The following is a 230,686-nucleotide window of genomic DNA, read 5'->3' as shown; positions in this document are numbered from 1 at the left end:
ATTAATGAAGCAGAAGAAGCCGACAAGGACTATCTTCAATATCTCGCCCGTAATGCCGGACGGTTTACCCCGCTTGTTGCCTATAGCCTTCCCTTTGGTCTGATACTTGATGTAACAGGCTGCGATCATCTTTTCGGGGGGCCACAAAAAATGCTCGAAAAAGTGACCGCTTATTATAAGGGGCTTGGGCTTGAGACACTCTCGGCACTGACAATAACACCCGCAGCCGCACGGGCTTTTGCCCGTTTTGGCGTCAACCGTTTTGTCACAAAAGAAGATTTTGTTTTAACACTGGATCGGCTGAAATTACCGGCACTTGAAGCAAAGCCGGATGTCCAACTGGCACTTCGCCGTGCCGGCTTTCATTGTCTGAAAGATATTCAGGCGGTTTCACCAAAAGCACTGGCTGCGCGCTTTGGCGAGGTTTTGCCTGCCCGCCTTGATGCGCTTTATGGAAAAAGACAGGAACCGCTTTCATTCATAAATCCACCCCCGTCCCTTTATTTGTCATTACGATTGGAAGAGCCATTGATTGATGTAACAATGGTTGAAAAACAGTTTTTTGTTCTGGCAAAAGAATTTTTCAAGCGTCTGACGAAACTCGGTCTTGGATGTCTGATGGTAAACATCATTCTTTATCGGGTTGATGGGCATATTGACCGGATAGGCATCGAGACCGGTCGCCCTTTGAGCGACCCTAAACAATTTCTGTCGCTTCTTGAGGAACGGTTGAAAAGCTTGAAAACGCCGCTTGATGCGGGATACGGTTATGACACATTGGCTCTTTCGGTAAGTCGTTCCGCTCCCCTTCGCACCGTTCAGACCGGACTTGTCAATGACGATCTGGAACCGGCAGAAATCGGGCAACTGGTTGATCGGCTTTCAACCCGTTTGGGGGCAGATCATGTTCTGGTGGCTGGTACAAGAGAAAGTCATATTCCCGAATATGCAGCGTTTTGGGGGATAGCACAGCGTCATAAACCGCATACCGAAGCTTTGAAAGTTTTGGATGCGCAACTGAAGGCACAAGGATTTTCTCCTCTTCGCCCCAATCCTCCAGAACGCCCTATCAGGCTTTTTTGCCCGCCACAGCCTATTGATGTCATTGCCGCTTTGCCGGATGATCCGCCAGCTTCTTTTCGCTGGCGACGGGTTATCCATAAAATTCGCCTTGCCGAAGGGCCTGAACGCATCAGCGCCGAATGGTGGAAACATTCGAGCCCCGATCGTGATTATTATCGCGTGGAAGATGAAAATGGCGAACGTTTCTGGCTATTCCGTTATGGAGAATATCCGCAAACAAAATGGTTTTTACATGGTTTATTCGCCTGAAATCTTTCAGCTTCCAGAAATTTTTAAGGCAAGTTTACGCATTATGCGTTGGTTTTTGTTCTCTACCAGAAAGTTCGGTTTTGTGAAGAAGATGTCTTTTCGTCGGGCAAAAAAATCTTTTGGCCAAGAAACGACCAGACAAAATAAGGCGTCAGCATGTTTGCATTGTCTGTAAGAAGCAATTTTTCGTTTTTAAAAGGAGCTTCCCATCCCGAAGAGTTGGTTGGCGAGGCGGCGCGCCTTCACTATGCCGGCATCGGTATTGCCGATGAAAACACATTGGCCGGTGTGGTTCGCGGTTTTGCCATGGCACGGGAAGTTTTGAAACTAGACCATTCTTTCCGCTATCTTGTCGGGTGCCGGCTGGTGTTTTCGGATAAAACGCCGGATCTTGTTGTTTATCCACGTGACAGAAAAGCTTATGGCATGTTGTGCCGGATGTTAAGCGAAGGAAAAGCAAGATCCGGCGAAAAAGGAGCCTGCCAATTAAAGTTTGAAGATTTTTTGTTTCGTGCGCGCGGTTTCCAGATCATTGTCACAGATGGCGAAAAACTGGAAGACACGTTGAAAAACTTGCAACAAGTGGCAAAGGGGCAAGTCTTTCTTGGTTTGCCGATGAATTTTACCGGCAAAGATGCCCGTTATGGCGAATATCTGGCAAGAATGGCCAAAAACTTTAACGTCGGTCTCATTGCTGCTGCCGATATTCTCTATCACAGTGAAGAAAGGCGCATTTTACAAGATATTTTAACAGCAATCCGCCTTCATAAAACAATTGACGAAGCCGGATTTGCGCTTGAAGCCAATAGCGAGAAATATCTGAAGCCGGTGAAAGAAATAGAACGGCTTTATCGAAATTTTTCCGGTGTCATCAAAGCGCAACAGGATTTTGTAGTCCCCATTTCCTTTTCACTTGATGACCTTTCCTATTCCTATCCGGACGAACCGGTGCCTGCCGGTAAAACGCCCCAATCCTATCTGGAAGAATTGACCTGGAAAGGCATGGCTGAAAGGTTTCCAAAAACAGCTTATGAGAGTGTAAAACCGCTTCTGGAAAAAGAATTGAAGCTTATCAAGAAGCTTCGCTATGCTCCCTATTTTCTGACTGTTTATGACATTGTCAGTTTTGCAAAATCACAAGGCATTCTTTGTCAGGGGCGCGGTTCGGCTGCCAATTCGGCGGTATGTTTCTGTTTGGGCATCACCAATGTCAATCCGCAACAGATTGATCTGTTGTTCGAGCGTTTTATTTCCGAAGAGCGTAACGAGCCACCCGATATCGATGTCGATTTCGAGCATGAGCGGCGCGAAGAAGTGATGCAATATATCTATCGTCGTTATGGTCGTCATAGAGCTGCAATTGTTGCAACGGTTATCTGTTATCGCAGTCGCAGTGCCATTCGCGATGTCGGCAAAGCTTTGGGCTTGAGCGAAGATATTATAGGTGCAATTGCCTCGACTGTCTGGGGCACATCCGGCAAGAAAGTGAGCGATGAGGAGATTGCTCAAAGAGGACTCGACCCGACAAACCGGATGATTGGTTTGACATTACGTCTTGCTCATGAATTGGTTGGCTTTCCAAGGCATTTGTCACAGCATGTCGGCGGTTTTGTTTTGACTGAGCAAAGGCTTGATGAAACCGTGCCGATCGGCCCTGCTGCCATGAAAGACCGCAGCTTTATCGAGTGGGATAAAGATGATATCGACACTGTCAAATTGATGAAAGTCGATATTTTGTCTTTGGGCATGTTGACCTTGATCCGCAAAGCTTTTGATCTTTTGAAACGTCATAAAAATATCAACCATGGCTTGCATGATGTGCCGCGGGAAGACGAGCGCGTCTATAAAATGTTGTCAAAAGGCGATTCGATCGGAGTTTTTCAGGTTGAAAGCCGGGCACAAATGAACATGTTGCCGCGATTGAAACCGAAACAATTCTATGATCTGGTCATTGAAGTGGCTATTGTCCGCCCAGGCCCGATACAAGGCGATATGGTGCACCCGTATTTGCGCCGTCGCAACCATATGGAAAAAGTGGTTTATCCTTCACCTTCACCACAATTCGGTCCACCTGACGAATTGCAACGTGTTCTGGGAAAAACATTGGGTGTTCCGCTTTTTCAGGAACAAGCAATGCGCATTGCCATAGAAGCCGCCAAATTTACTCCCGATGAAGCCAATCTTTTACGCCGTGCCATGGCAACGTTCCGGCGGGTTGGAACCATTCATACCATGCGGGCAAAAATGGTCGAGGGAATGGTGAGACGAGGCTACAAGCGCGATTTTGCTGAAAATTGTTTCAAGCAGATTGAAGGTTTCGGTGAATATGGTTTTCCTGAAAGCCATGCTGCAAGCTTTGCCCATCTTGTTTATGTTTCGGCTTGGCTCAAATGTCATCATCCGGAAATTTTCGCGACTGCTCTTCTTAATTCCCAACCTATGGGGTTTTATGCTCCCGCCCAGATTATTCGGGATGCCCGCAATCATGGTGTGGAGGTTTTGCCAGTCGATGTCAATTATAGTCATTATGACCATCGTCTGGAAAAAAACGGCAACGGTTTTTCCTTGCGATTGGGGTTTCGTCAAATCAACGGTTTTTCCATTGAATGGGGAAAAAGAATCGAACTTCAACAGGCTGAAGGGCCGTTTTTTTCGATTGAAGAATTGCATCGTCGGGTGGTGTTACCAAAACGCGCCTTCGAGCTTCTTGCCGATGCCGATTGTTTCTTAAGTATCAATAAAGAGCGGCGTTCGGCTTTGTGGGCGGTGCGCCGTTTGCCCGATCATGGAAACTTGCCATTGTTCGCGGCAGCACAACAATCCGATCTTGGTGAGGAAGACCCGCTTATTTTTACGCCAATGAAATTGAGCGAACATGTTATTACCGATTATGAAACAACGCGCTTGTCGCTAAAAGCCCATCCGTTGAGTTTTTTGCGAAACGATCTTATGAAAAAGGGTGTGCTTACCTGTCATGAAGCAATGGAAATTGCAGGAGGCTCTACGGCAACAATTGCCGGTATTGTTACAGTCCGGCAAAAGCCCGGCAGTGCCAAGGGCGTGGTCTTTTTGACAATGGAAGATGAAAGCGGCATTGCCAATATTGTTGTCTGGCCAAAAATAATGTTACGCTTTCGCCGCGAGGTCATGGGAGGAAAGCTCCTATTGATAACAGGTAAAATACAACGGGATTCTTCCGGTGTTACCCATCTTGTTGCCTCCCATATAGAAGATAGAAGTATGGACATTATCAATTTGAGCGAAATTCCCGAACATTTTGCAGCGATTGAAAGTGAACCTGTTGCCCGCCACCCCCGTCAGTTCCGTGCTCTGCCGAAATCTCGCGATTTTCATTGAAACTTTTGTCCAACCAGTCTTCGATAATGCTACTGTCTTTATATCTGCGAAATATCTGCGAAATTTTGATATTTGCGAAATTTCGCTCCTGCTTTTTGCAGGATCGAAAGAAAACCATCGTCATGACTTGAATAGGTGAAAGTCCGTCCATCGGTTAATCTTCAATTCTCTGGTTTGTTTCATGATGTGATAATGAATAAAAATGTAATTTTTTCATATTATAAATAAATATTTTATATAATATTTTTAATTTTTTATTAATTATTATAATTATAAATAAATTTGTTTTATGTATTTAAAATTTTATTAATATATAATTATTTTTATTTGTAGTGAAATTTAATTTGTTTAATAATTTTATTATAGGTTAATTATCTTTTCAGGTAAAATCGGAATACCGCGAATTTATATAAATGTGGTTACATAAATCCGGTTTTCTTCCAAGGATTATAGTGGCATTGGTGTGAATTATGATGCAGGCAATTTTCTGTTTCTGATCGAAACATTCAAAAACTCGCGCAGGCACTAAAAACACTTCTTTCTTTAAATTTTATTTGTTCCCTGAAAAATTCAGGAAGATTGTTATGATGTTTTAAAACGGATGAATGTATAATGGCACAGACCATCATAGGCACAAATGATAGTCTTTTACTTCATCAATATTTCAGGCAACATATTCAGTAATATTGGCAACATTTCAGAAAATAATTCAGGCCACGGCTGCAAGTCGCTCGTTTCCCAAACGATAGGAAACCGCTTCGGCAAGATGGCGTTTGGTAAGATGCGTCTCCCCCTCAAGATCGGCAATAGTACGAGCAACTTTCAGGATACGATGGTAAGCGCGTGCTGAAAGGCGCATTTTTTCGCTTATCGTTTGTAATAATATTGTTGCGGCACCATCAAGAACAGCAACTTTTTCGATCAGATTTGCAGGACAATCGCCATTGGTCCGGATTTGGGGCATTCCCAGTTCTGCATATCTTTTAGCCTGTATATCTCGTGCTTTTCTAACGCGCTCGGCGACAACACGGCTTGGTTCGGCTTCCGCCGGTTTGATAAGATCAAGTGCCGATAAAGCCGGCACATCAATACGCAAATCTATGCGGTCGAGTAATGGTCCGGAAATGCGTGCCTGATAGTCGGTCTGGCATTTTGGACCTTTTGCACAAACATGACCAGGTTCACCTGCCATGCCACAACGACAAGGGTTCATAGCGGCTACAAGTTGGATACGCGCAGGATAACTGACATGCCGGTTGGCACGCGCAACAACGCATTCCCCGCTTTCAAGCGGTTGACGCAAGGAATCGAGAACTTGCGGCGAAAATTCCGGAAATTCATCAAGAAACAAAACGCCATTATGAGCAAGCGAAACTTCTCCCGGATGTGCCTTGATACCGCCACCGACCATTGCAGCCATAGATGCCGAATGGTGGGGCGCGCGGAAAGGTCGATGAATGGAAACAGAACCATTCGTTGTTTCACCGGCAATCGAAGCAATAAGCGAAACGTCGAGAAGTTCGCGTGCATCAAGAGGTGGCAATATGGATGGCAAACGCTCGGCCAGCATGGATTTTCCGGCTCCGGGCGGACCTACAAACAGAAGATTATGGCGTCCGGCTGCGGCAACCTCTAGCGCACGTTTGGCTGCACTTTGTCCCTTGATGTCGGCAAGATCGGGCAGATTATCCTGAATAATATATTGGCGGGGTTGCGGAGACGATAAAAATTGGGAACCTTTGAAATGATTGACCAGTGCAAGCAAACTTGAAGGAGCCAAAATCTTTATGTCTGAACCTGCCCAAGCAGCTTCCGGTCCGCATTTTTCCGGACAAATTAGTCCTTTGCCGGAAGCAACAGCAGTCATAGCTGCGGGTAAGACGCCACTTACAGGTGCGATTGAACCATCAAGTGCCAATTCGCCGAGAACAACATATTCCTGTTCGACTTCTGTCGGAAGAAGCCCCATTGCAACCATGAGCCCGACAGCAATCGGCAAATCATAATGGGAACCTTCCTTGGGTAAATCAGCGGGAGCAAGATTGACGGTAATCCGTTTGACCGGCATGGATAATCCACAGGCATGAAGTGCTGCCTGCACACGCTCACGACTTTCGGCAACTGCCTTGTCGGCGAGGCCGACAATGGACATTCCCATTTTACCATTGGCAATCATAACCTGTACATCGACGGGTAAAGCCTCGATGCCGGAAAAGGCAACAGTCGTAATACGTGCAACCATTTGTCTTGTTCTCACCTGCGTTGTGTCAAAATGAAACAATCATTTTTTCGGGTGAAAATCAAGAACATTTCAAGAACATCCGCTAAAAATATGTATGTTGTCATGATATAACAAAAATGATCGCTTAACACTTCCTTGACGAAAATGAAGCAAAATCATGGTTGTCGGTGTATGAATAAGAAGTAGCCTATGTTAACGCATGGGCGAGAGAAGTTTTTAGAACAGTGCCTTTTGTTTAATCTGATGAGATAAACTGTGGGTTCGGCTTTCAAGGGCGCTATATTCGAATTGATTAAACGGGTAAATTCAAGAGTCTGACGGTCAAGAGTTAAGTGTTTTGGTGATATCGGGTAAAAAATCGACGTTGAAAGCAGGAAGCGCTCTTGTCGCTATCATAGCCTGTTTTGCGTTCGCTTTTTCTTATCCACAGGAAGCAAGTGCTTTTGATCTCTTTGGTATCCATTTATGGGGTAAAAAAGATCAGAATGATAAAAACGCCGATGTTATTGGTGTTCCAAAACATTATAAGGTCAAAGTTGTCGCCGCCGAGGGTGCTCCGCAAGCAGGCGTAAAAATTGTCAAAGCAGCTTCTTCGCTTGTTGAAGACGATGATAAGCCCGCCTCCGGCTCTGCCGGTCTTCTTGCCAAAGCGCGTGGTGATTACAGGAAAATTTTGGCCGCTCTTTATGCCGAAGGCTATTATGGCGGTACGATCAGTATTCAAGTCAATGGTGCGGAGGCAGCCAATATTCGACCCGATGCGGAATTGCCTGATCAATCCGATATTGTCATTACAATCGATACCGGTCCGCAATACCATTTCGGCGTTGCCAGTGTTCATGACCTGGCGCCAAAAACCGATGACAAGAAGGATAAGGTTCCTCTTCCTGCCGATTCGGGCTATGCAACTGGTGATGTTGCCAAATCCGGCTCTGTCTTCAAGGCAGAACAGCTTGCCATCGAGGGGTGGCGTCAACAAGGCTATGCCAAGGCAAGCGTAAAAAACCGTGAAGTTGTAGCCGATCACGCCACTCGCACTGTCGATTCCAATATAGAAGTTCAGCCCGGTCAAAAGGCACATTACGGTCCGTTAACAGTTAAAAATGTCAGCGACAAGCCGCGGATGGATTCAGCCTATGTCGCATGGATGACCGGATTGAAAGAAGGGCAGGAATATGACCCCGACGATATTGCCAAAGCCAATAAAAGGTTGGCACGACTTGATGTATTTCGTGCTGCCAATGTAAGGGAAGCCGACAAGATCAAGGCGGACGGCAGTTTACCGCTTAATCTTACAGTTCAGGAACGTCCGCTTCATCGTTTTGGTGTTGGCGGTAGCTATTCGACACTTGATGGCGCGGGGCTTGAAGCTTACTGGATGCACCGCGACCTTTTCGGTCATGCGGAACGCTTGCGATTTGACGCAAAGATTACCGGTATTGGCGGCAGTCAGGATGACTCGTATAACCCGAAAAACTTCGGCTATCTTTTGGGAACCACTTTCACTCGCCCGGGTGTCATTACGCCCGACACCGATTTTGTTGCAAGTCTCAAAGGGCAACGTGAGGTTCTGGATAATTATACCACCACAGGCATTACCGGACAGTTGGGTTTAACACATATATTTACCGATGAGCTCTCAGGGCGGATTTATTTCAATGCTGCCCAGACAAAGTCGGAAGATGATTATTTTGGCAACCGCGATTTTACGCCGGTCGGGTTTTTGGGTGGATTATTATATGATAGCCGCGACAATAAATCCGATCCGAAACACGGACTTTATGGTGAAGCTGTTCTGGAGCCGATTTACGAAATTCATTATGGAAACTTTATCGGCAAGATGACATTGGAAGGCCGTTCCTATTTTTCGCTTGATGCAAAAGATCGCTATGTCATTGCAACGCGGGCAAAGATCGGTTCGATTACTGGTCCGGAAGCGCGCGAAATCCCCTCCGATATGCTATTCTTTGCCGGTGGCGGTGGTTCGGTGCGTGGCTATGGCTATCGCAATATCGGTATCAGAACCGATACCGGTGATACAATTGGTGGTCGTTCGCTCGTCGAGGGGTCGGCAGAATTGCGCACAATGGTGACCAATACAATCGGTCTCGTCGGTTTTGTCGATGCCGGTGTTGTCGGCGCTGATTCCACACCCGATTTTTCGGAAAACACCAAAGTGGGTGCCGGTATCGGTCTTCGTTATATGACAGGGCTTGGGCCATTGCGGTTTGATGTGGCAGCACCTCTTGATGGTGCAGTGGGCGACCCTGATTTAGGTTTTTATATCGGCATAGGGCAGGCGTTCTGATGATGAAAAATTTTTCACTTTCAGCTTTGATGACCGCGTTGTTCCTGATCTTTGCAGGCTTGACGGCGGGTTTCGCCGAGACTTCTTTGCCCTCCGGTCATGATACGGCTGCGGCTGAAAAATCATGGGTTTTGTCATTCATCGAAAGCAAGATTTCCTCACCCAACCGGCAAATCCGTTTTACCGGTATTGAAGGAGCTTTATCGTCGAACGCCACGATCGGCTCGATTACGGTTGCCGATCGACAAGGCATCTGGCTCAAAATCACCAATGCCAAGCTTGACTGGAATCGTTTGGCACTATTACGCGGACAAGTGTCCATTAACGAATTGTCAGCCGAGAAGATTGATATTTTCAGGAAACCTTTGCCTGATTCTTCTGCGCCAAGCCCACAGTCGAAAGGCTTTTCTATACCGGACTTGCCAGTTGCAATACGCATCAAATCACTTGATGCAAAGAAAGTTGCTTTTGGAGAGGCGCTTTTCGGCCTTCCTTCCGAAGTGTCGTTGAATGGCGGCATAACTCTTGCCGATGGCGATCTTGCAGCGCGACTTGTCATGAAACGGTTGGATAAAGCCGGTGATTTTGATGTATTGGCCGATATCTCGAACAGCACCAATAAGGCAAAAATTGATATCGAAGTCTCGGAGCCGGAAAACGGCATTGTTGCCAATCTGTTAACAATAAAAAATCGTCCTTCGCTCGCTTTGATTGCAAAAGGCGAAGGACCACTTGATAATTTCGAGCTCGGTCTTGCGATGAAAGCTGGTGCCGATCCCGTATTGAATGGCAAATTCAAGCTTCAGGGCACAGAAAACGGAAAATCGATAAATGTTAACCTGTCGGGGCCGATTGTTCTTTTGATGCCGGACGAATATCGGGCGTTTTTCGGGGCAAGAACGGAGCTTGAGCTTGATGCGTTACTCAAACACGGCGGCGGCTTTCGTCTTGACAAATTTTCGATCAATGGTGATGGCGTTCATATAGCTGCAAATGCAGAAACATTGTCGGACGGTTTTTTACGCCGTTTGGCGGTAAAAGCATCGGTCAAAGCGCAAACAGGTGGTTCGCTTATTTTGCCGGTTGCAGGCGGTAATACGCGTGCTGACGATATCGCGCTTAATATCGATTATGGACGCAATGATAGCCCGATGTGGAGTGGCCAATTTATCGTCAACAATTTCGCAAACGAAAATTTCATTGCCCACGATATAACCGTCGATATGGGCGGGGACGAGGAAAACCTTGATGACGTCAATAATCGTCATGTCGGGTTGCAGATTACCGGTACTATTAACGGCATGGCAACGCCGAAGAGCAAGATTTCGGATGCCTTGGGAAAATCGGTCAATTTGAAAGTCGATGCCGATATTCTTGCCCATCAGCCGGTTACTATACGCACTGTCAATCTTTCCGCTAACGGCCTTGCTTTGTGGCTGAAGGGGCAAGTTGAAAAGCTTGAATTCAAAGGAAATCTCGGCATTCAAGCCGATACATTGGAACCTTTGGCAATGTTGAGCGGAAAACCGCTTTCGGGGGCAGCCGATATTGAGGCAAATGGTATCATTGGCCTTGTCGGTGGTTCTTTCGATCTTGATCTTTCCGGGAAAACTGTCGCTTTGAAAACCGGCAATGAGACTTTGGATCGTTTACTGGCGGGCGATGTAAAATTATCAGGCGGAATAAAACGCGACGAAAACGGGATCACAACGCGTGACCTGTTGATCGGTAACGATCATATCAAGCTTGAAGCCAATGGCAGTTTCTCGAGTGATGAAGCCGATATGGACTATCAGCTTGCGCTTTCCGACCTTAATCTCGTCAACTCCCGTATGCATGGGGCCGTTCAGTTGCAGGGCGCCGCTCGCGGCCACAACCGTCTTGTTGCCTTAAGTCTTGGCGCAAAGATAAAAGAAGCGACTTTGTCGGGTCAGAAAATGCAGGATACGGCAATTTTTGCCAATGCCGTTCTTGATAACACCTCTCCTGTCGCCACCTATTTGAGCGGTTCGGTAAACGGTACCGGCCTTTTTGGCGGTGAAAAACTGAAACTAAGCGGAAGTTTTTCCGATAATGACCGGTTCAAAAGTCTGAACAATCTCGACATTCTCGTCGGCGAAACGCATGTGAACGGCGATCTGAAGCAAAATCGGAAAGGGCTGATTGACGGCAATATCCATATTGATGCACGCGATATTTCAACATTGAGTGCGCTTTTGCTCACCGACGGACATGGCGCTATGACGGGTGACTTTAATTTAAGCGAAAGTGAAGGAAAACAGAGCGGTCGTCTGAAAGCCCACGTCGACAAACTGGTTTTTGGCGAAAATCATGTTGAAAGCCTTGATATGAATTTGACGCTCGATGACCCGAAAGGCGCTTTCCGTGTCAATGGCTTTGTCAATGCTTCGGATATTCGTGTTGCCAATTTTGTCGTTAATACAATTAAAGCGACAGCAAAAGATATGGATGGGAAAACCGCCTTCCAGGTTTCGGCAGATGTCCAGAATAATATCAAGGCCGATCTTGCCGGTCGCTTGATCTACCCTGCAGCAAACGGGGATAACGGGCAAAACGGGCAAGGGGATAATCGGCGGCTAACTGTCGCGCTCGATTCCTTGAATGTCGCTCAGGATACATTGCATGCAAAGCTTTTAAATCCGGCTTCTGTGATCTTGTTTGATAATAGCTATCACATTTCACCTTTGATATTGGATGTGAATGGCGGGAAATTTTCGATTAAAGGCGATGGCGGGGCGAAACTCGATTTAGAGTTGCAAATGGATCATTTGCCCGTTTCACTTGCCAATCTGATAAAACCGGATCTTCGTGCAACCGGTACTTTAACCGGTCAAGCCGATATAAAAGGAACGCCGGATAAACCTGATGTTGCCTTTGATGTTAAAGGCGAAGGTCTGTCGATCGGCCTTCTCAAAGATAAAAAGATCGCACCTTTTGCACTTGATGCAAAGGGCAGAACCAATGGCAAATCGGTCAATATTGATACCAGAATTTCCGGTTCCGGCCTTGATGTTGAAGCCAGTGGCAAAGTACCGCTGGATGCAGGAAATCTTGATCTTGACATCGATTTGAAAAATTTGCCCGTTGCTCTCGCAAATGGTTTTGTATCCAATCAGAATCTTGGAGGAACGGTTTCCGGTCACGCTCATATTGGCGGACAATTGAAAGCACCGACGGCAACACTCAATCTTTCAGGCCAGAGCTTGAGAGCCGATTTGTTGGCAAAAAATGGCCTTACGCCAATCAGTTTGAATGCTGAGGCGCATTATGAAAATAATGTTCTTAATCTTGAACAATTCAACGCCAACGGGCCGCAAGGACTTAATATGTCGGCGAATGGTCGCATCCCGGTCAAAGGCGACGGTATCGATCTTCACGTCAAAGGCTCGGCACCTATGGGGATTGCCAACCAGTTCCTCGCTGAACGTGGAGCGCAAGTTTCCGGCTCGGCAAATGTTGATGCAACCGTTAGAGGTTCCTTCATAAAGCCGGAGCTTAATGGTCATTTAGCTCTTTCAAATGGCACATTCATTGACCCGCAAAGCAATTTGCGGCTGAACAATATTGTGGTTGATGCCGGTTTGAGTGGCGAGCGCATTGTGCTCAACCGTGCTAACGCTTCATCATCTGCTGGAGGAACAATTTCTGCAAATGGTTCTATCTCGACAGATTTTGCTGCCGGCATGCCCGCCGATATGACTGTTCGCCTCAATCATACACGTTATAGCGATGGAGAGATGGTTGTTGCGACGGTTGATGGCACTTTAACAGTCACAGGTGGGCTGTTGAATAATCCGGTGATTGGCGGTGATTTAACAATCGAGAAGGCAGAAATTACCGTTCCGGATCGTTTCGGAGGGGCTGCTCTTATTGATGTCAAACATAAACATCTTACAAAAGATATCGAAACAACGCTTGAACGCGCAAAAATCGATACCGGCAAAAACAGAGTTGCAACGGCTCCGGCAAAACCTTCCGTTGTTCAGCTAAAACTGCATATTCGTGCACCGAACCAGATTTTTGTTCGCGGCATGGGGCTTGATGTCGAATTGGGTGGCGAAATCGGTTTGTTCGGGCCGGTGAATGAAATTCATCCTGTCGGCGGTTTCCAGATGTTGCGTGGCCGGTTTGAAATTCTTTCTCAACGCCTTACCTTCACCGAAGGAACGGTAACACTTGTCGGTAATCTCAATCCTGAAGTCAATTTTGTTGCGACCACGCAAGGAAGCGATATTACGGTTACGGTAACTGTTAGCGGTACGATCAATGCATTGAGTGTTTCATTTACTTCGGTACCTGTTCTGCCTCAGGACGAAGTTCTCGCCCGTTTGATTTTCAATCGTTCAATCAGCGAACTCTCACCATTCCAGATTGCGCAGCTTGCTTCTGCAGCTGCGGAACTTGCCGGTGTTACCAATACGTCGCTTCTCGGTTCATTACGCTCGACCACCGGTCTTGATGATCTTGATGTTGTGACAGATAAACAGGGAAATACCGGTGTTAAAGCGGGTCGCTATATTCGCGATAATATCTACCTCGGTGTCGAAGCTGGCTCTGGTGGCAATACAAAGGGAACAGTCAATCTCGATATTTCCAAAAACTTGAAAGCCAAAGGCGCACTTGGCGCACAAGGTGACTCAAGTGTTGGTGTTTTCTATGAAAAAGATTATTAAAACGAGGAATATTGTTTTTGCCGGAAATCACCTTCCGGCGTTCATTTCATCGTCACCCACAACGCGTAAGGAATAATGATGCCCCGACTTTTTGCCGCATTGGAAGTCCCGCATGATGCCGCATTGTCCTTGTCACTGTTGCGAGGCGGTTTACCTGGTGCACGTTTCATCGAAGTGGAGGATTATCATATCACCCTGCGTTTTTTCGGTGACATGAGCAATGAAATTGCTGATGAACTCGTTCACGCACTTGATCACATTGAAAGAAAGCCTTTCAATCTGCGACTGAAAGGAATTGATGTCTTCGGTTCGAAAACGCCGCATTCGATTTATGCAAGCGTAGAACCATGTGAGGAATTATTGCTTTTACAAAGCGACATTGATCGTCTTGCCAAGAGACTTGGCCTCAAATCGGATAAAGGAAAATATATTCCTCATGTGACAGTTGCTCGCCTGAAACAGGTGAAGCTTGACGATTTATTGCACTATCTTTCTTCTCATGGACATTTTGAAACGGGGTATTTTCCGGTCAATCGCTTTGTGTTGATGTCATCGCACGAGTCAATTGGCGGCGGGCCATATGTTATTGAAGACCATTGGGATTTTTCAAGACAATAAACGGAAAATCGGGTCCTTTTATTTGAACAGCCTTCTGATGCTACGTGTGTTTTTTTCAAAAAAACGTCGTAGAGAGCGGGTATTCTTTTCAATAAAAATGCCAATAGTTTTTCGTTTTTTATGTTTTAATATACTCGCAACTGAATTATTTTTGATTACAACATGGCCGTTCTCTTTGCCGAATCCACTTTCATTCCGGATAGCGTCTTTTTGAGAAAATGGATGAGGAAAAACTTTCTCTAAATCCGGGATACTACGGTATCGTACACGCTCCGCTTTTTCAATTGGTGTTCCATCCCGATACATACCGTAGTACCACCATTTGCTAGGAAGATTTAATGGCGTATTTTCTTCTACCATATGTTCATACTTGTCCCAGAGCTCGAAGACTTCGTGATTGTCTTTTGCGTAACGTTTTGTCATTGTGCGACCAACCGGTCCAAGTTTTGTATAGTGATAAAAACGTAATGGGAAAATATCGTTCACGTAAATGCATTTATTGGTAATTGAAATTTTTCTATGACTCAAATTCCAGCTGGCAACATTATATCCCGGATCACGTAAAATATAAACGCCGTCGAACATTGCTGGAACTAAATCAAACCATTTCTGATCTACAAATAGTCCTCTGGGAAGATCGTCATGACAATATTCGAGCAATCTGTCATTCCACCAATTAGCAAGTCGCTTACCGTTTACATCATTGCGAATCGCAAGAAACCCTAAATTGAATACGCCGTAATTGAGTGCAGCGATTTCGTTATCAATAATAGCAATTTCCTCATCTTCAGGCGTTACCTGGTGAGGCGTGACAATAATAGAATGCGAATCCAACAAATCTATAATAGGCGACAAGCTGTTATAAACGGCAATATCGGGGTCCAGATAGACAATTTTATCGTACCCCATGTCTGTGAACTTTTTTAGAAAAGGTCCTTTTACAGCAGTACAAAGTTCAACAACATCATGACCGAACATCCATGATTCGTAATTCTCAAGTCCCATGTCTTCAATATAATAGACAGTATCAAATGGCTCTTCCGCAAGATTAAAAATAAAACCGTCAGGCTCTTTATCTATCATAACTAGAGCAAATTCATAATCTGAATTATACTTTTTAAAGGATTGCGCTAATACACGTGCTTTTGCCAGGTAACCGAATGTGCAGCTTGTAAATATCAAATTCATAATGACTAATCCAATTTTAAGTGTTTGTGTATGTCATCTTACTTAAAATAAGCGAACGGTATTTTTTGTTTAAACGACGGTCTATAATTGTTCGGTAGTTTTCAGAATCTTTTAAATATTCTACGAGATCGGGTATACCGCGATAGACATAACCGTGGGACTGTTCTCTGACGACTTTAGCAGCGTTTCCCGACAAATAATTTGTTACGACAAATGTGTCAGCAGCGATTGCTTCATAAGTGGTTAAACAAAAAGTTTCCGGCCAAAGCGAACCAATGAATGCGATGTCAATATCATGTTTTATGAGTTGATCACGCATCTGGGCAGTTTCTTCAGCGTTTGTAACAACTTTTACGAAGTTATATTGCTTCGAACGTGGAGCATAGCTAGCGAAAACATAAAATGAAAAGGGGGAAGGTTTTTCGTTGAAGGCGGAAATAAGGTCGATAAAATCGTTCCAACCTTTGTGATATACAGGTGTGCCCACAAAAGCGATTTTTAAATTTTGATTGGTTTTGTCAATCCGGCATTTATGTTCTTCACCCAACGTATAGTGCGGAATAACACGGATAGAATGATATGGTAATTTTGATTTATCCAACCAAAATTGTTTAGTAAAATCTGAAGGCGAAATAACAACAGGTTTGATTTCATCAAAAAAATCTTTGAATTCTTTAGCTTGGTTAATGCGATCATATCCTGCATTACAATTTTCGCATTGTTTAGAATTAGAAACAGGTGCACCGCAAAAAATCACGTTGTTCCGTAACAGATTAAAATTCGGGCATAAGGTTGTGTAATCATGTATCCAAAAATACCACTTCACTTGGCATTGTAATGAAGTTCCAATGTCAATGATTGAGCGTAGATTTAGTCCTAATGGTGAATGTATAATGCTATCTGCTTCGTTTACAGGCAAAGTCTTTAAAGCGCGTATCAGATTATCTGCGATTGTAGTGCCTATGTTTTTACCGTTAAGATTTATTCCTAAAGGTAATTCGGCTGCCAGGTTGTCATTGACTAACCAGGTTCGTGCTATCTTGGGGAAAATGTGAAGATAACTTATTCCTTCAAGATGAACAGCTTCTTCTTCGGTTTTTATACATTTTTGAATGCCACCATTATTTTCAAGATAATTGTCGTGGCTGAATGAAATAATTAATTTATCATAATTGATGATTGATTCTTCAAATATATTCTTAAGTATTTCACAATCAAGCAGTTTATTTTTTGAATGAAGATGGAAATCTAACCTATTTTCTTTTTCGGATATAGTTTTCGAATTAAAGATAATATCTTCAATAGCTTTTTTTCCCTGATCATATGGAGGGGTCTTCGACATAATTAAGCTTTTACCTCAGTTAATTGACCGCTATCGGCATTAGAATTGTTTAATTGAATAACGGCTTTACTCAACAAGGCTAATAACTCGATTTTATCCAAATCCTCCCATTCTGTCCTTCCCCATCTGGGGATATAAGAGCGTATATGATTGAATTCTTTTGTTGATTTGAACTCCCACATGAAACATCCAAGTGCTTTTAATTCGTCACACATTGTTACGGGAAAGCGCGAAGCAAGAACATTGGATTCGCAGGCTATATTAAATAAACGTTTCTTGGAAGAATTATAATTATTTTTATTGAATGCAGGAAACGCACATAGATATAAATAAAACCCACTTTCTAACAAAAACTCAATTGTATTTTGATGAGAGCTATCGCTGTTTTCCTCAAAAAACACGATTTTAGCTTTCTTTTTTATATAATTTTTATCACTCTCGATGATATCGGTTTCATGACCTTCAGCATCTATCTTCAAGAAGTCATAGTTACCATATTGTTTTCGGATTTCGGAAAGTGGTATAATTTCTACTGTTTTGTCACTCGCACCGTGCGATTCGACAAGATGTGTTCCGCCGAGATTTTCATGTTCCACAGATAATGTCCAATGGCGATCATCCCGCTTCCCAGCGGCCGCTTCAACCACGGCAAAAGGAACATGACTATTTTTATCCAAATTTTGTTTTAGTGATGGAAGTACCAAGGAATTCGGTTCTACGGAAATGATTTTTCTGGCTCCGAACCTAGATAAACCAAGTGAGAAAGTGCCTATAAAGGCACCGATATCCACCGCTACATATCCTGGCTCGAGAATAGTAGAGGCAAAATAACATTCTAACAGCCCCCACTCACCATATTCAGACAGACTTTGATAAATAAAATCGTGTTCAGGAAGGTCGGCAACCATTTCTCCGTAATAAGTGTCTATTTTTTTCATTATAATTTATATTCTTCTGTAAAAAATAAAAATGTTATTTTAAAAATAGTCTAACGTATTTGTTCTTTGAAATAAATATCCCAAGTTTGGAATTTTAGAGAAAAACATGTTTTGGTCTTGATGTTGTTAAGCAGAGAATTGGCCGGTCTGACGCATGCCGTTTTATATGCTATGGACGGGATAGAATGAACAACGACATTTCTTTCGTTGGCGGTTGTTGTCGAGTTGAATATTTTGCGTGCAAAATCGGCCCAATTCGTTTTTCCGTCAGGAACAAGATGAAAAATACCACGCCAATTTTGTGGTGGAATTTTACCTGTTACTTGCTTGCCAATCGTAATAATATTGTTAGCGATAAAATCGGCACTTGTTGGAGTTCCCCACTGGTCACTCACAACGTTTATTTCGTCATGCGTTTGCGCCAGCCGGATCATCGTTTTAACAAAATTATTTCCAAATTGGCTATAAACCCAGGCGGTGCGCAAAATGATGTGGTTTGGATTGGCTTCCATTACGCCCCACTCGCCTTCCAGCTTGGAAAGGCCATAAACATTCAGTGGTCCTGGAGCATCATCTTCCTTATAACCATTTTCATTTTGTCCGTTAAAGACATAGTCTGTAGAAATATGAATGATCGGCAAACCATTGTCTCGCGCGATTTCAGCAACGTTTCTGGCACCGTCTCTGTTGACAGAAAATGCTTCCTGAATCTCGGTTTCGGCCTTATCGACAGCAGTGTAGGCAGCGGCGTTGACAACGATGTCAGGCTTATAAACTTGGACAGCTTTTTCAATTGAAATCTTATCAGTGATATCAAGTTCGGGTCGACCAAGTGCAACAATTTCAACGCCATCTTGTGTTGAATGCAGCATAGATTGCGCAACTTGACCATTTTTGCCGGTGACCAGAATTTTCACAGTTGTTCCCCCTTTTCAAGCGATTTTTGCACGTTCTTTTAACGGCTGCCACCACCATTTATTATCAAGATACCACTGGACTGTTTTCTTCAAACCCGTATCAAAAGTTTCCTGCGGTTTCCAATGAAGTTCTGTCATGATTTTTGTTGGATCAATCGCATAACGCCTGTCGTGTCCGGCCCGGTCTTTAACAAATGTAATGAGTTCCCGATAGGATTTTCCATTTGCACGGGGCTTGAGTACATCAAGAATGTCACAGATAGATTCGACGACCTGAAGATTGGTTCGTTCATTATGTCCACCAACATTATAGCTCTCGCCTATCTTGCCATGGCAGACAATTGTTTCCAAAGCCCGTGCGTGGTCCTCGACATAAAGCCAATCGCGAATATTCTTTCCCTCACCATAAATAGGCAGTGGCTTTTCATCAAGCGCGGAGAGAATAACAAGCGGAATAAGTTTCTCGGGAAAATGGTATGGACCATAATTATTTGAACAATTGGAAATAACAGTTGGCAACCCATAGGTATGATGCCAAGCACGCACCAGATGATCCGATGAGGCTTTCGAGGCAGAATAAGGAGAAGACGGGTTATACGGTGTTTGTTCGGTAAAAATACCAGTATCAAATGGCAGATCTCCGAAAACTTCATCGGTAGAAATATGGTGAAAGCGAAATTTTGCTTGTCGGGCAGGATCCAATTTTTCAAAATAATGGCGCGCTGCTTCCAATAAACGGAAAGTGCCTACAATATTTGTCTCGATAAAAGCTGATGGACCGAGAATTGATCGATCTACATGACTTTCGGCGGCAAGATGCATAATGGCGTCGATTTGTTCGTTTTTCAAAATTTCAAAAACAGCATCACTGTCACAGATATCCAATTGATAGAAATGGTAGTTTTGTTTACCAACCAATGTTTTTAAAGATTGAAGATTTCCTGCATAGGTCAGCTTATCAATATTAAAAACATCATATCCCTTATTAACAAGATGTCGGCACAATGCCGACCCGATAAAGCCTGCACCGCCAGTCACAAGAACTTTCACTTTGTCATCTCCGCAAAATCGAAGAGCTCGGCATCTTTTAAAAATGGTGCATTTTTGTCTTTTTCTGAAAGCTCGACATGGGCAAGGTTGATCGGCCAACTGATCGCTATGTCAGGATCGTCAAAACGAATAGAGCGATCACATTCGGGAGCATAATAGTCTGTGACTTTATAGACAAATTCACAATTGTCCTCAAGCGTTAGAAAACCGTGTGCAAATCCCGCAGGAATATAGAATTCGTTCCATTTTTCAGGTGAAAGTTCAACACTCGTCCATTTGAGAAAAGTTGGCGAACCGCGTCTTATATCAACGGCAACGTCAAATACACGTCCCCGTGTTACACGAACGAGTTTTGTTTGTGCATGCGGAGTAAGTTGGTAATGCAATCCCCTTAAAGTACCGGCTTTGGCGGAATAAGACTGATTATCTTGAACAAAAATATCCTTGATACCGTGAGCCGAAAAATCTTTGGCATTATAAGTTTCTGAAAAAAAGCCGCGATTATCTCCGAATTTTTTAGGCTGAATTATAAAAACATCGGGAATAGGCGTTTTATTGACTTCAATCATTACCGATCTCCGTAACAAGACGTTTTAAATACTCTGCATAGCCGGTTTTGCCTAGCTGATCGGCCCGTTGTAAAACCTGATCAGTTGTCAGATAGCCAGCATTATAAGCGATTTCTTCGGGGCACATTACCTTGATGCCTTGTCGTTTTTCAATCGCTCTAACATAAGACGACGCATCATGAAGGCTATCATGAGTACCCGTATCAAGCCATGCGTATCCGCGTCCAAGTCGGACAACCTGTAAACGCTTTTCAGCAAGATACAAGCTATTAATATCGGTTATCTCGAGTTCTCCACGAGCAGAAGGTTTTAAATCTCGTGCAAATGAAATGACATCATTGTCATAAAAATAAAGTCCGGTAACAGCCCAATCGGATTGTGGTTTTTCCGGCTTTTCAACAAGTGATTCTGCCATACCTGTTTGCTTATCAAAACTTACAACGCCATATCGCTCGGGATCATCGACACGATAGGCAAATACCGTTGCGCCGTTTTTGAATGATTTCGCTTTTTCAAGCTGGTTCGCAAGGCCGTGACCGAAAAAAATATTATCGCCAAGTACAAGTGACACATGGTCATCACCTATGAATTCTTTGCCAATTATAAAGGCTTCGGCAAGGCCATTCGGATGGGCTTGTTCGGCATAAGAAAAATTAATTCCATAAGCGCTGCCATCGCCCAGCAATTGATGGAATAACGGGAGGTCACGCGGCGTCGAAATAATAAGGATATCACGGATTCCTGCCAGCATAAGAACGCCAAGCGGATAATAGATCATCGGCTTATCATAAATTGGCAAAAGTTGCTTTGAAATTCCCAAAGTTGCCGGATATAGTCTCGTTCCGCTCCCTCCAGCAAGAATAACCCCCTTCATGCCAATAGCCTCATTTGAATAGTTTTTTTGAAAACAAGCAAAATGCTATTTAGGTGTGTCACGAAATATATCCACAAAGAGTTCGAGAAAAAATCAAGTCTTAAATTCCTATATCTATTGTAACAAAGTTTATCATAAAATGCATGAATGCGCATCTGTATAACAAAGATATAAGAGCAATTTTTACGTCTTATGTCTGTTTTTTAGTCACCTGTCAAAATCATAATTGGCATAAAGATCTCTTTATATCCCTGTTGCGCCATTGTGCGACATCTGTTAAATCACCGGAAGCTAAAATCTTCAAGGAGTGCATAATGGCTGCCAAAGAATATATTATCAAGGATATCGGCCTTGCCGACTATGGTCGCAGAGAACTCGATATTGCCGAAACTGAAATGCCGGGTCTGATGGCCTGCCGCGAGGAATTCGGCTCCTCTCAACCATTGCGTGGCGCCCGCATTTCCGGTTCGCTGCACATGACAATCCAGACAGCCGTTCTTATCGAAACGTTAAAAATGATCGGTGCAGATTTGCGCTGGGCTTCATGCAACATTTTTTCAACGCAGGATCATGCTGCCGCAGCAATTGCCGCAGGTGGTACACCGGTTTTTGCCGTCAAGGGCGAAACACTTGAACAATATTGGAGCTATACTGATGCCATTTTCCAATGGCCGGATGGCAAGCCTTCAAATATGATTCTTGATGATGGCGGTGATGCAACAGCTTACATCCTGACCGGTGCCCGCGCCGAAGATGGAGAAGATGTTCTTTCAAATCCGGAATCCGAAGAAGAGGCAATCTTTTTTGCCCAAATCAAGAAACGCATGAAAGAAACACCCGGTTTCTTTACCCGTCAACGTGATGCCATCAAAGGTGTGACAGAAGAGACAACAACAGGTGTTCATCGTCTCTATCATTTACAGGAACAAGGGTTGCTTCCGTTCCCTGCAATCAACGTCAATGACAGCGTGACAAAATCCAAATTCGACAACCGTTATGGCTGTAAAGAATCGCTGGTTGACGGTATTCGCCGTGGTACCGACGTGATGATGGCTGGTAAAGTTGCTATTGTTTGCGGCTATGGCGATGTTGGTAAAGGTTGTGCTGCGTCGCTTTCTGGTGCCGGTGCACGCGTCAAGGTTACCGAAGTTGACCCGATTTGCGCCTTGCAGGCAGCTATGGATGGTTATGAGGTTGTAACACTTGAGGATGCAGCACCGACCGCCGACATTATCATTACCGCAACGGGAAATCGTGACATTGTTCGTCTTGAACATATGCGCGCAGTCAAGGATATGTGCATTATCGGCAATATCGGGCATTTTGATAACGAGATTCAGGTTGCTTCGCTGAAAAACCTGAAATGGACAAATATCAAGCCGCAAGTCGACATGATTACATTTCCGGACGGAAAACGCATTATCCTTCTTTCAGAAGGGCGTCTGCTTAATCTCGGCAATGCAACAGGGCATCCTTCTTTTGTTATGTCGGCGTCTTTCACCAACCAGACATTGGCCCAGATCGAATTGTTCACACGTGGCGAGAATTATAAAAATCAGGTCTATGTTCTGCCGAAACATCTTGATGAAAAAGTTGCTCGTCTGCATCTTGATCGTCTTGGTGTCAAGCTCACGAAACTGTCGGAAGAGCAGGCTGCTTATATCGGCGTACCGGTTGAAGGTCCGTTCAAGCCTGATCGCTATCGCTACTAAAACCGGTATCGCTGAAAGAAACCAAACTGTATTAATTATTAAAGGTCGGGTAAAAATGCCCGGCCTTTGTTTTTTTGAAGATACTTCACCTGAAAAGCATAGACATGTATGGTTAAGCTTGATTCGGCTAGATATGATCGAGAAATCAACTTTGCAGGCAAAAGGTGGATATAAAAGCAAATTGTTGTCGGGGATTTTCTCGGACCTGGTTGTTTTATTTTGTTTTGCGGCAATGTCTGTTTCAAGTCATGCTGCCGGTCTTCACGCGCTTTCTGACTTTGACAGCTCAAGCCTTCAAATAGTTGTTTTTGGTGGCGTTATTGTTGCGGCATTTATTGTTTGTCTTGGCATTTTCAATCGTTTTTCGTCAAAGAAGCTGATTGAAGAGAACAACAATCAAATCGACCATTTGCAAAAAATTGATAATTACGAACTTTTGCTGACACATAGCGGGCAATGTGCGGTTATATGGAAAACGCCGGTTGCTCTCCCCGAAATAATCGGTCACATGGTTGCACTTGATAAAGCGGGCATAAATTCTCCGGACATATTAAGGTTTGGCCAATGGCTTGATGAGAATGAATTGCGCGTTCTTGACGATGCGTTGACTCATTTGCGACAGGATGCACAAACGTTTACCCTTTATCTTAAGACAAAACAAAAAACATTGGTTGAAGCAACCGGTCTTATTGCCGGAACTGCTGCAGTTTTGCGTTTTCAGGATCTTTCCGACCGACAGGAACAGCTTGCACAGATCGAGAAGGATGCAGCTTTCACGAAGACGATGCTTAAAATGCGCAATGTTCTTCTCGAGGCACTTGATGAGCCCGTATGGCTTATCAATAAAGATAATAGAATTATTTATGCAAATCGTGCGTTTCGGAAAGCCAGCGGTTATGACCCCGAGAAAGCACAGGATGTTTCATTGTTCAATGAAACAACGCGACAGAAACTTCTGGAAAGTAAACCGCTTTTCAAAGGACCGGCCTATGCCATTGTTGAAGGGGATCGGAGGCTCCTTGAAGTCACACAAGTGACTTCCGAAGACGGTGTTGCAACATTTGCTCATGATATCAGCACCATGGAAGAAATGTCGGAAGAGATGAAGCGCATGGCGCGCGGACATTCCGAAACACTTGACCAGATTTCAACAGCAGTAGCCATTTTTGGTCCCGATCAAAAACTGAAATTTGCCAATCAGGCTTTCGCTACGCTCTGGCCGTTGGATACGGTTTTTCTTGAGAGTGAACCCAGTCATACTCTGCTTCTTGATCGTTTGCGGGAAGAAGGCATCATTGCTGAAAAGCCGGACTGGAGGGGGTGGAAGGAAGAACTTTTTTCTGCCTATCGTTCGGGGGAACCGAGCCAGCAAATCTGGAATTTGCCGGATGGTCGCACGCTTAGGGTACTTGCAAGCCCGCACCCGCAGGGTGGCGTGACATGGCTTTTTGAAAATCTCACTGAAAAAATCGATCTCGAACGGCGTTATAACAGCCTCATTGAAATGCAAGGTGAAACGCTGGATCATCTCTCAGAAGGTGTTGCCTTGTTTGGTCCGGACGGGCGTGTACGTCTTACCAATCCGGCGCTAGCCAAATTATGGTCTTTACCCACCGAGCTCACAGTTGAAGGAACGCATATTTCAAAACTTCAGGCGGAATGCGCAAAAAAAACAACGAGCAACGCGTGGGATACATTCGGTGCATTTATAACCGGGTTTAGCGAAAATCGGGATGCCATTTCGGGGCGTATGGATTTAACAAATGGTGTTATTCTTGATTATGCCTTGGTGCCTCTGCCAAATGCACAGACCATGATGACCTTTGTCAATGTAACGGATACAGTCAATATCACCCGTGCATTGCAAGAAAAGAACGATGCATTGCGCAGTGCCGACGCATTGCGCAGCGAATTTGTTCGCCATGTGTCTTACGAATTGCGCACACCTCTTACCAATATTATCGGCTTTTCGGATATTTTGCAGAGCGGACTTTTCGGCACTCTCAATTCCCGCCAGCAGGAATATCTCAAGCACATCGCCTCTGAATCGGGTGCACTTCTTGATATCGTCAATGATATTCTTGACCTTGCCAAACTTGATGCGGGCATTATGGAACTTGATATTAAAGATGTCGATATTGCCGCTTCAATGGCTTTTGCAACAGAACGCACGACAGAACGCCTCGGTACCCGTCCGGTAAAAATTGAAGAAAAAATTGAAGACGGCCTCACGACGATTCCGGCAGATCAGGCAAGGCTACGACAGATTTTTGTCAATGTATTGAGCAATGCCGCCAATTTTGCTCCCGACAATAGTGTCATTACCTTTTCTGCAAAAAAGGACGGAAATGACATTGTCTTTTCTGTCCATGATGACGGAGCGGGAATTCCGGAAGAAATTCTGGATACTGTTTTCAAGCGGTTTTCATCCCACGCCCATCATGGTTCACGTGCCGGAGCAGGGCTTGGTCTTTCGATCGTCAAAAGCTTTGTCGAGCTTCATGGCGGCAGCGTCACAATAGAAACGGGGAATGCAAAAGGAACAACCGTTTTTTGCCGCTTTCCAGCTGAACGCCCTTCGCCCGCAACGTTGCTTCAATCAGAGGAAACAGAATGATTTTCAGTTTATTTCTTGAAGATGAAAAAGCAACCGAACGCTTTGGCGAGGATTTTGCGCTAGCTCTTGAAAAGGGTAATCTCGTTACGCTTGAAGGGGACCTTGGAACCGGAAAAACATCGCTTTCCCGTTCTATTGTTCGCACATTAGCGGATGATGACGGGATGGATGTTCCGAGTCCAACCTTCACACTTGTTCAAGTTTATGACTTGCCAAAATTTAGCCTCACCCATGCCGATCTTTATCGCATTAACGAACCGGAAGAAATTGACGAACTTGGCTTTGAAGAAGCGCGAGAGGCCGGAGTTGTTCTTGTCGAATGGCCGGAAAAAGCGGAAGGAGAATTGGGAAAGGCAGATTTTGCCATTTTTCTTGAGCATCAGGGAAATGGTCGAAAAATAACGCTTGAAGCGGAAGGCCGTGCTGCCGACCGGCTTAAACGTTCACTTGAAATAAGAGAGTTTTTAAAATCCAATCACCGTGGCAATTTCAAACGCCGCTATTTTACCGGTGATGCTTCGGCGCGTTCCTACGAGATTATTTATGGCAAGGATGGTCATGAGATTTTGATGAATGCGCCGGCAATGGAAATGCCCGAACAAAGTGGCCAGTCTTACGGGAAAATTGCCCATCTTGCGACATCGGTTAGCCAATTTGTCGGCATTGATCGGCTGATATTAAAAAATGGTTTTGTAGCGCCAGAAATTTTAGCGCAAGATTTAAAAAACGGTTTGCTCATTACCGACGATCTTGGGCGGGACGGCGTGCTTGATGAAGAGAGGAAGCCGATTGAAAACCGCTATATCGAATCGGGAAAATTGCTTTCTTCATTTCACCAGAAAGAGTGGCCCGAACATCAAAAATTCGATGATCTGACACTTGATATACCGGCTTATGATCGGGGGGTCTTGCAGGCTGAAGTTTCTCTTCTTCTTGACTGGTATTTCCCTTACTCTAACGGAACAGAGGTGAGTAAGTCCCTAAAGGAAGAATTCTATCGGCAATGGGAGCCGTTTTTTAAAATTTTTGAACAGGCAGAACGAAGTTTTGTTATGCGCGATTATCATTCGCCCAATATTATCTGGCGGGAGAATGAACAGGGTTTGAAAAAAATAGGCCTCATTGATTTTCAGGACGGGCAAATTGGCCCGACAGCCTATGATGTTGTATCACTCGCCCAGGATGCACGTGTTGCTATTAACCGCCCGCTTGAGGAGCATATCATCAAGGCTTATTGCGATGAACGCAAAAAGGGGGCGCGTATCTTTGATGAAGAAGAGTTCAAACTGGTCTATGCTATTGCAGGTGCGCAACGCGTTTCCAAAATTCTCGGTATTTTTGTTCGTCTTGACAAGCGTGATGGCAAGCCCGCTTATTTGAAACACTTGCCGCACTGCCGCGATTATTTGAAGCGCAACCTTGAACATCCGGCTCTTTCATCATTGCGTCAATTCTATATTGCCTCGAAACTGGTTGAAGAGTGAAAAAATGAAAATAACACATGCTATGGTGCTTGCTGCGGGGCTTGGCACCCGCATGCGGCCATTGACTTTCAAAACACCGAAACCACTGGTAAAAATTGCCGGTCGAAGTCTTTTGGATCGTGCTCTTGACGCCCTTGAAAAAGCCGGTGTCGAGGAAGCGGTGGTCAATGTTCATCATCTTGCAGATTTGATTGAAAGCCATGTCGTAAGCCGTAAAAAACCTCATGTAACCATTTCGGATGAGCGTGCAAAACTTCTCGATTCTGCCGGAGGCGTCGTGAAAGCTTTGCCGCTTTTGGGGGAAAATCCGTTTTTTGTTCTTAATGCCGATACTTTCTGGGTCGATCATGGCACGCCAACGCTTGGAGCAATGGCAAATTGTTTTGACCCCGATAGAATGGATATGCTGCTTATGACGGTCAAACGCACGCAGGCAGCCGGACCGGAAAAAGGCGATTTCCTGATTGGTGAAGGTCAAAAACTTGTTCGCGCACCTGCAAATGCACCGGAAGCGGTTATTTATGGTGGTGCACTTATTGTTAATCCGAAAATATTTGCATTTGCAAAAATCGAACCGCAATCGCTCAACCTCTATTTTGACGAAGCAATTGCCCGTGGTCGCCTTTATGGTTTTCCTTTGGATGGCAATTGGTATACTGTCGGGACAATTGCAATGATCGGCAGGGTTGAGGAGCTGATGCGCCAGAGGGGGGAAATAGCGTGAAAGACAAGCCGAAGCTTTTTTCGATTTCGAGCGGTGCGCCGTTTTTGCCAACTTTTGTTGATGCACTTCTTTCGGGACGCCTGATTAAAGATTTCGGCAAAGGCGGCAATATCCAGAAAGCTTTGGCAGATACTCTTATCTATGTTCCCACTCGTCGTGCCGCGCGTACACTGCGCTCCTGTTTTGTGGAGATGAGTACGACACATTCAAGCTTCCTTCCGACAATTCGACCCTTAGGCGACGTTGATGAAGATACGGCTTTCTTCCTTGATAATGGAGCGGCAGCTTTGTCGCTCAATCCGAAAATTGGCGATGTCGAGCGGCTCTTGTTGTTGGCGCGTCTCATCCGTCCGTGGCGCGAGAATTTGCCTGCCCATGTGCGCTCGTTATTCGGTAGTGAAGATATTATCATACCGGCAAATACAGCCGATGCGATCTGGCTTGCCGAAGATCTCGCCCGTTTAATGGACGAGGTCGAGACAGAATCCGCCGACTGGGCAAAACTTGAAGATATTGCCCCTGATATGGTTTCCGAATGGTGGCAGGTGACACTTGATTTTCTCGAAATTGTAACAAAAACCTGGCCTGATATTCTTGCCGAACGGCAAAAAATAAATCCGGCAGAATGGCGCAATCAGGCCATTCGGGCGGAAACTGAAAGGCTTTTGCGTAACAAGCCGCGTGATCCCGTTATTGTGGCCGGTTCCAATGGTTCGATTCCGGCCATTGCCGATTTGCTGAAAGTGGTAAGCGGATTGGAAAATGGTGCGGTTGTCTTGCCCGGCCTCGACCTTGCAATGGATGATGCCCAGTGGGTGGCGCTTGATGAAACCCATGATGACCCCTCCATTTTCGGCCATCCGCAATATAGCTTCAAAAAATTGTTCGATCGCATGAAACTTGCAAGAAATGTCGTTGACGAGATTGGGGCGCCTTCGGAAAATAAGAAAAAACGCGCAGCAATATTATCTGAAGCATTGCGACCGGCTGTCACTACCGACACATGGTCACAATTGAAACGTGATGGTTTTGATGAAATTTTTGCCGATGTCTCTTTGATCGAGGCCGCCAATGAGCGTGAAGAGGCTTTGGCTATCGCAGTTGCGTTAAGACAAGCGATTGAAGACAAAAAGAAAACGGCCGCACTTGTGACAGGGGATAGAAATCTTGCCCGCCGTGTTGTTGCCGAACTCAAACGTTTCGGCATTGAGGCCAATGATTCCGGCGGTGTTCCTTTAAGCGAAGTGTTACCGGCAACTTTGTTGCGGCTCATTTTGCAAAGCCTGTTTCAACCCGGCGATCCGGTGGCTTTTCTGTCTCTCTTGAAACACCCATTGACATCGCTTGGATATGAACGCGGAGCTTTACGAAAAATTGCCGAACGTTTCGAGCTCTTTGCATTAAGGGGAGGAACCGGACGAATCAATATTGCAACGTGTGAACAGTTTGTTGAAGAGCGGCTTCTTGCTCTCACAACAGATGAAAACGAAACGAGCGATATTGATACCGATATGATCGAGGAAGCAAGAAAACTTGCTTCTTCACTTGTAAGCGCTGTTCAGCCATTGGTGACCTTGATGGCAAAAAGCGAACCACGGTCAGTGAACGAGGTAGCCCGTGCCACGACTGAAGTTCTGGAAAATTTTGGGGCAAACGAGCAGGGCTCGTTTCACGCGCTTTATGCAGGAGAAGCGGGAAAAGCCATTATATCTTTGTTGCGTGATCTTGTTGCCGATCAATCCGGCCTTACGTTCGATATTTCCGAATGGCCGGCTATTCTTGAAGCTTTGATGGCCGCACGCTCGGTGAGCCCCTCTGCCGGTGGTCATCCCCGTCTTTTTATCTGGGGTGCTCTGGAATCACGTTTGCAAACAGTTGATACAATGGTCATCGGTGGCTTGAATGAAGGGTCGTGGCCTGCAACAGCACGCAATGACCCGTTCATGTCGCGGCCGATGAAGATGACATTGACACTTGACCCTCCGGAACGACGGATCGGTTTGGCTGCCCATGATTTCCAGATGGCTATGGGCATGGATAAAGTGATTATGAGCAGGGCGTTGAGAGTTGATAATGCTCCTTCTGTGCCGTCGCGCTGGTTGCAAAGGCTGGAAACAGTTGTGGGCGCCAAAGCGAGTGCCGACATGCGCGCTCATGGTAGAGTTTTTGTCCGCTGGGCGCGTGAACTTGATCGTCGTGAAAATGTCGACTTTATTGCGCGCCCATGCCCCACACCGCCATTGAAACAACGTCCAAAGCATTTTTCTGTTACCGAAATCGAAACATTACGCCGCGACCCTTATGCAATTTATGCCAAAAAGGTTTTGCGCCTGAAGCCGCTTGATGACCTTATCCACGATCCATCAGTTGCCGAGCGTGGCACGCTTTATCATGCAATTGTTGCGGGCTTTTCACTGCTGAAAATTGATCCGGAAAAACCGGATGCATTGCAAAAATTTCTTGAAATTGCGCGTGCCGAATTTGACCGGATGCAGCTTCCACTTGATGTTGAAGCTATATGGTGGCCGCGTTTTGAAATTCTTGCGCCATCAATTATCGAGTGGGAAAAAGGACTTTCCCCACGTGAAAGATGTGTCGAAATTTCAGCCCGTCCGGTTCATATTGTGCCGGAAGGAGCAACCCTTTCAGGGCGTGCCGACCGAATTGATGTGATGAATGGACATTTCGCCGAGATTCTTGATTTCAAAACCGGCTCGACTCCTTCGGTGAAGCAGGCTGCAACACTCATGGCACCGCAATTGGCGTTGGAAGCAGCTCTTTTGTCGCGCAATGCTTTTGTTCCGCTTAAAAATATCAAACCGACAGAACTTGCCTATATCCGTTTGAATGCCCACGGAGAAGTAAAAGAAGAGGGCATTTCTCTCACTGCCAAAAAAACTGCAATTGAACTTTCCGAAGAAGCATGGACGAGATTGGGCGAACTTGTTGAATATTATAAAAATCCTGCCCATGGCTATTTGTCGCGAGCAATGCCGCCTTTGACCACTTATGAAGGCGATTATGACCATTTGGCGCGGGTTCTTGAATGGTCAGCCGGTTCTGATACGACAGGTGACGAATGACCAAACGCGAAATTCCTGAGGATGCCATTAAAAATCAGACGGCCGCTTCAAATCCGCAAAGCAGTGCGTGGGTGTCTGCCAATGCCGGCTCCGGTAAAACCCATGTTTTGACGTTTCGGGTTATCAGACTTTTATTGAATGGCACCGAACCGGCGCGGATTTTGTGCCTCACTTATACCAAAGCAGCCGCTGCTGTCATGCAAACGCGCATTTTCCAGACTCTTTCGGGTTGGACAGAGCTTGACGATGACAAATTGACGGAGGTGTTAATTGGCCTTGAGGGCAAAAAGCCCGATACAAAAAGGCTTGACGAAGCGCGTAGACTTTTTGCCCGTGCTCTTGAAACACCGGGCGGGTTAAAAATCCAGACGATCCATGCTTTTTGTGAAGGTCTTCTTCATCAATTTCCTTTGGAAGCCAATATTGCCGGCCATTTCGAGATGATGGACGATCTCAAGCGTGACGAGTTTTTAAAAAATGCGCGTCGTGACCTGCTCGAGAAAGCTTATTTGCAAAAAAATAGTTCTCTTCATAACGCTTTGATGCTGGTTTTAAAAACCGTGGGCGAAAGCGGACTTGACACTCTGTTATCCGAGGTCATTGCAAAACGTCAGGCTTTAACGCCGTTTCTTGCTCGTGTGAGTGGCCCGGATGGCAAGCATATTCTGGAAAATGCATTACAAATATCTCCGGATGATACGGAAGAAAATCTCACTGATGAAATCCGTAAAACAGCACTTCATTCTGAAGAGACTATTGAGGCATTCAAAAGTCTCGGCCACTCTTACAGCCAAAATTTCGTTGAAAAATTGGAGCTTGTAGAAAAGGCGGATAATGTCGAGAGCATAAAATTTATCGAACTTGCCTATTTTTCCAGTGGAAATCCGCGCAAAATAAGCAATCTGGCATCAAAAAAACTTCTTGCAACTTTGCCTTGGCTTGCAGACGATTTGTTAAAGCGTCAGGAAAAGCTCGTTCTCTATCTCGACAAGTTGCGACGTGTACGGCTGGTACCGCTCAATTTGGCTGCCTTCAAGCTCTGTTACCGGCTTTTGGCGCGTTATGAAAGTTTGAAGAAGGCAGAAGGTTTGCTTGATTTTGATGATTTGATCGAGCGGGCGCTTAATCTGTTAAAACGCGATGGTGCGGGCCAATGGGTGCAATATAAACTGGATAGGGGCATTGACCATATTCTGGTTGACGAAGCACAGGATACTAGCCCTTCCCAGTGGCAGATAATCCAGCTTCTCGCACAGGAATTTTTTGTCGGGGAAGGACAAAGAGAGGTCAACCGCACTGTTTTTGCCGTTGGTGATGAAAAACAGTCGATCTATTCCTTCCAAGGGGCAGTACCGGAAGATTTTGCAACGAATGGCCGCATTATCGAAAAAAAAGCCGAAGCCGTCGGTAAGTCGTTCGGCCACATACGTTTGAATTATTCCTTCCGTTCGACAGCTGATGTTTTAAAAAGTGTTGATCGGGTATTTGAAAAGCCGGAAAATTATAAAGGTCTTTCAGCCGAAAATATCAAAACCGTGCATGAGCCGGTTCGCCGCAACGACCCCGGTGAAGTGGTGATCTGGGACAATATTGCGCCAACAGATGTAGAAGAGCCGGAAGACTGGCGCAAACCTGTCGACCAGCTTCATGCACCGGCTGTTCGCCTTGCCGAAGAGATAGCAACCACAATCAGCCACTGGCTTCATCATCATGAAATGCTTTCTGGTCAGGGAAGAGAAGTTAAAGCCAGTGATATTATGGTGCTGGTGAGAAAACGTGACCAGTTTGTTCCGGCTTTGGCGCGCGCGTTGAAAAACCGCAATGTTCCGGTTGCCGGTGCCGATCGCTTGCGTCTTGCAAGCCATATCGCCGTGCGTGATTTAACGGCGCTTGCACGATTTGTCCTGCAACCGCAGGATGACCTTTCTCTTGCATCTGTTTTGAAAAGCCCGCTTTTCGGACTTGATGAAGATGATCTTTATAAGATTGCTATAAACCGTGAAGGAAGCCTGTTTAATAGCCTTGAAGCCCATAGTGAAGAGAAACCGGAATTTGCAACTGTTCTGGCTTTACTCAAAAAATATAGAAACCTTGCCGATAAAACCCCTGTCTATGAATTTTATAGTCATATATTGAGCGAGGATCAGGGACGAGCAAAAATCCTCGCCCGATTGGGGTCGGAAGCAAGCGATGTCCTTGATGCGTTCATGGATTATACCTTATCCATCCAGAAAACCGGTTTGCCCGGTTTGCAGGCGTTTCTGGAAACAATCAAGCTTTCCGATCCGGAAATCAAACGTGAACTCGACCAGAATCGTGAAGAAGTCCGTATTATGACTGTTCATGCGGCAAAGGGGCTGGAAAGTGCGATTGTCTTTCTGGTCGATTCCGGTTCGCGTATCTGGAATGCGCAACATGAGCCGAAATTCATCGAAATTGATAATCATGGCAAGAAGAGCTTTTTGTGGCAGCCTGCCAAGGAGTTCAAAACATCATTCGGTGACAATTATATCAATACGTTAAAATTAAAAGCAGAGGAAGAATATAGGCGGCTACTTTACGTTGGAATGACACGGGCAGAAGATCGCCTCATTGTTTGTGGTTATCGAGGAAAGAATGTTGTTGGTGGCACGTGGAGTGAACTTGTCGGCGAGGCATTGAAGCCGGTTTCTGAAGAAATTTCCGGCCCTTCACCCGACATCAAGGCATGGCGTTATTGCGTGGATGACAACCGCGCAAGTGTTGAAACAAAAACTGCGGAAGATGAAGCAATCGTTCCGGCTTTTCCGCTTCCTTCCTATTTCCATAAACGTATGGAGCCGGAAACAGATTTACCTAAGCCCCTTACCCCTTCAGGTGCTTCACTCGATATTGACGAGAACGCACCGGCAACAAAAAATATCGTCACCATTTCTCCGGTTCTGGGAGAAAAACCGGCAAATTCGTCATTTGCTATCGAACGGGGGACACTCATTCACCGGCTTTTGCAATATTTGCCGCAAGTTCGGGAGGAAGACCGGCAAAGGCTTGCCCGTGCCTATCTTGAAAAAGCCGCACCGGAATGGAGCGAGGAACAAAGAGCGGATGCTTTCACCCAGACCTTCAAGGTTATGGATGATGAAACACTGCGCCCCTTGTTTACCAAAGAAGCGCGTGCCGAAGTGACTTTGATGGGTACTGTCACAATAAAGGGGAAAAAATATGTGGTTTCGGGACAAATAGACCGTCTCAATGATGGTGATGACACGATTGTTCTGGGAGATTTCAAAACCGGTCGCGCTCCCAAACGCGAGCAGCAAATTCCTGACAGCTACATGCTGCAAATGGCACTTTACCGGACGCTATTGATGAGCATTCATCCGGATAAGACCGTTAGAACATTGTTGATCTATAGTGACGGACCAAAAGTTTTTGAACTCGACGGCAAAAAACTCGATTTCATTATCAATAACGAAAAAACTAATTCACCGGAACAATAAAGGGTGAAAAAGCTTGCTCTTGACGGAAACGGTCTGGCACGCCAAATTTAGGCAAATTGGAATCACAAAGGAAAGATCAATGAGCACTGTAAAAGTCGATACAAGCAATTTTGAAAATGACGTGCTAAAGTCGGCAGAACCTGTTGTTGTAGACTTCTGGGCAGAATGGTGCGGTCCGTGTAAAATGATAGCGCCCTCGCTCGAAGAAATTGCTACCGAATTACAGGGTAAGGTCAAGGTCGCCAAAATCAATATTGATGAAAATCCCGAACTTGCAACGCAATTCGGCGTCCGTTCAATTCCGACATTGTTGTTGTTCAATAATGGGGAAATTGTCTCCAATATGGTCGGCGCTGCTCCGAAAAGCCGCTTGTCAGACTGGATCAAGGACGGCGTAAAATAACTCTGTAAAATTTATTTTATTGAAAACGGCATCCAATTCAGTTGGTGCCGTTTTTTATATCTTCAAAAAGACGCGTTATTCGACGCGCAATTGCCTGTAGTTTATCCATTTTTATCAAGCAAAGTCGAGCTTGCTTTCCATCAAAAATTATCGGGATTGACAATAAAACAAGTCAAAAAAGATTAGTACCGGAACCGGAAACGCTTGATATCGGAACTGGTGGAAAAGTTTTTCCCCGAATGCGTTTTAACGTTGTTCATTTTCACAGCACCGGATGGGATGAAAGATGTTTTAACATTTCCTTCTTTCTTAACTCATCAATATCGGGATAATTTGTCCGGTTTTTCTTTATTCTGAATAGTGCAGATTAAATGATCGGATCAAACATATTTGATTTATATAATTTTAAAATGAATATATTATTTCTCAATTTTAGAATATGTGGTATTGGCTAAGTCCGATTCAGTCTGCCACGACCAACAGCGTTGCGCGGGTAAAAAGCGGGCTTGGCCCAATGGGACATAGAAAATGGTGATCAATATCAGGAGTTGATCGTTCGGGGGAGCTTTTCCAAAAAGATATCGTTTCGGCAATGCTTTTTATAGAACTTGCGCGTGATTGCACGAAACAGGAAATTGAAAGAAAATTTTTATTGGGATGAGTTGATGGTGAATCATATGGAAAATGGCGGTAACATTTCCTCAGAAAATATTCGAACATTGAAATTTAATGAAACCCAAAGTGACCAGAAAATAGGCGGGTTGTTACGCCAATTTCGTAAAAAAAACGGCGTAACTCAAACAGAATTGGCAGCCGTCGCGGGTATCACACCGCAGCAGATTCAAAAATATGAAAAAGGAGCAGATCGCATTGCCGTTTCGAGGCTAATGACACTTCTGGACTTTCTGGATATCAATTTTGAAGAATTTATAAGAGCAGTGAAAAACTGCAATCGGCGCTGATTTGTCAATATAAGGCTGGCAATGCCAATCATTCCGTTCGATTGACATTATTCGATTTTTGCGGAAGGGGGCGTTCACTAACGGGTAAGCGAAACTCCCGATGGCATGAGAACAGAAATCTCGCTGCCCCATTTATATTTCAATAACACAATTTACCGGATATCAAATAAAATCGCCTGAGATCATTTCCGCTATAAAGAACTTCGCATTTATGCATTTATAAAGATTTATTTGCTGCGTATCTGGTAGTCTTTAATTGTTGCGAATTTGATTTTCGGTGACCGCTCCGCTTCGTAATTGAGCGAAAAATTGTTTTCTGCGAGAAATACCGGATCGCCGTCGAGATCGGATGCGATAGCATCACGGTGTGTAGCAATAAATTTCTCGAGATCTTCTTTGTTATCAGCCGAAATCCAGCGGCATACAGTAAAGCGCGCCGGTTCAAAACCGACAGGAAGAGAATATTCCACTTTCAGCCGTTCCGTCAGCACATCAATTTGCAAAGCACCGATCACACCGACAATCGACGGCGAACCATCGTCAGGCATAAAGAGTTGCACAACACCTTCTTCGGCCATTTGTTGCAAAGCTTCTTTAAGCTTCTTTGCCTTCATTGGGTCGCCAAGACGAACACGACGCAAAATTTCCGGAGCAAAATTCGGAACACCTTTGAAAAGAATGTCTTCGCCTTCTGTCAGCGTATCGCCAATACGTAATGTTCCGTGGTTTGGAATTCCCACAACGTCACCGGCATAGGCTTCGTCGGCAATCTGGCGGGAGCGGGCAAAGAAAAATTGCGGCGTTGATAACGTCATAGTTTTTCCGGTGCGCACGAGCTTTGCTTTCATGCCGCGGGATAGAATTCCCGAACAAACGCGCAAAAATGCAATGCGATCGCGGTGGTTGGGATCCATATTGGCTTGTATTTTGAAAACAAAACCGGTCATTTTCGGTTCTGTCGCCTCGACAATACGCGTATCTGCAACCTGCGCACGTGGACTTGGCCCATAGGCGACAAGAGCGTCGATAAGATCGCGCACGCCATAGTTTTTCAGTGCCGAACCGAAATAGACTGGTGTCATTTGGCCTTCGCGGAACGATTTCAGGTCAAATTTTTTACATGCGTCACGCGCAAGAACAACGCCTTCGACAAAAGCGGCACGGTCATGTTCCGGCAATAATAGGGCTGCTTCTTCAGGCCCTTTGACAGGGCGCGGGGTTTTTTCTTCGTCTTTCTGGCGAACAAGATTGTGATGAAGGTCAAAACTGCCGGCAAAATTTTTGCCCGAGCCGATAGGCCATGTAACAGGGGCAGTATCAAGCGCAAGCTTGTCTTCTATCTCGTCCAGTATCTCTAATGGGTCGAGTGCCTCCCTATCCATTTTGTTGACGAATGTCACAATCGGAATGTCGCGCATGCGGCAGACTTCGAATAGTTTTAAGGTTCTGGGCTCGATGCCGCGCGCTCCGTCAAGAACCATGACAGCGCTATCGACAGCCGTCAGTGTGCGGTAGGTATCATCGGCAAAGTCTTCGTGGCCGGGTGTATCAAGCAAATTGAATATATGATCTTCATATTCGAACGTCATAACCGAGGTGACAACCGAAATACCGCGTTCGCGTTCGATTTTCATCCAGTCGGAACGGGTCTGGATGCGGTCTTTCTTGGCCTTGACTTCACCTGCAAGCTGGATGGCACCGCCGAACAGTAACAATTTTTCGGTCAAGGTTGTCTTACCGGCATCAGGGTGCGCGATAATAGCAAATGTGCGGCGCCGCGCGACCTCTTGTGCCTCGTTCATAACTTACTCCTGTTACTTCGTTATCCGTGCGACCCGTTTATTTTTATAACCGGCCGGTCGATAATAAAATTCCGCTTCTTTTACCTCTTTTTTTAAAAAAGAGTGAGGAATTTGTGTCCTCTATCTGAAAATTTTCAATAAATTGGCGGCAAGTTTAAAGCTCGTCTTCAAGAATTGTACCGGATTGTTTCAAAATCATCTTGAAAGGGGTGAAAAGCCCCTTTTTTAAGATGAGTTTCGACCTCGTTTATTCGTTGACAAGTTTTCCGGCGAGCGCATCGGCAATCAAGGCCCGCGTTTCATTAATGCCATAAAGGGCAATGAAAGAGCCGAAACGCGGTCCCCGTTCCTGACCAATCAGAACTTCATAAAGCATTTGGAAAAATGAAACAGAAACACCGGGGCCCCCATCAGGGCTTTTTTTGTTGTGGTCCTGATAACGTTCTGTCACACGGCCAATGTCGAGAAGTGCATTTTGAATTGTGTGGGCATCAGCATCTTCTGGCAAGTGTGCAAGAGTTTGGTCAATTTTTTCCAAAGTTTCGCGCTCGACAGCATCTGGTGCACGGAATTTTTTCGTCGGTTTGACGAAATCATTGAAATAGCGGATGGCAAAACCGACAAGACTGTCAAGTTCCGGCTGGTTTTCCGGTGTTGCACCCTTGGCATAACGCGAAATAAAGCCCCATAAGACATCGGCATTCTCGGCATTCGAGGCACTGACCAGATTGAGCAACATGGCAAAAGGCACCGGTAAATCCACTTTGGGCGGATTGCCATTATGCATATGCCAGACAGGATTGTTGAGCCGGTCTTTCCAGCTTTGTTTTGGATAGGCTGAAAGAAAACTGTAATATTCGTCAACAGCTTTCGGTATCACATCGAAATAAAGCCGCTTGGCAGTTTTCGGTTTCTGATACATGTAAAGGCCAAGGCTTGACGTGGGCGCATAGGTGAGCCATTCGTCAATTGTCAGGCCATTACCTTTCGATTTTGAAATCTTTTGTCCTTTGTCATCCAGAAACAGCTCGTAATTGAAGCCTTCCGGCGGTGTCCCGCCAAGGATACGACAAATTTTTGAAGACAAAGCCACAGAATCAATCAGATCTTTGCCAGCCATTTCATAGTCGATGCCCAAAGCCGTCCAGCGCATGGCCCAATCGGCTTTCCATTGGCATTTGACCTTGCCACCGGTAACTTCGGTTTCAATTTTTTCACCGGTTTCCGGCTCTATATAGGTAACAGTGCCCTTTTTGGCATCATGGGCAATCATCGCAACTTGCAAAACTTTACCCGAGACAGGAGAAATCGGCAAGAATGGCGAATAGGTCGCGCGCCGTTCTTCACCCAATGTGGGAACAATGACAGCCATGATCTTATCGTAATTGGCAAGCATTTTAAGGAGCGTTTCATCGAAACGTCCCGAAGTATAATAATCGGTCGCGCTGGCAAATTCGTAATTGAAGCCGAAACGGTCAAGAAAAGCGCGAAGCCGCGCATTATTGGCAGCGCCAAAAGAGGGATAATCTTTCGTAAACGGGTCGGGCACCCGCGTTAAAGGTTTTCCGAGATAAGTCTCCATCAATGCACGATTGGGGACATTTTCCGGCACTTTGCGCAATCCGTCCATATCGTCGGAAAAACATAACAATTTGGTTTTGACTTTGTTTTCCGTCAACACATGAAAAGCGTGGCGCACCATTGTTGTGCGCGCAACTTCACCGAAAGTTCCGATATGCGGCAAACCGGACGGCCCATAGCCCGTCTCGAACATCACCGTATCAGGGTAACCTTTTTTTTCGTAACGTTTGACAATCTTGCGCGCTTCTTCGAAAGGCCATGCTCTGGATTCGGCTGCTGCATCAATGACATCCTGATTAAGATTTTCTGCCACGAAATTGTCTGTTGCCATGGGGTTTTATCCTGAATTTGAATCGTTTAAGAAAGCTCTATGGCTCAAACAGCTTTTCGTCAATCATTGTAAGAAAAAAACCGGAAAAAACCGTAAACGAAGAGAGTAAAAAAGAGAGGAACTTATGGAAAAACTGACAGCACAAGAAGCGTTGATATATATCATGGTAACAACCTCTGCGGCGGACGCAGCGGCGAGCGACGATGAATTGAAATTGATTAGCGAAATTGTTGCGCGTTTGCCGGTTTTTAAAGGGTTCGACCGGAAGCGGCTTGATCAATTGGCTGCAAAATGTTGTTCTTATCTCGCTCATGAAGATGGAATTGAACAAATAATTGAAGTGACCGGCAAGGCACTTTCGCCAAAGCTTCGGGATACTGCTTATGCTCTCGCCGTTGAAGTTGCAGCAAGCGATCTTGATGTCAGGCAGGAAGAATTGATGTTCTTACAAATTTTACGCGAGCAGTTCGAGCTTGAGGATTTGACTGTCGCGGCAATTGAACGTTCGGCACGTATCCGGTTCAGAAAAGCTTGAAAAAACATAGTCGAGACAAAAAAGAACTGCACACCCCGAGAGTTCGCTAAAATTCATTCCTGCTAATATTGGCCTAATTTAAATCCGAACTCTCGAAATCGGCTTTTCGATTTATTTATTTCAGTCGATTACCAAATATCATTTCCTGAATGGTGAATATATTCCCGGATCCTGATCATCTTCCGGATTGGCGGTGAGGTCATCACTCAAATGCGTTTGCTTGAACTCTTTTTCTTGCGAGTCGAGAAAGGCTTTAAAAGCAGTGCTTACACGTGCGGCCGCATCGCTGTCGCTATCAATCATAGCATCAAGAAAATCTTTCAATGAAATACCGATAAGGTCAAATCCGAGGTCTTTTTCAACGGCCCGAAGATCATAACTATTTCGGGGAGAATAGAGAATTTCTTTCAAATAGGCTGCAGCTTCCTGAATTGGCAAACCATGCGGTTTTTCAAGGCCGAATTTTTCGGAAAGAACATAGAGAAGCTTTTCTTCTTCATCCTCGATCTCTTCAGTACTTTTCTGGTTATCCAAAGGTTTGAATCGATTGGCAACTTGACGTGCACCATTTTCTGCCTGTGAAGAGGTGCTCGGTGTTACAGCATTGAATGTTTCTGCAAGAGTATCGGAACTTGAATCACCATCAAGATTTTTTGCACGACGGTTGGTCAGCTCTGTAGCTGCTGCTACCGTGACATAAAGTTGCACAGGAATGGGTGGTATCATGGCAATTCCCTATCCGGCATTGGAAAGCCCAAGAATAAACGATTATGGAAATAGGTGCAATTGCTTTTAAATATTAATATTCAATATAAATTACGAATAGCGAATTCAAAATCCGTTAACATAATAATATTTATATAAAATATGTTTAGTCGTGAATTATTAATTCGTTGGGCTTGATCTCACTATTAAAATAAAATTTTAAACTTTAAATTGAATATCGGAATTTGTGTTTACTTTTAAAAGTAAAAATATTTATTTTTTTAATCTAACCCAATAAAATCCGGACGAAATCGTTTAATAAATTATCCTATCGTAAATTGACGTGCCTACAGACGTATTTTCCAGCGCGAGACGCTCGATGAACATGTTTTCATCTCTCGAACGAAGAAACTATGTTGATTTCTTCTCGATTTCATGTGTTTGTTTGGCTAAAGGAGAATGAACATGAAGCCAATATTTATCCAGTTGCAGTGTGCACCGGGTACAGCTTACGATGTTGCCGACATACTTTATGAGCGCGAGATTGTTTCGGAACTCTATTCCACAAGCGGTGAATTCGAGCTTCTGGCAAAAATCTACATCGAAGAAGGCAAGGATATCGGTAAATTCATCAATGACAATATTCTTGATATACCCGGTATCACCCGGTCTTTGACAACGCTCACTTTTACTGCGTTCTAGACCTCTTAAACACAAAAATGGCGAGGGAACACCGGGTCAGCTGATGCAGTCGATAAAGCATCAATTTTTTATATTTGTGCTCGTTGCCGTGATGACAATTCAATCAGTTGTCATGGCAAAAGCCGGTGCGCTTGGTGAATATGCTGTACGCGATGCTTACGGCGGCTTTATTTGCGCCTCCCCAGCCGGAAAAGATCGTTCAGCCCAAGGTCATTTCCCTGTCCCCGCTTGTTGCATTGGCGGGTGTATCCTTTCTGCGGCCCTTCAAATATCGACGCCGGTAGATATTGTTCTTAAAATATCCGAGTGTTCAAGCGAGGCGATGGCTGTCATTCGGGTTTTATTGCTACCCTGCGAGCGGCCATCATTTGTTTATGATGCACGTTCTCCGCCCCATATAATTTCCTGAGCCAATTTACCATCACTTGCCAATTTCCAATTCCGTTCATCCGGTTAAGCAAAGATATTCGGCAAATGATCATAAGCATCTTCAACACGAATTTATGTTTTAAATATCAGGAGTTATATATGTCTTACGCTTTTCAAAAATTCTCGAATTTGATCAGGACAAGCTTTGCTGTTCTGGCAGCTTTTGCCTGTTTGTTTCTAACCTTTTCGCTCGGTAGTGCTTTTGCCAACGAGTATAAAATTGGTGATATCGAAATTACCAATGTTTGGGCACGCGCAACCCCGAATGGGGCAAAAGTTGCCGGTGGTTTCTTTACCATTGTCAATCATGGGAAAGAAGCCGATAGGCTGGTGTCTCTCTCATCAGAATTGTCCGACAAAGCGCAAATCCATTCAATGGAAATGGCTGACGGTGTCATGAAGATGCGTCATCAGGCAGATGGCGTGGTCATTCCAGCCGGTGGAACAATCGAATTCAAACCTGGCAGCTTCCACGTCATGTTTATGGATCTCGACAAAACCTTGAACAAGGGTGACGAGTTCAAGGCAAAAATGGTTTTTGAAAAAGCCGGCACTGTCGATGTGGTCTTTACTGTTTCGGGTATTGGTGCACAGGCACCGGATTCAATGCCTGCCAATCATGAAGAACATCAACATCATTAAAAGACCGCTTTTAGAATTAAAGTTTTTATGAAAAAATAAAATGCGTGGTGGAAATCCGTCACGCATTTTTGTTGAACAAGTTTTTTATTCAGGTTTTTAAAAGTAATCGCCAATTTAAAGCCATTACCAAGAGAAGTTTTCACGTGAAACGCTATTCCATGATAAGCAAATGACCGCTTTCAGGAAGCAAGCTTTGCCGGCAATATTTCCAATTCATCCGACAGGCGTAATCCGTCGCAAAGTCAGATTGATACGGCCGGGAACTTTCAAAAGTGTAGAAGTTTCAGGATAAATCCGGTCAACACCATGAAATGCAAGCCGCATATCGCCGCCGAACATGATGACATCGCCGCTATTCAGCCGTAATGAATGGGTTTTCCCACCTTTAACAGGAGTTCCGACACGAAACAGACACGCATCTCCCAAAGAAATCGAGATGACAGGTGCGGCAAGTTCACCTTCATCCTTGTCCTGATGCATTCCCATGCGTGCATCCGGCGCATAAAAGTTGATGAGGCAGGCTTCCGGCGGAGCGCCAAATCCGGATAATTTTTTCCATAATTCTAGGAGTTGTCGGGGAATTTCCGGCCAAGGTTTTTGCGTTTGAGGATGCGTTTCCTGATAACGATAGCCGCGCTCTTTGTCGGTGACCCAGCCGAGTTTTCCGCAATTGGTTTGCCGAACACTCATCGGCTTTCCGGTTTTTGGCATTCTGGGAACAAATAATGGCGCTTGCCGGACGATTTCTCTCACCTCGCCAACCAGATTTTCCTGATTGGTGCGATTGAAATAGTTCGGAAAATAATCAAAGCCGTAAAAATCCATCCTTTGAAAATAAACGGACTCTGACGGCTCTTCAAGATGCTGGGCATCATTCACCTTGCCCGATCTTCAAGCCGAACTGGTCCCTTTTAAAAATACCGCATGAAGCTGTGAGTAGCGAACGAACGCATTGCCTGTAACGTTTTTTTATAAGCAAACAGAGGATAGTAAAATTGATATAATGGCTGAATAAATACGCATGATGAAAGCCTGCTATTTTTTCGCCATGTCAGGCAAATTTCATATGGTAAATGACAGAACAAATCCGGCTATTGCGTAGGAAAAAACAAATTATCATCACGGCTCATTAAGGTGATATTGGCCTTAAGAAATTTTCGGGAGAGAACTGTTTTTTAAAGCCTGTATAGGGCAATTTTTCAGACGTGTGCGATTTCCCAATAGCTTTTTGAAAACCGCTTCACACTTTTCCTTGGAGCATCCCGCTATCCTGTGCGCCAAGATTCACATACTAGTCGGGTAGGGGAAGATTACCCTCTCTTCGTTTTCTGAAAATGGTTCCACGCTTTTCAGGATGGGTTTTTGAGTGCCCACGCATCTTATCCGAAAACCGTTTCACACTTTTCGGGATAAGTTTTGAGTATCCACGCATCTTATCCAAAAACCGTTTCACACTTTTCGGGATGAGTTTTTGAGTGCCCACGCATCTTATCCGAAAACCGTTTCACACTTTTCGGGATGCGTGGGGTGTGGTGTGCGGTGTAATAAAATAATCAAGCCTGATTAAGGTCGGGAATGCGAAGCTTTTGACCGGGGAAGATTTTTTCAGGCGATTTCAACATCGGCTTATTTGCCTCGAAAATAATCTTGTTTTTGTCGCCATGACCTTTGCCATAAACTTCTTCGGCAATTTTCCACAAAGTGTCACCCTTTTTCACTTCGTAAAAATGCGGTTCTGCTGATTGAGAACTTGAAGGTTGAGCGGCGGCGGGAGTTTGCGAAGTGCCCGCTTGTGCCGTTTGGTTGCTTGCCGATTTTTGGCCATTCTCTACTTTGAGATTATCGGTATTGACCGATTCAATGCTGTGAAGGTTGCCAACGGCAAGAATGGCTTTTTCAAGTGTTGCCTGATCTTTGACAGCGCCGGTCAGAATTGCTTTGCCGTTCTCGACTGCGACTTTAACGTTTTCTGTTCCAAGATTAAGGCCATCCAAAGCTGTTTTAATGCTTTGTGCATCAGGGGCTTGTTCCCCGAGCCCAAGTTTTTCACCAACCGATTTTACGAAATTAAAAAGTCCCATTGCATTCTCCTTTCAAGAAAATGCGCGTCTTGCCCTTTTGAAGAGGGAGCGGCACATTGTTAGAGGGGAAACCCGTGTTCCGGCTTTCAATGAAAGACATAGAGCAGGAATTTAAATTTCAATCCGGAGTTACTTTTGAACGAGCCTTTTTCACCTCTGAACGAATGTTTTTGGCTTTCAATCTTCGTTCGATCGACCCTTTGGTCGGTTTTGTTTTCCGTCGTTTTGGCGGCGGTGGTTCAGCCGCTTTTTTGACAAGTGAAACAAGTCTTTCACGCGCATCTTGCCGGTTTTTTTCCTGTAAACGAAAACGCGATGCTTCGATGAGAATTTCGCCGTCTTTCGTCGCTTTTTGTCCGGCAAGTTTTATGAGGCGGGTGAATATATCGTGGGGAAGGCCTGCCCGATAAGCGAAAAAGCGTAATTGGACAGCCGTGGCAACCTTGTTGACATTTTGCCCTCCAGGTCCCGAAGCACGAATAAAATTTTCCGCTATATCGCTTTCGCGTATGCAGATTTTTGCACTGATAAAAAGTTCGCCTTTTTCGCTATCCATTTTTGCAATTATAACGTGGATGCGCCAATAAAAAAGCCCGGTTACAAGAACCGGGCTTTCATTTAATTATTTTTGAACTCAGGCCCTAGGGGCTGCGTTTTTCACTTCATCATCAACATGCGGAATGAATTTCTCGAAGTTTTTGATGAACATGCCAGCAAGTTTCTTGACCTGTTCGTCATAGGCGGCTTTGTCTTTCCACGTCGAACGCGGATCAAGAATTTTCGAATCCACTCCGGCAACGGCCTTCGGTACCATAAAGCCGAAATTCTCATCCTTGCGGAATTCGACATTTTTGAGCGAACCGTCCAATGCAGCGTTCAGCAATGCGCGGGTTGCCTTGATCGGCATACGGTTGCCAACTCCGTAAGGACCACCAGTCCAACCGGTATTGATGAGCCAGCAATCAACATGGTGTTCGGCAATTTTCTTGCGCAACAAATTACCATAGACAGAAGGATGACGCGGCATGAACGGTGCGCCAAAGCAGGTCGAGAACGTTGCTTCCGGTTCGGTTACGCCTTTTTCGGTCCCTGCGACCTTGGCTGTATAGCCGGACAGGAAGTGGTACATGGCCTGTGCCGGCGTGAGTTTGGCAATCGGCGGAATAACGCCAAAAGCATCGGCAGTCAGCATGATGATGTTTTTCGGCTGTCCACCCTTACCGGTTTTACTTGCATTATCGACAAAATAGATCGGATAGGCGGCACGGGTATTTTCAGTCAAAGAACCGTCATTGAAATCGGGCTCGCGGTCTTTGTCGAGGACGACGTTTTCAAGAATAGTACCGAAACGTTGGGTTGTGGAATAGATAACCGGTTCCGCTTCGGCAGAGAGCCGGATGACCTTGGCATAGCAACCGCCTTCAAAATTGAAGACGCCGTCATTGCCCCAACCGTGTTCGTCATCGCCGATCAATGTGCGGCTTGCATCGGCCGAAAGTGTTGTCTTGCCGGTTCCTGAAAGGCCGAAGAAAACAGCGGTATCGCCTTTTGGCCCTTCATTGGCTGAAGAGTGCATCGGCATAACGCCTTTTTCAGGCAAAATATAGTTCAGTGCGGTGAAGACCGACTTTTTCATTTCACCGGCATAGGATGTACCGCCAATCAGAACAATAAGACGGGTAAGATCGCAAGCAATCACTGTCTCGGAGCGTGTTCCATGGCGCTTCGGATCGGCACGGAAAGACGGCAGATTGATAATGGTCATCTGCGGAACATAGGATTCCAGAGCTTTGTCATCCGGACGGATGAGGAGGTTGCGGATGAAAACGGCATGCCATGCATATTCTGAGGCAACGCGCGCTCTGATGGAATTTTCATGATCTGCGCCACCGATAAGATCTTCAACAAACAGGTCGCGCCCTTTTGCATGTTCGACAAAATCGGCAAACAACTGGTCGAAATGTTCCTGACTCATCGGTTTGTTGTTGTCCCACCAGATATTGGGTTCGGTCTCTTTTGTGCGAACGATAAACTTGTCTTTTGCTGAACGGCCCGTAAATTGGCCTGTATAGGCAACAAGCGCTCCCTCGGCTGTCAATTTCGCTTCATTGCGACGAATTGCTTCTTCATAAAGAAAAGGCGGTTTAAAATTATAATAAACATTGCCCAGATCTTTAAAACCGAAGCTTTTGAGTGAAGCCTTTGGATTGAATATACCAGTCTCTTTCATAGTACCTCCGCTATTGCCTTTCGAAGCAAAAATGCCCCACACGATTGTGAGTGTCTCCTCCTAAAATCAGAAAACATATTAAATATCAAATATTTAATCGATTTAAAGAAATTTAATTTTTTTAAAAATTGAGTTAATGAAACTTCAAGCATTGTTTGGCGTTTACAAAACCAAAAGCGGAAAAGGTGTTTTTCCTCAGTAAATCAAAGACTTTCGAGGCTTTGCCACAATTTGTACCATATTTGTTTTGCAAAAGTGTTTGCAACACCCATATAAAGAAAATGTATGTTTAATAACGAATGTGGATGTTTCGAAGGTTTTAAAGAAACGTTCCAAAAATAAAAACCGCGAGAAAGAGTCGGAAAACTATGAAAGATATTGCAACCACGACACAGACAATTGCACTTGTCGATGACGATCGCAACATTCTGACATCAGTGTCGATAGCCCTGGAATCGGAAGGCTACCGTGTCGAGACCTATACGGATGGTGCTTCGGCGCTTGAAGGCCTGATGGCGCGTCCACCCAATCTTGCTATCTTCGATATCAAGATGCCGCGTATGGATGGCATGGAATTGTTGCGGCGCTTACGCCAGAAATCGGATTTGCCGGTGATCTTTCTTACCTCGAAGGACGACGAGATCGACGAGCTTTTCGGTTTGAAAATGGGTGCTGACGATTTTATTACCAAGCCGTTTTCACAACGCCTTCTTGTTGAACGTGTCAAGGCCGTTCTAAGGCGTGCAGCAGCGCGCGGTGAACCTGTAAAAGCCAATGCGCAGGCCGCAACCTCTATCGAACGGGGCGATCTTGTTATGGATCAGGAGCGCCACACCTGCACATGGAAAGGTGAACCGGTCATTCTGACAGTGACCGAGTTTCTTATTTTGCAAGCGCTTGCCCAGCGCCCCGGCGTTGTCAAAAGTCGTGATTCGCTGATGGACGCTGCTTATGATGATCAGGTCTATGTTGATGACCGTACCATTGACAGCCATATCAAAAGGCTGCGTAAAAAGTTCAAGCAGGTTGATAACGAGTTTGAAATGATTGAAACTCTTTACGGAGTTGGCTATCGGTTTCGCGAAGTATAAAGCCGGTATAAAGTGTAGTAACGATTATCCCGCTCTTCAAAGCCGGTTATTTGGTGGGGTGCGGGATAGTTCAGTTTTTAACAGTCGGCAAAACCATATGTTCTGGCATATGGTTTTGTTCTGAAAGGTGCGGGCGACCGGATGGTTTCCGAGGAAGCAACAGCGGGCACAGAGGAAAAGACGAAAAAGGGGCAACATTCTCGCAAGACAACCCGTTTCGGGCGTTTGCGCAGGCGCGGACATTATCTGTTCGAGCAGCTTCTTTTCTCAAGCCTGACACGCCGTATCGTTATTCTCAACCTTGCAGCTCTTTGTGTGCTCGTTGCCGGTATTATGTATCTCAACCAGTTTCGGGATGGTTTGATTGACGCCAAGATTGAATCGTTACGCACACAAGGCAAGATTATTGCCGGTGCAATTGCCGCCTCGGCAACGGTTGACACCAATTCGATCCTGATTGATCCCGAAAAACTTATGGAGTTGCAGGCAGGTGAAAGCATCACGCCGAAAGCGGAATCGACAGATAATTGGGATTTTCCGATTAATCCGGAACGTGTTGCGCCGCTATTGCGCAATGTCATTTCACCGGAGACAACGCGTGCCCGCATTTATGACCGGGATGCCAACCTGCTTCTTGATTCAATGGTGCTCTATTCGAGTGGTCAGGTTTTAAGTTACAATCTTCCTCCTATTGCCGAAGATAAGCCCGGTTTTATCGAACGGTTCAGAAACTGGCTCTCCAACACGATTTACGGCAATGATATTGCTGTTGATAAAGATCAGTTGGGTGGAAACGGGGCGGTCTATCCGGAAGTTGTCAAAGCCATGAACGGAATTCTGGCAACAGCACAAAGGCGGAATTCGCAAGGCGAACTGGTTGTTTCTGTTGCTGTTCCGGTGCAGCGTTACCATTCTGTGGTCGGTGTTTTGTTATTGTCGACAGCCGGATCCGATATCGACAATATTGTAACAGCAGAACGGCTTGCAATTTTCAAAGTTTTCGCAGTTGTTGCGGCTGTTCTTTTGGTTCTCTCGCTGTTTCTTGCTTATACGATTGCTAATCCCTTGCGAAAATTGTCGGCAGCGGCTGACCGTGTCCGTCATGGCACCAACAAGCGTGTCGAAATTCCTGATTTTTCGGATAGGCAAGATGAAGTGGGGCATTTGTCAACATCAATCCGCGATATGACCGATGCGCTCTACACTCGTATCGAGGCGATTGAACAATTTGCAGCCGACGTCAGCCATGAATTGAAAAATCCGCTAACTTCGCTCAGAAGTGCCGTTGAAACATTGCCTCTTGCCAAAACGCATGAAGCGCGCGAACGGCTCTTTGATATTATACAGCAGGATGTGCGCCGTCTTGATCGTCTCATTACCGATATTTCCGATGCATCACGCCTTGACGCAGAACTTGCGCGCGAGACATCCGACAAGGTTGACATGGTTGCCATGCTTGAAAGTATTGTAAGAGCCTCGCGAGAGGTTCGTCGCAACAAGATTTCGGCAACAATCGAACTCGAAATAAAACCGCGCAGCGGTGGTAAAAAATATATTGTTGCCGGTCATGATTTGAGGCTCGGACAAGTCGTCTCCAATCTGATTGAAAATGCCCGTTCTTTCATTCCGCATGAAAACGGGAAGATAAAATTAGCCATGCATGCGGAAGGTTCCAAGCTTATCCTGACAGTGGAAGATAACGGCCCGGGAATTCGTGCCGAAAAGATAGACCGGATTTTCGAACGTTTTTATACCGATCGGCCAGGTGCTGAATCGTTCGGGAAAAATTCCGGTCTCGGGCTTTCGATCAGCCGGCAGATTATTGAAGCCCATAATGGTACTTTGACGGCAGAAAATATCTATTCCGACAAAGAACCGGATAAAAAACTGGGTGCCCGTTTCATCATTGTTCTGCCACTCGAGAAATAGCAATTTGCTTTTAAAACAAGGAAGAAGCTGTGTCTGAAAGCGCTGAATACCCTCTCACACTTCACGCAAATTGTTTTATCCTCGGGAATAAGGGTGTTTTGCTCACCGGTGCATCGGCTTCCGGTAAATCGGCGCTTACTCTGGCACTTGTTGAACGTGCATCGTGGTGCGGCAAGCGTGGTTGTCTTGTCAGCGATGACTATACAGAATTATTCGTAAAGCAGGGAACGCTCTATGGGCGGGTGCCGAAGACACTCTCCGGCGGCATCGAGATCAGGGGGGCGGGGCTATACCGGATGGCGTTCGAGCCCGAAGTTGCAATCAACTTTGTTGTTAGCCTATCGAAAGAGGCAAAACGTTATCCCGAGGATGATAAAATAACTTATTGTGGCATTGAACTGCCGCTTTATATTCTTCCCGATTTGAATACTGCTGACAGCCTAACAATTTGTCAGGCAATTGAAGCATTGGCACTAAAAACACCTTGGAAAGAAAGCAATTTCCAATTCAAATCATGTTGAAAAACAATATTTTTATATATCCGGCAAAGATTTTTCTTGGCACAGATGAATTCACCTGCCAGAATACAAAACTCACTGTTGATTTTCATGAAACAAGACGGCCGGGGCGCTGGTGACAGGAGCATTGTTGAATGATCGGACTCGTGCTTGTAACGCACGGCAGATTGGCTGAAGAGTTTTTACATGCGGTGGAGCATGTTGTGGGTCCTCAGGAAAAATTTGCCACAGTGTGTATTGGCCCTGAAGATGATATGGATCAACGTCGTAAGGATATTGTTGCAGCTGTCAATTCGGTCGAAGATGGACAGGGTGTCATCATTCTTACCGACATGTTTGGCGGCACACCTTCCAATCTTGCTATTTCAATTATGCAGGAAGGCAAAACAGAAGTGATCGCCGGCGTCAATTTGCCAATGCTTATCAAGCTTACATCCGTGCGACAATCAAATGATATCAAACTGGTCGATGCCTTGAAAGCCGCGCAGGATGCGGGGCGTAAATACATCAATGTTCCAAGCATGCTGTTATCGGATGAATAGAAAACTTCTATTTAAGAAAAAATGGATAGTCTTTTAAAGCGGCAACTGATTATTTCAAATAAAAGAGGCCTTCATGCACGGGCATCGGCAAAATTTGTGCAAACTGTCGAAAGTTTCGATGCTGTCGTCGAAGTGGAAAAAGATGGACAGACAGTTGGCGGCAACTCGATCATGGGATTGATGATGTTGGCAGCTTCCCAAGGAAGCCATATTGATGTTACTGCGCAAGGTAAAGAAGCAAGCGAAGTACTTGATGCCCTCGAAAAACTCGTGAACAATAAATTCGACGAAGAAAGCTAGGATGTTAAAAATCCGGTTTTCTATGAGGGATTGAAGGCACTGAGAATTCGGCTATTTGTTCGGTATCCAGCCAATCGACACACAATAATCAACCGCTATATTGAAACGAAAGATATAAAATATTTTTCATATCACGGGCAGTTCAAAAAAAGTTTTTCCCGTATAACAATCGGCATAGGGTTTTACGGGCGTGCCGGTTTTCTATCTGACTTTATCCCTATTATATCTTATAGAAAATTCCGTTTTTCTTCATTATCTTTCAATCTTCGAACAAACAAAATCAAACAAAAATTAGAAGATGCAAGTGAGCGAATTTGCTGAACAAAAATAATCATCATGACAGCGAAGCTATCTGGCCGAGACAATAGCCAATCGACCAATTGAAAGATGGCGAAGGTGAGATTTAGAGTATTCTTTTTGCGATACTATCCGGTTTCGAAGATTCTCTTCTCTGACATCAAGCGGCCGTGCATTAAATAAAAATAGTTAGAAAATTATCGCAGACGTAGTTGGAAATTTTAAAGGAACGCGAATGCTTCTTCATTCGATTGATGTGATTGGAACTTTTGTTTTTGCTTTAAGCGGTGCCAGTGCAGGTATCCGGCGCGGTTTCGATTTCTTCGGTGTTTTTGTTGTTGCGATGGCAACTGCCTGTGGTGGCGGTATCATGCGCGATTTGTGTTTGGGAGCAACGCCGCCTGTTGGACTTACCGATATCGAATATATGATAGCCATTATCGGAGCGGTGTTGCTCGGCATTTTTTGTCAGGAATTGATTATGCGGATGGAAAAACCGACTCTCTGGCTTGATGCTTTGGGGCTCGGCTTTTTTGCGGCTTTCGGTTCGGATAAAGCTTATCAAATGACAGGCAATATCCAGATTTCAATCATCCTGGGATGTGCGAGTGCTGTTGGCGGTGGATGCGTAAGAGATATTCTGACCGGTCGCACGCCGATAATCTTCAGCAAAGAAATTTATGCGAGTGCATCTATCGTCGGCTCCGCTATCGTTCTTTTGGGGTCTGCCCGGCTCATATCTCCGACAATCGCAATATGGAGCGCAATTGCGGTTTGCACTTTTATCCGCATTATCTCTATCCATTATCAGATCAATCTTCCTCCCATCACATTGAAAACGCCAAACCGCCCGAAATAAGTCTTGTGAAGGCTTAGGGAAATTCCAACTTTACGTTTGTTGACAGCTGCCTTTCTTCAGTCCATCTTTTGATTGGAAAATATGAAAGGAAAAACAGTAATGGAAGAAATCCGTTCAACACAAGTTGTGCTCGCGTCCCGCCCGCATGGAGTGCCTGTTAAAGAAAATTTTGCATTCGAAACAGTCAAATTGCCGGAACCGAAGAATGGCGAAGTGTTGATAAAGATCATTTATCTTTCATTGGATCCCTATATGCGTCAACGTATGTCGGACGCGCCATCCTATGACAAGCCGGTAGCAATCGGTGATGTCATGGTCGGTGGAACTGTAGGGGAAGTTGTCAGCTCCAACCACAAAGATTTCAAGAAAGGCGACAAGGTTCTCTCGGCAAGTGGCTGGCAAAGTTACAGCATTGAAAAAGGTGAAAACCTAAAAAAATTAGATAATTTTGACGCACCATTATCAACTGCTTTAGGTATTCTTGGTATGCCGGGTTTTACTGCCTATGCCGGAATGCGCAACATCGGTAAACCGAAAAAGGGCGAGACAGTGGTTGTTGCAGCAGCAACGGGAACTGTCGGTGCGATGGTTGGGCAACTTGCAAAAATCGCAGGTGCCAAGGCGGTCGGCATTGCCGGTGGTCCGGAAAAATGTGCTTTTGGTCGCGATGTTCTGGGATTTGATGTCATGCTCGACCACAGAAGCACCGATTTTGCCGAACGTCTTGCCAAGGCCTGTCCTGAAGGTATTGACGTTTATTATGAAAATGTCGGCGGCAAGGTGTGGGATGCAGTATTTCCCCTTTTAAATCCTTTTGCCCGTATACCTGTTTGCGGTTTGATAGCCCAATATAACGGCTCTAACAATGTAAAACACGATGTTGACCGTTTGCCGGAATTGATGAATGCGATTTTGATAAAAAGTATGCTTGTTCGCGGTTTTATCGAACGGGAATTCGAACAGCAAAGACCCGAGTTCATTGTCCAGGCACAAGAGTGGTTGCGTCAGGGACATCTCAAATATCGCGAGGATATTATCGAAGGTCTGGAAAACGCGCCAGAAGCTTTTATCGGCCTTCTTCAGGGTAAAAATTTCGGTAAAGTCATTATCCGTTTATAGTGATCGTAACTATAGGGAGCTCGTCGGAAAATTGTTCTGGCGAGCTCTCAGTAAAAGCTGATGGGAAAATAACGCAGATAAAGCTCGGTGAGCTTTCCTTTGCGTTCCAGTGATTTCAATGCATAGTTCAAGGCTTCGACCAGTTGCGGATTATCTTTTGAGACGGCAATTCTAAGGCCGCTTTGTAAAAATTGCGGGGCGATATATGCTCCACCCACAAATTGGCAACAATTTTCCGATTGAGGATCATTCAACCATTGGGAAAATGCCATTCCGTCGCCGAATGCGAGATCAATATTTTTGGCTTTCAGCGCCGCCTGCAAACTTTCATCATTTTTAAATGGTTGCCATTTTACTTCCGGAAAATAGGCGGAAAAAAGTGCTTCATGAGCACTTTTGCTTACAATGCCTATTTTGTATTTCTTCAAGTCTTTTTCGATAGGTTCAGTAAGCGCAATATTTCCCGAACTTACAAAGCGTGCCGGAAACCTCAGGTAGCTTTGCGTGAAAATCAGGCTTTTGGCAGTCTCCGGTGTTTCATTCATACCGGCAATGATGGCCTCTCCGCCATGTTCATTCATGTGGGAGATCAGTTCATTCCAGGGAACAGCCTCCACTTCACAAACTTGTTCCAGTTTCAATTCCATGCAAATGGCACGTAACAGGTCAATATTATATCCGGAAAGTCGTCCTGTTTTATCAATAAAATTGAAAGGCGGGAAATCGACAGTGGTTAAAAATCTCAATCTCTGAAGGGTTCCGAGATTGGGGTGGTTCAATCGTTCCTGGGAATCAAAAAAATGCGGCAATCCCGATGTTGATGGATCAACAGCCTCACTTGTTGTCGGATAAAGAGAGATAAAGGAAAAAGCAACCAACGCGGATAAAGACAATTTGTGATGCAGCATGACGGTTATCCGCATAGCATAAATATTTGTGTATCGATATCAGTAAAAAGGATAGATATCGTTTTGTAAATACCTATCCCGCTATATTCAGATCAGGTTCTCGCTGGCGTTACGTAAGAAGTCCGGTCCTGCGCCGATAATTTTTTCGTCTTCGGGACCGATTGCCGAAATATTGCGGTCGGCATAGGGAATAGAAAGAAGCACACGACGGATTACCGCAAGCCGTGCACGCCTTTTGTCATTGGATTTGACAATTGTCCAAGGAGCCATAGCCGAGTGGGTGCGCTCGATCATGCGATCGGCAGCTTTGCCGTAATCATCCCAAAGGGTAATTCCCGCTTCATCCATTTTGGAAAATTTCCAGTGTTTCAACGGACTATGACGGCGTTCATGAAAACGCTTCAATTGCATTTCCTGCCCGATATCAAGCCAGATTTTGAAAAATCTGATGCCATCGGAAACAATCAATTTTTCAAATGTTGGCGCTTCGGCAAGAAATGTCTCGACTTGTGCAGGGGTTGCAAATTTCATAACCGCTTCAACGCCTGCGCGGTTGTACCATGAGCGGTCGAATGTGACGAATTCTCCATGGGTAGGAAAATGGCGCACATAGCGCTGGAAGTACCATTGGCCACTTTCTGTTTCGTCGGGCTTCGGCAAAGCAACGTTGCGCGCAGTACGCGGATTCATATATTGGCGAAGTGTAAAAATCGTCCCGCCTTTACCGGCAGCATCTCGCCCTTCGAACAAAGCAACAACCCGTTCGCCCGTTTCAAGAAGCCAGGATTGCAATTTGACCAGCTCGATTTGCAGATCCTGCAATGTCTCTTCATATTCCTTACGGGGCATTTTTTTGTCGTAAGGATAGTTTCCCGATGTCAAAGCATTTTTCTGGATCCATTCGGGAAGTTTCGGTTCGTTAATATCAAAAACGCGCTTTTTCCCCGCGACTGTCAATTTGATGCCGACATCTTCTTTTTCATGTTTTGACTGATTTGTTTTTTTTGATTTTTGAGCCACAATAAATCCCTTATCAATAAACAACCATTTTCAAACACCGGATTTTAAAAAACCGGATATTGAAAGCGGCTGGAAGCTTTGTCCAAAATAAAAACCCTCTGAGCGCGTTGTGCAGGGCACAAAAATACCACCCGATAAAATGACTATAAAACTTCATCTTCAAAAAAGAAAATGGCTTTTCGGTTCTTTTGCCTAAAAATATCAGCACTTTGTTTAAAATAACCGAACTCTTTCGGAAATCGGGAATAATAATATTTTATCGGAATTTCGAATTCCGCTTCGCCACCCGTTAAAATTAATAATCCACTTGTGTGAGATAAAGTCCCGACGGGGGAGCAACCATACCGCAACGGCGACGGTCTTTGGCATCAAGCGCAGCTTCAAGATCATCCGCACTCCAGCGACCGACGCCCACTTCCATCAAGCTGCCGGCAAAAGACCGGATCTGGTTATGAAGAAATGAACGGGCACTTGCATAAATATGTATCTCTTCGCCGATACGTTTGACATCAAGCTGGTCAAGGGTTTTTACCGGGCTCTTTGCCTGACATTCACTCGAGCGAAAAGTGGTAAAGTCATGAAGCCCCAGAAGCCGCTTCGCCGCTTCATCCATTTTTTTCGCATCAAGTTTTTTAGGTACCCACCAAACACGGTTTGCTTCAAGAACCGCCGGTGCGCGTCTGTTCAAGATGACAAAATGATAATGGCGTTTTCGGGCGGAGAAACGTGCGTCGAAATCAGCGGTGGCCTCTTCCGATTTCAAAATTGCAACATTTTCTTTGTTAAGGGTCAGATGTGCATTGATAGCATCTCGTACTTTGTCGGCACGCATATCTCTTTGAAGATCGACATGTGCAACTTGTCCTGTCGCATGCACACCGGCGTCGGTACGACCGGCACCAAAAATTGTCACTTTTTCGCCTGTAAAAGCAAAGATGGCTTCTTCAATCGCCGCCTGAACGGTTCTTAAGCCATCCTGTCGTTGCCAACCGCAATAATTCGTCCCGTCATATTCAATTGTTAATTTGAAGCGTGCCATATCAATAGACTTTGGTTACATGAAAACCATGCAAAAAAGTTTCCGCATCCATAGCCTTGCCACCGGCTTTTTGCAGCCGCGTAATTTGTAAACACCCTTCGCCACAATGGATTGTCAAGGTTTCAGGGTCGATATGGCCTGCGCCAAGGGAAGAACTTGCAACAAGCGTTGCTTTTAGTAACTTGACCCGTTCCCGTTTACCGGAAATTTCCATCTCGCACCAGCTCCCGGGAAAAGGCGAAAGCCCACATATACGTTTTTGCAACTCTTTTGCCGGTTTCGACCAGTCAATACGGGTTTCATCCTTGGTGATTTTTTTGGCATAAGTTTCCCCCTCCGATTTCTGAGGGGTCAGTGTCAGATCACCTTGTTCCAGCTTTTCCATGGCTTTTACCATGAGAGGGGCGGCAATTTTTTCCAACTCGTCGTAAAGTTCGCCTGCGGTCATATCAGGGGCAATGTCGATTGATTTTGAAAGTGCGATAGGGCCGGTATCAAGTCCTTCATCCATTTTCATAATCATCATACCGGTTTTTTTATCGCCAGCCATAATTGCCCGCTGGATGGGGGCAGCGCCACGCCAACGCGGCAAAAGCGAAGCATGACCATTAAAACAGCCAAAACGCGGTGCATCAAGAATGGCTTTTGGCAATAAAAGCCCGTAAGCCACAACAATCGCCGCATCAAGCTTGAATGACGAAAAACGTTCCTGTTCTTGCCGGTCTTTCAAGCTTTTGGGAGTAAGAACTTCAATGCCGAGTTTTTCGGCAGCAGAGGCAACAGGTGTGGGGGTAAGTTCCAATCCGCGCCGGCCAGCCGGACGCGGCGGCTGGCTATAGACGGCCACAATCTCGTGGCCTGCCTGATGAAGTGCTTCAAGAACGGGAACCGAAAATTCCGGCGTTCCCATAAAGGCAAGCCGCAAAGACATTATAACCGTGCTCCGCTTTGCGCTTTTTCTTTGGCCAATTTTTTAAATTTGCGGATGACCATATCACGTTTCAATCTGGATATATGGTCGATAAACAGAACGCCGTTGAGATGGTCGATTTCATGCTGCAAACAGGTTGCCAACAAACCATCGGCCTCGATTTCATTCTCTTTACCCTCGCGATCAAGATAGCTCACACGTACACGTTTCGGGCGCTCCACTTCCGCATAATAGTCGGGAATGGATAGGCAGCCTTCTTCGTAGACGTTGGGTTCATCCGATTGCCATAAAATTTCCGGATTGATGAAAACTTGCGGGGCTTTGGGTTCGTCTTTACCGGCAACATCAATCACCAAAAGACGTAAAGGCTCGCCGATCTGTATTGCTGCCAGTCCGATTCCGGGAGCTTCATACATTGTTTCCAACATATCGTCAGCCAATTTTTGCAATGGCTTATCAACGCGCTCGATCGGTTTCGAAACTTTGCGCAAAATAGGATCAGGGAGAATAACTAAAGGTTTTATCGACATAAAGAAGAGGTAATCAATCACATTTCGTACGTCAATGCGATATTGTTGATTTTCTCAGCCTTTTGATCGCTTTGTGACGGGAAAACCGCTAATCTTGAAAAATGTTTGATTCGTCGTCTCATCCTCTCATTCCCGTTGCCGGCTTTTCTTTCACTATGATGGACTGGCTGCTCATGATCCTTGCGGCCATGCTTGTTGTCATGATTATTGTTATCATCATTGGCAACCGGCGCCGCTCTGTCCTTGATACACAGGTTGCAGAACGGGCGAGAGATGCCGAAATCCATATGAACGAACTTCTGAAAACGCAAGCCGAAATGCAAGGCCGCATGCAAACAATGGCTGAAATATTCGGCCGCAGGCAAGCCGAACTCAATCAATCGATCCGCGAACAATTGACCGGCATGAGCAACAATCTTGGTCAGACAATTAATGCGCAGACAAAATCGACGCATGAAAATCTTGCCAAATTACAGGAAAGGTTGGCCATTATTGACACAGCGCAAAACAACATCCAGTCGCTTGCCGGCCAAGTTGTGCAGTTGCAGGCGATTTTGAGCAACAAACAAACCCGCGGGGCATTCGGGCAGGGCAGAATGGAAGCCATTATTTCCGATGGCTTGCCGCCCAATGCCTATGCTTTTCAAGCAACACTTTCCAATGGAACGCGGCCTGATTGTTTGGTCTTTATGCCAAATCATGCCCCGTCATTGGTTATCGACGCAAAATTCCCGCTGGAAGCGTGGAATAATATGCGTGAAGCGCCGACACCTCAGGAAAAACAGGCTGCCGAACGCCAGTTCCAGACCGATATGGATACACATATCAAGGCCATTTCGGGAAAATATATGATCCCCGGAGAAACGCAGGATACGGCCTTCATGTTTGTGCCTTCGGAGTCAATCTTCGCTACAATTCATGAAGATTTTGAAGGAATCGTTCAAAAAGCCAATCGCGCGCGTGTCATCATTGTTTCACCATCTCTTCTGATGTTATCGATTCAGGTGGTGCAAGCCATTATGAAAGATGCCCGTATGCGCGAACAAGCGCATTTGATACAAACCGAAGTCGGGCGCCTGATGGAAGAAGTTGTGCGCCTTGATGATCGGGTGAAGAAACTGCATAGTCATTTTCAAAGCACGTCCAAAGATGTCGAGGATATCCTTACGACGACCGGAAAAATCAAAAATCGTGGAGACAGAATCGAACAACTCGATTTGAAGGAGCCTGCAAAAACCGATACGCCACCAACCAAGTCTGCTCAGCAACTGGGGTTGGATATTCAAAAATAGTTTGACGTTAAAACGTATAGCTACAAATGCAGTTTGGCGAAGCAAACTGTAAGTAAATTTGTTGAAGCAATCTGTAAGTAAAAAGGATTCGACTCTTAGTCTGGTTTTCACACCGAAAATCGACGGCGAATTCATCTATCAAAGAAAATAAAAAAGTTGCGACGCATCATAAAACAATTTTGCGCCGCAACCTTCATTATCAATTCAGGAATAAGTGGTGTCACGATTACCAGCGGTAGCCGACGCCGACTTTACCGGCAATTTCATCACGTTTGCCGGCAACGCCTTTGATACCTGCATTGGCAACCCAGCCTTGCATTCCCTGATTTTGCTCGTATTTACCGCCCACTTCAAAGACGGCACTTGCACCGCTAAAATCGGGCTTGTCGACGCGGTAACTGTCGAGTTTTCCCTCGATTTCGCCATCAAGTTCCTGTTCCCAGGCGGCACCTGCATAAAGTTTTGCCTCTTGCGTAACCTTATGGTCAAGGCGGGCACCCAAATGCGTGCGAACAGAGCGGGCACTATCAAAGCCCAAATGTTCTTGAGCCTTTGACAATGTCGAGAAATTCTCGATTTCTGTCCACAACAAACGACCATTCAAAGTAAGTTTGTTGTCGGGCGAAATTTCGAGTTCTTTACCCCCGCCAATATGGAAGCCGTAATAATTCGAGCTTTTATCATCAAAGCCGCCATTCACGATGTCGCCGCTTTTAAAGTCACGTTTAACCCGTCCGGCGCGTCCCGAACTGTCGATAAACCAACCATTATCCCACGTCTGTTTGGTATAAAGGCCACCGCCGGTGTAACTGAAATCACCTTTTCCATGAATACTCTGATGGTAGGTATCAAAATCACCATCGCCGTGCTCGATGAAGACGGTGGCAAGAAGATTGCCCTGGTCTTCATGATAACGGATGCCGCCACCACCCATCAAATGGTAGCCATCATTCTTGATATGGCTTCCCGTTTCGACTTTTTGCCGGAAACCACTGCCTTGTAGGAAAACAACGCCTTCAACAGTTTGACCGAATTTTTTGACTTCCATTGGTAGAACATAATCGTCAATCGAAGCAATCTGGTCAGCACCATAGTTAAGAGCGTTAAGTGCTGCCGCGTTGCTCTGGAAATAGGCATTGGCTTTGGCGCGGTTGATTGTTACCGCACCATAGTTATCGGTATAAATATTGCCTTTGCCATCATCTTTTCCGATAAGATTCGGTTGGGTTCCATTATTTCCTTTGGCATTATTCTGATTGTTATTATCGGAATTGGTATTTTGGTTATTCGAACTGTTGTCGCTGGAACCGCTATCGGTATCATTTCCTTTTCCGGAATTATTCCCGTTAGTGTTATTGTCGCCGGAATTATTGTTTTTACCCGAATCACTATTGCTTCCGGATTGATCATTTATTCCCGAATTACTACCCTTACCCGTTTCATCACCGGTATTTGAAGGAGGTGTCGGCCCTTTAAGCGAGGCAACCAGATTATCTCTCTGCGTGGCGATATCAAAGTTCCAATTTTTCGCACCATTTGAAAGTGTCTGGTTTGTCGTTGACGAATTTCCAACAACGTCACCATCAATCAATCTGATCTGATCACCCGGGCTCAAACGGCGTAAATCGGTGCCGGCAAGTCTGAGCGCGACCGCGGCATTATTGATTGAAACTTTGCCATCACCTGTCATCTTTAATAAGGAATCGCCATTTTGAATGTTTTCAGGGAGATAGAAAATTAATTTAGGAGCTGAATCGTCTGGATTTGGATCCTTTGAATTTGGATCTTTTGGTTTTGAATCTAAAATCAGATCTTTGTTAATCGAAAATTTTGCAGGTTGAATAACAGCGCTGTCGTCTTGACCTTCTGCGCTTGGGCTCTCTACTTTATTTCCGATTGTCAATGACGAAATAGAATATTCGCCATTTCCCTCGATCGTGACTTTGCGGCCCATACCGATTGTCATATCACCGAATGTCACACCCGTGTTAGTGTGTGGGGACCAGGATTGGGTGTTGTCAAGATTAAGTGTGAGATTACCGTTGCTGGCGTCTAGTTGATTGGTTTTAAACTTTAACTCCCCGTCTTGACGTGTGAGGTTGATAGAGACATCCTCACCGCCGACAATTACAGATCCCGCCAAGAATTCAATATTGCCGGCATTATTTTTGCTCGGATCGTTGCCGCCTGCTTTTCCACTTGTAATACTTATATTTTTCGTAACTGTGATTTTTTTGTCGGAACCCTTTAAACGCACGTTCCCTCCTGGTCCACCAGCTCCTACAGTTCCTGACTGGCCTTCAGGTAATAACGCAGGATTTCCTCCATCGCCGGCCTCGAGGATAATATTTTCTATGCTGATATCCTTCTCAATAGTCGCACCAACATCTGCTCCTGAGCCGCCTTGATTGTGTATGAATTCGTTACCTGACGATATATCGCCAAAGTTGATGCCGTCCAGCGCATTTTTCTGATCGTCAGTCAACGTGTTTTTGCCGGTATACGAATCCGAAGCACCAGTGCCACCAGCGCCACCAGTACCTCCATTTTCACCCGAACCTTGACCACCATGACCGCGAATATCAGGCTTTTCCGCGCTGATGAGAGCACCTGCACCATAACCACCATTTCCGGTTAGCGACCCGCCACCACCACCACCGCCGGAAAGAAAAATCGATTGTGCGACAACCGGTTGAATAGCTGTCAGGGACAAAATGCCAATTCCCAAGGTTCCTGCGAGTGCCGTGGCTCCCAACGAGTTCGAGTGAAGTTTTAGACGTAAGCACTTCATGAGAAATGTCCTTAGAATGAATATCATTGCGGACAATTCTCTTTTTCAACTCTAAACAAATAGTTGAAATTTGAACCAGCTAACACGCTAACAGGGTAAAAGCTGGAAACATGGTTAACAAACATCTTAACAATCTGTTAAGACGACCACTATATCCTCGTTAGTCAAAACAGAGGTATTGATCATGAAGCGCATAGTGTTTCTCGTGGCGCTTGTAGCGGTGCTGGGTGGTTGTGCATCGAGAGCCCCTACACATACAAACAATGTTTGCGCCGTCTTTGACCAAAAGGATGGTTTTTTCAATAATTGGGAGAAATCAGCCAAAAAGGCAGAAAGCCGTTATGGTATACCGATGCCGATTATCATGGCAACAATGAATACCGAATCTGGCTATAAGCATAATGCCCGTCCGCCGCGCAAAAAACTGTTCGGCTTTATTCCATGGAAGCGTCGGTCTTCAGCCTATGGTTATTCGCAGGCTCTTGACGGAACATGGGAACATTATATCCGTGCTACCGGTAATCGCGGGGCAAAGCGCACCAATTTTGCAGATGCGGCCGATTTTATCGGCTGGTATCACAGCCAAAGTGTAAAACTTAACGGTATCAATCCTAATAACGCCTATGCTCTTTATCTTAATTATTATATGGGACATAGTGCTTATGCCCGTACCGGCGGGCGGGCGAGTAGCGCCATTTTATCGGCTGCCGAAAGAACCGATCAGATGGCACGCCGTTATGACCAGCAATTGCGCCGTTGCGGGCGCCGTTAAATAAAATTCTATTTTCGAAAAGGCAGGTCTTAGCCCGTTTTGAAGATAAAGATCAGGCGCATGAGCAGATAGAATCATGCGCCTTTTTGGTGAAGCTTGATAAAAGGGAAAAGGCCTGCCGGAATTATTTATATTTTTTCATTTCAAGTTTATGACGGGCAAGAGCTGCATTGCGATATGTATCAAGCTCGTTGATCAATTTATCCCGATTGGTTTCAAGCCGGAAATTGAAACCGGAAATCATCAATTTCTTTTTTGCCTTGTCATAATAGGAGCCGCCGCGGCATTTTGCATTTTCTTCAGGTAAAAATTTGTCGTCGATAACAAATTCCATACCTACGGCGACGTTCATCGAATTGCTTTTTGAAGAATTGATCTGGAAATCTGTTATTCCGCGCCATGGCACAGGCGTTTTGAATACAGTGGTTTCCAATCCTTCCGGGGAAAGTACCATATAGGGGATACGGCGACGTATCATCGTACGGATCAGAATAACAAATAATAACAACGCCAAGGCAACAAGAATGACCATTGTCATCATCTTTCCTATTTGAAAATTCTGATAGGCAGTGCCAATGAGCGCAATTCCCAGCACCAGAAAGGCAAGAGGAATAAATACCCCACCTTCCCAAACTGTAATTCGGCCATTCGCCTCATTGATTATAGCTTTGAGGCTTTTTTCATCATTCGGAAGTTTGACATCGCTGATAAGGTGGGTTTCTTCGAGTTTTTTATCGGCCAATTTTTTCTCCCAATTTTTAAAGCCGGAATCTGCGCCATAAATTTCAATTTTGAACCGACGCATTAGCCATATTTTCGGAAAGTCATAATGTCGTTATAAAGTGGTCTGTCTTTATTTACTATGATTTTGTTATGTGCACGGGTGGAATTGTAAAATGTCATTGTCATTTTATTGAATCCGGAGACAAATAGTAACAATTGAAGACGGTATCACTATATAAAGCTCGAAAGTGTTTTTACGTTTTTCCCGTTCCAAAACGTATTAACGAAACATAACGTAATCAGTGCAAGCCAGGGTGCCTATCCCGCTTTGCAACGTTTTTTAAAGACGTGGTTGTTTTATCCGATTAACGGTTTGACTGCTTTTTTAAGTGAAAGAAAATACAATGGACAAAATTTGACTTATCTGTCAATTCTCGTTTCTGAACTGCGATTCTTTAAATAATTTGGTTTCGTGAGACTGGTTTTATGAATTGGTTTAAAGCGGTAAAAACGTCCGATCACATCGTGCTTATGGGCATGTTGTTGATGCTTCTCGGCGACTTCATGTTTGCAGCCAATGATGCCATGGGCAAGTGGCTGGTAGCAACATTTTCTGTCGGACAGGTTTTAATGCTGCGTTCGATTGGTGCGTTTCTGATTTTGGGGCCGATGCTTACTACCGTCACGCCACAAAATTTGTTTAAGCCCAAAAAACCGTTTCTTATTTTGCTGCGGGTGGTTTTCGCCACAATGGATACGGGGCTGTTTTATGCAGCTGTCGCTTATTTGCCTCTGGCAGATGTCGTTACATTTTATATGGCAGGGCCGATCTATGTGGCAGCAGTATCGCACTTTTTCCTGAATGAGCGTATCGGTTGGCGGCGTTGGCTTGCAATCTTTGTGGGCTTTATCGGCGTTATTATTGCACTTCGTCCATCATCGGCCATGCTTTCATGGCCATCGATTTTTGCGCTTCTCGGCAGTTTCGGCTTTTCGATGGTTATCGTTTTGAGCCGTGTTTTAAAAGATGTCACGGATACTGTCCTCGTTACCTGGCAAACAATCGGCGCACTTCTTGTTGGATTGGTTTTGACAATTAATCATTGGATAGAGCCAACAATGTTACAATGGGGTGCAATGGCACTTCTTGGTGTCGTATCGTGCTGTGGCCATCTTTTGATTGCCCGTTCATTAAAGCTTGCACCGGCTTCGGTGCTTGCTCCTTTGCAATATACGCTGCTGCTATGGGGCATTATTTTCGGAATAATATTTTTCAACAATTATCCGGATCGTTACATCATTATCGGAGCGGCAATTATCATCTTTGCAGGACTTTTCATTTTCCACCGCAAACGGGTGGTTGATCATAAAATTCCGGAAGAGGATATTGCCCGTATCAAACAGTGAGCGATTTTCGTCGGTAGGTGATGAAACGGGATTAGCCAAACATTGCCAAGAATTAATTTAAGGCCTCATAATTGCTCGATTTTTACCGCAATTTCGCCTTTTTGGGCGTCCAGATTATTAGTTAAGAAATAAAATTAATAACAGTAATTTTATTATCTGTTCTATAAAAGGAAGTATAAAAATGAAAAAATTACTGCTTGCGTCAGTGTTTGCTTCATCATTGCTTGCTCCGGCTTTCGTTTCTTCTGCTTTGGCAGAGCCAACACCGCCGCCTGCACATGGTGAACATCATCCAAAGCCGCCTCATCATCATATCTGGCCTGAGGATAAAGGTCCGAAGGGGCCGGAAAAAGGACATGAACATTTCAGAGGGCCTCATGCCGGAATGCATATGGCTGAAAAGCTTTCAGCGATGGAAACGGCTGTCGGTATTCGTTCAAACCAGCTTGATGCATGGCGTAAATATACTTCAAGCCTTGTTGATCTGGTTGACCTTACCCCGCCGCCACCACCAGCTCCGGATGCTAAGCCAGCCCCCGATGCGGTAAAGCCTATTTTTGGTGAACCAATTGCCGATCGGGCTCTTGATCGTGCTGAAAAAGCTAAAAAATTCAAAGACGCTGCAAGTGAACTGCGTAAGGTTCTGGACGCTGACCAGTTAGCAAAACTGGAACGCTATGCTTTGCCGCATCCGGGTCCGAAAGATGGCCCTGAAGGTCCTAAAGGGCCTGATGCGCCGGAACCTCCTGCAGACCCCCATCCATAATGGACAGCTTTTATAAGCTTAATACTTTCAATCATATTAAATGAAGAGTTCTGAACCCCGGTCGCAAGGCCGGGGTTTTCGGTTTTCTTGTCTTGTCTTTTTTAAAAAAGGCCTATTTAAAATCACACATTTGTAATAATTTATTAATTCATTAGTGTTTCGGCGTTCGAGAGCTTATATTCCAGTCGAAACTACGTTTTGGAACTTTCGTTGTTGAACGAGTTTAGCATTTAGGAAGGAACGTAAATGATGAAACATCAGAAAACATTTTTTGCATCGTTGGCATTTGCTGCTACTGCGCTTTTATCCCTGCAAACACAAGCTGGTGCAACGGGCTTGGTATCAGGTACACTTACCTGCGACAGCAAGGGCGGTATTGGACAATTTGTAAGCTCTTCAAAAGCGCTTGATTGCGAATTTATCCCGATTAACGGTCATTCGATCAACGACCATTATGTCGGTCGCATAGAAAATTACGGTCTTGACCTCGGTGTAACAGGCCGCACCAAAATGACATGGTGGGTTCTTGCAACTTCGCCTAATGCCCATTCCAATGGATCGCTTGCAGGTAATTATGGTGGTGTTGGATCAAGCATCAGCCTTGCAGCCGGTGCCGGTAGTCAACTCCTTGGCTTCGGTCCAGCCAATGGTCTCACATTGCAGCCTTTGAGTGTTGATGCCCATGAAGGCTTGAACCTTGCTCTTGGTGTATCGAAAATGTCGTTGGCTCCTGCTTATGCTGAACAACATGCGGTTTATCACCATAAAAAAGCCGTTGTTCACCACAAGAAAGCCAATGTGCATCATAAACGCGTTGCCTCTCATCACAAGAAGCACTGATATAGTTTGATTTATAACGGGGTTGCGATAGTTTAGGCTCAGAACCATAAAAGCTTGATCGTAATTCTTTGAAATAAGTTTATCAGTTAATATTCGAAAATTAATTTCAAGTTTTAAAAGCGGTCGGTCGATTTAACCGGCCGCTTTTTATTTGCGCCATCCTCGCGCAAGTTTGGACGTTTAAAAGAGGCGTCATCAACGTTGCGAGGTAATTATTGAAAATGGTCAAACTGGATCTCTACGAGAATGATAATTTCGGCAACCCCGTTATCTATGATGACGGGGATGTTTCCGATCAAAAGCGAGAAAAAAAGGAAAACGTCGTGTGTTTGACGGCGCTCGTCTTTTGCGTTCCGCTTTTTATTATTTCAGGGCTCTATGGTTTGTCGGATCTGATTGTCTATCTGAAAGCCGGTGTTTTTCACCTGACGACAATGGCCGAAATGTTTATGCTAACGCAGGCACCTGTGAACGAGACAAGTTGGGTAAGCGAAATATTGGATCAATTGCCCGTCTCGATTGTGTTTTTTCTATTGGGCGTTTTTATGCCTTTCGCCATTCTGGAAATCTTTTTCAAGTTGGAAAAATGAAGGTGAACGATGCCTATTAGCGTGATGTCGAAGGACAGTTGTTCATAACGAAGCGTGCTGCTTGCTTCAGACCCGGCATATCGGAAAATTCAATATTGAAAATTCCCTTTAACGGTTCAGCTACGTTATCTCCTTTGAGAAAGGGCGCGTCGACATGCCAATCCTGTAACGGACTTTTCGGAAGCTCGATTGTGTAGACGACCCGCCCTTCAGACAAGTTGGTCTGCACCTGGCTTATCCCCACACTCATTCCCCAGATTTGTAACGTTTGAACGGTTTGCTGATAATTCTGATAGTTCTCTGCGCTATAGCGTGTTGGTCCACTTATCTCGAGAAACATTGTTTTATGACTATCACAATAAAGACGTGCCGAAGTCTTTTTGTCATTGCTTGAAGCTATTGCGACAAGTGTTTCGTTAATTGGCGCCAATTGCCATTTTCCAATCACATCAGGTGAAAAATCGATCGAATAGTTTCGTATTTCATCACTTGAAAATATATGTGAATCCGCATTATCCCAATTTATGAAAGCTATGACGGGATTAAACCCCATTTCTTCCGAGTAATCTGTTATATAAGCAATGTCGGCAAGTTGTTGTTGGCGTACGCTGACTTCCTGACCAGAGGTGGTACCAGCTCCGTCAAGTGGCGGACGGTAGGTGCGTAATTCCAGTTTACCGTTATTGACATTGCGAGCTCTACCGCCCAGAAATGCCCATATGCAAGCTTCCCGGCATATTCCGTCGATCCGTTCCGAAACGGTTTTGACTTCTTGTGTTTCTGAAGCAGGGTTATTTTCGGTTTTGTCTTTGTCGTCGGCTTTGCTATCTGCTTTATCGGCAGATTTGTCATCATTCTGATTTGCCAGTTTTTCATTTTCCAGAGGTTTAACGATTGTGTTGCCGACAGTTGTATCGAAATTATGTTTCCTGATCTCTCTGCCCAATGCAATTGCCGCAAGGATATCCCCTCCGTTGGAGTGAAAAGATATCAACAAGCCATCGGGGACAGAAAGCGGATCGGCAAGCTTGTTTTCTTCAAGAAAGCGATTGAACGATGCGGGCGTATCTGGAACGATGTTGCCTTCCGCACTGATCCAGCGACATGTGGGACATTGACCTTCATTGCTTGTGTGGAGAGCAAAAGTCATAGGCTTTCCCGATGGTTCTGTCGGTGTATTCTGTGCCGGAGAAGGATTTTCGGGCTGTTGGTTGCCTTCGACCTTGGTTGCATCAACAGGCGCTGTCGTTTTTGTTGCTACTGCGGGTGCTGTCGTTGTTGTTGATTTCGTTGGTGCTGTCGCTGTTGCTTGCTCAGGGGTTGTTGATGTCTTGTCATTATTCCGGCCTTCCTGAGCGAAGGCGAAAGAGCACAGGGTAAGACACATAATGAACGCAGCCACAACAGGTTTCATAAACACCACTCCGCCTGAGAATATTAATAATCTGTTAATTTGTATCACTGGTCCCAATCTTCTGCAATGTTCGCCAAAGATGAGCGAAGTGCTTTCAATCGGATTATTGAATTTATCGAAAAATATGATTTCAAATATGGATTTGTCTTCAGTTTTTGTGTCTTAACCGGCCAACTATGTGACGAGTTTGAAGACCTATACAAAATATTGTGAGCTTTTAACTTACAAAAATTCGACTGCCAGTAGAAGGAAAATGGAACTGTAGAAAGAGGGAATAAAATATCAGGCCTCTTCAAGTCTCCGGTGCCGTCGAGACAATTACGTAAATTTTTCAAGGTTTCCCTGAATTCACAACAACCTGTTTGCAAAGGTGAGAAATGTAAAATCCGAATGCTGCGCAAGGGGCAAGAAGCAGCATTGAACAACCGATTGAATTGAAAACGAGGCCGAAGTTGACGCCCAGATAGCTTATTGGCAGAAATAGGCTGCAAAGGGCACAAATAAATGCCGCAAGAAAGATAGAAACGAAGTCTATCTGGCGTTTCAGGAACGCAATAATTGCAATAAATCCGCTGAAAATAAGGCCTGCATTAAGATAGGCAAGAGAAAGACTGGCGGTAAAAAACGAAGCTGGCGGAAAGGAAAAGAGCAATGCCCGCCATAGGATCGTTCCCGATTGCCATAGGGGCGGTGCAGAAATAAAAAAGATAATGAACAGAAAAAGTGCAAAAAACAACCGGCTTCCATGGTGGAAACGGGGCGATGGCCGAATGATTTTTTGAAAACGTTTCCCGTTAAATGGCACACCCAGCAAATATAGTAGCACGCCGCCAATTAAAGAAAGGCTGATAGCGGTCAAAAGATAAACAGCCAAAACATAAAGTCCAGTGAGCTGCCAATCCGATTTCGATACAAAAATACTATCAACAATCCAGAAAACCAGAGAGATGGCGATTGTTATGCTAAAAAGCCAGCGCCAGGAGAGGGAACCTTGAAGGCGCAGCCTGCGCACGCCACAGAAAACGGTAAGGCTCACAAGCATGAGGCCGGCGGTGTTTATTTCTCCGGAGATTGTACCGCGCGCTCCAAGATAGCTCAAACTATCACCTACCATGATCCATAATGTGATGATGATATAAAGTACCGGACCGTAAATTGCATAGACGATTGCAAATTTCATAGCATCAACAAGCCGAGGCCGTTCTATTTCCTTGTAACGCAATGTAAGGCCGCTCAAGTTCAGAATGATAAAGAATAAGAAACCGGCAAAAATCCATGCAATTGTCCAATAAAGGAATGCTTCATTCTGGATACCCACACTGGCAAAAAGTGTGGGAAACAGAAATTTGAAAGCACGAATGGCACCGTCGAACAAAAGTGCCATCAAGACCGAGGTTATCAACGTAAATCGCAGGGAAATACTTCCCCAGCTCGCGCTTCTCGCCGCCAATATAAAAGCGATGAGACAGGCGGTTATAAAACTTGGCAGATAGATCTGATAAGGCCGGAAGAAAGCAATGGTCAATGAAAAGCCGAATGTTTTAAACCATCCGCCGAACAGGAGGAAAAAGAAAGACCATGCTGTAGGCAGAATGATAATCCCAGCAACAAAGACAAGCACAGCTTGGAGAAAGCGCGCTAGCAAAAAACCGACGGGGCGTACTGTTATGTCGGCATTTTTACTCATGAGAAAAAATATCCTTTATTCTCGAATACTGATAACTGTCACAGCATAGTATTACCATGGAGCCAATCCCGTTTTTTGCGTAATAAACGAAAGCGCGGTTTTTTCCGAACTTCAGACCTTTGGAATACTATTTTAAAATGTTTCGCTCGCGCTTGCTTTACAGTTTTTTAAAACATACAGGTTTTTCAGGTTTTAACAGATAGGTATCGATCTGTTTCGAGAAGTATTTTGCTCCAACCGCCGGACATCAATCATTGACCGGTTTATCAAGTCTGAAACCGGTTGCAAGAATCCAGCAAACCCAGCCGACAAATATCCATTGGATGAAGCCATAAGAGAGCCTACGAAGAATATCTTCACTTGTTATATGCACCATATTGGGCTCGGGCGTAACAATCTGGGACATAACAATATAGAATATTTCCACGCATAAACTAACCAGAATGGTACGCCAAATGGATGCTGAAAGTGAAAGCCCTAGTCCTCGTGAGGGAGGAAGAGAACAAAATACTCCGCTTAAAAACACCGAAGGCATGTAATAGGAATAACCGGATAAAAATCTTGAACGCACATCGTTACTAAAAACATCGAAAATCTCTACGAGCAGATTTGTGCCGCCAACCCAATGATGAAGAAGATAAACTCCGGCAATTGTCTGGACGGCAGGCCCAAGCAACAGAAAAATTGTAATAACGCCAAAGCCACGCATGGGGTAGCTATAAAGAGTTGATTTATTATGGTCTGTCATAATGCTCACAAGTCATCGAGTTGTTAGATGACTTTTAAGTTTTCATTTCCGCGTGTGCAAGCCAATAAATATAATAGACCATATAGGCAAACCAGATTGGTACAATGATATAAAGAAATGGTGTCAGTAGCACGTAAACGAGAATTGAATTGAGCGGTAATGTAACACGCGCAAGATTAAGATAGAAAGCAACTCCGATTGCCCCCATCAGATAAATAGCCCCCGAATAGGACATCACAAATACTATAGGCAATCTTTTTAACTGATAAAGGTAGACTGTAGGAAAAATCGAAAAAACGGCAGCTTCCAGCAGATTTTCCGCAAGATAGAATAATATAGCCGCGATACTACTGAAATTTTCCATCATATCGAGAATGAAACGGTCATTGAAAAAACGTGAATATAAAAAATAGTTTGTCATGCAACGACAAACGCATAATCCGAAACCACCGACCACAGTAAAAATAAGAAAAGCTATAACTGCCTGTTTTCGCAAAACGACCCCCTCGTCACGATCCTGCTGATAGGAAGAATTTTGCACCTTGCTATAAGCAGATAAATCGTATTTTTAACGTTTTTCATGATAGCTGTTCTTCTAAAAGGTAAAAAATATAAGGTAGAAAAATTTTTACTACATTAAGTGAAAAGCGCTAGAAACTTCCTCAATATTAACCGCTTGACGCAAATATTGAAAGAGAAAAATTCTCCTTGCCAAGTAGAAAAACATTTTAATGAGCGGGTTTAAAAAAACGGTAGAAAAAAGAATATTTTTTATAATATATAAAGATATAGCCAGATGAATTTTTATAAAACAATATAACTAATATAATATTGTTTATATTATCTCATAAATTTGAAAATATATATAGAACAATTATAATAATATTGACAAATAAATAAAATTATATTAATTATCTTCATTTTTACATTTAAAATGTAACTCTGAAATTAAAAACGTTTATGGATAAATATATATCCCTATTGGAGATACGATTTCCCCGTTTAAAGGCTTTATCAAGATGTCTTTTGCTTCATCTTAAACGTGTAATTGAGGGGAGGGTAGTGTTAAACAATCAGATTAAGACCTGCAACGATTGCAATAGAAGTCATAAAACCTCATAAATTCAATCGGTAAATCTCATTGAACCGGGAGACTATTTTTTATCTGCTCCTGAACAAACAACGAAGAAATCGGGCACAATTCTTTCAAAATTTATGGCAACATTCAAATGTTGACAAAACTTAAGAATAGTCCCGATTCCAGTCATTTAGCTTGAAAAAATAAAACGTTTCCCAACGAACGTTTTATTGCAAGGTAACCGTTTTCAATTCCTGATCGTTTGCGCCTTCCAGAGCCTTGGCGCGAACATCGGAAAGGATAATCGGCTCACCGCCAGCCCCGAACAAAGCCCATAAAGAAATGCCGGGTGTCATTGGTGGCATATTCGGAAATTTTTTACTTAATTCATCGGTACGAATTTTGCGCAGATAGGCAAGTTCGCCCTCACCGAGCAAAGCAAATTCCTGCATGGACAAAGATTTTTCGTTTTTCATTTTCTTCTCCTGTCGCATTACTCGTCGTCTATGGCACTGATCGTAATGCGTTTGACGCGCTTTTCCGGAGCCGGTCTTTCAAGATCTATTGAAAGCAAGCCGTTCTTGAGCTCCGCAGCCCCTACCTTTATTCCATCTGCCAGCACAAAAGCCCGCTGGAATTGGCGAGAGGCAATACCTCTGTGGAGATATTCGAATTCCTCATCGTCAGCTTGCCGACCGCGAATAATAAGCTGATTATCCTCAACCGTGACATCAAGGTCTTCCGGCGTGAAACCGGCGACTGCCAATGTAATTCGCAGTCGTTCATTTGGTTCCTCACCGGACAAACGCACAATGTTATAAGGAGGATAGCCATCGCCCGATTTATTCAAACGGTCGAGCGTTTTTTCCATTGTTTCGAAGCCTAACAGCAACGGGTTGGAAAAAGGTGTCATGCGTGTCATAAGGTAGTCCTCTTCGAAGCGACTATTGAACAGAAAACCCGTTTTGGCATTTTCTGCTTTTAGCTGTTATATGGAAATTTCAAGATTGAAGTTCAAGACAGGTTTTTAAAAGGTAATGACGGATGTGAAGGCCAAAAGGTCGAAAGTCGGGAAAATAGCGGGAACTGCCTATACAGGTGACGAAATCGAAGAAATTTTTCGCCGTTTTTCGGTTCAGCGACCAAATCCGAGAAGCGATCTTGTTTATGAAAGCCCGTTCACTTTGCTTGTGGCGGTGGTTTTGTCGGCACAAGCGACCGACGCAAGCGTGAACAAAGCAACAAAACCGCTTTTTGCTGTTGCCGATACGCCCGCGAAGATGGCCGATCTCGGAGAAGAAGGCATTGCCGGTTATATCCGTACGATTGGCCTGTGGCGGGCAAAAGCCAAAAATGTCTATGCGCTTTCCAAAATATTGAACGAAAAATATGCCGGAAAAGTGCCTGATACCAGAGAAGCTCTGATGGCACTTCCAGGTGTCGGGCGTAAAACTGCGAATGTTGTGCTTAATGTTGCTTTTAATCAGCCGACTATGGCGGTTGACACCCATATTTTCCGGTTTTGTAACCGGATAGAACTGGCACCCGGAAAAACGCCTGAAGAGGTTGAAAAGAAACTTGTCAAAATAATACCCGAAAAATATATGGCCTACGCCCATCACTGGTTGATTTTACATGGTCGTTACATCTGTAAAGCCCGTAAACCGGATTGTGTGCATTGTATTATTGCCGATATTTGCAAGGCAGCTATTAAAACAAGTTCTATTCCCGCACCTCTTGTCGAAGTGAAAGGCAATGGTGCGCCGGTTCCGGTTTAACAGTCAAAAGATTAATCCTGTTTGCGGCAATCCGGATAGCCAATGACATTTCCGGATAGCCAATGACATTAAAGACAAAAATTATACATTATCCGATTAGTCGGAGCGGAATCGTTGGAACTGCCCGGTGAAATAACAGACAGGCTTGGCCGGTTTTGGGGGCTAAATTTTATAAAAATGTGCGCCCGATTTCCGGCGCACAATTGCTTTTTTTTGGCTTATATAAACTTTCATGACACTTCTAACCAATAATACAGACCAGCTTTATGAAGCTCTGATCAATCGGGATCGCTCCTATGACGGGCATGTCTTTGTTTGCGTGACAACGACAGGCATTTTTTGTCGGCTATCGTGTCCGGCGCGAAAGCCCAAGCGGGAAAACGTATTTTTCTGTGACAGTGCGGCGGCATGTCTCGAACAGGGCTATCGGCCTTGCCAGAAATGCCATCCGCTGGAAGCAGGTGGCCACGTTGATCCGCTTTTTCGTAATTTAATGGCGAGACTGGATGAAAATCCCGATCACATATGGTCGGAAGACGATATTGTACGGATGGGGTTTGACCCTTCCACAGTGCGGCGCGTTTTTAAACGCCAGATAGGCATGACGTTTCTCGAATTAGTGCGCTTGAAAAGAGCAAGCCGGGGGGCTGTACTGCTTTCTCACGGACAACCGGTAATCGAAGCACAACTTTCCGCCGGCTACGATTCGGGCAGCGGCTTTCGTGAAGCAATCCTCAAGCTCATCGGTCACCCACCGAAAGCAATACAAAATCGCACTCTTCTAAAAGCGGCGTGGATTGAAACACCGATAGGTGAAATGCTTGCCGTCAGTGACCAACATGTCTTGCATCTTTTGGAGTTTTTCGACCGCAAGGGGCTGTTGACAGAACTCAAGAAATTGCAGTCCGCGACCCGCTCTTCCATCAGTTTTGAAAGAACAGCGGTAATTGACAAGGTAGAAGCCGAGTTGGCCGATTATTATCAAGGAAAAAGCTGCCATTTTGAAACACCGCTTGCCAAAGTTTCTGGTGGCTTTGCACCCCTTGTCTGGGAGGCTTTGCGCCAAATACCGGCGGGGGAGACACGCTCTTACAGTGAATTGGCGCGTAGATTGGATAGACCTACAGCTATGCGGGCGGTGGCACGTGCAAACGGGCAAAATCAGATTGCAATCATCATCCCCTGTCATAGGGTGATCGGTGCGGATGGTTCGCTTACCGGTTATGCTGGCGGTTTGTGGCGTAAAGATTGGCTTTTGCGCCATGAAAAAAAGTATTTTGCATAAAAGTCTGCTTGCTATTTGTGAGGCTCTGTTTTATGAGAACCCAGTTCAAGCCGTCCGGCAGGGCATGCCGTGACGACTTTTATGCTTGTTCGTGCTTTGGTCAGTACGAACATCAATCACAACAATGGAGAAGCAAAATGCCCAAAATGAAGACCAAATCGGCTGCCAAAAAGCGGTTCAAAATTACCGCTACAGGCAAAATCAAGGCAGCTGCCGCAGGCAAGCAGCATGGCATGATCAAACGTTCCAACCAGTTTTTGCGTGATGCACGTGGCACCATGGTTCTTGGTGCACCTGACGCCAAGAAAATCATCAAAAACTATTTGCCGAACGGCCTTTAAAAGTTAGCTCTTAAGGAGATTATGACATGGCACGCGTAAAACGCGGCGTAACTGCACACGCCAAACACAAAAAAGTTATCAAACTTGCTGAAGGTTTTTACGGACGTCGTAAAAATACAATCCGTACAGCCAAAGCTGCTGTCGACCGTTCACGGCAATATGCCTATCGTGATCGCAAAAATCGCAAGCGCAGTTTCCGCGCATTGTGGATCCAGCGTATCAATGCTGCTGTCCGTCTTGAGGGCTTGACTTATGGCCGTTTCATCGATGGTCTTGCCAAGGCAGGAATCGAGATCGACCGCAAGGTTCTTTCAGATATTGCTATTCATGAGCCTGCAACATTCTCCAAGCTTGTTGCTTCGGCAAAAAAGGCGTTGGAATATTTGAAGAAAACCACACCGAATGCTTTTGAAGGCGCCGTCAAGTAAGCCGGTCGCGTTCCTTTAAAAACAAAACATTCTTTCGGAACCCGCACTGGTTGAAGCCGGTTGCGGGTTTTTGTTTTGAGGCGTTATGAGCGAGATAAATTCTTTCATATCCGAGCCATTGAGCGATTCTGACAAGAAGCTTTTTCATTCTTGTGAAGGGAAGCGCATTGCCAGCGTCATGCGCGAGGGCAAAAAGGTCTGGATCAAGCGGCAGGGAATTGAAAAGCGCCCATGGGGCAAGCGGCTTCATGACCGTTTATCTTTTTTATTACCGGCTGCATTTATGAAATCTTCGCCATTGCGTGATCCCCTTGCCATGAACGAGCAGGAAATACGTAAAATCGAGAAATTCAGCAAAGCAGGTATAGTAGTTCCCGAAATTCTTGCCGTCGATGGACCGGCTTTGATGATTTCCGATGTTGGTCAAACTGTACAAAAACGCCTTGATTTTTTAAAAAAGACAGATGTTCACGAACATGAAAAGTTACTGGTTCAATGCGGTGAAGCTTTAGGAAAAGTGCATCACGCCGGACTAGTGCATGGCAGGCCTCATCCCCGTGATATGTTTATGGCAGGAAACGAGCTCGGTTTTTTCGATTTCGAGGAAGAGCCGGAAGCAGTGATGCCAATTCCCACAGCCCAGGCGCGTGATGCGTGGTTATTATTTTTTCAAGTGTCGGCGCAATCACTTGAAAAAAACAAAACCGATAATGCCGCTTTTGATGCATGGAAAAAGCAAGTTTCACCGGAGACCTTGAAACAGCTTGAAAAAATTGTCCGGTTTTTTTCTATTTTTATCACTCCGTTAAAATTGGCACGGTTTATTTACCTTGGTGGTGATGGCAAACGTATGTTAAGCGCTATGGAGTTTCTTTCTTCCAATTTGAAAAACAGGCATCCAATTTAAAGAACAGGCAAAGACATGAACGATATTGACAGTCTGGAAAAAGAAATCTGTGCGGCAATTGAAGCTGCACAAGACGAGCAGGCACTGGAAGCAGTGCGTGTCAGCGCCCTTGGAAAAAAGGGCAGTGTTTCGGAAAAACTCAAAAGCCTTGGTGGCATGAGCGCTGAAGAGCGCCAAAAAGCCGGACCGGTGATAAACGGTTTGAAAAATCGGGTTCTGGAGCTTTTGGGCGAAAAACGCAAGGCACTGAAGCGTGCGGCAACTGAAGCGCGTCTTAAAAATGAAACAGTTGACGTTACATTGCCTGTGCGTCCATCTCCGGAAGCCCGCGGGCGCATCCATCCGATTGCACAAGTGATTGACGAGATCACCGCAATTTATGCTGATATGGGCTTTTCCATTGCCGAAGGGCCGGATATCGAAACCGATTATTATAACTTTACCGCCCTCAACTTTCCTGAAGGCCACCCCGCCCGCGAGATGCATGATACGTTCTTTTTCAATCCGGACGAGAAAGGCGAAAGGCGACTTTTGCGCACGCATACATCGCCCGTTCAGGTTCGTACGATGGAAAAGCAAAAACCGCCAATCCGCATTATCATTCCGGGAAAAACCTATCGTATGGATTCGGATGCCACCCATTCACCGATGTTCCATCAGGTAGAAGGACTGGTTGTCGATAAAAAATCGACCATTGCCAATATTATGTGGGTACATGAAGAATTCTGTAAGGCATTTTTTGAAGTTCCTTCATTGAAGATGCGTTTTCGCCCTTCGTTCTTTCCGTTTACCGAACCGTCGATGGAAGTGGATATCCAGTGTGATCGCTCCGGTACAGAAGTAAAATTCGGCGAGGGCAATGACTGGCTCGAAATATTGGGCTGCGGCATGGTGCACCCGAATGTGTTGAAAAACGTCGGTTTTGATCCGGATGAATATCAGGGTTTTGCCTGGGGAATGGGAATCGATCGTATCGCGATGTTGAAATACGGCATGCCCGATTTGCGTGCATTTTTTGATGCCGACATACGCTGGATCGAACATTATGGTTTCCGTCCGCTTGATGTGCCAACGCTTTTTGGCGGTCTCAGCAATTCATAAACTCACACCCGCGTCTTGCGTTTTGAAAAGAGGTTTTGAACAATGAAATTTACTTTGTCCTGGTTGAAGGATCATCTGGAGACAGACGCATCGCTCGGCGAGATTTGTGATCGGCTTACCGATATAGGCCTCGAGGTTGATAGCGTCGATGACCGCAAAAGCTTTGATGTTTTTGTAATTGCCAAAGTTTTGACAGCCAAAAAACATCCCGATTCGGATCATTTACAGATTTTGACTGTTGATACCGGCGGGGATAAACCCATTCAGGTGGTTTGTGGTGCTCCTAATGCGAAGGCCGGATTGATCGGGGTTTTTGCCCCTCCGGGCGCTTATATTCCGGGGCTCGATGTTACTTTGTCAGTCGGTAAAATCCGTGGTGTCGAAAGTTTCGGCATGATGTGCTCCGAACGCGAGCTTGAACTTTCAAATGAACATAACGGCATTATCGAACTTGGCTCCGATGCACCCGTAGGCAAAGCGTTTGCTGCCTATTGTGGTCTTAATGATCCGCTCATTGATGTCGGCCTCACGCCGAACCGTCCTGATTGTACGGGTGTCTATGGCATTGCCCGTGATCTTGCAGCAAGCGGCATTGGAAAGTTGAAGCCGCTTGAAGTTCCTTCTATTTCCGGCGAAGGAGAGCCGTCGGTAACCGTGTCGCTTGATTTTGGTGATACGGCGCCTTTATGTCTCGGATTTTCATGGCGTGAAATTCGTGACGTCAACAATGTCCAGTCGCCGAAATGGATACAACGCCGCCTTAATGCAATCGGCTTGCGTCCAATCAATGCACTTGTCGACATGACCAATTATATTACGGTTGATCTCGGCCGTCCGCTCCATGTTTTTGATGCCGATAAGGTAAAAGGAAAACTCACCGTCCGTCGTGGGCGCAAGGGTGATAAACTTCTTGCCCTTAACGGCAAGGAATATGAATTGGGACCGGATAATTGCGTCATTTCCGATGATAATGGTGTCCAGTCCATTGGTGGCATAATGGGTGGGGAAGCAACAGGATGCGATGAAAACACGAAAAATGTTATCATTGAATCGGCATTGTGGGATCCACGCAATGTCGCAGCAACGGGGCGCTCGCTCAGTATTGTTTCGGATGCACGTTATCGTTTTGAACGCGGTGTCGATCCGGAATTTATGGAACCGGGACTGGCCTTTGCCACCGAAATGGCAATGAAACTTTGTGGTGGCAAGCCTTCAAAAGCCCATACAATCGGGACGAAGAGTGTCGAACAAAAGGTGATCCGCTTCCCGTTTGCCGAAATCAAGCGTTTGACCGGTCTGGAATTAAGCCATGAAGCGGCAACAATCATATTGCAACATTTAGGCTTTGTTGTTGAAGGCAAAGGCGATGTTGTCACGGTGAAAGTACCAACATGGCGTCCTGATATTGATGGTAAGGCCGATCTCGTCGAAGAGGTTATGCGTATCCATGGTTTGAACAATATCAAGCCGGAACCTTTGGAACGGCCATCTTCTGTGAGCGGGAAAATTCTTACCACAATACAGATCAGGCAGCGCTCTGCACGTCGTGCTCTGGCTTGTCGGGGCTTGATGGAAGCAATCACATGGTCTTTCATTTCGGAAAAACAGGCCAAGGCATTCGGCGGCGGCAAGCCTGAATTGAAGCTATTGAACCCGATTGCTGCCGATATGTCGGATATGCGTCCTTCACTGCTTCCGGGATTGATTGCGGCTGCCCAACGCAATGCCGATCGTGGCTTTCCCGATCTCGGCCTATTTGAAATTTCGGCTACATTCGAGGGTAATACACCCGAGACACAAAGACGTGTCGCCGGCGGTATCCGCCGTGGTACTTACAAGCTTGATGGTTCGGGGCGTTTTTGGGCCGGTTCTGCCAAACCTGTCGATGTTTTTGATGCCAAGGCCGATGCACTTTGCGTGCTCGATGCTTGCGGGCTTGACGCTTCAAAGGTGCAGATAGAAACTGGCGCTCCAGAGTGGTATCATCCGGGACGTTCCGGTGTTATCAAATTGGGGCCGAAAATTATTCTTGGTACCTTTGGTGAATTCCACCCCGATGTTCTCGAGGAACTTGATGTAACAGGACCATTGTGCGGTTTTGAAGTCTATATCGACCGTATTCCCGAACCACGCAAGAAGGCAACCAAAACACGCCCGCCTTTGGTTCTGTCGCCATACCAGATGATACGGCGCGATTTTGCTTTTGTCATGGATAAATCTGTCAATGCTGCCACGGTCATTCGTGCAGCAAGCGGAGCCGATAAAAAGCTTATCCAGTCTGTCGAGATATTCGATGTCTTCGAGGGGGCAAGCCTTGGAGAAGATAAGAAATCAATTGCGATCGAAGTGGCAATCCAGCCCCATGAACGCACTTTGACTGACGAAGATATCGAAGCTCTGGCGAAAAAAATTATCGATAATGTTGCAAAATCGACCGGAGCGACATTGCGCCAATAGTCTTTCCTGATCTCAAGTGTCGAGAGAAGAGTTTAGAAAATGATTAAGGGGCAAAGCGGATTTGCCCCTTTATTTTCAAAACCATTGTAAAAACGCGGCGACAATATAAATCCGATATTTTCGGCCTTGAGCAATCAATTTTCCGGCTATGAAAAATTGCCGTCCATTCGGCTTTGTTCAAAAACAATCAGACACCGGATATTTCTGTTTTAGCAAAAAAGTTTTGAATGCATTGCGAAAAACACGAAGCGTCGCCCCCACTTGCGCAGCTGTCCGACAAAAAAGAATTGAACGGGTTCTTGTGGTTGTTCACTTCTGCTAATCGAATACAGGAATGTCAGCAACATTGGTAGATAATACGGTGGCACGATAATTGTCGTCTCTATCTTTTGATATCGGGTAAGCCTCATCAGAGGTCGGGGCTATTTTTGAAAAACGTGAAAATGTTTGCGATTTTTTAAAACCGAAAAGGGAATAAAAATTTCACTTCAAAATTAGTTTTGCATGTGTGTCATTTAAGGGGGGACAAAACGTTCGACGCCGAAAAATTTCGAGGCATCAGGGCATGTTTTTATAAACTTTGTCGGCTTTTGAGTCTCAACGACAAGCGAAAGTAATTTATTGTACAATTTTTAATTGTTCTGTTTTAAAACACATCATCTTGAGTTAAACCAATAGTTGATAAATAACGCATATACGGCATTATATTTTCGTTTTTTGATTTCAATCAGAAATCAATTTCTTCGAGACACGGAGATTTGGTGATTTTTTTTGCTTTACGGTTGACATTTGTTTTCTTCCATATTCTATCCTTAGAATAACGAAAACCATCCTTGTCGAAAGTCGGTTAAATGAAAAACGAAAAACACTATGATCTTTTTGTTATAGGTGGTGGCGTCAACGGTTGTGGTGTCGCCCGCGATGCTGTTGGCCGTGGCTATTCTGTTGGTCTGGCAGAAATGAATGACCTTGCGTCGGGCACCTCCAGTGCTTCTACCAAGCTCATTCATGGTGGCTTGCGCTATCTCGAGCAATATGCCTTCCGTCTTGTGAGAGAAGCATTGATGGAACGCGAGGTGATCTGGCACATGGCACCTCATCTTGTTCGTCCTTTGCGCTTTATATTGCCTTATAATAAAGGATTGCGCCCTGCATGGATGCTGCGTTTGGGGTTATTCATTTACGATCATCTTGGAAGCCGTCATCAGGAATTGTGGCGCACCAAGGTTCTTGATCTTACCAAAGAGTATAGCGAATCTCTGAAGCCGGGTTTTGTCAAAGGTTTCGAATATTCCGATGCCCGCGTGGATGATGCACGTTTAGTTGTTGCCAATGCCCGCCATGCGGCAAGACTTGGTGCGGATATTATGGTGCGCACCGAAGTTGTTTCGCTCAAAGCCGACGGCAAGAAATGGAAAATCGGCCTTAAAAACAAATTGAATGGTGAAGAGTGGACAGTTACTGCCGATTATCTGGCAAATATGGCGGGTCCATGGATTAATCACGTCTTGCAGGATGCTTTGGGCTTTAAAGGTCATCCGCCGGTTCGTCTGGTTAAAGGATCGCACATCGTTGTACCAAAACTTTATCAACATGACCGAGCTTTTATTTTCCAGAACAAGGATGGCCGGATTGTTTTTGCTATTCCTTATCAGGAAGATTTCACGCTGATTGGAACAACCGATTGCGATTACAAAGGCGATCCGGCGAAGGTTCATATCAGCGACGAAGAGATTGATTATATCTGTTCGGCAGCAAGTGAATATTTCACCAAGCCTGTTTTGCGTGAATCTATCGTTTGGGCTTATTCGGGTGTTCGCCCACTTTATGACGATGGTGCTTCAAAAGCGCAGGAAGCAACGCGCGATTATGTTTTGAAAGAAATGCGGGAAAATGATGGTCCGATAATGCTGAATGCATTTGGCGGCAAAATCACCACTTTCCGTAAATTGTCGGAAGACGCCCTCGTCTTCATCGAAAAAGCTTTGGGTAAGCGCAAACCTGCATGGACTGCCGAAGTCAGCCTTCCGGGTGGCGATTTCCCGCATGATTCGCTTTCTGTTATGGAAGCGAGAGTTGCCAGTATTTTGCCGGATCTCGATGCAAAAACCCATCGCCGTCTGGCAAGAAATTATGGCACAGAAGCCCTGGAAATTTTTGATAATGGCAAAAAGGACAAGGGGCAACATTTTGGCCACGGCCTTTATGAGGCCGAGGTTCAATGGATGATGCGTGAAGAATGGGCAAAGGATGTTGACGATGTCTTGTGGCGTCGCTCGAAACTTGGCCTCTATTTTAATGACGAAGAAAAAGAAGCTTTAAGACAATACCTTGAAAAACATAAAACCATCTAAAGGGTTCGCCGTCCAATGAAGTAAAGCGGGTCAGGCAGCAAACCACTGGAGGAAACATGTCTGATGTGAATACTTTACGTGATGAATGCGTTGCGGAATTCGCCGGCACATTTTTATTTCTGGCCCTCGGTATGGGGTGCGTTGCAGGATTGAAATTGGCCGGCGCCGCTTACGGACAATGGGAAATAAGCATTATCTGGGGGTTGGCTGTTGCACTTGCAGCCTATTTGACCGGAGGCGTCTCGGGGGCTCACCTCAATCCTTCGGTCACTTTTGCATTGGCTTTCTTTGGAAAATTTCCAAAACAAAAAATATTACCTTACATCATTTCGCAATTTTTGGGTGCGTTTGTCGCAGCCGCCGTTGTCTATGGACTTTATTATAATCTTTTCTCGGCAAAAACACTTGATACAGCCGGTGTTTTTACAACTTTTCCAAATCCCCAGATCACTCTCTCACAAGCATTTATGACAGAATTTTTTATCACAGCTGTTCTGGTGGCGGTGATTTTAGGATTGAGTGATGATGGCAATGGTTTGCCACGTGGTGCCTTGGTCGCATTTCTTGTCGGTATACTGGTTGCTGTGCTTGGTGGTGCTTTTGGCCCGCTGACGGGATTTGCAATGAATGCGGCACGTGATTTCGGGCCTCGCCTTTTTGCTTATTTCGCCGGTTGGGGGAATAGCGTCATGACGGGAAATAGGGATATTCCGTATTTTCTCATTCCGCTCATTGCTCCGGTCATCGGGGGATGTGTCGGTGCTGCCTTCTATACGAAACTGATCGGCGAGCCTCTTGCCCGCAGACAATTGAAATAATTGGTCATATTTTCCAGAAAACAGGAGGCTTTTATGGCCGTAAAGAAATACATTGTCGCATTCGATCAGGGCACAACAAGTTCGCGCACTCTGGTGCTTGACCATGATGCCAACATCGTCAGTGTTGCCCAACGTGAATTTACCCAGATATATCCTCGCCCCGGTTGGGTCGAACATGACGCGCGCGAGATATGGGCGACACAAAGCTCGACTTTGACAGAAGCTTTAGCCAAAGCAGGCATCAGCTCGGATGAAATTGCAGCAATCGGAATTACCAATCAGCGTGAAACGACCGTTGTTTGGGAAAAAGCAACCGGAAAACCGGTTTATAATGCGATTGTCTGGCAGTGTCGGCGTACCACAGACATTTGTGCAAGACTGAAAAAAGAAGGGCTCGAGGATTATATCCGGGAAAATACCGGCCTTGTCATCGACCCTTATTTCTCGGGAACAAAAATTGCATGGATACTCGAAAATGTGGAAGGTGCACGGCAAAAAGCCGATAATGGCGAATTGCTCTTCGGCACGATTGATACATGGCTCATCTGGAATATGACGCAGGGACGCGTTCACGTTACCGAATATACCAATGCGTCGCGTACCATGCTCTTCAATATTCATAAACTGGACTGGGATGAAACGATGCTCAAAGCATTGAACATTCCCCGCTCCATGTTGCCGGAGGTTAAAGCATCTTCCGAGATTTATGGACAAACCAATATTGGCGGGCGCGGTGGTACACGTATCCCCATTGCTGGTGCCGCCGGTGACCAGCAGGCAGCCTTGTTCGGTCATATCTGCGTTGAAGAGGGGCAGGCCAAAAACACTTATGGTACCGGTTGTTTCATGTTGATGAATACCGGCAAAAAAGCCGTCAAATCGACTCATGGTCTGGTGACAACACTTTGCTGTGATGCAAAAGGCAAACCTGCTTATGCTTTGGAAGGGTCAATCTTTGTGGCAGGCGCTGCTATCCAGTGGCTCCGTGACGAACTGAAGTTTTTTACTGATTCCGAAGATTCGGAATATTTTGCCGAAAAAGTGGGGACTTCGAATGGCGTTTATGTCGTGCCGGCGTTTACCGGCCTTGGTGCGCCTTATTGGGATCCCTTTGCCCGGGGGGCCATTTTGGGGCTGACAAGGGGCGTCAACCGCAACCATATTACCCGTGCGACGCTGGAATCGATTGCCTATCAAACCAAGGATGTCCTCACCGCCATGTTGGCAGATGCACAGACAGATCTTAAGACATTGCGTGTTGATGGCGGCGCTGTTGCCAATAATTTTCTTATGCAGTTCCAATCCGATATTTTGCAAAAGCCGGTTGAGCGCCCGCAAATATTGGAGGTGACAGCATATGGTTCGGCTTATCTTGCCGGACTTGCCGTGGGCTATTGGTCGAGTTTGGATGAATTGCGAAAGGTCGCAACAGTTGAACGTGTCTTCAAGCCTTCCAAAGATGTAGCAAAACAGGAAAAACGCTATGCCGGTTGGCGAAAAGCTGTCGAGCGTGCATGTTCCTGGGATTCAGTTCTGGAATAAAACAGAACGGTTCACTGACAAAGCTGTATAAAGGACCGGAAAACTTTATAAAAAGAAAGGCACGTAAAAATTTTTACGTGCCTTTCAAAATCAAACAAAATTGAAATTATTTGCAACGTGCTTCGAATACTTTGCCGTTACGATCGCGATAATGGCAGTAGCGGACGTGATTCTTGGTGCGTGAATAACCGATCAGGCCACCAGCAACGGCACCGACAGCAGCACCGGCGGCAACAGCTTTGCCACCGTGACCGAATGCAGCGCCACCCAAGGCACCAAGAGCAGCACCACCGGCACCCCACTTGGCAACTGTTTTTTCATTCTGCGTACAAGCAACTGTCGAGAATGCGAACATCAAAACGATAAATAATGAACACAATTTTTTCATGGTTTAACTCCAGAACCCTCAATGTGTGTCTATATAGCACAGTCTAAATCGCGCCGCTCTAAAAATAGTTAATAGTGTGTTAAAAATCGTCAAAGCTTTTGCAGATATGCAACAGATGGGAGAATAGGAGCGAGTTAGGAAGAAAAAGACAAAAACTGGCGAACAATTTTTTCAACTAGAACAATAAAAACTTCCGAAGTTTAGAAAAACACTTCCCTTGTGCGGAATTTTATAAAATGATGCGAGGTCAAAAAGCAGGGCAGTTCAACGAATGGCGTCAAAATATCCATTAAGAAGAGTAGCTTATTGAAACGACAGAACCGGTATTATTGAAATAACGGAACAAGTATTATTGAAACGATAGAAAGCCTATCAATTAAAAAAATTTGCAAATTCTAGGCGAATAGATAATGCAAAATAACGGGCGCTACTTTGACTGGCGCCCGTTTTATTAGCAAATTCCAAACAGAAAAATTCTGTCTTCAGATTTTTACATCTTTTCTGTAATTTTTCGTGTTTTTTGCAAATTGGCCGTGAGGGCGGAAGCGCCATAGATAGGAAGGCAAAACAGCTTCCATTGCTCTTGGTGTAATGCCGACTCCATCCAATGTACGCCCTTCGAGCTTTGCTTCTTCAGAAACAATGCAGTCTTTTTTGAGCATTTTAATCTGCTCGGACGTTGTAACGGTCGGGATCATCGGAATTTTTCCGAGTAAACCGAAAATACCGCCAATGAAACTGCCGAGTGCAAAAGGTACGGAAACCAGCGCTTTTTTCCGCATGATAACTTTGAGCATTTCTTCGACAGTATGCCGATAGGTTATCACCTCTTTACCGCCGAGCTCATATACCTTGCCTGTTGGAATATGCCCTTCAATTGCGGCAACGACGAATTTGGCAATATCACCAACGTAAACCGGCTGAAGCTTTGTCTCGCCGCCACCAAACATCGGCAGCATCCAGGTAAAGCGCGACATATCGGCAAGTTTATTGAAGAAAGAATCTTCCTGACCGAAAATAACCGATGGGCGCATGATAATGGCATCTTTATGGGCTTTTTGAACGGCTTGTTCGCCCAATGCTTTGGTTTTCGGATAGGGAAGGCTGGAATTGATATCGGCATTCAAAGCTGACATGTGAATGAGAGGAATGCCTGCACTTTGTGCAAGTTCGGCAACATTTTTAGCGCCTTCAACCTGCACATTGTTGTAATTATTTTTGCCTTGTGAATAAAGAAGACCTGGCAAAAACACGGCTGCATCGGCATCAATTAAAGCGCGTGCAACCGATTCACGATTGCGCACATTGGTTTTGACCATTTGGGTTTGGCCAACTTCGCCAATTTGCAGCATATAATAGGCAATTTCCGGACGGCGCACAGCAATACGAACCCGATAGCCGCGTTTGGTCAATGTTTCGACGACATGGCGGCCGACGAACCCCGAGCCGCCGAAAACGGTAATAAGCTTCGGGTATTGATAAAGTTCGGTACTGAGCGTCATGGGATGCACTCCTTAAAAATCGTCACCTTTATTGTTATAAGGTTTAGCTTGTTTTGGCCCGAACGCAAGTCTTTTGAACTATTCTCATTAAATGTTGAAGAGATTAGCAATCGTTTTATTCCGGTGGTGTCCCATTTTTCTTCAAAAAGTCACCGGCCATATAAAGGGAACCTGCAACAAGAATGGTTCTTTGAGGCGCAAGTGCTGAAATTTTTTGGAAAGCGTCTTCAATTGATGTCGTGGTTTCCGCCTCCAAACCGGCCGAACCGACAACTTTTGCCAATTCTTGAGGCGCTACACCGCTATCACTTGATAAGACCGGTACGGTGTAGACCTTGTCGACAAGACCTTCGAGCTCTTTGAAATAGTGGAAGGAATCCTTTGTGTTGATCATACCGGCAACCATGGTTACCGGTCCCATTCTTTTTTCTTTCCAATGCCTAATTTCTTGCGCAATGACTTTCGCGCCTGCCGGATTATGCCCGCCGTCGAGAAAAACGGTCATCGTTTTTGGCAAAGAATCAATGAGCTTGCCGGCTTTGATGCGCTGCATTCGCGCTGGCCAGACAATATTTTGCATGGCTTTGGCAATATCCTGATCGGTCAATTTGAAACCGGCATGGATTAGAGCTTCAATCGCGCTCGCTGCATTACTGATTTGATGGTCGCCACGAAGTGACGGAAGCGGAAGTTCTTTAAGTCCTGTCTCGTTTTGAAAAACCATTTGCCCATGATCGTTATAGGCCTGAAAATCCTGACCATAAACGACGAAAGGTGCATGGCGTTTTTGCGCGATGGTTGTCAGAACATCGATAGCGCCATCGCTTTCCTGCTTGCCGATGACAAGCGGAACACCTTCCTTGATAATGCCGCCCTTTTCAAAAGCGATTTTTTCAACCGTATTGCCAAGCAAAGCAACATGATCAAGCGATATCGGCATAATAAGAGAAACGGCCGGCTTTTTAATGACGTTGGTTGCGTCGAAACGCCCACCCAGCCCCACTTCAAGAATGACAGCATCGGCCGGATGTTCGGAAAAAAGCAGAAAGGCAACAGCCGTCAACAATTCGAAAACTGTAATCGGTTGGTTCCGGTTGGCTTTTGTGACCCGCTCTATTGCATCGGCAAGAGTATCATTATCAACAAATTTGCCGCCACCTTGTTGACCCAACCGGTAGCGTTCGTTCCAATGGACAAGATGGGGAGATGTATGGACATGGACACTATATCCGGCACTTTCAAGAAGCGCACGGCAAGCCGCTGCCGCTGACCCTTTTCCATTGGTGCCCGCAATATGGATAATCGGCGGCAATTTCAAATGCGGATTGCCAAGATTTTCCAAAAGCCGCGAGATACGGTCGAGCGAAAGGTCGAAGCCTTTCGGATAGCGCTTGAGAAGGCTATTGATAAGCGTGTCTACCCGATTTTCGGTCATCTCTATTCAGGCGGCTTTACTACTATGATGTTTGCCCGAATGATGTTCAGGTGCAGGCAATTTCATCATTAGACGCAGAAGTTTTGCAATGGTCGATTTCAATTCAAGTCGCGAGACCACCATATCAACCATACCATGTTTGAGAAGATATTCCGCGCTCTGGAAACCTTCCGGCAGCTTTTCGCGTATGGTTTGTTCAATCACGCGAGGGCCGGCAAAACCGATCATTGCACCGGGTTCTGCTATATGAACATCACCAAGCATAGCATAGGAAGCTGTAACACCGCCTGTCGTCGGATTGGTCAAAACCACGATATAGGGAAGTTTTGCGTCCTTCATCATTTCGACAGCAACAGTCGTACGTGGCATTTGCATAAGCGAAAGTGTGCCTTCCTGCATACGGGCGCCACCCGAGGCTACGAAGAGTACCAAAGGACGTTTTTCCTGAATGGCAGTTTCGAAAGCCTTGATAATGGCCTCCCCTGCGGCCATGCCGAGAGAGCCACCCATAAAGGCAAAATCCTGCACAGTTGCAATGATAGGAATTCCTTCGATTGTGCCGCGTGCATTCATAATATCGTCATCGACGCCGAGTTTCGAGCGGTAGTCTTTCAGACGATCGATATAGCGCTTTTCATCACGGAATTTCAGCGGGTCGATAACAACTTTCGGATTTTCCAGAAGTTCATAGGCACCATCGTCAAAAAAATTTGCAAGACGGGCTTTTGCCGGTATGCGCATGTGGTAACCTGATGTCGGAACAACATACTGGTTATTTTCCAGATCTTTATGAAAAACCATTTCACCACTGGCGGGGTCTTTGACCCACAAATTTTCTGGCATCTCACGACGACCAAACATCGAGTTGATCTTCGGACGAACATAATTGGTAATCCAGTTCATCTATGTCACCTTATCCTGTTTGTTGGCTAAGCTTCAATTCAGCCTTGTCTGGCTTCCGATACACCTGCGCTCAATTGTTTTACAAGGTCGCTAGCCGCTTTTGCAGCATCACCTTTCGGGTGTCCATTCTTATCAAGAGTTGAAGCAATTGCATTAACAATTGCGCTTCCAACCACAACACCATCGGCAGCACGACCGATTTTTGCAGCTTGTTCTCTGGTCTTGATGCCAAAACCGACAGCAATCGGCAAAGACGTGTGTTTTTTAATATTTTTCACGGCTTTGGCAACAATATCGGTATCAGGCAAGGCTTGACCGGTAATGCCCGTCATCGAAACATAATAAACAAAGCCGGAAGTATTTTCCAGTACTTTCGGCAAGCGTTGGTCGTCGGTTGTCGGTGTCGCCAGACGAATGAAATTGATATCCGCTTTGACCGCGGGCAAGCAAAGTTCGTTATCCATTTCCGGCGGCAAATCAACGACAATCAGACCGTCGATATCAGCCTTTTTGGCATCAATCAAAAATTGGTCGACGCCATGGACATAGATCGGATTATAATATCCCATCAACACAATCGGCGTGGTCTGGTCGGTTTTGCGGAATTCACTAACGAGTTTCAGCGTCTTGTTGAGCGTCTGTCCGGCTTTAAGCGCGCGCAGACCTGCAGCCTGAATGGTCGGGCCATCCGCCATCGGGTCGGAAAATGGCATTCCGAGTTCGATTAAATCGCTACCGGCTTTCGGGAGTGCTTTCATAATTTTTAGCGCGGTGTCAAAATCCGGATCCCCGGCCATCATATAGGTTACAAGAGCCGGACGATTGTTATTCTTGGCTTTTTCAAATGTTTCTTTGATACGTGTTGTCATAGCCGCTCTCTCAAACTCACATATTCATGCCAAGAAGTGTTCCAACCGTGTGGACATCCTTGTCGCCACGACCGGAAAGATTGACAATGATAATTTGCTCTTTATCCATCTTAGGTGCTTCCTTGATGGCTTGTGCAACCGCATGCGAGGATTCGAGTGCCGGTATAATGCCTTCAAGGCGTGTCAAAAGCTGGAAGGCTTCCAATGCTTCTGTGTCAAGAATTGGTACATATTCAACGCGTCCTTTGTCTTTTAGCCACGAATGTTCCGGCCCGACACCGGGATAATCAAGACCTGCAGAAATCGAATGTCCTTCGAGAATCTGGCCATCGTCATTCTGGATGAGATAGGTACGATTGCCGTGTAAAACCCCCGGGCTTCCGGCCGTCATCGAAGCGCAATGCTCGTTCCCTTTAAGGCCACGGCCACCTGCTTCAACGCCGATAATCCGTACTGTTTTATCGTCAAGAAAGGGGTAGAAGAGGCCAATCGAATTCGACCCGCCACCAACAGCAGCAATCAAAAGATCGGGAAGGCGCCCTTCGCGCTCGAGGATTTGTTCCCTTGCTTCTTTACCAATGACAGATTGAAAATCGCGAACCATTTCCGGATAGGGGTGCGGGCCTGCAGCAGTGCCGATAAGATAATAGGTATCGCGTACATTGCTTACCCAATCGCGCAAAGCTTCATTCATTGCGTCTTTCAATGTGCCGTTACCCGCTTTAACAGCGTTGACCTTGGCACCTAAAAGTTCCATGCGGAACACATTTGGCTTTTGCCGCTCGACATCGGTCGAGCCCATATAGACAACGCAAGGCAAACCAAAACGCGCGCAAACTGTAGCCGCAGCGACACCATGTTGTCCGGCGCCGGTTTCGGCAATGATACGGGTTTTGCCCATGCGCCGCGCAAGCAGAATTTGTCCCAGACAATTATTGATTTTATGGCTACCGGTGTGGTTCAGATCCTCCCGCTTCAAATAGATTTTTGCTCCACCGAGATGCTTGGTCAAACGTTCGGCGTAATAAAGTTTCGACGGACGGCCTGCATAATTGGTGGAAAGATTTTTCAGTTCGATATTGAAGGCGGGGTCATCTTTGGCCTCGTTATACGCTTTCTCCAATTCCAGAATAAGCGGCATCAGGGTTTCGGCAACAAAACGCCCACCATAAATGCCGAACATGCCCGCTTCATCGGGGCCTGTTTTAAAGGAATTGATTTCAGCCGACTTTTCCACGTCAGTCTCCTTAATTTTCAACGGCTTTTTTGACAGAATCAAAAAAACCTTCAATCAATTTTATGTCCTTAACACCGGGAGCACGTTCAACGCCACTTGAAATATCAAGAATGTCAGGGGAAGCTATTCTGATGGCTTCTCTAACATTTTGCGCGTTCAACCCACCCGAAAGCACGGTTTGACAGTCTTCGTCAAGCGTCTTTAAAAGCGACCAGTCGAAAGAAATTCCGTTCCCGCCAGGTAATTGTGAGCCTTCGGGAGCTTTGGCGTCAAATAAAAATATATCCACCAAACCACGATAGGCAGCGACCTCATTAAAATCCGATTGTTCACGAATAGAGAAGGCTTTGATAATCGGCAAACCGAAAGTTTGGGCAATATAGTTCACCCGTTCGGGTGTTTCGTGTCCATGAAGCTGGAGAATATCGGGATGGACATTCGCGACGATTTTCGAAAGCATTTCATCATCGGCATCGACCGTGACAGCAACGAGTTTCACCGGCTTTTTGATGAGCGGGCGCAATTGTTTTGCTTCTTCAATCGAAAGATTGCGGGGGCTTTTTGAAAAAAAGATAAAGCCGATATAATGCGCACCATTGTCAATGGCAGCGTTTATCGCTTCAGGTGTTTTCAACCCGCATATTTTTATAAGAGGCTTCATAATCTCTTGTTGTCACAAAAGTAGGATAAAGTCGAGAAGATGTTGAAATTGTCCGTAATCTATCTCGACAATGCTTGTTTTTTCCGGGACAGGCTTTTGTGAAGATAAGTCATCATTGCGGCGGCAAAAAGCGGCGTCAACAAGTTGAGCACCGGTACAGAAACGAAAAGGGCAATGATGAGACCGCCAAAAAATACATAAAGCGAATTCTGTTTGTAGAATTGGTGGGCTTCAAGCTCGGTGCGATGGCGACAGGCGGCAAATTCGAAATATTCGCGCCCGAAAAGATAGCCATTGATTGCATAAAAAGCGACGAGATTGACGCCGGGGAAGAAATAGAGGATCAGGGCAATAATGTTACCGACGAGGCTTAAAGCCAGAAATTTCAGCGAGATGACAAGCGAACGGCCGAGCGGCATTGCCACGCCTACCGGATCGTCGGGATAATCTGTTTTTTCGATTATTTCGGCTGCATCATCCATAAAATAACCGCCTATGAGTGATGTAATCGGTGCAATCAAAAGTGCCATAAGCAATGCAAGCCCTACCGAAAAGACAATGACGGCAACAAATCCGAGCCAACCCGCCCAATCGGGAAAATCAGGCATATATTGTTGTAAATATGGCCAAATATAATAAAGGAATAATTCGCGCAAGCCGAACCACAAAATCGCCAACAAAAGCAGTGTTACGCCCAATGCTTTCCAAAGCATTGAACGGTATGGCGGGGTGAAAAGGCGCGAAAAAGCGCGATAGGCTGCGTCAAAAATCATGGGGATATAGATAGAAAGCAGGCAAAAAGAAACAAGAGGGGCTTTAGCTCTCTGGTCTTTTGTGTTCTGAACGAGTAATGAGCGAGGGAGAATAAAATACGGAGAGAGCGAGATGGCACATTATGATGTTTTGGCAATCGGCAATGCTATTGTCGATGTAATTGCCCGTACCGATGAAGATTTTCTGGTCAATAATGGCATCATTAAAGGGGCGATGAATCTGATTGATGCTAAACGTGCCGAACTTCTCTATTCGCGCATGGGACAGGCAGTCGAAACATCGGGCGGCAGTGCGAGCAATACAGCCGCCGCACTTGCCAATCTTGGCGGCAAAGCCGCTTTTATGGGAAAAGTTGCAGCCGATCATTTGGGGCAGGTTTTTGCCCATGATCTTCGTGGACAAGGTGTTGTTTATGACACACGTCCTTTGCAGGGCGGTGCTCCGACCGCCCGTTGTATGATTTTCAACACGCCCGATGGCGAACGCTCGATGAATACCTATCTCGGAGCGTGTGTCGAATTCGGACCGGAAGACGTCGAGGCAACAAAAGTTGCTGATTCGAAAGTTATCTATTTTGAAGGTTATTTGTGGGATCCGCCGCGGGCAAAACAGGCTATGCGGCTTGCTGCAAAAATCGCTCATGAAAATGGAAACCAGATGGCCATTACTCTTTCTGATTCCTTCTGTGTTGACCGTTATCGGGATGAATTTCTGGAACTTATCCGTACCGGTACGGTCGATATCGTCTTTTCAAACGAATCGGAACTTCTTTCACTTTATGAAACATCTTCATTCGATATGGCCATTACAGCCATAAGAAACGATGTTCGCGGCTTTGCCTGCGTAACGCGAAATGCCAATGGGTCTATTGTCACGTCGAGAGAAGAAACATTCACAGCCGGCATTTATCCGGTTGAACATGTGGTCGACCAGACCGGTGCCGGTGATGTTTATGCTGCCGGCTTTCTTTATGGTTATACAAACGGGATGTCGTTTATTGATAGTGCGCGTCTTGGTGCACTTTGTGCCAGCGCCATCATCCAGCAAACCGGCCCTCGTGCGCAGTTTTCATTGAGAGATTTTGCAACGCAAGCAGGCCTGATCCAAGCCGGATAAGTTGAATTACACTTATTTAAACGATGAGGTTTCACCCTATCTGCTGCAGCGAACAATAGCTTTAGGACTTAAGTTTTAGCCGTCGAAAAATCTCCGGCAATAATGGGTTACGTGAAAAACTTGCCTGAAAGAAAACGGGCTCCTATCCATTGATAGGAGCCCTTTCGAATTTTAGATCACAAATGTAAAGTTGCGATTCCGGCAAAAAGATAAATCAAAGTTATCCGCTTTTGCCGGTTTTTATGACCGTTTATTGATTAAGGCTGTTGGAAATTGCATTGAACATCAATGAAGCTTCAAGTGGTTCGGCAGAAAAAGATGGTTCGGCTTTTTCCCATGTCGACCACTGGACAATCACCATATTCTCCTGCTGGTTGACAACCAGCATCTGCCCGTAAATTCCCAAGCCCCACATTGTTTCCGAACTGCTCAGACCAAGCTTGGGTGAAACGTTTTCCGCAGATTGAGGTACAGCATTGTTCCACCATTCAAACCCGTAACTTCCTTCCGGGTGATTTTTATTAACCGAATTTGTTGCTTTGTTCCATGTGCGCGCATCAACGACCCAATGATCAGGCAGAATCGTTTTGCCATCGGGAAGGAAACCGTTATAAAGAACAAATTGTCCGAATTTTCCCCAGTCTTCCAATGTTGCATTAAAGCCGTGAGCGCCGGTATCATGCTTACCTTTTTGATAGCTATGCCATACACCGTCACTGACCATGCCGTAAGGTTTCCAGATTTTCTCCTGTAAATATTGGGCAAGTGGCATCTTCACAGCTTTTTCCAAAGTGTCGCCCAAAAGCCATGCACCACCTGATGAATATGCCCAAACTTTCCCCGGCTCTGTCTGTTTTACGCGTTTTTTGTTGATTACAAGGTCATGGACACAAGTATAGGCATTGTCCAAAGCTTCACACTGGGTAAGTTTGGCAAAATCGGAATTATCGTCTTCGTAATTTTCATCCCATTTGACCCCTGATGTGTGCTGTAACAATTCCCTTATCGTGATATTTGCCCACACGGTACCTTTGACGTCAGGATTATAGCGAACGACTTTATCATCAAGAGATTTGATTTTCCCTTCCTTGAGAGCCACACCGACAAGGGTTGAAACGACGGATTTACCGACAGATCGGGATGTCCACAAAGTTTGGGGTGTATTACCGCGGCCATAAAATTCCAACACTACAACACCATTTTTTATCACCATTAATCCGGCGATCTTGTTGCGTGCTACATATTCCTGAAGGTTATAAGAATGGCCGTCGACGGTATAGGAAACACTCGACATATCATGAATTTGTCGCATCAATGGACGAGGTGTTGAGTGCTTGAAGACGTCACCGGGATAGGCGCGATAATCGTTGCGAAAGCCGATCATCCTGTCTTCCATGTTCCATTTCAACATATTTTTGACATCGGGCAATTTTTCATCGACCGGTGTGGGGCATTCTGTAAGTTCCGGCACTCCGCACTGCGAGTTCGCATAAGCATTTGGAAATGCACCAAGCCCCATCAATAGAATGCTTAACCCAAATAATTTCGTTTTCATTCCTGCCAATGTCCTTTTTAACCGCTTTTAAAATATGTAAGTTTTCAATTGCGTATTACTAGTACGCTTCCAATTATCAACGCATTGTAAAAAGATAATTTTGATAGAAATTACAAAATGTAAATTTATCGGGATGGAATTATTACCGAAAAGGTTCACCGTTCACGAAAAAAATGTTGCTATTTTTTTGCCAAGTTTTTTAGCAACGTCTTCTTTGTTCATTTCCGGCCACGTTTCGACAGCGTTACGGCTCACACATGAAATTCTGTTATAATCTCCTCCCATAACGCTTTTTCCCTCTTTATCGACAGAAACATCATTGGCCAGAATGAAATCGGCGCCTTTTCTATCAAGCTTCTTTTTCGCATTTTCGATAAGATCATTGGTCTCTGCGGCAAAACCGATAACGAGCTTCGGCCGGTTTGGAGCATGGCCGATTGTGGCAAGAATATCGGGATTTTCGACCATTTTTAATGTGGGAGCAGATTGGACTGATTGTTTCTTGATTTTTTGCACGGCACTTTCGGCGCTGCGCCAATCAGCAACGGCGGCAACAAATATAGCGGCGTCGGCAGGCAAGGCGTGTTTTACCGCATCGAGCATCTCTATTGCCGTTTCAACGTGAATTGTTTCAACGCCATCCGGATCGGGAATGCTGACAGGACCGGAAACGAGTGTGACTTGTGCACCAAGATGATGCAGTGCGGCGGCAATTGCATGCCCTTGTTTGCCTGAAGAGCGGTTGGCAAGATAGCGCACAGGATCTATCGGTTCATGGGTCGGTCCCGACGTAACAATAATATGCTTGCCGGAGAGGGGGGTTCCCCCACAATCAAGCATGGATTCGGCCGCAGCAACAATTGCGAGCGGTTCGCTCATACGACCTCGACCGGCTTCTCCACTTTCGGCCATTTCGCCGCTTTCCGGGCCGATCATTCTGATATCATCGGCTATAAGAGTGCGGATATTGCGTTGTGTAGCCGGATGCTTCCACATTGCCGGATTCATTGCCGGTGCAATAAGAAGCGGGCAATTGGCTGCAAGGAGAATTGCTCCCGCAAGATCATCGGCAATGCCATTTGCCATTTTTGCAATCCGGTCGGCTGTTGCAGGTGCTACAACAATCAAATCGGCAGAACGGGCGAGCCTTATATGGCCAATATCGTGTTCCTCATGGCGTTGAAAGAGATCGGTAAAAACATGGCCGCCTGAAAGGCTGCCCGCGGCAAGCGGCGTTACAAATTCTGTTGCCGCTTTGGTCATTACAACAGTAACCTTGGCGCCTCTTTCCTTGAGGCGGCGGATGAGATCAAGCGCTTTATAAGCGGCAACTCCGCCACTTATAATCAAAAGTATCGACTTTGATTTCAATGATTGCATTTCTTTGACACTGGCTTTTTGCGGAAATATTTCTCCATTGTAGCCTGACATCAATAACAGTCGTGCTTCTTCTTCCATAGAGCGCTTGTTTTTTGCAGCGTTAAGGCGAAGTGTTTCCTTTGCTTCATCAGGTAAATTGCGAATTGTAATACTGGCCATGGAAAACCTCTCAAGCAATCAAAATATGCAATCAATGAAATCAAAATATCATCCGGTTTAGCCTTTTCAAACAATCACGGCAAGTGCATCAACCGGATTTATTTTATTCTTTAACCGTTCTTCATGCGCAACTATTTTTGAATTCATTATGTATCGTTCATTATAATGTAAAAATGATTTTTAAATTTTGGGATGAAACCGTTTATTTGATATTTAAATTTTCAGACTATTTTGTCTCATATAATGATGTAATTGAAGAATTCATCATGTGGAGAGAATATATGCGTTATTTTATTCCAGAGTTGCTTTCATTTTTATTGATATTGACCACATTGAATGAAGCAACATGGGCTGAAACGCCATCTTCTACGGGTAGTGGTTTTGCTGTTACTGATGATGGCTGGATATTGACCAATGCACACGTTGTTAGAGGGTGCCAACGTGTGGAAATCGGCAATACGGGGGATGCTGTAGATCTTCGCATGGATTCCCATGATGATCTTGCCTTGATAAAGGCAGCGGCAGGAGTAAAAACGCAGGCATTGGTTTTAAGGCGTGATGTCATCCGCCTGGGCGAAGATATTATTGCACTCGGTTTTCCACTGGACGGTCTTTTATCGGATTCGATCAAAATGACGACCGGCAATGTCAATGCCCTTTCAGGTGTCGAAAATGATGCGCGTTATTTACAGATATCAACACCTATTCAGCCCGGTAATTCGGGCGGACCAGTCATTGACAGGCATGGTCACGTTATCGGTATAACCACTGCCGGACTATCGAAAAATTTTGCCGATCAAACCGGATTTATTGCACAAAATGTCAACTTCGCGCTGAGAGCAGGCGTTGCGGCACTATTTATAGAAGCGCAAGGTTTAACAGTCTCTTACGCCAATGATGATAAGGGTGCACCTGTTCCTTCAACTGCGGATATTACCGAAAAAGCAACGCCTTCGGTTTATAAGATATTGTGTTACGCCCCGACGCCAACCAACGAGGCCAATCAGACCGTAAACCAGCCATTGCCTCAATCAAATTCGTCTGCCGGCGTGCAGGGCAACGTCAACGTACCACCTGTTAATCAGCCTACCGTAACGTTCATTAATCAAAATAATTACGATGCCATCGGGTTTGATTACCGGTCTGCAAAACATGTGAGTTTCGATAATTGCTTAGAAATGTGCGAAAATGACGGGCGTTGTCAGGCACTGACCTACCACAAGCGCCTTCATGCTTGTATGCTGAAATATGATGTTGTTGCCCTTATTCGTAATAAAGACGCCGCTGCAGCCTTTATCTCAAGCAAAAGGAATAGCGTAAAAATAACCGATTTTATGGCTTTGAGTAATAAGGATATCACGGGTGGTGATTACACTTATATCGAAAATACGGATTATTTTTCCTGTTTTATAGGATGTATTGGAGATCAGCGGTGTATAGCTTTTTCATTTATCCCTAGGAAAAAGCAATGTTGGCTTAAAGATCATATGGGAACGCCAAGAGCCAAAAAAGGTGTTGAACTCGGCGTTAAATAACAGTTTCCAAATGGTTCTGTATTTCAACTTGATACTGGAATATCGGCCGGGACGCTTGTCATAAGGCGTTATAAAAATATCTCGTAATTTTACCGGTTTGAAACGCAATCAAACCTGAAGACGAGCGTTTATTGATTAAGTAATGCAGAACGTCGGTTATAGTAGCGTTTTGATGATGTTTTGAGCGGCGTGAAACAACACGCCGCCAAAGTTTTTGCAAAAAATGAAGCGTTCGTTGTCGTTCCGACTTTGCGTTAAACAACAAGTTTATAAGTGATAATCACCATGCAAACAGCGATTAGAATGACAGCATATCGGCCAAACCGGTTTTGTTTTCCCTGCATCAGGGCAAATCTTTTCAGCGTATCATCATCAAGATGAAGGCCATCCTGCGCCATTTTATCGGCACCCTTCTGGATGCGTTCGACGCTTCGGACAAGTTCCGGCGTTCTGCGGGCAAAAGTAAGGAGCGATTGCGCACCTTCGGTCAAATCTTTTGCCATGCCGATGGGCCCTAAATTTTTTGTGATCCACTCTTTTACAACCGGTTCGGCTGCTTTCCACATATTGAAATGGGGATTAAGCGAACGGGAAACGCCCTCCACAACCACCATGGTTTTTTGTAACAGCAATAGTTCCGGCCGTGTTTGCATGTCGAAAAGTTCGGTCACTTCAAAAAGCAGAGTCAACAATTTGGCCATCGAAATTGTTTCAGCCGATTGACCGTGGATCGGTTCGCCTATGGCACGGTTGGCCTGTGCAAAGCTTTCCATATTTTGATGGGGCGGCACATAACCGGCTTCAAAGTGGACGTTTGCTACACGCCGATAATCGCGGGTAATAAAGCCATATAAAATTTCAGCGAGAAAACGTTTTTCCTGTTTGCCGAGCCTTCCGGTAATGCCCAAATCGACTGCAACGATACATCCATCTTTATCAACAAAAAGATTGCCCGGATGCATATCCGCGTGGAAAAAACCATCGCGCAATGTATGTTTCAGGAAGGATTGCATAAGGGTGACAGCAAGTGCATCAAGATCGAAACCGGCGGCTTTAAGCCCTTCGATATCCGACATTTTGATGCCGTCAATCCATTCCATGGTCAGAACATCACGTCCTGTGCGCTCCCAATCGACTGCGGGAACACGAAAACCTTTATCATTTGCTGTGTTCTCGGCAATTTCAGAGAGTGCCGCCGCTTCAAGGCGCAAATCCATTTCAATTTTTGTGGTTTGTGCCAATGTGTCAACAACGCTGACCGGCTTCAATCGCCGTGCTGCCGGCACATAGCGTTCCTGCATTTCTGCAGCAAGGTAAAATCCCTCAAGATCTTTGGCAAAACGCCGCCTTACTCCGGGGCGGATAACCTTGACGGCGACTTTACGAAGACTCCCGTCAGGGTTCCGCACGGTTGCGGGGTGAACTTGTGCCATCGAGGCGGCGGCAATTGCCGGACCGAATTCGACAAAAAGATCATCTATTTTGCGGCCGAGCGAACCTTCGATTTGCGCAATAGCCTGTTCATGAGGAAAGGTATCGACGTGGTCCTGGAGGCTCGACAAGTCTTTTGCTACTTCCGATCCGACAATATCGGGACGGGTTGCAAGAAATTGTCCAAGCTTGATGTAGGATGGACCAAGCTTGTTTATTGCCCGTGACATATTTTCCGACCGGTTGGTTTTTTTACTTCTTTTTCTGGCAAACCAGCCGGCGAAACGATGGAAAAATGCGAGCGAAGCGGGTAATCCATCGCTTGGGAGTGCGCTTAACACACCTTCTCGTGCCAGAATGAAGCCGACACGCATAAGACGGAAGGATGCGGTAAGTTTTGACATTCAGATTTTCCAGCCGGAATGTATGGCAGCAATGCCACCGGTCAGATTACGGTAGCTGACATGTGAAAAACCGGCTGTCCGTATCATTGCAGCAAAATCTTCCTGCTGGGGAAATTTGCGGATAGATTCGATCAGATAGCGGTAAGACTCTTTGTCACCGGCAATCATCTGGCCAACGCGCGGTATGCCCTGAAATGACCAGATGTCATAGAGTTTATCAAGAATCGGCATTTGAACTTCCGAAAATTCCAGACACATAAACCGCCCACCCGGCTTTAAAACGCGAAAGGCTTCCGACAAGGCTTTGGCAATGTGGGGAACATTGCGAATGCCGAATGCAATCGTATAAGCATCGAATGTATTGTCTTCAAAGGGAAGTTTTTCGGCGTTGGCCTCGACAAAATCGAGATAGGGCATGAGGCCGTTTTTCTTGGCTCTTTCGCGCCCGACTTCCAGCATGGAACTGTTGATGTCAAGAACCGTTGCATGAGCGTGGCGACCGGAAGCTTCAACAATACGGAAAGCAATGTCGCCCGTACCACCAGCCACATCAAGTACTTTATAACCATTAAGATGCGAAGGGTGAAGCCATGCAACAAATGCATCTTTCCACAGACGGTGCATGCCTACCGACATGACATCATTCATGATATCGTATTTTTTGGCCACAGAATGGAAAACTCCGTTGACCATCGACTGTTTTTCCGATTCGTCGACTTTCTTAAAACCGAATGTTTCTTCCATCCCGCCTTTTGCGCCGACGCGCTCTGTCTCAGCAGTCATATTTGTGACCTTTCAAATTTATCCCGTCTTTTTCTAGCCTAACTTATCCGTTTAGGGAATGGGTTCTGATGAAAAAGTAGGACCAGTCGAGCTTCGCCCTTTTCATTCCACTTCAATGGTTTTATACGACATATAGAATGCTGTAATGAGGAGAAAAGCCCATGGGTTTAACAATTGTTTCCCACCCTCTTGTCCAACACAAATTGACAATGATGCGCCGCAAAGAAACATCGACTGCCGAATTTCGCCAGCTTGTGCGGGAAACAGCATTCTTGCTTGGTTATGAAGTCACCCGCGATCTGGAGCTTGAAACCGTTCACATCGAAACACCGATGGAAGAAATGGAAGCTCCCATGCTCAAGGGCAAAAAGCTCGTTCTTGCCTCGATTTTGAGAGCAGGTGAGGGGCTGCTTTTCGGCATGCTTGATCTTTTGCCGTCTGCACGCGTTTGTCATATAGGCCTTTACCGTGACCATAATACACTTGAAGCGGTCGAATATTATTTCAAAGCACCCGAAGATATTTCGGAACGATTGGTTATTGTGGTTGATCCTATGCTTGCAACCGGAAATTCCGCTGTCAAAGCCATTGAACAATTGAAAAAACATGGCGCTAAAGAAATACGGTTTGTGTGCATATTAAGTGTTGAACAGGGAATCAAACAGTTGCAAAAGGCTCATCCCGATGTCGATATTTTCACTGCATCGGTTGATCGGGCACTCAATCCCGCTTCCTACATTCTTCCCGGTTTGGGCGATGCAGGCGACCGTATGTTCGGCACAAAATAGCGCCACTTAATGAGAGAACGAGTACCACAAAAGCCCGGCCGTGTGGGGTATCACGTGCAGAACATAAAAAGAGCACAATAAATGCTTGGCTAAAGCAAAAGGAATGTTTGGTTTATGTTCTGTAATATGCGGTTTTTAGGAACGAAGCTCTTTTCTGTCTTTTCTTACAACCTGTGAGGCAGTCTATTCATTTTATGTCAAAACGATGAAACCGTTTTTGCTGTAAAAATTCGGGTTAAAGCTCACATTTTGTATGAATTTCCCGCAAGTTTGATCACACAGAAAAAGCCTTTAACGTGTATGAAAACGGTTTTTGACGCACATAGATAAAAACAAAAAGCCTTGATTGTTAGACCCCGTTGTCACGATTTGAGTGGTGATATGCCGGATCAGATTAGAATTTTCTTTTGTTTTTAAATGCTGGCATGATTGTTCAAGGATTATTGATCGGGAAAATTGTTTCCGGCAACATCATTCGAATGCAAAAGCTCTTATTGATTAAACGTTTTTACTTTTTTGGCCGGTAACCGGAAGATTGACACACAGGTCATGACGCGGTTTTACCCTTGTATCGGGTGGAATAAAAACCATATGCGATAAACGGGTACCAAAAGTTATCTACAATTTCTGGTGGTACAACGGGTCAACAATACGAATGGAGGATTAAGATATGATAATGAACAAAATTCGCATGATTGCACTTGCTGCTGCCACTGCGACTTTTGGCCTTATAGGTTTTGCGAGCTCATCATTCGCGGCAGAAAATGCACGTATCAGCTGGTCGGCTTTGACCACGAAACTGGAGCAAAGCGGCTTTAAAATTCGCGAGCTTGATGAAAAGCACGAAGGCTGGAAAGCCGAAGTAATTGACAAAACTAATCAACGCCTCAAGCTCTACATCGATCGTCAGGGCAATATAACTCGCCAAAAAGTCGATGATTGATTATCTGGCGTGAATGGCGTCCGGTTTTGTAACCGGTTTTCCCGAAACATTCGGGATACCGGTTTTTTTGACAAGATGAATAGCAACATCAATATGACTTATTTCGAAGCCTTCAGGGGGAAGAGGGAGCTTTTGTACATCCGGTTCATGACCATAAAGAGCAATGACTTTTCCGCTCTCATAGTGGAAGAAACTGCTGTTACGGCAATTGGCAATAAAGAATGATTTTTGTCCGGAAGATGCAACCGGCCTGACCAATCCTGCTTTGGTAAAATGATGCAGGGTATTATAGATTGTCGCAAGGGAAATATCCTCACCGGAAGAAGCAATATCTTCATAAAGGCGGTTTGCATCTATCAGGCATTTTTCCCTACCAAAGATATATTTTGCAACAATCAATCTTTGACGTGTGACGCGAAGCCCGCAATTTTCCAATATATCATGGATCGGGGTTGCGTTTTTTGTGCTCTTGACGACCGGACGGATGTGTCCCGTAAAATCCAACATAAACGCTCCTTGTCAGTCACTGGTTATAAGCAAATACCTAAAAATCGCTGTTTTATTATTGCAAATAGTTTGCAGTTGCAATTAACAATATGATTTGTTACGCAATATAGAAATTGCAAATCATTTGCAATAAGAAAATTAAGTGAGAGGATTTTTGAATATGAAACCTGCTTTTTTACAACAGGTCGGTCTCAAAACATTTGTATCCGCAGTTATAGTTGTTTTGATGAGTCTTTTTTCAGCTGCAAACAGTTTTTCCGCTCAGAAATTCAAGGCTGTAACAACATTTACTGTTATCGCCGATATGGCACAAAATGTTGCGGGAGATGCAGCCGAAGTCCAGTCAATAACCAAACCGGGTGCAGAAATTCATGAATATCAACCGACACCGCAGGACTTGATGCGGGCCCAAGGTGCCAATCTTATTTTGTGGAACGGGTTGAATCTGGAATTATGGTTCGAGAAATTTTTTGACAATATTCATAATGTGCCGGGGGTTGTCGTTTCAACCGGCGTTGATCCTATGAGCATCAACGAGGGGCCATATAATGGCAAACCCAATCCCCATGCATGGATGTCGCCCACATCTGCTTTGATCTATGTCGACAATATCCGCGATGCGTTTGTGAAATATGATCCGGAAAACGCTGAAACTTACAAGCAAAATGCAGAAATTTACAAAGCCAAGATCAGAGCAACGATTGATCCGATCAAGGCAGAACTTTCAGGCTTGCCGGAAGATCGCCGCTGGTTGGTTACGAGTGAAGGTGCGTTCAGCTATCTTGCCCGCGATTTTAATTTGAAAGAACTTTATCTTTGGCCGATCAATGCAGACCAGCAAGGCACACCCCAACAAGTTAAACATGTCATTGATGCCGTGAGAAAATACAACATTCCTGTGGTTTTTTCGGAAAGTACAATTTCGGATGCACCAGCCAAACAGGTTGCTCGTGAAACCGGCGCCAAATATGGCGGTGTGCTCTATGTCGATTCGCTGTCCGAGGCTGACGGCATTGTTCCCACTTATATTGATCTTCTGAAAGTAACAAGTTCCACTATTGCCAAGGGACTAGCCCAATGAAGACTGAAGGAATTTCTGCATCACATATCACAGTGACCTACCGTAATGGACATACGGCACTGCGCGATTCAAGTTTTGAAACGCCGACAGGTTCTATTACTGCATTGGTTGGAATTAACGGTTCCGGCAAGTCGACCTTATTCAAAGCTATCATGGGATTTGTGCGTCTGTCGCGCGGTTCCATTACTGTTTTTGGTATGCCGGTGCGCAATGCATTGAAGAAAAATCTTGTCGCTTATGTTCCTCAATCGGAAGATGTCGATTGGAATTTTCCGGTACTGGTTGAAGATGTTGTCATGATGGGTCGTTATGGCCACATGAATTTTCTGCGCCAGCCAAAAGATGTCGATTATGCAGCCGTGACAGATGCTTTGCAGCGGGTAAATATGCTTCCCTTTCGCAAGCGTCAGATTGGTGAGTTGTCCGGCGGGCAAAAAAAACGAGTTTTTCTGGCCCGCGCTATAGCGCAGGAAGCAAAGGTCATTTTACTTGATGAACCTTTTACCGGCGTTGACATCAAAACTGAAGACCAAATCATTGCCTTGCTTAAAGAAATGCGCAAAAGCGGTGCCGTTATGCTGGTTTCCACGCATAATCTTGGCTCGGTGCCCGAATTTTGCGATCGCACGGTTTTAATAAAGGGCACGGTTTTGGGTTATGGCCCGACGTCCGAAATTTTCACCGAAGAAAACCTCACAAAAACCTTTGGTGGTGCATTAAGACATCAGGTGGTTAGCCCTCAACAAACATTAACCGGAGTTGACGTCGTCAGCGATGATGAAGACCCGCTTGTGCTTTCTCCTTATCAGCAAAAGACGTTGCCACAATGATAGACCAGCTTCTGGAACCTTTTTCTTATGATTTTATGATAAACGCGATGTGGGTTTCCGCATTGGTTGGTTGTGTTTGCGCATTTCTTTCGGCATTTTTGATGCTTAAAGGCTGGTCGTTGATTGGCGATGCACTTTCCCATTCGATTGTGCCCGGTGTTGCCGGTGCCTATATGTTGGGCTTACCGTTTTCGTTGGGCGCTTTTTTTTCGGGAGGGCTTGCGGCCACTGCCATGCTATTTTTCAACGAGCGAACGAAATTGAAAGAAGACACCATCATAGGTCTCATTTTTTCGTCATTTTTCGCACTCGGGTTGTTTATGAAATCTTTAAAGCCGATGGCTGTGAGCATTGATACAATTGTGCTCGGCAATATTCTGGCGGTAAGCCCGACAGATATCTTCCAGCTCGCACTGATCGGCATCATTTCACTCGTTATACTCTTCATCAAATGGAAAGATATGATGGTGACTTTCTTTGACGAAAATCATGCCCGTTCAATCGGTATAAACACCAGAGGATTGAAAATCCTGTTTTTTGCCCTGCTTGCGGCTTCAACAGTTGCAGCCATGCAAACGGTAGGAGCCTTTCTGGTCATTAGTCTTGTTGTTACTCCGGGAGCGACCGCTTATTTGATAACCGACCGTTTTCAACGTTTGATTGTTCTTTCGGTTGTGATCGGCATTCTCACGAGCATTGTCGGCGTTTATTCAAGTTACCTTATTCATGCTCAAACCGGGGGCGTCATTGTATTGCTGCAAGCACTGCTATTTGCTTCGAGTTTTTTCTTTGCCCCCAAACACGGTTTTATCGCGGCACGCCTGCGCGCGAAGAAAGTTCAATCATGATGGATACGCTTCTATTTCCCTTCCAATTTCCTTTCATGATCAGGGGAATGCTGATTACGATGACCGTTGCAGTGCCGATGGCAATGCTGTCCTGCTTTCTGGTTTTGAAAGGATGGTCCCTTTTAGGGGATGCTATTTCCCACGCGGTTTTTCCGGGTGTCGTTGCGGGCTATATGATGACACCGCTCACGATGTTTGTTCTGGGACTTATACCTTTTATTAGTGCGGAAGCCATCAATCGGTCCGATGTTACCATGGCAATGATGGCCTTCGGTGCATTTCTTGCTGGCATGGTTTGTGCGGTTCTCACCGGCTTTTTGGGGGCAAACAGCCGTATCAAGCAAGACACAGTGATGGGAGTGGTGTTTTCTTCAATGTTCGGTTTGGGATTGGTTATGGCAACCAGCATTGAAAGCGAGCTTCATCTCAATCACATTCTGTTCGGCCATTTGTTAGGTGTAAATTGGCTTGATATTTACGAGACTTTCATCATCTCGTTTTTGGTGGCTATTACCCTTGGTGCAAAATGGCGCGATTTCCTGCTTTTCACGTTTGATCCCATTCAGGCTAAAGCTGTGGGTCTTAATGTCCGTTTTTTGCATTATGCCTTGCTTACAATGATTTCCCTGACAATCGTTGCAGCATTGAAAGCTGTGGGGATAATTTTGGCTATTTCTTTGCTTATCGCGCCCGGTGCCATTGCCTATCTCGTAACAAAGCGTTTTTCGTTCATGATTTCGATAGCTGTTGTAATTGCGGTTTTCAGCAGCCTTTTCGGCGTTTATGCAAGTGCGTTTCTCGGTTCCGATGCTGCGTCGACAATTGTGCTGATCATGACCCTTCTCTTTATCGTTACGTTTCTTTTTATATCAATTACAGCGCGCATTCGCTCATCGGCAGCTTGAGTATTGTCCCCGTTTAATGTTAGAAGCTTAAGCCTAATTTGTCACTGAGGCTTAAGCTCTATGAAACGTTATGTGATTAATCTTGATCGCTCCGAAGAGAGGTTAATTCATATAAAAAGCATATTTACCAAACAAGGTCTCGGTTTTACCCGGGTCAAAGCCGTTGACGGACATTCTTTGTCTGAAGAGCAATTCGACAAGCTGACGCGTATTCGCAAGTGGCCTAAAAAAATCACAAGAGCCGAAGTTGGCTGTTTTCTCAGTCATCTTGAATGCTGGCGGTTGATTGCTGAAGGCGATGAACCCTATGGAGCGGTATTCGAAGACGATATAAAACTTTCTACCCATGCTCATCAGTTTTTGAAAAATGCGGATTGGGTGCCTGAGGGGTGTGATATCGTTAAGCTGGATACTGCCCAAATCGTTTGTGTTTTAAAAAAATTCGATACTGAACTTGCTGACAATTATAAACTTGGACGGCTTGTGACCAAACATTATTGTTCTGGCGGCTACATTATATCCAAAGCTTGTGCCAGACGACTATATGATGAAGTCAAACTTGTTACTGCACCGATTGATGAAATTATGTACAATCCGGAATGCGGAGTTTTCGGGTCACTTAATATCGAACAAATTTTTCCGGCGATTGTTGTCCAGATCGGACTTACCAGCACCATTCTTTTGGAACGGAAAAATGCGAAAATTTTTAAACCCAACCGTCTATTTTTACAAAAAGTATGGCGCGAACTAAATCGTTTTAAAAAACGTTATCTGAAACCTTGGTTTTTTAAGACATTTTTCCACTATTATTGGGGCGTTGTGCCCTTTCGCTAACCGTAACCGTTTGAAAACAAATGGCTTTCTATATGCATAACAGCTATGCATAATTGTGGGTTGTTGTTCGGCGGCTGATGCAATATTTTACCTCTTGCTGGATTACTCCTCCTCCCAAATCCAGCAAGTTGAATGCAGCACCTCCTCCTCCCATAGCTGCATTCGGAATCAAAGGCTGCGCATCTCCTCCCGCGCGGCCTTTTTCTTTTCCGGTATTTTTATTTGTTTTGCCCTTGATTTTAACTGTTTTGATTCTCTATCCCGATCAACCTTATCCATTCATCAAATCATATCCGATAAAATAACCGCCAAATTACCCGATCAACCTGAAATTATTTTGTTCCGTCGAGCATTTCAAAATCAGGTGGCTTGAAAATGTTTAAGCAAAGAACCTTTCGTTTTCCGGCATTAAAACGGCTTATTCTTCCTCTCTCTATTAAGAAGGTTAATTTACTTCGGTGTTGCAACAAAGTAAAAAATACGGTTTGAAAATCACAAAATCGAGATCAATCATAACAATATTATATTGTATTGTATGCGTTTTCTCTCTATCGCAATATTACCGTATTCATGGAAATTAGTAATGAAATTATCAACGTATAATTGAATTTTTAAAGCTATCCCAAGTAAATCTCATTATTTTTCGAAAAAAATATTCATCCGAAAAATATTCCATGAATGACCTTCGTTGCTTTTTCAGCTTCGAAGTTTCTCGTTGATCTTTTCGAGACAGCTTATAAGACCAGTCTATTTTGGGCGCGTTTGAAGCAAAAAACAGGGTAAAAATTTTCAATGAAACAGTTTTTTCTATCAAAATTACGCAAACTGTATAAGGTTAATAGCCTATTAACAATCGCGGATTTAATTGAGTGACACGAATACGATTCGTGTCTGCTGATTTGACCTATTGATTAAAGAGGGGAATATGCGCGTAAAATTTGTTTTGTTAGCTGCCGGACTGCTCGCCAGCGCAACGCTTGACGGTTGTACAACAACAGGAGGCTCGTCATCAACGCTTGCGGCCTATTCTCAGGTCAATGATGGTGGTTTTGTTATACCCGCAATCAAAGCAAACGAGATCAAGCCAGAGTTTCGCCGCCAGATTGTCGGCTATCCCAGTGATGAAAAACCCGGCACAATTATCATCGATACCGGAGCCAAATATCTTTATTATATCATGCCGGATGGCAAGGCCATGCGTTATGGCATCGGCGTAGGGCGTGATGGTTTCCGCTGGACGGGTAACGCTACAATCGGGCGCAAGGCAGAATGGCCTAACTGGGTACCGCCACAGCGTATGTTGGTACGTCAACCTGAATTGAAAGAGTTTGCCGGTGGAATGAAACCGGGCTTGCAAAATCCGCTTGGTGCACGGGCACTCTATCTCTATAAAGATGGCAAAGACAGTATGTTCAGGCTGCATGGCACACCTGAATGGTGGTCAATTGGCACCAATGTTTCATCCGGCTGCATCCGTCTTATCAATCAAGATATTATAGACCTCTATAATCGCACGGAAATTGGTGCAAAGGTGATTGTAAAATAGCCCGAAGCCGGTTGTAAAATAATTGGCGTCGAATGTTATCTCTGTTTAAAGCGCGGATTCTTCCGCGCTTTTTTATTTGTTGATTTGATAGTTGTTTTTTCGAAAAATCGGAAAATAAGGCTCATTGGGAAGTTCACGAAAGAAGCTCGAATTTTCTTTGACAAAAGCGGAACGAATGAAAATTATTTTCATTGTAGAGTCGTCATTCCGGTTCTCAAGACCGGTGACAAGATTCATGTTCTGAAACCGTAAGCGGCCGAAACATTAGCGGGACGGTCGCGTCAAAATATAGATAGAAATTAAAATCAATACGGCAATTGTTATCAATGCCAACCATAAAACCGGTTGGGCAATGAGCAAGAACGAGCAAAAACCGACAGCCATTCCGCCAACAGCAAGGAATTTGATAAAAGGTGATATGACCCCTTGTTCTTCCCACTGTTTGATCGGGGGGCCGAAAACCTTGTGGTTATGAAGCCAATTATGAAAACGCGGAGATGACCTTGCGAAACACCACGACGCAACAAGCAAAAATGGCACTGTCGGCATAATAGGTAGAACGGCGCCAACAATCCCCAAAACAATCATAAGACAACCGATCACCAGATAGATAACGCGTAACGGCGTCGGTGTGTTGGATTCTTTCATCTTTCGTCCATGCTTATTAAAAACGCAGGGTTGCATAGAAAATTGACCCAAAATAGGTCAACTAATTGATAATAATGGCAAAAATGCCTTTTCACGGCCATGTGAACGACACAACCATAGGTTATATCCTCATTTCGCTTAATCCCCGAAACTCCAACCAGTTAGCAGGATATGTGTTTTTTAGCCGATAAAATAAGACTTCTACCGTTCTTGTCAGCAATCTTTGTTGTCAGTTTTATCAATCTTGGTCAAGCCAGCGTACATCATGGCAATGTCAGTCATGGTAACCAGTGCGGTGGTGCATCATGGTATGCATTGCATTCGAAAACGGCCTCTGGTGAAAAGATGAATCCTTTCGGTATGACAGCAGCGCATAAGACATTACCGCTTGGAAGCAAAATCCGCGTGACCAATAAATTCAATGGAAAATCGATTATCGTACGTATTAATGATCGCGGGCCGTTTATTGCCGGTCGTATACTCGATTTGTCCAAAGGTGCAGCCGCCGAGCTTGGCTTCGTGCAGCACGGACTTACAAATGTTTGTTATGAACGGTTAAGCTGAGATAAAAGTTAAAAAAGGGGAAGAATATTCTTCCCCATTTTTATTCAAACTTTATAGGCCCGAATTTTTGAGCGAATGTAAACCGATTGCAAAACCGATCCAGCCCCATCCCTGAAAGATCAGATCTATCGACAGGAACAATCCCAAAACCCATAGTGTATTGGCAGGCCAGCCGGTCGTAATAATAAGGCCGGCAATAGCGGTAATGATACCTGCAGCAATAATCCATCCATGACCTTTGAGTTCGCGGCTCTGAAAACCGATAACCACGCGGATAACGCCGGCAACGACGAGCAAAAATCCGAGCAGGAAAGTGAAGACAGCCGCTGCCAGAACCGGTTGAACAAGGCAGACAATGCCACCGAATGTATAAAGAATACCGGCTAACAACCAGTAGAAAAAACGGCCCCAACTTTTAACGCCGAAAGCGTGGATGATCTGCACGATACCACCCACAAGCATCATAATGCCGATATAAATAGCGACGGCTTCCGTTGCAAAAGGTAATGTGAAAGCGGCAATAATACCGACAACAAGAAGGATGATTCCAAGAACCAAAAACCAGCCCCATTTCGCCGATAGCTCGTGTGCACCTTCCAACGGATTCCAATTATTTGAACTCACGACGGTTTTCCTTTTCAAAATGACTGTTCCAGAACATTACGTTTTATGGCATTGCTTTTTCATGCCGGCAATACCATTTTCGCGCCACCTTTATCATAGAATATAAGAAAGAAGTAACATAGAAATAAAGAAGGTTAATCATTGTAGCGGTTATCAACGTCTGTGAAGACCAATGAAAGCAAAGTAACCAATGGATGTGTTTATTGAAAATTATTGGCCGCATATCCTAGCCGTATTATCATTTTTTCTGGGACTTGGGGCAGCAATCCACGCCACCATGACAAAACAGGAGGTTCGTACCGCTATAGGATGGGTTGGTGTTATTATGCTCTCGCCCATTATCGGAGCCTTAATCTATGGTATTTTCGGTATCAACCGGATGCATGACAACGTTGTCTATAAACGTCATCGTCATGCCGGTGGAAAAGGGCGTGCGCGTGCCGAAAATTATGATTGTTCGGATAGCTATATTCTGGAAAGATTTGGCCGTCTTGCCCTGCCGATGAAAAAACTCGGCGATAATGTGAGTCTCGGCCGCATGACACATGGCAATCACCTGACGGTGCTTGATAATGGCGACGAAGCTTACAGTGCGATGTTAAAGGCAATCGGTACGGCGAAGCGTTCGTTAATTCTTGAATGCTATATTTTTGACCGCGATAGTATGGGAGAACTTTTTGTTGCTGCTTTAGCGGACGCGGTGCGTCGCGGTGTCGAGGTGCGTGTCCTGATTGATGCGGTAGGTGCCCGCTATTCGATACCGTCTATCGTGCGTGATTTGCGGCGCGAGAACGTTCCTGTAGCTGTTTTTAACGGCAATATCATAATCGGTTTGCGGCTGCCTTACGCCAATTTGCGCACCCACAGAAAAATTCTTGTTGTTGACGGGAGTGTTGCTTTTACCGGAGGGATGAATATACGTGCCGGTTTTTCCCAAACATTCAGCGGTGAAAAAACCGCGGATGACACACATTTTCGAGTCGAGGGGCCTGCTGTAGCCGATATTTTTTCGGTTGCAGCCAATGACTGGGCTTTTGCGAAGGGCGAAAATCTCGATACAAAAAACTGGTCTATTCCTGCAATCAGGGACAATTCCGATGAAGGGGTGTGTATACGTGTGGTACCAACCGGTCCGGATCGGTTGATTGAAACAAACCAGCATATGTTGATCGGGGCATTCTCGCTTGCCGAACGACATATCCGCATCATGACGCCTTATCTCTTGCCTGATCGGGAGTTGATAAGTGCGCTGGTTACAGCGGCCCGTCGGGGTGTCGAAGTTGATATTGTTGTACCGGGAAATAACAATCTGAAACTTGTCGATTGTGCCATGCGCGCGCAATTTGACCAATTGTTGCATGACGGATGCCGCATATGGCGTGCAGAAGGACCATTCAACCATTCCAAACTCATGGAGATTGATGATCGCTGGAGTTATATCGGCTCGTCAAATCTCGACTCGCGCTCGTTAAGACTGAATTTCGAAATTGATATGGAAATATTCGACGAGTCGCTTGCCTGTTATCTTTCACAAAAAATCAGTCACGAACGGGAAAATGCACACGAGGTCAGAATGGAAGATCTTTTAAAACGACCGTTTCTTTCGCGTTTGATCGACAAAATGATCTGGTTGGGTTCGCCCTATCTTTGAGGCGTTTAATTGTCTTCTAATCGTCTTTGAAAAAATTGATAAGATTTTTTGCGTGCAAATACGATGTATAACCAGCTGGAGTTACCGGCTTCTTCCATCTAAACAGCAATCCGAAGTATAAATTTGAAAACTGGATTTCTTCCGTGTTTTTAAATCCTTCAGCGTTGGTCGATCACCCTTTATTTCACGCGCGACACGTCTTATCGAATCTTATCAATCAGCTTATTTCAAGCGTTTGATCGCTCCGGTTTTTGTGCGTTCTTTCAGCAATTTGGTAGCGCCTTCAAGGTCGATCTCCGCCTTGATAGGCAGATGATCGGAAGCGAGCCGTGCAAGTGGTGAGTTATGAATTTCTATGTTGGAAACAAGCTCGTGCGGATAGGCAAAAACACGGTCTAGTGCCAGAACAGGGAAACGGGAGGGAAAACTTGGCAATGTGCCGAGTCTTAAATCAAAGAACGGAGAAAGACTTTTAAGGGAGGATGTCCTGCCAAGTCGCCATTCATTCAGATCACCGATCATAATTGTCGGCATGATTTCACGTTTTTCCAGAATAGACAGAATAAGTTTTGCCTGCTGAATCCTCGAATGATGCAACAGTCCGAAATGGGCTGCAACAATGCGGATAAGCCCGAGCGGCATATCCAGCTCGACAATGAGTGCACCGCGCGGTTCAACACCGGGCAGATTGAGCTGAACGATATCTTTGACTTTGCCATTACGGATGAAAAGTGCATTGCCATGCCAACCAAGTCCTCGTGGAGACATGGTATTGATCGGAACGCGTTCCAATCCGGTTTCCGATTTCAAAAGTTCCGGATCAAGCAAGCCTACTCTTTCGCCAAAACGCTTGTCGGCTTCCTGAAATGCCATGATATCGGGATCAAGTTCCGCAACGACATGGACAATTCGTGCGGGATCGAAAACATTGTCGACACCAACACATTTATGAATATTGTAAGAGCCGACAACCATATCATAAGTGTCGCAATCGGCGTCTTTCGGACGATGTCCATGACGGTTCCGGACAGCTTGCAACAATCTTGTCTGAAGGGCTTTTTGACTTAATTGGCTTGGCCAATGGAATTTTTTATTTTTGAGGATGTCCATGATTTTTTCTGATAGCAGAATTGCCCCGCTCGAAAGCTTTAACCATAATATGAAGTGACAGCTTTAAAACTACAAGATTTGTCGCTCAAAATTGAAAACTATTACCATCTATTTTTTCTTTGGAATATGATAAAAGATTTAATTATTGCAAGAAAAATTGTCTACACCATTTAAAATGGGACAATAATATCCGTAAATGTTGGAAGATTAGCACCATGGCTGATATGAGCGACGATGAAGCAATAATAATCGAAGCTTTTTCAAAAAACGGTTCCAGGAAACATATAGGGCCTGTTGCCTTTAACCGGATTGAACTGAACGCGATTTTGCGGGTTTATGGACAGATGGTCGCTGCCGGCGAATGGCGTGATTATGCGATTGACCATCTTGATGACAGAGCCGTGTTTTCCATATTTCGCCGCACTGCCGAAATACCGCTTTACCGTGTTGAAAAAAATCCGAAATTGGCGAGCCGCCAGGGTGCTTACAGCGTCATTGCTGCAAGCGGGTTGATCTTGAAACGTGGTAAAGAACTTCGCAATGTTCTGAAAGTGTTTGATAAAAAACTATTCAAGATTGTTTGAGCCTATCCATTGGATTTGTTTCTTTTGAAGAGCAGCGGAAAGCTGTTGCATTTACCGTTTAAATTCAATCGGAAAACCGTGCACATAACCGGGTAAGTAAATTTAAAAACCTTTAAAAATGGATAAAAGAAAACCCCGTCTTTAAGAAAGGCGGGGTTTAAAAATCGTTTTATATTCGAATTTTTAGGAGTTGCGATTCTGACCGAGGAATTGCAACAAGAAAACGAACATATTGATGAAGTCGAGATAGAGTGTCAAAGCACCCATCACAACCTTGCGGCCGCGTGTTTCTTCAGCATCGCCTTCATAATACATAACCTTGATTGTCTGTGTGTCATAAGCGGTAAGACCGGCAAAAATAAGAACACCAATAATCGAGATTGCAAATTGCAGCGCATTCGAGCCAAGGAACAAATTGACAACCATGGCAAGCAGAAGGCCAATCAACCCCATGAAGAGGAAAGACCCCATGCCTGTCAGATCGCGTCTTGTTGTGTAACCATAGAGCGAAAGGGCACCGAAAGAAGCCGCAGTGATAAAGAATGTCTGCGTAATGCTTGCAGGTGTGTAGCGCAAAATGATTGACGAAAGCGACAAACCGACAAGTGCTGCATAGACAAAAAACAATGCGCGCGCCGAACTTGTGCTCAACGACTCGATTTTGAAGCTTAGAAAGAAAACTGCAATGAGCGGGGCAAACATCACAACATACGCAAACGGTGACGTATAGAAGGTAACACCGAATGATGTCAGATGGACGCCATTGGGTAACATATAAGGTGTCGGATCGCTCGTTGTTGCAAGTGAAGCAATAGCAAACGCTGCGATACCTGTTATAACAAGCCCGATTGCCATCGCGTTGTAGACGCCTAGCATATAACTGCGCAGTCCCTGGTCAATGGAAGCATCGGCCTGAGTGACTGTCGTCGGGCGAAAGTTTCTGAAATCAGCCATATAAATAATCCTTTAGCTTGTGTTCCGGACGGTGTCGGTAAATGGCTGGAAAAGCTGTTTTCCCCCACTTGAAATCCGGGCGCCGCTGGCGGAACCCCAGCATGCCTAACCGATATTATGGGCATTAATTTGATAAATTACAAGTCTTTCATTGTTTTCAACACATTACAATTCTTTAAGAAAACGCGATGGTTTTTCACTCAAAATGTGCCAGGTTCCGATAAGACCGAAACCGATTGTCAGGATAAGAGCGACAAGGACAACCATGACACCCGAGCCGAAGAAAAAATGGGTATTGGTTATCTCCATTTTATAATGGCCGATCATTGAACCGGCTATCGTTCCGGCAATAAATGCAAAAATCGCCGTTGCAAGTCCGAGAATTGTATATTCGGCAAGATAGGCCTTGAGGAGCATTTTGCGGGTTGCACCCAAGGTTTTCAAGATTACTGCATCATGAATACGCGACCGGTTGGTCGAAGAAAGTGTGCCGACGAGGACAAGAATTGCAGCAAGAATTGCGATCGCAGATGAAGCACGGATTGCAGTACCGATTTCATCAACGATTTTTCTCGCGTCAAAAAGAACCTGACGAACAGGTACGACAGTAATCGAAGGGAAACGATTTGCAATGTCACGCATCAATGCCGCTTCATTGAGGGCATGGTTATTGCCCGCTTTGAAAGTTGCAAGATAAACATGTGGTGCAGCTTGCAAGGCTTGTGGCGAAAAAATCATTACGAAATTCATATTGAATGAATCCCAATCGACATCTCGAAGACTGGTGATGCGCGCGGTTATTTCCCGCCCCGACACATTGACAGTAATAGTATCGTCAAGTTTCAAAAACAGTCCGATTGCTTCCCTTTTGGAAACAGAAACCTCGATTGCATCACTTCTGTCATTTTTCCACCATTTGCCTTCGGAAAGCACAGTGTTTTCCGGCATAGCTGCCGAATAGGTTATATTGCGGTCACCGCGCAACACCCATTCACTGTCTTCTTTTACGTGTCTGTTCTTTACCGGTTCACCGTTTATTTTTGTGATACGAGCGCGCAATGTCGGCATGATCTTGAAGCTTCCCGACGGATCTTGCTTATGCAGAAAGCTGGAAAAATCGTCTGCATCACTTTTCAGAATATCCATAAAGAAGAAATCAGGAGCCTTTTCGGGAACCGAACCAGATAGCTCGAATCTCAAATTGCTGTCGATTGTGGAAAGCGTAACAAGCAGTGTCAGACCCAGCCCGAGTGCCAGAACAACCGAAGGGGTAATGGATTGCGGCCGATAAATATTGGCTATAGCAACGCGCAAAATGGTTGAATGGACATGGGCGCATTTGCGCGCGACAAAAATAATTGTCGAGGAAACCGCTCTTAAAACCAGGAAGACAATAATGACTGCGATGATAAATATGAAAGCAAGTCTTTTGTCCGATGCGGTCGAAATCGCAAGAATTGCAGTTATGAGAAGTAATATTGCTGAAATGAGCTGCGCAGATTTATCCGACTTTTTGATTGTCGAAACGTCGAAAGGACGAAGAAGCGTCGTTACCGAAATAAAGCGGGCCCTGGATAAAGGCAGTATTGCAAAGGCAGCAACTGTCAATAATGCAAAAATGACTGCAAGGATGAGACTGGCTGGTGAAAAATGTGTGTGCTCGAAGAATGGTAAATAATGGCTGATGACAAAACTTGCCACAAAGGGAATGATTGCCGCGAAAACAAGCCCTATCACAATTCCAATGAGTGCGATGAGCATGATTTGTGAAAAATAAATTTCTTCAATGAAACGCGAACGCGCACCAAGTGCTTTGAATATGGCTATCACTTTGCGCTTTTTATCCATATAGGCGTTAACAGAATTGGCTATGCCAACGCCACCGACAATGAGCGCTGTAAGCCCGATAAGAGTAAGAAAACTGGTAAAACGTTCGATGTTTTTTTGCAAAACAGGAGCAGCATCGACGTGGGTGCGGATCGCCCAACCATTTTCCGAAAACTCTTTTTCATGGTTATTCCGAAGGTTTTGCAAGGTGCTATCCGACGGATTATCAAGTTTGATCCGATAAACAAAATTGTGCAAACTTCCGGGAACGATAAGACCCGTTTCGCGTAAAGCATCAATCGACATAAAAACCCGCGGCCCAAGCTGAAAGCCTTCCGACAAGAGGTCAGGTTCTTCCTCGACAACTGCGCGAATTGTAAAGTCGCGATCTCCAATTCTAATTTTGTCACCAATGTGAAGCTGAAGCCGGTCAAGCAAAAGTTTCTGGATTGCGACACCAAAACCACCAGAACCTTTCCCATCTTTTCCGAACAATTCGGTGTTTGTGGCTTGGGGAACGGTTTTTAACTTGCCATAAAGCGGGTATGAGCTGTCGACAGCCTTTATTTCGACCAAGGTGCCATCATTTGTATCGACTCGTCGTGCCATAGAGCGCATGAGAATATTTTCGGAAATTTTTCCCTGGGCTTTGAAAAATGCCAATTCTTGTTCATTTGCCTCGCGCTGTGTATGGCTAAAACGTATGTCTGCGGCAAGAATTACCTGCCCCTGATTTTTAATTTCATTGCTAATATTTTTTGAAACGCCATCCACCCCGCCAATGGCTGCAACCCCCAATGCAATCAGGCAAAGGAAAATATAAAATCCTTTAAGGCCGCTACGCATTTCTCTCAAACAGAAACGCCATGCCAGACAAAGTTCTTGAAATCTTTTCATGCAGGCATCACGCTTTCATTTTCGATGCGACCGTTTTTTACATGGATTTGGCGTTGACAGCGTGCTGCAAGGCCAAGGTCATGGGTAACAAGCACAGTCGTCAATCCATGTTCTTTTGCCCGTTTGAATATAAGGTCGGCAATTGTTTTACCGGTGTCGGCATCAAGATTGCCTGTCGGTTCGTCGGCAACCAATATACGGGGATTGGGGGCGAGTGCGCGAGCAATTGCAACGCGCTGTTGTTCGCCACCTGATAATGTTGCAGGATAATGATGAAGCCGCCCACCAAGCCCGACGCCTTCTAGTTCTTTTTTTGCAACACCGAAAGCATCCTTGTTTCCCGCAAGTTCAAGAGGAACCGCCGCATTTTCCCAAGCCGTCATGTTGGGGATAAGTTGGAAGGATTGGAAAACAATGCCGATATTTTGCCCGCGAAAAATCGCTGCTTCATCCTCGTTCATCTTGTCGATGCGCGTATCCGCAATGGTTATTTCACCGCTGTCGATTTTTTCAAGCCCGGCAAGCACCATAAGCAATGTCGATTTGCCGGAACCGGAGGGGCCGACTATGCCCACGGTTTCACCTTGATTTACCGTAAGTGACAATTCCTTTAAAACGTGAACGCGCGAGCTTCCCTCACCCAGAGTAAGATCGATATTTTTCAGTTTAACGAGCGAACTTGCCACAAATAACTCCTGTTCTTATGCCATAAGCTGATTTAAAATATAACTATACTTCTCGTAAAGGAATTGAGAAATAATGTTGCGATCATTCATTTGCGCATTTATCGGCCTTTCTTTTGGCTGCATTGCGAGTTTACCTCTATTTGCTGAAGAAACCGGGCAAATACAGGAACCGGCACGAGAGAATAGTGAAACAACAGTTCTTGATGATGATTTGACGCCGCCACGTCCGTTCCAGATTGTCGGCTTTGGCGATAGTCTCATGGCCGGCTATAGGCTCCCCGTCGACAAATCTTTTACCGCCGCCCTTGAAGCCGCCTTGCAGGCAAAAAATTATAATATATCAGTTATCAATGCGGGAGTTTCGGGTGATACAACGACAGGCGGCCGCGAACGTCTTGACTGGTCGGTACCCGAACAAACAGGGCTTGTCATTCTGGAACTCGGTGCCAACGACATGTTGCGCGGCATAGACCCGAAAGTTACGGAAGATAATCTTGATTTCATGTTGTCACGATTGAAAGAGCGCAAAATACCGGTCATACTTGTCGGTATGAAAAGCGCTCCCAACTATGGTAAGGAAAAAGCGCAGCAATTCGAGTCGATCTATCAACGTCTTGCCGACAAATATCATGTAGCCTTCTATCCTTTCTTTCTGGAAGGCGTAGCGGGTCATCAGGATCTGCAGTTGGACGATGGCAAACATCCCAATGAAAAAGGCGTTGCTGTCATTGTCGAAAAAATGTTGCCGATGATTGAAAAGACATTGAATGAATTGGGCGTTCATCACCAATAATGTAGCACTGGTCATTTTGCGCCAATGAACAGGCATGAGTGAACCGACATTCGTAAATTGGATCGCTAAAACCGATTGAGATAAAAGAATTACCGATAAACGTGTTTGCGAATTGTTGTTTCAAGGCTCGTGTCGATCAACAGTCACGAGCAATGAAAAAACTGCCGGATATGAATTCAAAAGGAACAAGTAAACTCTCGCGTTATGCCGATTATCAATCTTCATAAAGAACATCCCTTGGACGACGGGCGTCAATCGGAAAAAGCTCTGATGGTTCGCCACGGCGTTCAAAGACTTTTTTTGCGACTTGGTATTCCTGTTTTAAGCGAGTTGCCGCTTGCCGACGGAAGGCGGGCCGACCTTGTGGGAATTACACGCAAAGGAGAGGTGATTATTGTCGAGATCAAATCTTCTGTTGGAGATTTGAAAGCCGATCACAAATGGCCGGATTACCGGATACATTGCGACCGCCTCTATTTTGCCAGTCACAACGAAGTTCCGATGGAGCTTTTTCCTGAAGATTGCGGGTTTATTCTGGCCGATGGTTTTGACGGCTATATTATGCGGGAGGCGCCAGAACATCGCATGTCGGCAGCAACACGAAAAGCCGTTATGTTGCGATTTTCGAGGGTTGCAGCACGGAGACTTACTCGCGCCGAACTCGAAGGATTCGACCTTGCCGACGACAATGATGAGAAAGCCGGATGAATTCACGAAAAATCAGAAAGCCGGCCGTATACGCCTCATAGTAATTTTTTACATTTTTGGGCAATTCTATAGATTCTTTCGTAATTCCAGACATTCTTGGTGACAGGTTTTTGTCAAAAAGGTTGCGTGCCGGAATAAGCGACATTTATCAGGGCGGCACTGGCATCAGAGCGGCACTGGCGCAGAAGTGTCATGCGGCATTCCGGTTTTGTCACGACATTTTAATTTCAGCGCGGTGCACGCTTTGCCAGAATACGTTGTAAAGTACGCCGGTGCATGTTGAGCTTGCGGGCGGTTTCAGAAACATTACGGTCGCACATTTCGTAAACGCGTTGGATGTGTTCCCAACGTACCCGATCCGCCGACATAGGATTTTCCGGTACTGGAGCTTTTTCACCGGCGTGGCGGGTTAAAGCTCCGAATATGTCGTCGGCATCGGCAGGTTTCGAGAGATAGTCGATTGCGCCGAGTTTCACAGCATTGACAGCCGAAGCGATATTGCCATAGCCGGTCAATACGATCATATGGGTGTCAGGGCGGATTTTACGAATTTCTTCAATGACATCAAGCCCGTTACCATCCCCCAATTTCAGATCAACCACCGCATATGCTGGTGGGCTATGGCGCACGTTGGCGATGCCATCTTGCACTGATTCGGCCATAGTCACATTGAAACCACGTGTTTCCATGGCACGCGCCAAACGGTGAAGAAACGGCTTGTCGTCGTCAACCAGAAGCAAAGAAGTATCGGCCCCAATTGCATTCTGATCATGTGCAGTGTCAGTCATTCATCGTCCTTTATCGGCTAGGGGTAAAATCCACCGCTTGATTGTCAACATTAGCCTTGACTGCGACAAATTGTCAAATCGTGTTGGACTTGGTCAACCCCTTTCTACTCCATGCCAGATAGACTTCTGCACCGAACTGTTTTTTCGGACTATTTCTGAAACGCAAGACTGCTTCCGATCTTTCGAGAAGTGTTTTGGCAATAAATAATCCAAGCCCCAATCCTCCGCCTTGACTATCTGTATGACGGCTTGTGGTATAAGGTTCGCCAATACGATCGAGAATGGAAGGATCGTAGCCATGACCGTCGTCGATAATCGTGAGTGCTACATATTTTTCATTCCATTTATATTGGATGATAACCTTGCTGCGCGCAAAATCGACGGCATTTTCCAACAGATTGCCGAGGCCATAAAGTATGCCGGGGTTTCGTGGGAAAACCGGTTCTTTGCCGGTTGTTTCACCCTTTTCGAAAACAATATCGATACCGAATTCGCGAAGCGGTTCCGAAACCTCTTCTAGAAGTTCCAGAAGGCTCAAATGTGAAAGATGTTCTTCACCTTCACTGGAAAGTGTTGTCAAACGTTTGAGTATGTTCCGGCATCGCTCGGTCTGGCTTAACAGAAGGCGCAAATCGTCGCCAATGTCAGGATCATCCTTTAATCCGTTATACATTTCCTTGACGACAAGCTGGATTGTTGCAAGCGGGGTGCCAAGTTCGTGAGCCGCAGCTGCTGCAAGGCCATCCAGTTCGGATAAATGTTTTTCGTGCTGCATAATAAGTTCGGTAGCACTTAATGCGTCGGCGAGGCTTCGGGTTTCCTCCGCAACCCTATAGCCATAGGTTGTCGTAAATATGAGCGAGGATACAATTGCCGTCCAGATGCCGTCAACAAGAAGCCTTGGCATTTCAATAGTATGACCGGAATACCAAGGCAAAGGTTCGGAATAGGTGGAGAGGAAACTTGCCAGAATGATGACCAGCAAATTGAGAAAGATGATGTGTTTTCTTGGCAGTGAAGTTGCAGATATGACCGCCGGAGCAATCAGTAAAACCGAGAAAGGATTTTGCAGGCCGCCTGTCAGATAAAGCAAAGCGGCATACTGTAAAATATCGATACCCAGAATGGCAGTAGCGACATTCGAAGATAAGCGGTCATTGATCGAATAAAAGAATGTCAGAAAAATATTGAGCCAGATGGATGCAGCAATCAATATTGCGCACGGGACAATCGGGAACTTGAAGCCCAGATAGACCGAAACAAAAGCAATTGTTATCGTCTGGCTGAAAATAGCAAGCCAGCGTATGCGGATGAGCGTTGTCGAACGCAAGCGGCGCGAATAGGTGGATGTGCGTTGAAAAAATTCCTTTTCCATCAATTTTGCCTTTGCCAATTTTGCCTTTGCGAAGTGAGCTCGTCTATTTATTCGGAAAATCGGTTAAACGAAACAATGTCGTTTCATAATGTTTAAAGCTGATATTCGGCTTCATTTCAACTGCCGCGCGGCTTTGTGCGCCGCGTCGGGAGTGCGGAGAGCGGGTCTTCCGGCCACGGGTGTTTCGGGTAGCGCCCGCGCATTTCAGCTCTCACATCAGCCCATGAACCGCGCCAGAAGCCCGGCAGATCACGCGTGATCTGGATTGGCCGGTGGGAAGGGGAAAGAAGTTCGAGAACAAGTGGTATATGTCCATCGGCAATGGAAGGATGTTGACTGAGCCCGAATAATTCCTGAACGCGGACAGAAATGAGTGGTGCTTCCCCTTCATAATTGATCGGAATGCGAGACCCCGTCGGGACGGTAAAATGTGTGGGGGCTTTTTTGTCTATTTCGTTTTGAAGCTGATAAGGTACAAGCGATAGAAGACCATTATAAATCATTTTCCCGCTTATTGTATCAATCCGCGCTTCTCCGTGAAGAAAGGGCAATAGCCAGTCGTCGAGTTTTTTTAAAAGTTCTTCGTCCGACATATCAGGCCATGGTTCGCCCAAACCACGGTGTAACCATTGAAGACGGCGTCTTAACGCGATGGTTTCTTTGGTCCATGGGAGCATATCGAGGCCGTAACGCCTTATAGCCTCGATAACGGCATGATCGGCTTCCTCACCAGAGGGGAGAGGTAGCGGTTTTTCGCTTAAATTGATTGCTCCAAGTTTTTGAATTTCTCGTGCACGGAAAGAACGCGATTGCACATCGAAAGAAAGGTCTGTGTGGCCTTCTATTTTATCGGCTAGTACGTTGCGGATTGTTTCTTCGTCGATTTTTGCAGCGGCAAGAACACGCGCTTCTTCGGCTTTTCCTATCATATCGGCAACCACGAGATAATCCGCTTTGAAAAGGGGTGAAAATTCATCAACTGCAACGCCTCTTCCATTGGCAAGCAAAAAACGTCCCTTGTTGCCCCTTGCTTTTGCAACGCGGTCAGGCCAGGCAAAAAGTAGGAGCCGCCCTGCTTGATCGACAGAAAGTGCGGCCGAATTTTCAAACCCGATTTTGCTGTCAGGCCGACTATCGAGCCATTGTCCTTTGACAAGACGTTGAACGAGCAAGCGCGCTGTTTTTGCCCGGTCGGATTGATCAGTGCGGAATTTTTCAATTCTGTGCCCGATATCATCGTCGTTTCCACCAAGTCCCCGTTCCGTCAATATCACGGCAATCTCGCTCGCCAAGCGGGTCTCTTCTATGGTCCTTGTTTTGATAAGCATGGCAGATAGACGCACCGGCAAAGCAGTTTTACGCATCTTCTCGCCAATTGGTGTGATACGGCCAGTTTCATCAATTGCATCAAGTTTTTTTAAAAGTTCGCGCGCTTCAACAATTTGAGGTTTTGGCGGCGGGTCAAGAAAGACAAGCTTTGATAAATCGGTAATTCCGAAGGCAGCACTATCAAGCACAAGGTTGGAAAGATCGGCTGAAAATATTTCAGGGGTCTGGAAATCCTGAAGGGATGAGGTTTGTCCTTCGTGCCAAAGGCGCACCGCAATGCCACGCGCTGTTCTTCCGGCACGACCGGAGCGCTGGTCAACCGAAGCGCGCGAAGCTCTCACTGTTTCAAGTCTTGTGACACCCGTTGAAGGTTCAAAAACCGGCACACGGGAAAGTCCGCTATCAATAACAACGCCGATACCATCAATTGTGAGAGACGTTTCGGCAATAGAGGTTGCAAGAACCACTTTACGACGCCCCTGATCAGCGGGTTTGATTGCTATATCCTGTTCTTTAATGTCCATTGCCCCGTAAAGAGGCGCAATAATGGTATTTTTATCTACCTTGTCGGCAAGCAATTGCGCCGTTTTTTTTATTTCCCTTTGTCCGGGAAGAAAGGCGAGAATACTTGCAGGCTGTGATGACAGCCAATGACGGATGGCTTTTGCCATAGCTTCTTCGATAGTATCGGTTACCTTTCGTGGTTGATAGACAATATCAACGGGAAAGCTTCGTCCTTTTGATTCAATCAGAGGTGCTCCCTGAAGGACTTTTTCAATTCTTGCTCGATCAAGTGTTGCCGACATGACAAGAATTTTTAAATCAGGGCGCAATCCCTCCATTATATCAAGCGTCAATGCCAAACCGAAATCGCCATCAAGGCTACGTTCATGAAATTCGTCAAACAAAACGGCTGCTACCGACGATAATTCGGGATCGTCGAGAACCATGCGTGAATATACGCCCTCGGTTACCACAAGAATGCGCGTGTTTTTGGAGATTTTTTTATCAAAGCGCATGAGATAGCCGACAGTTTCACCGACTTTTTCACCAAGACTAGATGCCATTTGTCGTGCAGCAGCGCGCGCTGCCAGGCGCCTTGGCTCAAGCAGTATGATTTTTTTATTTTTGCACCAATCCTGTTTTAACAGATGAAGGGGCACAAGTGTGGTTTTGCCAGCACCCGGCGGGGCAACGAGAATAGCTTTTCCCGTTAAGCCGAGAGCTTTGTCGAGCTCGGGAAGTGCTTCGGTTACCGGAAGGGTTGGTTGACTTTGATTCATATAAACTTTGATAATATTGGAAGCTTGGTCATGAAGATAAATGAGAAAATAGACTTTTGCTCTTGATATGCCAGTAAATAAAGCATTTGACGCGAAATAATATTCATTGAGGGAAAATAGATGACGATAAAACGTATTGATGCGAATAAGCGGATGAGCGAAGCCGTGATCTATAATGGTATGGTTTTTCTTTCAGGACAGGTCGGAAGTCCCGGGAAAACTACCAAAGAACAAACAGTCGAGGCGCTCTCGGCAATTGATCACTTGTTAGCAAAGGCCGGAACCAACAAATCCCGATTGTTATCGGCAACAATCTGGCTTGCCGATATGGTGGATTTCGACATTATGAACGAGGTTTGGGAAGCATGGTTGGAAGAAAGCGCGGCTCCTGCTCGTGCAACATGTGAAGCGCAACTTGCTTCTCCTCTCTATCGGGTAGAAATAATCGTAACGGCCGCATTGTAAAACTTTTATTCTTTGGCTTCTTGTCAAAGCTTGAATTGTTTTTGTTGCACGAAAGCGGATGCGCGGAGTACAAAAGTCAACGCTTGTTTCCGACGCCGGTTGATGAAAGAACCATAGCATTTTCGCTTTGCTTTTTATCCGCAATGGCCTGTTTTGCTGGTTCGACGCAATGATATACTTCTTTTGGAATGCCCATGATAACGACGCTTTTGCAAAGCTTGAAAGAACGCCGTTGGAAACAAGCTTTTCAAGCTTTGACAAAACAATAAAAAATAACGGCATATGTGATTAAACTGTGCTTAAATATTTTATTGAAAAACAATTATGCCGATCGTTTTGTTGGGAGAAGAGGTTTTGCATTGAGACGAATGCAATGTGAAGAGGGGGATGTTTAAGAATTTATATTTGTCCGGTTAGTTCATACTCTGGATAAATCATAAAAGGACAATTTTTAATCGCCTTTCGGGCTTTTTCTAAAAATACGGTCGATTTCAATATAAAGTCCTTCAAACAAGCCGGACACACCGTCTATCCACGGGAAAAACGCTTAAAAAACTTGGTAAATCGGGGGCCATGGCGTATAAATAAAAGGCTTGCCCGCCTTGATTCGTAAGGCGGTTTAACACAATGTTTTCAAAGCAGAAATGGACTGACTTATGAGTGATCAAACAACACAGCATCAAGAAGGCGAATATGATGCCGGATCCATTAAGGTACTTAAAGGCCTTGATGCCGTGCGCAAGCGTCCGGGGATGTATATTGGCGATACCGATGATGGCTCGGGTTTGCACCATATGGTCTATGAAGTTGTCGATAACGCTATTGACGAGGCGTTGGCCGGCTATGCAACTCTCATTACAGTGACGCTTAATGCCGATGGCTCTTGCACGGTTACTGATAACGGGCGTGGAATTCCGACAGAAATTCACCCGACAGAGGGTGTCTCGGCTGCTGAAGTCATTATGACACAGCTTCACGCGGGCGGTAAATTTGACCAGAATTCCTATAAAGTTTCTGGCGGTCTTCACGGTGTTGGTGTCTCGGTTGTCAACGCATTGTCCGTTTGGCTGAAATTGCGTATCAAACGCAAGGGCAAAATTCATGAAATGAGTTTCACCCATGGCGAGCCGGATGCTCCGCTGAAAGTTGTTGGCGAATGTGGCGATGAAACCGGTACCGAAGTTACATTTCTTCCCAGTACCGAAACATTCACGATGGTCGAGTTCGATTTCGATACGTTGGAACGGCGCCTTCGCGAGCTCGCTTTTTTGAATTCGGGTGTCCGTATTCGTTTGACAGATCGCAGACACGCCGATGTTCGTGAAGAAACATTGCATTATGAAGGCGGGCTTGTCGAATTTGTCAAATATATTGACCAGTCCAAAAAGCCGCTTATTCCCGAACCTATCTACATTAACGGCCAGAAAGACGGTATGACTGTCGAAGTGGCCATGTGGTGGAATGATTCCTATCATGAAAAGGTTTTGTGCTTTACCAATAACATTCCCCAACGCGATGGCGGTACACATTTGGCCGGTTTCCGTGGTGCATTGACGCGTCAGGTCAATGGTTATGCAGAAACATCCGGCATTGCCAAAAAAGAAAAAGTTACTCTGACAGGAGATGATTGTCGTGAAGGTTTGACAGCAATTTTGTCGGTAAAAGTACCGGATCCCAAATTTTCATCTCAAACCAAAGATAAACTTGTTTCGTCCGAAGTACGGCCGGTGGTTGAAAACCTTGTCAATGAAGGGCTTTCCAACTGGCTTGAAGAACATCCGGCCGAGGCAAAAATTCTGATCGGTAAGGTTGTAGAAGCCGCCGCAGCCCGTGAAGCCGCGCGTAAGGCTCGTGAATTGACCCGTCGTAAAGGTGCTCTGGATATATCATCACTTCCAGGTAAACTTGCCGATTGTCAGGAACGCGATCCGGAAAAATCGGAAATTTTCATCGTCGAGGGTGATTCCGCCGGTGGCTCCGCAAAAAGTGGCCGTGCCCGTCAAAATCAGGCTATTTTGCCTTTGCGTGGCAAGATTTTGAATGTTGAACGCGCCCGTTTCGACCGTATGCTGTCGTCGGATATGATTGGTACTCTGATTACCGCACTTGGTACATCAATCGGCAAGGACGAATTCAATCCTGATAAATTGCGTTACCACAAAATCATTATCATGACCGATGCCGATGTTGATGGAGCCCATATTCGCACATTGTTGTTAACGTTCTTTTTCCGTCAAATGCCGGAATTGATCGAACGGGGCTATGTCTATATTGCCCAGCCACCGCTTTACAAAGTAACGCGTGGCAAATCTTCCCAATATATCAAGAATGAAACAGCTTTCGAAGAATCGCTGATTGATGCGGGCCTTGAAGGCAGCGTACTGGAACTTGCCAATGGCGAAATGCGCGCCGGTGCCGATTTGCACCAATTGGTAGAAGATGCGCGTATGATAAGATCCATGCTTCATGGCTTGCATACAAGATATAACCGGACTGTTGTCGAACAGGCAGCAATTGCCGGTGCACTCAATCCGGAAGCTCTTTCGACGAAGGAAAAAACTCAGGAAACAGCCGATCGCGTGGCAGCTCGCCTTGATATGATTGCCGAAGATATGGAACGTGGCTGGAAAGGGCATGTGAATGACGATGGTGGGCTACGTTTCGAGCGGGTTTTACGCGGCGTCAAAGATGTTGTCGTCCTTGATATGGGATTGATTGCTTCGACAGATGCAAAACGGATCGACAATATGTCCCATCATCTTGACGAAATTTACGGAAAACTTCCGGTTTTGCGGCGTAAAGATACGACAGAAACAATTTCCGGTCCGATATCTCTTCTCAATACCATTTTTGCAAATGGCAAGAAGGGACTTACAATGCAACGCTATAAAGGATTGGGCGAAATGAACGCCGAACAGCTTTGGGAAACCACACTTGATCCCAATGCACGTTCGCTTTTGCAAGTTAAAATCGGCGATGCACAGGATGCTGATGGAGTTTTTGCAAAATTGATGGGTGATGAAGTGGAGCCCCGCCGCGAATTCATACAGGAAAACGCTCTTAATGTCTCGAACCTTGATGTTTGATCGCCGTGAAACAGGCGGGAAATGTTTGGCACGCCGGTAATAAACGGCATTTGGCCGAAGTTTCCGGTACTAAAACGGAAATATTTAAAATCGGGATAAATCGCGTTCTTTTCCAAGGAACTGTTTTCAAAAGCCGGCCTTTTCATGGCCGGTTTTTTATTGCCTTAAAACGCGAAAAGTCATGCGTTGGAGAAGGGGCTTTTAAAATGGGAAAATTGTTCTCACTCATCGGGCTTAAAAATGATGTGGCAGTCAGTCGATAATTTTTGAATGAGATTTTTCAACCGCCTACCGAGTGCAATTTATAAAATTGCGACGTACGACTTGGATTTAAAAAATTGGAAGTCATTTTTTATGGTGTTCGCACCACTGACTATGAAGCAATCGCGTTTTTAACAATTGATTTCATAGATACGAAAATTTGTCCTCCATACGAATGAGCTTTCTAAAGTCTATCGTTCCGGATCAATGAAATAACCGATGTCGCTGACTGAATGAGGGGAACAAACATTTCAATCATTTTGATGGGAATGTCCCGTTTGGTTTCAGCTTTGCCGGAATTTTTAATCTATTCAAAGTGCGAAGTAGAAAGAACTAGGTTCGCAAATTAACGCCTGTTCGCCATCGTTTTCCCAAATGTGATTTTTTGGCAATAGGCAATAGCACGACAAAAGACAAAATGCGTGACAGTCGCAATATGACGGAACATGCCAGCAGGCGGGGGACAGTGGGCAGGAGGCTAAAGGAAGGGGAGAGTGCTCAAAGCTTTCCTACATTAATGATAAAATGCCACCGCTAAATCATTCTTGGCAATTGAGCAGAAAGCCTCGACACCTCCGCTTAAAATGCGTAAGGGATGTTTGACAATTTGGAAAGCCTGAAAGTGAAAAGAAAAAGGCTCGAGAAAATCAATTGGTTATTAATGAAATCTTAGCCGGGGAAAACGTTTTTTCATCAAAAGTTGGTTCAGGCTTTTTGCTTCCGCGCTCCTTGTAAGCTCTATGTCAAACGGAAAACAAAGTTACAACTGACAAAAAACAAAAATCGGATGTCATGTCAGCACTCCCTCTGTGACGTTCCCTTTTCCCCTTCGTCGTCGCTTACATGGGTGCACAAAAAATTCCCGCCACTTGAAAGTGACGGGAGTGATAAAATTCGCATTATGGAAAATTGTCCGAATAAAGTTTTTTAAACCCTTACCGGCTTCGATACACGTTCTTCGTTGCCGAAGAACTGCAGGTAACGGCGAATTTCATTCGGCTCGCCGATTGCTTTTTCAGGATTATCCGAAAGCTTGACTGCCGGCCTGCCATTGGCATGGGTAACTTTGCAAACAAGCGAAATCGCATCCAGTTCTTTGATGTCATTCGGAGCACAACCGACAAAATCATTGGTCAGATTGGTTCCCCAGCCAAAGCTCATGCGAACGCGACCCTGAAAATGCTTGTAAGTTTCTTCAATCGTATCGACATCCAATGCGTCAGAAAAAACAATGAGTTTTTCGCGCGGATCTTTGCCGTGGTCTTTCCACCATTTGATGATCCGTTCGCCGCCTTCAATCGGCGGGGCACTATCCGGACGAAAGCCGGTCCAGTCGGCAACCCATTGGGGCGCATTGCGCAAGAACGCAGCCGTACCGAAAGCATCAGGCAGTGCAATCAAAAGATTGCCGCCATAATAACGGTTCCAGTCCTGCATGACACGATAAGGAGCCGTGAGCAATTCCTCGTCATTATTGGCAAGGGCTGCAACAACCATTGGCAATTCATGGGCATTGGTGCCGATAGCTTCGAGATCGTTGTTCATAGCGAGAAGCACATTGGAAGTGCCGGTAAACGAGTTACCGATACCTTCTTTCAACGCTTCTACGCACCATTGCTGCCACAAAAATGAATGGCGCCTGCGTGTACCAAAATCGGAGATACGGATATCGGGATATTTTTTGAGCCGCTCGACTTTGCTCCACATTTTGGCTTTTGCTCGTGCATAGAGAATGTCGAGTGCAAATCGTCCAAGATTGCGCATAGCCGCACGCGAACGCAATTCATTGATGATCGAGAGTGCGGGTATTTCCCACATTGTAGTATGGGTCCATGGCCCCTCGAAATTCAAAATATATTGCCCGTCTTTACGTGTCAGCTCGTAATCGGGCAATTGGAAGCCTTGAAGCCAATGTAGAAAATCGGGGGTAAAAATCTGCTTGCGACCATAAAATGTGTTACCCGCAAGCCAGATCATTTCCTTTTTGGTGAATTTCAAAGTACGGGCATGGTCGAGTTGTGCCCGCAATTCCGCTTCATCGATTTCATCGGCAAGCCGGACCGTCTTGGTACGGTTGATCAACGAAAAAGTGACATCGACGTCGGAATAAAGTCCCCAAATCATCTGCAACATCAGGAACTTGTAGAAATCGGTATCAAGAAGCGATCTTATAATCGGATCAAGCTTCCATGTGTGATTATATACACGTTCAGCAATATCAGTTCGCGCCATAGCACTTTCAATCTGTTTATTGTCTCTACCCTATGGGAAGAACGTTACATTGATAAAAGAACAAAGGAAAGTAAAGCCTTCGCGAGGAACTTCAAGGAGTTTTTAAACTCCTTGAAGTCATTTAGTTATCGTCAGATTGATTTCATGATGTCCTGTTTTTTTCAATCCGATGCCGTTTTCAGGCTTTTCAACTTTCTTGTCATCAACTGTCAAGCCAAGATTTTTACCGCGGGTAACCTTGATCACATAAGTTGAATTATCGAATTTGACGGTCGCTTCATAACCCGGCCAGTCTTTTGGAAGACAAGGCGTGATATAAAGCTTGGAGCCCTTACGATTGATGCCCAGAATAGATTCTGTAGCAGCACGATAGAACCAACCGGCCGAACCCGTATACCATGTCCAGCCACCCTGGCCACGCCGCGGCTCGACCGAATATATATCGGCAGAAATCACGTAAGGTTCGACGCGATAGACATGCGGATTTTTCCCGTGTGAAATCGGGTTGATCATTGAAAAGACCTGATAAGCCTTGTCGTTATCGTCGAGTTTGGCAAGTGCCAGAATGCTCCAGATTGCACCATGGGTATATTGACCACCATTTTCACGAATGCCAGCCGGATAACCCTTGATATAACCCGGTTCAAGTTCGGTTTTGTCAAAGGGTGGCCAGAACAGACGGATGAGTTCACCCTTTTCGTCAAGCAAGTGCTCAAGCATGGATTGCATGGCCTTTATTTGATGTTCTTTCGTTCCCATGCCCGAAATAACACTCCACGACTGGGCAATCGTATCAATTTGGCATTCGTCATTGGTGTGTGAACCCAAAGGTTCGCCATTATCGAAATAACCCCGACGGTACCATTCTCCGTCCCATCCGCTGGCCTCAAGCGCTTTGGTGAGCTTCTCCAGATGATGTGTCCATTTTTTGACGCGTTTTTCATCCTTGCGTTCTTCGGCAATGGGAATGAAAGCCTTGAGAGCTGTTCCGAGGAACCAGCCGAGCCAGATACTTTCACCTTTGCCGCCGATACCGACGAGGTTCATTCCGTCGTTCCAGTCGCCTCCGAGCATTAACGGTAAACCGTGTTTGCCTGTCCGTTTGACCGCAAGATCAAGGGCAAGCGCGCAATGCTCGTAAAGTGTTGCGGTTTTTGGCGACATGGCCGGCTGGAAGTAGCTGTCGTGTTGGCCTTCCTTGAGTTTGTCGCCTTCAATAAAGGCAATATCTGTATCGAGGAATTCATGATCGCCTGTGGTATTGACATAAAGAGCAGCACCATAGCCGAGCCAGGCCACGTCATCGGAAATCATCGTTCTAACGCCTGCACCGCTGTCGGGGAGCCACCAGTGTTGTACATCACCTTCAGGAAACTGCCGCGATGCGGCATTGATGACCTGTTCACGGGCAAGTTCCGGCTTGAGCAGCAAGAGTGACAATGTATCCTGCAACTGGTCACGGAAACCGAAGGCTCCACTTGCCTGATAGAATGCAGCCCTTGCCATGATACGGCAGGCATAGGTTTGATAGGGGAGCCAGCTGTTCACCATCAGATCGAATGAACGGTCTTTCGTCTTGACCTGTAGGCCGGAAACAAAATCGGTCCATTCTTTCTTCTCTTTTTCAAGAATAGAGGTAAATGTTTCTTTACGGACGCTATCAAGGAGCTTTTCGGCTCCTACCCGATTTTTAGCATTGCCGAGATAGAAGATAATCTCTTTCTTTTCACCGGCTTTAAGCTCGATATCGAAAGCAAGGGCAGAACATGGATCACGTCCGGCCTCGACCGTATTGGAAAGCGGTTCTCCTTGCCGGATTGCTTGCGGATGTTTGACCGTTCCGATTGCACCGATAAATTCTGTTCGGTCGGCTGTGAAGCTTGAAGGGGCATTCGACGCTGCAATGAAGCTGACTTCTTCGGATTTTTCCGTATGATATGGGTTGCGAACAAAAAGCGCACCGCGTTTTTTGTCGTAGTCGGGTATGATAAAGGGAGCATTTTTAGCTCTGACTGTGCCCAATACCCATTCGACATAATCATAGAGTCTCAGGCTCCTCGGGGTCTTGTCTTCGTTTTTGATGACAAGCCGCGATAGTCTTATCGGACGTTTATTATCGACTGTGTGCGTCAATTCAAGGCTTATAGCACCATGTTTAGATGTGAATGTCGAATAGCCAAGGCCGTGGCGTGCTTCATAGAGCGCGCTGTCATCGCATTCAACGACCGAAACCGGAGAGAAACGCTTTAACGAACGGCGGTCTACAATGTAGAGAGCTTCGCCCGGACGGTTGACAACAGGGTCATTGGCCCAAGGCGTCAATTGATAATCGCGACTGTTTCCCGCCCAGGTAAAGCTTGAACCTTCCGCAGAAACATGAAAACCGAAATGTTCGTTGGAAATGACGTTGATCCATGGATTTGGCGTCGCGTTTCGCCCTGAAAGGCGGATAACATAGCTGTTATCTTTGTCAAAGCCACCATAACCATTCCAGTAGGCAAGGTCTTTCCCATCGGGGAGCGGGCAGGATTTATGCTGGTCGCCGATAATGCCGATAGAAGTAAATTGCCCTTGTTCGAGCGGCATAACAACTTCTTCCTGTTTGCCGTTTTTACGCTGGGTGACTTTGCCATTTGTGTGTGACTTGCTTGTCAATTGGGCCGTGTCGGCTTTGTTACGGTTGGAGAGGTCGGAATCGATATTTTCCATCCGCTGCATCTGTTCGGCAAGCGAACCGTTCTGTGCCTGCAATACGATGCGGGCACTGGCAAGCAGGGTTTTGAAACTCTGTTCGTTCATCTGGTCACGACGGACAGTGAAAATGTGCTGGCGCCCGTCGGCTTCGGCCGTACGGTTACGATAGCCTTCGCAGATCCATTCGATCGCTCGCTGGGTATCCTGAGCGTAAGAAAATGCCCGTTCGTTCAGAATGACGATATCGACAGTCAGCCCCCGCATCCGCCAATATTCATGCGCTTTCAATAGTCCACGCAAGACTTCGATATCCGCTTCATTATCAAGTCTGAGAAGGAAGATCGGAAAGTCGCCGGATATCGACATTGGCCACAAATCCGATTGTTTCCCGAGATTTTCAGCCAGTGCTTCCGACGGCAAGCGCCAAGTGCGATCCGGATAAATGAGCGATGTCGCATATTTCTGGTAAACGACCGATTCTTTCGGTTTGATGCCGAGCTGGTAAAGGGAGACCTGTGAACGTGTCCAGGCAAGCGAAAACTCGCGCTGGAATACATTCGGCTGACGGTAATATTCGACTTGCGAGGCAAGTTTTTCTTTTGAATTTGCTGCAAATGTCCAGAAGATAAGTGCGGCTTTTTTGTGTGCCGGAACACGCACACGACATCTTATTGCTGCGATAGGATCAAGCACACATCCCTGACTTCCGGTCAATGTTGCACCACGGTCAAAGGCTGCAGGGCGGCGGATAGAGCGTCCGCGACCAATAAAGACGCGACGATCGGTCTCGGCTTCCGCATCACGGACAGCACCCGAAGTATCGGTGACAAAATGGGCAACATGGATTTCCGGATCATTCGGATCGCGTTTACGGCGGCGCGCATAAATTGTGCCACCATGATCGGCAATTTCTGTCTCTACAAACATACGTGAAAAAACGGTATGTGCCGAATCCGTTTCGGGAGTTGTCAGTACCAGTTCACCATAGGACGTGATTTCAAGGATACGATCTTTCGCGGTGGTATTGACAAGTTCGATACGCCGTCCTTCTCCGTCGCCTTCCGATGCAACGATACATTCGACGGTCGATTTTATACCATCGACTGTTTTTGTGTATTCGGCCTTTTCATCGGTGAAAACGGTTGAGGCTTCTTCATCGGCAACGCGTGTCGGCTCACCGGTTGCAGACCACCAGCGGGCGGAGGCAGGATCACGCAAAAAGATGAAAGTGCCTTGCTGGTCTTCAGCTGCATCAGGCATGAAACGGGTGACAGCAATATTGTTCCAGCGACTATAGCCGGAACCTTTGCCAGTCAACATGACCGAATAATTCCCGTTGGATAAAAGCAGGGTCGAGCGTGGTTTGGTAAGCGGGGCTTTGATGACACGCACCGGCGCATCTTCAAAACCTCCGGCATCACTACGCATCGGATTGGCCGTTTTTGCATGCACCATGGGAATTTCGCGGGGCGCTTTTTCCTGCAACAGCAATTGTGCCGCTTCAATCACCGGATCGCTATGGAAACGGTCTCTCATGCGGCCATCGAAAATGACATTGTCAATTGCCAGAATGGACATGCCATGGTGGTGGGCATAGTAATTTTTGACCACCGCACATTTTTCACCTTCCCGCAGGCGTGCCGGGGTGAAATCAACCGAATCGTGGTAACCATATTCGCCAAGCGCGCCAAGTTTGCGCAAGCGTGCGAGATTGGCAACCGCTTCTGTCGGCATATATTGGGCGGCAAGAATGCTTGCATAAGGGGCGATAACCGCATTGCGCGAAAGCCCACGTTGTAGTCCGAGACTGGGAACACCAAAGTTGGAATATTGGTAATTCATCTGTTGGTCGCGCGCATTAAACGCTGCTTCCGATATGCCCCATGGCAATCCACGTTCATTGGCATATTGAATTTGTCTACGAACAACAAGCCGGTTTGTCTGGTCAAGAAGTGACCCCAAAGGCTCGCGCATAACAAGTGGTGGCATCAGATATTCGAACATCGAACCGGACCAGGAAAGCAAAGCCCCCTTCCAGCCGACCGGTACCAGCATACGACCAAGACGGAACCAATGCTCGACCTTGACATCACCTTTGGCAATGGCAAACAGGCTCGAAAGGCGAGCTTCCGAAGCAAGCAGGTCATAACAGCTTTCATCAAGCTCGTTTTCCTGAACACGGTAACCAATAGACATCAGACGGCGTTCCGGACGTTCAAGGAAATCGAACTTCATATCAAAAGCAAACTGACGTGCTCTTGCTGAAAGATCACTCAAACTCTTGCGTAAAGCTTCTGTATCATGATCGGCTGTTGCGTCATGTGTGTGGGCTTCGCATGTCTCGATCAGGCATTCGGCCCATGAAACGGCATGACGCGATTCATCGCTGCCGATTTCACCATCAAGCTCGCTTGTGAGACGCCCTATGTCATTTGCAGCAGTTGTAAGATTTGCAGTGCGGAATGTTGCCGTTTCCGGTTCATCCATAATCGAGCGGACAGCCCTGCGGAAATTGGCAATGCGTTCTTCAATTCTTCTGCGAAGCGGGCGCAGGATGCGACGGTCATCAGGGATGAGGTTCAGCGTTTCCTGCAAAATGTCGTTAACGTCGAGAAGGCCGGCAAGATCGCCTTGTAAGAATACTGATGGTGCTTCTGACCATTCTTTTAAAGCCGCAGCCAATGTTACAAGATGACCGGCAAGATTGCCCGAGTCGACAGTCGAAACATAACTCGGTACCAGAGGCCGCAAAGTGTCGGTTTCATACCAGTTGAAGAAATGTCCGCGGAACCTTTCCATCTTATCCATTGTATCGAGTGTGCGTTCGATACGCTGGATGGCGTCATCAAAACTGACCCAGCCGAAATCACGTGCGGCAACCGTTGAGAGCAAATAGACGCCGATATTGGTTGGCGAGGTTCTGCGAGCCAGAACCGGTACCGGATCTTCCTGAAAATTGTCGGGGGGAAGAAAATGGTTATCGGCATTGGCGAAAGTTTCGTAGTAATGCCAGGTACGGCGGGCAATGCGGCGCAATTCATTTTTGTCGGACGGGCGAATTTCAAGAGAATCCTGAAAAACAGCCGAGCGGCTTACAATCCACGCGATAAGCGGTGAAAAAAACCACGCAAGTCCGAAGGGTAGAGCCACAAAAACTGCCGAATTATGAAGTGCTGCCGGCAGTGCAATCGAAACCACTCCGATCAATGCAGCAGGCCACATGGTTGTGACGTAATAGGAAAGCGTGTTTGGCGAAGAGCGTGTTGCTGCCGAGGTTTTCCATTCAAGTAGATGCTGATGCGATACAAACATGCGATAGAGTGTACGGATAATCGCATCAACCATATAGAATGCCGAATAGGCAAGGAATGTTGTACGCAGTGCAACATCTGCCGTGCTTGTGGCAATATTTGTCAACACAGATTGGAAGTGGCCGCGCAAGGAATTATCCATGCTCGTCGGCATAATGTTGCGCAAAACACCAAGTGTGGGTGCGGTAAACATACCAAGGAGCAGAAATAATTGCCAGAAAACCGCTGTATGAAGGGGCAAAACACACCAGCCTGCCAATGAAGCGATAATCCACATAAGCGGTGTGAGCGAACGCCGCAGATTATCCTGCATTTTCCAGCGTGTGATGAGGTTGATATTGTGACGGGTGAAGAGATAAGGCAATAATTGCCAATCACCACGGATCCAGCGATGATGGCGCGCAACATCGACATTATAGGCTGTCGGATAATCTTCAACCACTTCGACATCACTGACAAAGCCAACACGCGCATAACCGCCTTCAAGAAGATCATGGCTCAAGACGCTGTTTTCCCGTACCTTATCAGCAAGTGCTATTTCGAATGCGTCAATGTCATAAAGACCTTTGCCGGTATAGGTGCCTTCACCCAAAAGATCCTGATAGGTATCGGAAACGGCAAAAACATAAGGGTCTATGCCGCGATTGACGGAAAAGACACGTTGCAGGAATGACGCATCGTCACCGGTGGTGAGCGATGGTGTCACGCGAGGTTGAAGAATGCCATAGCCACTTTTAACCGTATGTGTTTTCGGGTCAATGACCGGACGGTTTAACGGATGATTGAGTTTTCCGACAAGACGTGTAACCGCCTCGGGGGTGAGCCGTGTGTCGGAATCAAGTGTCATGACAAACCGGCAATCCATTGGCAGACGTGGATCGGTCGGGAAGAAACTGGTATCGCGATCACCACGCAAAAGCAGATTCAATTCATGAAGCTTGCCGCGTTTACGCTCCCAGCCCATATAGCAACCTTCACTTGCATTGAAGAGACGGTGGCGATGCAAAATAAAGAATAATGGCTGCCCGTCTCCGCGATAATGCCGGTTGAGATCGGCAATGCCTTTTTGTGCATATTCGAGGAGATCCCGATCGTCTGCCGTTTCTTCTTTGTTGGAGTCGGCCCAGTCGGTTACCAATGCAAAATAGATGGCACCTTGCGGGTTCGAGAGATAGTGAACCTCGAGATTTCTTATCTGTTCGTCGATAGAATCGCGCGAGGTTATCATTGTCGGAACGACAACCAGCGTTTTGGCCTCTTCCGGAATGCCATCTTTATATTCATAACCGATCAATCGCCGCGGTTCGACAGTCCAGGCAACGAGAGTATTGAATAGCGCAAAAGCGGTATCCATTGTCGGGAAAAGGGCAAGCGCTGTAAAAGTTAACGTCAATGCATGGCTCAAGCCGGCTTCCCTCAGCAATGCGTATACTGCAAGCAGGATCAGAATTGTTATGACAGAAACCGGAATGGCAATGCTGAAAATTTTCATTGCGCGGAACGAACGCATGAAGCGCGTCGAGAACGGGCGATCATAATTGCAAGCCTGTTCAAAAGCTTCTCTTCCCGGTCCGACGAGATACCATGCAACAGAAGCGCCGGTTTTTATACCGTCTTTCTTTGCATTCTCGACCATTTCGAGTGCTTTTTTCGTCACCTCGAGTTCGCTTAAAGGTGAGCGGCGTGCGATTTTTTCAATAATGACGCGATAGGTATTGCGCGACGGAAAATCGATTTCGCCGAAATCACTGTTTTCACGCAACAGAAAATCAACATGGCTGACCGTTTCAAACCAGTATGTCCAGTCAACGTCATCAATAGCTTTCAAGGCACGAATGACGTTCCCCATGGTTACGCCACCGGTTGATTGGCGTGAATGTTCTTCGGCTGTTGCCGTTTCCGGATCGCTTCCGTGACGATGCAACTGCTCTTCAAGCCAATTCAAGGCAGTCGTTGAATCGACCGAAGTACCACGCAAGCGATAAAGAAGGTGGGCGGCAAATGTCGGGTCGGCAACGAGAGCCTCGTAAGTTGAAAAAATGCCTTGAAGCGCATTGTCACTTTCGGCCAGTGCCATTTTGTCGGCTGCCTGATTTGCAAATTGCCGCATCAGGCGGGCTTTTTCGATGCGCATGGAAAGCCGCCGCGCATTTTCGATGAGAACCATACGGACGGCTGAAGGCAAAGCCCATAATTCACCGATCTGGAAGTCTGCAACCTGTTGGTAGCCGTTGACCATGGCTGTCAATGTTTTTAACGAAAAGCTGCTATCGGTATGAGCTACATAGAGCCATGCCAGTGCAAAAATTCTCGGCAGTTCATTTTCGCCTTTATAAGGGGGAAGCTGTTTGACAAATGCGCGCGGAAAATCACGACGTGCTTGCTGGATAGTCTTGTCAATTGTGTAATGATTGTCGAGCAGCCATTGTGCTGCCGGCGTGATGGTTTCGTTGTTGCGGGCAGCAGCGTCGGTTGAACGGAAAGTATGAAGGATGAGCTTGGAATTTTCGGTGAGCCGCTCCCTGAAATCGAACGGAGTATATTCCGGCAAAACAATTTTTTTACCTTCGGCCATCTCGTGGGCGAGCTGCTGCAATTCCTCTTCCGATTTGAAAGTCGAACGGATTGGAAAAGCTGTATCAGGAAGATAGCGTACTTCCGTTTCCTGAGAAAGAAGCCATTTGATTGATGATGCCGTTTCCGCCATTTTATTTCATCCTTGCCCTAGAAAGCCTGTTCGACAGAATTTAGCCTGTTCTTTTAACGGTAAACTATATCTTTTTTATTAAACCCGGTTTTCAGTTTTTTTGGTAAACGTAAAACACTTTATATTACATGTTGGTAAAGATATGACGCAGTCGGAAAAATTGCATTAAGCCGAGCACATTATAAAAGGAAATTCAGCCCCGGCCTTGATATATTAGCATAGTTTGGCGATGAAAGCCTGCCAGCATTTGAATGGGCTTTAAAAAAATAAATGGTTAACATTTAACCCGTTAACAAAAGCCCCGCTTTTTTCCAAAAGCGAGGCTCTTTAAAAGTTAAGATATTATTTTGTCGTGTTATAGGCAGCCAAAGCTGCCATTGTAACAATATCGGAATCACGCGCACCTAAAGGTACAATCTGTGCCGATTTTTCAAGACCGACGAGAATGGGGCCAATCAGGGTTGCACCACCGAGTTCCTGCAACATTTTGCTGGCGATCGAAGCGGAATGGTAGCCCGGCATAACCAGAACGTTTGCCGGTTCACTCAATCCCATAAAAGGATATTGCTCCATCATTTTCGGGTTAAGTGCGACATCGGCACTCATTTCGCCATCAACTTCAAAATTGACATTGCGCGCTCTCAACAATTTGACTGCTTCCTGAATACGTTGGGCCCCTTCGCCCTTCATATGACCGAAAGTCGAGAATGCGAGAAGTGCAACGCGGGGCTTATACCCCATATCCTGAGCAAATTTTGCTGCTTGTTCGGCAATGTTGGCCATTTCTTCCGAACAAGGATGTTCGGAAATAGCTGTATCGGCTATAAAGACCGTACGGCCACGGCAAATAGCCATCGAAATTCCGACGACCTGTTCGCCGGCTTTCACGTCGATAACGCGGCGGACATCTGCAAGTCCGGTTTCATAATTTCGCGTAACACCGGTAATCATCGCATCAGCGTCGCCCAATGCCAACATGCAAGCAGCAAAATGGTTGCGGTCATTATTGATATAGCGGTGACAGTCTCTCAACAGCCAGCCTTTGCGCTGCATTTTGCTATAAAGATAATCGGCATAAGCATTGTTACGTTCCGAAAGGCGTGCATTAACAATTTTTATGCCGGATCTGTTAAGGTCGATGCCTGCTGATTGCGCTCTTTGTTGAATAACATCTTCATGTCCGACCAGAATGGCACTACCGAGGTTCTGGTTGATGTAAGAAACAGCTGCACGCATCACCTGTTCTTCCTCACCTTCGGCAAAGACAACTCGTTTCGGATTCTGGCGTACGCGATTGTAAACGCCGCGCATAGTTGCAGCAATCGGGTCACGGCGAGCACGCAAATCCCGCGCATAAGCTTCAAGATCGGCAATCGGCTTGCCGGCGACGCCACTTTCCATTGCCGCTTTGGCAACTGCTGTTGGAATGGCCGACAACAAGCGTGAATCAAACGGCACCGGTATAATATAATGCGGCCCGAATTTAAGCCTGCTGCCACGATAGGCTTCCGCTACATCGTCAGGCACTTCTTCGCGGGCAAGTTGGGCTATTGCTTTGGCAGCAGCGATTTTCATTGCTTCATTGATCGTGCTCGCACGTACATCAAGCGCTCCGCGGAAAATATAAGGGAAGCACAGAACATTATTGATCTGGTTCGGATAATCCGAGCGCCCTGTTGCCATAATGGCATCATCACGCACTTTGGCAACTTCTTCCGGAGTGATTTCAGGGTCAGGATTGGCCATGGCAAAAATGATCGGCTTTGGCGCCATGGATTTTACCATTTCGGGTGTCAGAGCACCTTTGGCCGAAACGCCGAAGAAAACATCTGCCCCCTCAAGTGCCTCGGCAAGTGTACGCTTGTCGGTCTTGACTGCGTGGGCGGCTTTCCACTGGTTCATATTTTCCTGACGGCCTTCATAGACGACGCCCTTGGTGTCGCACAATATGACATTTTCCGACTTGAACCCCATGGCTTTGATGAGTTCAATGCAGGCAATACCGGCAGAACCGGCGCCGTTGCAGACGAGGCGGGTATGTTTCATATCCCGTCCGGTGAGGTAAAGCGCATTGATAAGGCCTGCTGTTGCAATAATAGCTGTCCCATGCTGATCGTCATGGAAAACCGGAATGTTCATCAATTCGCGCAAACGGCTTTCAATAATGAAACAGTCCGGAGCCTTTATATCTTCCAGATTTATTCCGCCGAAAGAGGGTCCGAGATAACGTACCGAATTGATAAAAGCTTCAACATCGGTTGTATCGACTTCAAGGTCGATGGAATCGACATCGGCAAAACGTTTGAACAAAACGGCTTTGCCTTCCATGACCGGTTTGGAGGCAAGAGCACCGAGATGACCAAGCCCCAAAATGGCTGTGCCATTGGAAATAACTGCGACAAGATTGCCTTTGGCTGTATAATCATAGGCAAGTGCCGGTTCTTTGGCTATCGCTTTTACAGGCACTGCAACACCCGGCGAATAGGCCAAAGCCAAATCATGTTGCGTTGCCATCGGCTTTGTCGGGACAATTTCGAGTTTTCCCGGACGCCCACGGCTGTGAAAATCCAGCGCTTCCTGTTCTATCGTGCTGTAAGATTTTGTTTTATCGGAGTTTTTTTGGTCTTTTTTGTTCATTTTTCTATCATTTTCTGGTGTAGCGAATGTGTTCGCTCCATTTTAGCCGGTCGAAATGCGACAATAACCCGAAATTATGGATTATCTATAAAAAGAAGTCCAATTTTTTCTCGCTCCTGCATATATTGTCCGGACGGTTCGGGCAACAAATTCTGACGACATTTCAATCGACAAGAGTTGGGTATTAAAACACATATTGAATGGCCTGACACATAGTTTGGATGCTATAGCTTGAAATATTCCGATAAAGCATTGCGGTTTAAAGAAAGCTCTTTGGTGACAAGCCGAAAGCAAAGGTTAAAAAAGGCATGGCAGAAGAATTAAACGACGAAATGGCGACAGAAAAGCCGGGAAAAAAGCATATTCGCTCCGACGAGCGTATCACCCCGATGATGGAGCAATATATCGAGATAAAAGCGGCAAATAGCGATTATTTGTTGTTTTATCGCATGGGTGATTTTTACGAGCTTTTTTTTGATGATGCCGTTGAAGCTTCCAAAGCATTGGGAATTGCGCTTACCAAACGTGGCAAGCATCTGGGCGAAGATGTACCAATGTGTGGCGTTCCTGTTCATGCTGCAGATGATTATTTGCAAAAACTCATTGCCTGCGGTTATCGCGTGGCCGTTTGCGAGCAGATGGAAGATCCGGCCGAAGCCAGAAAGCGCGGCGGAAAATCGGTTGTGCGGCGCAATGTTATCCGTCTCGTCACACCGGGAACTTTGACAGAAGACAAGTTGCTTGATCCGGCGCGTGCCAATTATCTTATGGCGCTTTCGCGCACCGGATCGGGTAAAGATCAGGAATTTGCAATTGCATGGATCGACATTTCAACAGGAATTTTTAAAGTAAGCCGTGCTCATGCCGATCGTCTGCTTGCCGATATCATGCGCATCGACCCGCAAGAACTGATTGTGGCTGATAATGTTTTCCACGACGAGACGTTAAAGCCGCTATTCAACCAGCTCGGCCGCATCGTCACACCACAAGCAGCAAGCCTTTTTGATAGCAATATGGCTGAACGCAACATTTGCGATTATTTCAAACTGGCGACACTGGAAGGGCTCGGGCACTACAATCGTGCAGAACTTTCGGCAATTTCGGCTGCTATCGGTTATGTTGAAAAAACACAGATCAACGAGCGTCCACCTCTCATGCGCCCCTTAAGGGAAGATGAAAATGCCTCCCTGTTTATTGATCCGGCAACCCGCAACAATCTGGAATTGACACGCACACTTTCAGGACAGCGTGATGGCAGCTTGATGAAAGCAATCGACCGGACAGTTACAGGAGGCGGTGCGAGGCTTTTGAGCGAACGTTTGATGGCGCCATTGATTGCACCGGTTGCAATCAATGAGAGGCTCGATTCGGTTGCATATTTTCTTAATGATATGCGGTTTGCCGAAAATTTGCAGGCTATTTTGAAGAGCGCGCCGGATATGCCGCGGGCACTTTCAAGGCTTGTCCTTGGCCGCGGCGGCCCCCGTGATATGGCAGCAATCCAGCGCGGATTTGCTGTTATTTGTGATGTGAGAAACCTGTTTGCGGGCAAACTTCTGCCGCAAGAATTAAGCGATGCTTTAACAACCCTTGAAAAATTGCCGGTTGATCTGCACAGCCATCTTGATCGTATTCTTGCCGATGATTTGCCGTTGTTGAAGCGGGATGGGGGATTTGTTCGCAAAAATTATAATCAGGAACTTGATGAACTGAGAACCCTGCGTGACGAATCGCGTCGGTTCATTGCCGAATTGCAAGGCCGTTATGCTGAAGAAACGGGCGTTAAAGCGCTTAAAATCCGCCATAACAATATTCTCGGTTATTATATCGAAGTCACTGCCCTTCAGGCGCCGGCATTGACAGAAACGACGGAAGCAAAAAGCCGTTTTATCCATCGTCAGACAATGGCAAATGCCATGCGTTTTACGACAACCGAACTTGCCGATCTTGAAAGCCGCATTGCCAATGCAGCCGATCGCGCTTTGACAATCGAACTTGAATTGTTTGACAAGCTTGTTGAAGAAATTGCTGATCAAGCCGATTTTATCCGGCAAGCGGCCATGGCACTTTCTGTTTTTGATGTTTCCGCCTCCAATGCTTCTCTCGCCGAGGAACAAGGCTATTGTCGCCCGATTGTAGACCAATCGCTCGATTTCGAGATTGTCGCTGGACGCCATCCGGTGGTTGAACAAGCATTGAGAAAACAGGCCAAAGAACCGTTTGTTGCCAATAATTGTAATCTTTCTCCCAAGAATGGCGCGAAATATGGTGCGATTTGGTTGCTCACCGGCCCTAATATGGGGGGAAAATCAACGTTTTTGCGTCAGAATGCCTTGATTGCCATTATGGCGCAGATGGGGTCGTTCGTTCCCGCCGGTTCAGCCCATATCGGTGTCGTCGACAGGCTTTTCAGCCGCGTTGGAGCTGCCGATGATCTTGCCCATGGCCGGTCAACCTTTATGGTTGAAATGGTGGAAACGGCAACAATCCTCAATCAGGCCGCCGAGCGTTCATTGGTTATTCTTGATGAAATCGGCCGCGGAACGTCGACATTTGACGGACTTTCTATTGCCTGGGCAGCCATCGAATATCTTCATGAAGTCAATCATTGTCGAGCAATTTTTGCCACCCATTTTCATGAAATGACGGCACTCACCGAAAAACTTGATCGCCTTCATAATGTGACGATGAAAGTCAAAGAATGGAATGGCGATGTCGTTTTTCTTCACGAGGTGGGAAATGGTGCGGCAGACCGTTCTTATGGTGTGCAGGTGGCAAAACTTGCAGGCCTTCCGGCCGCTGTTTTGTCGCGGGCAAAAGATGTTCTCCATCAGTTGGAAAAAGGTGAAGTTGCGGGTAAAGCTGCCAAGCTGATTGATGACCTCCCGCTTTTTTCTGTAGCACTGTCGCGGGAAACAGAGAACAATAAAAAAGCTTCTAAAATTGAAGAGGCGTTGAAGGAAATCAATCCTGATGAACTTTCGCCAAGGGAAGCCTTGGAAGAACTCTATCGTTTGAAACAGCTGGCTATGGCTTGAAAATAACGGCAGAGTTTAACGAATGCCGTTGCAAGCAATAAACAATTGCCGCGCGTGATGGTTTTTCGAATATTTCAAGATCGCGTGCACCCCGGTTTTTTAAAACCTTTAACGATAGCGGTATGATGCAAGGCGGAATGATATTCGAAAACAAAACGGATATTTTTTAAGTACACTATATAATGTAATCACTGATCGCGGTCTTTTATCCCACGTTGATGAGTGAGGCAGAAAACCGATTATTGCCGAAAACGCTGACTTCAGGACGAAAAAATATGACACCTCGGCTTTCACCCATGCGAATTGATTTTAAGCTTTGTGAAATGGTCGGAAAGCTGCACTTATTCCCATCCCGCCGCCAATTCCCATTGTCGCAAGGCCAAGTGCATCATCTGACAGGTTTTTCATCTGGGAAAAAAGCCGTGTTGTCAAAATAGCGCCCGATGCACCAAAAGGATGTCCAAGCGCAATTGCGCCACCATCACGGTTGATTTGTTCTTCCGATATATCCAACGCGTCAATGGCGGCAAGTACTTGCGCTGCAAAGGCTTCATTGAATTCAATGACGTCAAAATGTGAACAATTGTCGAGCTTCATTCTTTGTAGCAGTTTTTTTGTCGAGGGGACCGGCCCCACGCCGGCAAGATTGGGATCAACACCGCTTACAGCACTATCAATAAAAATGATTCCGTATTGAATGCCCAACTGTTTGGCTTTTTCAAGCGATGTCACAAGAACAAGTGCTGCCCCGTCATTCAAAGGGCAGGAATTACCGGCCGTTACCGTTCCGTTTTTTTCAAAAGCCGGTCGCAAATGTGCTAGAGTTTCAAGTTTTAAACCTGCTCTCGGGCAATCGTCAGAGGAAAATAGGCCTTTTGCTGTTTGAAGTGCTATGATTTCATCGTCAAAACGATGTTCAGCCTGAGCGTTCAAGGCACGTTGATGGCTTTGAAGTGCAAAACGATCTTGTCTTTGTCTTGATATACCAAAATGTCTGGCAATATTTTCAGCCATGTTTCCCATATCAGGGTCGCCGATTGTATCCGGTGAAAACCGGGCACGGGAAAAAAATTGCGGCAATTCGCGTGGCGTTTTCGGACGTTTTATGCGCCAAGGCGCAGTCGATACACTTTCTGCACCACCGGCAAGATAAATTTTACCCGCTCCCGCCTCAACAAGTCGGCACGCCATAACAACCGCCTCGAGACCTGACCCGCATTGCCGATCTATTGTTACACCCGGAATTTCAACCGGCAATCCGGCAGTTAAAGCAGCAAGGCGTGCGAGATTACCGCCACCGCCCGCAGCATTACCGATCATAACATCATCAATATCTGTTTTTTTGATGTTTGTGCGTTCGACCAGTGCCTGAATGAGCGGGCTTAGAAGATATTCCGCATCAACAGATGAAAGCGCACCATATGCGCGCGCTATCGGCGTTCTCAACGCCGCAATAATAACAGGTGTTCTGCTTTCATCCATTTTTAAAGCCTTGTAACTTCAGGGGCACCCTCTTCAACCATTCTTTTTACCATGACGCGGGCAATTTTTCCGCTCCACGTCATTGGCCAATGGTTGATCATATAAAAATCTTTCGGGATTTTGAATTTTTCCATTAACGGGCGGCAAAACTCGCGCAATTCATCTGCCGTTAACGGGGCATCTTTGAATGAAATGACGCTGACAAGACGTTCTCCATAAATGTCATCGGCAATTCCGAAAGCAATTGCTTCACTGATATTTGGGATAGTTTTCAATGCCGTTTCTATTTCGGCAAGATAAATATTGTTGCCGCCCGAAATAATCATGCTGCCGGCACGACCCATTACATAAAGTTCGCCATTTTTGTCGATCATGCCAAGGTCGCCAACAGTTGCCCCATACTGGTTACGGACAAATGCCTTGCCATTGTCACCCCATAAATATCCATCCGAGATCAAATCACTTTCGACAAAAATCGTGCCGATTTTATCGGGCGTGAGCGGTAACAAATTTTCATCACGAATTGTAACTTTAACACCGGGAAACGGTTTTCCTACCGGCGACATGGAATTTTCATGTGAAAGCGTTCGGGGGGTCATTTTGTTGACAGCAACAAAACTTAATTCGGAGGCACCATAATATTGTAAAATTTCTGCATTCGGAAAAAGTGCACGTGCATCGGCATAATGTTGCCGATCAAATTTCGAAGCTCCGGTAACAAGTTGCTTTACTTGCTGAAAAACCGACTTTTTCTCATCCGCCCGTCGTTTTAATTCGTTAAGCATGGTTGGCACGCCGACAAAACGGTCGGCAGTTTTAAGAAGCTCCAATACTTCATCGACATTGAATTTTTTGACACTTTCAAAAGTCTGTCCGCTATCCAACGTTTCGATAAGAGCGTAAAGGCTTACGCCGTGCGCCATGGGCCCCGGGGCAACCGATTTATGTAATTTGTCGAGGCCGAAGAACTCACGTCCGGGGACAAGCGAGTTTCGCCAACTTTGGCGATTTCTGATAAAAGCTTTGGGAAGCCCTGTTGTGCCTGATGTAAAGCCTATGAAAAACGGTCCAAGCGGTAGATCGGCTATCGTTTTATCGGGGATAGTTCCTTCCAGAAAACGGTCATAAGTTGCCAGAAAACGGTCATAAGTTGACTGGGTGTCGGCATCTTTTTCAACATAAAGCGCTGGTAGATCAAGCGCTCGGGCAATTTCAGCAATAATACAGTTTTTGTTTTCGCAAATGACAATGTCGGGACTAAGCCGACGCATGATTTCTTCAATCTGGTTTGGTGGCGTGGCAACAGAAAGAACAGCAACACAATGCGGGCTTGCCGAACCACCAGCAAAAATTTCTCCAAAGCGGAAATGGTTCGGGAGTGCGAGTAGCACCAGACGGCCGTCATCCGGTAAACCGAAACGATCAGGGTGGCGTTTTTCCAGATTGAAAAGATTGCCTCTGAGAGCTTCGGCTCGCTGGTAGAGTGTTTTATAGTTGATTTCATTTCCGGCGATTGAAATCGCAATTTTGTCGGGTGTCAAAGTGGCATGTTTTGCCAACGCATCAATAACTGGCATTCGCCCCCCTTAACGGTTCGGGAATAATTCGAGGCCGACTTCGCGTTTGAATGTCACGGCATATTTAAAAATAACAATATATACTAAAAAATTACAATAAAACTCTCCCGCTATAATTTACCAATCATAACGGGAGAGAAAATTTTAAAATTAGATTTGGCGAACAGCGCCTTTGGCTGCCGATGTTGTCATGGCTGCATAAGCGCGTAATGCCTTGGAGACTTTGCGTTTACGAATCTCTTCCGGCTTCCAGGCTTTATCGCCTTTCTTTTCCATTTTCTTTCGGCGGTTTGCCAGTGCTGCATCGTCAACATCAAGATGGATTTTGCGATTTGGTATGTCAATTTCGATTATATCGCCTTCTTCGACAAGACCAATCGTGCCGCCTTCGGCAGCTTCCGGTGAAACATGGCCGATTGAAAGACCCGATGAACCACCGGAAAAACGGCCATCCGTGACGAGAGCACAAACCTTTCCCAGACCTTTCGATTTCAGATAGCTTGTCGGATAAAGCATTTCCTGCATTCCGGGGCCACCGCGCGGGCCTTCATAACGGATGAGCACAACATCTCCCGGTTTGATTTTGCCGTTCAAAATTGCAACCACGGCCGAATCCTGACTTTCAAAAATCCGTGCCGGACCTTTGAATTTCAAAATCGAGTCGTCGACACCGGCGGTTTTAACGATGCACCCATCCTTGGCGAGGTTGCCGTAAAGAACGGCAAGACCGCCATCCTTCGAATAGGCATGGTCGACATCACGAATGACGCCTTTTTCGCGGTCAAGGTCGACTGTTTCGTAGCGCCGTGACTGGCTGAATGGAGTTTGTGTCGGAATACCACCCGGAGCGGCACGATAAAATTCATGGATTTCGGGATTATTTGTCTGTTTGACATCCCATTTGCGCAAAGCATCCTTCAATGTCGGTTCATAAACCGTTGCAACCTCGCTATGGATAAGGCCTGCGCGGTCAAGCTCGCCCAGAATTGCCATCACGCCACCGGCGCGGTGGACATCTTCCATATGTACATTCGCAACTGCAGGTGCGACTTTACAAATAACCGGAACGTGGCGTGAAAGCCGGTCAATATCCGACATGGTAAAATCAACTTCGCCTTCTTGCGCGGCAGCTAAAAGATGAAGAACCGTATTGGTTGAACCACCCATTGAAATATCAAGTGTCATTGCATTTTCAAAAGATTTGAATGTTGCAATCGAACGGGGAAGAACACTGTCATCATCCTGTTCATAATAACGCTTGGCCAGTTCGACAATCCGGTGGCCGGCTTTCTCGAAAAGATGTTTGCGGTCGGCATGTGTTGCAAGCATTGAACCATTGCCGGGAAGCGAAAGCCCCAGAGCTTCGGTCAGGCAATTCATCGAGTTTGCTGTAAACATGCCCGAACATGAACCGCATGTCGGGCAAGCTGCCCGTTCCATATTGGCAACTTCCGAATCGCTGTTATGGTCATCGGCTGCCGCAACCATCGCATCAATCAGGTCAACGGCGAGCTCTTTGCCCTTCCATTTGATTTTTCCCGCTTCCATCGGTCCGCCGGAAACAAAAATCGTCGGAATATTAAGCCGCAAGGCTGCCATCAACATTCCCGGAGTAATTTTATCGCAGTTGGAAATGCATACCAAAGCATCTGCACAATGGGCATTGACCATATATTCAACCGAGTCGGCAATGATCTCACGGGATGGAAGAGAATAGAGCATACCATCATGCCCCATTGCGATACCGTCATCGACAGCAATTGTATTAAACTCTTTGGCAACGCCGCCAGCTTTTTCCACTTCGCGGGCAACGAGTTGTCCCATATCTTTAAGATGGACATGGCCTGGAACAAATTGTGTAAATGAATTGGCAATCGCAATAATCGGCTTACCAAAATCTCCGTCTTTCATTCCTGTGGCACGCCATAAGCCACGGGCACCGGCCATATTCCGGCCATGAGTAGAAGTTCTTGAGCGATAGGGAGGCATTTCGAATTTCCTTGAATAATTCCAATGTAGTAACGGTTTTGCCGCACAGATCATATAAACGCAAGGATTTTAAACGCTTTTTTGATCAATGCTCAATCACATTTAGATTAGAATCAAAAACAATTTTAAATTTAAACGCAATATTATTATTTAAACGCAATATTATTGCGCACCTTTTGGCCATTCTTCATGATAAATAAGGCTTTCGAGCGGTACGCGTTTGCGCCAGCCTTTTTGCTCGAGTTCCGGACTGTCATAAAAGTGGCTGACATAACCGATACACAAATAGGCAATGATTTCTATTTCAGCCGGAATTTTTAACAACGCCTTCAATTCATCATCATGATAAATAGAAACCCAGCCGACACCGATGTTTTCGGCCCGTGCCGCAAGCCATAAATTTTCCACAGCACAAACGCAACTATAAGCCGACATTTGCGGATTATGAAAACGGCCAAGACCGGTGCGGCCATCGCGCGAGCGGTCACATGTGACAACAAGATTAAGAGGGGCTTTGACGATTCCTTGTAATTTCAGTCGGTTATAAAGCTTGCGCCTTTCGTCGGTAAAAATTTTTGCTTCTTCGGCCTGTGCTCTGGCAAAAATTTCTTTGACTTGGTTTTTTCGTTTTTTATCGCGGATAAGAATGAAATTCCACGGCTGCTGGAAGCCCACGGAAGGTGCTGAATGGGCGGCTTCAAGGAGTTTCTTTATAACAGCATCATCAAGCGGTCGGGGTAAAAATTCATCGCGCACATCGCGCCGTTCATGGATGACTTTGTAGATATCTTCCAACATAAATTCTGTGCCGAACTCCTTATTGATTGTGCCAATGGTTGAATGAAAATCGGTCTCTTGGCGACATAAGAACACTTTCCGAAATTCATTAGCCGTCTAACGAATGCCTTATAATTGATAATGTGAAGCAATCAAGTTTATCACTGCTCTCGTCAATCAATTCGACAGCACAAAAATAATCGAACATGTTTTGGTTATGATTGAAGCGATCAAGATTCCGAGAAATCCGGATTTCTTGCTGATGTTTCAGGCGGCTTCTCAAGGGAGGCTAAAAATCGTGAGGTTGGAGAAAAAACGGAAAGCGGGCGGAATAGAAAAAACAATAACGACAGCGGATTGAAAACGAAAAGATAAAAACCGCGTTGAAAAAAATGGACCTTAAGTCAAAGAAGTCCAACAGCAAAAATTATAAAATTGCGATAAGGAAGTTTTTGAATCTGGAAGGTTTTTCAAGATTGGTGGAGCTAAGCGGGATCGAACCGCTGACCTCTTGCATGCCATGCAAGCGCTCTCCCAGCTGAGCTATAGCCCCATTCAAGATGAGAAGGTCACGACGTGACCTTCCGGGATCAAGACAAAATGTCTGGCGGCTTCTTAAATTGAGTGGCGCCAAAGATCAAGAGGGAAATTGCAATCTTTATAAAGAAAGCGACTTCCTCTTCTTGATCTCGTTAAATGTCGTCGTCTTTATGAACTTTATTGCCGCCGGTGATAATGCCGCTAACGTCGTCATCCTCGTCGTCTTCATCATCCGGCAAGAATGCGTCATCATCATCGTCACCAAGGTCGACATCCTCATCGTCACCGATGTCAGGAATTTCTTCACCACCCTTTGTTTCATCATCGGCATCTTCAAGCGAGATGAATTCGGGCTTCTCTAATGCCGTGTCAAGGTCCTCCGTCTCTGTCTCCTCTTCCTCATCCTCGCCCTTAGCGTCGGCTGTGGCGTCGAAATAGGATCTTGGGTAGGAGATCCCAGTATAAGGTGAAATAATCGGGTCACGATTGAGATCATAGAATTTCTTTCCCGTTTCCGGGTCTATTCTTTTGGTTCCAAGTTCAGGTTTTGCCATGGACCGAGCCTCTTTTGGTTGGTCGTGCTGTTTCTATTTGCTTCATGCTTATAAAAATAGCCACGCGCCTTTGTTTGAAAGCATTTTAACCGGACACGAGCATTTACGCGTCCATAAAAATGCCGTTGAGATTAATCAAAAAATCCGTTCACGGTGCTTAAGCGCAAAAATATGCTTTTGTCAAAGATAAACAATAAGAACCATGTTCAATTTCCTTCAAGCGATGTATTTTTTCATGACGTATGAAACTCGTTATGTTAGAAGCATGCTTTTCCTATATATAAAGAAGAAATACGTTTGCCATGTCTGAACCGCTTCCCGCTAAATCGAAAAAATCTGCCGATCTTTCCGGACATATCTGGATACCGGGCGATAAATCCATTTCCCACCGTTCATTGATGTTCGGTGCTCTGGCAAGTGGAGAAACCCGCATTTCCGGTCTTTTGGAAGGTGAGGATGTTATTCACACAGCCAATGCCATGCGGGCCATGGGTGCAACAATCACGAAGGATAATGATGTTTATGTTATCCATGGAACAGGAAACGGTTGCCTTTTGGAACCCGAACAACCGCTTGATTTCGGTAATGCCGGAACCGGTGCGAGATTGACGATGGGGCTTGTCGGTACCTACGCAATGAAGACACGTTTTATCGGTGATGCATCCCTGTCAAAACGGCCGATGGGGCGCATCCTTGATCCGTTACGGCTGATGGGCGTGCAGGTAGAAGCCTCGGAAGGTGACAGATTGCCTTTGACATTATGGGGTGCTGTGACACCCAACCCGATTACCTATCGCGTTCCTATGGCATCGGCACAGGTGAAATCTGCCGTTTTGCTTGCCGGTCTCAATACCCCCGGCATTACCACCGTCATCGAGCCGGTCATGACACGTGACCACACCGAAAAGATGCTTGTGGGCTTTGGTGCCGATCTTGAGGTCGAGACAGATAATGACGGTGTGCGCTATATCCATCTAGAGGGGCAGGGGGAATTGCACGGGCAGGATATTACCATTCCCGGCGATCCGTCATCAGCAGCATTTCCGATTGTGGCAGCCTTGATTACCGAAGGTTCGGATATAACCATAGAAAATGTGTTGTTAAATTCCACCCGCACCGGATTAATCACTACACTTTTGGAAATGGGAGCTGACATCAGTTTTGAAAACAAACGACAGACCGGCGGGGAAGAGGTGGCCGACATTCGCGTGCGTTCATCCCGATTAAAAGGGGTAAAGGTGCCAAAAGAGCGTGCGCCTTCAATGATCGACGAATACCCCGTTCTTGCAGTTGCAGCCGCCTTTGCCGAGGGAAAAACTGTCATGGAAGGGCTTGCAGAACTCAGAGTCAAGGAATCAGACCGGCTCGCGGCCGTCGCCAACGGTTTGAAAAAAAATGGCGTTGACTGTGAAGAAGGAAAAGATTTCCTGATCGTGACTGGCGACCCTTCGGCAAAAAATATTGGTGGCGGAATTGTCACAACATATCTCGACCACCGCATTGCCATGAGCTTTCTGGTGCTCGGTCTTGGAGCTGCAAAGCCTGTAACAATTGATGATAAACGCATGATTGCAACAAGTTTTCCTGAATTTATGGGGCTAATGGCCAAATTGGGAGCGCATATCGAATGACCCCGAACAAGCCGTTTATTATTGCAATTGATGGGCCTGCCGCTTCGGGAAAGGGCACATTGGCGCGAAAACTTGCCTCCCATTACGGGTTTTCCTATCTTGATACCGGCTTGACCTATCGCGCGGTTGCCGATGAACTCTTAAAACGTCGTTTGCCACTCAATGACGAGGATATTGCTTTAAAAACAGCCTCATTAATAGATTTTGGTTCGCTTGATCGGGCGCATTTATCCGAACATGAAATCGGTGAAGCAGCATCGAAAGTGGCGGTGATGGGGCGTTTGCGCAAAACATTGGTCGACATGCAAAAAGCTTTTGCCGAACAAAGTAAAGGGGCGGTTCTTGACGGGCGCGATATCGGAACAGTTGTCTGTCCTGATGCGGATGTTAAGCTCTATATTATTGCAGCAGCTGAAGTGAGGGCCAAGCGGCGCTATAATGAAATGGTGGGCAAGGGCGAGAAAGCCGATTATAATGCTATTCTTGCCGATCTTAAGCGGCGTGACGAACGCGATATGAAGCGCGCCGAAAGCCCTTTGAAACCTGCAAAAGATGCGCACTTGCTTGATACAACAAAATTGAGTATAGAAGGCGCGTTTGCTGCCGCTTGTGCTATTATTGATCCAATTATAGAAAAACGGTAAAAGACTTAAGAGAAATGTTATTTCCGGCCATGCGCCAAACTACCCCGCTAAAGAGCGGGCGGCAGGAAAATAGCATCGTTTTAACACTAACCCGGCGCTCGTGCCTTATTTCATATTCCTATCAAAAGGCACTTCTTCAGGAGTTTCTATGTCACAATACAATCCCACAAAAGCGGATTTCGAAGCCCTTTTGGCTGAATCCCTCCAGACCCATGATCTTGTCGAGGGTTCGGTTGTCAAAGGCCGCATCATTGCAATTGAAAAAGATATGGCAATCATTGATGCCGGTCTTAAAGTCGAAGGCCGCGTTCCGTTAAAGGAATTCGGTGCCAAGGGTAAAGACGGCTCGCTTAAGCCTGGCGATGAAGTCGAGGTTTATGTCGAACGCATCGAAAACGCGATGGGTGAAGCTGTTCTTTCACGCGAAAAAGCCCGCCGTGAAGAGAGCTGGGTTCGTCTGGAAGAAAAATTCAATGCCGGTGAACGCGTTGAAGGTGTTATTTTCAGTCAGGTCAAAGGCGGTTTCACAGTTGATCTTGATGGTGCCGTTGCTTTCTTGCCGCGCAGCCAGGTCGACATTCGTCCGATTCGCGACGTAACGCCGTTGATGCATACCCCGCAGCCTTTTGAGATTTTGAAAATGGACCGTCGTCGTGGCAATATTGTTGTTTCACGCCGTACAGTTCTTGAAGAAAGCCGTGCCGAACAGCGTTCTGAAATCGTACAAAACCTTGAAGAAGGTCAGGTTGTCGAGGGTGTTGTCAAGAACATCACCGATTACGGTGCATTCGTTGACCTCGGCGGTATTGATGGCCTCTTGCACGTTACCGATATGGCATGGCGCCGTGTCAACCACCCGTCTGAAATCCTCTCGATCGGCCAGACCGTAAAAGTACAGATCATCCGTATCAATCAGGAAACACATCGTATTTCTCTGGGCATGAAACAGCTTGAGAGCGACCCGTGGGAAGGCATTACCGACAAATATCCTGTTGGCAAGAAGATCAAGGGCACTGTTACCAACATTACCGATTATGGTGCTTTTGTTGAAATCGAACCGGGTATTGAAGGTCTTATCCACGTTTCAGAAATGAGCTGGACCAAGAAGAACGTTCACCCCGGAAAGATTCTTTCGACCTCTCAGGAAGTTGAAGTTGTTGTTCTGGAAGTGGATCCGGCAAAACGCCGTATTTCTCTGGGCCTCAAGCAGACATTCGAAAACCCGTGGACAGCTTTTGCCAACAAATTCCCTGTTGGTTCTGTTGTTGAAGGTGAAGTCAAGAACAAAACCGAATTCGGCCTCTTTATCGGCCTTGAAGGCGATGTTGACGGCATGGTCCACCTATCCGATCTCGACTGGAACCGTCCTGGCGAGCAGGTTATCGAAGAATACAACAAGGGTGACGTCGTCAAGGCTGTTGTTCTTGATGTTGATGTCGACAAAGAACGTATTTCACTCGGCATCAAGCAGCTTTCCGGTGACAAGGTCGGTGAAGCTGTTGCTTCTGGTGAATTGCGCAAAGGTGCTGTTGTTACCTGCGAAGTTACAGCAATCCACGACAATGGCATTGATGTAAAACTGGTCGATCATGATCTCGAAACAACAATCCGTCGTTCGGATTTGTCGCTTGATCGTGATGAACAACGTCCGGAACGCTTCACTGTCGGCCAGAAGGTCGATGCCCGCGTTACCGCATTCGACAAAAAGACCCGCAAGATCACAGTTTCAATCAAGGCTTTGGAAATTGCCGAAGAAAAAGAAGCTGTTGCACAATATGGTTCGTCGGATGCCGGTGCTTCACTCGGCGACATTCTGGGAGCCGCGTTGAAGAAGCAGGAACAGGAATAATCCTTTCGGTTCTGGCGTCGCAGTTGACTGCGATGGCTTTTAAACAAATCAGAAAAACCCGCCTTGAAAGGCGGGTTTTTTTATAAACGATGACGTTTTTGATGTTTTATAATTGAATTGCCGTTTTTCATTATAAAGCAGGAAAGTGGTGTTACTAAAGCTTCATCCGCGCGACAGGTAACACACATTCAATAAGTATTTTCAAAATAGCAGGATTTGAAAAACCGTATCGGTTAAAGCGGCTATCGGCTTATTTTTTAGCGGTTAGAATGGGATGTTTTTAAAACTGCAAGCGGGAGCTTCTTTGCTAATAATCACCTCATATCGCAGGAGGCGGGGCTAGATATAATACGGTTTGATAAGTGCGGTAGCGATTGTTCTGTTTATTAGCCAGAGTGAATGGATCTTTCTTGCTTTGAACAATCAATAAAGTTCGGTTTTGCAAGTGATTGACTGAAATGCGCTTCGGTCCGCTTTTTAAAATATTTTGTTTTGAAAATTAAACGACAAAAGACGGATGGCTACAGTCGTTATTTTGTCTATCTTGGGCGAGCCACATTATTATTTTGTCAATGTTGGGCAAGGAAATCGGAACGAGACAAAAAATTCCCGCGAATTTCGCGGGAATGTTGGACTGATCGAAGAGTTTTTAAATTCTTACGAAGGATTGGACTTTTGTGCTTTTGCCTGTTCTTCGGCAACGCGCTTCTGGAACAAACCGGCAAAATCGATCGGGTCGATCATCAAAGGCGGGAAGCCGCCATTTCTTGTTGCATCGGCAACAATCTGGCGTGCGAAAGGAAAGAGCAAGCGCGGGCATTCAATGAAAACCAGCGGCATAACATGTTCCTGAGGAATGTTTTTTACACGAAAAACACCGCCATAGACCAATTCGACGTTGAACAGCATATCCTTGCCTTCGCCAGCTTTGGCAGTGAGCGAAAGGACAACGTCATAATTGTCATCTTCCATGGGATTGGCATTAACGTTGATACCGATATTGATTTCGGGTGCTTTCTCGCGTGGTCTCAATGCCTGTGGAGCATTCGGGCTTTCAAATGAAAAATCCTTGAGATACTGCGTTAGAACCGTGAATACGGGAGCTTCGCCATTTTTATTTGCTTCGCCTTCGGCCATAATGAAAACCTTCCATGATTAGCGCCAAAATGCGCCATGAGGGGTTGGAGATACTACGGGCTAGCATGTCGCAGGCATTGTTGCAATAAAAGGGACACCGCCTTTCACTATTTTTCGCTTTATTATCAATTCAGACGCTTGTTATCGTCATCTTTACGCCATGGCGAATGTTCGGGATCGGATGAATGATAATCTTCCGCATCAAGATCAATCGTTTGCGAATGACTGCTTTCGTAGCTGTTTTCTCTAAAACCGGATGAAAAACTGGTGCGGACGGTCATTCTTTTCGATACCCATTTCCATAAGAGATCACGTATTTGCGGGATAAAAAGCAAAAGGCCGATAATATCGGTAACAAAACCCGGAATGATCAGCAGGATAGCAGCCATGATAAGCAATGCACCGTGGGCAAGTTCGCGGTCAGGTATGTGGCCGGCAGCAAGTTCGTGCTGCATTTTTGCAAGGAGTGTAATTCCCTGAATACGCAGAAGGATAAATCCGACGATCATAGACAAAATGATAAGGCCTAATGTTGCAAGGACGCCTATCTCTTTTCCAACAATGATGAAACCGGCAATCTCGATAAAAATTGCGGCAAGCAAAAATACGCCGGCAATATTGGGGGTATTACGGTAGATATTTCTCACCAATGTTGTCCTTTCCAGATTTTTTAAGGCATAATGATCGCAGAAATATAATTCCTTCTTTAAATAGGGATTAAAAAGCCATATTTGAATGATGGCTTTTGCTGTTCTATATATTTAAATCAAAGCTTATCACCGCATTGTTGTAGTGATACCCATTTTTCGAGTTTTGGAGATCGGCCGCGCAGATGGATTTCGACATTGTACTGGTTATTGCTCTGGTTATTGCTGTGGTGGTTTTTCTGCAGCTACGCAGTGTGTTGGGAAAACGCACAGGTTTTGAAAGGCCGCCCTTCGACCCCTATTCACGTCAAGCGGAAAAAGCGGAAGACAAGGAAACCGATACCGTCGTTGCATTACCAAAGCCGGAAGTCAAAGTAGCCGATGATTTTTCCGATATTGATAAAATTGCCCCTGAGGACAGCGACCTTAACAAAGGATTGCGCGCTATCCGCAAAGAAGATCCGACATTTTCACCCAATTCATTTCTTGATGGTGCGAGAGTGGCTTATGAAATGGTCGTAACTGCTTTTGCCAAGGGGGATAAGAAAACACTGAAAACGCTTTTATCCGACGAAGTTTATGCGGGATTTTCTGCAGCAATTGATGAGCGTGATAAAAAAGGTGAAAATGTCAAATTCACGTTTGTCGGCATTGATAAAATAGAAATTGTCGACGCTTCGTGCGAAGCGGATATTGCACAACTGACAATCAGGGTCGAGAGCGAGATTATCTCGGCAACTTACGATGATAGCCAGAAACTTATAGATGGTGACCCGCAAACAATAGCTGAAATCAAGGATATCTGGACGTTTGCACGGGATGTCAAATCGCGCGATCCGAACTGGAAAATTATCGGCACAGAAGATGGTGAGTAATTTTCTCTAGAAACGCTAGGTTCAGCCGATCACATCGGGCGTATAACTTGAAGGTTGCATGACCATGGCTCGTGATAATAATCGGGATGAGTTCTATCGGCTGAAACTTGAAGACCGTATTTTATGGGATAAAGTGAGGAGTACTGCAATTCCCTTGGCAAAATCGGAGCGTTTCACTGTCGAGATCAAGGATATGCCGGCCGTTTTCTCAATGGAGCTTTTACGGCAAACCAGACTGAACACTATAACCGATGATGATAATGATCGGAAAGCAGCTCCGCCGAAGCTTTTTCCATTCGATAAGCCGACTTATCGGAAGATATCGCGCGGACGTGTCGAGATCGAGGGACGCGTCGACCTTCACGGCCTTTATCGCGATGAAGCTTACTCTTTACTCCTTAACTTTTTACAGTCTGCACGCCATCGCGGCTTGCGTCACGTTCTTGTCATTACCGGAAAAGGTTTGTCTGTCGGCAGTGAAGGTGTTTTGCGGCAGGCCGTTCCCCATTGGCTGGAGACTGCACCTTTCCGCCAGATTATATCTTCCTTTGAAGATGCTCCGCGAAATCACGGTGGTAAAGGTGCGCTTTATGTGCGCTTGCGGCGGCAATTAAAAAACTGATTTGATAAAACTGTTCTGCCTGTTTTTCTGATCGTCAGGAATTATTTTCTGTACCCCATAATTTAATTGGTAGCGGATATAATTGACGTTCAAGCAGATGCGGTTTCAAAACAGATAGTTTTGATTGGCTGATGAACCTATCCGAGCTTTGAAAAAAATTATCATTTTCAATTTCTGGCAGGAAAGAGAAAATAACCGGAAAGCTTTTGAAACAGGCAGTATGAAATAAGATCTGCCGAAATTTGATCATGAAAAGAATTATCAGATCGCCGGATTATCTAACAATGGAGATATAGAGAAAATAGCAGAGAAAGCAATAATGAGGAGGTTTTTAAAACAGCTTTTCAAGATCGCCGATTTTGCTGTTTACAAACCAGCCGTAATAATTTTCTTGCGGCAATTTGGGTTGTTCCCCATGTGCAACTGCCCGTTTGTTTTCTTCGGCCAATGCCCGCGCGCGTGCTTCTGCCCCTCCGGTATTATAGAGTGTGGCAGTCAAACCGGGGTTTTCCGAAATATCAAAGTCGGCAATCTGGCGATAAGCATCAATGGATTGGCGGATTGTTGCTGCAATATAGGGAATGGTCTGATCGGGATCCATAATGGTTTTATAGACTTGTCCGCCATTCTCCGCAGAAAGTTTGGGCAAACCGGAAATACGGTTAACTCTGTCCGACATCATCAAGGCTGTGAGCGGATTGACCTGTCCTAATCCGAAAGTCTGACCGGCAAAAAACGGTTGGAAAAATACCGCACTGAAACGGTTATTGGGATATTTTTTCCCGTCGACTGTTTTACCTCGAAAATCCTTGTCCCAGATATTTTCGCGACATGTCCATAATCTATAGCTGTCGGAAAGTCCGTTACACGGGGAAAACTGTTTGCGTTTGACAAAATCGGTTACATCTTCCCCGTTATAGGCAAATTGTACACCTTGATTAAGATAGGACATGCCTTTCACATAATAGGTCTGTAAACGGTCATAGACATCAACATTATAGGTGTGTTCGCCAATTATTGCACCCGCGATGTGGATAGGATTGATGCCGTAATCCTTGGCAGTTGCAATAATCCGTGCTCTGAGTTTGCTATCATTCTTCAATAGATTGTAAATTTTGGCATATTTTGCAGCATAGCTTGTCGAAAGTTCGCGCGTGCGCTTTGCCGATGCACCGGGAACCTGAGGTTGCACCGCATTACGGTTACCCGCAGGAACAACGGTTAAAGCTTCGGCCTCACCGATGAACGATAGAATTAACGGTATGATAAAACACAGCTTCTTGACGATTGTTGGCATGTGCTTACCCTATCTGGAAATTGAAAATATTTAGCCCGTAAAAATACTTTTATCGTGTTCACGGCAAATTGCCAGCGACATTAGCTATTTTTAGCGCATTCCTTGTCATCGGCCACGTAAAAAGTCGAAGAATGAACGTTTTTTGGTTTGTGCCGGCTGAGCCCCACCATTCACGTCGGCTTGTGGACGGGGAGCCCAATAATCGTCACTGCTTCCCGGTTCAGGCGGTGGAGCCGGATAAGGCGTTGTCGAAGGTTGTTCGCTTTCAGGTAAAATATCATTGCCTCCGGGAACTGCATTTTGCAGATTATAATTGCCCGGAAGCGGCGAAACCGGTAACGATTTTTCGGCAACCGTCATATAGGATTTCCACGCGCGTACGGGAAGCGAACCGCCAGAGATTGTTTTCATCGGGTGGCCATCGTCATTGCCAAACCATATGCCCGTTACATAATCAGTTGTATAGCCGATAAACCATGCGTCACGAAAATCCTGACTCGTGCCGGTTTTTCCGGCTGACGGCCGGTCGATTGCAGCTTTTCGTGCTGTGCCATTCTCGACAGTTTGTTCAAGCATTGCGTTCATCATGCCGACAATATCCGGTTCGACAACGCGATTGGCAGTAATTTCACCAAAATCATATATGGTTTTACCGTTCGTATCTTCCACTTTCGAGATCAGACGCAGTTGCGGCTTATAACCGCCATTGGCAAAAGGCACAAATGCACCGGTCAATTCAAGCAGGCTCACTTCCGACGTGCCGAGTGCAATCGAGGCATTGTCCGAAAGAGCCGAATGGATGCCGAGACGGTGAGCCACTTCGATGACCTTGTCGGTACCGACCTCCATAATCAATTGGGCGGCAACAGAGTTTAGCGAATGGGATAGGGCAGTGGTCAATGTAACTTCACCCATATATTTGCCGCCATAATTTCTCGGCGTCCAATTGCCAATTCTGACGGGTGCATCATTGCGAATTGTATTGGGGGTACGGCCGGCTTCAAGCGCAGCAAGATAGACAAAAGGTTTGAACGTGGAACCGGGTTGTCTTTTTGCATCGGTTGCGCGGTTGAACTGGCTTTGCGCATAGTCTACTCCGCCCACCATGGCGCGGATTGCCCCGCTTTTATCAATTGATACAAGTGCACCCTGACTAACGTCGCGTTTTTCTCCATTTTCGGAAATTTGTGTGCGGATTGCCTCTTCGGCAGCCCTTTCAAGTGTCATATCAAGTGTGGTTTCAACAACAATATCCTTATCGGTCTCGCCAATCAGAAATGGTAATTGTTGAACGACCTGATCGGCGACATAGTTTTCCGAACCTGTCCAATAAGATTCAGCCCTCGCCATCGGTTCGGCTTCTGCCATCACTACCTCGGCGTCATTCACCATGCCTTCTTCTTTCATGGCAGCAAGAACGAGTTTGGCGCGGTCATTGGCAGCTTTCGGATCACGAGCAGGAGAAAGGCGCGAGGGCGCTTTTAGCAATCCCGCCAGAGTTGCGGCTTCCATCAGATCAACATCTTTTGCCGATTTTCCGAAATATCGTCTTGAGGCTGCCTCGACACCATAAGCACCCGAACCAAGATAAACGCGGTTCAAATACATTTCCAGGATCTGATCCTTGGTGTATTTATGCTCGAGCCAGAGCGCAAGTAGCGCTTCCTGCACCTTTCTTTCCAATGTTCTATCGGGAGAAAGAAACAGATTTTTGGCCAATTGTTGGGTCAGTGTTGAACCGCCCTGTTTGCTGCGACTATGGATAATATTAGTTACCATTGCGCGCGCAATTCCAATCGGATCAACACCATAATGGTCGTAAAAACGGCGGTCTTCAATTGCCACCACGGCCTTTGGTATCCACGGGCTCATTTCTTTTAATGAAAGGGCTTCTCCACCGGTGGTTCCGCGATTGGCAATCAGAAATCCGTTACGATCGATAATACGTACATTCGGCGGGCGTTGGGGAATATCCCAGGTCGAGGCTTGCGGCATTCTGAGCGCAACATAACCGACATAGCCGGCAATTGCGATAACGCCCCATATTGCTAATACAAAACACCATTTGACCAGCCGGAAAATGAACCCGTGCCTGCTTCCGGTTCCCCGTGTTTTGCCCCCTTTGGAACGGGAACCTCTTTGCGGCGGCAATGCGCGGTCATCATCAGTCAAGCGCATTGGCTCAAAGCTCCGATTTTTCTGAACAAATGTTTTTATGGAATGTGGCCAACATGGGAAGACTTTGAAAAATGTTAAAAACTCACGCGTTAAATCGGAAACCGGATTGTTCACTCCGCTCTATCATTAGAATAGCAGAATGATTCCGGCAATTTTAAGAGGGTTCGATTGCACTATCCAATCATTTTAAGCCCTGCAAGCACTTCCTCACTACTATTTATGAAATAACCTGATTTGAGGAGCGAAAGGACACTTGTCTTTAATGGTGAAGCCAAAAAATTAACGAGCAAAAGATAGAGGAAGCACCAGTCTCGTTTTTTGCTTTTCATCATCTGTACTTTTCCAGATTTGAAAACCGTTTTGAGAAAAGATTGATGAGATTCCTCAAACAACTTTATTTGCCCTTGTTTAGAACGGATGAATGTCGAAAGGCGTCAACTGAAACTATAATCAGTTTGTTAAAGCCATTTCGACAATTATTTGTGCAGGCGACAAGGTGAAACACCAATCAACAAGACAGCGAGAAATGGAGCCGGACAGGAGAACTTGCAAGTGACAAGGTTAAACACGATTGCTTTCTGATGATATTCTTTGACCTGTTTAAATTTTCAAGAAAACAAAACCCCTGTAAACCGACACGATTGGATAGAAAAGGCCCAACAGTTTACATCATCGGTTTAAGTTATAAGAATTACACCAATGCAAGATGAGGCAACGCAGCCAATCGGCTGCATTGCACTTATCAATTTTGCTTGGCCTTCAGATTGGCTACATTGTCTTGAGTTTTCCGGAATTCTTCCGGATTGAAATTATATACCGTCGAACAGAATTCACATTTTACAGTAATTCTGCCATTTTCAATGCTGGAGTTTATCTCGTCCGCGGTGAAGGTATTCAAGACATTTTCTATTTTTTCACGCGAGCATGAACATTGATCAAGAATAGTTCTTGCATTGAAAACTCTGACACCATGTTCGTGGAATAATCTGAACAATAGTCTTTCCGCTCCTACCTGTGGATCCGTCATCTCGGAACTTTCGATCGTGTCGACAAGTGCCTTGACTTCAGTCCAATGGTCGAGATCGGTCTTCTTATCAATTTTCTTGGTCGTTTTGCTTTCGATGGAAGACTTTGGAAGATGTTGGACAAGCACACCGCCAGCCCGCCAGCTTTCTCTTGAATGGCCATTTTCATCACGGTCGAAAAGTGTCGCAACGCCAAGCTTGACTTCGGTCGGAATCTGTTCCGATTGTTTGAAATAGTTACGCGCTATTTCTTCAAGACTCGAACCGTCAAGTGCAACAATCCCCTGATAGCGTTGCATATGTTCGCCCTGATCGATTGTGAGTGCCAAAGTTCCTTTGCCAAGAAGTTCTTCAGGGGCATCATGACCGGAAGCAACAGCTTCTTCGAGTTTCTTTTCATCAAATCTTGCATAAGCACGCAAACTGGACGGGGTTTTAAAATCGCACACCAAGAGATTGACCGGCCCGTCGGAGCTGGTCTGCAAAATGAATTTACCATCAAATTTCAATGATGTGCCGAGTAAAACAGTCAAAACCATCGCTTCAGCCAGCAACCGCGCTACTGGTTCTGGATAGTGGTGGCGCGACAAAATGCTGTTGACCGCGGTTCCCAATTGTACAGCGCGGCCACGTGCGTCGAGCTCTTCCACCTCGAAAGGCACAACTGCATCATCGCCAGCAAAATTGAAATCACCAAGGGAAGGGCTCTTTTTGTATTGAGCCGATTGGTCGTTTACATTCATTTCTTTTGTCAAAACCGCATTTCCTTAAAGACTGCCAGAGTATTATTGCAAAAATGGTTCTGTTTGATTTTACTTTAAAAAGCAAAGATGCTCTGGCACAATGAAGTCTCTGGACATATTGTCCAGATGAATACTTCATAATGCCTGAAGCCGGTAAATACACTAGAACCTTTTGCAAGTAGCCTTATAGATAGGTATTATTTTAACGCCTGCAAGCACCACTCAAGAACAGCCTTTTGGGCGTGCAAACGGTTTTCGGCTTCGTCAAAGACAACAGAATGCGGGCCGTCGATGACAGCATCAACAACTTCTTCACCGCGGTGGGCGGGAAGACAATGCATAAACAATGCATCCGGCTTTGCCAAATTCATCAATGCTTCATTGACTTGGTAGGGCTGGAATACATTGCGGCCACGGGCACGGAATTCCTGCCCCATAGAAACCCATGTATCGGTAACAATGCAATCGGCATTTTTGGCGGCTTCTTCAGCATCGTTGGTAAGAACGATATCGGCACCATGCTGACGCGCCCAATCAATGTATTTTTGTTGTGGTTCGCTACCTTTAGGTGTTGCAATTCTCAACTTGAATTTGAACAATGCCGAAGCTTCGATCAGGGAATGCAGAACATTGTTCCCGTCACCCATCCACGCGAAAGTTTTACCGGCAACTGGTCCGCGATGTTCTTCATAGGTCATGATATCGGCGAGAATCTGACAGGGGTGGGTGTCGTCTGTCAAAGCATTGATTACGGGAACATCCGCATATTCGGCGAGTTCCAGCATTCTGGTATGAGCCGTTGTACGGATCATAATGATGTCGACAAAGCGCGACAATACACGTGCTGTATCGGCAATCGTTTCGCTGTGGCCAAGCTGCATTTCCGAGCCGGTGAGCATGATGGCCTCGCCGCCCAATTGATGCATCCCGACATCGAACGAAACGCGTGTGCGTGTTGACGGTTTTTCGAAAATCATGGCAAGTGTTTTGCCAATAAACGGTTTTTCCGACTGCCCTTTTTTAAGAAGAGCTTTGACCTTTTTGGCATGCTCGATGATTTTGCGTGCAGTTTCGGGTGAAAGAATTGAAAGATCAGTGAAGTGGCGAATATTCTTCGTCATAATAACAAGCCTATTTTTGTTTGTGGGCATTAGAAACGTATTGGACAGCTTTTTCAATGCGGTGAAGGCCGTCGCGGATTTCATCCTCGGTCACAATGAGAGGTGGCAAGAGACGGATAACATTATTTCCTGCGCCAACGGTTAAAAGTTTTTCATCTCGCATAGCGGCGATAAGTTCAACGTTCGGGACAACGCATTTAAGCCCTGTTAAAAGCCCGATACCGCGAATGGATTGAACAACATCGGGAAACCTGTCGATGATAGAAGCCAATCCCTGTTTGAAAAGATTGGCCATGGCATTGACATGATCAAGGAAGCCATCGGACAACATGACGTCAAGCACCGCATTGGCAGCGGCCATTGCAAGAAGATTCCCGCCGAATGTCGAACCGTGGGTGCCAGGTGTCATACCTTTTGCTGCCTCTTTGGTTGCAAGGCAGGCGCCAATCGGAAAACCGCCACCAAGGCCTTTGGCAAGCGCCATGATATCCGGCTCGATATTCGACCATTGATAGGCAAAAAGTTTGCCCGTGCGCCCCATACCGGTTTGCACTTCGTCAACGATAAAAAGCAGGCCGTTTTCATCACAGATGCGACGTAATAATTGCATGAATTCGGTCGGAACCGGACGTAACCCGCTTTCACCCTGAATAGGTTCGATAAGAAGAGCGGCAGTCTTTTCGCCAATTGCAGCACGCAATGCCTTTTCATCGTCGAAAGGAACCTGTACGAAACCTTGAGCTTTCGGGCCGAAGCCTTCAAGATATTTTTGTTGGCCGCCGGCTGCAAGAGTGGCCAGTGTGCGGCCATGGAAAGCACCTTCAAAAGTTATGATTTCATAACGTTCAGGGTGTCCACTGACATATTGGTAACGTCTGGCCGTCTTGATCGCGCATTCGATTGCTTCGGCGCCGGAATTGCAGAAAAACACCTTGTCGGCAAAACTATTTGCACAAAGTCTCTCTGCTACTTTCTCCTGTTCAGGAGACTGAAAAAGGTTTGATACGTGCCAGAGCTTGTTGGCCTGTTCTTCAACGGCTTTGACAAGCTTCGGGTGATTATGGCCAAGTGCATTGACTGCAATACCGGAGGTAAAATCAAGGTAGCGCTCACCATTATCGGAGATCAACCAGGCCCCATTTCCTCGCGTGAAGCGCAAACCGATACGTGCAAAAGTATCATAAAGTGGTTGCGCATTGTTTTGGGTCATTGCCTGGTCTCCTACTCCATCGTCAATTTTCCTCTGTGACAAAATCCGGACAGTCCGGCTCTCTGTCATAGCAGGGACAATATTATCTCTGTTTTTCTGAATGAAACGTTAGGTTTTTTGAAAAACAGTTTTTATCAGAGATAAAATATCAACAGCGCCGTATTTTGCCACGACGCTGCTAAAATCTATCCATTTTCAATATCCTGCCTGTCGGGAAAAAAGTCAATTGATGCCTTTGAAAGACCATATTTAAAAAATATCTTGCAAAAATCACATTTTTCACGAGCAATTTTCGAATTTTCCAAAAAAAGTGATTCGCAAGTTGGGGAAAACGTCTCAAAACACCTATATAAGGTCATGTAGACCCTTGTCATAGAGTCAAAGCGTATAGTAGTACTTAGCGTAAAACTGGAACATTTTTGGTTCTGCCGGATAATTATCATAACAAGTATGACTGCTTTGCGCTTCTTAGCGCAGGGATGGATTCCGGCAATAAAAGAGATGATAAAGTTAATTGTCATGCCACTTATCTGATATGAGGCAATGATGGAAATTAAGGAACGGAGTGCCGGTATGAACTGGACAGATGAACGTGTTGAACTTTTGAAAAAGCTTTGGAGTGACGGGTTGAGTGCCAGCCAGATTGCTGCCCAGCTTGGCGGAGTTAGCCGTAATGCCGTCATCGGCAAGGTTCATCGATTGAAACTGTCAGGACGCGGTAAAACAACAAAGACGACGCCGCGCACGAAAAAACCTGCAGAAACCGTTGTTAATCCTACTCCGCAAGCACCGCGCGCAACCCGTACAACGCCGGTTCAGCCGGTTGCCGCCGCTGTCGCAGCTGCAGCAAAACCGCAGCCTTCAAGCATTGGTGCTACAGCTTTGAAACTGGATTTTGTTGCCGATGCTGTTTCAGAAGCGGAAGAACAGCCATCAACCGATGTGGTTGTTCCGATGTCACGGCATTTGAGCCTGTTGCAGTTAAGCGAGAACACTTGCAAATGGCCAATTGGTGACCCGTTGTCGGATGACTTCTACTTTTGTGGTGCCGATGCCGGTGACTCTGGCCCTTATTGTGCTTTTCACGCAAAACTTGCTTTCCAACCGGTTTCGGAACGTCGTCGCGTAAGAGCCTGATCGTTGATGTAGAAGAGAATAATATTCTAGTAAACGTCAAAACCTTGGAATGTTTATTCCAAGGTTTTTTTATTTATTAGAAAATATAAACTGTATTTTCTTCAAATTTAATATTTGATTTTATAATTTCAGGTCTTTCCAGGAGGAAGATTTGAAGTGAATAAAGTTGAATTATCCGTAAGCTATGACGCGCCGCATTCTTGCAGCCACGAATGGTTAAAAAAAGCAATCGAAATCATAGAAGCGGAAATAAACCGCTCGGCAGACACGCATCTCATCCGTTACGATTTGCCGGAACCATGCGGAATAACGCTGTATTTGAAAGATGAATCGTGTCATCCGACCGGCAGCCTGAAACACCGGCTGGCGCGTTCACTTTTCCTCTATTCTCTTTGCAATGGGAAAATTGGCCCCAAGACAACGATTGTCGAGGCGTCGAGCGGTTCGACTGCAGTTTCGGAAGCCTATTTTGCCAAATTGATCGGTGTTCCTTTTGTGACAGTTATTCCACGGACGACCTCACCACAAAAAATCGCAGCTATTGAAGCCTATGGAGGCAGCGTCCATTTTATCGACGATCCGAAATCGGTTTATGTAACAGCGCAAAACCTCGCGGATGAATTGGGGGGCTATTATATCGACCAGTTTACTTTTGCCGAACGGGCAACCGATTGGCGGGGGAACAACAATATTGCCGATTCAATTTTCTGCCAGATGGCCAAGGAACTGCATCCCGTTCCGCAATGGATTGTTGCAAGTGCCGGAACCGGCGGAACATCGGCGACATTGGGGCGATATATCCGGTATCGCAAATATTCTACCAGGCTTTGTGTGGCCGATCCGGAGGCTTCGGTCTTTCATCTCCATTATGCTGATCGTTCGATAAAGGAAATAGATTGTTGCCGCTCGGTTATTGAGGGGATCGGGCGTGCACGTGTTGAACCATCTTTTATGCCGGATGTGATAGACCGCATGATTTCGGTCTCCGATCAGGCAAGTCTTGCAGCTATGCGTGTTATAAGCCGCCTTATCGGGCGCAGCTGTGGCGGATCAACCGGTACCAATGTCTTTGCAGCCGCAGAGCTCATTTCCGATATGATTAAAAAGCAACAACATGGTTCACTCGTAACGTTGATTTGCGATAGTGGTGAACGTTACCGTTCAACCTATCTTGACGACCAATGGCTTGCTAAAAAAGGTTTTGATATTTCCGGTGATATGAAACGTCTGGAACAACTCTTTATAGAAGGGAAACCTTTCTGATTGTTGCTTTTTGTCTTCAGCCGGTTTTGAGAGGACAAACCGACTAAAGTCTGCCAGACGCGCTTTGAACCGGCCGAGCGGGGCTTAACGAGCCTTGACCCGCTGCTTAAAAATTTTCCGAGAAAATCAGCGTTGCCGTAAACTTTACACCAACGGATCGATGTTTGCGGTTAATTGATGGCAATGAAATATTATTCCAGTCAAAAACCGATACTGATCTTTCTATGAGGTAAAAGTTTTAACGTGCCGGACGTTCTTTCTTATCCGGCAAACTTGTGACATAGAACCGGACAAGATTGTAATATAGCGACGGGTGCGAAGAAATATAGCAGACGTGAGCTAATCGATTATAGCCGTATTTCAGCTACAAAAGCTGATGAAGACGGCTTCTCAAACAAAAGTAAGTTCAACTATCAATATTTGAAGCGGGCGTGAAACGTTTTTCAGTTTCCGGAATTGTTAACCGAGCTCACGACAATATCGTCACGTTGTTCGATACTTACCCATTTTCCGGGAGATTGCGTCGATTGACGTTTAAGATATGTATATTCCGTATCTTTCCAGTTGAATACTTCGTCGCGCAAATTATCAAGTATAAAGTCGCCACGATCGGTGCGGACAGTTAAAACCGCATGACCTTCGCCATCGGGCTTGCGGACAACTGTAATCAGCAAACTTGCAAGCGGAATGCCTTTGTCGCGTAATTCTTTCTGCTTTTCCAGAACATAATCCTCACAGTCGCCGGCATTTACCGGATAGGTCCAATATTCTTCCTTGCCGTAAAGTTCCATGTCTGTCGCGGGAGTAATGCGTGCATTAACACTGTGGTTGACATCAAGCATCATATCCCAGACGCTTTGCGTCAATTTGACAGGTTGGAGTACACTGTTGCGGATTTTACATTCATGGGGGAGGCGTTCACAAAATTCATAATGTCCGATAGGCTGGGATGTTTGGCCGTTGACGGTCATAAATTCGCTTGCTGCTTTAGCTGCCGTTGTCATGCCGACAACAGCTAAAATCGCCACTCCCAATATTCTGAACGCAAACACCATTTTTGTACTCGATTTAACCTGTCACGATAAAGATCGTTAACAAAAGGTTAAAGTCCAACTTTGGTTCCTAGTCAATGACAGGAATGCAACACCGCGTTAAGATTTGAATTATGGTTAAAATTGAAAACATAGTGTTTTCATATATTTAAGGTTTTTATATGGTTAACGGCATGATTTCAAGAGAAGATAAAGATGTTTTGCTATCCATTTATAAAAAGCATGGGATAGCTTTGACTGATTTCTTGAAAAAGCTGAAATATGGCCTATTCATGCGTAAAAAAACCCTTATATGGACTGTGTTACGTCTGAAATGTTGAAAGGCGTCAAAAATTGAGAGCAGGTGAATGGGTAATTTGATAAAACGGCAAGCGACAATTGATGACATAGATTCATTGGTTGCGATTGAAGAGGCTTGCTTTGACAGTGACAGGATTTCCCGTCGCTCCTTTCGCACATTGATAGACCGGCCGACAGCCCGAACAATTGTTGCCGAGCTTGATGGCACAATTATCGGCTATGCAATGATTTTGTTTCGTAAAGGCACTGCTCTTGCACGGCTCTATTCACTTGCTGTCAAACCCGGTGGCAAAATAAAAGGTGTCGGTTCTCGACTATTGGAAGCAGCAGAGCAGGCGGCTTTTGATGAAGGGCGCGTTTATATGCGCCTTGAAGTTCGCGAAGACAATGAACGGGCAATCAAACTTTACGAACGCTTCCGTTACCGCCCGATCGGTCGTTACCTTGATTATTATGCCGATCATACACCGGCATTGCGTTATGAAAAAACTTTGCGTGGAGACACGCCTGTTGAAACGTCTGTGCCCTATTACCAGCAGACTTCGGAATTTACCTGTGGTGCCGCCTGCCTGATGATGGCACTCAAATATTTCAATCCTCAATCCCGCCTTGATCCTGTGTTCGAACTTAGACTGTGGCGCGGCGCCACCACTGTCTTCATGCTTTCGGGACCCGGCGGATGCGAACCGTTCGGCCTTGCGGTTCTTGCCCATAATTATGGCTTGAAAGCCGAAATCATCGTCACAAGCTATGAATTTCTATTTATCAATTCGGTACGTGATCCCAAGAAACGCGAAATTATGGAAATTGCCCAGACCGATTTTCGCGAGCAGGCTGATGCTGCCCATATTCCGGTGCGAATTGCCGCTTTTACGCTGGATGACATTCGCGCAGCCCTCGCGCGCGGTGCTCTGGTGCTTGTGCTTATCAGTTTTTACCATATGTTTGGTGAAAAAATTCCCCATTGGGTACTGGTTCACGGTGATGACGGAAGCCATATCCTTATCCATGATCCATGGGTGGAGGAAGATGAAGGCGAGACAATTGCCGATTCTGCAAACTTGCCTTTGAATTATAAAGTGTTCGATCATATTGCGCGCTTTGGAAAAGACGGTCTGCGCGCGGCCGTCATATTGGAGAAAAGCTAGTTACCTATGACTATTTGTGTAATCCTTGCTGGGCGAGTGTCTGACGTAGATAATGGTGCGACCACGCACAAGGTCATGACACATCGCGACTATTTGGCTAATCCTGCATTATTTGCCGGTCAGCGTCCTCGTATTATCAACCTGTCACGTTCCTACCGTTATCAAAGCCGCGCCTATTACTGTTCGCTTCTTGCCGAAGCCCGCGGGCATCGTGTGTTACCTTCGGTGGAAACCATGATTGATCTGTCGGAACGCCGACTTTATAAAAAATCTATTCCCGAGCTTGAAGATTGTCTCAACAAAGCCCTGAAAGGAGACGGTACACGCGCACCGGAAATTATCAGGGTATTTTTTGGAATTACCGATAACTCAAATGATATAAAAGGTGACCGCTTTGAAAAATTCGGTCACCTTTTGTTTGACTGGTATCGGGCTCCGGCATTGGAAGTCCATGTTATTCCGGGCGAATGGGCGCGTATTCACAAAATAGGTTTCGCCAATTGGCAAAAGCTTGAAGGTGAAAGTCGCGACGCTTTCTATGAGGCTATGGAAACTTATACGACACGAGCCTGGAAAGAAGCCCGTCACAAAGTGCCGCCACGCTGGACATTTGCAGTTTTATGCAATCCGGAAGAAGAATTGCCGCCAACCAATGTCGAAGATTTGAAGCATTGGGCAAAAATTGCGGCTCGCCTTGGTGTGGAAGTCGAACCAATCGGGGCAAGAGATCTTGCGCGTCTTGCCAATTTCGATGCGCTGTTTATTCGTGAAACAACCAATATATCTAACCACACCTATCGTTTTGCACGTCGCGCGGAACAGGAAAATATGCCGGTTATCGACGACCCGATGTCGATGATCCGGTGTACGAACAAAGTCTATCTTGACGAGTTGATGCGCGCGAATGGTGTACCGGTTCCCCCTACGGTGATGATAGGCGGCAATGATGATCTGGTAAGAGCGGCAGATACTCTCGGTTTCCCGATGGTGTTGAAAATTCCGGATTCATCATTTTCACGCGGGGTGAAACGCGTTGGCTCAATGGAAGAATTGCGCCGCCTTGCGCATGAGTGGCTCAAAGACAGTGATCTTTTGCTGGCGCAAAAATATTTGCCGACCAAGTTCGATTGGCGTGTTGGTGTCTTGGGTGGCAAACCGCTTTTTGTCTGCCAGTATGAAATGGCGCCCCATCATTGGCAAATCATCAAACATGATCCGAATGGTGGCGAACCACTGGAAGGTGGTTTTAAAACCTATGCTATTCCCGATGCACCGCCGGCAGTTGTCGAGATCGGTTTGAAAGCGGCGCGTTGCATTGGCGATGGCCTCTACGGTGTTGATATTAAAGAAACCGATGAAGGTATTGTGGTTATTGAAGTCAACGACAACCCCAATATCGAACACGGGGTCGAGGATCTGGCCGAAAAAGATGATGTCTGGATCAATCTGACACGCTGGTTTATCGAGCGTCTCGAACGTTGATTTGAAAAACTTGACGAGGTAAAACCGGCAATGTGTTGCCGGTTTTTTGTATTTCAACGGGATTGTTTTTATTTTGTTAGCGAGCGTAAATGCGCGTCAATCAATTTCGTGAAAAAGGATACGCGTTTTTTCGAAAATAATTTGCGCTGTTTTCGGGAATATTTATTGGCTTAAAAAAAAGACCAATTTGTAAACGCAAGGGTCAATATGATCGCATTGATGTTTTGCTGTTGATGAAGCTTTTGTCACCGTAAGGGTAACATCAGTATGCAGAATTATCGGACGACGAAGTATTCTTGCTCGACGAACTGTTGCTGCTCAAGGCCTTTTCGATTTGTGGCAATGTTTCATCTTTATAGATTTGTGGCGTTAACGGCCCGATATGTTTATAAACAATAATGCCTTCGCGGTTTAAAAGAAAAGTTTCCGGTGGACCGTAAACCCCCCAATCAATGGCTGCGCGGCCGCTCGGGTCAAAGCCGACAAGCTTGAAAGGGCTTCCGAAATTATCAAGGAAACGTATCGCGTTTTCTTCTCTGTCTTTATAATTGATGCCGACAAGGTCAAAGCGTTTGTCTTTTGAAATTTCGATAAGAACGGGATGTTCGTCACGACATGGCGGACACCATGACCCCCAGAAATTGACAAGCGTAACGCGCCCCTTGAAATCGTCAGGGTTGAAGGAGCCGGCTTGACCCAGAAGGGGCAGAACTGTTGCAGGTGCAGGCTTGCCGGCAAGTGCATTGGGAACAAGATTGGCCGTGTCGGGATTGGTCGTTTCCATATGGCTGAACATGATAACAACCAGAACAACAAACAGGATGAACGGCCCAAAAAGGGCGATCATCACTGGAACACTCATTTTTTTCTTGGGCGCGTCCATGATCTTCACTGTTTTACTTTGTTGGCGCGGATGGCATTTGACTGTTCAAGTTTTTGAAGCCGGGCTTTTTGATGACGGCCATTAAGGACAATGTATAAAACCAGCAATAACAGGACAACGGCCGAGACAACATAGCTCAAGGTGACAATCTGACTATGGTCGAAATGGCCCAGAAATATGTCGATACGGTCGGAAATGCCAATTGCATTTTCAGTGGTCATTTTACGTTTTCCTTTTGACGCAGGCGCCGTGCAGCCATTCTTTGCATTGTTTCAACTCGCCGACGGGTAATTTCGGTACGCATAGTTGCAAGATAAAGAGCAAAAAATGCCAATGTGAAACCGATAGCCATGGTAAAGAGCGGCCATAACATGGCGCTATCAATAGCCGAGCCGCCTTTGCGAAGAATTGAGGCGGGTTGATGAAGTGTATTCCACCATTCAACGGAGAATTTGATAATCGGTATATTGATGAAACCGACAAGCGTCAGGATAGCCGCAGCTTTTGCGCCTTTTGTTGCGTCGTCAAAGGCCCGTGAAAGCGCGATGATCGCAAGATAAATCAAAAACAACACGAGCACGGAAGTAAGTCGGGCATCCCATTCCCACCATGTGCCCCATGTTGGCCTCCCCCAGAGAGAGCCGGTTATAAGGGCAAGAGCAGTAAAAGTGGCACCAATCGGAGCAGCACTTTTAAGCGATACGTCGGCAAGCGGATGACGCCAGACCAAAGTTCCCAGTGCCGAAACGCTCATCAGCGTGTAGCAGCACATGGAAAGCCATGCAAAAGGTACATGAAGATACATGATGCGTACTGTCATGCCTTGCTGATAATCGTCGGGCGAGCGCATGACCATGAAAAGGCCACAGGCGAGAACAATAACAGCAACAAGGCTAAGCCACGGCAGAACTTTACCGCTTAGCCCCATGAAACGCGTCGGGTTAGCCAACGATTGCAACCGGTTTGTCTTCTTTTGTATCAATTCCATGATATCCCTTATGGTCGGGTTTTGTTTTTGTCGCAATTATCTTTCTTTATTCAGACCAACATATGACACCAATCTGACGAAGATGTGATGTCTAGTCCGATAATGAAGCAAGTGTTAAAGCCGCAGCCAATGGGCCGAGAATCGAGAAGAACAGTGACAGAGCGATCAAAAACAGTAACGGGTTTATGAACGAAATACCCGGAGCGGTGGTTGCATAGGCTGCCGACACGCCAAAGATCATAACCGGTACGGCAAGCGGCAAAACAATAACCGATATCAATACGCCGCCACGCGGTAGCGAGGTTGCAAGCGCCGCACCAACTGCACCAATCAGGGTAATCGCAGGTGTACCGCATAAAAGTGTGAGCATGAGACCGCCTATTGCTGTTCCACCAAGACCGAGCATCAAACCTAGCACCGGAGTAAAAAGAATAAGTGGCAGAATAGTTCCACACCAATGAGCAGAACATTTGGTAAAAACAACGAGACTCAAGCTTTTTCTGTGTCGGGACAATATGAGTTGGTCAAGGCTGCCGTCATCACGGTCAGTCTGGAACATGCGGTCCAGTCCTAGAAGGATTGAAAGAAGCGCTCCAATCCAGAGCATTCCTGGTCCGATGCGGGACAAAATTTCCTGATCAGGGCCGACAGCAAACGGGGTTATAACGATAATTGCTGCAAAAAACAGAAGTCCCGTTAATAAAGAACTTCCCGGACCAAAAGCAATACGCAAATCGCGCAAGAAAAGGGCTTTCATCAGCTGTCCTCGAAATCGGGAAGGTAATCGTCAAGTAGAATATGACGATTTTCTTCTATGCCAAGTGGTAAATGGGTTGCTGCAATAATCATGCCCGAACGATTTCTGTGCTCTTCCATAATTTTTGCAAAAATCGCACTTGCATGTTTATCAAGCCCTGATGTCGGCTCGTCCAAGAGCCATAAAGGTTGGTGGGATAATAAGAGCCGTGCAATGGCGACGCGTCTTTTTTGTCCGGTTGAAAGAACACCGAAGGGAAGATGTTCAATTCCGGAAAGTTCAACCTGATCAAGTGCTTCCATTGGCGACAAAAGTCGTGAAGAATCGAAATCCGACCAGAATTCGAGATTTTGCAAAACGGTCAAATGCGTTTTCATGGCATTTTGACTGCCAAGATAATGGCTGACAAGAGCAACAGGAAAAATCTGCCCGCCTTCCGTTGCTTCTATAGTTCCTTCATTTGCTTGCAGAAAACCGGCAATGATTCGCAGCAAAGTCGACTTGCCGATGCCATTCGGACCGGTAATTGTGAGCAATTCTCTATCGTGGATTGTAAAGTTCAAGTGTTGGAACAACACCTCTTCACCACGTTTTGCACTCAGATCAACTGCTGTTATTTCCATGTAACCACCGGATTTTATTTAACCTTTCTTAAGATGGCCGGAGCCTTTTAACAAGTAAACACATTTTTTTTAATGGATTACGTCTGGAACAGTTCCAGAAAAGGAACTATACCAAGGTTACCATACCAGCGGTCGGTGTGGACAATTTTTGGGCCGGTCTCCAAATCTGCTTGTTCTGGCGGTTGAGGAACGGACAGCGGAAATGACTGCACCCGCACCGTAGCTGCGATCTTGACCCGCAGTTTGTGGCGTTCGTTCCTGGAGCTTAAGGCTCGCACAGATATAAGGACGAACAGTCGTGTCTCAAATAGATAGTTTTAAGTGCCGCAAAACACTCCATGTCAATGGCAAAGACTATATTTATTACAGTCTGACGGAAGCCGAAAAGAACGGTTTGCCCGACATTTCCCGCTTGCCATTTTCAATGAAGGTTCTGCTCGAGAACCTGTTGCGGTTTGAAGACGGTCGCACGGTCAAGAAAGACGACATTTTAAATATCGCCAAATGGCTGGACGACAAGGGAAAAGCAGGCGCTGAAATTGCCTATCGCCCCTCACGCGTTTTAATGCAGGATTTTACCGGCGTTCCCGCTGTTGTCGATCTTGCAGCCATGCGTGACGCAATGGTGAAACTTGGTGAAAATCCGGAAAAAATCAATCCGTTGGTTCCGGTCGACCTCGTTATTGATCACTCGGTGATCGTTGACGATTTTGGCAATCCGCTGGCTTTCCAGCACAATAAAGAACTCGAATATAAACGTAATGGCGAACGCTACCGGTTTTTGAAATGGGGGCAACAGGCCTTCCGGAATTTCCGCGTTGTTCCCCCGGGGACCGGCATTTGCCATCAGGTCAATCTTGAATACCTTGCCCAATGTGTTTGGACGAGAGAAGAAAACGGCCACACGATAGCCTATCCGGATACCTGCGTAGGTACCGATTCCCACACCACTATGGTCAATGGTCTGGGTGTTCTTGGCTGGGGCGTTGGCGGTATTGAAGCTGAAGCGGCAATGCTTGGACAACCGGTTTCCATGCTGTTGCCTGAGGTTATCGGCTTCCGTCTGACCGGCAAACTCAAGGAAGGCATAACAGCTACCGATCTTGTTTTGACCGTAACACAGATGTTGCGTAAAAAAGGCGTGGTCGGCAAATTCGTCGAATTCTTCGGCCCGGGTCTTGAACATATGACGTTGGCCGATCGTGCGACAATTGGCAATATGAGCCCCGAATATGGCGCGACATGCGGCTTTTTCCCGATTGATCAGGAAACTATCCGTTACCTCAATATGACAGGCCGTAAAGAAGAGCGGATTGCACTTGTCGAAGCTTATACAAAAGCTCAGGGCATGTGGCATGATTCCCATACGGCTGATCCGGTATTTACCGATACAATCGAACTTGATATGGGAACGGTTGTGCCGTCCATGGCCGGTCCGAAACGTCCGGAAGGGCGTTTGCCGCTTGAAGAGGTCGGTAAAAGTTTTGCCACAGCTCTTCACAATGAATATAAGAAAACAACCGGTGAAAAAACACGCTATCAGGTTGAAGGCGAGGATTTTGACATTGGCCACGGAGATGTCGCTATTGCAGCGATCACCTCTTGCACCAATACATCCAATCCGAGCGTTCTGATTGCGGCCGGTCTACTTGCTCGAAACGCGGTTGCCAAAGGCTTGAAATCCAAGCCGTGGGTTAAAACTTCACTGGCTCCGGGCTCGCAGGTGGTTGAAGCCTATCTGGTCAATTCCGGACTGCAAAAAGATCTTGATGCTTTGGGCTTCAATCTGGTCGGTTTCGGTTGCACAACCTGCATTGGTAACTCGGGTCCTCTGCCGCCGGCAATTTCAAAGACCATCAACGATAAAGGCTTGATTGTTGCAGCGGTTCTTTCAGGAAACCGTAACTTCGAGGGGCGTGTTTCACCCGATGTTCAGGCAAACTATCTTGCTTCACCGCCGCTCGTTGTTGCCCATGCTTTGGCCGGAACCATCACCAAGGATCTCACAAAAGAACCTCTTGGAACCGGCAAGGATGGCAAGCCGGTTTATCTGAAGGATATCTGGCCAACTTCACAGGAAGTTCAGGAATTCATCGAAAAGAATGTTACCCGCAAGATTTTTGAATCAAAATATGCGGATGTCTTCAAGGGCGATGAAAACTGGCAGAAAGTCAAGGTTCCAGCGGGAGAAACCTATGCTTGGGACAAAGACTCGACCTATGTTCGCAATCCTCCCTATTTTGAAAATATGCCGAAAGTACCTGCACCGCTCAAAAATATTGACGGAGCTCGTATCCTCGGACTTTTCGGGGACAAGATCACGACAGACCATATTTCTCCTGCCGGTTCTATCAAGGTTGATTCTCCGGCTGGTAAATATTTGATCGAACATGGTGTAAAACCTGCCGATTTCAACCAGTATGGTACCCGTCGCGGCAACCATGAAGTGATGATGCGTGGCACTTTTGCCAATATCCGTATCCGTAACTTTATGCTTGGCGAGAATGGACGCGAAGGTGGCTACACCATTCACTATCCATCCAAGGAAGAAGAATCGATCTATGATGCTGCTATGCAGTATAAGAGCGAGCATGTACCACTCGTTGTCTTCGCAGGCATCGAATATGGCAACGGCTCATCCCGCGACTGGGCGGCCAAAGGAACCAATCTTTTGGGCGTACGTGCGGTGATTGCTCAATCTTTCGAGCGTATTCACCGTTCCAATCTTGTTGGTATGGGTATTGTGCCGTTTGTCTTCGAGGATGGACAGAGCTGGCGTTCATTGGGCTTGAAAGGTGATGAAGTTGTCACTATTGATGGCATCAATGATCTGAAGCCGCGCCAAAAAACTGTTGCCAAGATCAAATTCGGTGACGGCACTGTCAAGGAAGTTCCGCTTCTTTGCCGGGTCGATACTGTCGATGAACTTGATTACCTCCATAATGGCGGCATTTTGCAGTATGTTCTTCGTAATTTGGCAAAAGAAGGCTGATTGGCAGCTTTAAAAAAAATGATAAACGGGGTGGGAAATCGCACCCCGTTTATTTTTAAATGACAATTTGAGAGAATCTCATTGACGCGAGCGGCTGAATTAAGCTATAAGCCCGCCAAGATTAAGCGGCTCTTGGCCGCAGTTTGTGTTTCTAGGCTTTTATGGCCGTTCAATAAGAAGAGAGAGATAGACTTATGGCGAATACACCTTCGTCCAGAAAAGCAGTGCGTAAGATTGCAACGCGCACAGAAGTTAACAAATCACGTCGTACACGTATTCGTACATTCGTACGCAAGTTTGATGATGCTGTTGCCGGCGGCAATAAAGCCGCAGCTGAAGTTGCTTTCAAAGCTGTCGAGCCCGAATTGATGCGTGCTGTCACAAAAGGTGTTCTGCATAAAAATGCAGCGTCGCGCAAAGTTTCTCGTTTGGCTAAGAAATTGAAAGCTATCTCGGCCTGACATTTTAAAAAACCGCTCGCTCGAGTGTGTGTTTTTATTCATAAATAGTGATTCCAACCGGTATCTTTTGGTACCGGTTTTTTTATGTTTTGATCTATGTCAAGAAGAGAAAAATTAACCGTAAAAATTAATATTTTTAGAATGAAATACTGTTTCAAAAAATGGTATAAAAATCGTTTAAAAACAAATAATTAGACTTATTATCCACAAGCCTCAGGAAAGCCTGTTACGTTCGGTTTTTGTCAAGTATTTTTTTTAAAAATTTTTTTAAAAAAATTCGGCGGACAAAAGTCGGTGTAGATAATTGAAAAAAGCTTATTGAATCAAAGTAATTACGCTTTTCTATCCGGCTTACGGATTGGAAGAGTCGGCTGTTAAAGCCATTTTCGGCTTCCATTCACCCCTTGCATTTATGGGAAGCGTTTTTGTATGGTCATCTTCGGAAATGATAGCTTTTCCATATGTTTCATGAGTCTTCGGCCAAGTAGGGTCAAAGGTTCGTTGGTGCAGTTGAAAGGGTAAAGCGATTTTGATTTTTGTCCGGGCAAGGGGGGGCGCAATAAAAGCAACCTTGCAATTGCTTGAAAGACAAAATGTCATTTGTGCTTGGCCTGTGAAATGTCTGATGAGCTATCGTCGGGACAGGGTTACCGGTATATCGAACGCGTAGTGGATAATACGTTTGGAACACATGCCGGTGATGTCTGATCTTGAGAATGGCAGTTTTGTAGGGGTTTATTCGAATTTGTAGGATAAAACGGATGTGTACCGGTTTAACGAAACTGAGTTTACGCGGAAATCTGTTTTGTGCGAATTGCTTTAATTTTGGTGTTAAAGGCGAGAACCGTTGGCGGATGTGAGGGTAATGGTTATGACCAGTCTTGCTTCGGTTATCGTCAGAGAGAATGTTGCGTAAAATGTCAAATTTGAACGGGATAGAGTCAGGTGAAACAGGGATGAAAGAAAGTCTTCATCATCTGGTAGCACAAGACGAAGGGGATGAACTTTTTGCACGTGTTATGGCGCAGCTCAAAGTTCACGTCGGTAACGAGGCATATTCTAGCTGGTTCGGGCGTTTGCAGCTTGACGAATTCAGTCGCAGTCAAGTTCGTTTATCGGTGCCTACGGCGTTTTTGCGCTCATGGATTACCAATCATTATGCCACTATTCTTACCGAACTCTGGCGTCAGGAATGTCCAACACTATTGCGAGTCGATATTGTCGTGCGCGGTATGAATCGGGTGGTAAAACACACCGTTACGCATAAAGACGAAGATGCCCATGTTCATGTTCAGCAAGAAAATACAACAGCTTCTTCTATGCATAACCGGCCCGAACGTTTTTCGGGCGAGGCGCAGCAAAGTGTTTTCGGTTCACCGCTCGACTCGCGTTATACGTTCGACACATTTGTAGAAGGTCCATCCAATCGCGTTGCTCTTGCCGCCGCCCGTTCCATTGCGGAAAGCCATAAAAGCGCTTTACGTTTTAATCCTTTGTTTATTCATGCCGCTGTCGGTTTGGGAAAAACCCATCTTTTACAGGCTATTGCGGCTGCTGCTTTGCAACGCCCCACACCGGTTCGGGTGATTTATCTGACGGCTGAATATTTTATGTGGCGTTTTGCAACGGCCATTCGCGACAACAATGCATTATCATTCAAAGAGCAATTGCGTGACATTGATTTGCTTATTATTGACGATATGCAGTTTTTGCAGGGCAAGTCGATCCAGCATGAATTTTGCCATCTGCTCAACATGCTGCTTGATAGTGCAAAACAGGTTGTTGTTGCTGCCGATCGCGCCCCTGCCGAGCTCGAGTCGCTTGATGTACGTGTTCGTTCACGTTTACAAGGCGGGGTTTCGTTGGAAATTGAGTCTCCCGATTTCGATATGCGTCTTGAAATGTTGCGTAAGCGCTTGAAAACCGCCCAGCATGATGATCCCTCGATTTCCATTCCCGATGAAGTTCTGGCGCATATTGCAAGAATCGTTTCCGGTTCCGGACGCGATCTCGAAGGTGCATTCAACCAGCTCCTGTTCCGTCAGTCATTCGAGCCCGATTTGTCGTTGAACCGTATTGATGAATTGCTTGATCATCTTACTCGCTCGGGCGAGCCGAAGCGAATTCGCATTGAGGAAATCCAGCGGGTCGTTGCACGCCATTACAATGTTTCCAAGCAGGATCTGTTGTCAAATCGGAGAACCCGTACAATTGTCAAACCACGTCAGGTTGCTATGTATCTTGCAAAGATGATGACACCGCGTTCGTTGCCGGAAATCGGGCGTCGCTTTGGCGGACGCGATCACACCACTGTTCTTCACGCCGTGCGCAAGATTGAAGATATGGTTTGTGCCGATCAGCAATTGGCAAAAGAACTGGAATTGCTCAAGCGTCTGATTGATGAGCAGTCAGCCTGATTGTGTTTTTCCTGAGTCTCGCGGGCCACAAAAGTGATATAAGGGCAATAAACTTGCATTTTAGGCAAGAATATTGCCATTCTGGTTCTTATTTGTTTTTCTTGGCAGGTGATTCTTTGTTTTGAAGGAATCGTTCCGTACAAAGTTAGGCAACAAGAAATTCTCTGGTTGGCAGAATAAGTTAAGAGAGTGTCCAATATGCGCATCACAGTCGATCGTAGCAATCTGTTAAAGTCTCTCGGTCGTGTCCATCGCGTCGTCGAACGGCGCAATACGATTCCTATTCTCTCCAACGTCTTGATCAATACGGTTAATGCCGGTGTCGAATTGCAGGCTACCGACCTCGATCTGGAAGTTACAGAAACAACCACGGCAAATATCGAACAGAGTGGATCGACGACTGTCCCTGCCCATCTTCTTTACGAGATTGTTCGAAAACTTCCCGAAGGTGGCGAGATTATGCTCTCGGTTTCCGATGACGGCAACGCTATGCAGGTTGTTTCGGGTCGCTCGAATTTCCATTTGCAATGCTTGCCCAAGGAAGATTTTCCCGAGCTTAATGCCGGTGATTTCAGTCATAGTTTCACATTGTCGGCGTCAGCCCTGAAACAACTCATTGATTGCACACAATTTGCTATTTCGACAGAAGAAACGCGCTATTACCTCAATGGCATCTATTTTCATGTTATTGATAATAAAGGCTTGAAAATACGCACTGTGGCCACAGACGGGCACCGTTTGGCAGAAGCTGAAACCGATGCGCCTTCAGGGTCGGAAGGTATGCCGGGTATTATTATTCCGCGCAAGGCCGTCGGCGAGTTGCAAAAATTGCTGGGCGAAGAGACGGAAAGTGAAATCAAAATCGAAGTTTCGGAAACGAAAATACGTTTCAGTATTGCTTCTGTCGTGCTGACCTCGAAATTGATCGACGGTACATTTCCCGATTATCAGCGTGTTATACCATTGGCCAATGACAAGAAATTGACCATCAACCGGCAAAGTTTTGCCGCCGCTGTCGATCGCGTTTCGACTATTTCCAGTGATCGTGGGAGAGCCGTCAAATTGACAATCGAAAATGGTCAATTGACGCTTACGGTCAACAATCCGGATTCAGGTAGCGCCGAGGATCAAATCGTTGCCGATTATGAGGGAGAGCCGTTGGAAATCGGTTTTAATTCCAAGTATCTTCTTGATATCATGGCTCAACTTAATGGTGAAAATGCGATCTTCATGCTTGCCGATGCGGGGGCGCCGACTCTTATTCGTGATAGTGATGATGCAGACGCACTTTATGTGTTGATGCCAATGCGTGTATAGAAAACGAATGGTGGAAAAAACTGGCGGGCGGGCTGCAAAAGTTTCTGTCCGGCAACTGAGACTGACCAATTATCGTAACTATCGAAGCTTTTCTGCCGACTTTTCCGACGGGCTTGTTGTTTTTACCGGTCATAACGGAGCAGGCAAAACCAATCTGCTTGAAGCGTTGTCTTTTCTTTCTCCCGGGCGGGGGTTGCGTCGTGCGGCCTATGATAATGTTATTCGTTCAAATCCCGTCTTGGGTTCTGCCTACGGAAATGCTGTCAATCAAAGGGAAGATGAGTCTCTCGAAACCTTTGAAAAATCCGGCAAACAAGAAACCGTCGACTCCGAAACTGCAATAGCCGGTCTGAATTCACCAATCAATGAGGTAGAAGACAGCGGGTTTGTCGTTTTTGCCCAATTACACTCTGCTCTTTATGGAGATGCCAGCATCGGGACAGCTAGTGATATTGCCTCGACTGGACGAAGAATACGGATAAACGGAGAAAGTGTAGCGTCTGACCGGCTCACCGATTATTGCCGCATCAGTTGGCTTGTTCCATCTATGGATGGGCTGTTTACAGGGCCGGCAGCCGATCGCAGACGGTTTCTTGATCGTATGGTTCTGGCAATTGACCCCGCACATGCCCGTCGTGTGTCGGATTTTGAAAAAGCAATGCGTGCGCGAAATCGTCTTTTGACTGATGGCAGCCGTGACGAACGGTGGTTTAATGCATTGGAAGTCCAGATGGCGGAGCTCGCCATTGCTATTGCCGCTGCCCGTATGGACGTTGTGCGGCTTATTTCCGATATTGAAAATTTTGACAGTGAAGAGACTTTCCCCAGTCCCGTCCTCGACATAGAGGGAACAATCGAAAAGGCATTAGCGCGCAAATCGGCAGTTGATGTCGAAGAGGAGTATAGACAGAGCCTCCATGATAAACGTGAGTCGGATCGTGTTGCCGGACGCACTCTCGAAGGGCCCCATAGAAGCGATATGCTGGTCTATTACGCCAAGAAAAATATGCCGGCCGGCCTTTGTTCAACCGGCGAACAAAAAGCACTTTTGACGGGCCTTGTCCTTTCCCATGCGCAATTGACTTCGGCTATATCGGGCATGACACCGATTCTTCTGTTGGACGAAATGGCAGCCCATCTCGATCCGCGCCGGCGCAAAGTTTTGTTTGATAGTCTTGAAAGGCTCGGTGCACAAACTTTCATGACGGGAACCGACCAACAACTTTTTGCCGATCTGAAAGATCGGGCCCAATTTTTTGAATTATCAAACGGAAGTGTTGTGAACAATTAATGAATATTGGACGACGATGGTCTATGATCTGAAGTGAGCTTGTTGAGCTGGAGAGGGAAATATGGCTATGGCAAAAAAGATTACTGTTTTGAACGGACCAAATCTCAATTTTTTAGGCAAACGCGAGCCGGAGATCTACGGTCATGAAACTTTGAAAGATATCGAGGCACTTACCCGGAAATGCGCCCGTGCGCACGGATTCGATATCGATTTTCTGCAAAGCAACCTTGAAGGGGAATTGGTAAGTTTCATTCAGGATGCCATAGGGAAAAGTGCTGCCATTATCATTAATCCGGCTGCCTATAGCCATACTTCGATTGCGATTCTTGATGCATTGAAAATGTTTGAGGGGCCGGTTGTCGAGGTTCATTTATCGAACATCCACAAAAGAGAGGCCTATCGTCACCACTCGTTTGTGTCGGAACGGGCCGACGCTGTCATTGCAGGCTGTGGAAGTGCCGGTTACCAATTTGCAGTGGAATATATCGTAAAACACGATTTGTGAATCAAAAATTGTCTCAAAAACCGCGCAATATTGACGCAGGGGGGGACAAAACCCTTGCGAATTTTCACCCGAAGAGTAAGACGTGCCTAGATGATGCCACAATTGTACTTGTGGCAACGTCAGTCCAAGTCGGGCTTCTATGTCTTTTTGGGACAATTATTCTGCCTGACGGGGAATGTCGGAGAAGTGGAAAACCCTGCTTTTCCGTGACGAATTAATAGAAATACCCTCGTGCAATAATATGCAATGCATATAAAGAGGCAGGTAGGAATGAAGAACTTTGGTAAACTAACAGGGCTGCTGGGCGTTTTAACATCCGCTTTGCTCTTGTCGGGTTGTGAATTCGATGTTCTGAACCCGGCGGGCTATGTGGCGCGCCATGAGCTAATTTTGATTATTACGTGCGTTATCGTAATGGCGTGTATTGTCGTTCCTGTGATGATCGCAATCGTTACGTTCGCAATTAGATACCGTGCTACCAACACCCAAGCAGAATATCTGCCGGATTGGGGGCACTCCAATAAAGTGGAAACCCTGATGTGGGGTATTCCGATTCTTGTCATTATCATTTTGGGTAGCTTGATGTCTTATTTTACATTCAAGCTCGAACCTTCAAAGCCGCTTGATAAAGCTGTTGCTGGGGCACAGGAACCGCTCCAGATCGATGCTGTAGCACTCGACTGGAAATGGTTGTTTATCTATCCGCAATATGGCGTTGCTTCGATTAACGAAATCTATGCACCGGAAAACCGTCAGGTTCTGTTGCAGTTGACTTCGGAAAATTCGGTTAACGCTTTTTGGGTTCCGCGTCTTGGGACAGTTTTGTATGCAATGCCGCAAATGAATGCGAAGTTGCATCTTATTGCTGATCGCAAGGGCGTATTCAAAGGATCTTCCGCTAATTATAGTGGTGACGGCTTCTCTGAAATGCACTTCAAGTGGAACTCTGTAGCCCAGGCTGATTTTGACAACTGGATTTCCAAAGCTCGTGAAAGCAAGGAAACGCTCGATCGCGCCGGTTACCGTCAGCTTTCATATTCCCCGAAAATGGGTGATGTCGCAGGCAAACAGAAAGACGCAGAGATTCGCTATTTCTCGCAAGTTGAAAAAGGTCTATATTATCGCATCGTAAACCGTTGCGTTGATGAAGGCACAACTTGCAACGAAGATCAGATGAAATTGGCTGCAGCGAAATCTTTGTGGGGTGAGCTTTGCTCCGTCTTTGATCCCGGTGTGGTTCAGAAGAAATAAAATCATCAAGGAAGGGGCTTTCAGCCTTATAAAGGCAATGTCCCCTCCAAACCGAAATTCATTTAATATGGGTTGAAAAATGTTTGGAAGACTTACAGACCCTGTAGCCGGAGCGTTTCACGCGCTAACGAATGAGCCGATCGTCCTTTACACCTGCCTTGTTGTAGTTGCATTGGCCGTCGTTATTCTTGCCGCTATTACGCTGCTTGGCTGGTGGGGAATATTGTGGCGCAATTGGATCACATCTGTTGATCACAAGCGCGTCGGCATTATGTATATCGTCCTTGCAATTGTCATGCTTGTTCGTGGCTTTGCAGATGCTATCATGATGCGTACACACCAAGCGTTCGCGCTTGGAACAGAGACTGCGGGTTATCTACCGCCTGATCACTTTGACCAGATTTTCTCGGCGCACGGCACGATTATGCTGTTCTTTATGGCAACGCCGCTGATGTTCGGTATTATGAACTATGTGGTACCGCTACAACTTGGCGCTCGTGACGTAGCCTTTCCGTTCTTGAACAACATTGGTTTTTGGACAACATTTGCTGGCGCAGTTCTCATCAACATTTCGCTCGGTATTGGTAACTTCGGCCGTGGCGGCTGGTTGATGTATCCTCCGTTCTCGGAGTTGTTGAATAGCCCGGATACAGGTGTTGACTATTATTTGTGGTCACTAGAGTTATCAGGTATCGCGACGACGATGAGTGGTGTCAACTTTGTTGCCACTATCATCAAGTGTCGAGCGCCAGGAATGACAATGTGGAAGATGCCGGTATTCTGCTGGAGCGTGCTCGTCTCCAACGTACTTGGATTGATCATCTATCCGCCGCTTGCTGTCGCAGACGCTTTGTTGATTGGCGATCGTTACTTTGACATGAACTTCTTCACCAATACAGCGGGTGGTAACCCGATGGTCTGGATCAACTACGTTTGGATTTTTGGTCACCCAGAAGTTTATTTTCTTGTTGTTCCTGCGTTTGGTATCATTTCCGAAATCGTTCCGACATTCTCGTCAAAACGGCTTTTCGGTTACACCTCAATGGTTTGGGCGCTGTTGGTTATTTTGATCCTTTCGATCATCGTTTGGGGACACCACTTCTTCACAATGGGTGGTGGTCAGGCCGTTAATACCTTCTTCGGTGCGGCAACCATGATTATCGCTATTCCGACCGGTGTTAAGGTCTTTAACTGGCTCTTCACAATGTATAAAGGGCGCATCCGCTTCGAACCTCCGATGTTGTGGTGCATGGGTATGATGTTCACCTTTGTTGGTGGCGGTCTTACCGGTGTTCTGCTTTCGATCGTTCCTGCAGACTGGCAGTTCCACAACTCCTTGTTCTTGGTTGCTCACTTCCATCACACAATTCTTGGTGGTGTTGTGTTTGCTTACCTTGGTGCATTGGCGTTCTGGTTCCCGAAAGCTTTCGGTGTCAAGCCGAACCGCGCATTGGGTATTGCTTCGTTCTGGTGCTGGTTTATCGGCTTCTATGTAGCATTCATGCCGATCTACGCAGTTGGCTTGATGGGTGCAACACGTCGTTTGCAGCACTATGTCGAACCAAGCTGGCAGCCTTTGTTTATTACAGCAGCCGTAGGTGCATTTATCATCCTTGTTGGTATCCTGTGCTTTGTTCTGCAAGTTTTGATCGCCATCTGGTATGGCATCAAGCATAAAGGCAAATTGCCGATCACACAGAACGATCCGTGGGGCGATGCACGTACTTTGGAATGGTCTGTATCCTGCCCGCCTCCTGCTTATAACTTTGCTACTGTCCCTGTCGTTCAAGCGGACGATGCCTATTGGGATATGAAGCAACGTGGTGAGCATCGTAAAACTTCGGGATTCGAGAAAATCCATATGCCTAACAACACGATTGCCGGGTTTATTGGTGGAATTCTTGAGCTGGTTATCGGGTTTGCGATGGTTTGGCACATTTGGTGGTTAGCTGCGGTTTGCTTCTTAGCTTTCATCGTAACTATACTGCTCCATTCGTTGAATGCCGATCATGCAGGTCACTACATTTCAGCTGAGGACGTACAGAAGACTGAAGACGAATTCAGCGCTGTTCTCAAAGCACAAGGAGTAAAAGCATGAGCGCTACAGCAGTAACAACCGCTCCTGCGGAAAGCCATCACGACGGAAGTTCGACAACTGTCTTCGGATTCTGGGTTTATATCCTCTCTGATCTTGTACTGTTTTCGACTTTCTTCGCTACATTTGCAGTGTTCGCCTCCGCTTACGGTGGCGGACCTGCCGGTAAGGATTTCATCAACCTCAATTACGTGCTTTGCGAAACCGCTTTGCTGCTGTTCTCGTCAATCACCTACGGCATGGCAATGGTACAGGTTCACAAGGGTAATCTCGGCGGGGTAAAAACCTGGCTCGCTATTACTTTCATTCTTGGTCTTGCATTCATTGGAATGGAATTGAACGAATTCCATGAGCTTCTCTTCGGTAAGGAAAATGTTTTCTTCTTTGATCCGAATGCTTATGCTGGAATTGATCCTGAAACCGGAGTTCGCGTATTCGGTAAAGAAGTTTTGTCGGCTTATTGGTCGTCATTCTTCGTGCTGGTCGGTACACATGGCGCCCACGTTACAACCGGTTTGATCTGGATGGCACTGATGTTTGCGCATCTTGGCCGTCGCGGTTTGGATAAAGATAACAAGACACGTTTAACCTGTCTGTCTATCTTCTGGCACTTCCTCGACATCGTCTGGGTTGGTGTCTTCACCACCGTCTATCTTTTGGGAGCACTATAATGAGCGAACATGAAGAAGCACACGGTGTAACAACCGGCAAATACATGGTCGGATTCATTCTGGCTGTTATATTGACCCTCGCTTCATTCATTCCTGTTATGCAAGGAATGCTTGATAATTGGGCGGTCAGCACCAAGGTTATCTACCTCATTGGCATGGCTCTCATTCAGATAGTCGTCCAGATCGTTTTCTTCCTCCACCTCAACGAAGGTCCGGATGCGAAGTGGATGGTCGGTACAATGTGGTTTGGTGCTCTCTGCGTATTCATCGTTATTGGTGGTACATGGTGGGCAATTTCTCACTTGAACTACAACATGATGGGCGGTTCGGGTCGTATCGTTCAGCCTGATGCTATTATCGATCAGGTTCCGGGTGGTAGTCCGGTTGCACCTTCAACAGAAGCTGCACCTGAAACACCAGCTACACCTGCTCAATAATCAATATTGTCACTGAAACAATAGAGATATGAAGCCCCGCTCTTAAGCGGGGCTTTTTTTATCAAGAGTTCTTAATATTCCTTGCAAATGATTTAGCGCCCGGAAGGAAAATGCGGGGGTGAGAATAATAAAAAATTTAGTTGATTTCCGATTGATATATTCTCGTCAATTGCTATCTGGTTTGAAAAATTTTCGCCGAACGTTCAACGTTATAAACCCGTCGTAAATGCAGGCTTTCGAGAAATTGACCGTTTCGAACGTTGTTCTGCTTTAAGAAACTCACCACAAGTAATCAAACCCAAAAATGGACGATGGCTTCCTGAAGCCATAAACGCTATTTAAAGCGACCACGTCGCTTCCGAAAGAAATAGAAGTTTTTACCAGCGGCAATACCTTTTAACGGTAATTTATCGGCACAGTTCCCAACAAGATTGTTGCAACGGCACATGGAGTCATATGTTGGAAAATGGTGCTCGTAGAGTGATAACATCTATAAACAACCTATCTGCCATCCAATTTGATCACAAACTTTGTCCAACAAGCTCCAAAGCGCCAAACCGGCCATAAAGGCACATATTATGTTACACGCCTCCATTAGCCCAGAAAGCCATATAACTAACCTCAACAATTCCAACGGCCCCGGTTTCGAAAGTTTCCGGTTGCACCGAGGCTCGCGCATAACGATGCCCACATTTCTCCCGTTCGTAGAATGTATATGCCCGGTGTAAGGTCCTAATGGTTCTTTTTCAATTTTTCATGGCTGTCATAAACAGCAATGAACGGGTGTAACAAGTATTCAATTATGTTTGTGTCTTGGGATCCTGCGGGGAGCCGGAATTTTTAAAGCGGTATCCAACCTGTGCGGAGCCTATGAAGCAAAAGATTATCGAAGGAGTAAGGGGGCATGCTTACCCCTCCGTTAGAGGTCGTCAGCGGTTAGCAGATTAGTAGAAATATTCGGTACGTCCCTGGCAATTCCGAGGTGCATTAATTCGGCAAGGTGTCAATTTGTGGAGCACAATTCAATGACGCGCGTCACCGGTGAAATCAAAGTATGAGTTTAGAAGATTGGCTCAATAGCATATTTTCAATTTTGAGGGGTGTCGACTGAGGAGAGTATAGTTGGTGTGTAACAGCTGATAGACCCTGCGTCATAAGTGTTTTCAGGGGGGGACGTCTAAAAGGGTATTTAATCCGTGCTTGTCGATCCGGAATACGTCAGTTCATCGACGAACACTTCAATATCCGCCTACTTCTGATTGTAAGACACCATTTCCGAAAATCGAGAAAACGCAGACGATCAAATTTTTGTAGCGATGCCATATTCTGCGGCAAGGCGTTGATAAATTACCAATAAGCATCGTTAAAAAGAAAATGCGTAGGTACGCGACGGAACGGGTAAACCATTGGCGAAAAATCATCCGGTTTCACCACAAGCCCGCCGCTTTAAATTTTAAATGAAAACTGCTTTTTGAATCATCCAATAAATTTTTGCGTTTATTATGCAGAGTTTGTTCAGAAATGTTCCTCCGTAGTATTCTGATAATTTTACTGCGTAAATTCGGCAAATCGCCGCGTTTATCGCAAAAACTTGGCAAATAAAAAGGAAGCAACAGAGCTGCTTCCTATATTTAAGAGATTTACTATACCACGTTAAAGCGGTTCGATCAGGCTTCCTGAACATGCGATTCAAGAAACCACAGGCTCTTGTCGAGCTCACGCGATGCAGCAGTGAAAATATCTGCCGTATCAGCATCTCCGGCTTCGTCAGCCTCGTCGATGGCTTTACGCATGTCATTGGCAGCGTCGCCATAACGTTCGATCAATGCATTAAGATGATCATGTACTTTGTAAATATCTGTCGGATAAGCCTTCAATTTCGAGGTACCGGCAACAGCTTGAACGGTTCCCAGCGCAGTACCCCCGAGTTGCGCAACACGTTCGGCAATGATGTCGACATGTTCATCAATCGCATCCCTAAAGCCGTCCAGCATTTCGTGAACACCGATAAAATTGGAACCCTTCAAGTTCCAGTGTGCCTGCTTTGTGATAAGTGCCAGATCAATCAATGTTGCCAGGTTTTTGTTCAACAAGGCAATTGCAGTTGTCTTTGTGTTTGACGGCATGTCATTACGGGTTTTATGAGTTTTTAACATATTGTCTTAATCTCCGCTTGATTTGAATTGCGTAATATTAAACGCACCAAACGCTAAAAAGTTCCGCTTGGAATTTCTACCCTTGTCAAGCATTCTCAAAGGCAGTGCGGTGATGCAAATATAGAATACACCTTTCCGGAAATATTCCAATCAAAAAAATAAAATAATTAGCGTTCCTTCGGTTGATATATTTCCATTATCAGCCACATAAACCGATTTTATAAAGGATATTTTTCTCAGAAAATTTTAGAATTAATCTAAAATATTTTTATTTTTTTAGAATGTTATCTTTTATATGAAATAAATATAAATCACTGTACGCTATGATAAAATTTTATATTTATTTTAATTTATATATATTATAAAAACAAACAAAAATAAAAATATCAATAGGTGCGATATTTTTGTTGGCGAAAATTCGTATTTTTGGATCAAACGCACTTTATGAACGAGATTGATAAGTGATCGCGGTCGAGTGCTGCTTTCTAAGAAAGATAAGAGCGGTAATCGTTTCTCTAGCCTTAAGATAAAACCCGTTGCAGGCATAAGATTTTTATAACCTTTTCTTATCCGGAATATAATGTTTATGTTTCTCTTTATAATCTCTTTCAATATATCTGAAGAATGATGACGGGGTAGCCTCCGAAATGAGACAATCCGATTTTTTTAAGACGCAAAAGCCGCGACGAAAAACGGAAAGATTAATAGATTAAAATAATCGGCGGTAGGGGCGTTAGCTATTTTCATAGAGGCAGCTCATGGCTTCGGTTTCGAAATAGGCAGAGGTTTTTGAGGATGCGTAGATATTTGTGAAGGGAAGCCATTGACACAGTGTTCGCAAAAGGCTCAAAAATTCGCCAAATTCGATCCCTCTGTTCTTTTGTTTCAATGAACAATGATTTAATAGACATTGAATGATTACATTAGCATTAGATACAGCTTCTTCAAATTGTGCCGTAGCGTTAATCAACGACGGTCGTGTTCTGGCGCGGGTGAGTGAAAACATCGGAAAAGGACACGCCGAAAAGCTTATTGATCAGATCATTGCGGTGAAAAATACGTCAGGGCTTGATCTCGACAAGGTTGATCGCATCGCAGTAAACATCGGTCCGGGGTCGTTTACCGGTGTTCGTATTGGTGTGGCAACAGCACGAGGTCTGGCTTTGGCCTTGAAAAAGCCGGCGGTTGGCGTGAGCTCGCTTGAGGCAATCGGTTTTGAAGCTCTTAAGCGCTTTCCGGAACACCATGTAATAGCTGTTATTGATGCCGGTCGTGACATGGTCTACCGGCAGGATTTTGACGAAAAGCTCGAACCGCTTATACCACCCGAGGTGAAGGCTTGCGAAAACGTTGTTGCGTCCCTTGATAATAAGGCAATCGTTGCAGGCCCTTTTGCCGAAACAATCGCTCATTCTGCAGGCATAGCGGAGAATCGGATTTTTTCTATTGCTGCACCGGATGTTATAAGTTTTGCAATTCTCTCGCAGTCGAAAAAGTCGGACGGTGCGCCGAAGCCGCTTTATTTGCGCGAAGCGGATGCTAAACCGCAAATGGGTTTTTCTCTTCCCAGGAAAAAGGAATGATAAGTTTTCCTTTTTCGAAATCGCGATTTACTATTGCCCCTATCACGTCCGATGATAGTGAGGCTCTACATGAAATACATAGAAAATCATTCTATCATGCATGGGATGAAGAAACCTTCACTTCTTTTTTGACTGATCCACAAATGTTCGGTTTTACTGTGAGCGTAATGGGTAAACCGGAAAAAATATTGGGATTTATTCTTTGTAGATTGGTTATTGATGAAGCAGAAATCATCACAATTGCTGTGCATCCCCGTTATCGTTCAAAAGGAATAGGGCGGACACTTATGGACGCCGTTTTCAGATATCTTTATCAGGAACGGGCAAAACAACTTTTTCTTGAAGTTGACGAGACGAATAAAGCAGCTCTTGCTCTCTATAAAAGTTCCGGTTTTAATGAGGTCGGTCGCAGGCCCGGATATTATCAAACCGGTAAAGGCCATAGTGATGCCTTGATCATGCGTAGAACCATTCAGCAAAATGATTGAGATTTCAAAGAAAACCGGATAGATATGCGTTATGAGTGAAGCAAAAGAAAAAAACAGCAATGCCCGTAAGGTTTATATCAAAACCTATGGCTGTCAGATGAATGTCTATGATAGCGAACGCATGGGTGATAGCCTTGACGCAGAAGGCTATGTTGCTACGCAATCTCCTGACGATGCGGACCTTATATTGCTTAATACCTGCCATATTCGTGAAAAAGCTGCCGAAAAACTTTATTCCGATCTGGGGCGTTTGCGCGTTATGCGCGAGGACCGCGATCCTTCAAAACCCTTGACAATAGGTGTGACGGGGTGTGTTGCCCAAGCCGAGGGGGAAGAAATTCTAAGGCGCGCCCCGACAGTTGATCTGGTGGTGGGGCCACAAACCTATCATCGCCTGCCTGAACTGTTACGCAAGGTGCACGAGGGCAAGAAGATTGTTGAAACCGAATATGCCGTTGAAGATAAATTTGCCCATCTTCCGCATCATAACCGTCAGGCTGTGAAAAAACGTGGTGTTACGGCTTTTCTGACTGTTCAGGAAGGGTGCGATAAATTCTGCACATTTTGCGTTGTGCCCTATACCCGAGGTTCTGAAGTATCGCGGCCTGTCGGACAGATAATCAATGAAGCACGCGAACTTGTTGATGCAGGTGTAAAAGAGATCACTTTGCTTGGGCAGAACGTCAACGGGTGGCATGGTGTTTCGCAAGATGGCAGTCAGTGGCGGTTGGGTAATCTTCTTTACGAGCTTGCAAAGATTGATGGTTTGAAGCGGTTACGTTATACGACAAGTCATCCGCGCGATATGGACGACAGCCTTATCGCAGCTCATGGCAATCTTGAAATGTTGATGCCTTATCTACATCTTCCGGTACAATCAGGTTCCGACCGCATCCTCAAAGCTATGAACCGCCAGCATAAAGCTGCCGATTATCTGAAACTGATTGACCGTATCCGTCAGGCACGTCCGGATATAGCTTTTTCGGGTGATTTTATCGTCGGTTTTCCGGGGGAAACTGATGAGGATTTCGAAGCCACAATGAAGCTTGTTGAAGAAGTCGGCTATAGCTCCGCCTATTCGTTCAAATATTCTCCACGTCCGGGAACACCGGGAGCAACGATGAAAAATCATGTTGACGAAAGCGTCAAAGACGAGCGCCTGCAACGTTTGCAAACTCTCATTCTTGATCAGCAGCACCGGTTTTTAAAGTCGAAAATTGGTGAACGTGTTGAAGTGCTTGTTGAAAAAGCAGGCAGGCATGACGGGCAAATGGTTGGCCGTTCGCCATGGTTGTTACCTGTTGTCGTTTCAACAAATGCGAAAATTGGCGAAATTATTCCGGTCGATATAACCAAAGCTCTTCCGAACAGTCTTTTTGGCAATGCGGTAAACTGACGATAACGTTTTTCAATTGGAGCGCTCGTCATCAAAGCGGGTTTTCTTTTGTTTTTTAGTCCATATATTGCTGACAGAAACGTTTTTTTGAGGAGATAAGGTTGAACGATTCAACCGGAACAAAGAAAACATTGAAGATCGAAGGAACCGGAAAGGTAAAAAAATCCGGCAAAGCGACGACTGTTGCTGCCACTGTTAAAACAGCTACATCCGATATGGATCATGTTGTACTTGTTTTCGAGGATAATCGGCAAGCAAATGTTGTCTTTGGGCAGTTTGACGAAAATCTGGCTCGCATCGAGCAAAAATTGGGGCTTGATATCCGTGCACAGGGAAATGAAGTGTCAATCAGTGGAAACAAGCAGGATATAGAAGTAGCTCGCCAAGCCCTTGATCAGCTTTATGAACTTGCTAAAACCGGCTTGCAACCGGGATTGCCGGATGTTGACGGAGCAATAGCTCTTGCTGCAACATCGGACGCCAGAACTGATCGGGAAAGCCCTGAAAAGGATCCGCCAAAAGTAACGCCGGCCCATATCTCCACACGCAAAAAAACAATCTATGCCCGCACGCCTACACAGGATGCTTATATGCGTGCGCTGCAACGAGCCGAACTGGTTTTCGGTGTGGGACCTGCGGGAACAGGTAAAACATATCTTGCCGTTGCCCATGCAGCGATGCTTCTCGAGCGAGGGCTGGTTGAACGGATTATTCTGTCTCGTCCGGCAGTCGAAGCCGGTGAAAGATTGGGCTTTTTACCCGGCGACATGAAAGAAAAAGTCGATCCCTATCTGCGGCCTCTTTACGATGCACTTTATGATATGATGCCGGCAGAAAAGATCGAACGCGCAATGGCAGCCGATATTATCGAGATAGCACCACTTGCCTTTATGCGCGGGCGCACGCTTGCACATTCGGCTGTTATCCTTGACGAAGCGCAAAATACAACGTCAATGCAGATGAAAATGTTTTTAACCCGCCTTGGAGAAGGTTCGCGAATGATTGTAACCGGGGATCCGAGCCAGATCGACTTGCCGTTTGGACAAAAGTCGGGATTGACCGAAGCAATGCGCATTCTCGATTCCATTGATAATATTGTAACAGTGCACTTTAGCCAAAAGGATGTTGTGCGCCATCCATTGGTGACGGCTATCGTTACAGCTTATGATCGGGATGCCCGTGCAAATGCAAAGAACCGCGCTTTAGACAATAACGGAAAAAAGAATTTATCAAAATGACAGTGCGTTATGACGTTGCAATAAATGCTGATGGCTGGCAAAGCGAACACAGTTTGAGAATGCTCGTTGATCGTGTGCTTGAAGCCACATTGCACGTGCTCGAATTCGACGATGCCGACAGCGAGCTCAGTCTGGTTTTTACCGACGATGCAAATATCCGTACGATAAATGCAAAGTGGCGCCACATAGACAAGGCAACAAATGTCCTGTCATTTCCCGCTTTTTCTATTCAACCGGGGCAGCGACCGGGCCCAATTCTGGGTGATATTGTTATTGCTCGTGAAACGGTTCAATGTGAAGCGCAGGAGGAAAATAAAAGCTTCGATGACCATTTAAGCCATCTTATTGTCCACGGGCTTCTTCATTTGACGGGATATGATCATCAAAATGATGAAGAAGCAGAACAAATGGAATCTCTCGAGAGAAAAATTCTCGCTTCTCTTGGTATTTCCGATCCTTATAATGATTGAGTAACAAGATGAACCTTGCTATTGGCGTTTTATACATATATTGAATTATATATGTTTTAATGCGGTAGCAAAAAGGTGAAGTATTTTACTTTTGAATATTCTAACTTTAAAAAGTCATGACAGAAAAAACAGATAAATCAATTGAAGACGAGTCTAACCGTTCATCGGCCGGTCAAAGTTCTTCACAATCGCGAAGCAGTGAAAAGAAGTCTTTATTTGCCAATCTTTTTTCTTTTATGCGTTCCCGCAATAATTCTACCTTGCGAGAAGATCTGACAGATGCCCTTTCCGATGGGCAGGGAGACGCGAATTCGCTGTTTTCGCCGGAAGAACGTCTCATGTTGAACAATATTTTGCGCCTTCGGGAAACCCGTGTAGAGGATGTGATGATACCGCGCTCGGAAATCGAAGCGCTTGATATTACAACGACGTTGGCTGAGACATTGATAGAGTTCGAAAAATCCGGTCATTCGCGTATGCCGGTCTATTCGGAAAGTCTCGATGATCCGCGTGGCATGCTGCATATTCGTGATGTTTTGAATTACATTACGCATAAAGCCCAAAGTGGAGAACAAGAAGGATGCCTTGATTTTTCCAAAGTGGATCTGTCGCAACCTGTCGGCAATCTCGATTTGATACGCAGTGTTCTGTTCGTTCCCGGGTCGATGTTGGCAGGGCAGCTTTTGACACGTATGCAGGCAACCCGAACTCAGATGGCGCTGATTATTGACGAATATGGTGGAACGGATGGCCTTGCTTCAATGGAAGATATTGTCGAACTTGTTGTCGGTGATATTGAAGACGAGCACGATGATGTCGACATGTCCATTATCAAAGAACCGGATAACAGGTGGCTTGTTGATGCCAGTGCCGATCTTGATGAGGTGGAAAAAGCTCTGGGACCGGATTTCAAGGTGGGCGAACATGGAGAGGACGTCGATACAATCGGCGGACTTATTGTTTCAACATTGGATCGGATACCGGCAAAAGGGGAAGTTGTAGAAGCGGTTCCCGGCTACCAGTTCCGTATTCTGGAAGCCGATAAACGCCGCATCAAACGGATCCGAATCCAACCTTTACAGAACCATCCAAAGCAGGAAAAGGAGAACACCCCGTCCGATTTATAAAACGGGTGTTTCGTATTTTCTTTCCTGTCACAATCAATCTTCTTGTCGGATGTTGAAATTACCAGAGGTAAAAGGCAAGTGGGGGAAACCGGACATGCAGATTTTGGCAGGAGTAACCACTTATATTGGAAAGCTTAAAGGCTCGAAACAGCATTTCGTAAGCTTTGTCTGTGGTGGAATAACAGCTCTCGCAACGGCGCCTTTGTACTTCTTCCCGCTGGCTTTTGTTACTTTTCCTGTTCTGGTTTTATTGCTTGATAAGGTTGCTGTCGCCTCCGGTTTGAAGCAGCGCTTCAAGCTCGGCTTTCTTACTTGTTTCAGTTTTGGCTTCGGCTATTTCGTTTTTAGTCTTTGGTGGCTTTCCAGTGCCATGCTGGTCGACCCCATAAGTTTCGGTTGGGCCATTCCTTTAGCAATTTTCGGGCTTCCGCTTTATCTTGCTCTTTACTGGGGGCTTGCAGGCGGGCTTGTTATTCTGTTTTGGAAAAAGGGGCTATCCCGTCTGTTCGCTTTGGCGTTTGCTCTCGGTATTGCCGAATATTTGCGTTCCACATTGTTTACCGGCTTTCCCTGGAATGCAATCGGCTACACAATTATGCCGACGCCGCTTTTTATGCAGTCCGACGCAGTGGTGGGTCTTTACGGAATGAATGCGCTCGCCGTGCTTCTTTATTCAATGCCAGCTACTTTTTATGACAAAAACCACCGGTGGCTTGCCTTAACAATCGGCGTTATTCTTTTTGGTGCGCATACGGGGTTCGGTGCTATCCGGCTTTATGAAGCACCTCCGATCAATGACTATGACAACGCCAACACGTGGGTAAGACTCATACAACCTTCCATTAAACAGGACGAGAAACTTGACAATCAGGTTCGCTATGCAATGTTTGATGCACATATGCAACTGAGCGAAAAACCGCTCACAAATGGTGCGCATGAACCTGCCTATATTGTCTGGCCGGAAACCGCAGTGCCCTATATACTGGACTATGTGCCGGAAGCAAAAATGCGCATCGCTTCTATTCTCCAACCGGATCAATGGGCAATTGTCGGGGCAGTCCGAAGCAGTGGCGCACCGAATGACGAAAACAATAAATATTTCAATACAATTGAAACAATTGATGGTAATGGCAATATTCTGTCGTCTTCGGACAAGGTGCATCTTGTCCCGTTTGGCGAATATTTGCCCTTCCAGAATTTTTTTGACAAAATAGGCCTTCATGCATTGGCTGTAATGGCAGGGGGGTATAGCAGCACGCCGATACGAAAAACTGTGAAGATGCCGGATGGTTTTGTGTTTCTACCGATGATCTGCTACGAGGTGATTTTTCCTGATGGTATGGACTATGAAGGTGAAAAACCTCAAGCGATTTTAAACGTTACCAATGACGGATGGTTTGGTGTCACACCGGGACCATACCAGCATTTCGATCAGGCTCGTTTACGTGCTGTTGAAATGGGAATTCCACTTATACGTGCAGCCAATAATGGAATTTCGGCAGTCGTTGACCCCTATGGGCGAATCGTGCGGAGTTTGGATCTTGATAAAATCGGTTTAATTGATGTACCAGTACCCTCTTCCATTGTTCCGATATGGAACATGAAAACAAAATTTATCCAAGCTTTTTCTGTATTTTTTATTATACTGATGTTAAGTTTAACGTTTGGTTTCGTAAAAAAGGAACACTCGATTGACAAGTGCTAATCAATGGGGTGTTATGCGCATGAAAATTGGTTCCAGCGGGGGACCGATACTAAAACCCCTAAATAACAAAATCATCTGCATTGGTTCAGGCTTATGAAGATGGATCAGTATTGACGCGAGAAAGTTAGATCATGTCCGCACCCAAAAAAATACCCGCCCCGACTGATGTTTATGTGGGAAGCCGCATCAGACTACGGCGAAATATGCTTGGGCTCAGTCAGGAAAAATTGGGGGAGCAGCTCGGCATTACCTTCCAGCAGATACAAAAATATGAAAAAGGCACCAATCGTGTCGGTGCCAGCCGCCTTCAGGCGATCTCCGAAATTCTTGATGTGCCGGTATCCTATTTTTTCGAAGAAGCACCGGGCACCCGTACGTCGGAAGGTTTTCGTGAGGGAGATAATAACTTCATGGATTTTTGTTCGAGTAATGAGGGAATTCAGCTTCTGCGTGCTTTTACCAATATCAAGGATCCGAAAGTCCGACGCAAAATTATCGACTTGGCAAAGGCACTTTCTGAAGACGAAAAATCGAATTCCTTGTAGATGCGTTCTTCTTCTTGTAGGTACGTTCTTCATTGAAGAGGCTGGGAAAAAGTCAGACGGTATTTTCCGATTAATTATTTAAAATCCAATTTGAAATTTATTGATTTTTTTAAAAGAAATTTCCGTGCTTTTGTCGCCGCACTATTTTTCAAGCAGACTTGATTGATAGCCCATATATCAAAATTACCATTTGAATGACAAATATCACATTTATTTCACGGTTCACGTTAAAACGGCATTGACGCAATTCGACAAGCTTGGCAAATAAGGCAATTGTCGTTTTTCGTTCCGGAGTATCCGGAAAGAATGCAAACGTCGTCTTTCTAGAGGGGTTTCCCGTGTCTCATCAGAATTATCTTTTTACCAGTGAATCGGTATCGGAAGGTCATCCCGATAAAGTTTGTGACCGTATTTCGGATGAAATCGTCGATATGATCTATAAGGAAGCATCCAAATCGGGTGTTGATCCATGGTCTGTCCGTGTTGCCTGTGAAACTCTGGCAACCACAAATCGTGTTATTATTGCCGGTGAAGTCCGTGTGCCTGATACACTTTTGAAAAAAGATAAAAACGGCAAGCTTGTCCATGACAAGAAGGGAGATCCGGTTATCAACCCGTCACGCTTCCGTTCAGCTGCCCGTCGTGCAATTCGCGCAATCGGTTACGAACAGGAAGGTTTTCACTGGAAAACAGTGAAGATTGATGTTTTGTTGCATTCCCAATCTGCAGATATTGCCCAAGGCGTGGATAACGCATCCGACCGTCAGGGTGAAGAAGGTGCAGGTGATCAAGGCATCATGTTCGGCTATGCTTGTAGAGAAACACCGGATTTGATGCCGGCACCAATCTACTATGCCCATAAAATTCTCGAAACATTGTCGATTGCCCGCCATCTTGACGAAGGCGAAGCAAGCAAGCTTGGACCGGATGCAAAAAGTCAGGTGACTGTTCGTTATGAAAACGACAAACCGGTAGAAGTGGTCTCCATTGTTCTTTCTACCCAACATATTGATCCGACATGGGATTCAAAGAAAGTGCGCTCGGTCGTCGAACCATATATCCGTCAAGCATTGAGCGATATAAAAATTGCCGACAATTGTAATTGGTATATCAATCCGACGGGAAAATTCGTTATCGGTGGTCCGGATGGAGATGCCGGTCTTACCGGGCGTAAAATTATTGTTGATACTTATGGTGGTGCAGCTCCTCATGGCGGCGGTGCATTCTCCGGTAAAGATACCACCAAAGTTGACCGTTCGGCGGCCTACGCGGCACGCTACCTTGCCAAGAATGTCGTTGCTGCAGGACTTGCCGATCGTTGCACAATCCAACTTTCTTACGCAATCGGCGTCGCGCAGCCTCTTTCGATCTATGTCAATCTGCATGGAACCGGCAAAGTTGATGAAGGTGTCGTCGAAGCTGCAATCCGCAAAGTTATGGATTTGTCACCATCGGGAATCCGCAAGCATCTCGAACTCAATAAAGCAATTTACGCAAAAACATCGGCTTATGGGCATTTTGGTCGCAAACCTGGACGCGATGGTTCGTTCTCGTGGGAGCGGACAAATCTCGTCAAGGCGCTGAAAGAGGCAATCAAGGCGGCGTAATGGACAGACATAAAGAACGGGCAAGCGAGGCTTTCTTCGGACGACGTCGGGGGAAGGCATTGCGTGCCGCCCAGATAAAACGCGAAGAGACATTGCTTACCGTTCTTGAATTGGATTTGTCAAAACCTGCACCTGAAAGGCTCGCCGACCTATTCAATAATTCCGGAGACGCAAAAAACAATTACGACGATATACGCATTGAAATCGGTTTTGGTGGTGGCGAACATCTCGCCCATGAAATGGATAGATTCCCTCAAACCGGTTTTATCGGTGTCGAGCCATTCATTAACGGAATGGCCAAAATGCTTGGTGCTTTGGAAGACAATCAAGACAGATTGAAACATATACGGCTTTATGATGATGATGCCACGCGGTTGCTCGACTGGTTGCCGCCATCATCAATTGCCGGAATAGATCTTTTCTATCCTGACCCTTGGCCGAAGAAGAAACACTGGAAACGCCGCTTCGTGAATATGAAGAATCTCGATCGTTTTGCGCGTGTTTTGAAATCCGGAGCCAAGTTCCGGTTTGCTTCCGATATTGATACTTATGTGAACTGGACACTTTTTCACTGTGCACATCATCCGGATTTTATCTGGGCAGCCAATGGGGCTGCAGATTGGAAATTGCCTTTTGAGGCCTGGCCGGGAACGCGCTATGAAGAAAAGGCATTACGGGAAGGGCGCGTACCCGCTTATCTCACATTTGTCAGAAAATAGAGGTAACTCTTCAAAATTATCGGGCGGAAATATTGCCTGAAGAACAGTCTTAAACATTCGAAATGTTCTACTTGAAAACAAAATTCATCAGGTGTATATTATAGAAAATTCTTGATCATTTGATGAAGAGTGGGTTTTCCGAGCCCGCTCTTTTTTGTTACCGGAATGGTTTGATTTATATTTGGAAAAGTTGGGTATGAGCGAGAGCGGACAAGCAAGTGATTTGGATGAACCGCGTCTTTTTGAAGAAAAAGGCGTTGAAGCACGTGTCGTTGCAATTGTTGCTCCGGTGTTGAAACCTCTTGGCTACCGGATTGTTCGTGTCCGCTTATCCGGTCTTAATGGGCTTACTTTGCAAATTATGGCCGAACGTGGCGATGGTACAATGACAATCAAGGATTGCGAGGAAGTCAGTGGTGTCGTTTCTCCTATTCTTGATGTTGAAGATATCATTGAGCGAAAATACCATCTGGAAATTTCTTCGCCCGGGATTGATCGTCCACTCGTCAGAAAATCCGATTTTTCGCGTTGGCAAGGCCATATTGCAAAAATAGAAACAACCGGAATGATAGATGGGCGAAAGAAATTTCGCGGGACAATTAGCGATGTCGATGAGGATGGTTTTGTTCTCAATACAGACAAGGCAGCCTATGGTGAAGCTTTGGCTGTGCGAGTTCCATTCAGCGAGATAGCTGATGCGCATCTTGTTTTGACCGATGATCTTATCCGTGATGCACTGGCAAAAGACAAAGCGTTGCGTCAGCAGCTTATTCCGGATGATGATCTTGGACCCGATAGCGGTTCTAAGAAACCGGAGAATTCGGGCAAGACACAAAAGAGTTTGAAAGGCGGGGACAGTCGAAAAAAGTCCAAGCCGGAAAAGAAATAACTTAGTCGATGCCGTGAAGCGGCACAAAGAAGGAGAGAATCAATGGCTGTAAGCGCTAATAGGCTTGAACTTCTGCAAATCGCAGATGCCGTTGCCCGCGAAAAGTCGATTGACCGTGAAATTGTCATTTCTGCAATGGCTGATGCTATCCAGAAAGCTGCGCGGTCACGCTATGGTCAGGAAACCAATATCCGTGCCGATATCAATTCCAAAACCGGCGAAATCAAGTTGCAGCGTTTGCTGGAAGTTGTCGACACGGTTGACGATTATGCGACACAGATTTCTCTGGAAGACGCAAGAAAACGCAAACCTGATGCTGAAATCGGCGATTTCTTGTCTGATCCGCTGCCGCCAATGGAATTCGGGCGCATTGCTGCCCAGTCGGCCAAGCAGGTCATCGTCCAGAAAGTGCGTGAGGCCGAGCGCGATCACCAATACGAGGAATATAAGGATAAGGTTGGCGAAATTGTTTCCGGCACTGTCAAACGCGTAGAATATGGCAATGTCATTGTCGATCTGGGACGCGGTGAGGCAATTGTTCGTCGTGACGAACTCATTCCGCGTGAGTCGTTCCGTTATGGCGATCGTATTCGTGCTTATGTCTATGATGTCCGGCGCGAACAACGCGGGCCGCAAATTTTCCTTTCGCGTACCCATCCGCAATTTATGGCCAAACTTTTCACTATGGAAGTTCCGGAAATTTATGACGGCATTATCGAAATCAAGTCGGTTGCCCGTGATCCCGGTTCACGTGCAAAGATTGCTGTCGTTTCGCGCGATGGCTCGATTGATCCGGTTGGTGCATGCGTTGGTATGCGTGGTAGCCGCGTTCAGGCTGTCGTCAACGAACTTCAGGGCGAGAAGATTGATATTATCCCGTGGTCTCCAGATGCGGCAACATTTATTGTTAACGCTTTGCAACCGGCGGAAGTGGCTAAAGTTGTTCTTGATGAAGATGCAGAACGTATCGAAGTTGTTGTGCCTGATGACCAGCTTAGCCTTGCAATTGGACGGCGTGGTCAAAACGTCCGTCTTGCTTCGCAATTGACAGGTTGGGATATTGATATCCTTACAGAACAGGAAGAATCCGAGAATCGGCAGAAAGAGTTTGCAAAACGTAGCAAATTGTTCATGGAAGCTCTGGATGTTGACGAGATGGTTGCACAGGTCCTTGCTTCCGAAGGCTTCGCTTCTATTGAAGAGATCGCCTATGTCGATCCGGATGAAATCAGCTCGATTGAAGGGTTTGACGAAGAAACCGCTTCTGAAATCCAGCAACGTGCGAAAGACTATATCGATAAACAGGAAGCCGAACTCGACAAGAAACGTAAGAAACTTGGTGTTTCCGACGAATTGCGTGAATTGCCGGGAATGACAACGGCGATGATGGTTGCTGTCGGTGAGGATGGCGTCAAAACGATTGAGGACTTTGCCGGTTATGCCGTTGATGATCTGGCCGGTTGGCGCGAACGTAAAGATGGCGAAACACAGAATTTTGCCGGTGTTCTTACACCGTTCGATATAAGTCGTGCCGATGCCGAAGCAATGGTTGTCGCAGCCCGTTTGAAAGCCGGCTGGATGACAGAAGAAGATCTTCATAAGCCGGAAGAGAACGATGGGGCGGAGGAAAACACACAAACGGCAACGCCTGAAGATGCTACCAAAACTGCCGAAACAGAAACACCGGCTGAATAGGAAAGATGGGCTGATTGATGAATGACCGTACATGTATCCTGACAAGAAAGAGTGGTGATGCTCACGAGCTTATCCGCTTTGTTGCCGGACCTGACGGTCATCTTGTGCCTGATATCAAAGCCGATTTGCCGGGGCGGGGAGCCTGGATTTCCGCCTCGAAATCTGTTCTTGAAGAAGCAATAAAACGCAAGGCTTTTACACATAGCCTGAAGACTGATATTATTGTGGATCAGGGGCTTGTCGAACTTGTGGACAAACTTTTGGTCAAAGCGGCACTCGGTCGTCTTGCTCTGGCTCGAAAGGCGGGTGCTATTGTCACCGGTGCAACCAAAGTTGAACAGACAATACGTTCAGGTAAAGCATGTCTTGTTTTACATTCGAAAGAAGCAGCTTTTGATGGTAAACGCAAGATTGAACAAGCAATTTACTCGGTTAGACGACCGGATAAGCAAGACATTCCGGTTGTAACTTTATTCAACAGTGATGAAATGGGTGTGGCTTTTGGTGACAATCCTGTGGTACATGCTGCATTATTGAATTTGAAGCTTGCACAAGGATTCATCAAAACAGTGCAAAGACTTGTTGCCTACCGCGACGGGAAGCACTAGGCCGGAAAAGAAGACGGTAGAAGCCGTGAAGGAAACGGAATGACGGAAAACAATAACGACAAGAAAACAGCCAAGAAAACGCTGACCTTAAAACGCCCCGGGGTTGAAACCAGTACAGTCAAGCAGAATTTCAGTCATGGACGTACAAAGGCGGTCGTTGTCGAAACGAAACGGCGCAAGATTACCCGTCCGGATGAAAAGGTCGAAGTCAAGCACGTTGTGACCAAGCCGCGTGTCGCTCAGACAGCAAAGCCACGTACAGAAACGGCTCCCAAAGTTTCCTTGCAGCACCCGCACAGCAATCTTTCCTCGGCTGAAATGGAAGCACGCATGCGTGCACTGGAAGAAGCTCGTCTTCACGCCGAAGAACAACATAAGCTTGAGGAAGAAGAGCATAAACGTGCTCAGGAAGAAGCCAAGCGTCGTCAGGCGGAAGAAGCAAAACGCGCTAAAGAGCGCGAAGAACTTTTACGCAAGCAGGCGGAAGAGGATGCAAAAGCTCGTGCGGCTCATGACGCTGAAAAAACTGAAGCTCACAAGCCGGAAGTTAAAAAGCATGAAGTCCATAAGGTCAAGGATGGCTATCGTCCTAAAACCGACAAGCAGGCGGCCAACCGACCGATTGAACTTGATATTGCACCCGTTACTAAACAACGTGCAGCGGCTCCTGTCGCAAAACGTAATATTGTTGATGATGACGAGGATGATCGTCGCTCGCGTCGTGGCGGTGGCAATAAATCCGAGGTACGTGCTCCAAAAGCAGTGAAGGGTGGCGAACAGCGCCGCCGCAGCAAACTGACATTGAGCAGTGCACTTGACGAGGAAGGCAATTCACGTGGCCGTTCAATGGCTGCTATGCGTCGGCGCCAAGAAAAATTCAAACGCTCGCAGATGCAGGAACCGCGCGAAAAGATTTCCCGCGAAGTGACAATTCCTGAAACCATTACTATTCAGGAACTCGCCCAACGTATGACCGAACGCTCTGTCGACGTCATCAAATATCTGATGAAACAGGGGCAGATGTTGAAGCCCGGTGATGTGATTGATGCCGATATGGCGCAATTGATTGCTGAAGAATTCGGCCACACGGTAAAACGCGTTGCTGAATCGGATGTTGAAGAAGGTCTCTTCAATGTTCCCGATGATCCGGCAAAGCTCAAACCGCGCCCACCTGTCGTTACCATTATGGGGCACGTTGACCACGGCAAGACATCGCTTCTTGATGCCATCCGTCATGCCAATGTTGTGGCTGGTGAAGCGGGTGGTATCACCCAGCATATCGGCGCCTATCAGGTTGAACAGAAGGGACAGAAGATCACCTTTATCGATACACCGGGACATGCGGCCTTTACGGCGATGCGTGCCCGTGGTGCGCAGGTAACCGATATTGCGGTTCTGGTTGTTGCAGCCGACGACAGTGTCATGCCGCAAACGATTGAATCCATTCACCATGCAAAAGCTGCCGGTGTGCCGATTATTGTTGCCATCAACAAGATTGATAAACCGGCTGCCGACCCGCAAAAGGTCAGAACCGAATTGTTGCAGCATGAAGTTTTCGTCGAAAGCATGGGCGGTGACACACTGGAAGTGGAAGTTTCGGCAAAAACCGGCAAGAATATCGACAAGCTTCTTGAAGCAATTTTGTTACAGGCGGAAATTCTCGACTTGAAAGCCGATCCTGATCGTACGGCCGAAGGTGTTGTTATCGAAGCACAGCTTGATCGCGGTCGCGGTGCCGTTGCAACGGTTCTCATCCAGAAGGGCACATTGCATCCTTCCGACATTATCGTTGCCGGCAATGAATGGGGACGTGTTCGTGCCCTTATCAATGACCGTGGCGCCCATATCAAAGCGGCAACTCCGTCAATGCCGGTCGAAGTTCTCGGTATGCAAGGCACACCGCAGGCTGGTGACCGTTTTGCAGTTGTCGCCAATGAAGCCCAGGCACGCGAGATTGCCGAATATCGTCAGCGTCTTGCCCGTGAGAAGGCAGTTGCGCGGCAGGCAGGATCGCGCGGTTCGCTCGAACAGATGATGAACCGGATGCAGACGAGCGGTATGAAAGAATTTCCGCTGGTTATTAAAGGGGATGTTCAGGGCTCTGTCGAAGCCATTACCTCAGCGCTTGAAAAACTCGGTAATGACGAAGTGCGCGCGCATATTGTCCATGCCGCTCCCGGTGGTATTACGGAAAGCGATGTATCATTGGCTGCAGCATCCAATGCTGCCATTATCGGCTTCAACGTTCGTGCCAATAGTCAGGCACGTGATGCAGCCGAAGCCCAAGGCATCGAAATTCGTTATTACAATATCATTTATGATCTTGTTGACGATGTGAAGGCAGCAATGTCGGGCATGTTGACGCCGGAACGGCGCGAAACTTTCCTTGGCAATGCAGAGATTATCGAAGTCTTCAACATTTCCAAAGTTGGAAAGGTCGCAGGTTGCCGTGTTACGGAAGGCAAGATGGAGCGTGGCGAGGGTGTACGCCTTATCCGTGATCATGTTGTTGTCCATGAAGGCAAGCTCAAGACCTTGAAACGCTTCAAAGACGAGGTTGCCGAAGTTCCTGCCGGTCAGGAATGCGGTATGGCCTTCGAGAATTACGATGATATTCGCGTTGGAGATATTATCGAAGCGTTCCGCGTTGAAACCGTTAAACGCTCGCTCTAATTCAACATATGTTTGGCCATATTATTGAAAGATATGGCTAAACGGAAGATCCCGTCTGATGAACGAAAGTTGCGCCGGTTTTCGAGTGGTGGTTGGCCGCTTTAATTCGATGCGAATTGATCGTTCGGCAAGATTTCGGGGGATTGATCTTAAAAATATGCGCCCGAAAAATCAAAGGTAGTAGCTATGAAACATGCTGGTCCGTCCCAAAGGCAATTGCGTGTCGGTGAACAGGTTCGCCATGCTCTTGCTTCCATCTTCCAGCGCGGAGTTATTCTGGATCCGGTACTTGACGGTGTTGTGCTTAGTGCAACCGAAGTCAGTATGTCTCCGGATTTACGCGTTGCAACCTGTTTTGTCGCCCCACTTGCCGATGCTGATGCAGAAGAGGTTGTAAAAGCGCTTAATCATCACGCGAGATTTATTCGCGGCGAGTTGGGGCCCCAGTTGCGGCAATTGAGATATATGCCGGAATTCCGTTTCAAGGTGGATACGAGTTTTGACAATTTTGCAAAAATCGATGCCTTGTTGCATTCGCCGGAAGTGGCCCGTGATCTTCATCACGATGACGAGGAAAAGGAATAGAATTTTATGGCGCGTCAGCGAAAGAAAAAAGGCCGTCCGGTTTCAGGCTGGGTGATTCTCGATAAGCCGGAGGGCATGGGGTCGACCGAGGCCGTTTCCAAAATCAAATGGCTGTTTCAGGCCGAAAAAGCCGGTCACGCCGGAACACTTGACCCGCTTGCTTCGGGCATGTTGCCAATTGCTTTGGGAGAAGCCACAAAAACTGTTCCCTATGTTGTTGATGGCACAAAGGTTTACCGCTTTACAGTTTCCTGGGGTGAAGAACACAATACCGATGACATGGAAGGTGTAATCACAAAAACTTCCGCCAAGCGCCCGGTCAAAGAGGAGATAATATCTATTTTGCCTCATTATATTGGCACAATCCTGCAAACCCCGCCGCAATTTTCTGCCATCAAGATTGATGGCAATCGTGCGTATGATCTGGCGCGTGAAGGTGAAAAAATCGAAATTCCGGCACGTGAAGTTGAAATCGACAGCCTCGAACTCATTGATATGACACCGGAAGGTAATGCGATTTTCGAGGTGGAATGCGGCAAGGGGACTTATGTGCGTGCTCTAGCTCGCGACATGGGAAGAGAACTCGGGTGCTATGGCTATATTGCCAATTTGCGGCGCATCGAAGTTTCGCCTTTCGTCGAAGATGATTTTGTTAGCCTTGAAGATCTGGAGGCTGCAGCGCCGGAAAGAGGTGAGGCCGACGAGAATGGCATCTATCCGCCACGCGATTTTTCGGCTCTGGATGAACTTTTGATCGAAACTGGTGCGGCACTCGAATTTCTGCCCCAATATCCCTTAAGCGATGAACAGGCTTATCGTGTGCGAATGGGAAACCCCGTTTTATTGCGCGGTCGTGACGCACCTGTTGATGAAGATGAGGTTTGTGCAACGCATAAGGGAAAATTGCTGGCAATCGGTATGATCGAAAAAGGCCAGTTTAAGCCCAAGCGTGTTTTCACAATCGGATGATTTCATAAAAAACTAAAAAAGATAGGTGTTTCACCATCGGCCCATTTAACGAATTTTAGTCAATGGGTGATTTTTTTGGGGCGGAAATAGTTGATTTTGTCGGAGCGGGCTCCGGCAAACATCGGCTATCCGGCTTGTTACAACTCCCGCCAATAATTTTGTCAAAACATCAGATAGTTCGACACACAATTTGTGTTTCACAATCGATATTTTGCACATATGCCGGCTTACCAAAAACGGTCCTTTTGAAGGATATAATAATCTGTTGAGAGGGTGGGACAGTAAATTGAGAAGAAACAGAATTATCAATTAAGCCGACCATACCTCCCCATATTCAAAATATTAATTTAAAAAACCGAATTCAGTGTTTGCTTGCTGCAGATATATTGTAGATGTAGCTTTAGACAGGGGTAGAATTGGAAACAGGGATGGAATTGGCAAATATGCTGTTTTCCTTGACGTACCGATTCCGGTTTATCATCAAAATCGGAGAAGGGGCGGACAACAAGTTATGTGGCGCTCGACCAGTTTTTAAAAAGCACGCTTATTTATTTTCTCGTTAGATACCGGTTCAGTGCAGATGATGGGCTGAGTGCTTGACTTGTATCTGGTTGGCTTCCGGCACAGTGTGACGTTCGATCATGCGGTGAACGCGCATGCCTTCCGGAATTTCGCTCAGCTTGCGAAGTTTTTCCGTTACGTCGGCATCGGCTTTGGTGCGGCGGCGATTATGCCTCAAATAATCCACCCACGTCGTCATGTGGTAGGTTTCAACCCAGCGGTTCGGGTGTTCGAGATCACGCAATAGCGTCCATTGCCTTGCACCGTCACGCAGTCTGATGCGACGTCTCAACGACATTGTTTCAAGAAATTCCGGAATGTTCTCGTCCTTGATTTCGTAGTCGATCAGAATCATGATCGGGCCGCTTCTGGCCTGAAGGTCGAGATGCAATTCCGGTTCGCGGAATTGATCAAGCGGGTCAAGGTTGATGCTCGGTATTTCAAAGATGGTGAATTTAAATCCCATTAACGCACCAACAATAAGGAATGCAGCACATATATAAAGCGCAATGACGGGCGAATAATTGTCAGCAAGACTTCCCCATAACCAGCTTCCGACGGCCATGCCACCAAAAGATGATGTCTGATAAAGAGCCAAGGCTCGTGAGACAACCCAGCGCGGTGTTGATAATTGCACCGAAACATTAAAGAGCGAAAGTGCCAGAACCCAACACATGCCGGCCGGAAAAAGGACGATATGGGCAATGATTGACGAGTCACTCAAAGCGAGTAACAGACAAGATAGCGCATAGCCGATGAATGAACCGGCAACAATTGCTTCCGAGGGAAAGTGCCGCCTTACCCAGGAATTGATAATGCCGGCAGCAATAGCCCCCACGCCGAAAGAACCAAGCAATGTTCCGTAAATGAGTGCCCCGCCATTAAGCTTTTCGTGGGCAATAATGGGAAGAAGTGCAAGAACCGATATCGCACCAAGGCCGAACATGAAGGCCCGCGTCATGATGTTTAAAAGATGCGGTGACATGAAAACATAACGTAAGCCGTCAGACATTGCTGCGACGAGTCTTTCGCGCGGCAAACCGTTATTTGCGTAATCGGGTTTCCAGAAAAACAGCGCACCAAGAAGCGGAATATAGCTGAAAGCATTGACGACGAACGCTGCCGCGCCACTAAAGGCCGCAACAATTGCACCGCCGGTTGCAGGCCCGACACTGCGCATCAAATTGAAGCCGACACTATTTAATGTGACCGCCGCAGAAATATCTTCACGCGGCACAATATCTCCCACTGTTGCTTGCCAAGGGGGGTTATAAAGAGCCGAGCCACAGCCGATCAGAAATGTAAAGGCGAGAAGGAGCCACGGCGTCAAGAGACCTAAACAGGTGAGAACGGCAAGGAGAACTGAAACAGCCATCATCATCAATTGCGCGGTTATCATTATCTGCCGACGGTTGAAATTATCGGCAAGAGCACCGGCGAGAAGCGAAAAAATCACAACCGGTAAAGTGTTGGCGCCCTGAACAAGCCCCACCATTGAATGGGACGTGCTGATTAATGTCATAATCCAGCCGGCCCCGACTGTCTGGATAAGCCCACCCAGATTTGAAACAAGCGTTGCCGCCCACAGACTTCTGAAAGCCTGGCTTTTGAATGGCGCAAGTGTCGAGCTTTTTTGCTGCATCGGTTCCCGGAAATTGGACTTTTATTGCACCCAATCTAAGTGAGCGCCGTTGAAGCCGCAAGTGTCAAGTAACGTCATTCCAATCGGGTTGTGAAAATCTGCACACTTATTGTTATCAACAATGCCTGATTACGCTATTCGACTATAAGAGAATGCTTGTATATTTTTGAGATATTGCGAGAGAAATTATTTTATTCAAAAAGAACTGGAAACCGAATTCGGTAAGTAAATGCTTTTATTTCAAAGAGAATTCGTGAAGAGTGGCAGATAATAGCTTTTTCTGCTCATTGTCTACGTTTTTGCTAATTGCCTGAATTCTCATTGTTTGCGAGAGAAAGAGAATAGCAAAGCGAAAATAGTCGAAAACTTTAGTGAACAAAAGGTAGGACTAGTAATTCAAGTATAATTCCTATATATGAAGCCACCGTGCATGTGCTTTTTGCATTTGCCGATTCATAGACCCTAGCTGGACGACATCCCGGCCGGGGCGTCTTCAATGTCCCACTTTTTTTGAAAGGATGAACCGATGTCGATTACTGCTGAACGTAAACAGGCTTTGATCAAAGAATATGCAACCAAGGAAGGCGATACAGGTTCGCCGGAAGTACAGGTTGCTATTTTGTCTGAACGTATTGCCAATTTGACCGAGCATTTCAAATCCCACAAAAAGGATAACCATTCCCGCCGTGGTCTTTTGAAACTTGTTTCCCAACGCCGTCGCCTTCTCGATTACCTTAACGGTGTCGATGAAAAGCGTTACCAGTCGTTGATTTCCAAGCTCGGCTTGCGTCGCTAAACAATCAAGGCGGGAAATTATGTGGTTTCCCGCCTTTCAATTTCGACAACTTGAAAAAGCTGGCGAAAAAGAGGAACCGTCATGGGGCAGGATTGCCGGTCGCATCAGGAAAAACATCGGATGCGCCTCGTTGTCTTGCCCATGGCATGACCAAAGAACTGAACCGTTAACAAGGTGAAGGTACCTTTTACGGTTAATCAAGGACAAGAAATGTTTTTTAACACTCATAAAGTAGAGATTGACTGGGCTGGCCGCCCGCTGACTCTTGAAACAGGCAAAATTGCGCGTCAGGCTGATGGTGCAGTTATGGCAACTTACGGCGAAACAATCGTTCTCGCCACGGTAGTTTCTGAAAAGGAACCCAAACCCGGGCAGGATTTTTTCCCGCTCACAGTCAATTATCAGGAAAAGACTTATGCAGCCGGTAAAATACCAGGTGGCTATTTCAAACGCGAAGGTCGTCCGAGCGAAGGTGAAACATTGATTTCACGTTTGATCGACCGTCCGATCCGCCCGCTTTTTGCCGAAGGCTACAAAAACGAAACACAGGTCATCATCACTGTTTTGCAACATGACCTTGAAAACAACCCCGATATTTTGTCGATGATCGCAGCTTCGGCTGCCTTGACCCTTTCGGGTGTTCCGTTCATGGGGCCGATTGGTGGCGCACGCGTCGGTTATATCAACGGCAAATATGTGCTGAACCCGAATATCGACGAAATGCCGGAATCGAAGCTTGATCTCGTCGTTGCTGGCACATCCGATGCTGTTTTGATGGTTGAATCGGAAGCACAGGAACTCAGCGAAGATGTTATGCTCGGTGCCGTTATTTTCGGTCATAACGGTTTCAAACCGGTTATCGATGCAATTATCAAGCTTGCCGAAGTTGCCGCCAAGGAACCGCGCGAATTTGCTCCGGAAGATCTGAGCGATCTGGAAAAGAAGATGCTCAAATTCGCCGAAAAGGATCTGCGTAAGGCCTATCAACTTACCGACAAGCAGGAGCGTTATGCTGCTGTTGATGCGGTTAAAGCCAAGGTTGACGCGAAATTCATGCCGGAAGGCGAAGAAGAACCGGAATATAATTCGGAAGAAATCGCGACAGTTTTCAAGCATTTGCAGGCAAAAATTGTCCGCTGGAATATTCTTGATAACGGCAGCCGCATTGATGGTCGTGATTTGAAAACAGTCCGTCCGATTTATACGGAAGTCGGCATTTTGCCGCGCACCCACGGTTCTGCATTGTTTACGCGTGGTGAAACACAGGCAGTCGTTGTTGCAACATTGGGAACCGGTGAAGACGAACAATATATCGACTCGCTCACCGGAATGTACAAGGAAACCTTCCTTCTCCATTATAACTTCCCGCCATTTTCAGTTGGTGAAACCGGCCGTATCGGCTCTCCGGGGCGTCGTGAAATCGGTCATGGAAAGCTTGCATGGCGTGCAATCCATCCGATGCTTCCCTCGCAGGAAAGTTTCCCCTACACAATTCGCGCTGTTTCGGAAATTACCGAATCTAACGGCTCGTCGTCCATGGCAACCGTTTGCGGTACATCCCTGGCGTTGATGGATGCCGGTGTTCCACTGCAGCATCCTGTCGCCGGTATTGCTATGGGGCTCATCAAGGAAGGCGACCGTTATGCGATCCTTTCTGATATTCTTGGTGATGAAGACCACCTTGGTGATATGGATTTCAAGGTTGCCGGTACGGAAAATGGTGTCACAGCCTTGCAGATGGATATCAAGATCAACGGCATTACCGAAGACATCATGAAAGTTGCTCTCGGACAGGCAAAAGAAGGTCGTATCCATATTCTTGGTGAAATGGCCAAAGCTTTGACCGGCGCACGTTCCGAACTGGGTGAATATGCTCCGCGTATCGAGATGATGAATATTCCGGTCGACAAGATCCGCGATGTTATCGGTTCCGGCGGTAAGGTGATCCGCGAGATTACCGAGCAAACCGGTGCAAAGATCAATATCGAAGATGACGGCACAATCAAAATTGCATCTTCCGATGCCAAAACAATTGAAGCTGCCAAACGCTGGATCCATTCCATCGTCGATGAGCCGGAAGTTGGCCAGATCTATCAGGGTACTGTTGTGAAAACAGCCGATTTCGGTGCTTTCGTCAACTTCTTTGGTCCGCGTGATGGATTGGTTCATATTTCACAATTGGCTCCCGAACGCGTTAACAAGACAACCGATGTTGTCAAGGAAGGGCAGAAGGTTTGGGTCAAACTCATGGGATTTGACGATCGTGGCAAAGTTCGCCTGTCGATGAAAGTTGTCGATCAGGAAACAGGGCAGGAAATCCCGCGCGAAGAAACCCCAAAGTCTGAAGATGCCGACCATGCCGAAAAACATGGAAAGCATGAAAAGACTGAAAAACACCATGACGACAATGGTGAAAAGAGTGAAAAACACGATAAAGGCGAAAAGGATGAAAAATCCGATAAGCCCGAAAAGAAACATCGTCGCAAGAAGAATGCTGATAAAGACAAAGAGTAATCTTTGGAATTCAGAATTCTGAAAAATCGAAAAGCCGCTTTTATAAGCGGCTTTTTGTTTGACAATTCTAACCCCATATCTCTCTTGAATTGAGCCTCTTCCGCAATGCACGAGACAGATTAATCTTTAGGCTGTTTCCTAAAATTTGCCGGTAAAGCATTTTTAAAAAGCGCAAAACTACGAAACGACTGGCAATGCGAGTGACAGAATTCGCCTATCAAGGATAAGCGAAAATTCCTGCACATTTTCTCGAATGGATAGTGTGTAGTCACCCTGGTTACGATTTTAAAATTGCACCTTTTTCAGCAGGACGATAAAGGAGAAATATGTGGCTTTCTTAAAAAGCGAATTTAAAAAAGCGAGCTTGAAATGTCGGTTTTCTTGCCTTTTCGTCAGGGTGTTATCAGACTCCCGCAACCGGATAGTTTCTGGTGTGCTTTCGGTTTGACAGAAAAACCGGAAAAAGAGTGGGTCAAATCAATCGAAATTATCCAGCCTTGGCGGGCAGATTTTTTGAATTTTCAGGAAGCCGGTTTCAAATGTTTGCCCGAAATGTCTGATGAAAAGAAGATATTTTCTGGTGGTTTGCTAGAACTTAACAAGCATAAAAAATTTAACCAGAACCGTTTTCTTACGCTTTTGCGCGTGGTGAAAGCCGGTGGCACAATTGTGGTGAGCGGAGATAAATCTTCCGGCGCTTCATCTTTTATGAAATGGGTTAATGTCATTGTTCCGGTAGAACAAAAGCTTTCAAAAGCGCATGGAATTGTTTTCTGGTTGACTGTGCCTGAAGAGCTTGATGAAAAATTGCTGGAAACGCTCATTGAACGTCCGCAGTCATTTGATGACGGTTTTACAACACAAGCAGGCATGTTTTCGAATGGACGCATTGACCAAGGTTCGCAAATGTTGGTCAAATATATGGATAGAGTTGTCTTCGGCAAGACGGCCGATTTTGGTGCCGGCTGGGGCTATCTTTCCTATGAAGCGATAAAGGAGGCTAAAAAGCTCGGCGAGCTTGATCTTTATGAGGCCGACTACAATTCCCTTGCTGCTGCAAAAATGCATCTGGGCAGGCTCTCTAATCGAATCACGATTGATTATCTGTGGCAGGATATTACACGCGAGCCGATTGAAAGAATTTATGATACAATTTTGTCAAATCCGCCATTTCATGACGGACGCGCGGCAGATGTCACGTTGGGGCAAAAATTCATCGAAACTGCTGCTCGACGGTTAAAACCGGGAGGGTGTTTTCTCATGGTGGCCAATCGGCAATTGCCCTACGAAGCGACTTTGCAAAAATGTTTCCGAAAAGTTTTGGTTCTGGAAGAGCAGAACGGATTTAAAGTGATTGAAGCGCGTAAATAACGTTTTAAAGGAAGGCACGCAGGGAAGAGTAAAAAAATACATCCCTAATTGCCCGAACGCTCGTCGGAGTTGTCGTGACTGGCTATTTAGCGCCAAGTCAGGAAAAAGAAAATCCAACTGATCAAAAGACAAAATAGTGAATAAAACACGAATTTTAAAACGCCAATTCGATAACAGTGAGAGATTTGAAAAATCCGACCAAACGGAATTCACCAATTGCTCTGGCAACAAATACAATTGTCAATAGCGTTCCGACCGACTTTAGCGCCCGAGGCTGTACTTTTATAAACGGATGTCTGAGCACGAGGGTAAATGCAGCAATCAATGTCGGCATAACAATGATAATGTCCGCCCGTCGCGTTGGTGTGAAGGCCGGTTTATTCACTATGCGGGAATAATTTTTAGAAGCAGAGTTGCCAAGGCTGAAAGCCTGTTAAGAATGGCGAATTGAAAGGAAGACCATCAGTAGAGCAATGAACGTGTTCAAAGCATATCCCACCAATCCCGAAAATAGAACGCGGCGAAAATTACTCGCCGCGTGATTCTTCACTCTCTTTGAGTTCTTCCAATATCGGCGTAGACATAATATTATAGCCGCAATCGACATAATGAATGTCACCGGTAACGCCGGAAGCAAGATCAGAGAGAAGATAAAGAGCCGATTTTCCGATTTCCTCGATATCGACTGTGCGCCGCAAAGGTGCATTGCGTTTCTGATAGGAGAAGATAGCTCTTGCCGCACCGATACCATTACCGGCGAGCGTGCGAACAGGACCCGCAGAAATTGCATTGACGCGAATATTCTGTGGCCCGAAATCGGCTGCCAGATAACGCACCATCGATTCAAGTGCAGCTTTTGCAACGCCCATGACATTGTAATTTGGCACGACATGCTGTGACGCACCATAGGTCAAGGTCAACAATGCACCGCCGTTAGGCATCAGTCTTCCTGCACGTTGGGCAATTTCAGTGAAGGAAAAAGCCGAAATAACCATTGTCCGGCTGAAGTTTTCACGTGTTGTTACATCGACATAGCGCCCTTTAAGCTGCGATTTGTCCGAAAAACCGATCGCATGGACGACAAAGTCGAGTGTACCCCATTCTTTTTCCAGTCGATCGAAAACGGCATCGACTGAATCGATATTTTCGACATCGCATTCAAGCAGAAGCTTGGATCCGAGTTTTTCTGCCAAGGGGCGGACACGCTTTCCAAATGCATCTCCTTGATAGGTAAAAGCCAGTTCAGCCCCCGCTTGTGCGAGCTGACATGCTATTCCCCAGGCGATTGAATGGTCGTTCGCGACGCCCATTATGAGGCCGCGCTTGCCCTTCATCAAACCTTCCATCATATTCTCCGTAAGCCTGTGGCACTCTCTCAACGAAAGTGTCCGGTTTATTCGTAACGCTGGAAAACCAGCGTTGCATTGGTTCCGCCAAAGCCGAAAGTATTTGACAGGACTGTGTTCAGTTTTTGGTTATCAAGACGTTTGCGTACAATCGGCATATCCGCAAACGCCGGATCAAGCTCATCAATATGAGCACTTTCACAGATGAAATTATTTTTCATCATAAGAAGGGAATAAATTGCTTCCTGCACGCCGGCAGCTCCGAGTGAATGGCCGGTCAGCGATTTCGTTGCCGAAATTGGCGGACATGAATCACCCGAACCGAAGACCTTGCGGATGGCTTCTATTTCGGGCGGATCACCGACGGGAGTCGATGTGGCATGTGGATTGATATAATCAATTTTATTTTTGACTGTTGATAAAGCCATGCGCATGCAGCGCTCGGCCCCTTCACCTGAGGGGGCCACCATATCGTAACCATCGGATGTAGCGCCATATCCGACGATCTCGGCATATATTTTTGCACCACGTGCTTTGGCAACTTCCAGCTCTTCAAGCACCAGAACGCCGGCACCTCCGGCGATGACAAAGCCGTCACGACCGACATCATAGGCACGTGAAGCACTCTCGGGGGTTGCATTGCGTTTACTCGACATGGCGCCCATAGCATCAAAGAGAACCGACAGCGTCCAATCAAGATCCTCGCAACCACCGGCAAAAACGCGATCCTGCTTGCCGAACTGGATCAGTTCGTAAGCATTGCCGATACAATGATTGGATGTCGCACAGGCGGAGGAAATCGAATAATTAACGCCTTTTATCTTGAAAAAGGTGGCCAATGTTGCCGAAGCAGTCGAGCTCATAGCTTTCGGCACTGCGAAGGGACCAACGCGTTTGGGCCCCTTTTGGCGTGCAATATCGGCCGAGTCGACGATTGTCCGTGTTGAAGGCCCGCCAGAGCCCATAATGATACCGGTTTTCGGATTTGAAACTTCCTCGGATGACAAGCCTGCATCGGCAATTGCCTGATCCATTGCAATATGGTTCCAGGCAGTTCCCCGTCCGTGAAAACGCATAGCACGACGATCAACCAATGCTTCAATGTCGATATGCGGCATGCCGTAAACCTGACTGCGGAACCCCAGATCTGCGTATTCCTGCGAAAAACTGATACCGGATTTCGCTTCGCGCAAACTGTTAAGGACTGCTTCAGGGTTATTCCCGATTGATGAGACAATTCCCATACCGGTTACAACTACTCGACGCATCAGTGTCTCCTTGGGTTTCCGTAAACAAAGGCTTGCAACCTTTGTTTATCTGAAAGAATGCTTGCTATTCCTTGAATAAGGCTACGCGCAAATCGGCAGCCTTATAAATTATTTCACCATCGGCTTTGACAAAACCATCGGCAATACCGAGCACAAGCCGGCCACGCATGACACGCTTGAAATCAATTCCATATTCGACAAGTTTTGTTTTCGGGGTAACCATTCCGGAAAATTTTACTTCCCCCGTCGAGATAGCGCGTCCCTTACCGGGCTCCCCCAACCAACCGAGGAAAAAACCTGTAAGTTGCCACAAGGCATCAAGCCCCAAACAGCCAGGCATGACCGGATCGCCAATAAAATGACAGGCAAAAAACCATAGATCCGGATTGATATCGAATTCGGCACGAATCAAACCTTTGTCGTGTTCACCGCCATTTTCGCTGATTTTTGTAATACGGTTGAACATCAACATTGGTGGAGCCGGCAATTGTGCGTTGCCTTTTCCGAACATTTCGCCGCGTGCGCAGCTTAAAAGCTCTTCATACGTGTAGCTAGACTTTTGTTCAGCCATTGTTACTCCATCCGTCAGCACTTTATAACTCTTAGCGCTTTTTACGACATACTCTTAGAGCATATTCAACAATGTTGGAACCGTTTTTCGACAGTTTTTGATGACAAAATACCTTCTTCATCCATTTTATTTTTGAATTTTGCGACAAAACGCGCGTATAAGTTGAAAAACCATTTATTTAAAGATGATGATAACAATCAAGTATACTTGATTGCAAATGCTTTTCAATATATACAAGCTGTGGTAAAGATGGTGGGCATTACCAGATAACACGGGGAAAATAGTGATTTATCATTCGCTTGTGGAATTGGAAAAACGCTTACGTGAAAAGGGTTTGCGGCCGACACGACAACGCTTGGCCTTGGCGGATTTGTTGTTTTCCAAAGGTAACCGCCATATTGCCGCCGAAGAATTGCATGACGAAGCGGTCAAAGCGTCGGTACCAGTCTCACTTGCAACCGTCTATAATACTTTGCACCAATTCACCGATGCCGGACTTTTGAGGATTATTGCCGTCGAAGGTTCGAAAACCTGGTTTGACACCAATATATCCGACCACCATCATTTTTTTCTTGAAGGCGAAAATGAAATTGTCGATATCCCTTCCGGTCCTGAAGGAAAGCCGATTGTCGGCAATTTGCCCGAACCGCCGGAAGGTATGGAAATTTCGCACGTCGATCTCATCGTAAGATTGCGCCCGAAAGATTAAGTCCGACAGTAAAATACGGACTATCTTTTCAAACCATATTTATGAACGGGATTCCGGTGGCATGAACCGGAACTTTTGTTGTGCTGTAAGCGAATTTATGCAGCACTTGCAGCATAAAGCATAGCCGGTTCTTTTAAAAACGGAAAACAGCGTTTTTTACTATTTTACAGAATAACTATATCTTGTTCGGCTTCATAGTAGAGTATGTCGGAGACATGAAGGTTATTATGTTACAAAAATAACAGTATATTTTTAAAATTTTATTTTGTTGAATTAAAAACGGTAAAATCAGCAGTTTGTAGATACTGCCCGACTATTTTTTACTCTTCATCACTATCATTATTGTCTTCGTGATTTGCTTCAATTTTTTCCCGTCGTCTTGCCCAGATTCCGGCCGTCTGCGGTTTTACGAAAAATCCGACAACTTCCGGTCTTGCCGCAGCGAGATTTCTTTCGATGCGCAGCACACATTCTTCTATCTTCGGAGCAGTCAGTTTGTCCTCGAATTCGAGGCTGACATTGACAACCACTTGATTGGGGCCCATCTGTTGGGTGATAATTCCGTTGACTTTCTGCACATCTGGATCTGCAGATACAATGTTGAAAATTGCCTTTTGCACTTCGGGAAGGGCAGCCTCGCCGAGAAGTAGTCCTTTACATTCCCTTGCAAGAAAAATCGCAGTAACGGCAAGAATAACAGAAATTCCAAGTGATGCGATACCATCAAAAATAAAATTGCCGGTAAGAATCGAGGCAGTAATGCCGCTTAAAGCAATTGCAATTCCCAAAAGTGCAGCACTATCCTCGAAAAGAATGGAAAACACGGTTGGATCTTTGGAACGGTGAACAGCCGCCAGATAGCCGAGTTTACCTTTAGTGCGGCGAAAATGTCTCAAAGCCAAAAGCCATGACGCTCCTTCAAAGAATACCGATAGACCCAGTACAATGTAGTTGACGGTTACATTGCGAATTTCCGCAGGGTTTAGAACGTGTAAAACTCCTTCAAAAAACGATACGCCGGCACCCAACGCAAAGACCAGCAAGGCAACAATAAAACTCCAGAAATAAAGCTCCCGTCCATGGCCGAATGGATGGACCCGATCGGGGGGAATGGATGCACGTCTCAAACCATGCAGTAATAATAATTCATTGCCGGTGTCTACAATCGAATGCACACCTTCTGACAACATCGCCGACGAACCGGTGAAAGAAGCGGCTACAAATTTAGTAAGCGCTATGAGAAGATTGCCTGCGAGTGCTGCATAGATGACTGTCTTGGAACCGGAATGTGATGCCATTTAGCGAATATCCGCAATTAAAGAACGACTCGGAAAACAGGTCGGTTTCTGTCCTTGCTTTTGCTGCCATAAGCCAATGGAACGGCGGGTTTTGAAGCCTGCAAAACCATCGGCTTTGCCGATATCATATCCTTGGGATTGCAATTTTGTTTGCAAGTTCAAAACGTCCGACTGGTAAAGTTCGTCGATTTTTTGCCATGGCTCGACAAAGCCACCTTTCCCTTCAATTCCGTCCGAGACCGTGGCGATAAAAAGCGCATAAAGATCACTCATATTATAGGATTTCAATACATAGAAATTGTCGGTTACAAGAAAGGCTGGTCCCAGACGCCCCTCAGGCATAAGGAGATATAGTGGACGGCTTTTATCAAGGGGCGGCACTTTTTTATTAGATCTCGGTAACACGCCAAGCCTTTGCCATTCACTTAACATTTTGCCTTGATCGGGCCCTTCCAGAAAACAGCCGACAGTTTCGGGAACTTTGACTTCATAGCCCCAGCCGGCATTCGCCTTGTAACCGTTAAGCTTCAAGTAGTTTGCAATAGATGCGAGAGTATCCGGTGTTGATGTCCAGATATTGCGATGGCCATCACCATCAAAATCGACAGCATATTTCAAATAGGACGTTGGCATGAATTGCGGTTGACCTAAAGCACCAGCCCACGAACTTTTCATGGAAGCCGCATCCATGTAATGGTCCTGCACAATGGTCAATGCAGCAATAAGCTCGGTTTTGAACATGTCTTTTCGTGTGCTCATAAACGCTTTGGTCGCGAGAACTTCAAAAGCATTATAGGGAATTTTGACATTACCATAATTGGTTTCCCTTCCCCATATGGCAAGTGCAATCGAGGCCGGAACGCCATATTGTTTTTCTATTTTTTTTAAGGCTCCACGGTTTTCTGACAATTGTGTTTTGCCATCACTAACAAGGCGGGCGAGTGTTTTTGCCGAAAAATAATTGGCCGGTGCACTGAATTCCGCCTGATCTTGGCGCCTTTGCGCTTTCGGTTTTTCTCCTGGAATCACAAGGTCGGGTAATGCGAGATTGGGCGCGACTGTGGAAAGGGCTTCAGAAAATGTTCCTGCCGAAATTCCTGATTTGAGAGCGTCGTTATAAAAATCCTTGTTAAGCCAATTGTTAAATTGACCATTGATCGCGTCCCGATCAATGGCCGGGGCGTTTGCCACCAAAGCGGCAAAAAGAATGATAAATGCTGTAAAAAAACGAAGCGTTTTCAACATTCTTCAAAGACTCGTCCTTGCTCGTAAGGCCGCCGCCAAAGTGCCGTCATCAAGATAGTCAAGTTCCCCGCCAACAGGAACGCCATGTGCCAGACGGGTAATTTTTACAGGATAGGAATGAAGCTGGTCAGTAAGATAATGGGCTGTTGTCTGGCCTTCAATCGTCGCATTGACCGCGAGAATCACTTCCTTGACATTGCCTTCAGCCACGCGGTTGACAAGGCTTGCTATGTTGAGATCATCCGGTCCGATGCCATCGAGAGGTGAAAGGTGTCCGCCCAGAACATGATATTTGACCTGCATAGTGCCCGCCCGTTCCAGCGCCCACAGATCGGAGACATCTTCGACAACAATGATTGTGGATTGATCGCGTCTCGGGTCGGTGCAAACCGAACACGGGTCGGATGTATCAACATTACCACAGACCGAACAGATGCGTATTTTTTCGGCAGCATCCTGCATGGCAAGGCCTAGCGGCTTCAATAAAGCTTCTTTTTTCTTGATAAGGAAAAGTGCAGCCCGTCTTGCCGAACGTGGACCAAGACCAGGAACACGTGCAAGAAGTTGGATAAGTTTTTCTATTTCTGGACCCGCAAGATGCTTTGACATGGATAAACTCTTTTAAAAATATATATGCAAACTTCCGGAAAATGCCAGTTGTTCACTGAAACGGATAAGAGGGGCACTTTCCTCATCGGTAGATTGGAGCAGATCATTCAAAACAAAGAATGTTTAATTAAACTGATTGCTTCACACAATTCTTCCTTACAGTGTTTTTCTTTATCTTCCGACAGTGCAATTTTCTGCTTCAATAACCATTTTTCGAAAAAGACAAAAGCATTTTCGGCAAAATGCAATCGTTCACCTATCACGCCGCAAGATTTAAGTAACATCCGGTTTTGAAGGAAGAATTGAACTTTCGCGCTAACTTCAATAGGCTGGCTATTGGTAATTGTTATTCAAGACAAACAAAAGCCGTTGTGCCCTCACACAACGAAACTTTTGTAATATCTTTTATTTTTCATCCATTGTCCCTCTTTTTTAAGGGTAACAATTAATGGCAATTCATATCAGAATGGAAGTTTGAAACCGGGAGGGATCGGTAGACCAGCAGTAATTTCTTTAGTTTTTTCAGCCATTGTGTTTTCAATTTTTCCTTTGGCTTCGTTATGGGCAGCCATAATCAAGTCTTCAAGAATTTCAACTTCATCAGCTTTTACTAGTGAAGGGTCAATTTTGATTGCAGAAACGGTTCCCTGACCGGTCAAAGTTACGCTGACCAGGCCACCACCTGACGTTCCTGTTTCCTGAATATTTGCCATTTCATCCTGCATGGCTTGCATTTTTGCCTGCATTTCTTTGGCTTTTTTCATCATACCCATCATGTCACGCATGGGATTTACTCTCCTTGGTCATTTTCGTCGTCTTCACCAGTCATATCGTCATTATTGGTCAAATCAAGGCCATCGTCGGATTTGTTGACACGCACATCGACAATTTTTGAACCGGGGAAATATCTCAAAATCTTGGCAATATCGGGGTCGGCTTCGGCATCCGAAAGCAGTGCCTGATGGGCTTTCTCGTCCTCTTCACGCAAAGTTAATCCGCCGCCTTCGTTGACGACCGTTACTGTCCAGCGTTCGCCTGTCCATTCGCGGAGCATTTTTGCTATGTCATGAGCAAAAAAACGTGGCATACCTTCGGCCGGTTCAAATTCGATACGGCCTTGGCGGAACGAAACCGGACGCACAAATTCCTTGACCAGCAGTTTGAACTGCATGTCATTATGTTTGTCGGCAAGATCGACAACATCCTGCAAGGAATGAAGGATAACCTTGTTTACTTCCGGCTCGCTGTTCTTTTCGGCTGTTTCGTTATTTTTTGCGGTGTCTTGCAAAGCCTGTTCGTCCGGCTCCAAAGCGGCAGAAGACGTACTCACCAATTGCATGGTTGGCGCTTTTTGCGGGGAAGAGCTTTGCAAATTCTTCTGTTCTGCCACGGCATTAATGCGAGAGCTATTATCACTCTCCGCACGGGCAGTTTCATGAGTTTCCGTCGAAAAAGCATTGCCACTGCCGGTCGAATTATCCGCCAACGCATGTTTTGGTGCGGATTTTTCTTCCATGATATTTTTTCCGGAATTGGCACTCGACCCGTTTAAATCATCCGCGGCTTTTCCTGTATCGGAACTTTGTGGAAGTTTGATTGCTGGCTTTCCCTCGCCAAGGGCTTTCAGCGCCTCGTCAAGCGTTGGCAAATCGGCAGCATGTGTGAGCCTGATCAGAAGCATTTCTGCAGCGTCAATCGGGCTTGCAGCCGAATCAACCTCTTGTGTGCCTTTAAGAAGCATCTGCCAAGTGCTCGAGAGAACGCGCACGGACAGTTTTTTGGAAAAATCAAGGCCGCGTTCCCGCTCTTCTTCGACAAGCGAAATATCATCGGCAATTTCGGGGGTAAACCGCAGTCTCGTAACAAGATGGTTGAAATCGGCAAGCTCGTTCAAAATGACAAGCGGATCGGCTCCGCCATCATATTGATCGCGAAATTCTTTCAAAGCGCCGGCAACATCGCCTTTCATAATCATTTCAAAAAGGTCGATAATACGCGTGCGATCAGCAAGCCCCAGCATAGTGCGGACAGATTCGGCATCGACCTTGCCACCACCATGGGCAATCGCCTGATCAAGAATCGAAAGCGCATCGCGAACCGAACCTTCTCCGGCGCGGGCGATCATAGCAAGAGCACTGTCTTCCGCCTCGATTTTTTCAAGATCGGAGATTTTTCTTAAATGTGCCGCCAGAACATTCGAATCAACCCGCCGCAAATTATAACGTTGGCAACGCGACAGGACAGTCACCGGAACTTTGCGAATTTCTGTTGTGGCAAAAATAAATTTTACATGCGGAGGTGGTTCTTCCAGTGTTTTTAACAGACCATTGAAAGCCTGTGTCGAAAGCATGTGAACTTCGTCGATAATATAGACTTTGAAACGTGCGGCAACCGGACGATAGCGTACTTGTTCGATGATTTCTCTTATGTCGTCAATACCGGTATGGGATGCCGCATCCATTTCGATCACGTCGACGTGCCTGCCTTCCATAATGGCTTTACAGTGCTCGCCAAGTTTGTCCATATGGATTGTCGGTTTATCGATTGTGTCGGTCTTGTAGTTGAGTGCACGCGCAAGAATGCGGGCTGTCGTGGTTTTTCCAACGCCACGAACGCCTGTCAACATCCATGCTTGCGGTATCCGTCCACTATCGAATGCGTTTGTGAGTGTGCGCACCATCGGCTCCTGACCGATAAGGTCGGAAAAATTTTGTGGCCGATATTTTCGGGCGAGGACGCGATAACCTGTCTCTGCCTCAGTGCTTTCCATGTGTTCTTCCAGTTTCTGAAATATAATTTTCCTGAATGTGAACTTTGACGACGTCTGCGTCAACCGGTTGTGTGAAATATAGGATTTCAGGTGGGGATTTTCGACCGTTCAGGCAATTTTTCAAAATACCACTGCCCGAATTTTCCAATAAACAAGACGTGACCTGAATAAGATTTGACTGGTATAATGAGTGGGAGGCTGGCACTGTGACCCGTGCCGAAGCTCGTTAGGGCTGCTTCCTTCCGGACCTGACCCGGTTGGCGAGTGGCTCGTCCACCACCAACCTCCCGGCGTTCATATCGCTAATTTGGAACAAAAAAGCAAGTCGTGAAACGAAAAACATGGAGATAAATACGTTGCAACAGCCATTCAAACTTGATCCACGTTTGGAAAAAGACAGTCTTTTCATTGTCGAGCTTGCCTTATCCGATGTCCGACTCATGAATGATTCACGTTGGCCGTGGCTCATTGTTGTGCCTCGCATTGCCGGAGCGGAAGAAATACATCATCTTTCCGTTGATGATGAACAGGTCCTTGTTGCCGAAATGAACGAGGTTGCCGTAGCTCTTGAAGCCATCACCGGATGCGATAAAGTCAACACAGCCGCTATCGGAAATATCGTGCGACAACTCCATGTGCACATTATTGCGCGTAACGAAGGCGATATAAATTGGCCAAAAACGGTCTGGGGATACGGAAAACCTGTACCTTATAGTGATGAAGCGGCTCATAAGCTTATTCGTAAGCTGCAACTGAGGCTCGATTGAATTAAAGCTGGATTGAATATGACATCTTCTGCAATTGCATTTATCGGAAACCCCATCAACCGGCAGCTTGAAAAGCGCACCGATACTATCGTTGCCGAGCAGAGAAACCATCATGCGCGTTTTATTGTGCTCAACGGTTTTTCAATCGTCTATCGCAATGTTAACGGGATTGCCGAACTCTATCTTGATGAAAAATCATTGGAACTCTTCAAGCCGCAATGGGAAGAAGCCTGCCTGCTTGGCTGGGAAGACGAAAATCCGGTTATTGCTTTGCCGGTTGAAGAATTTGCCGGTCAACCTCCTTCACCATTCAATCAGGTTGGGCTAAGAGAAGCTTATAGCCGCGCACTTTTCAGCCAGACCCAATCGGGCGTTCTGGCGCAAGCCTATTCATTGCTCATGTGGCACAAAAATAACCGCTTTTGTTCGCGCTGCGGCAAACCCAGCCGGATTGCGGCAGGCGGTGCAAAGCGCATCTGCACGGTTTGCGGGACCGAGCATTTTCCACGAACAGATCCGGTTGCTATCATGCTTGTCCATTTCGAAGATAAGTGTCTTCTTGCCCGCACACCGAGCTTTGAAAAGGGGCGTTATTCCTGCCTAGCCGGTTTTGTCGAACAGGGCGAGACATTGGAAATGGCAGTGCGTCGGGAAACCCGCGAGGAAATGGGAATACCGGTTGGCAAGGTGGTTTATATTGCGTCCCAACCTTGGCCTTTTCCGCATTCTTTGATGCTCGGTTGTCATGCCGAAGCACTCGACGACAAAATTACGATCGGTCATGACGAGATGGAAGACGGGCGCTGGTTTAGCCGTCAGGAAGTAGCACTGATGATGGCTGGTCGCCATGAACAAGGCTTGCATTTGCCTCCTCGTGCAGCAATAGCCAATTTTTTGATCAGGCAGTGGCTCGAAAAGAAATTTGTCGATTAGGATATCGTTTTAGTGCCGATGCGTTTTCACAATTTGTGAAAACGTACCAGACTGTAAACTAATGAATGGCCTTAGCAAACTATCTGCCCATGGTTTTTGTGTTTAAAGCCGGTCAGCTTCTTTCGTTCAAGAATGGAGTGGCACGGAATGTTTTCCTGATATTCAACGGATAATATCATTCGAGATAAAGCTTTTTTTATCCATCATTGATTGTCTGTTGCAACAGATGTGGATTTCGGTTCCAGACAAGAATGCGGGTGATACCTGAAATGCGGAAAACTTGCTTGTTAATCGCGTGCACAGGGTGACCATTTGATATCTGTGATGACCGATAACCATAATGATTACGGCTGAAATTTCTATCCCGATTGGTTTTAACGATTATCGGTTTTTAAAATAACATAATTACTCTTACGAAAACTCATGCGCGAAGCGCACATATAGCATTCGACAGCTTTCCGTAAATTCCGGTTATTGTGATCGGGGTTTAGATGAGCCGTTAAACCTTAACCATATATTTTCGTTTCGCGGGCGGGACTTGCCGGATAGACACCGACTATTCTGACCTTGGTCGAGAAAAAGCCCAGTTCTTCCAAAGCAAGGCGCACCATCGGCTGATCGGGATGGCCTTCAATATCGGCAAAAAATTGTGTTGCATTGAATGTGCCGCCAACCTGATAGCTTTCAAGCTTGGTCATGTTGACGCCATTGGTCGCAAAACCTCCCATGGCTTTATAAAGTGCGGCCGGAACGTTGCGCACACGGAAAAGAAAACTGGTCATGACCTTTTCGCCGTTTTCGGGTTTTGGTGCACGTATCTCTTCCCGCGAGAGGATAACAAAACGCGTTACATTATTTTCCGAGTCTTCGACATTTTCTTCGATAATATCCAAACCGTAGAGTTTGGCGGCAAGTTTTGGAGCAAGGGCTGCCTGTGTGCGGTCGCCTGCCTGTTTGATGAATTTTGCAGCACCTGCTGTATCGGATGAAACGACAGCCTGCCAATGGTTGTCGCGGATAATTTTGCGGCATTGTCCCAGTGCATGGATGTGGCTATGAACCGATT

At 45.9% G+C, this 230,686-nt stretch carries 180 protein-coding genes, 1 tRNA gene, 1 other RNA gene and 2 pseudogenes (2 of these 184 only partly in view); 99 read left to right on the top strand and 85 right to left on the bottom strand.

The window, feature by feature from the left end; translation table 11 throughout:
• Positions 1–1,332 carry the 3' portion of a DNA polymerase Y family protein gene (locus tag H3V12_RS08150; protein ID WP_198214269.1) on the top strand. It extends 267 nt beyond the left edge of the window, so 1,332 of the gene's 1,599 nt are visible here — the last part of the coding sequence; its start codon lies beyond the left edge, outside the window; the stop codon is at positions 1,330–1,332.
• Positions 1,333–1,488: 156 nt separating this feature from the next.
• The gene (locus H3V12_RS08145) at positions 1,489–4,689 is read left to right on the top strand and encodes an error-prone DNA polymerase (protein ID WP_198214268.1); all 3,201 of its coding nucleotides are present in this window, start codon (positions 1,489–1,491) and stop codon (positions 4,687–4,689) included.
• Between the two features lie 709 nt (positions 4,690–5,398).
• On the opposite strand, the gene H3V12_RS08140 is transcribed toward H3V12_RS08145, so the two are convergent.
• Positions 5,399–6,931 carry a YifB family Mg chelatase-like AAA ATPase gene (locus tag H3V12_RS08140; protein WP_198214267.1) on the bottom strand — a complete coding sequence of 511 codons (1,533 nt, stop codon included), beginning with the start codon at positions 6,929–6,931 and terminating at the stop codon, positions 5,399–5,401.
• A gap of 340 nt (positions 6,932–7,271) precedes the next feature.
• Between H3V12_RS08140 and H3V12_RS08135 the strand changes: the two genes are divergently transcribed.
• The 3 genes from H3V12_RS08135 to thpR all read left to right on the top strand — a co-directional run bounded on the left by H3V12_RS08135 (position 7,272) and on the right by thpR (position 14,551).
• Positions 7,272–9,239 (top strand): autotransporter assembly complex family protein, encoded by a 1,968-nt coding sequence (locus H3V12_RS08135; protein WP_343211731.1) that lies wholly within the window; start codon positions 7,272–7,274, stop codon positions 9,237–9,239.
• Positions 9,239–13,933, top strand: coding sequence for a translocation/assembly module TamB domain-containing protein (locus H3V12_RS08130; protein ID WP_198214266.1), 4,695 nt, complete (start codon positions 9,239–9,241; stop codon positions 13,931–13,933). The genes H3V12_RS08135 and H3V12_RS08130 overlap by 1 nt, the downstream gene beginning before the upstream one ends.
• 75 nt (positions 13,934–14,008) lie before the next feature.
• Positions 14,009–14,551, top strand: coding sequence for an RNA 2',3'-cyclic phosphodiesterase (gene thpR / locus H3V12_RS08125; RefSeq protein WP_246787527.1), 543 nt, complete (start codon positions 14,009–14,011; stop codon positions 14,549–14,551).
• A gap of 18 nt (positions 14,552–14,569) precedes the next feature.
• On the opposite strand, the gene H3V12_RS08120 is transcribed toward thpR, so the two are convergent.
• Genes H3V12_RS08120 through rfbA form a run of 7 tightly spaced genes read right to left on the bottom strand, consistent with a single transcriptional unit; the run spans position 14,570 to position 21,429 of the window.
• Positions 14,570–15,739 (bottom strand): hypothetical protein, encoded by a 1,170-nt coding sequence (locus H3V12_RS08120; RefSeq protein WP_198214265.1) that lies wholly within the window; start codon positions 15,737–15,739, stop codon positions 14,570–14,572.
• Positions 15,740–15,755: 16 nt separating this feature from the next.
• The gene (locus H3V12_RS08115) at positions 15,756–17,081 is read right to left on the bottom strand and encodes a hypothetical protein (RefSeq protein ID WP_198214264.1); all 1,326 of its coding nucleotides are present in this window, start codon (positions 17,079–17,081) and stop codon (positions 15,756–15,758) included.
• Positions 17,082–17,083: 2 nt separating this feature from the next.
• A complete protein-coding gene (locus tag H3V12_RS08110; protein WP_198214263.1) occupies positions 17,084–18,019 on the bottom strand; it encodes an FkbM family methyltransferase in 936 nt (311 codons plus the stop codon).
• 50 nt (positions 18,020–18,069) lie between these two features.
• A complete protein-coding gene (gene rfbD, locus H3V12_RS08105; RefSeq protein ID WP_198214262.1) occupies positions 18,070–18,936 on the bottom strand; it encodes a dTDP-4-dehydrorhamnose reductase in 867 nt (288 codons plus the stop codon).
• 15 nt (positions 18,937–18,951) lie between these two features.
• Entirely contained in the window at positions 18,952–19,986 is a 1,035-nt protein-coding gene (rfbB, locus tag H3V12_RS08100) for a dTDP-glucose 4,6-dehydratase (protein WP_198214261.1), read from the bottom strand.
• A complete protein-coding gene (gene rfbC, locus H3V12_RS08095; RefSeq protein ID WP_198214260.1) occupies positions 19,983–20,555 on the bottom strand; it encodes a dTDP-4-dehydrorhamnose 3,5-epimerase in 573 nt (190 codons plus the stop codon). Before rfbC ends, rfbB begins: the two co-directional genes overlap by 4 nt.
• Positions 20,548–21,429, bottom strand: coding sequence for a glucose-1-phosphate thymidylyltransferase RfbA (rfbA, locus tag H3V12_RS08090; RefSeq protein ID WP_198214259.1), 882 nt, complete (start codon positions 21,427–21,429; stop codon positions 20,548–20,550). Before rfbA ends, rfbC begins: the two co-directional genes overlap by 8 nt.
• 311 nt (positions 21,430–21,740) lie before the next feature.
• Here rfbA and ahcY point away from each other — a divergent pair, with 311 nt between their 5' ends.
• The 8 genes from ahcY (at position 21,741) to H3V12_RS08050 (ending at position 35,893) form a co-directional block, all read left to right on the top strand.
• Positions 21,741–23,141, top strand: coding sequence for an adenosylhomocysteinase (gene ahcY, locus H3V12_RS08085; protein WP_198214355.1), 1,401 nt, complete (start codon positions 21,741–21,743; stop codon positions 23,139–23,141).
• Between the two features lie 133 nt (positions 23,142–23,274).
• Positions 23,275–25,758 (top strand): ATP-binding protein, encoded by a 2,484-nt coding sequence (locus H3V12_RS08080; protein ID WP_198214258.1) that lies wholly within the window; start codon positions 23,275–23,277, stop codon positions 25,756–25,758.
• Positions 25,755–27,242, top strand: a complete 1,488-nt coding sequence (gene tsaE / locus H3V12_RS08075) for a tRNA (adenosine(37)-N6)-threonylcarbamoyltransferase complex ATPase subunit type 1 TsaE (protein WP_198214257.1) — start codon at positions 25,755–25,757, stop codon at positions 27,240–27,242. Before H3V12_RS08080 ends, tsaE begins: the two co-directional genes overlap by 4 nt.
• A 4-nt stretch (positions 27,243–27,246) precedes the next feature.
• A complete protein-coding gene (locus tag H3V12_RS08070; protein WP_198214256.1) occupies positions 27,247–27,966 on the top strand; it encodes a nucleotidyltransferase family protein in 720 nt (239 codons plus the stop codon).
• The gene (gene addB / locus H3V12_RS08065; protein WP_198214255.1) at positions 27,963–31,049 is read left to right on the top strand and encodes a double-strand break repair protein AddB; all 3,087 of its coding nucleotides are present in this window, start codon (positions 27,963–27,965) and stop codon (positions 31,047–31,049) included. Before H3V12_RS08070 ends, addB begins: the two co-directional genes overlap by 4 nt.
• A complete protein-coding gene (addA, locus tag H3V12_RS08060; RefSeq protein WP_198214254.1) occupies positions 31,046–34,528 on the top strand; it encodes a double-strand break repair helicase AddA in 3,483 nt (1,160 codons plus the stop codon). Before addB ends, addA begins: the two co-directional genes overlap by 4 nt.
• Positions 34,529–34,607: 79 nt before the next feature.
• Positions 34,608–34,931: a thioredoxin gene (gene trxA / locus H3V12_RS08055; RefSeq protein WP_075869615.1), complete on the top strand. Its 324-nt coding sequence runs from the start codon at positions 34,608–34,610 to the stop codon at positions 34,929–34,931.
• A gap of 635 nt (positions 34,932–35,566) precedes the next feature.
• A complete protein-coding gene (locus H3V12_RS08050) occupies positions 35,567–35,893 on the top strand; it encodes a helix-turn-helix transcriptional regulator (protein WP_198214253.1) in 327 nt (108 codons plus the stop codon).
• Positions 35,894–36,120: 227 nt separating this feature from the next.
• Here the strand turns inward: H3V12_RS08050 and H3V12_RS08045 are convergent, their stop codons facing one another.
• The gene (locus tag H3V12_RS08045) at positions 36,121–37,695 is read right to left on the bottom strand and encodes a peptide chain release factor 3 (RefSeq protein WP_198214252.1); all 1,575 of its coding nucleotides are present in this window, start codon (positions 37,693–37,695) and stop codon (positions 36,121–36,123) included.
• A gap of 247 nt (positions 37,696–37,942) precedes the next feature.
• Complete coding sequence (locus H3V12_RS08040) at positions 37,943–39,607, bottom strand: lysine--tRNA ligase (protein WP_198214251.1); 1,665 nt, start codon at positions 39,605–39,607, stop codon at positions 37,943–37,945.
• A gap of 124 nt (positions 39,608–39,731) precedes the next feature.
• Here H3V12_RS08040 and H3V12_RS08035 point away from each other — a divergent pair, with 124 nt between their 5' ends.
• Positions 39,732–40,142: a tellurite resistance TerB family protein gene (locus H3V12_RS08035; protein ID WP_198214250.1), complete on the top strand. Its 411-nt coding sequence runs from the start codon at positions 39,732–39,734 to the stop codon at positions 40,140–40,142.
• A gap of 138 nt (positions 40,143–40,280) precedes the next feature.
• Here H3V12_RS08035 and H3V12_RS08030 read toward each other — a convergent pair whose 3' ends face one another.
• Positions 40,281–40,868, bottom strand: coding sequence for a hypothetical protein (locus H3V12_RS08030; RefSeq protein WP_198214249.1), 588 nt, complete (start codon positions 40,866–40,868; stop codon positions 40,281–40,283).
• A gap of 444 nt (positions 40,869–41,312) precedes the next feature.
• Between H3V12_RS08030 and H3V12_RS08025 the strand changes: the two genes are divergently transcribed.
• The 3 genes from H3V12_RS08025 to H3V12_RS08015 all read left to right on the top strand — a co-directional run bounded on the left by H3V12_RS08025 (position 41,313) and on the right by H3V12_RS08015 (position 42,620).
• Entirely contained in the window at positions 41,313–41,549 is a 237-nt protein-coding gene (locus H3V12_RS08025) for an Lrp/AsnC ligand binding domain-containing protein (protein ID WP_075869935.1), read from the top strand.
• A 43-nt stretch (positions 41,550–41,592) separates the two neighbouring features.
• Positions 41,593–41,958, top strand: coding sequence for a hypothetical protein (locus tag H3V12_RS08020; RefSeq protein ID WP_198214248.1), 366 nt, complete (start codon positions 41,593–41,595; stop codon positions 41,956–41,958).
• Positions 41,959–42,077: 119 nt separating this feature from the next.
• Entirely contained in the window at positions 42,078–42,620 is a 543-nt protein-coding gene (locus tag H3V12_RS08015) for a copper chaperone PCu(A)C (protein ID WP_198214247.1), read from the top strand.
• Between the two features lie 213 nt (positions 42,621–42,833).
• On the opposite strand, the gene H3V12_RS08010 is transcribed toward H3V12_RS08015, so the two are convergent.
• The 4 genes from H3V12_RS08010 to H3V12_RS07995 all read right to left on the bottom strand — a co-directional run bounded on the left by H3V12_RS08010 (position 42,834) and on the right by H3V12_RS07995 (position 46,931).
• Positions 42,834–43,445 (bottom strand): alpha-ketoglutarate-dependent dioxygenase AlkB, encoded by a 612-nt coding sequence (locus H3V12_RS08010; protein ID WP_198214354.1) that lies wholly within the window; start codon positions 43,443–43,445, stop codon positions 42,834–42,836.
• A 728-nt stretch (positions 43,446–44,173) separates the two neighbouring features.
• Entirely contained in the window at positions 44,174–44,701 is a 528-nt protein-coding gene (locus H3V12_RS08005) for a LysM and BON domain-containing protein (protein ID WP_198214246.1), read from the bottom strand.
• A 118-nt stretch (positions 44,702–44,819) separates the two neighbouring features.
• A complete protein-coding gene (arfB, locus tag H3V12_RS08000) occupies positions 44,820–45,257 on the bottom strand; it encodes an alternative ribosome rescue aminoacyl-tRNA hydrolase ArfB (protein WP_198214245.1) in 438 nt (145 codons plus the stop codon).
• 78 nt (positions 45,258–45,335) lie between these two features.
• A complete protein-coding gene (locus tag H3V12_RS07995) occupies positions 45,336–46,931 on the bottom strand; it encodes a phosphoenolpyruvate carboxykinase (RefSeq protein ID WP_198214244.1) in 1,596 nt (531 codons plus the stop codon).
• Between the two features lie 368 nt (positions 46,932–47,299).
• Between H3V12_RS07995 and H3V12_RS07990 the strand changes: the two genes are divergently transcribed.
• The 7 genes from H3V12_RS07990 (at position 47,300) to H3V12_RS07960 (ending at position 53,586) form a co-directional block, all read left to right on the top strand.
• Positions 47,300–48,022, top strand: coding sequence for a response regulator transcription factor (locus H3V12_RS07990; protein WP_077969906.1), 723 nt, complete (start codon positions 47,300–47,302; stop codon positions 48,020–48,022).
• A gap of 141 nt (positions 48,023–48,163) precedes the next feature.
• Positions 48,164–49,951 (top strand): sensor histidine kinase, encoded by a 1,788-nt coding sequence (locus H3V12_RS07985; protein ID WP_198214243.1) that lies wholly within the window; start codon positions 48,164–48,166, stop codon positions 49,949–49,951.
• Positions 49,952–49,980: 29 nt separating this feature from the next.
• Positions 49,981–50,472: an HPr kinase/phosphatase C-terminal domain-containing protein gene (locus tag H3V12_RS07980; RefSeq protein ID WP_198214242.1), complete on the top strand. Its 492-nt coding sequence runs from the start codon at positions 49,981–49,983 to the stop codon at positions 50,470–50,472.
• Between the two features lie 131 nt (positions 50,473–50,603).
• On the top strand, positions 50,604–51,011 hold the full coding sequence (locus tag H3V12_RS07975; protein ID WP_198214241.1) for a PTS sugar transporter subunit IIA: 408 nt from the start codon (positions 50,604–50,606) through the stop codon (positions 51,009–51,011).
• Between the two features lie 21 nt (positions 51,012–51,032).
• Positions 51,033–51,311 (top strand): HPr family phosphocarrier protein, encoded by a 279-nt coding sequence (locus H3V12_RS07970; protein WP_198214240.1) that lies wholly within the window; start codon positions 51,033–51,035, stop codon positions 51,309–51,311.
• Between the two features lie 532 nt (positions 51,312–51,843).
• Positions 51,844–52,467, top strand: a complete 624-nt coding sequence (locus H3V12_RS07965) for a trimeric intracellular cation channel family protein (RefSeq protein ID WP_198214239.1) — start codon at positions 51,844–51,846, stop codon at positions 52,465–52,467.
• Positions 52,468–52,566: 99 nt separating this feature from the next.
• On the top strand, positions 52,567–53,586 hold the full coding sequence (locus H3V12_RS07960) for an NADP-dependent oxidoreductase (protein ID WP_198214238.1): 1,020 nt from the start codon (positions 52,567–52,569) through the stop codon (positions 53,584–53,586).
• A 47-nt stretch (positions 53,587–53,633) separates the two neighbouring features.
• On the opposite strand, the gene H3V12_RS07955 is transcribed toward H3V12_RS07960, so the two are convergent.
• From H3V12_RS07955 to def, 5 genes are all read right to left on the bottom strand, one after another.
• On the bottom strand, positions 53,634–54,494 hold the full coding sequence (locus tag H3V12_RS07955) for a transporter substrate-binding domain-containing protein (protein ID WP_198214237.1): 861 nt from the start codon (positions 54,492–54,494) through the stop codon (positions 53,634–53,636).
• 87 nt (positions 54,495–54,581) lie between these two features.
• Positions 54,582–55,514, bottom strand: a complete 933-nt coding sequence (ppk2, locus tag H3V12_RS07950) for a polyphosphate kinase 2 (protein WP_075869937.1) — start codon at positions 55,512–55,514, stop codon at positions 54,582–54,584.
• Between the two features lie 295 nt (positions 55,515–55,809).
• Positions 55,810–56,553: a tRNA pseudouridine(38-40) synthase TruA gene (gene truA, locus H3V12_RS07945; RefSeq protein WP_198214236.1), complete on the bottom strand. Its 744-nt coding sequence runs from the start codon at positions 56,551–56,553 to the stop codon at positions 55,810–55,812.
• 1 nt (position 56,554) lies between these two features.
• On the bottom strand, positions 56,555–57,484 hold the full coding sequence (fmt, locus tag H3V12_RS07940; protein ID WP_198214235.1) for a methionyl-tRNA formyltransferase: 930 nt from the start codon (positions 57,482–57,484) through the stop codon (positions 56,555–56,557).
• The gene (gene def / locus H3V12_RS07935) at positions 57,484–58,014 is read right to left on the bottom strand and encodes a peptide deformylase (protein ID WP_075869635.1); all 531 of its coding nucleotides are present in this window, start codon (positions 58,012–58,014) and stop codon (positions 57,484–57,486) included. The genes fmt and def overlap by 1 nt, the downstream gene beginning before the upstream one ends.
• Positions 58,015–58,115: 101 nt before the next feature.
• Here def and rmuC point away from each other — a divergent pair, with 101 nt between their 5' ends.
• Positions 58,116–59,306, top strand: coding sequence for a DNA recombination protein RmuC (gene rmuC / locus H3V12_RS07930; RefSeq protein ID WP_198214234.1), 1,191 nt, complete (start codon positions 58,116–58,118; stop codon positions 59,304–59,306).
• Positions 59,307–59,532: 226 nt separating this feature from the next.
• On the opposite strand, the gene H3V12_RS07925 is transcribed toward rmuC, so the two are convergent.
• Entirely contained in the window at positions 59,533–62,097 is a 2,565-nt protein-coding gene (locus H3V12_RS07925) for an autotransporter outer membrane beta-barrel domain-containing protein (protein WP_198214233.1), read from the bottom strand.
• Between the two features lie 184 nt (positions 62,098–62,281).
• Here H3V12_RS07925 and H3V12_RS07920 point away from each other — a divergent pair, with 184 nt between their 5' ends.
• Complete coding sequence (locus H3V12_RS07920; RefSeq protein WP_075869638.1) at positions 62,282–62,869, top strand: hypothetical protein; 588 nt, start codon at positions 62,282–62,284, stop codon at positions 62,867–62,869.
• A gap of 124 nt (positions 62,870–62,993) precedes the next feature.
• Here the strand turns inward: H3V12_RS07920 and H3V12_RS07915 are convergent, their stop codons facing one another.
• Complete coding sequence (locus tag H3V12_RS07915) at positions 62,994–63,611, bottom strand: hypothetical protein (RefSeq protein ID WP_198214232.1); 618 nt, start codon at positions 63,609–63,611, stop codon at positions 62,994–62,996.
• A gap of 467 nt (positions 63,612–64,078) precedes the next feature.
• Between H3V12_RS07915 and H3V12_RS07910 the strand changes: the two genes are divergently transcribed.
• The 4 genes from H3V12_RS07910 to H3V12_RS07895 all read left to right on the top strand — a co-directional run bounded on the left by H3V12_RS07910 (position 64,079) and on the right by H3V12_RS07895 (position 67,195).
• On the top strand, positions 64,079–64,999 hold the full coding sequence (locus tag H3V12_RS07910; protein ID WP_198214231.1) for a DMT family transporter: 921 nt from the start codon (positions 64,079–64,081) through the stop codon (positions 64,997–64,999).
• 181 nt (positions 65,000–65,180) lie between these two features.
• Positions 65,181–65,765 (top strand): hypothetical protein, encoded by a 585-nt coding sequence (locus H3V12_RS07905; protein ID WP_198214230.1) that lies wholly within the window; start codon positions 65,181–65,183, stop codon positions 65,763–65,765.
• Between the two features lie 246 nt (positions 65,766–66,011).
• Entirely contained in the window at positions 66,012–66,605 is a 594-nt protein-coding gene (locus H3V12_RS07900) for a DUF992 domain-containing protein (RefSeq protein ID WP_246713072.1), read from the top strand.
• 221 nt (positions 66,606–66,826) lie between these two features.
• Positions 66,827–67,195, top strand: coding sequence for a hypothetical protein (locus tag H3V12_RS07895; RefSeq protein WP_198214229.1), 369 nt, complete (start codon positions 66,827–66,829; stop codon positions 67,193–67,195).
• Between the two features lie 16 nt (positions 67,196–67,211).
• Here the strand turns inward: H3V12_RS07895 and H3V12_RS07890 are convergent, their stop codons facing one another.
• The 6 genes from H3V12_RS07890 to H3V12_RS07865 all read right to left on the bottom strand — a co-directional run bounded on the left by H3V12_RS07890 (position 67,212) and on the right by H3V12_RS07865 (position 73,044).
• Positions 67,212–68,609: a hypothetical protein gene (locus tag H3V12_RS07890; protein WP_198214228.1), complete on the bottom strand. Its 1,398-nt coding sequence runs from the start codon at positions 68,607–68,609 to the stop codon at positions 67,212–67,214.
• A gap of 331 nt (positions 68,610–68,940) precedes the next feature.
• A complete protein-coding gene (locus H3V12_RS07885; protein WP_198214227.1) occupies positions 68,941–70,296 on the bottom strand; it encodes a hypothetical protein in 1,356 nt (451 codons plus the stop codon).
• A 247-nt stretch (positions 70,297–70,543) separates the two neighbouring features.
• Positions 70,544–71,044 carry a hypothetical protein gene (locus H3V12_RS07880; RefSeq protein ID WP_198214226.1) on the bottom strand — a complete coding sequence of 167 codons (501 nt, stop codon included), beginning with the start codon at positions 71,042–71,044 and terminating at the stop codon, positions 70,544–70,546.
• Positions 71,045–71,078: 34 nt separating this feature from the next.
• On the bottom strand, positions 71,079–71,585 hold the full coding sequence (locus tag H3V12_RS07875; protein WP_198214225.1) for a hypothetical protein: 507 nt from the start codon (positions 71,583–71,585) through the stop codon (positions 71,079–71,081).
• Positions 71,586–72,349: 764 nt separating this feature from the next.
• On the bottom strand, positions 72,350–72,598 hold the full coding sequence (locus H3V12_RS07870) for a DUF1150 family protein (RefSeq protein WP_075869938.1): 249 nt from the start codon (positions 72,596–72,598) through the stop codon (positions 72,350–72,352).
• Positions 72,599–72,615: 17 nt separating this feature from the next.
• A complete protein-coding gene (locus H3V12_RS07865) occupies positions 72,616–73,044 on the bottom strand; it encodes an Hsp20 family protein (RefSeq protein WP_075869649.1) in 429 nt (142 codons plus the stop codon).
• Positions 73,045–73,159: 115 nt separating this feature from the next.
• On the opposite strand from H3V12_RS07865, the gene nth reads away from it, so the two are divergent.
• From nth to glpK, 10 genes are all read left to right on the top strand, one after another.
• Positions 73,160–73,900 carry an endonuclease III gene (gene nth, locus H3V12_RS07860; protein WP_198214224.1) on the top strand — a complete coding sequence of 247 codons (741 nt, stop codon included), beginning with the start codon at positions 73,160–73,162 and terminating at the stop codon, positions 73,898–73,900.
• Positions 73,901–74,132: 232 nt separating this feature from the next.
• A complete protein-coding gene (locus H3V12_RS07855) occupies positions 74,133–75,185 on the top strand; it encodes a trifunctional transcriptional activator/DNA repair protein Ada/methylated-DNA--[protein]-cysteine S-methyltransferase (RefSeq protein WP_198214223.1) in 1,053 nt (350 codons plus the stop codon).
• A gap of 137 nt (positions 75,186–75,322) precedes the next feature.
• Complete coding sequence (rpmI, locus tag H3V12_RS07850; protein ID WP_075869939.1) at positions 75,323–75,526, top strand: 50S ribosomal protein L35; 204 nt, start codon at positions 75,323–75,325, stop codon at positions 75,524–75,526.
• Positions 75,527–75,552: 26 nt separating this feature from the next.
• Positions 75,553–75,954 (top strand): 50S ribosomal protein L20, encoded by a 402-nt coding sequence (gene rplT / locus H3V12_RS07845; RefSeq protein WP_075869652.1) that lies wholly within the window; start codon positions 75,553–75,555, stop codon positions 75,952–75,954.
• Positions 75,955–76,039: 85 nt separating this feature from the next.
• Positions 76,040–76,861 carry a serine/threonine protein phosphatase gene (locus H3V12_RS07840; protein WP_198214222.1) on the top strand — a complete coding sequence of 274 codons (822 nt, stop codon included), beginning with the start codon at positions 76,040–76,042 and terminating at the stop codon, positions 76,859–76,861.
• A 15-nt stretch (positions 76,862–76,876) separates the two neighbouring features.
• Positions 76,877–77,962 (top strand): phenylalanine--tRNA ligase subunit alpha, encoded by a 1,086-nt coding sequence (gene pheS / locus H3V12_RS07835; RefSeq protein ID WP_075913650.1) that lies wholly within the window; start codon positions 76,877–76,879, stop codon positions 77,960–77,962.
• Positions 77,963–78,004: 42 nt separating this feature from the next.
• The gene (gene pheT, locus H3V12_RS07830) at positions 78,005–80,419 is read left to right on the top strand and encodes a phenylalanine--tRNA ligase subunit beta (RefSeq protein WP_198214221.1); all 2,415 of its coding nucleotides are present in this window, start codon (positions 78,005–78,007) and stop codon (positions 80,417–80,419) included.
• A gap of 851 nt (positions 80,420–81,270) precedes the next feature.
• Entirely contained in the window at positions 81,271–82,773 is a 1,503-nt protein-coding gene (gene glpD / locus H3V12_RS07825) for a glycerol-3-phosphate dehydrogenase (protein ID WP_198214220.1), read from the top strand.
• 56 nt (positions 82,774–82,829) lie between these two features.
• Positions 82,830–83,591: an MIP/aquaporin family protein gene (locus H3V12_RS07820; RefSeq protein WP_198214219.1), complete on the top strand. Its 762-nt coding sequence runs from the start codon at positions 82,830–82,832 to the stop codon at positions 83,589–83,591.
• 33 nt (positions 83,592–83,624) lie between these two features.
• Positions 83,625–85,133, top strand: coding sequence for a glycerol kinase GlpK (gene glpK, locus H3V12_RS07815; protein WP_198214218.1), 1,509 nt, complete (start codon positions 83,625–83,627; stop codon positions 85,131–85,133).
• A 106-nt stretch (positions 85,134–85,239) separates the two neighbouring features.
• Here the strand turns inward: glpK and H3V12_RS07810 are convergent, their stop codons facing one another.
• From H3V12_RS07810 to H3V12_RS07775, 8 genes are all read right to left on the bottom strand, one after another.
• Positions 85,240–85,521, bottom strand: coding sequence for a hypothetical protein (locus H3V12_RS07810; RefSeq protein WP_075869658.1), 282 nt, complete (start codon positions 85,519–85,521; stop codon positions 85,240–85,242).
• A gap of 482 nt (positions 85,522–86,003) precedes the next feature.
• Positions 86,004–87,023 (bottom strand): complex I NDUFA9 subunit family protein, encoded by a 1,020-nt coding sequence (locus tag H3V12_RS07805; RefSeq protein WP_198214217.1) that lies wholly within the window; start codon positions 87,021–87,023, stop codon positions 86,004–86,006.
• A 115-nt stretch (positions 87,024–87,138) separates the two neighbouring features.
• Entirely contained in the window at positions 87,139–88,458 is a 1,320-nt protein-coding gene (locus H3V12_RS07800) for a folylpolyglutamate synthase/dihydrofolate synthase family protein (RefSeq protein WP_198214216.1), read from the bottom strand.
• Positions 88,459–88,464: 6 nt separating this feature from the next.
• Positions 88,465–89,361, bottom strand: a complete 897-nt coding sequence (gene accD, locus H3V12_RS07795; protein WP_075915261.1) for an acetyl-CoA carboxylase, carboxyltransferase subunit beta — start codon at positions 89,359–89,361, stop codon at positions 88,465–88,467.
• Positions 89,362–89,399: 38 nt separating this feature from the next.
• Positions 89,400–90,230, bottom strand: a complete 831-nt coding sequence (gene trpA / locus H3V12_RS07790) for a tryptophan synthase subunit alpha (protein ID WP_198214215.1) — start codon at positions 90,228–90,230, stop codon at positions 89,400–89,402.
• Positions 90,231–90,246: 16 nt separating this feature from the next.
• Positions 90,247–91,413 (bottom strand): tryptophan synthase subunit beta, encoded by a 1,167-nt coding sequence (gene trpB, locus H3V12_RS07785; protein ID WP_083639792.1) that lies wholly within the window; start codon positions 91,411–91,413, stop codon positions 90,247–90,249.
• Positions 91,414–91,477: 64 nt separating this feature from the next.
• Complete coding sequence (locus tag H3V12_RS07780) at positions 91,478–92,128, bottom strand: phosphoribosylanthranilate isomerase (protein WP_198214214.1); 651 nt, start codon at positions 92,126–92,128, stop codon at positions 91,478–91,480.
• A gap of 59 nt (positions 92,129–92,187) precedes the next feature.
• Positions 92,188–92,901 carry a sulfate transporter family protein gene (locus H3V12_RS07775; RefSeq protein ID WP_198214213.1) on the bottom strand — a complete coding sequence of 238 codons (714 nt, stop codon included), beginning with the start codon at positions 92,899–92,901 and terminating at the stop codon, positions 92,188–92,190.
• A gap of 112 nt (positions 92,902–93,013) precedes the next feature.
• Here H3V12_RS07775 and H3V12_RS07770 point away from each other — a divergent pair, with 112 nt between their 5' ends.
• Entirely contained in the window at positions 93,014–94,018 is a 1,005-nt protein-coding gene (locus H3V12_RS07770; protein WP_198214212.1) for an adenosine kinase, read from the top strand.
• Between the two features lie 250 nt (positions 94,019–94,268).
• Here the strand turns inward: H3V12_RS07770 and H3V12_RS07765 are convergent, their stop codons facing one another.
• Positions 94,269–95,573, bottom strand: coding sequence for a serine hydrolase (locus tag H3V12_RS07765; protein ID WP_198214211.1), 1,305 nt, complete (start codon positions 95,571–95,573; stop codon positions 94,269–94,271).
• A gap of 162 nt (positions 95,574–95,735) precedes the next feature.
• A complete protein-coding gene (gene coaBC / locus H3V12_RS07760) occupies positions 95,736–97,112 on the bottom strand; it encodes a bifunctional phosphopantothenoylcysteine decarboxylase/phosphopantothenate--cysteine ligase CoaBC (RefSeq protein WP_198214210.1) in 1,377 nt (458 codons plus the stop codon).
• Positions 97,113–97,393: 281 nt separating this feature from the next.
• On the opposite strand from coaBC, the gene H3V12_RS07755 reads away from it, so the two are divergent.
• The gene (locus H3V12_RS07755) at positions 97,394–98,647 is read left to right on the top strand and encodes a trypsin-like peptidase domain-containing protein (protein WP_198214209.1); all 1,254 of its coding nucleotides are present in this window, start codon (positions 97,394–97,396) and stop codon (positions 98,645–98,647) included.
• A gap of 254 nt (positions 98,648–98,901) precedes the next feature.
• Here H3V12_RS07755 and ubiB read toward each other — a convergent pair whose 3' ends face one another.
• Together ubiB and ubiE are read right to left on the bottom strand one after the other, a co-directional pair.
• The gene (gene ubiB / locus H3V12_RS07750) at positions 98,902–100,482 is read right to left on the bottom strand and encodes a 2-polyprenylphenol 6-hydroxylase (protein ID WP_198214208.1); all 1,581 of its coding nucleotides are present in this window, start codon (positions 100,480–100,482) and stop codon (positions 98,902–98,904) included.
• The gene (gene ubiE, locus H3V12_RS07745; protein ID WP_198214207.1) at positions 100,483–101,265 is read right to left on the bottom strand and encodes a bifunctional demethylmenaquinone methyltransferase/2-methoxy-6-polyprenyl-1,4-benzoquinol methylase UbiE; all 783 of its coding nucleotides are present in this window, start codon (positions 101,263–101,265) and stop codon (positions 100,483–100,485) included.
• A gap of 161 nt (positions 101,266–101,426) precedes the next feature.
• On the opposite strand from ubiE, the gene upp reads away from it, so the two are divergent.
• Both upp and H3V12_RS07735 read left to right on the top strand, forming a co-directional pair.
• Positions 101,427–102,053: a uracil phosphoribosyltransferase gene (gene upp, locus H3V12_RS07740; RefSeq protein WP_075869670.1), complete on the top strand. Its 627-nt coding sequence runs from the start codon at positions 101,427–101,429 to the stop codon at positions 102,051–102,053.
• Positions 102,054–102,723: 670 nt separating this feature from the next.
• Positions 102,724–102,996: a PepSY domain-containing protein gene (locus H3V12_RS07735; protein WP_198214206.1), complete on the top strand. Its 273-nt coding sequence runs from the start codon at positions 102,724–102,726 to the stop codon at positions 102,994–102,996.
• Here the strand turns inward: H3V12_RS07735 and H3V12_RS07730 are convergent, their stop codons facing one another.
• A complete protein-coding gene (locus H3V12_RS07730) occupies positions 102,997–103,503 on the bottom strand; it encodes a transcriptional repressor (RefSeq protein ID WP_198214205.1) in 507 nt (168 codons plus the stop codon).
• Positions 103,504–103,729: 226 nt separating this feature from the next.
• On the opposite strand from H3V12_RS07730, the gene H3V12_RS07725 reads away from it, so the two are divergent.
• The 6 genes from H3V12_RS07725 to H3V12_RS07700 all read left to right on the top strand — a co-directional run bounded on the left by H3V12_RS07725 (position 103,730) and on the right by H3V12_RS07700 (position 109,547).
• Positions 103,730–104,584: a metal ABC transporter substrate-binding protein gene (locus tag H3V12_RS07725; RefSeq protein WP_246787535.1), complete on the top strand. Its 855-nt coding sequence runs from the start codon at positions 103,730–103,732 to the stop codon at positions 104,582–104,584.
• Complete coding sequence (locus tag H3V12_RS07720) at positions 104,581–105,414, top strand: manganese/iron ABC transporter ATP-binding protein (protein ID WP_075869673.1); 834 nt, start codon at positions 104,581–104,583, stop codon at positions 105,412–105,414. The genes H3V12_RS07725 and H3V12_RS07720 overlap by 4 nt, the downstream gene beginning before the upstream one ends.
• Positions 105,411–106,262 (top strand): metal ABC transporter permease, encoded by an 852-nt coding sequence (locus H3V12_RS07715; protein WP_198214203.1) that lies wholly within the window; start codon positions 105,411–105,413, stop codon positions 106,260–106,262. The genes H3V12_RS07720 and H3V12_RS07715 overlap by 4 nt, the downstream gene beginning before the upstream one ends.
• A complete protein-coding gene (locus H3V12_RS07710; RefSeq protein WP_198214202.1) occupies positions 106,259–107,167 on the top strand; it encodes a metal ABC transporter permease in 909 nt (302 codons plus the stop codon). Before H3V12_RS07715 ends, H3V12_RS07710 begins: the two co-directional genes overlap by 4 nt.
• Positions 107,168–107,227: 60 nt before the next feature.
• Positions 107,228–108,001, top strand: coding sequence for a glycosyltransferase family 25 protein (locus tag H3V12_RS07705; protein WP_198214201.1), 774 nt, complete (start codon positions 107,228–107,230; stop codon positions 107,999–108,001).
• 925 nt (positions 108,002–108,926) lie between these two features.
• The gene (locus tag H3V12_RS07700; protein ID WP_198214200.1) at positions 108,927–109,547 is read left to right on the top strand and encodes a L,D-transpeptidase; all 621 of its coding nucleotides are present in this window, start codon (positions 108,927–108,929) and stop codon (positions 109,545–109,547) included.
• Positions 109,548–109,811: 264 nt separating this feature from the next.
• Here H3V12_RS07700 and H3V12_RS07695 read toward each other — a convergent pair whose 3' ends face one another.
• Positions 109,812–110,195, bottom strand: a complete 384-nt coding sequence (locus H3V12_RS07695) for a YbaN family protein (protein ID WP_198214199.1) — start codon at positions 110,193–110,195, stop codon at positions 109,812–109,814.
• Positions 110,196–110,432: 237 nt separating this feature from the next.
• On the opposite strand from H3V12_RS07695, the gene H3V12_RS07690 reads away from it, so the two are divergent.
• On the top strand, positions 110,433–110,759 hold the full coding sequence (locus H3V12_RS07690) for a septal ring lytic transglycosylase RlpA family protein (protein ID WP_075869944.1): 327 nt from the start codon (positions 110,433–110,435) through the stop codon (positions 110,757–110,759).
• A 51-nt stretch (positions 110,760–110,810) separates the two neighbouring features.
• Here H3V12_RS07690 and H3V12_RS07685 read toward each other — a convergent pair whose 3' ends face one another.
• Positions 110,811–111,383, bottom strand: coding sequence for an HdeD family acid-resistance protein (locus H3V12_RS07685; RefSeq protein WP_178391766.1), 573 nt, complete (start codon positions 111,381–111,383; stop codon positions 110,811–110,813).
• Between the two features lie 190 nt (positions 111,384–111,573).
• Between H3V12_RS07685 and H3V12_RS07680 the strand changes: the two genes are divergently transcribed.
• On the top strand, positions 111,574–113,034 hold the full coding sequence (locus tag H3V12_RS07680) for a phospholipase D-like domain-containing protein (RefSeq protein WP_198214197.1): 1,461 nt from the start codon (positions 111,574–111,576) through the stop codon (positions 113,032–113,034).
• Between the two features lie 222 nt (positions 113,035–113,256).
• Here the strand turns inward: H3V12_RS07680 and H3V12_RS07675 are convergent, their stop codons facing one another.
• Positions 113,257–114,144, bottom strand: coding sequence for an endonuclease/exonuclease/phosphatase family protein (locus H3V12_RS07675; protein WP_198214196.1), 888 nt, complete (start codon positions 114,142–114,144; stop codon positions 113,257–113,259).
• Between the two features lie 224 nt (positions 114,145–114,368).
• Between H3V12_RS07675 and H3V12_RS07670 the strand changes: the two genes are divergently transcribed.
• The gene (locus H3V12_RS07670) at positions 114,369–114,728 is read left to right on the top strand and encodes a DUF2794 domain-containing protein (RefSeq protein WP_246787534.1); all 360 of its coding nucleotides are present in this window, start codon (positions 114,369–114,371) and stop codon (positions 114,726–114,728) included.
• Positions 114,729–114,911: 183 nt separating this feature from the next.
• On the opposite strand, the gene H3V12_RS07665 is transcribed toward H3V12_RS07670, so the two are convergent.
• From H3V12_RS07665 to H3V12_RS07655, 3 genes are all read right to left on the bottom strand, one after another.
• Positions 114,912–115,682, bottom strand: coding sequence for a Bax inhibitor-1/YccA family protein (locus tag H3V12_RS07665; protein ID WP_075869683.1), 771 nt, complete (start codon positions 115,680–115,682; stop codon positions 114,912–114,914).
• 165 nt (positions 115,683–115,847) lie between these two features.
• Positions 115,848–118,406: an FtsX-like permease family protein gene (locus tag H3V12_RS07660; protein ID WP_198214194.1), complete on the bottom strand. Its 2,559-nt coding sequence runs from the start codon at positions 118,404–118,406 to the stop codon at positions 115,848–115,850.
• Positions 118,403–119,092: an ABC transporter ATP-binding protein gene (locus tag H3V12_RS07655; RefSeq protein ID WP_198214193.1), complete on the bottom strand. Its 690-nt coding sequence runs from the start codon at positions 119,090–119,092 to the stop codon at positions 118,403–118,405. The genes H3V12_RS07660 and H3V12_RS07655 overlap by 4 nt, the downstream gene beginning before the upstream one ends.
• A gap of 73 nt (positions 119,093–119,165) precedes the next feature.
• On the opposite strand from H3V12_RS07655, the gene H3V12_RS07650 reads away from it, so the two are divergent.
• Both H3V12_RS07650 and H3V12_RS07645 read left to right on the top strand, forming a co-directional pair.
• Positions 119,166–119,885 carry an arylesterase gene (locus H3V12_RS07650; RefSeq protein WP_198214192.1) on the top strand — a complete coding sequence of 240 codons (720 nt, stop codon included), beginning with the start codon at positions 119,166–119,168 and terminating at the stop codon, positions 119,883–119,885.
• Between the two features lie 204 nt (positions 119,886–120,089).
• Positions 120,090–120,593, top strand: a complete 504-nt coding sequence (locus H3V12_RS07645) for an MmcB family DNA repair protein (RefSeq protein ID WP_198214191.1) — start codon at positions 120,090–120,092, stop codon at positions 120,591–120,593.
• Between the two features lie 227 nt (positions 120,594–120,820).
• On the opposite strand, the gene H3V12_RS07640 is transcribed toward H3V12_RS07645, so the two are convergent.
• From H3V12_RS07640 to hrpB, 3 genes are all read right to left on the bottom strand, one after another.
• Positions 120,821–121,381 carry an ActR/PrrA/RegA family redox response regulator transcription factor gene (locus H3V12_RS07640; RefSeq protein WP_075869687.1) on the bottom strand — a complete coding sequence of 187 codons (561 nt, stop codon included), beginning with the start codon at positions 121,379–121,381 and terminating at the stop codon, positions 120,821–120,823.
• Between the two features lie 73 nt (positions 121,382–121,454).
• A complete protein-coding gene (locus H3V12_RS07635; protein WP_198214190.1) occupies positions 121,455–122,756 on the bottom strand; it encodes an ActS/PrrB/RegB family redox-sensitive histidine kinase in 1,302 nt (433 codons plus the stop codon).
• A 116-nt stretch (positions 122,757–122,872) separates the two neighbouring features.
• Positions 122,873–125,368 carry an ATP-dependent helicase HrpB gene (gene hrpB, locus H3V12_RS07630; RefSeq protein WP_198214189.1) on the bottom strand — a complete coding sequence of 832 codons (2,496 nt, stop codon included), beginning with the start codon at positions 125,366–125,368 and terminating at the stop codon, positions 122,873–122,875.
• A 120-nt stretch (positions 125,369–125,488) separates the two neighbouring features.
• On the opposite strand from hrpB, the gene H3V12_RS07625 reads away from it, so the two are divergent.
• Both H3V12_RS07625 and gyrB read left to right on the top strand, forming a co-directional pair.
• Positions 125,489–125,833, top strand: coding sequence for a RidA family protein (locus H3V12_RS07625; protein WP_198214188.1), 345 nt, complete (start codon positions 125,489–125,491; stop codon positions 125,831–125,833).
• A 656-nt stretch (positions 125,834–126,489) separates the two neighbouring features.
• Positions 126,490–128,919, top strand: a complete 2,430-nt coding sequence (gyrB, locus tag H3V12_RS07620; RefSeq protein ID WP_198214187.1) for a DNA topoisomerase (ATP-hydrolyzing) subunit B — start codon at positions 126,490–126,492, stop codon at positions 128,917–128,919.
• Positions 128,920–130,107: 1,188 nt separating this feature from the next.
• Here the strand turns inward: gyrB and pncB are convergent.
• From pncB to H3V12_RS07605, 3 genes are all read right to left on the bottom strand, one after another.
• Positions 130,108–131,412 carry a nicotinate phosphoribosyltransferase gene (gene pncB / locus H3V12_RS07615; RefSeq protein ID WP_075869693.1) on the bottom strand — a complete coding sequence of 435 codons (1,305 nt, stop codon included), beginning with the start codon at positions 131,410–131,412 and terminating at the stop codon, positions 130,108–130,110.
• 117 nt (positions 131,413–131,529) lie between these two features.
• Positions 131,530–140,124 carry a glucoamylase family protein gene (locus H3V12_RS07610; protein WP_198214186.1) on the bottom strand — a complete coding sequence of 2,865 codons (8,595 nt, stop codon included), beginning with the start codon at positions 140,122–140,124 and terminating at the stop codon, positions 131,530–131,532.
• Positions 140,125–140,466: 342 nt separating this feature from the next.
• Positions 140,467–142,761 (bottom strand): NADP-dependent malic enzyme, encoded by a 2,295-nt coding sequence (locus tag H3V12_RS07605; RefSeq protein ID WP_198214185.1) that lies wholly within the window; start codon positions 142,759–142,761, stop codon positions 140,467–140,469.
• 332 nt (positions 142,762–143,093) lie between these two features.
• On the opposite strand from H3V12_RS07605, the gene mutS reads away from it, so the two are divergent.
• Complete coding sequence (gene mutS / locus H3V12_RS07600; protein WP_246787533.1) at positions 143,094–145,799, top strand: DNA mismatch repair protein MutS; 2,706 nt, start codon at positions 143,094–143,096, stop codon at positions 145,797–145,799.
• A gap of 309 nt (positions 145,800–146,108) precedes the next feature.
• Here the strand turns inward: mutS and H3V12_RS07595 are convergent, their stop codons facing one another.
• From H3V12_RS07595 to H3V12_RS07570, 6 genes are all read right to left on the bottom strand, one after another.
• A complete protein-coding gene (locus H3V12_RS07595; RefSeq protein WP_198214183.1) occupies positions 146,109–147,281 on the bottom strand; it encodes a thiolase family protein in 1,173 nt (390 codons plus the stop codon).
• A 2-nt stretch (positions 147,282–147,283) separates the two neighbouring features.
• On the bottom strand, positions 147,284–148,858 hold the full coding sequence (locus H3V12_RS07590; RefSeq protein WP_198214182.1) for an AMP-binding protein: 1,575 nt from the start codon (positions 148,856–148,858) through the stop codon (positions 147,284–147,286).
• A gap of 150 nt (positions 148,859–149,008) precedes the next feature.
• The gene (gene ilvD / locus H3V12_RS07585; protein ID WP_198214181.1) at positions 149,009–150,847 is read right to left on the bottom strand and encodes a dihydroxy-acid dehydratase; all 1,839 of its coding nucleotides are present in this window, start codon (positions 150,845–150,847) and stop codon (positions 149,009–149,011) included.
• Positions 150,848–151,009: 162 nt separating this feature from the next.
• A complete protein-coding gene (bluB, locus tag H3V12_RS07580; protein WP_198214179.1) occupies positions 151,010–151,645 on the bottom strand; it encodes a 5,6-dimethylbenzimidazole synthase in 636 nt (211 codons plus the stop codon).
• A gap of 456 nt (positions 151,646–152,101) precedes the next feature.
• Positions 152,102–152,177: transfer RNA gene (locus tag H3V12_RS07575), tRNA-Ala, on the bottom strand.
• Positions 152,178–152,316: 139 nt separating this feature from the next.
• Complete coding sequence (locus H3V12_RS07570; RefSeq protein WP_075869697.1) at positions 152,317–152,718, bottom strand: TIGR02300 family protein; 402 nt, start codon at positions 152,716–152,718, stop codon at positions 152,317–152,319.
• Positions 152,719–153,020: 302 nt separating this feature from the next.
• On the opposite strand from H3V12_RS07570, the gene aroA reads away from it, so the two are divergent.
• The 3 genes from aroA to rpsA all read left to right on the top strand — a co-directional run bounded on the left by aroA (position 153,021) and on the right by rpsA (position 156,842).
• Positions 153,021–154,349, top strand: coding sequence for a 3-phosphoshikimate 1-carboxyvinyltransferase (gene aroA, locus H3V12_RS07565; RefSeq protein ID WP_198214172.1), 1,329 nt, complete (start codon positions 153,021–153,023; stop codon positions 154,347–154,349).
• Complete coding sequence (gene cmk / locus H3V12_RS07560; protein ID WP_198214170.1) at positions 154,346–154,993, top strand: (d)CMP kinase; 648 nt, start codon at positions 154,346–154,348, stop codon at positions 154,991–154,993. Before aroA ends, cmk begins: the two co-directional genes overlap by 4 nt.
• A gap of 148 nt (positions 154,994–155,141) precedes the next feature.
• Complete coding sequence (rpsA, locus tag H3V12_RS07555; RefSeq protein WP_075913611.1) at positions 155,142–156,842, top strand: 30S ribosomal protein S1; 1,701 nt, start codon at positions 155,142–155,144, stop codon at positions 156,840–156,842.
• A 657-nt stretch (positions 156,843–157,499) separates the two neighbouring features.
• On the opposite strand, the gene secB is transcribed toward rpsA, so the two are convergent.
• On the bottom strand, positions 157,500–157,979 hold the full coding sequence (secB, locus tag H3V12_RS07550; protein ID WP_075869701.1) for a protein-export chaperone SecB: 480 nt from the start codon (positions 157,977–157,979) through the stop codon (positions 157,500–157,502).
• Positions 157,980–158,104: 125 nt separating this feature from the next.
• Positions 158,105–158,626 (bottom strand): FxsA family protein, encoded by a 522-nt coding sequence (locus H3V12_RS07545; protein WP_075913609.1) that lies wholly within the window; start codon positions 158,624–158,626, stop codon positions 158,105–158,107.
• Between the two features lie 185 nt (positions 158,627–158,811).
• On the opposite strand from H3V12_RS07545, the gene H3V12_RS07540 reads away from it, so the two are divergent.
• Together H3V12_RS07540 and H3V12_RS07535 are read left to right on the top strand one after the other, a co-directional pair.
• Positions 158,812–159,501, top strand: coding sequence for a Tim44/TimA family putative adaptor protein (locus H3V12_RS07540; RefSeq protein WP_198214168.1), 690 nt, complete (start codon positions 158,812–158,814; stop codon positions 159,499–159,501).
• A 64-nt stretch (positions 159,502–159,565) separates the two neighbouring features.
• Positions 159,566–160,123 carry a Smr/MutS family protein gene (locus H3V12_RS07535; protein ID WP_198214166.1) on the top strand — a complete coding sequence of 186 codons (558 nt, stop codon included), beginning with the start codon at positions 159,566–159,568 and terminating at the stop codon, positions 160,121–160,123.
• 331 nt (positions 160,124–160,454) lie between these two features.
• On the opposite strand, the gene H3V12_RS07530 is transcribed toward H3V12_RS07535, so the two are convergent.
• The 5 genes from H3V12_RS07530 to H3V12_RS07510 all read right to left on the bottom strand — a co-directional run bounded on the left by H3V12_RS07530 (position 160,455) and on the right by H3V12_RS07510 (position 167,697).
• Positions 160,455–161,420 carry a DUF1402 family protein gene (locus tag H3V12_RS07530; RefSeq protein ID WP_198214164.1) on the bottom strand — a complete coding sequence of 322 codons (966 nt, stop codon included), beginning with the start codon at positions 161,418–161,420 and terminating at the stop codon, positions 160,455–160,457.
• Positions 161,421–161,525: 105 nt separating this feature from the next.
• Positions 161,526–163,598, bottom strand: coding sequence for a transglycosylase domain-containing protein (locus H3V12_RS07525; RefSeq protein WP_198214162.1), 2,073 nt, complete (start codon positions 163,596–163,598; stop codon positions 161,526–161,528).
• Between the two features lie 742 nt (positions 163,599–164,340).
• Positions 164,341–165,366, bottom strand: a complete 1,026-nt coding sequence (locus H3V12_RS07520; protein ID WP_198214352.1) for an Hsp33 family molecular chaperone — start codon at positions 165,364–165,366, stop codon at positions 164,341–164,343.
• Between the two features lie 197 nt (positions 165,367–165,563).
• Positions 165,564–166,487, bottom strand: a complete 924-nt coding sequence (argF, locus tag H3V12_RS07515; RefSeq protein WP_075915644.1) for an ornithine carbamoyltransferase — start codon at positions 166,485–166,487, stop codon at positions 165,564–165,566.
• 10 nt (positions 166,488–166,497) lie between these two features.
• Positions 166,498–167,697 (bottom strand): aspartate aminotransferase family protein, encoded by a 1,200-nt coding sequence (locus H3V12_RS07510; RefSeq protein WP_075913604.1) that lies wholly within the window; start codon positions 167,695–167,697, stop codon positions 166,498–166,500.
• Between the two features lie 573 nt (positions 167,698–168,270).
• On the opposite strand from H3V12_RS07510, the gene H3V12_RS07505 reads away from it, so the two are divergent.
• A complete protein-coding gene (locus H3V12_RS07505) occupies positions 168,271–168,834 on the top strand; it encodes a GcrA family cell cycle regulator (RefSeq protein ID WP_075913949.1) in 564 nt (187 codons plus the stop codon).
• Positions 168,835–168,990: 156 nt separating this feature from the next.
• On the top strand, positions 168,991–170,097 hold the full coding sequence (locus H3V12_RS07500) for a PLP-dependent cysteine synthase family protein (protein ID WP_343211732.1): 1,107 nt from the start codon (positions 168,991–168,993) through the stop codon (positions 170,095–170,097).
• 443 nt (positions 170,098–170,540) lie between these two features.
• Here the strand turns inward: H3V12_RS07500 and H3V12_RS07495 are convergent, their stop codons facing one another.
• Positions 170,541–171,152, bottom strand: coding sequence for a transglutaminase-like cysteine peptidase (locus H3V12_RS07495; protein ID WP_075915237.1), 612 nt, complete (start codon positions 171,150–171,152; stop codon positions 170,541–170,543).
• A gap of 344 nt (positions 171,153–171,496) precedes the next feature.
• Between H3V12_RS07495 and H3V12_RS07490 the strand changes: the two genes are divergently transcribed.
• Together H3V12_RS07490 and H3V12_RS07485 are read left to right on the top strand one after the other, a co-directional pair.
• Complete coding sequence (locus H3V12_RS07490; RefSeq protein WP_075869711.1) at positions 171,497–172,597, top strand: GNAT family N-acetyltransferase/peptidase C39 family protein; 1,101 nt, start codon at positions 171,497–171,499, stop codon at positions 172,595–172,597.
• A gap of 6 nt (positions 172,598–172,603) precedes the next feature.
• Positions 172,604–174,079, top strand: a complete 1,476-nt coding sequence (locus H3V12_RS07485) for a RimK family protein (protein ID WP_198214160.1) — start codon at positions 172,604–172,606, stop codon at positions 174,077–174,079.
• Positions 174,080–174,341: 262 nt separating this feature from the next.
• On the opposite strand, the gene H3V12_RS07480 is transcribed toward H3V12_RS07485, so the two are convergent.
• From H3V12_RS07480 to ccmA, 5 genes are all read right to left on the bottom strand, one after another.
• Complete coding sequence (locus tag H3V12_RS07480; protein WP_246784930.1) at positions 174,342–174,941, bottom strand: DsbE family thiol:disulfide interchange protein; 600 nt, start codon at positions 174,939–174,941, stop codon at positions 174,342–174,344.
• Between the two features lie 26 nt (positions 174,942–174,967).
• Positions 174,968–175,183, bottom strand: coding sequence for a heme exporter protein CcmD (gene ccmD, locus H3V12_RS07475; protein WP_075869714.1), 216 nt, complete (start codon positions 175,181–175,183; stop codon positions 174,968–174,970).
• Complete coding sequence (locus H3V12_RS07470) at positions 175,180–175,950, bottom strand: heme ABC transporter permease (RefSeq protein ID WP_075869715.1); 771 nt, start codon at positions 175,948–175,950, stop codon at positions 175,180–175,182. Before H3V12_RS07470 ends, ccmD begins: the two co-directional genes overlap by 4 nt.
• A gap of 91 nt (positions 175,951–176,041) precedes the next feature.
• On the bottom strand, positions 176,042–176,707 hold the full coding sequence (gene ccmB, locus H3V12_RS07465) for a heme exporter protein CcmB (RefSeq protein ID WP_075869716.1): 666 nt from the start codon (positions 176,705–176,707) through the stop codon (positions 176,042–176,044).
• Positions 176,707–177,330: a heme ABC exporter ATP-binding protein CcmA gene (ccmA, locus tag H3V12_RS07460; RefSeq protein ID WP_075913599.1), complete on the bottom strand. Its 624-nt coding sequence runs from the start codon at positions 177,328–177,330 to the stop codon at positions 176,707–176,709. Before ccmA ends, ccmB begins: the two co-directional genes overlap by 1 nt.
• Positions 177,331–177,628: 298 nt before the next feature.
• Between ccmA and acnA the strand changes: the two genes are divergently transcribed.
• The 10 genes from acnA to cyoD all read left to right on the top strand — a co-directional run bounded on the left by acnA (position 177,629) and on the right by cyoD (position 190,767).
• Positions 177,629–180,322, top strand: coding sequence for an aconitate hydratase AcnA (gene acnA / locus H3V12_RS07455; RefSeq protein WP_198214158.1), 2,694 nt, complete (start codon positions 177,629–177,631; stop codon positions 180,320–180,322).
• A 194-nt stretch (positions 180,323–180,516) separates the two neighbouring features.
• Positions 180,517–180,783, top strand: coding sequence for a 30S ribosomal protein S20 (gene rpsT / locus H3V12_RS07450; protein WP_075869719.1), 267 nt, complete (start codon positions 180,517–180,519; stop codon positions 180,781–180,783).
• Positions 180,784–181,700: 917 nt separating this feature from the next.
• Complete coding sequence (gene dnaA / locus H3V12_RS07445) at positions 181,701–183,200, top strand: chromosomal replication initiator protein DnaA (protein ID WP_198214156.1); 1,500 nt, start codon at positions 181,701–181,703, stop codon at positions 183,198–183,200.
• Between the two features lie 198 nt (positions 183,201–183,398).
• Positions 183,399–184,517, top strand: a complete 1,119-nt coding sequence (gene dnaN, locus H3V12_RS07440) for a DNA polymerase III subunit beta (RefSeq protein WP_198214154.1) — start codon at positions 183,399–183,401, stop codon at positions 184,515–184,517.
• 7 nt (positions 184,518–184,524) lie between these two features.
• On the top strand, positions 184,525–185,808 hold the full coding sequence (recF, locus tag H3V12_RS07435) for a DNA replication/repair protein RecF (RefSeq protein WP_198214152.1): 1,284 nt from the start codon (positions 184,525–184,527) through the stop codon (positions 185,806–185,808).
• A gap of 67 nt (positions 185,809–185,875) precedes the next feature.
• Positions 185,876–186,313, top strand: coding sequence for a type II 3-dehydroquinate dehydratase (gene aroQ, locus H3V12_RS07430; RefSeq protein ID WP_198214150.1), 438 nt, complete (start codon positions 185,876–185,878; stop codon positions 186,311–186,313).
• Between the two features lie 270 nt (positions 186,314–186,583).
• Entirely contained in the window at positions 186,584–187,564 is a 981-nt protein-coding gene (gene cyoA / locus H3V12_RS07425; RefSeq protein ID WP_198214148.1) for a ubiquinol oxidase subunit II, read from the top strand.
• Between the two features lie 79 nt (positions 187,565–187,643).
• Positions 187,644–189,662: a cbb3-type cytochrome c oxidase subunit I gene (locus H3V12_RS07420; RefSeq protein ID WP_198214146.1), complete on the top strand. Its 2,019-nt coding sequence runs from the start codon at positions 187,644–187,646 to the stop codon at positions 189,660–189,662.
• Positions 189,659–190,330 carry a cytochrome (ubi)quinol oxidase subunit III gene (locus tag H3V12_RS07415; protein ID WP_198214144.1) on the top strand — a complete coding sequence of 224 codons (672 nt, stop codon included), beginning with the start codon at positions 189,659–189,661 and terminating at the stop codon, positions 190,328–190,330. The genes H3V12_RS07420 and H3V12_RS07415 overlap by 4 nt, the downstream gene beginning before the upstream one ends.
• On the top strand, positions 190,330–190,767 hold the full coding sequence (cyoD, locus tag H3V12_RS07410) for a cytochrome o ubiquinol oxidase subunit IV (protein ID WP_198214142.1): 438 nt from the start codon (positions 190,330–190,332) through the stop codon (positions 190,765–190,767). The genes H3V12_RS07415 and cyoD overlap by 1 nt, the downstream gene beginning before the upstream one ends.
• A 1,667-nt stretch (positions 190,768–192,434) precedes the next feature.
• Here cyoD and dps read toward each other — a convergent pair.
• Entirely contained in the window at positions 192,435–192,923 is a 489-nt protein-coding gene (gene dps, locus H3V12_RS07405) for a DNA starvation/stationary phase protection protein Dps (protein WP_075913591.1), read from the bottom strand.
• 914 nt (positions 192,924–193,837) lie between these two features.
• Here dps and tsaB point away from each other — a divergent pair.
• The 16 genes and pseudogenes from tsaB (at position 193,838) to truB (ending at position 211,220) form a co-directional block, all read left to right on the top strand.
• Entirely contained in the window at positions 193,838–194,506 is a 669-nt protein-coding gene (tsaB, locus tag H3V12_RS07400; protein ID WP_198214140.1) for a tRNA (adenosine(37)-N6)-threonylcarbamoyltransferase complex dimerization subunit type 1 TsaB, read from the top strand.
• Positions 194,503–194,994, top strand: a complete 492-nt coding sequence (gene rimI / locus H3V12_RS07395) for a ribosomal protein S18-alanine N-acetyltransferase (RefSeq protein WP_075869728.1) — start codon at positions 194,503–194,505, stop codon at positions 194,992–194,994. The genes tsaB and rimI overlap by 4 nt, the downstream gene beginning before the upstream one ends.
• A 31-nt stretch (positions 194,995–195,025) precedes the next feature.
• Positions 195,026–196,390 carry a tRNA (N6-isopentenyl adenosine(37)-C2)-methylthiotransferase MiaB gene (gene miaB, locus H3V12_RS07390; protein WP_198214138.1) on the top strand — a complete coding sequence of 455 codons (1,365 nt, stop codon included), beginning with the start codon at positions 195,026–195,028 and terminating at the stop codon, positions 196,388–196,390.
• Between the two features lie 215 nt (positions 196,391–196,605).
• Positions 196,606–197,628 (top strand): PhoH family protein, encoded by a 1,023-nt coding sequence (locus H3V12_RS07385; RefSeq protein ID WP_198214350.1) that lies wholly within the window; start codon positions 196,606–196,608, stop codon positions 197,626–197,628.
• Positions 197,625–198,098: an rRNA maturation RNase YbeY gene (gene ybeY, locus H3V12_RS07380; protein ID WP_198214136.1), complete on the top strand. Its 474-nt coding sequence runs from the start codon at positions 197,625–197,627 to the stop codon at positions 198,096–198,098. Before H3V12_RS07385 ends, ybeY begins: the two co-directional genes overlap by 4 nt.
• 116 nt (positions 198,099–198,214) lie before the next feature.
• Positions 198,215–199,225, top strand: a complete 1,011-nt coding sequence (locus H3V12_RS07375) for a hemolysin family protein (protein WP_198214127.1) — start codon at positions 198,215–198,217, stop codon at positions 199,223–199,225.
• 94 nt (positions 199,226–199,319) lie between these two features.
• Positions 199,320–200,930: an apolipoprotein N-acyltransferase gene (gene lnt, locus H3V12_RS07370; RefSeq protein ID WP_198214126.1), complete on the top strand. Its 1,611-nt coding sequence runs from the start codon at positions 199,320–199,322 to the stop codon at positions 200,928–200,930.
• A 131-nt stretch (positions 200,931–201,061) separates the two neighbouring features.
• Positions 201,062–201,475 carry a helix-turn-helix transcriptional regulator gene (locus tag H3V12_RS07365; RefSeq protein WP_198214125.1) on the top strand — a complete coding sequence of 138 codons (414 nt, stop codon included), beginning with the start codon at positions 201,062–201,064 and terminating at the stop codon, positions 201,473–201,475.
• Positions 201,476–201,813: 338 nt separating this feature from the next.
• Positions 201,814–203,082 (top strand): methionine adenosyltransferase, encoded by a 1,269-nt coding sequence (metK, locus tag H3V12_RS07360; RefSeq protein WP_075915635.1) that lies wholly within the window; start codon positions 201,814–201,816, stop codon positions 203,080–203,082.
• Positions 203,082–203,801 (top strand): tRNA (guanine(46)-N(7))-methyltransferase TrmB, encoded by a 720-nt coding sequence (locus tag H3V12_RS07355; RefSeq protein WP_198214124.1) that lies wholly within the window; start codon positions 203,082–203,084, stop codon positions 203,799–203,801. Before metK ends, H3V12_RS07355 begins: the two co-directional genes overlap by 1 nt.
• Positions 203,802–203,997: 196 nt before the next feature.
• Positions 203,998–204,690: a ribosome maturation factor RimP gene (gene rimP, locus H3V12_RS07350; protein ID WP_198214123.1), complete on the top strand. Its 693-nt coding sequence runs from the start codon at positions 203,998–204,000 to the stop codon at positions 204,688–204,690.
• Positions 204,691–204,732: 42 nt separating this feature from the next.
• The gene (gene nusA, locus H3V12_RS07345) at positions 204,733–206,385 is read left to right on the top strand and encodes a transcription termination factor NusA (RefSeq protein ID WP_246784932.1); all 1,653 of its coding nucleotides are present in this window, start codon (positions 204,733–204,735) and stop codon (positions 206,383–206,385) included.
• Between the two features lie 17 nt (positions 206,386–206,402).
• Positions 206,403–207,036, top strand: a pseudogene (locus tag H3V12_RS07340) (RNA-binding protein).
• Complete coding sequence (gene infB / locus H3V12_RS07335) at positions 207,033–209,666, top strand: translation initiation factor IF-2 (protein ID WP_198214122.1); 2,634 nt, start codon at positions 207,033–207,035, stop codon at positions 209,664–209,666. The pseudogene H3V12_RS07340 and the gene infB overlap by 4 nt, the downstream one beginning before the upstream one ends.
• A 186-nt stretch (positions 209,667–209,852) precedes the next feature.
• On the top strand, positions 209,853–210,251 hold the full coding sequence (gene rbfA / locus H3V12_RS07330) for a 30S ribosome-binding factor RbfA (RefSeq protein ID WP_075869736.1): 399 nt from the start codon (positions 209,853–209,855) through the stop codon (positions 210,249–210,251).
• A 6-nt stretch (positions 210,252–210,257) separates the two neighbouring features.
• Positions 210,258–211,220, top strand: coding sequence for a tRNA pseudouridine(55) synthase TruB (gene truB / locus H3V12_RS07325; protein ID WP_198214121.1), 963 nt, complete (start codon positions 210,258–210,260; stop codon positions 211,218–211,220).
• A 571-nt stretch (positions 211,221–211,791) separates the two neighbouring features.
• Here the strand turns inward: truB and H3V12_RS07320 are convergent.
• On the bottom strand, positions 211,792–213,423 hold the full coding sequence (locus tag H3V12_RS07320) for an MFS transporter (RefSeq protein WP_198214120.1): 1,632 nt from the start codon (positions 213,421–213,423) through the stop codon (positions 211,792–211,794).
• 526 nt (positions 213,424–213,949) lie between these two features.
• Here H3V12_RS07320 and rpsO point away from each other — a divergent pair.
• From rpsO to H3V12_RS07305, 3 genes and pseudogenes are all read left to right on the top strand, one after another.
• Positions 213,950–214,219, top strand: coding sequence for a 30S ribosomal protein S15 (gene rpsO, locus H3V12_RS07315; protein WP_075869739.1), 270 nt, complete (start codon positions 213,950–213,952; stop codon positions 214,217–214,219).
• A 210-nt stretch (positions 214,220–214,429) separates the two neighbouring features.
• Positions 214,430–216,574 (top strand): annotated as a pseudogene (pnp, locus tag H3V12_RS07310) (polyribonucleotide nucleotidyltransferase); the annotation flags it as partial.
• A gap of 528 nt (positions 216,575–217,102) precedes the next feature.
• Positions 217,103–218,104 (top strand): class I SAM-dependent methyltransferase, encoded by a 1,002-nt coding sequence (locus H3V12_RS07305; RefSeq protein ID WP_198214119.1) that lies wholly within the window; start codon positions 217,103–217,105, stop codon positions 218,102–218,104.
• Between the two features lie 154 nt (positions 218,105–218,258).
• Here the strand turns inward: H3V12_RS07305 and H3V12_RS07300 are convergent, their stop codons facing one another.
• The 4 genes from H3V12_RS07300 to fabA all read right to left on the bottom strand — a co-directional run bounded on the left by H3V12_RS07300 (position 218,259) and on the right by fabA (position 221,289).
• Positions 218,259–218,489: a DUF3995 domain-containing protein gene (locus tag H3V12_RS07300; RefSeq protein WP_198214118.1), complete on the bottom strand. Its 231-nt coding sequence runs from the start codon at positions 218,487–218,489 to the stop codon at positions 218,259–218,261.
• A gap of 142 nt (positions 218,490–218,631) precedes the next feature.
• Positions 218,632–219,450, bottom strand: a complete 819-nt coding sequence (gene fabI / locus H3V12_RS07295) for an enoyl-ACP reductase FabI (RefSeq protein ID WP_075869743.1) — start codon at positions 219,448–219,450, stop codon at positions 218,632–218,634.
• A gap of 47 nt (positions 219,451–219,497) precedes the next feature.
• Positions 219,498–220,718, bottom strand: coding sequence for a beta-ketoacyl-ACP synthase I (fabB, locus tag H3V12_RS07290; RefSeq protein ID WP_198214117.1), 1,221 nt, complete (start codon positions 220,716–220,718; stop codon positions 219,498–219,500).
• 64 nt (positions 220,719–220,782) lie between these two features.
• Positions 220,783–221,289 carry a 3-hydroxyacyl-[acyl-carrier-protein] dehydratase FabA gene (gene fabA / locus H3V12_RS07285; protein ID WP_075869745.1) on the bottom strand — a complete coding sequence of 169 codons (507 nt, stop codon included), beginning with the start codon at positions 221,287–221,289 and terminating at the stop codon, positions 220,783–220,785.
• Between the two features lie 283 nt (positions 221,290–221,572).
• Here fabA and irrA point away from each other — a divergent pair, with 283 nt between their 5' ends.
• Complete coding sequence (gene irrA / locus H3V12_RS07280) at positions 221,573–221,998, top strand: iron response transcriptional regulator IrrA (protein ID WP_075913574.1); 426 nt, start codon at positions 221,573–221,575, stop codon at positions 221,996–221,998.
• A gap of 320 nt (positions 221,999–222,318) precedes the next feature.
• Here irrA and H3V12_RS07275 read toward each other — a convergent pair whose 3' ends face one another.
• From H3V12_RS07275 to ffs, 6 genes are all read right to left on the bottom strand, one after another.
• Entirely contained in the window at positions 222,319–223,296 is a 978-nt protein-coding gene (locus H3V12_RS07275; RefSeq protein WP_198214115.1) for a cation diffusion facilitator family transporter, read from the bottom strand.
• Positions 223,297–224,541, bottom strand: coding sequence for a lytic murein transglycosylase (locus H3V12_RS07270; RefSeq protein ID WP_198214113.1), 1,245 nt, complete (start codon positions 224,539–224,541; stop codon positions 223,297–223,299). It lies immediately after the preceding gene.
• Between the two features lie 3 nt (positions 224,542–224,544).
• On the bottom strand, positions 224,545–225,150 hold the full coding sequence (gene recR / locus H3V12_RS07265; protein ID WP_075915222.1) for a recombination mediator RecR: 606 nt from the start codon (positions 225,148–225,150) through the stop codon (positions 224,545–224,547).
• Between the two features lie 461 nt (positions 225,151–225,611).
• Positions 225,612–225,935: a YbaB/EbfC family nucleoid-associated protein gene (locus tag H3V12_RS07260; RefSeq protein ID WP_198214111.1), complete on the bottom strand. Its 324-nt coding sequence runs from the start codon at positions 225,933–225,935 to the stop codon at positions 225,612–225,614.
• A gap of 5 nt (positions 225,936–225,940) precedes the next feature.
• A complete protein-coding gene (locus H3V12_RS07255; protein ID WP_281432023.1) occupies positions 225,941–227,932 on the bottom strand; it encodes a DNA polymerase III subunit gamma/tau in 1,992 nt (663 codons plus the stop codon).
• 178 nt (positions 227,933–228,110) lie between these two features.
• Positions 228,111–228,208, bottom strand: an RNA gene (ffs, locus tag H3V12_RS07250) — signal recognition particle sRNA small type.
• 53 nt (positions 228,209–228,261) lie between these two features.
• Between ffs and H3V12_RS07245 the strand changes: the two genes are divergently transcribed.
• Together H3V12_RS07245 and nudC are read left to right on the top strand one after the other, a co-directional pair.
• Entirely contained in the window at positions 228,262–228,687 is a 426-nt protein-coding gene (locus H3V12_RS07245; RefSeq protein ID WP_198214107.1) for an HIT family protein, read from the top strand.
• Between the two features lie 18 nt (positions 228,688–228,705).
• Positions 228,706–229,620, top strand: a complete 915-nt coding sequence (nudC, locus tag H3V12_RS07240; RefSeq protein ID WP_198214105.1) for an NAD(+) diphosphatase — start codon at positions 228,706–228,708, stop codon at positions 229,618–229,620.
• Positions 229,621–230,126: 506 nt separating this feature from the next.
• On the opposite strand, the gene H3V12_RS07235 is transcribed toward nudC, so the two are convergent.
• Positions 230,127–230,686, bottom strand: partial view of a prephenate dehydratase gene (locus tag H3V12_RS07235; protein WP_198214104.1) — the 3' portion only. 301 nt of this gene lie beyond the right edge of the window; the window shows 560 of its 861 coding nt (coding positions 302–861); its start codon lies beyond the right edge, outside the window; its stop codon occupies positions 230,127–230,129.

The organism is Bartonella sp. W8167 (genome assembly GCF_016100335.1).
GTDB lineage: Bacteria > Pseudomonadota > Alphaproteobacteria > Rhizobiales > Rhizobiaceae > Bartonella > Bartonella apis.
This window is presented reverse-complemented; position numbering and strand designations above follow the sequence as displayed.

What these genes read in the sequence shown, in the direction of transcription:
- glpK (WP_198214218.1), top strand. Translation starts at nt 83,625, where the DNA reads ATGGCCGTAAAGAAATACATTGTCGCATTCGATCAGGGCACAACAAGT.
- H3V12_RS07730 (WP_198214205.1), bottom strand. Translation starts at nt 103,503, where the DNA reads ATGTTGGATTTTACGGGACACATCCGTCCGGTCGTCAAGAGCACAAAA.
- H3V12_RS07595 (WP_198214183.1), bottom strand. Translation starts at nt 147,281, where the DNA reads ATGGATGAAAGCAGAACACCTGTTATTATTGCGGCGTTGAGAACGCCG.
- H3V12_RS08115 (WP_198214264.1), bottom strand. Translation starts at nt 17,081, where the DNA reads ATGTCGAAGACCCCTCCATATGATCAGGGAAAAAAAGCTATTGAAGAT.
- H3V12_RS07905 (WP_198214230.1), top strand. Translation starts at nt 65,181, where the DNA reads ATGAAAAAATTACTGCTTGCGTCAGTGTTTGCTTCATCATTGCTTGCT.
- H3V12_RS08035 (WP_198214250.1), top strand. Translation starts at nt 39,732, where the DNA reads ATGGAAAAACTGACAGCACAAGAAGCGTTGATATATATCATGGTAACA.
- H3V12_RS07530 (WP_198214164.1), bottom strand. Translation starts at nt 161,420, where the DNA reads ATGCCAACAATCGTCAAGAAGCTGTGTTTTATCATACCGTTAATTCTA.
- pheS (WP_075913650.1), top strand. Translation starts at nt 76,877, where the DNA reads ATGAACGATATTGACAGTCTGGAAAAAGAAATCTGTGCGGCAATTGAA.
- H3V12_RS07775 (WP_198214213.1), bottom strand. Translation starts at nt 92,901, where the DNA reads ATGATTTTTGACGCAGCCTATCGCGCTTTTTCGCGCCTTTTCACCCCG.
- fabI (WP_075869743.1), bottom strand. Translation starts at nt 219,450, where the DNA reads ATGGAAGGTTTGATGAAGGGCAAGCGCGGCCTCATAATGGGCGTCGCG.
- trpA (WP_198214215.1), bottom strand. Translation starts at nt 90,230, where the DNA reads ATGACAACACGTATCAAAGAAACATTTGAAAAAGCCAAGAATAACAAT.
- H3V12_RS07245 (WP_198214107.1), top strand. Translation starts at nt 228,262, where the DNA reads ATGGAGATAAATACGTTGCAACAGCCATTCAAACTTGATCCACGTTTG.
- H3V12_RS07305 (WP_198214119.1), top strand. Translation starts at nt 217,103, where the DNA reads ATGTCGGTTTTCTTGCCTTTTCGTCAGGGTGTTATCAGACTCCCGCAA.
- H3V12_RS07680 (WP_198214197.1), top strand. Translation starts at nt 111,574, where the DNA reads ATGGATGTGTTTATTGAAAATTATTGGCCGCATATCCTAGCCGTATTA.
- H3V12_RS07535 (WP_198214166.1), top strand. Translation starts at nt 159,566, where the DNA reads ATGGCTCGTGATAATAATCGGGATGAGTTCTATCGGCTGAAACTTGAA.
- H3V12_RS08120 (WP_198214265.1), bottom strand. Translation starts at nt 15,739, where the DNA reads ATGAATTTGATATTTACAAGCTGCACATTCGGTTACCTGGCAAAAGCA.
- addA (WP_198214254.1), top strand. Translation starts at nt 31,046, where the DNA reads ATGACCAAACGCGAAATTCCTGAGGATGCCATTAAAAATCAGACGGCC.
- H3V12_RS07960 (WP_198214238.1), top strand. Translation starts at nt 52,567, where the DNA reads ATGGAAGAAATCCGTTCAACACAAGTTGTGCTCGCGTCCCGCCCGCAT.
- H3V12_RS07490 (WP_075869711.1), top strand. Translation starts at nt 171,497, where the DNA reads ATGGGTAATTTGATAAAACGGCAAGCGACAATTGATGACATAGATTCA.
- glpD (WP_198214220.1), top strand. Translation starts at nt 81,271, where the DNA reads ATGAAAAACGAAAAACACTATGATCTTTTTGTTATAGGTGGTGGCGTC.
- H3V12_RS07660 (WP_198214194.1), bottom strand. Translation starts at nt 118,406, where the DNA reads ATGAAAAGATTTCAAGAACTTTGTCTGGCATGGCGTTTCTGTTTGAGA.
- H3V12_RS07820 (WP_198214219.1), top strand. Translation starts at nt 82,830, where the DNA reads ATGTCTGATGTGAATACTTTACGTGATGAATGCGTTGCGGAATTCGCC.
- cyoA (WP_198214148.1), top strand. Translation starts at nt 186,584, where the DNA reads ATGAAGAACTTTGGTAAACTAACAGGGCTGCTGGGCGTTTTAACATCC.
- dnaA (WP_198214156.1), top strand. Translation starts at nt 181,701, where the DNA reads ATGTCAAATTTGAACGGGATAGAGTCAGGTGAAACAGGGATGAAAGAA.
- accD (WP_075915261.1), bottom strand. Translation starts at nt 89,361, where the DNA reads ATGAACTGGATTACCAATTATGTTCGTCCGAAGATCAACTCGATGTTT.
- rimP (WP_198214123.1), top strand. Translation starts at nt 203,998, where the DNA reads ATGAGCGAGAGCGGACAAGCAAGTGATTTGGATGAACCGCGTCTTTTT.
- H3V12_RS07920 (WP_075869638.1), top strand. Translation starts at nt 62,282, where the DNA reads ATGAAGCGCATAGTGTTTCTCGTGGCGCTTGTAGCGGTGCTGGGTGGT.
- H3V12_RS07990 (WP_077969906.1), top strand. Translation starts at nt 47,300, where the DNA reads ATGAAAGATATTGCAACCACGACACAGACAATTGCACTTGTCGATGAC.
- H3V12_RS07385 (WP_198214350.1), top strand. Translation starts at nt 196,606, where the DNA reads ATGGATCATGTTGTACTTGTTTTCGAGGATAATCGGCAAGCAAATGTT.
- ubiB (WP_198214208.1), bottom strand. Translation starts at nt 100,482, where the DNA reads ATGTCAAAACTTACCGCATCCTTCCGTCTTATGCGTGTCGGCTTCATT.
- ccmB (WP_075869716.1), bottom strand. Translation starts at nt 176,707, where the DNA reads ATGAAAGCCCTTTTCTTGCGCGATTTGCGTATTGCTTTTGGTCCGGGA.
- H3V12_RS07540 (WP_198214168.1), top strand. Translation starts at nt 158,812, where the DNA reads ATGGATTTCGACATTGTACTGGTTATTGCTCTGGTTATTGCTGTGGTG.
- H3V12_RS07670 (WP_246787534.1), top strand. Translation starts at nt 114,369, where the DNA reads ATGAGCGACGATGAAGCAATAATAATCGAAGCTTTTTCAAAAAACGGT.
- H3V12_RS08030 (WP_198214249.1), bottom strand. Translation starts at nt 40,868, where the DNA reads ATGATACCACCCATTCCTGTGCAACTTTATGTCACGGTAGCAGCAGCT.
- rfbC (WP_198214260.1), bottom strand. Translation starts at nt 20,555, where the DNA reads ATGATTGAAGTCAATAAAACGCCTATTCCCGATGTTTTTATAATTCAG.
- H3V12_RS07765 (WP_198214211.1), bottom strand. Translation starts at nt 95,573, where the DNA reads ATGAAAACGAAATTATTTGGGTTAAGCATTCTATTGATGGGGCTTGGT.
- H3V12_RS07895 (WP_198214229.1), top strand. Translation starts at nt 66,827, where the DNA reads ATGGTCAAACTGGATCTCTACGAGAATGATAATTTCGGCAACCCCGTT.
- H3V12_RS07965 (WP_198214239.1), top strand. Translation starts at nt 51,844, where the DNA reads ATGCTTCTTCATTCGATTGATGTGATTGGAACTTTTGTTTTTGCTTTA.
- H3V12_RS07260 (WP_198214111.1), bottom strand. Translation starts at nt 225,935, where the DNA reads ATGCGTGACATGATGGGTATGATGAAAAAAGCCAAAGAAATGCAGGCA.
- H3V12_RS07650 (WP_198214192.1), top strand. Translation starts at nt 119,166, where the DNA reads ATGTTGCGATCATTCATTTGCGCATTTATCGGCCTTTCTTTTGGCTGC.
- fabA (WP_075869745.1), bottom strand. Translation starts at nt 221,289, where the DNA reads ATGGCTGAACAAAAGTCTAGCTACACGTATGAAGAGCTTTTAAGCTGC.
- H3V12_RS07320 (WP_198214120.1), bottom strand. Translation starts at nt 213,423, where the DNA reads ATGCAGCAAAAAAGCTCGACACTTGCGCCATTCAAAAGCCAGGCTTTC.
- ccmD (WP_075869714.1), bottom strand. Translation starts at nt 175,183, where the DNA reads ATGACCACTGAAAATGCAATTGGCATTTCCGACCGTATCGACATATTT.
- argF (WP_075915644.1), bottom strand. Translation starts at nt 166,487, where the DNA reads ATGACGAAGAATATTCGCCACTTCACTGATCTTTCAATTCTTTCACCC.
- H3V12_RS08025 (WP_075869935.1), top strand. Translation starts at nt 41,313, where the DNA reads ATGAAGCCAATATTTATCCAGTTGCAGTGTGCACCGGGTACAGCTTAC.
- hrpB (WP_198214189.1), bottom strand. Translation starts at nt 125,368, where the DNA reads ATGAATCAAAGTCAACCAACCCTTCCGGTAACCGAAGCACTTCCCGAG.
- tsaB (WP_198214140.1), top strand. Translation starts at nt 193,838, where the DNA reads ATGATTACATTAGCATTAGATACAGCTTCTTCAAATTGTGCCGTAGCG.
- H3V12_RS07695 (WP_198214199.1), bottom strand. Translation starts at nt 110,195, where the DNA reads ATGAAAGAATCCAACACACCGACGCCGTTACGCGTTATCTATCTGGTG.
- H3V12_RS07970 (WP_198214240.1), top strand. Translation starts at nt 51,033, where the DNA reads ATGGATAGTCTTTTAAAGCGGCAACTGATTATTTCAAATAAAAGAGGC.
- rbfA (WP_075869736.1), top strand. Translation starts at nt 209,853, where the DNA reads ATGAAACATGCTGGTCCGTCCCAAAGGCAATTGCGTGTCGGTGAACAG.
- H3V12_RS08070 (WP_198214256.1), top strand. Translation starts at nt 27,247, where the DNA reads ATGAAAATAACACATGCTATGGTGCTTGCTGCGGGGCTTGGCACCCGC.
- ubiE (WP_198214207.1), bottom strand. Translation starts at nt 101,265, where the DNA reads ATGACTGCTGAGACAGAGCGCGTCGGCGCAAAAGGCGGGATGGAAGAA.
- H3V12_RS07880 (WP_198214226.1), bottom strand. Translation starts at nt 71,044, where the DNA reads ATGACAGACCATAATAAATCAACTCTTTATAGCTACCCCATGCGTGGC.
- H3V12_RS07700 (WP_198214200.1), top strand. Translation starts at nt 108,927, where the DNA reads ATGCGCGTAAAATTTGTTTTGTTAGCTGCCGGACTGCTCGCCAGCGCA.
- nudC (WP_198214105.1), top strand. Translation starts at nt 228,706, where the DNA reads ATGACATCTTCTGCAATTGCATTTATCGGAAACCCCATCAACCGGCAG.
- H3V12_RS07505 (WP_075913949.1), top strand. Translation starts at nt 168,271, where the DNA reads ATGAACTGGACAGATGAACGTGTTGAACTTTTGAAAAAGCTTTGGAGT.
- trxA (WP_075869615.1), top strand. Translation starts at nt 34,608, where the DNA reads ATGAGCACTGTAAAAGTCGATACAAGCAATTTTGAAAATGACGTGCTA.
- H3V12_RS07725 (WP_246787535.1), top strand. Translation starts at nt 103,730, where the DNA reads ATGAGTCTTTTTTCAGCTGCAAACAGTTTTTCCGCTCAGAAATTCAAG.
- H3V12_RS07495 (WP_075915237.1), bottom strand. Translation starts at nt 171,152, where the DNA reads ATGGTGTTTGCGTTCAGAATATTGGGAGTGGCGATTTTAGCTGTTGTC.
- truB (WP_198214121.1), top strand. Translation starts at nt 210,258, where the DNA reads ATGGCGCGTCAGCGAAAGAAAAAAGGCCGTCCGGTTTCAGGCTGGGTG.
- H3V12_RS07665 (WP_075869683.1), bottom strand. Translation starts at nt 115,682, where the DNA reads ATGGCTGATTTCAGAAACTTTCGCCCGACGACAGTCACTCAGGCCGAT.
- H3V12_RS07755 (WP_198214209.1), top strand. Translation starts at nt 97,394, where the DNA reads ATGCGTTATTTTATTCCAGAGTTGCTTTCATTTTTATTGATATTGACC.
- dps (WP_075913591.1), bottom strand. Translation starts at nt 192,923, where the DNA reads ATGTTAAAAACTCATAAAACCCGTAATGACATGCCGTCAAACACAAAG.
- miaB (WP_198214138.1), top strand. Translation starts at nt 195,026, where the DNA reads ATGAGTGAAGCAAAAGAAAAAAACAGCAATGCCCGTAAGGTTTATATC.
- H3V12_RS07770 (WP_198214212.1), top strand. Translation starts at nt 93,014, where the DNA reads ATGGCACATTATGATGTTTTGGCAATCGGCAATGCTATTGTCGATGTA.
- H3V12_RS07735 (WP_198214206.1), top strand. Translation starts at nt 102,724, where the DNA reads ATGATAATGAACAAAATTCGCATGATTGCACTTGCTGCTGCCACTGCG.
- recF (WP_198214152.1), top strand. Translation starts at nt 184,525, where the DNA reads ATGGTGGAAAAAACTGGCGGGCGGGCTGCAAAAGTTTCTGTCCGGCAA.
- H3V12_RS07365 (WP_198214125.1), top strand. Translation starts at nt 201,062, where the DNA reads ATGTCCGCACCCAAAAAAATACCCGCCCCGACTGATGTTTATGTGGGA.
- H3V12_RS07705 (WP_198214201.1), top strand. Translation starts at nt 107,228, where the DNA reads ATGAAACGTTATGTGATTAATCTTGATCGCTCCGAAGAGAGGTTAATT.
- truA (WP_198214236.1), bottom strand. Translation starts at nt 56,553, where the DNA reads ATGGCACGCTTCAAATTAACAATTGAATATGACGGGACGAATTATTGC.
- H3V12_RS07955 (WP_198214237.1), bottom strand. Translation starts at nt 54,494, where the DNA reads ATGCTGCATCACAAATTGTCTTTATCCGCGTTGGTTGCTTTTTCCTTT.
- pncB (WP_075869693.1), bottom strand. Translation starts at nt 131,412, where the DNA reads ATGGCGCGAACTGATATTGCTGAACGTGTATATAATCACACATGGAAG.
- def (WP_075869635.1), bottom strand. Translation starts at nt 58,014, where the DNA reads ATGTCGATAAAACCTTTAGTTATTCTCCCTGATCCTATTTTGCGCAAA.
- H3V12_RS07570 (WP_075869697.1), bottom strand. Translation starts at nt 152,718, where the DNA reads ATGGCAAAACCTGAACTTGGAACCAAAAGAATAGACCCGGAAACGGGA.
- tsaE (WP_198214257.1), top strand. Translation starts at nt 25,755, where the DNA reads ATGATTTTCAGTTTATTTCTTGAAGATGAAAAAGCAACCGAACGCTTT.
- ccmA (WP_075913599.1), bottom strand. Translation starts at nt 177,330, where the DNA reads ATGGAAATAACAGCAGTTGATCTGAGTGCAAAACGTGGTGAAGAGGTG.
- rfbA (WP_198214259.1), bottom strand. Translation starts at nt 21,429, where the DNA reads ATGAAGGGGGTTATTCTTGCTGGAGGGAGCGGAACGAGACTATATCCG.
- fmt (WP_198214235.1), bottom strand. Translation starts at nt 57,484, where the DNA reads ATGTCTTTGCGGCTTGCCTTTATGGGAACGCCGGAATTTTCGGTTCCC.
- upp (WP_075869670.1), top strand. Translation starts at nt 101,427, where the DNA reads ATGGGTTTAACAATTGTTTCCCACCCTCTTGTCCAACACAAATTGACA.
- H3V12_RS08080 (WP_198214258.1), top strand. Translation starts at nt 23,275, where the DNA reads ATGATCGAGAAATCAACTTTGCAGGCAAAAGGTGGATATAAAAGCAAA.
- arfB (WP_198214245.1), bottom strand. Translation starts at nt 45,257, where the DNA reads ATGGATAGCGAAAAAGGCGAACTTTTTATCAGTGCAAAAATCTGCATA.
- H3V12_RS07985 (WP_198214243.1), top strand. Translation starts at nt 48,164, where the DNA reads ATGGTTTCCGAGGAAGCAACAGCGGGCACAGAGGAAAAGACGAAAAAG.
- dnaN (WP_198214154.1), top strand. Translation starts at nt 183,399, where the DNA reads ATGCGCATCACAGTCGATCGTAGCAATCTGTTAAAGTCTCTCGGTCGT.
- H3V12_RS07610 (WP_198214186.1), bottom strand. Translation starts at nt 140,124, where the DNA reads ATGGCGGAAACGGCATCATCAATCAAATGGCTTCTTTCTCAGGAAACG.
- H3V12_RS08140 (WP_198214267.1), bottom strand. Translation starts at nt 6,931, where the DNA reads ATGGTTGCACGTATTACGACTGTTGCCTTTTCCGGCATCGAGGCTTTA.
- H3V12_RS08110 (WP_198214263.1), bottom strand. Translation starts at nt 18,019, where the DNA reads ATGAAAAAAATAGACACTTATTACGGAGAAATGGTTGCCGACCTTCCT.
- pheT (WP_198214221.1), top strand. Translation starts at nt 78,005, where the DNA reads ATGAAATTTACTTTGTCCTGGTTGAAGGATCATCTGGAGACAGACGCA.
- H3V12_RS07625 (WP_198214188.1), top strand. Translation starts at nt 125,489, where the DNA reads ATGACGATAAAACGTATTGATGCGAATAAGCGGATGAGCGAAGCCGTG.
- nth (WP_198214224.1), top strand. Translation starts at nt 73,160, where the DNA reads ATGACGGATGTGAAGGCCAAAAGGTCGAAAGTCGGGAAAATAGCGGGA.
- H3V12_RS07995 (WP_198214244.1), bottom strand. Translation starts at nt 46,931, where the DNA reads ATGAAAGAGACTGGTATATTCAATCCAAAGGCTTCACTCAAAAGCTTC.
- H3V12_RS07710 (WP_198214202.1), top strand. Translation starts at nt 106,259, where the DNA reads ATGATGGATACGCTTCTATTTCCCTTCCAATTTCCTTTCATGATCAGG.
- H3V12_RS07720 (WP_075869673.1), top strand. Translation starts at nt 104,581, where the DNA reads ATGAAGACTGAAGGAATTTCTGCATCACATATCACAGTGACCTACCGT.
- H3V12_RS07805 (WP_198214217.1), bottom strand. Translation starts at nt 87,023, where the DNA reads ATGACGCTCAGTACCGAACTTTATCAATACCCGAAGCTTATTACCGTT.
- H3V12_RS08020 (WP_198214248.1), top strand. Translation starts at nt 41,593, where the DNA reads ATGCAGTCGATAAAGCATCAATTTTTTATATTTGTGCTCGTTGCCGTG.
- coaBC (WP_198214210.1), bottom strand. Translation starts at nt 97,112, where the DNA reads ATGGCCAGTATTACAATTCGCAATTTACCTGATGAAGCAAAGGAAACA.
- H3V12_RS07470 (WP_075869715.1), bottom strand. Translation starts at nt 175,950, where the DNA reads ATGGAATTGATACAAAAGAAGACAAACCGGTTGCAATCGTTGGCTAAC.
- ybeY (WP_198214136.1), top strand. Translation starts at nt 197,625, where the DNA reads ATGACAGTGCGTTATGACGTTGCAATAAATGCTGATGGCTGGCAAAGC.
- nusA (WP_246784932.1), top strand. Translation starts at nt 204,733, where the DNA reads ATGGCTGTAAGCGCTAATAGGCTTGAACTTCTGCAAATCGCAGATGCC.
- rmuC (WP_198214234.1), top strand. Translation starts at nt 58,116, where the DNA reads ATGTTTGATTCGTCGTCTCATCCTCTCATTCCCGTTGCCGGCTTTTCT.
- H3V12_RS07635 (WP_198214190.1), bottom strand. Translation starts at nt 122,756, where the DNA reads ATGGAAAAGGAATTTTTTCAACGCACATCCACCTATTCGCGCCGCTTG.
- H3V12_RS07910 (WP_198214231.1), top strand. Translation starts at nt 64,079, where the DNA reads ATGAATTGGTTTAAAGCGGTAAAAACGTCCGATCACATCGTGCTTATG.
- H3V12_RS07900 (WP_246713072.1), top strand. Translation starts at nt 66,012, where the DNA reads ATGATGAAACATCAGAAAACATTTTTTGCATCGTTGGCATTTGCTGCT.
- H3V12_RS07885 (WP_198214227.1), bottom strand. Translation starts at nt 70,296, where the DNA reads ATGAGTAAAAATGCCGACATAACAGTACGCCCCGTCGGTTTTTTGCTA.
- H3V12_RS07485 (WP_198214160.1), top strand. Translation starts at nt 172,604, where the DNA reads ATGACTATTTGTGTAATCCTTGCTGGGCGAGTGTCTGACGTAGATAAT.
- trpB (WP_083639792.1), bottom strand. Translation starts at nt 91,413, where the DNA reads ATGTTCGGCATTTATGGTGGGCGTTTTGTTGCCGAAACCCTGATGCCG.
- H3V12_RS08045 (WP_198214252.1), bottom strand. Translation starts at nt 37,695, where the DNA reads ATGAACGAGGCACAAGAGGTCGCGCGGCGCCGCACATTTGCTATTATC.
- H3V12_RS07925 (WP_198214233.1), bottom strand. Translation starts at nt 62,097, where the DNA reads ATGAAGTGCTTACGTCTAAAACTTCACTCGAACTCGTTGGGAGCCACG.
- H3V12_RS07675 (WP_198214196.1), bottom strand. Translation starts at nt 114,144, where the DNA reads ATGGACATCCTCAAAAATAAAAAATTCCATTGGCCAAGCCAATTAAGT.
- gyrB (WP_198214187.1), top strand. Translation starts at nt 126,490, where the DNA reads ATGAGTGATCAAACAACACAGCATCAAGAAGGCGAATATGATGCCGGA.
- H3V12_RS07355 (WP_198214124.1), top strand. Translation starts at nt 203,082, where the DNA reads ATGGACAGACATAAAGAACGGGCAAGCGAGGCTTTCTTCGGACGACGT.
- H3V12_RS08130 (WP_198214266.1), top strand. Translation starts at nt 9,239, where the DNA reads ATGATGAAAAATTTTTCACTTTCAGCTTTGATGACCGCGTTGTTCCTG.
- H3V12_RS07520 (WP_198214352.1), bottom strand. Translation starts at nt 165,366, where the DNA reads ATGAATGTAAACGACCAATCGGCTCAATACAAAAAGAGCCCTTCCCTT.
- H3V12_RS07640 (WP_075869687.1), bottom strand. Translation starts at nt 121,381, where the DNA reads ATGACTGACACTGCACATGATCAGAATGCAATTGGGGCCGATACTTCT.
- aroA (WP_198214172.1), top strand. Translation starts at nt 153,021, where the DNA reads ATGTCTGAACCGCTTCCCGCTAAATCGAAAAAATCTGCCGATCTTTCC.
- cyoD (WP_198214142.1), top strand. Translation starts at nt 190,330, where the DNA reads ATGAGCGAACATGAAGAAGCACACGGTGTAACAACCGGCAAATACATG.
- H3V12_RS07855 (WP_198214223.1), top strand. Translation starts at nt 74,133, where the DNA reads ATGACACTTCTAACCAATAATACAGACCAGCTTTATGAAGCTCTGATC.
- H3V12_RS07270 (WP_198214113.1), bottom strand. Translation starts at nt 224,541, where the DNA reads ATGTTGAAAACGCTTCGTTTTTTTACAGCATTTATCATTCTTTTTGCC.
- cmk (WP_198214170.1), top strand. Translation starts at nt 154,346, where the DNA reads ATGACCCCGAACAAGCCGTTTATTATTGCAATTGATGGGCCTGCCGCT.
- aroQ (WP_198214150.1), top strand. Translation starts at nt 185,876, where the DNA reads ATGGCAAAAAAGATTACTGTTTTGAACGGACCAAATCTCAATTTTTTA.
- H3V12_RS08040 (WP_198214251.1), bottom strand. Translation starts at nt 39,607, where the DNA reads ATGGCAACAGACAATTTCGTGGCAGAAAATCTTAATCAGGATGTCATT.
- H3V12_RS07480 (WP_246784930.1), bottom strand. Translation starts at nt 174,941, where the DNA reads ATGAGTGTTCCAGTGATGATCGCCCTTTTTGGGCCGTTCATCCTGTTT.
- H3V12_RS07840 (WP_198214222.1), top strand. Translation starts at nt 76,040, where the DNA reads ATGAGCGAGATAAATTCTTTCATATCCGAGCCATTGAGCGATTCTGAC.
- H3V12_RS07420 (WP_198214146.1), top strand. Translation starts at nt 187,644, where the DNA reads ATGTTTGGAAGACTTACAGACCCTGTAGCCGGAGCGTTTCACGCGCTA.
- rpsA (WP_075913611.1), top strand. Translation starts at nt 155,142, where the DNA reads ATGTCACAATACAATCCCACAAAAGCGGATTTCGAAGCCCTTTTGGCT.
- rplT (WP_075869652.1), top strand. Translation starts at nt 75,553, where the DNA reads ATGGCACGCGTAAAACGCGGCGTAACTGCACACGCCAAACACAAAAAA.
- mutS (WP_246787533.1), top strand. Translation starts at nt 143,094, where the DNA reads ATGGCGACAGAAAAGCCGGGAAAAAAGCATATTCGCTCCGACGAGCGT.
- recR (WP_075915222.1), bottom strand. Translation starts at nt 225,150, where the DNA reads ATGTCAAAGCATCTTGCGGGTCCAGAAATAGAAAAACTTATCCAACTT.
- bluB (WP_198214179.1), bottom strand. Translation starts at nt 151,645, where the DNA reads ATGTTGGAAGATATCTACAAAGTCATCCATGAACGGCGCGATGTGCGC.
- H3V12_RS07525 (WP_198214162.1), bottom strand. Translation starts at nt 163,598, where the DNA reads ATGCGCTTGACTGATGATGACCGCGCATTGCCGCCGCAAAGAGGTTCC.
- H3V12_RS08010 (WP_198214354.1), bottom strand. Translation starts at nt 43,445, where the DNA reads ATGGATTTTTACGGCTTTGATTATTTTCCGAACTATTTCAATCGCACC.
- H3V12_RS08005 (WP_198214246.1), bottom strand. Translation starts at nt 44,701, where the DNA reads ATGGGACTTTTTAATTTCGTAAAATCGGTTGGTGAAAAACTTGGGCTC.
- H3V12_RS07510 (WP_075913604.1), bottom strand. Translation starts at nt 167,697, where the DNA reads ATGACCCAAAACAATGCGCAACCACTTTATGATACTTTTGCACGTATC.
- H3V12_RS07605 (WP_198214185.1), bottom strand. Translation starts at nt 142,761, where the DNA reads ATGAACAAAAAAGACCAAAAAAACTCCGATAAAACAAAATCTTACAGC.
- rimI (WP_075869728.1), top strand. Translation starts at nt 194,503, where the DNA reads ATGATAAGTTTTCCTTTTTCGAAATCGCGATTTACTATTGCCCCTATC.
- thpR (WP_246787527.1), top strand. Translation starts at nt 14,009, where the DNA reads ATGATGCCCCGACTTTTTGCCGCATTGGAAGTCCCGCATGATGCCGCA.
- infB (WP_198214122.1), top strand. Translation starts at nt 207,033, where the DNA reads ATGACGGAAAACAATAACGACAAGAAAACAGCCAAGAAAACGCTGACC.
- H3V12_RS07375 (WP_198214127.1), top strand. Translation starts at nt 198,215, where the DNA reads ATGACAGAAAAAACAGATAAATCAATTGAAGACGAGTCTAACCGTTCA.
- H3V12_RS08145 (WP_198214268.1), top strand. Translation starts at nt 1,489, where the DNA reads ATGTTTGCATTGTCTGTAAGAAGCAATTTTTCGTTTTTAAAAGGAGCT.
- H3V12_RS08015 (WP_198214247.1), top strand. Translation starts at nt 42,078, where the DNA reads ATGTCTTACGCTTTTCAAAAATTCTCGAATTTGATCAGGACAAGCTTT.
- rpsT (WP_075869719.1), top strand. Translation starts at nt 180,517, where the DNA reads ATGGCGAATACACCTTCGTCCAGAAAAGCAGTGCGTAAGATTGCAACG.
- fabB (WP_198214117.1), bottom strand. Translation starts at nt 220,718, where the DNA reads ATGCGTCGAGTAGTTGTAACCGGTATGGGAATTGTCTCATCAATCGGG.
- lnt (WP_198214126.1), top strand. Translation starts at nt 199,320, where the DNA reads ATGCAGATTTTGGCAGGAGTAACCACTTATATTGGAAAGCTTAAAGGC.
- H3V12_RS07800 (WP_198214216.1), bottom strand. Translation starts at nt 88,458, where the DNA reads ATGACCGAAAATCGGGTAGACACGCTTATCAATAGCCTTCTCAAGCGC.
- H3V12_RS07810 (WP_075869658.1), bottom strand. Translation starts at nt 85,521, where the DNA reads ATGAAAAAATTGTGTTCATTATTTATCGTTTTGATGTTCGCATTCTCG.
- H3V12_RS07780 (WP_198214214.1), bottom strand. Translation starts at nt 92,128, where the DNA reads ATGAAGCCTCTTATAAAAATATGCGGGTTGAAAACACCTGAAGCGATA.
- H3V12_RS07890 (WP_198214228.1), bottom strand. Translation starts at nt 68,609, where the DNA reads ATGAAACCTGTTGTGGCTGCGTTCATTATGTGTCTTACCCTGTGCTCT.
- secB (WP_075869701.1), bottom strand. Translation starts at nt 157,979, where the DNA reads ATGGCCGAAGGCGAAGCAAATAAAAATGGCGAAGCTCCCGTATTCACG.
- rpsO (WP_075869739.1), top strand. Translation starts at nt 213,950, where the DNA reads ATGTCGATTACTGCTGAACGTAAACAGGCTTTGATCAAAGAATATGCA.
- H3V12_RS07870 (WP_075869938.1), bottom strand. Translation starts at nt 72,598, where the DNA reads ATGAAAAACGAAAAATCTTTGTCCATGCAGGAATTTGCTTTGCTCGGT.
- rpmI (WP_075869939.1), top strand. Translation starts at nt 75,323, where the DNA reads ATGCCCAAAATGAAGACCAAATCGGCTGCCAAAAAGCGGTTCAAAATT.
- H3V12_RS07590 (WP_198214182.1), bottom strand. Translation starts at nt 148,858, where the DNA reads ATGCCAGTTATTGATGCGTTGGCAAAACATGCCACTTTGACACCCGAC.
- H3V12_RS07275 (WP_198214115.1), bottom strand. Translation starts at nt 223,296, where the DNA reads ATGGCATCACATTCCGGTTCCAAGACAGTCATCTATGCAGCACTCGCA.
- H3V12_RS07415 (WP_198214144.1), top strand. Translation starts at nt 189,659, where the DNA reads ATGAGCGCTACAGCAGTAACAACCGCTCCTGCGGAAAGCCATCACGAC.
- H3V12_RS07645 (WP_198214191.1), top strand. Translation starts at nt 120,090, where the DNA reads ATGCCGATTATCAATCTTCATAAAGAACATCCCTTGGACGACGGGCGT.
- H3V12_RS07715 (WP_198214203.1), top strand. Translation starts at nt 105,411, where the DNA reads ATGATAGACCAGCTTCTGGAACCTTTTTCTTATGATTTTATGATAAAC.
- ilvD (WP_198214181.1), bottom strand. Translation starts at nt 150,847, where the DNA reads ATGCCTCCCTATCGCTCAAGAACTTCTACTCATGGCCGGAATATGGCC.
- H3V12_RS07865 (WP_075869649.1), bottom strand. Translation starts at nt 73,044, where the DNA reads ATGACACGCATGACACCTTTTTCCAACCCGTTGCTGTTAGGCTTCGAA.
- H3V12_RS07975 (WP_198214241.1), top strand. Translation starts at nt 50,604, where the DNA reads ATGATCGGACTCGTGCTTGTAACGCACGGCAGATTGGCTGAAGAGTTT.